The following is a 230,686-nucleotide window of genomic DNA, read 5'->3' on the forward strand; positions in this document are numbered from 1 at the left end:
GCGTAGTTGCCCTGGCCCGGCGCGCCGACCACTCCGGCGACCGAGGAGAACAGCACGAAGGCGCGAAGGTCGAGCTCCGCGGTGAGCTCGTGCAGGTTGAGCGCGCCGTCCACCTTGGGGCGCAGTACGGCGTCGATCCGCTCGGGGGTGAGCGAGGCGACCACACCGTCGTCCAGCAGGCCGGCGGCGTGCACCACGGCGGTGAGCGGGTGCTCCGCCGGGATCGCCGCCAGCACCTCGGCGAGCGCGGCGCGGTCCGCCACGTCGCAGGCCGCGACCGTCACCCGGGCACCCGCCCCGGTGAGTTCGGCGGCCAGCTCGTCCGCACCGCCGCGCCGGCTGAGCAGCAGCAGGTGCCGCACGCCGAGGGCGGAGACCAGGTGCCGGGCCAGCACCGGACCGAGTCCGCCGGTCGCGCCGGTGAGCAGCACGGTGCCCTCGGGGTCGAGCTCGTCGGCCGCCTCGGCGGTGATCTCGGCGGCGGTCAGCCGGGCCGCGTACACGGCGCCGGCGCGGACCGCCGCCTGCGGCTCACCGCAGGCGAGTACCCGCGGGACGAGCGCGTCGGCGTCGGCGCCGGCCTCCAGGTCCAGCAGCACGAAGCGGTCGGGGTTCTCCGACTGCGCCGAGCGCAGCAGGCCCCACACGGCGGCGCCCGCCAGGTCGGTCACCTCCTCCCCGGAGACCGAGACCGCCCCGCGGGTGACCACGACCAGCGTCCGCGCGTCATCGGCCTGCACCGCGGCCAGCGCCGTGTGGGCGGCCGCGCGTACGGCGTCGGCGTCCGTGCCGGCGGTGCTGTCGAGGACGCGGTACTCCGTCTCGGGGGCCGTCTCCTCCGGGTGGACCGGGTGCCAGCCGAGCCGGAACAGCGAACTGCCCTGCGGCTGACGCAGGTTGGTGAGCGGCCGGGAGGCCAGCGAGGCCACCGAGGCAACCGGCGCGCCGGTGGCGTCGGCCAGGTCGACGGCGAAGGAGTGGGTGCCGGTCGGCAGCAGCCGCACCCGCAGCACCGAGGCTCCTACGGCGTGCAGCGAGACACCGGAGAACATGAAGGGCAGCCGGGCGGTCTCCTCGTCGGAGCCGTCGCCGAGCAGGGCCAGCGCGTGCAGGGCGGCGTCGAAGGCCGCGGGGTGCAGGCCGAAGCGGCTCGCGTCGGCGGCGGGCCGCTCGGCGAGGCGCACCTCGGCGAAGAGTTCCCCATCGCGCTGCCAGGCGGCGTGCAGGGCCTGGAAGGTGGGGCCGTAGTGCAGGCCGGAGGCGGCGTGCCGCTCGTACAGTCCGGCGGTCTCCAACTGTTCGGCGCCGGCCGGCGGCCATTCGGTGAGCCGTTCGCCGGCGCTCGCCGCTGTGCGGCCGACCAGGCCGGAGGCGTGCAGGGTCCACGGCTGTTCGGCGGCGGCGCTCTCGGCCCGCGAGTAGATGCCGACCGTACGGCTGCCGGCGGCGTCGGGGACGCCGACGGTCACCTGGACCCGGACGCCGTCCGCCTCGGGCAGGACCAGCGGGACTTCCAGGGTGAGCTCCTCCAGGTGGCCGCAGCCGACCTGGTCTCCCGCCCTGATGGCCAGTTCGACCATGGCGGTGCCGGGCAGCACCACCATGTCGCCGACCACGTGGTCGGCCAGCCACGGGTGGGTCCGCACCGCGAGGCGGCCGGTGAGCACCGCGCCGTCCGAGTCGGCCAGCATGGTGGCCGCGCCGAGCAGCGGGTGCTCGGTCGAGTCGAGTCCGGCGGAGGCGACGTCGCCGACCGAGGCCGGGATCTCGACCCAGTAGCGGCTGCGCTGGAAGGCGGTGGTGGGCAGGTCCACCCGGGCCGCGCCCGGGAACAGGGCGCCCCAGTCGGGTGAGAAGCCGCCGATGTGCAGCTGGGCCAGCGCGGTCAGCAGGGTCTCGGTCTCGGGGCGCTCGCGCCGCCCGGAGGCGGCGAGCACGGCGGCCTCGGAGTCCAGGCACTCGCGGGCCATCGCGGTGAGCACGGCGTCCGGGCCGAGCTCCAGGAACCGGGTGACCCCGGCGGCTTCCAGGGCCCGGACGCCGTCCTGGAAGCGGACGGCTTCGCGGACGTGGCGGACCCAGTACTCCGGGTCCCCCAACTCCTCGGTGGCGAGCCGGCCGGTCACGTTGGAGACCACCGGTACGGTCGCCCGGCCGTACTCCAGGGACTCGGCGACCTGCCGGAACTCCGCCAGCATCGGCTCCATCAACGGCGAGTGGAACGCGTGCGAGACCTTCAACCGCCGGGCCTTCTCGAACGACCCAGCGACCCGCAGAACCTCCGCCTCATCCCCCGAAATCACCACCGCCCGCGGACCGTTGACCGCCGCGATACCCACCCGACCGGTGAGCAGCGCAGCAACCTCCTCCTCCGACGCCCGCACCGCCACCATCGCCCCACCCGCCGGCAACGCCTGCATCAGCCGGCCCCGGGCCGCCACCAACCGGCACGCGTCCTCCAGCGACAGCACCCCGGCCACATGCGCAGCGACCAGCTCACCGATCGAATGCCCCGCCAGGAAATCCGGCTTGAGACCCCAGGACTCCAGCAGCCGGTACAGCGCCACCTCGAAGGCGAACAGCGCGGCCTGGGTGGTGGCGGTCCGGTTCAGCGGCTCCGGGTCGGTGCCGAAGACCAGCTCGCGCAGTCCGCCGTCGAAGTGGCCGCAGACCTCGTCGAAGGCCTCGGCGAAGACCGGGAACTCCTGGTACAGCTCCCGTCCCATGCCGGGCCGTTGGGAGCCCTGGCCGGTGAACAGGAAGGCGGTCAGGCCCTTGACGGTACGGCCGTGCGGTACGCCGGGCGCGCCCTCGGCCAGCGCGGTGAGGCCGCCGATGAGCTGCTCGCGGTCCCGGCCGAGCACCACCGCCCGGTACTGGTGGGCGGTCCTGGTGGTGGCCAGCGAGAAACCGGTGTCGGCGGGGTCGAGGGCGCCCGCCACGGCGGCGAGGCGCTCGGCCTGCTCGCGCAGGGCCTCGGGGGTCCGTCCGGAGACCAGCCAGGGGATGGCCGAGGGCGCGCCGGCGCTCTCGCGTTCGGGGGTCTCCTCGACGGGGGCCTGCTCGATGATGGTGTGCGCGTTGGTGCCGCTCGCACCGAAGGAGGAGATCCCGGCCCGGCGCGGCCGGTCGCTCTCCGGCCACTGCCGGGCCTCGGTCAGCAGCTCGACCGCGCCCGCCGACCAGTCCACCTTGGTGGACGCCTGCTCCGCGTGCAGGGTCTTCGGCAGCACACCGTGCCGCATCGCCTGCACCATCTTGATCACACCCGCCACACCGGCCGCCGCCTGGGTGTGACCGATGTTCGACTTGATCGACCCCAGCCACAACGGCCGCTCGACGTCCCGGCCCTGACCGTAGGTGGCCAGCAGCGCCTGCGCCTCGATCGGGTCACCCAGCGTGGTACCCGTACCGTGCGCCTCCACCACGTCCACCTCGGACGCCGACAGCCCCGCGCTCGCCAGGGCCTGGCGGATCACCCGCTGCTGCGACGGACCGTTGGGCGCGGTCAGGCCGTTGGAGGCACCGTCCTGGTTGACCGCACTGCCCCGGACCACGGCCAGCACCTCGTGCCCGTTGCGCCGCGCGTCGGAGAGCCGCTCCAGCAGCAGCATCCCGGCGCCCTCGCCCCAGCCGGTGCCGTCCGCGCCGTCGGCGAAGGACTTGCAGCGGCCGTCCAGGGAGAGCCCGCGCTGGCGGCTGAAGGCGATGAACGCGCCCGGGGTGGTCATCACCGAGACACCGCCGGCCATCGCCAGCGTGCACTCGCGCTGGCGCAGCGACTGCACCGCCAGGTGCAGCGCGACCAGGGCCGAGGAGCACGCGGTGTCGATGGTGACCGAGGGGCCCTCGATACCGAGGGTGTAGGAGATCCGGCCGGACATCACCGCCGCCAGGGCGCCCGTGCCGAGTGCCGCCTCGGGGTCCTGCGGCAGCTTGGCCAGCAGGTCGCGGTAGTCCTGGCCGTTGGTACCCGCGAACACGCCGATCCGGGCGCCGCGTACCGAGTCCGGTGCGATGCCTCCGCGCTCCAGCGCCTCCCAGGCGACCTCCAGCAGCAGCCGCTGCTGCGGGTCCATGAGCAGTGCCTCGCGCGGCGAGATCCCGAAGAAGTCCGGCTCGAAGTCGGCGGCGTCGTGCAGGAACCCGCCCCGCAGGACGTAGCTCTTGCCGGACGCGTCGGGGTCGGGGTCGTAGAGCGAGGCGGCGTCCCAGCCCCGGTCGTCCGGGAAGTCCGTGATGGCGTCGGTGCCCGCGTCGACCAGCTGCCAGAGCTCCTCCGGAGTGCTGACGCCACCGGGGAAGCGGCAGCTCATCGCCACGATGGCGATCGGTTCCTTCTCCTCGGTCTCCACCTCGCGCAGCCGCTGCCGGGTCTGGTGCAGATCGGCGGTGACCCTCTTCAGGTAGTCGAGCAGCTTGTCATCGTTGGTCATCGGGCTTTGCCACTTCTGTGCGGAAACCTGGCCTGGTGTGCGGGGCGTGGCGCCTGAGGTGCGGGGCGTGGTCGGCTCTCACGCCGTCACGCCGTGCCGAGTTCGTTGTCGATGAAGGCGAAGATGTCGTCGGCGGAGGCGTTCTCCAGCCGTCCGGCGACCGACTCGCCACCTTCGGCGAGGGTCCCGGTCAGCCCGTTGAGCATCGCCTGCAGGCGCGCGGTGAGCCGGCTCTGCTCGATGTCCTCGGCCGTGAGCTCGCTGAACGCGGCCTCCAGCCGGTCGAGTTCGGTGAGCAGCGCCTCGGCCGAGGTGCCGCCCTCGCCCTCGCCCAGTTCGGCACCGAGGTGCTCGGCCAGCGCGGCGGGCGTCGCATAGTCGAAGATCAGCGTGGCCGGCAGGGACACCCCGGCGGCGGTGCTGAGCCGGTTGCGCAGATCGACCGAGGTGAGCGAGTCGAAGCCGAGGTCACGGAAGGCCGTGCCGGGCTCGATCGATCCCGCACCGCTGTAGCCGAGCACCGTCGCGGCCTGGGTGCAGACCAGGTCCACCAGGGCGCGCCTGCGCTCGCCGCCGGTGAGGGAGGCCAGCTTCTGGGCGAAGCCGTCGAGGACCGGGCCGTCCTGGCCGCCGGACGCCGCCAGGCCCTGGACCTCGGGCAGGTCGGCCAGCAGCGGGCTGGGGCGGCCGGCACCGAAGGCGGGCGCGAAGCGGGTCCACTCCACGTCGGCCACGGTCAGCGTGGTCTCACCGCTCGCCAGGGCCCGGCGCAGCGCGGTCAGTGCCCGGTCCGGGTCCATCGCCGAGATGCCGAGGCCCCGGCCCGCGTCGCGGACGTTTCCGTGGTCGGCCATGCCGCCGCCGCCCCACAGGCCCCAGGCGATCGAGGAGGCGGCCAGGCCCTCGCCGCGCCGGTACTCGGCCAGTGCGTCGAGGTAGGCGTTGGCGGCCGCGTAGTTGGCCTGGCCCGCGCCGCCGACGGTGGCGGTGAGCGAGGAGAACAGCACGAACGCCTTGAGGTCGAGGCCGGCGGTGAGCTCGTGCAGGTTCCGGGCGGCGTCGGCCTTGGGGCGCAGTACCGCCTCGAAGCGCTCGGGGGTGAGCGCGTCCAGGACGCCGTCGTCCAGGACGCCGGCCAGGTGCACCACGGCGGTCAGCGGGTACTCGGCGGGTACGGCGGCGAGCAGCTCGGCGAGGCTGTCGCGGTCGGCGGCGTCGCAGGCGGCCAGGGTGGCCTTGGTGCCGGTCGCGGCCAGCTCCCGCAGCAGCTCGTCGGCGCCGGGGGCGCTCTCGCCGCGGCGGCTGGTGAGCAGCAGGTGCTCCGCGCCCTGTTCGGCCAGCCACCTGGCGACCCGGCTGCCGACCGCACCGGTGGCGCCGGTGACCAGTACGGTGCCGCTCGGCTGCCACTCGCCGCCGGGGCGGACGGGTGCGTGCTCCAGGCGGCGGGCGAACAGGCCGGACTCGCGGAGCAGCAGCTGGTCCTCGTCCCCGCTCGCGGTGAGGACGGCGGCGAGCCTGCCCAGGGTGAGCGGGCCGGGCTCGGCGGGCAGGTCGAGCAGGCCGCCCCAGCGGTCGGGGTGCTCCAGGGCGGCCACCCGGCCGAGGCCCCAGACCGGCGCCTGGGCGAATCCGCTCGGGCGGGCCGAGGACTCGTGGGCCATCGCGTCCCGGGTGACGGCCCAGAGCCTGGCACCGGTCCCGGCGTCGCCCAGGGCCTGGACGAGGGCGGCGGTGACGGCGGTGGCGGTGTCCAGGGCCAGCAGCGAGAGCACGCCGTCCAACTCGCTTCGTCCGGCGAGCAGTTCGGTGAGCGAGGCGCGGTCCTGCGCGGTGGCGGGTACGGCGAGTACGTCCACCGTGAGGCCCGCCTCGCGCAGTGCGGTCAGCACGGCCCCGGTCCACGGGTCCGCCGCGAGGCGGTCGGAGACGACGGCCAGCCAGTGGCCGGTGGTGATCCGGTCCGCCGCGCTGGGCAGCATCCGCCAGGCGACGCGGTAGCGCCAGCCGTCCACGGTGGAGTTGGCCTGCTTCTGGTCGTACCAGGAGGCCATCGCCGGGAGGAGCGCGGCCACCGGGGCCTGGTCGTCCACGCCGAGGGTGGCGGCGACGCCGGCGACGTCCTGGTCCTTGACCAGGTTCCAGAACTCGCCGCCCTCGTCGGCCGCCCCGCCCCGGGTGGTGGCGGCGGTGATGGAGGGGGCGTTCTCCCAGTGCCGGTCGCGCCGGAAGGGGTAGGTGGGCAGGTCGACCCGGCGGGCGCCGGTGAACAGCGCGGACCAGTCGGGGCTGAGACCGCTGACGTGCAGCCGGCTGACGGCGGTCAGCAGTGCCCTGGCCTCGCCCTGGTCACGGCGCTGGGTGGCGAAGACCTCGGGGACGATGTCCTGGGCCATGCCGGTGAGCACCGAGTCGGGGCCGACCTCCAGCAGCCGTGTGGCGCCCTCGGCGGCCAGGGTCCGGACGCCGTCGTGGAACCGGACGGCCTCGCGCACATGGCGGACCCAGTAGTCGGGCGAGGCCAGCTCGTCGGTGAACGCTCCGGTCAGGTTGGAGACCACGGGCAGCTGCGGCTCGTTGAACTCCAGTCCGTTGAGCACGGTCCAGAAGGACTCCAGCATGTCGTCCATCCGGTGCGAGTGGAACGCGTGCGAGACCTTCAGCCTGGTGGTCTTCTCGAAGTGGGCGGCGACGGCGAGCACCGCCTCCTCGTCGCCGGAGACCACGACCGCCCGCTCCCCGTTGACCGCGGCGAGGTCGGTGCCCTCGGTGAGCAGCGGGGCGACCTCCGCCTCGCTCGCCCTGACGGCCACCATCGCGCCGCCCACGGGCAGTTCCTGCATCAGCCGGCCGCGCGCGGCGACCAGGGTGACGGCGTCGGCGAGCGAGAGCACACCGGCGACATGGGCGGCGACCACCTCGCCGATCGAGTGCCCGCCGAGCAGGTCGGGCCGGATGCCCCAGGACTGCAGCAGGCGGTAGAGGGCGACCTCGAAGGTGAAGATGCCGGCCTGGGTGAACACGGTCTGGTTGATCAGCTCGGAGTCGGGGTCGAGGATCACGTCCCGCAGCGGCCGGTCCAGGTGCCGGTCGAACTCGGCGCAGATCTCGTCGAAGGCCCGGGCGAACTCGGGGAAGTGCCGGTGCAGTTCGCGTCCCATGCCGGGGCGCTGGGAGCCCTGGCCGGAGAAGACCACGGCCAGCTTGCCGGGCCCGGTGGCGGCCTGCGGCAGTTCGGTGCCCTCGGCGAGGGCGCGCAGCCCGTCCAGCAGTTCGGCGCGGTCGCGGCCGACCACGGCGGCCCGGTGGCTGAGCAGGGCGCGGGTGGTGGCCAGCGAGAAGCCGACGTCCAGCGGGTCGAGGTCGCCGACGGCCGCGATCAGACGACTCGCCTGGGCCTTCACCGCGTCGGCGGTCTTGGCGGAGAGCACCCAGGGCACGGCCGGCAGCTCGGCGCGCGGTGCCCGGTCGGTGCTCTCCCCGGCCGGTGCGGTGTTCTCCTCACCCGGTGCTGTGCTCTCCCCGGCCGGAGCGGTGCTCTCCCCGGCCGATGCCGGGGGGGCCGACGCCTCCTCGATGACGACATGGGCGTTGGTGCCGCTGATCCCGAATCCGGAGACACCGGCGCGGCGCGGCTGCCCGTACGTGGGCCACGGCCGGGCCTCGGTCAGCAGCTCGACGTCGCCCGCCGACCAGTCCACGGCCGAGGTGCGGCGCTCGGAGTGCAGCGACTTGGGCAGTACGCCGTGCCGCATCGCCATGACCATCTTGATCACGCCGGCCACACCGGCGGCGGCCTGCGGGTGGCCCATGTTGGACTTGATCGAGCCGAGCCACATCGGCCGTCCCTCGGGCCGGTTCTGGCCGTAGGCGGCGATCACGGCCTGGGCCTCGATCGGGTCGCCGAGCTTGGTGCCGGTGCCGTGCGCCTCGACCACGTCCACCTGGTTCGGGGACAGCTGCGCGTCGGCCAGCGCCTGCCGGATCGCCCGGATCTGCGCGGGACCGCTGGGGGCGGTCAGTCCGTTGGAGGCGCCGTCCTGGTTGACCGCGCTGCCGCGGACCACCGCGAGCACCGGGTGCCCGTTGCGGCGGGCGTCGGAGAGCCGCTCCACCAGCAGCACGCCGGCGCCCTCGGCCCAGGCGGCGCCGGAGGCGTCCTCGGAGAAGGACTTGCAGCGGCCGTCGGGCGACAGCGCCCGCCGCTCGCTGAACTCGATGAACATCTCGGGGCTGGCCATCACCGCGGCGCCGCCGACCAGGACGAAGTCGCACTCGTCCCGGCGCAGCGACTGGACGGCCTGGTGCAGGGCGACCAGTGAGGAGGAGCACGCGGTGTCCATGGTGACCGCGGGTCCCTCCAGACCGAGGGTGTAGGCGATCCGCCCCGAGACGATGCTGCCGGAGATGGTGCCGCCGACGTAGTCGTGGTGCATCAGGCCGATGAACACCCCGGTCCTGGTGCCCTTCATCGACTGCGGGTCGATCCCGGCCCGCTCGAAGGCCTCCCAGGAGGTCTCCAGGAGCATCCGCTGCTGCGGGTCGGTGCCGGGGGCGTCCTTGGGGCTGATGCCGAAGAACGCGGGGTCGCACTCGGCGGCGTCGTGCAGGAAGCCGCCGTGGCGCACATAGCTCTTGCCGGGCTTGCCGACCTCGGGGTCGTAGAGCTCGTCCAGGTCCCAGCCCCGGTCCACCGGGAAGCCGGACACCACGTCCACGCCCTCGCTGACGATCCGCCAGAGGTCCTCGGGCGTGCGCACCCCACCGGGGTAGCGGCAGGCCATCCCGATGATCGCGATCGGCTCCCGGTCGCGCTCCTCCAGCTCGCGCACCCGGCGGCGGGTGCGCTCCAGCTCACTGGTCGCCCGCTTCAGGTAGTCGCGGAGCCTGTCGACGTTGGCCGGGTCTACCATCACTGGACTCCAAATTCGTTGTCGATCGTCGCGAAGAGTTCTTCATCGGTGGCGCCGTCGAAGTCGTCCGACGCCGGGGAACCGTCCGGTCCGTGGGTGTCGCGCCAGGTCCGCAGCAGCGCTTCGAGGCGCGCGGTGATCCGGGCGTGCGAGCCGTCCTGGTCGGGCAGTGCGGCCAGCGCGGCTTCCAGTCGGTCGACCTCGGCGACCATCAGCCGGGCCTGGTCGGCCGGGCCGGGGACCAGTTCGGCCTTGAGGTAGGCGGTCAGTTGGGCCGGGGCGGGCTGGTCGAAGACCAGGGTGGCCGGGAGGGACAGACCGGTGGCCCTGCCCAGCAGGTTGCGCAGTTCCACGGCGGCGAGCGAGTCGAAGCCCATCTCCTGGAACGCCCGGTCGGGGTCGACCGAGTCCGCCGAGGTGTGGCCGAGCACGGTGGCGACGCCGCTCAGCACCAACTCCAGCAGCTGGCGGTCGCGTTCGGCCTCCGGGAGCGGCGCGAGCCGCTCCCGCCAGTCGGTGCCCGGGGCGGTGTCCGTCTCGGCGGCGCGGCGCGGTGCGGCGCGGACCAGCCCGCGCAGCAGCGCCGGTACCCCGTCCGTCCGGGCCCGTACCGCGGCGGTGTCCAGGCGCATCGGCACCACCAGGGCGTCCTCGGCGCCCAGCGCCGCGTCGAACAGTTCCAGGCCCTGGGCGGCGGGCAGTGGCGGCAGGCCGAGGCGCCGCATGCGCTCCAGGTCGGCCTCGTCCACCTGGTCGGCGAGGCCGCCGACCTCGGACCACAGGCCCCAGGCCATCGAGACGGCGGGCAGCCCGGCGGCCCTGCGGTGCGCCGCGAGACCGTCCAGGAAGGCGTTGGCGGCCGCGTAGTTGGCCTGGCCGCCGCCGACCAGCAGTCCGGCGGTGGAGGAGAACAGGACGAAGGCCCGCAGCTCCCGCTCCCTGGTGAGCTCGTGGAGGTTCCAGGCGGCGTCCACCTTGGGCCGCAGCACCCGTTCGACCTGCTCGGGGCCGAGTGCGGAGAGCATCCCGTTGTCGACCACGCCGGCCGAGTGCACCACCGCGCCGACGGCGAACCCGTCCAGCAGCTCGGCCAGTTGTTCCCGGTCGGCCGCGTCGCAGCGGGCCAGGACCACCTCGGCGCCGAGCGCCTCGAGCTCGCCGCGCAGAGCGGCCGCTCCGGGGGCGTCCGCGCCGCGCCGGCTGGTCAGCAGCAGACGGCGGACGCCGTGGGCCGTGACCAGGTGACGGGCGATCAGCCCGCCGAGGCCGCCGGTGCCGCCGGTGACCAGCACATAGGAGTCGAGGTCCCAGGCGATCCGCTCCCCCGGTTCCGCCCTGGCCAGCCGGGGCGCCGACAACTCGCCCCCGGTGACGGACACTTCACTCTCGCCGCAGGTCAGCGCGGCGGCCAGTCCCGGCGTGCCGTCACTCTCCACCAGCAGGAACCGGCCGGGGTTCTCCGCCTCGGCGGCCCGGACCAGCCCGGCCAGCGGCGCATGGGTGAGTTCGCCGGCCCGGGTCACCACCGCCAGCCGGGACCGGTCGAAGCGCCGGTCGGCGAGCCAGTTCCGCAGCAGCTCCAGGGTGCGGCCGACGGTCCGGTGCACCGCCGCGGGCACCTCGCCCTCGGCCACCGGCACCGGCAGCACCACGACGGCGGGCACCGGCTCCCCGATCGAGGCCAGGTCCGGGTGGACCGGTACGTCCAGGCCCAGGTCGTCGTCGCCGCGGAGGGCGACCCCGTCGAGCGGGGCCCCGGCCGGGGCCGGTACCGCGACCCGCTCCAGCCGGAACAGCGACTCGGCCGCTCCGGCGGCCAGCTGCCCGGCCGAGACGGGGCGCGCGACCAGGGTCCGGACCGTGGCCACCGGCGCGCCCGTGCCGTCCGCGACCGCCAGCGACACCGCGTCCTGACCGGCCCTGGCGACGTGCAGCCGCAGTACCGGGGCACCGCCCGAGTGCACCGTGACGCCGCCCCAGCTGAAGGGCAGGACCGCCTGGCCGTCGCCCAGGTCGAGCAGGTTCACGTGCAGCGCGGCGTCCAGCAGGGCCGGGTGCACCCCGTAGGAGCCGGCCGTCGCCCTGGCGCCGTCCGGCAGCGCGGCCTCGGCGAACAGGTCGTCGCCGCGCCGCCATGCCGCGCGCAGGCCCTGGAACACCTCGCCGTAGCCGTAGCCGACCCCGGCGAGCCTCGGGTAGAGCCCGTCCAGCTCGACCGGCTCGGCGCCCTCGGGCGGCCAGACGCGCAGGTCGAACTCCGGCTCCGCGACGGCGGCCGCCAGCACCCCGCTCGCGTTGCGGCTCCACGGGGCGTCCGGTGCGTCGGCGGGCCGGGAGTACACCGCCAGCGAACGCCGCCCGGCCTCCTCGGCGCCGACCGCGACCTGTACCGCCACCGCCCCGTGCTCCGGGAGGGTGAGCGGCGCCTGGAGCGTCAGCTCCTCGACCACGCCGCAGCCGGCCCGCTCGCCGGCCTGGACCGCGAGCTCCACCAGTGCGGTGCCGGGGAGCAGCACCGTGCCGTGCACGGCGTGGTCGGCGAGCCAGGGCTGGGCGGAGCGCGAGAGCCGTCCGGTCAGTACCAGCCCGCCGGAGGCGGGGAGTTCGGTCACCGCGCCGAGCAGCGGGTGGCCGGCGGACAGCTGGCCGAGGCTGCCGGGGTCGCCGCCGCTCGCGGTCGCCTCCAGCCAGAGCCTGCGCCGCTGGAACGGGTACAGCGGCAGGTCGACCCGCTCCACCTGGCGTCCCTCGAACAGGGCGGCCCAGTCCACCGCCACTCCGCTCGCGTGCAACCGGCCGAGCCCGGAGAGCAGTTCTCGCTCCTCGTCGGCGTCCCGGCGCATGCTCGCGGCGGCCACCGGTTCACCGCTCAGGCAGTCCTGGGCCATCGCGGTCAGCACCGCGTCCGGGCCGAGCTCCAGGAAGGCGCGCACACCGAGGGCGTCCAGCGCACGGATCGCCGCCTCGAACCGGACCGGCAGGCGGACGTGGTCCACCCAGTAGTCCGGCGAGCCCAGCTCCTCGGCGCCGGCCAGGGCACCGGTCAGGGTGGAGACGATCGGGATGGCCGGCGCCCCGTAGGACTGCGCCTTGGCGACCTCGGCGAACTCGGCCTGCATCGGCTCCATCAGCGGCGAGTGGAAGGCGTGCGAGACGGTGAGCCGGGTGCTCTTCTCGAACCGGGCGGCGAGTGCCAGTACCGCCTCCTCCTCGCCCGAGACCACCACCGAGCGCGGCCCGTTGACCGCCGCCAGGCCGACCCGCTCGGACAGCAGCGGAAGTACCTCGGCCTCGCCGGCCCGGATCGCGACCATCGCGCCGCCGGCGGGGAGCCGGCTCATCGATCCGCCGCGCGCCAGCACCAGCGCGGCCGCGCCCTCCAGCGACAGCACGCCGGAGACATGGGCCGCGGCCAGCTCGCCGACCGAGTGCCCGACCAGGTAGTCGGGGCGCACGCCCAGCGACTCCACCAGCCGGTACAGCGCCACCTCGACGGCGAAGATCGCCGCCTGGGCGTAGTCGGTGCGGTTGAGCAGCTCCGGCTCCGCCTCGATCACCCGGGCGAGCGGAATCTCCAGCTCCGGGTCCAGCAGGGCGCACACCTCGTCGAAGGCGGCCGCGAAAGGCGGGAAGGAGCGGTACAACTCCCGTCCCATGCCCAGGCGTTGCGAACCCTGCCCGGTGAACAGGAATGCCAGCTTCCCATGGCCGGCGTGGGTGCCCGCCGCGGAGGCCAGAGCGGTCAGCAGCTCCTCGGTGCCGTGGCCGACGGCCACCGCGCGGTGCTCCCAGGCGGATCGGGTAGTGGCCAGCGAGAACGCCACGTCCGCCGGGTCCAGCCCGGGGCGGGCGGCCACCCAGGCGCGCAGGCGGTCCTTCTGCTCGGCCAGCGCCTCGGGGGTGCGCGCCGACAGGATCCACGGCACGGCGGTCAACCGCGGTGCGGCGGCGGGCTCGGGTACGGGTACGGCTGCGGCCTCGCCGGACTCGGGCGCGGCCTCGCCGGACTCGGGCGCGGCCTCGCCGGACTCGGGTGCGGGCTCACCGGCCGGCTCCGGCTCGGGGGCCTGTTCGAGTACCACGTGCGCGTTGGTCCCGCTGATCCCGAACGAGGAGACCGCCGCCCGCCGGGGCCCTCCGGTCTCGGGCCAGTCCTGGTTCTCCGTCAGCAGCCGGACCTCACCCGCCGTCCAGTCCACCTGGGTGGAGGGCCGGTCCACGTGCAGGGTCTTGGGGAGCACGCCGTGGCGCATCGCCTGCACCATCTTGATCACACCGGCGACACCGGCCGCGGCCTGGGTGTGCCCGAGGTTGGACTTGATCGAGCCCAGCCACAACGGCCGCCCGGCGTCACGGCCCTGACCGTAGGCGGCCAGCAGGGCCTGCGCCTCGATCGGATCGCCGAGCGAGGTACCGGTGCCGTGCGCCTCGACCGCGTCGATGTCCGCCGGCAGGACCCCGGCACTCGCCAGCGCCTGCCTGATCACCCGCTGCTGCGCGGGCCCGTTGGGAGCGGTCAGCCTGCTGCTGGCACCGTCGGAGTTGACCGCGGTGCCCTTGACCACGCCCAGCACCCGGTGGCCTAGCCGCCGGGCGTCGGAGAGCCGCTCCACCAGCAGCATTCCGGCACCCTCGCCCCAGCCGGTGCCGTCGGCGCCGTCGGCGAAGGCCTTGCAGCGGCCGTCGGGGGCGAGGCCGCGCTGCCTGCTGAAGTCGACGAAGGTCTCGGGGGTGGACATCACGGTCACTCCCCCGGCCAGCGCCAGGCCGCACTCGCCCGAGCGCAGTGCCCGCACCGCCCAGTGCAGCGCCACCAGTGAGGAGGAGCAGGCGGTGTCGATGGTGACGACCGGCCCCTCCAGGCCGAAGGTGTAGGCCACCCGGCCCGAGGCGACACTGGCGGCGCTGCCGTTGGCCAGATAGCCGTCCAGGTCGTCCGGCACCGAACCCAGCCTGGTGGCGTAGTCGTTGTACATCACACCGACGAAGACACCGGTCCGGCTGCCGCGCAGCGCCGAGGGGACGAGGCCGGCGTCCTCGAACGCCTCCAGCGAGGTCTCCAGCAGCAGCCGTTGCTGGGGGTCCATCGCGAGGGCCTCGCGCGGCGAGATGCCGAAGAAGTCGGGGTCGAAGTCGGCGGCATCGTGAAGGAAGCCGCCGGTACGGGCGTAGGTCCTGCCCGGCTGCCCGGGATCCGGGTCGTACAGGGACTCGACGTCCCAGCCCCGGTCGTCGGGGAAGTCCGACACCGCGTCGGTGCCGGCGGCCACCAGCTCCCACAGCTCCTGGGGTGTTCGGACACCGCCGGGGTAGCGGCACGCCATCCCGACGATCGCGATCGGCTCCTGCGCGCGGTACTCGGACTCGCGCAGCCTGCGCCGCGTCTCGCGCAGATCCGAAGTCGTTCGCCTGAGGTAGTCGAGCAGTCGGTCCTCGTTGTTCGCCAACGCAGCCATCCGATCTGGATCGAAGCCTTCGGAAACGCGGGTTCCCGGCTCCTCGGTCCCTGGCCCCGCCTTTGGGAGGCTAGGGAGCAGGGGGTGTCGGGGTCACCCCCTAGTCCCCCCTGGACCGCCCGGCGGCCCGCCATTCCCGCGCTGCACCGAATGCCGTCCCGATTGCCCCGTCGACACCGGCCACTGACACCAGGTCTCTACCGGATGGCCACCGCCCGTTGGTACCCGAGGGTCACGGTTGACAACGTTGGCGGCCCCAACATAACGTCAACTCCGGCCCAGGACCTGGGAAGAGAGCCTCTGAGCAGCCACAAGCTCGCGATCGGCCCAGGCGTCCGGGTGCGCCCGTCCGGCCACCGGGAGGTCTGGACCAGACCCGAGAATTCCACAGTGCCATCCCGGCGACCCGCTTCAGGCGAAAGGCTGGAAGGGGCTAGTGATTCCACATGTGACGGCTAATATGTGACGTGGACATGAATTTTTCATTTCCGGCAGATTTCACTGCCCGGTTCAACTGATTACGCCACGGCAGGCAGAGAATTTCCGACGACCGCGCGGGGGCGGGCGACGAACCCAGCGATATCGTTCGCTGGTGTAATTCATGGGATTACCGGCCACGGGGGAGGTCAAGGTGCGCCTGTTCGAGCGCCTTCGAGAACTGGAACTCTTACGCGAGGCACTCGCCGAGAGCATCGACGGATCAGGCCAGCTCGTGATTGTCAGCGGCGGCCCGGGGCTCGGGAAGACCGAGCTGCTGCACGAGTTCTCGAAAACCGCGGTGAAGGCGGGCGCCCGGCTGCTCACCGCCACCGCGAGCCCTCGGGAACGGGCCCGGCCGATGAGCGCCATCAGGGAGCTCCTGCACAGCGGCGAGCTCCCGGTGGACATACTGAATCGTCCTCCGGAACAGCCTGATACCGCAGTCAACTCCGCGTCAAGTACCCGTTACGCGGATGTTGCCGATGTTCAGGCCCGGCCGGACGGGGACGACGCGCACTACGCCGCGGAAGCCCTCGTCCAGGCCGCCGCCGCACCGTTCCTGGAGCTGGCCGGGGAACGGCCGGTGGTCATCGCGATCGACGACGCCCACCTCCTGGACACCCAGTCCCTGCAGACCCTGCTCCACCTCTTACGGCGGGCCCGGAACAGGCGGATCCTGGTGATCTGCGCGGGCTGGGAGCACTCCGGCCGGCCGAACCCCCTCATCCGCGAGGGGCTGCTCCGCCAGCCGCACCGCAGGGTCCGGCTGGCACCGCTCTCCGGGCAGGGTGTCGCACAGCTGCTCGCCGCCCAGACGACCCGCCCCCTCCCTCCCGAGGTCAGCGCCGCCTACCACCAGGTGACCGCCGGCAACCCCATGCTGGTCCACGCGCTCCTGGACGACGGCACCCAGTTCGGCGCCGAGATCGGCGAGCCCGTCGCCAGCGTCGCCTACCGGAAGGCGGTGCTCGCCTGCCTCCACCGCGGCGGGCCCAGACACCTGGCCGTCGGCAGAGCGGTGGCCGCGCTCGGCGACCACGCTTCCCCCCACAACACGGCGCTGCTGGTGTCGACCTGCACCGACACGGTGCAGGTGGTGGTGGACGTCCTGAGCTCCACGGGCCTGCTCGACGGGTACCGGTTCCGCCACCCCACCGCCGCCAACGCGGTGTTGAGCGATCTCGCCCCCGCCGAGAGCTCACGGCTGCACGGCGAGATCGCCCGGCTGCTCTACCTGGAGGGGGCACCCGCCCCCGTGGTCACCGGTCACCTGATGGCCGCCGACCAGGTCGTCGAGCCCTGGGGACTGCCGGTGCTGCGCCTGGCCTCCGAACAGGCACTGGCCGCGGACCAGGTCGAACAGTCCGCCGGCTGCCTGCGGCTGGCACTGCGCTCGTGCGCGGACGAGCAGGAGCGGCACACCCTCGCCACCGCCCTGGCCCGGGTGGAGTGGCGGGTGAACCCGGCCGCCGTGGGACCGCACCTCGAACCGCTCTACCAGGCCGTACTGGACGACGAGTTGGACGCCCGGGACACGGCCACCGTGGTCCGGCACATGCTCTGGCAGGGAGAGACCGACCTGGCGGACCGGGCCGTCACCGCGCTGGCCGCCTCGCTCGACCCGGCCGATGCCCATGTGCTGGCCGAGGTGGAGTTCGTCCGGCACTGCTTCTACGGCGTGCCCCGGGTCAGCCACCGCGGCGACCTCGCCAAGGTGGCCACCCTGGAGCGGGCCACCACCGGCAAGGTGAACACCCTGTGGGCCTCGGTCGCCCTGCTGGTCAGCGGGGACCTCGGCGACGAGTCCGTCCGCCAGGTGACCGAGGCCCTGCAGAGCTGCCAGCTCAGCGACATGAAGATGGAACTGACGGTCATCTCGCTGCTGGTCATCGCCTACACCGGCCAGGCGGAGACCGCGATCGAGGTCTGCGAGGCGCTGCTGGCCGACGCCGTGCGGCGCGAGGCGACCACCTGGAAGGCGCTGCTGCTCAGCGTCCGGGCGCAGATCGCCCTGCTGCAGGGCGACCTGCCCACCGCCGATGCCAAGGCCCACGAGGCGCTCGACCTGCTGCACACCCGGGCCTGGGGCGTCCTGGTCGGCCTCCCGCTGTCCACGGCGATCTTCGCCAACACCGCGCTGGGACGGCCCCAGGCCGCCGCCGAGCTGCTCCGCCGCAAGGTGCCGGACACCATGTTCAACACCGTCTTCGGCGTCCAGTACCTGCGCGCCAGGGGACACCACTACCTCTCCACCGACCGGCCCTTCGCCGCGCTGAACGACTTCGAGACCTGCGGGCAGCTGATGCGCGACCGCAACCCCGACCTGCAGCCGATGGTGCCCTGGCGCACCGACCTGGCCCAGGCCAACCTGCGGATCGGCAAGACCCGGGCCGCCAAGGACTGGGCGGAGCAGCAGATCGGACTGCGCAGTCCGCTCGGCGCACGGTCGCGGGCCATCGCCCTGCGCGTACTGGCCGGCACCAGCCAGCCGCGGCACCGCACGGCCCTTCTACGCGAGTCGATCGACCTGCTGCAGGCCTGCGGCGACCGCCTGGAGCTCGCCCTCGCCTTCACCGACCTCTCCGCCGCCCACTACGAACTCGGCGACTACGCCAGGGCCCGCCTGGTGGCGCGCCAGGCCGCCCAGGAGACCGGCTTCTGCGAGACGGCGGCGGACGGTGCTCCCGTCCCGATCGGCCCTTCGGACGGCCGGCCGGATGCTCCGGCCGACGGGTCGCCGAGCGACGCGCGGACCGATGCGCCCAGCGGTACCCGCAGCCGTACCCGCGCCGGCTCCCCGGCCGGCGCCGAGCCCGCACCGCTGCTCAGCGATGCCGAGGGCCGGGTCGCCGCGCTGGCCGCGCTCGGGTACACCAACCGCGAGATCAGCAGCCGGATCCACGTCACGGTCAGCACGGTCGAACAGCACCTGACCCGGGTCTACCGCAAGCTCAACGTCGCCAGCCGCACCGAACTCCCCTCCAAGGTTCTCGAACACCAGATCCCGACCTTGCCCGACCACCGACCGGCCCCCGAACGCCGGCCCCGACCGTCCCACGGAGGCGTACGGGCCAAGGAGCCGCCGCCGCACTGGCGGCGCCTGGCGCTGTAGCCGCCGAACCGGGGCTCTCGCCTGCCACTGCTCCACCATCACCATCACACCGCTTTCGCGTCGTCTTCGCGCCCCCGCCCACAACCGAGCCGAGCTCGCGGGCGGGGGCGCGAACTCGCTTTCCACGACGGATCATCGGGGCCGACCTGGGATCTCGGCCGGTCCTGAACCTCGGCTGGCCCAAACCTCGGCCGGCCCGGTGCCGAGGTGCCTTTCACGCGTCCACCGGCGGAGTACTCCCCGGGCCCGCCAGCGGCGGCCGGTCCTGAACCTCGGCTGGCCCAAACCTCGGCCGGCCCGGTGCCGAGGTGCCTTTCACGCGTCCACCGGCGGAGTGCTCCCCGGGCCCGCCAGCGGCGGCCGGTCCGGGCGCCGGGGCCGTCACCGCCGGCGGCACCCGGCTTCTTCGGACCAGGCCGACTGCTGCGACCGACACCGCGGCGCGGCCGGGGCGGCGGACTCCGCCGGGCGGCTCCAACAGGCGGCCGGTGCGGTGGCCTTCCGGCCGCCGGTGCGGTGACCGCCTGGCGGCCGGGGCGAACGCCCGTGTCCGCGACGGCCGCCCGCCGGACCCGTCGGCAGCGGTACCACCCGGACTGCCGTGCCCTGAACTGCCCTGCCCTGAACTGCCCTGCCCTGAACTGCCCTGCCCCGGAGGGCGGGCCGGGGACGGACCGGTGACAACACCGGTGCCGCCTCCCCGGCCCGCCCTCCGGGCTCGGTGGTACGGATCAGTCGAAGGCGCCCAGTTCACCGTCCAGGATGTCGAAGAGCTCGTCGGCGGTGGCGGTGCCCAGCGCGGGACCGGTCTCCTGGTCGGCGGCCGGGCGGGTTTCGCCGGTCCACCTGGCCGTCAGGGAGCGGAGGCGCAGGGCCACCCGGGAGCGCTGCTCCTCGTCGACCGAGGCGGCTTCCAGGAGGGCTTCGAGGCGGGTCACCTCGGCTTCCAGGTCGGGTGTGCCGGAGACCGCGTCCACCAGCTCCTCGAAGAGGTGGGCGGCGATGGCGGCCGGGGTCGGATAGTCGAAGGTGAGGGTGGAGGACAGGCGCAGGCCGGTGTCGGCGCCGATCCGGTTGCGCAGTTCGAGGGCGGAGAGCGAGTCCACCCCGAGTTCACCGAAGCCGCGCTCCGGGTCCACCGCTTCGGTGCCGGAGTGTCCGAGGACGTCGGCGACGTGGCCGCGCACGGTGTCCAGCAGCAGTTGCCTGCTCTCGGCCGGGGACAGCGCGGCGAGCCGCTCGGGCAGCGGGACGGACCGGGGTTCGGCTGCGACCGGGGCGGCCTGGGCCGCGCGGCGGGCCGGGGTCCGGGCGGCGAGCGCCCGGAGCATCGGTGCCGCCTGGTCGGTCGGGTGGACCCGCATCGGCAGCAGCAGCGACCGGTCACCGGCCAGCGCACGGTCGAACAGCGCGAGCGCACGGTCGACCGGCAGCGGCTGGATGCCGTCCCTGGCCAGCCGGCGCAGCTCGGCCTCGCCGAGCGAGCCGGCCATGCCCGAGCCGGTGTCCCACAGGCCCCAGCCCAGGGAGAGCGCGGGAAGTCCGGCCGAGCGCCGCCGGGCCGCGAGCGCGTCCAGGAAGGCGTTGGCGGCCGCGTAGTTGCCCTGGCCGGCCGCACCGAGGGTGGCGGCGGCCGAGGAGAACAGCACGAAGGCCTTGAGGTCGAGGCCGGCGGTGAGCTCGTGCAGGTGCCAGGCCGCGTCCACCTTGGGGCGCAGCACCGCGTCCAGCCGCTCGCCGGTCAGTGCGGAGATCAGGCCGTCGTCCAGGACTCCGGCGGCGTGGACCACCGCCGTCAGCGGGTGCTCCGCGGGCACCGAGGCGAGCAGCGCGGCCAGCGCCTCGCGGTCGGCGGCGTCGCAGGCGGTGACGGTGACCTCGGCCTCCAGGCCGGCGAGGTCGTCCGGCCCGTGGCCGCTGCGGCTGGTGAGCAGCAGGTGCCTGACGCCGTGACGGGTGACCAGGTGCCGGGCGAGCAGGCGGCCGAGGCTGCCGGTGCCTCCCGTGATGAGGACGGTGCCCTCCGGGTCGAGCTCGGGGAAGGAGCCGGGCGCCTGGGCCTCGGCCAGCCTGGGCACGTACGCCTGACCGGCCCGCAGGGCCAGTTCGGGTTCACCGGTGGCCACCGCCCCGGCCAGGGCGGCCGCGGAGGCGGGGTCGTCGTCGAGGTCGACCAGCACCAGCCGGCCGGGGTGCTCGACGGCGGCCGCCCGTACCAGGCCCCAGATCCCGGCCTGTGCGAGGTCCGGTGTGCCGTCGACGGCGACCGCTCCCCTGGTGACGACCACCAGCGGCGCGGCGGAGTCCTCGGCGAGGCGTTCCTGGAGGACGGCGAGGGCGCGGTGCGCGGTCTCCCGAGCGGCGCTCGGGGTGTCAGCGCGGTCGGCGCTCGGGGTGTCAGCGCGAGCGGCGCTCGGGGTGTCCGCGCCGCCCTCGGCGGCGAAGGTCACCGTGTCGACCTCGCCGGGAGCGGCCGGCGGCACCGGCACCGGCACCCACTCCAGTTCGAAGAGGTCCCCGGTGCCCGAGGCGGCCGCGGCCGCGCCCAGCTGCTCGGCGGACACCTGCCGGATCCGCAGCGAGGAGACCACCGCGACCGGTGCGCCGGTGCCGTCGAAGAGCTGCAGGCCCATCCGCTCGGTGCCGTGCGGGGTGAGCCGCAGCCGCAGGGCCGAGGCGCCCGCCGCGTAGAGGGTGACGCCTTCCCAGGCGAACGGCAGGGTCATCACCGTCGGGTCCTGGCCGTCGAGCAGGTCGATCGCGTGCAGTGCGGAGTCCAGCAGCGCCGGGTGCAGCCCGAACCCGGCCGTCGACGCCTCCTCGGGCAGGGCGAGCTCGGCGTAGACCTCGTCGCCGAGCCGCCAGGCGGTGCGCAGGCAGCGGAACAACGGGCCGTAGCCGTAGCCCTGTTCGGCGAGGTGGTCGTAGGTGCCGCCGAGGTCGACGGGTACGGCGCCGGCCGGCGGCCAGCTGTCGAGGGCGGCGGGTTCCGGCGCGCCGGCCGGGGCGAGTACGCCGGTCGCGTGCTTGGTCCACGCGGCGTCGGCGCCCTCGGTCCGGGCGTGCACGGTGACCGGCCGGCGGCCCGAGTCGTCCTTGGCACCGGTGACCACCTGGAGCTGGAGGGCGCCGTGCTCCGGGAGCACCAGCGGCCGTTCGATGGCCAGTTCCTCGACCAGGGCACCGCCCACCCGGTCGCCGGCCTGGACCGCCAGCTCCACGAACGCGCTGCCCGGCAGCAGCACCACACCGGCCACGGCGTGGTCGGCCAGCCAGGGGTGGGTGCTCAGCGAGAGCCGGCCGGTCAGCGCGACGGTGTCGCTCTCCACCAGCCTCAGCTCGGCTCCGAGCAGCGGGTGTTCGACGGCCGACTGGCCGAGGCCGGTGGCGTCGGCCGGACCCGATGGCCCGTCGTCCAGCCAGAACCGGCTGCGCTGGAAGGCGTACGTCGGCAGGTCGATCCGGCGCACCGCGCTCCGGGCGTAGACCCGGTCCCAGTCGACGGGGACTCCGCGTACCTGGAGTTCGGCCAACGCGGTCGCCAGGGCGACGTCCTCGTCCCGGTCCCGGCGCAGTACGGGGAGCAGGGCGGAGCGCTCGGGGTCGGCCAGGCAGTGGGTGCCCATGGTGGAGAGGACGGCGTCGGGCCCGAGTTCCAGGAAGGTCCTCACCCCCTCGGCTTCCAGGGTGCGGATGCCGTCGTTGAAGCGGACGGCCTCGCGGACGTGCCGCACCCAGTACTCGGGCGAGGTGAGCTCCTCGGTGGTGGCCCGGGCACCGGTCAGGTTGGAGACGACGGGCACGGCCGGCGGGGCGAACCGCAGGCTCCGCGCGACCTCGGCGAACTCCGCCAGCATCGGCTCCATCAGCGGCGAGTGGAAGGCGTGGCTGACCCGCAGGCGCTTGGTCCTGCGGTGGGTGAAGGCGGCCTCGATCCCGGCGACCGCGTCCGCGGCGCCGGAGACCACCACGGCGTTCGGTCCGTTGACGGCGGCGATGCTCACCGCGTCCCCGAGGTGGGGCAGCAGTTCCTCCTCGGCGGCGTCCACGGCCAGCATCGCGCCGCCGGCGGGCAGCGCCTGCATCAGGCGTCCCCGGGCCGCGACCAGCCGGGCCGCGTCGGCGAGGCCGAGTACGCCCGCGACGTGTGCGGCGGTCAGCTCGCCGATGGAGTGGCCGGCCAGGAAGTCCGGCCGCACGCCCCAGGACTCCAGCAGCCGGAACAGGGCGACCTCGACCGCGAACAGGGCGCTCTGGGTGTACATCGTCTGGTCGAGCAGCTCGGAGTCCGGGTCCAGGATCACCTCCCGGAGGCCGTCCTCGAAGTGGCCGCAGACCTCGTCCAGCGCGCTCCGGAACACGGGGTGTTGCTGGTACAACTCCCGTCCCATGCCTGGCCGTTGGGCACCCTGTCCGGTGAACAGGAAGGCGAGCTTCCCGGTGACCGGCCGACCGCGCACCACGCCCGCCGCCTGCTCGCCGGCCGCCAGCGCGGCCAGTGCGGCGGCGAGCTCCCCGCCGTCCCGGGCGATCACGCCGGCCCGGTGGCCGAAGGCGGCCCGGCCGGTGGCCAGGGAGTAGGCGAGGTCGGCCACCGGCGCGTCTGCCAGCGATTCCAGCTTCCGTGCCTGCGCCATCAGCGCTTCCGGGCTGGTCGCGGAGAGCAGCACGGGCAGCAGCGGTGCCTCGCTGCCGGCGGGCCGCTGCTCGGCGGCGGGGGCCTGCTCGATGATGGTGTGCGCGTTGGTGCCGCTGATCCCGAAGGAGGAGATCCCGGCCCGGCGCGGCCGGTCGCTCTCCGGCCAGTCCCGGGCCTCGGTGAGCAGCTCGACCGCGCCCGCCGTCCAGTCCACCTTGGTCGAGGGCTGGTCCACGTGCAGGGTCTTGGGCAGCACGCCGTGGCGCATCGCCTGCACCATCTTGATCACACCCGCGACACCGGCGGCCGCCTGGGTGTGACCGATGTTCGACTTGATCGAGCCCAGCCACAACGGCCGTTCCGCGTCCCGGTCCTGGCCGTAGGTGGCCAGCAGGGCCTGCGCCTCGATCGGGTCACCCAGGGTGGTACCCGTACCGTGCGCCTCCACCACGTCCACCTCGGACGCCGACAGTCCGGCGCTCGCCAGGGCGTGGCGGATCACCCGCTGCTGCGACGGACCGTTGGGCGCGGTCAGGCCGTTGGAGGCACCGTCCTGGTTGACCGCACTGCCCCGGATCACCGCCAGCACCTCGTGCCCGTTGCGCTCGGCGTCCGAGAGCCGCTCCAGCAGCAGCATCCCGGCGCCCTCGGAGAGCGCGGTGCCGTCCGCGCCGTCGGCGAAGGACTTCGCCCGGCCGTCCGCCGCGAGATTGCGCTGCCTGCTGAAGTCCACGAAGGTGTCGGCGGTGGACATCACCGAGACGCCGCCGGCCAGGGCGAGCGCGCACTCGCCGCCGCGCAGCGCCTGCGCCGCCAGGTGCAGCGCGACCAGGGACGAGGAGCAGGCGGTGTCCACGGAGAGCGTGGGGCCCTCCAGGCCGAGGGTGTAGGCGACCCGGCCGGACGCCACGCTGCCGAGGCTGCCGTTGCCCAGGTAGTCCCGCACGTCCTCGGGCGCGTTGTCGAGCCGGCTGCCGTAGTCGTGGTACATCACCCCGGCGAACACACCGGTCGCGCTCCCCCGCACCGAGTGCGGGTCGATGCCGGCCCGCTCCAGCGCCTCCCAGGAGACCTCCAGCAGCAGCCGCTGCTGCGGGTCCATCGCGAGCGCCTCACGCGGCGAAATCCCGAAGAAGTCCGGCTCGAAGTCGGCGGCGTCGTACAGGAAGCCGCCCTCGCGGGAGTACATCCGCCCGGCCTTGCCCGGCTCCGGGTCGTAGAGCCCGTCGATGTCCCAGCCGCGGTCCGTGGGGAACTCACGGATCCCGTCGCCGCCGTCGGCCAGCAGCTGCCAGAGCTCCTCCGGGGTGCTGACACCGCCGGGGAAGCGGCAGGCCATCGCCACGATCGCGATCGGCTCGTCCGTGGTCCGCGGCGCGGTGGCCGGGAGTTCCGGGGACGGCTCGTCCGCGCCGAACAGCTCGGACCCGAGGTGGCCGACCAGGGCGAGCGGGTCCGGGTAGTCGAAGACCAGGGTGGCCGGCAGCCGCAGTCCGACCGCCTGGCCGAGCCGGTTGCGCAGTTCCACCGCGGTCAGCGAGTCGAAACCCCAGTCGCGGAACGCCCGTCGCGCATCCAGCACCATCTCCGGGTCATGGCCGAGCACGGCGGCGACATGGGTGCGGACCAGTTCGAGGAGCGCCGCCTCGCGCTCGGCCCGGGGCAGGGCGGCCAGCCGGTCCAGCGCCGTCCCCGCTGCGCCGCCCGCCGCAGCGGTACGCCGGACGGCCGGGCGGACCAGGCCCCGCAGCACCGGGGAGACCGTGCCCGCCGAGCGGAGCGCGGGCAGGTCCAGGCCGATCGGCACCAGCAGCGCCCGGTCGGCGGCCAGCGCGAGGTCGAACAGGGCCAGGCCCTCGGCGGTGGCCAGCGGGCGGACGCCGGAGCGCGCCATCCGCGTCACGTCGGCGTCACTCAGATGGGCCGTCATACCGGTGCGCTGCTCCCAGAAGCCCCAGGCCAGGGAGACGGCGGGCAGGCCGAGCGCGCGGCGGTGGTGGGCCAGTCCGTCGAGGAAGGCGTTGGCGGCGGCATACCCGGACTGGCCGGCACCGTCCACGGTGCCCGCCGCCGAGGAGAACAGGACGAACGCCGCGAGGTCCAGCCCGGCGGTGAGTTCGTGCAGATGCCAGGCCGCGTCCACCTTGGGGCGCAGCACCGCGTCCAGCCGCTCCTCGGTGAGCGCGGTGACCAGGCCGTCGTCCAGTGCGCCGGCCAGGTGCACCACGGCGGTCAGCGGGCGGGTGGCGGGGACGCCGGCGAGCAGCCCGGCGAGCTGCTCGCGGTCGGCGGCGTCGCACCTGGCCACGGTGAGGTCCGCGTCCAGGTCGGCGAAGTCGTCGCTCGCGACGCCGCTGCGCCCGGCCAGCAGCAGGTGGCGTACGCCGTGCTCGTTCACCAGGTGCCGGGCGACCAGTGCGCCGAGCACACCGGTGCCGCCGGTGATCAGTACGGTGCCCTCGGGGTCCAGGGTGCGGGCGGTGCCGCCGGGCGCGCTCCTGGCCAGCCGGGGAACGTGCACCTTGCCGTCGCGCAGGGCGAGTTGGGGTTCGCCGCAGGCGGCGGCCGCCGCGAGGGCCGACTCCAGGGGGGTGTCCGCGTCGGCGTCCACCAGGACGAACCGGTCGGGGTTCTCCCCCTGGGCGGCGCGGACCAGGCCCCAGACGGCGGCCGCGGCCAGGTCCCGCACGCCCTCGCCGTCCACCTCGACCGCTCCCCTGGTGAGCACCACCAGGCGGGAGGCGGCGAGGCGGTCGCTGTCCAGCCACTGCCGTACCGCCTCCAGCACCCGGGCGCAGGCGGCCCTGGTGGCTTCGACGGGGTCGCCGTCGAAGGAGAGCGGGAGCACCACGTACTCCGGCACCGACGCCAGCTCGTCCGGGCCGCCGTCGCCGAGCACCGCGTGCTCGACGGGGGATCCGTCCACCGCCAGCACCGGCCAGTCGAGGCGGAACAGGGCGTCGAGGCGGGCGGCGGCCGAGAGCGCGCCGGTGTCGATCGCCCGGGTGGTCAGTGCGTCCACCGAGGCCACCGGGGAGCCGGTGGTGTCGGCGAGCTGGATGGCCAGGGAGTCGGTGCCGGTGATCCGCAGGCGCAGCGCGGTCGCCCCCGCCGCGTACAGCGAGACCCCGCTCCAGGCGAAGGGCAGCCGGGCGTCGCCCTCCTCCTCGCCGATCCCCGCGGCGTGCAGGGCGGCGTCGAACAGCGCCGGGTGCAGCGCGAACTGCTGGGCCTCCACCGGGAGTTCCACCTCGGCGAAGGTCTCCTCACCGCGCCGCCAGGCTGCCCGCAGCCCCTGGAAGGCGGGGCCGTAGTGGTAGCCCTGCCCGGCCAGCCGCTCGTACACGCCCTCCACCGGGACCGGCTGGGCGCCGGCCGGGGGCCAGGCCGCGAGGTCGAAGCCGGCCTCGGCCCTGTCGTCCTCCAGCAGGCCCGAGGCGTGGCGGGTCCAGTCGGCGCCGCTGCCCTCCGGGCGGGAGTGCACGGTGAGCGGGCGGCGGCCCGCTTCGTCCGGCTCGCCGACCAGGAGCTGGAGTTGGACCGCCCCGCGTTCGGGCAGCACCAGCGGGGCTTCCAGGGTCAGTTCCGCCACCCGGCCGCAGCCGAGCTCGTCGCCGGCCTTGACGGCCAGTTCGACGAAGGCGGTGCCGGGCAGCAGCACGGTGCCGTTCACCGCGTGGTCGGCGAGCCAGGGGGTGGTGGCGATGGAGAGCCGGCCGGTGAACAGCAGGCCGCCGCCGTCGGCGACCGTGACCGAGGCGCCGAGCAGCGGGTGCCCGGCGGAGGCCAGACCGGCCGCGGTCACGTCACCGGCCGTCGGGGAGTTGCCGAGCCAGAACCGCTCGCGCTGGAAGGCGTAGGTCGGCAGGTCGGCCTTGCGCACCGGCATGCCGGCGAAGACCGGCTCCCAGTCGACCGGGGCGCCGTGGACGAACGCCTCGCCCAGCGAGGCCAGGAACCGCTCCCGGCCGCCCTCGTCGCGGCGCAGCGAGCCGATCCCGGCCACGTCGGCGCCGAGCGCGTCCGCCGTCTCCTCGATGCTGTGCAGCAGCACCGGGTGCGGGCTGCACTCGACGAAGACGCCGTAGCCGGCGTCCAGCAGCACCCGGGTGGTCGGGCCGAAGAGCACGGTCTGCCGCAGGTTGGTGTACCAGTACTCGGCGTCCAGGCCCGAGGTGTCGAAGAGTCCGCCGGTGACGGTGGAGTAGAACGGCACCTCCGCGGAGCGCGGGGCGATCGTGTCCAGCTCCTTGAGCAGCCGCTCACGGACGGTCTCGACCTGGGCGGAGTGCGAGGCGTAGTCCACCGGCAGCCGCTTGACCCGGACGTCCTGTTCCTTGAGCCGGGCCTGCAGCCGGTCCAGGGCGTCGGCGTCGCCGGAGACCACCACCGAGGCCGCGCCGTTGACGGCGGCCACCGACAGGCGCCCGTCGTACTCGGCGAGGTGCTCGCGGACCTGCTCGGCCGGGAGTGCCACCGACATCATGCCGCCGCGCGCGGAGAGGTCGTCGGCGATGGCCAGGCTGCGCAGGGCGACCACCTTGGCGCCGTCGGCGAGGGAGAGCGCCCCGGCCACGCAGGCGGCCGCGATCTCGCCCTGCGAGTGCCCGATCACCGCGGCCGGACGGATGCCGTGGGAGCGCCACAGTTCGGCCAGCGACACCATGACCGCCCAGAGCGCGGGCTGCACCACGTCCACCCGCTCCAGTGAGGCCAGGCCGCGGATGGTGTCGAGCAGGTCCCAGTCCGTGTACGGGGCCAGCGCCTGGGCGCACTCGGCCATCCGGGCGGCGAACACCGGTGAGGAGTCGAGGAGTTCGGCCGCCATGCCGACCCACTGCGAGCCCTGGCCGGGGAAGACGAAGGCGGTCCTGGACTCGCTCCGCGGCACGCCCTGGACCACCCCCGCGGCGGCCCGTCCCTCCGCCAGGCCGGTCAGGGCGGCGGCCAGCGACGGGCGGTCCGCGCCGACCACCACGGCGCGGTGGTCGAGCGCCGCCCGGGAGCCGGCGAGCGTCCAGGCGAGGTCGGGGAGCGGGGCGGTGTCGAGGTGGTCGAGCAGCCGCCGCGCCTGGGCGGCCAGTCCCCGCTCCCCCTTGCCGGAGAGCACCAGGGGCAGCGCAGCGGCCGGTTCCGGCTCCGCGCCGGGGAGTTCGGGCTCGGGCACGCCCTCCAGGATCACGTGGGCGTTGGTGCCGCTGATGCCGAACGAGGACACCGCGGCCCGCCGGGCGTCACCGGCCACCGGCCAGTCCCTGGCCTCGGTGAGCAGTTCGACCGCGCCCTCGGTCCAGTCCACCTGCGGGGTGACCTCGTCGACGTGGAGCGTCTTCGGCATCCGGCCGTGCCGCATCGCCATCACCATCTTGATCACCCCGGCGACGCCCGCGGCCGCCTGGGTGTGGCCGATGTTCGACTTGATCGAGCCCAGCCGGAGCGGCTCTCCCCCGGCACGGTCCTGCCCGTAGGTGGCGAGCAGCGCCTGGGCCTCGATCGGGTCGCCGAGCGGGGTGCCGGTGCCGTGCGCCTCCACCAGGTGCACCTGGGCGGCGCTGAGGCGGGCGTTGGCCAGCGCCTGGCGGATCACCCGCTGCTGGGAGGGGCCGTTGGGGGCGGTCAGCCCGTTGGAGGCGCCGTCCTGGTTGATCGCACTGCCCCGGACCACGGCCAGCACCCGGTGCCCGTTGCGCTCGGCGTCGCTGAGGCGTTCCAGCAGCAGCATGCCGACGCCCTCGCCCCAGCCGGTGCCGTCCGCCGAGGCGGCGAAGGACTTGCACCGGCCGTCCTGGGCGAGCCCGCGCTGGCGGCTGAAGTCCACGAAGGTGTCCGGGGTGGACATCACGGTGACACCGCCCGCCAGGGCGTACGAGCACTCGCCGCCGCGCAGCGCCTGCACCGCCAGGTGCAGCGCGACCAGCGAGGAGGAGCAGGCGGTGTCCACGGTGACGGCGGGCCCTTCCAGGCCCAGGGTGTAGGAGACCCGGCCGGAGGCGACGGAGCCCAGGTTGCCGTTGCCGAGGTAGCCCTCGACGCCCTCGGGCACCTCGGCCAGCCAGCTGCCGTAGTCGTGGTACATCACCCCGGCGAAGATGCCGGTCCGGCTGCCGCGCAGGGTGTGCGGGTCGATGTTGGCCCGCTCGAACGCCTCCCAGGACACCTCCAGCAGCAGCCGCTGCTGCGGGTCCATCGCGATCGCCTCGCGCGGCGAGATGCCGAAGAAGTCCGCGTCGAACCGCGCCGCGTCGTAGAGGAATCCGCCCTCGCGGACGTGGGTCCTGCCGGGGGCGTCCGGGTCCGGGTCGTACAGCCCCTCCACGTCCCAGCCGCGGTCGGCCGGGAAGTCCCCGACGGCGTCCACCTCCCCCTCCACCAGCCGCCACAGCTCCTCGGGCGAACCGACGCCGCCCGGGTAGCGGCAGCTCATGCCGACGATGGCGATCGGTTCCTGCGCCGCGGCCTCGATCCGCGTGTTCTGCTGCCGCAGTCGTTCGTTCTCCAGCAACGACTCGCGCAGCGCCTCGACTATCTGCTCGACGGGTGTGTCCACGGTCTCTGTCGCTCCCTGATTACTTGGCGTCGCTACGGTCGAGCGCAGTCCGGATGAGATCGGCGATGTCCATGCTCTTGATGGCCGAGGACCGATCAACCGCGGGCTCAGTCGGTGCACTTGGTTCGGAGGGCTGCGGTCCGGCGGGCTCCGGCGCCGACAGCTTCAGCAGGCTGTCGAGCAGACCGGCCTCGCGGATCCGGGCCACCGGGATCGCGGCCAGCAGCTCCTGCAGCCGGGCGTCCCCGCCCTCGCCCTCCTCCGCCCCGGTCTGCCGCGGCAGCAGCCGCTCCAGCAGGTATCCGGCCAGCGCGGCCGGGGTGGCGTAGTCGAAGATCATCGTGGACGGCAGGCGCAGCCCGCTCACCGCGTTCAGCCTGTTGCGCAGTTCCACCGCCGCGAGCGAGTCGAAGCCCAACTCGGTGAAGGCGCGCCGGGGTTGGATGGCGGATGGGCCGTCGTGGCCGAGCACGGCGGCGACCTCGGCGCGGACCGCGTCCAGCACCGCGTGCTCGTGGTCGGCGGCCGGCAGGGCGCTCAGGCGCTGGGCCAGGGTGACCGTCCCGCCCTCGCGGTGCTCGCGGACGTCACGGCGGACCGCGGGCCCGACCAGAGCACGCAGGACGGCGGGGACGCCGTCGCCGCGCTCGCGCAGCGCCGCCAGGTCGAGCCGGGCCGGTACCAGGGTGGCCCGGTCGGTGCGCAGGGCGGCGTCGAACAGGGCCAGCCCCTCGGCCGGGTCCAGTGCGCCGATGCCGGAGCGCTCGATGCGCTCCAGATCGGCCTCGCCGAGCCCGTCGCCCATCCCGCCGGCGCCCGCCCACAGGCCCCAGGCCAGCGAGGTGGCGGGCAGGCCGAGCGCGGCCCGGTGCTCGGCCAGCGCGTCCAGGAACACGTTGGCGGCCGCGTAGTTGCCCTGCCCGGTGGCGTCCAGGGTGCCGGCCGCCGAGGAGAACAGCACGAACCTGCCGATCTCCTGGCCCTTGGTCAGTTCGTGCAGGTGCCAGGCGGCGTCGGCCTTGGACCCGAGGACGGTGTCGAGCCGGTCCGGGGTGAGCGAGCCGATCAGGGCGTCGTCCAGGACCCCGGCGGTGTGCACGATGCTGCGCACCGGGTGGTCGGCCAGCAGCGCGGCCAGCGCCGAGCGGTCGGACACGTCGCAGGCGACCAGCTCGGCGTGGGCGCCGAGGCGGGCCAACTCGGCCTGCAGCTCCCGTGCTTGCGGCGCCTGCGGGCCCCGGCGGCTGACCAGCACCAGGCTGGTGACCGAGTGGCGCTCCACCAGATGTCGGGCGAGCAGCGCCCCGAGGCCGCCGGTGCCGCCGGTGATCAGTACGGTGCCCCAGTCCCGGGCGCCCTCCTCCGCCCCCGGCAGCGGGGCCCTGGCCAGGCGCGGCACCCGGATCGTGCCGTCGCTCAGCACCACCTCGGGCTCGCCCTCCTCCAGGGCGGCGGCCAGCAGCGGCAGCCGGGGCGGCCGGGCACCGAGGTCGGCGAGGACGATCCGGCCCGGGTCCTCGGCCTGGGCCGCGCGGACCAGGCCGCGCACGGCGGCGTCGGCCAGCCCGGCCCTGACCGCCACCACCAGGGTGGCCTTGGCGTACCGGTCGTCGGCCAGCCAGTCCTGGAGGGGGCCGAGCACCGCGCGCAGCGCGGACCGCACCGCCAGGGGCACGTCCTCCTCGGCGGGCGTGGGCACCGGCAGCAGCACCACGTCCGGTACGGCGTCGCCGAGGGCGGCCAGATCCGGGTGGACGGGCAGGCCGAGACCGAGGTCCTCGGTGCCGAGCACCGCGAACCGCCGGTCGCCGAGGCCGGCGGCGGCCGGCTCGGGGCGGGGTGTCAGCTCCACCGTGAACAGCGATTCCTGCCGGGCGGTGAGCTGGTGGGCCGCGACCGGGCGGGTCACGAAGGAGGCGACCGTGGCGAGGGGGGTACCGGCTTGGTCCGCCAGCTCGATGCGCAGGCCTTCGGCGTCCTGGCGGACCAGCCGCACCCGGGCGGCCGAGGCACCGGCGGTGTGCAGTTCGACCCCGTTCCAGGCGAACGGGAGCAGTACCCGGCCGTCCTCGGCCGGCCGTTCCTCGTCGAGCAGCGAGGAGATGTGCAGGGCGGAGTCGAGCAGGGCGGGGTGCAGGCCGAACCGGGCGGCCTCACCCCGCTCGGAAGCCGGGAGGTCCAGCTCGGCGAAGACCTCGTCCCCGCGCCGCCAGGCGGCCCTGACGCCCTGGAAGACCGGGCCGTACTCGTAGCCTTCGCCCCGCATCCGCTCGTACAGGCCGGTGACGTCGACCTCCTGTGCACCGGACGGCGGCCACTGGGTGAGCGGCCCGGGCCGCGCGGCGCCGCGGTCGGTCAGCAGACCGGTCGCGTTGGCGGTCCAGGCGTCCGCGCCCTGGGGCCGGGAGAAGATCTGCACGGATCCGCTCTGCGAGGCGACGACCTGGATCTGTACCGCGCCCGACTCGGGCAGCAGCAGCGGCGCCTGGAGCGTCAGCTCCTCCAGCACCGGCAGGCCGGTCAGGTCGCCGGCCCGGATCGCCAGGTCGACCAGCGCGGTGCCCGGCAGCAGGACCGTGCCCAGGACGGCGTGCTCGGCCAGCACCGGGTGGCTCGCCCGCGAGACGCGTCCGGTGAGCAGCACCTCACCGGAGGCGGCCAGCCGGATCTCGGCGCCCACCAGCGGATGGTCGACCGGGGCCTGGCCGAGCCCGCCCGCGTCGCCCCTGGCGGTCGGCGCGTCCAGCCAGTACCGCCGGTGCTGGAAGGCGTACGTCGGCAGCTCGACCCGCTTGCCGGTGTAACCGCCGTACAGCGCCTGCCAGTCGAGCCCGGCGCCCCGGGTGTGGGCCAGCGCGAGGGCGCCCAGCAGCTCCGGCACCTCGGGCTTGTCCTTGCGGGCGACCGAGGCGAAGACCGCGTCGGCGTCATCGGCGAGGCAGTCGCGGCCCAGTGCGGTGAGCACGGCGTCGGGGCCCAGCTCCAGGAAGGTGGTGGCCCCCTGGGCCGCCAGCGCGGTGATGCCGTCGGCGAAGCGCACCGTCTCCCTCACGTGCCTGACCCAGTACTCCGGGGTGCGGAGCTCCGCCGGGCCGGCCGGCCCGCCGGTCAGGGTGGAGACGATCGGGATGGCCGGCTCGTTGTAGGTCAGCTCGGCCAGCACCGCGCCGAACTCGGCCAGCATGGCGTCCATCCGGGGCGAGTGGAAGGCGTGGGAGACCGTCAGCCGCTTGGAGCGCTCGAAGCGGGCCGCGAGTTCCAGCACCGCCTCGGTGTCGCCGGAGACCACCACGGAGCGGGGGCCGTTGACCGCCGCGATGCCGACCCCGGCGGAGAGCAGCGGGGCCACCTCGGCCTCGGTGGCCCGTACCGCGGCCATCGCGCCGCCCTCGGGCAGCGCCTGCATCAGCCTGCCCCGGGCGGACACCGCCTTGGCCGCGTCCGCCAGCGACCACACTCCGGCGACGTGGGCGGCGGCGAGCTCGCCGATGGAGTGGCCGGCCAGGAGGTCCGGCCGCACCCCCAAGGACTCCAGCAGCCTGAACAGCGCCACCTCGGTCGCGAACAGCGCGGCCTGGGTGTAGGCGGTGCGGCTGAGCAGCTCGGCGTCCTCGCCGAAGACCACCTCGGCCAGCGGCCGCTCCAGTGCCGGGTCCAGTTGGGCGGCGACCAGGTCGAAGTGCTCGGCGAAGACCGGGAAGGTGTCGTACCACTGGCGGCCCATGCCCGGGCGCTGGGAGCCCTGGCCGGAGAACAGGAAGGCGAGGGAGCCCTCGTCGGCCGTGCCGGTGACCAGGCCGGGTGCCTCCCCTCCCGTGCCCAGTGCGGCGAGCGCGGCGTCGAGTTCGCCGCGGTCGGCGGCGAGGACCACGGCACGGTGCCGGTGCGCGCTCCGGGTGGTGGCCAACGAGAGGCCCAGGTCGGCGAGTTCGGGCTCCACCGTGGACCGCAGCCGCTCCGCCTGGGCGGCCAGCGCCTCGGGGCTGCGGGCGGAGAGCGGCAGCATCACCGGTGTGGGCGGGGTGCCGGTGGCCGGGGCCGGTTCGGCCTGCGGGACCTCCTCCAGGATGACGTGGGCGTTGGTGCCGCTGATCCCGAAGGAGGAGATCCCGGCCCGGCGCGGGGCGCCGTCGGTCTCCCACGGCCGGGACTCGGTGAGCAGCTCGACCGCGCCCGCCGTCCAGTCCACCTGGTCGGAGGGCTGGTCCACGTGCAGGGTCTTGGGCAGCACGCCGTGGCGCATCGCCTGCACCATCTTGATCACACCCGCCACACCGGCCGCCGCCTGGGTGTGACCGATGTTCGACTTGATCGACCCCAGCCACAACGGCCGCTCTACGTCACGGCCCTGACCGTAGGTGGCCAGCAGCGCCTGCGCCTCGATCGGGTCACCAAGCGTCGTGCCGGTGCCGTGCGCCTCCACCACGTCCACCTCGGACGCGGACAGTCCGGCACTGGCCAGGGCCTGGCGGATCACCCGCTGCTGCGACGGACCGTTGGGCGCGGTCAGGCCGTTGGACGCACCGTCCTGGTTGACCGCCGAGCCCCGGACCACGGCCAGCACCTCGTGCCCGTTGCGCCGCGCGTCCGAGAGCCGCTCCAGCACCAGCATGCCGACGCCCTCGCCCCAGCCGGTGCCGTCCGCCGCCGCGGCGAAGGACTTGCAGCGGCCGTCGGCGGCCTGGCCCCGCTGGCGGCTGAAGTCGATGAAGGTGTCGGGGGTGGACATCACGGTGACACCGCCGGCCAGCGCCAGCGAGCACTCTCCGCCGCGCAGCGCCTGCGCCGCCAGGTGCAGGGTGACCAGCGAGGAGGAGCAGGCGGTGTCCACGGTGACCGCCGGTCCTTCGAGTCCCAGCGCGTAGGCGACGCGTCCGGAGACCACGCTGCCGAGGTTCCCGTTGCCGAGGTAGGCGGCGACGTCCTCGGGCGCGTCGGTGAGCCAGCTGCCGTAGTCGTGGTACATCACCCCGGCGAACACACCGGTCGCGCTCCCCCGCAGCACCGCGGGGTCGATGCCGGCCCGCTCGAAGGCCTCCCAGGAGACCTCCAGCAGCAGCCGCTGCTGCGGGTCCATCGCGACCGCCTCGCGCGGCGAGATCCCGAAGAAGTCGGCGTCGAACTCCGCCGCCCGGTACAGGAATCCACCCTCACGGGAGTACGTCTTCCCGGGCCTGCCCGGCTCGGGGTCGTAGATCGCCTCGGTGTCCCAGCCGCGGTCGGCCGGGAACTCGGCGATGCCGTCCACGCCGTCGGCGACCAGCCGCCACAGCTCCTCGGGCGATCCCACCCCGCCGGGGTAGCGGCAGCTCATGCCGACGATCACGATCGGGTCGTCCGTACCGGCGGGCGCCACCGCCGGTACGGACGAGTGCTCCGGCTCGGCGCCGAACAGGGTGTCGCGGATGTAGTCGGCCAGTGCCTTCGGCGACGGGTAGTCGAAGACCAGGGTGGCCGGCAGCCGCAGCCCGGTGGCGGAGTTCAGCCGGTTGCGCAGTTCCACCGCCGCGAGCGAGTCGAAGCCGATCTCGGTGAAGGCCCGGGTCGGGCTGATCGCGGCCGCGCCCTCGTGCCGCAGGACGGTCGCCACCTCGGCGCGGACCAGCTCCAGCAGCGCGCGGTCCCGCTCGGCGGCGGGCAGTGCGGTCAGCGCGTTGCCCGCCGCCGGGTCGCCCGAGGCGGCGAGGGCCCGGCGGGTGACGGGCCGGACCAGGCCGCGCAGCAGCGCGGGGATCCCGTCCGCGCGGCGGCGCACGGCGGCGGTGTCCACCTCGACCGGGACCACCCTGGGCTCACCGGTGCGCACGGCGGTGTCGAACAGGCGCAGCGACCGCTCCGCGTCCAGCCCGGGCAGGCCGTAGCCGGCGATCCTGGCCAGCGTCGCCTCGTCGAGCGCGGCGCCCATGCCGGCCTCGCCGGTCCACAGGCCCCAGGAGAGCGCGGTGGCGGGCAGGCCCAGGGACGCCCGGTGCCCGGCCAGCGCGTCCAGGAAGGCGTTGGCCGCCGCGTAGTTGCCCTGGCCGGCGCCGTCGAGCACGGCGGCGAGCGAGGAGAACAGCACGAACGCCCTCAGCTCGCGGCCGGCGGTGAGTTCGTGCAGGTGCCAGGCGCCGTCGACCTTGGCCCGGAACACCTCGTCGAGCAGCTCTTCGGTGAGCGAGCCGATGACCCCGTCGCGGACCGTGCCGGCGGCGTGGATCACCGAGTCGACCGGGTGTGCGGCCAGCAGCGCGGCGACCGATGCGCGGTCGCTCACGTCGCAGGCCACCACGGACACCTCGGCACCCGCCCCGGCCAGCTCGGCCTGGAGTCCGGGGGCCGAGCCCCGGCGGCCGGCCAGGACCAGCCGGCGGACGCCGTGCTCACTGACCAGGTGCCGGGCCAGCAGTCCGCCCAGCCCGCCGGTGCCGCCGGTGATCAGTACCGTCCCCCAGTCCGGCGCCGCGTTCGGCGCGGACGGCAGAACGGCCAGCCGCGGGGCGCTGAACTCGCCGCCCAGCAGCGACAGTTCGGGCTCGCCGGTGGCGAGCGCGGCGCTCAGCTCGGCCTCGGACGGCATGCCCTCGTGCTCCAGCAGGACGAAGCGTCCGGGGTTCTCCGCCTGCGCCGAGCGCACCAGGCCGCGGACCGGCGCCTGGGCGAGCGCGGGCGAGGTGACCACCACCAGACGGGAGTCGGCGAGGCGCTCGTCGGCCAGCCAGGACTGGAGCACCCGCAGTACCCGGCCGGTGGCGGCCCGGGCCTCGAGCGGCAGCCCGTCCTCACCCGAGGTGGCGCGCAGCACGGCCACCCCGGGCACCGGACCGGCCGGCACGGCGGGCCCGTCGCCGTCCAGCACCGTGATCCGCGGCCGCTCCGTCACGGTGGGCACCGCCAGTGCCGACGGCCGTACCGTGTACAGGACTTCGGCGTCCGGCACCGGGCGGGAGACCATGCCCCGTACGGTGGCCAGCGGGGCGCCGGTGGTGTCGGCGAAGCGGAGCGAGAGGGTGTCCCGGCCCGGGTGGCCGATCCGCACCCGTACCGAGGAGGCGCCCGCGGCGTGCAGCGACACACCGGTCCAGGCGAACGGGACCAGCACCTCGCCGCGGGGCTCCGCGCCGAGGTCGGCGGCGTGCAGGGCGGCGTCCAGCAGGGCCGGGTGCAGCCCGAACCCGGCTGCCTGAGAGGCGAGTTCGGCGGGCAGCGCGACCTCGGCAAACACCTCCTCGCCGTGCCGCCAGGCCGCGCGCAGCCCCTGGAAGGCCGGACCGTAGCCGTAGCCCTGGGCGGCCAGGGTGTCGTAGACGCCGCTGAGGTCGATCGGCTCGGCACCCTCGGGCGGCCAGTCGTCCAGGCGCTCGGGCAGCGGCTCGGCGTCGGGCACCAGCACGCCCGAGGCGTGCCGGGTCCACGGCCCGGCGTCCGCGCCGTCCGGCCTGGAGTGGATGGTCAGCGGCCGGCTGCCGGACTCGTCCGGCTCGCCCACCGCCACCTGGACGTCCACCCCGCCGTCCGCCGGCAGGACCAGCGGGGCGCCCAGGGTGAGCTCCTCGATGGCGCCGGCGCCCACGTGGTCGCCGGCCCGGGTGGCCAGCTCCACGAAGGCGGTGCCGGGGAACAGCACCCGCCCCGAGATGACGTGGTCGGCCAGCCAGGGGTGGGTGCGCAGCGAGAGGCGTCCGGTGAGCACCACGCCGTCGGCGCCGACCGCCACCACCGCGCTCAGCAGCGGGTGTCCGGCCGGGAGCTGGCCGAGGTCCGAGACGTCCGGGCGGGCCGATCCCGGCTCCAGCCAGAACCGCCTGCGCTGGAACGGGTAGGCCGGCAGGTCGATCCGGTGCCCGCCGCGACCGGTGTGGAACCGGGCCCAGTCCACCGGGACCCCGGCCGAGTAGGCGGCCGCCAGCGCGGAGAGGGCCTGCGGCGCCTCGGGGTGGTCCCGGCGCAGCAGCGGGGCGAAGACCGCCTCGTCCCCGTCCAGGCACTCCTGGCCCATCGCGCACAGCACGCCGTCCGGACCGACCTCCAGGAAGGTGCGGACCCCGGCGTCCGCCAGCCACCTCACACAGTCGCTGAAGCGCACCCGCGCGGCGACGTGCTCGACCCAGTACTCGGGCGTCGCCAGCCGGTCGGCGCACAGCTCGCCGGTGACCGTGGAGACGATCGGGATCTTGGGGGCGGCGTAGGTCAGCACCCGGGCGATCCGGGCGAACTCCGCGAGCATCGGTGCCATCAGCGGCGAGTGGAAGGCGTGCGAGACCTTCAGCCGCTTGGTCCGGTGGCCCCGGTCGGCCAGCGTCCGGGCGATGCGCAGTACCTCGTCCTCGGCTCCGGAGAGCACCAGGGAGGACGGCCCGTTGACCGCCGCGATGCCGACCGAGGCCGACAGCAGCGGGGTGACCTCGGCTTCGCTCGCCTGTACCGCGACCATCGCGCCGGCCTCGGGCAGCGCCTGCATCAGCCGGCCGCGCGCGGCCACCAGGATGGCGGCGTCCTCCAGCGTGAGCACTCCCGCCACGTGTGCGGCGGCCAGCTCGCCGATCGAGTGCCCGGCGAGGTAGTCGGGGCGCAGGCCGAAGCTCTCGGCGAGCCGGAACAGCGCGACCTCGATCGCGAACAGGGCCGGCTGCGCGTACTCGGTCCGGTGCAGCAGCTCGGCCTCGGGCGAGCCCTCGGCCGCGAACAGCACCTCGCTCAGCGGGAGTTCGAGCTGCAGGTCCAGGTAGCCGCAGACCTCCTCCAGGGCGACGGCGAACGCCGGGAAGGCGGCGCTCAGTTGGCGTCCCATCGCGAGCCGCTGGCTGCCCTGGCCGGTGAACAGGAAGGCGAGCTTGCCGGCGCCCGCCACGGCGGTGGGGGTCTCGCCGGAGGCGATCGCGGCCAGCGCCCCGCGCAGCTGTTCGCGGCCGTCGGCGACGACCACGGCGCGGTTGGGCAGGGCGGCCCGGGTGGTGGCCAGGGAGTGGGCCAGGTCGGCGAGGTGGACCTCCTCGCGCTCCAGCAGCGGGAGCAGGTCCGCCGCCCGCTCGCGCAGTGCCCGTTCACCGCGCGCGGACAGCACGTACGGCAGCGTGCCGGGGTCCTCGGGCGCCTGTGGCCGCCCGGGCTGCGGGACGTGCTCCAGGACGATGTGCGCGTTGGTGCCGCTGACGCCGAAGGAGGAGACGCCGGCCCGGCGCGGATGCCCGGTCTCGGGCCACGGCCGGCCCTCGGTGAGCAGTTCGACCGCTCCGGCCGACCAGTCGACGTGCGGGCTGGGCGCGTCGATGTGCAGGGTCTTCGGCAGGAAGCCGTTGTGCATGCTCAGGAGCATCTTGATCACACCGGCCACACCGGCGGCGCCCTGGGTGTGGCCCAGGTTCGACTTGGCCGAGCCGAGCAGCAGCGGTGCGCCCTCGGGGCGGCCCTGGCCGTAGGTGGCGATCAGCGCGTTGGCCTCGATCGGGTCGCCGAGCGTGGTGCCGGTGCCGTGCGCGTCGACCGCGTCCACCTCGGCGAAGGTCAGGCCGGCGTTGGCCAGCGCCTGGCGGATCAGCCGCTGCTGCGAGGTGCCGCTCGGCGCGGTGAGCCCGTTGCTGGCGCCGTCCTGGTTGATCGCGCTGCCCCGGACCACGGCCAGCACCCGGTGGTTGTTGCGCTCGGCGTCAGAGAGCCGCTCCAGCACCAGCACGCCGGCGCCCTCGGCGAAGCCCGTACCGTCCGCCGCGGCGGCGAAGGCCTTGCAGCGGCCGTCGGGGGCCAGTCCCCGCTGGCGGCTGAACGCGGTGAACACGCCCGGGCCGCCCATCACGGCGACCCCGCCGGCCAGCGCCATCGAGGACTCGCCCTGGCGCAGCGACTGGCAGGCCAGGTGGATCGCGACCAGGGAGGCCGAGCAGGCGGTGTCCACGGTGACCGCGGGGCCGAGGGCGCCGAGCACATAGGCGACCCGGCCGGAGATGACGCTGGGCGCGTTTCCGGTCAGCAGGTAGGCGTCCAGGCCGTCGGGGGCCTGGTGCAGGCGGGGCCCGTACTCCTGGACCTCCGCGCCGAAGAACATCCCGGCCTCGGTGCCGCGCAGGGCCAGCGGGTCGATGCCGGCGTGCTCCAGCGCCTGCCAGGCGGTCTCCAGGACCACCCGCTGCTGCGGGTCCATCCCCAGTGCCTCGCGCGGGCTGATGCCGAAGAAGTCGGCGTCGAACTCCGTTGCGGTGTCCAGGAATCCGCCGCTGCGGACGTAGGAGCTGCCGGGCCTGTCCGGGTCCTCGTCGAACATCCCGGCCAGGTCCCAGCCGCGGTCCTCGGGGAAGGCGGACAGCACCTCGCCGCCGTCCAGCAGCAGTTGCCAGAGGTCGTCCGGGCCGTTCACCCCGCCCGCGAAGCGGCAGCCGATGCCCACGATCGCGATCGGCTCGTCGGCCGCGTCGGCCCTGGCGGCCGGGGCAGGTTCGGGCTCGGCGGTGCCGAGCGCCCCGGCGAGCAGCCGCTCGACCAGTGCGGCCGGGGTCGGGCAGTCGTAGACCACGGTGACCGGGAGGTCGAGGCCGGTCGCGGCGGCGAGGCGGCCCTGCAGGTCGACCGAGGCCAGTGAGTCGAAGCCCAGCTCGGTGAAGGGGAGCGTGGTGTCCAGGGTCCCGGCCGCGTCGGGGCGCGCGGCCTTCAGCGCGGCCACGGCGGTGGTGTGTACGAGGTCGAGGACCAACCGCCGGTGCTCCGAGGGCGCGGCGGCGGCCAGCAGCCGGGTCAGTGCTGAATCGGGACTGGGCTCATTCATCCGCGCTTCTCCAGGTTCGGCCGAGACCGTCGGGCAACGTACGGTCGGGCAGTTGACGGCAGCGCCCCGAAGGCCCGGGCGGCGGCCCGGGTTCGAGGCAGTGCCCCGGCCGGGCGGCGGCCTCGGGGCAGGGGGGAACCGCGCGAGGGGCTGGTCACGAGGGTGCGGAGTCGCTCCCCCGGTCTCCCCCGCGCGGGGCCGGTACGGGTTCGGTGGGGGCCGTTAGGGAGGCGCGGGGCTGACCGCACCGCTCTGCGCAGCGCCGGAGGCTCTCCCGGTGTCCGCCGAAGCGCCGTCCGCGTCCTCGGACAGAGCGCGGCCCGGTGTGCCTTCGATCGCCGCGGAGTCGAACTTCCGGCGGATGTACGACAGCGACTCCAGCAGTTCGCCGGAGGTGACCGTGTGGGACTCCCCGGCCTGGACCACTCCGGTCAGCGGCAGCCGGCCGATGTCCGCCCAGCGCAGCCGGCCCTCCCCGTCCAGGTAGCTGCGGGTGCGCCCCTGGTTGTCCGGGTGCAGGCAGTACGGGATGTCCAGGTATCCGCGCTGGAAGGCCAGCAGCATCGCCTGCCCGACGTCCGGGTCCAGGTTCAGCACCGCGGAGACCAGCGCCGCGGCCTCGGCGTAGGTCTGCGTCTCGCCGCCGTCGTCGGCGACCCGCCGGGTACGGGCCGCGGTCGCCGCCGCGTGCTCCAGCGCGCCGACGTTCTCCTCCACCGTCGGGATCCGCACGGACTCCGCGACGGTCTTCACGATCAGCCGCTCGGAGCCGGTCGCGGCGGCCAGCTCGGCCGCCCGTCCGAGCAGTCCCAACGCGCCCTCGGGCGACGTCGGGTAGACGCCCATGTAGGCGTAGATGACGACGTGCCAGTCCGTGTCGGGCAGCAGCTCCGCGCACAGCCGGCGCAGCGCGAACACGGCCTCCACGTCCTGCTGCGGGTGCGTCTGCTGGGCGTAGCTGGCCGAGATGGAACGCAGTCCGTGCTGGTGGAAGAAGAGCGCCTCGAGTGCGCTGATCGCCACCAGCTGGCTGGGCGGGCAGAGCTGGCCGAGCATGCAGCCGCCGAAGGTCTCCAGGTGCGGCTCCCGGCCCAGGTCGCGCAGCCGGGCGAACAGCTCGCAGGAGCGCGACCAGTTGTCCACCGACTGGTGCAGCGGGATCCGCCCGTACGGCAGGCAGTAGGAGACCGGGCCGCCCTCCGAGGCGTCCAGGCCGACCGTCATCAGCGCCCGGAAGATGTCCAGCGGGGCGGCCGACCCGTGCCGGACCTGGACCGGGAAGTCCGGGCCGTGGATGCCGTCCAGCACCTGCCTGGTGGTGGCCACGTCGTGGCTGACGATCGGGTAGCCGTTGAGCGACACGCCTTCCAGCAGGGCGAGTTCGGCCGACTCCAGGTCGCCCACCCGGGTGTAGCTGTCCAGGGTGATGGTGCCGACCGTCCGCCCGGCGGCGGCCCTGGTGGCGGCCAGGCCGGCCCGCATCCGGGCCGGCTCGCTCATGCCCATCCGGGGCTGCACCACGAGTTCGCCCGCCTGGTGCGCCCGGCGCACGAACGCGCCGAACCCGGTGCCGCTCACGCCAGGACCCGCTGCGGGAGCGAGTCGAGCAGCCGCTGGAAGGACGCGATCCCCTCCGCTCCGTCGTCGAAGACCGCGTCGTAGCCGGCGGCGATCAGCTCGGCCAGCTGCTCGGCGCTCTGCGCGCCCGAGATCCCGAGCTTGCCGCCGATCACCGCGGGAGTCGCCGTCAGCTCGGGGCGCTCGCGCAGCTTGCTGATCATCCGGATGCCGTCCTGGAAGCCGTGTCCGTTGACGCTGCTGACCACCAGCAGGGCCGGCCGGTGGGCCAGGCTCTCGGCGATCAGCAGGTCGGCGGGCACGCACGGACCGAGGTTGACCACGTCGAACCCCATTTCCTCCAGCAGCAGTTGCAGGAAGACCAGGTTCCAGGTGTGCGAGTCGGAGGTGCCCCCGGCGACGATGACGGTCGCGCCCCGCCTGGCGACGGCGGGCCTCTCCTGCTGTGCGGGCAGCGTCATCACAGCTCCTGGGCCGGCTCGTAGTCGCGGACGTGCCGGATCCGGGAGACCGAGACCAGCTCCTCGCCCCGGACCACGATCTCGGTCGGCGCCGGCCGGCCGAGGAACATCAGCAGGCTGGCGGTCGGGCCGTAGGCACCGGCGTTGGGGATGGCGATGGTGTCGCCTGGTGCCAGCGCGGGCAGTTCGACGTCGCGGCCGAGCACGTCGCCGGGGGTGCAGAGCGGGCCGACCAGGCTGGCGATCTGCTCGTACGGGGCGCCCTCGTCGTACGGGCGCACCGAGACCGGGAGGATCCGGCCCAGGCCCGACATGCCGCCGAAGGTGTTGATACCGCCGTCCAGGATCACGAAGCGGCGGCCCCGGCTCTCCTTGAGGTTGACCACGCCGACCAGCAGCGTGCCGCTGTCGCCGGCCAGGTAGCGCCCCGACTCGCAGGCGATCCGCACCTCTCCGCCGCGCCAGCCGGGGAAGTGCTCGTCCAGCGAGTCCTCCAGCGCGGCGCGCAGCGCACCGTAGCGGGGCCGGTTCCCGGTGACCGCGTACGGCGCCGCGAAGCCACCGCCGATGTCGACGAAGCGGAACGGCACGTCGAGCTCGGCCTGCAGCCGGGCGGCCACCTCGATGGTGTGCCGGAACTCGCCGATCAGGCTGTCCTCGTCCTTGGCGTTGCTGAGCGGGAAGAAGTGCGCGCCCGCCACCTCGGTCCCGGGCACGTCCAGCAGCCGGTCCCGCAGCTCGGGCAGCGTCTCGCTGTCGAAGCCGAACTGGGAGGGCAGGCCGGTCATCCGGATGCTGGAGGTCGCGCTGGCACTGGCGCTGTTGACCCGCAGCAGGCAGTCGGCGACCACACCCAGCCGGGAGGCGACCGCGCCGATGTTGCGCAGGTCGCCGAGCGACTCGACCGAGAACAGCCGGACCCCGGCGGTCAGCGCCTCGGTCAGCTCCCCCTCGGTCTTGCCGGGGCCGGTGTAGAGGATGTCGGTGGCGGGGAAGCCCGCGCCCAGCACGGCCGCGAGCTCACCGGTCGAGCTGATCTCCGCCCGGCAGCGTCGGCCCTCACCGCCGCGCAGCTCGCGCAGCAGCTCGGGGTGCGGGTTGGCCTTGGCCGCGTAGAACAGCTCGACCTGCTCGGGCAGCGCGGCGAGCAGGTCCCGCCGGGCCGCCGCGACGCGGTCGAGGTCGTAGACGTAGGACGGGGTGCCGAAGCGCTTGGCAAGCTCGGCGTAGCCGGTCACGGGGTGGTCCCTTCGAAGAGTGTGGCGAGCTTCCTGCGGTCGTGCTTGCCGTGCAGGGTGAGCGGCAGCTCGTCGACGGTCTGGCACAGGCCCGGCACCTTGGCCGGCTCCAGCCGCAGCGACAGCTCGCGCAGCACGGTGTGCGGCGGCAGGTCGCCCACCACGCACACCGCGAGGTCCCGGTCCTCGGACGGCGGCAGTACGGCGGCGGCCTGGACACCGGGGATGTCCATCGCGGCCGCCTCGATCTCGATCGTGCTCATCCGCACGCCCTTGCGCTTGAACATGTCGTCCCGGCGGCCCTCGTAGTAGAGGAAGCCGTCCTCGTCCATGCTGCCGAAGTCGCCGGTGTGCAGGCGCCGTTGCCCGCTCACCGGGTCCGTCCGGAAGGCCTTGGCGGTGAGCTCGGGCGCCCGCCAGTAGCCGGGCATCACATGCGGGCCCTCGACCACGATCTCGCCGGTCTCACCGATGGGCAGCTCCATGCCCGCCTCGTCGAGGATGAGCACCCTGGTGCCCGGCAGCGGACGGCCGACCGAGGTGGGCTTGCTGTCCTCGAACTCCGGTGGCAGCACGGAAATGCGCTTGCACTCGGTCTGGCCGAACTGGCGGATCACCTCGGCGCCGGGGAACGCCGTGCGCAGCGCGTCCACCGTGGTCTTGGGCAGGGCGGCACCGGTGTTGGTGAACATCCGGACCTTCGAGCTCTCGGGGGCCGGGTCGCGCTCGGCCAGGGCGCAGATCATCGCGGCCAGCGACGGCACGATCGGCACCACGGTCGCCCCGGACTCGCGGATCCGCTTCAGCAGCACCAGGTCCGAGTCGCCGTCGGCCAGCACCAGTTCGCTGCGGCCTAGCGCGGCCAGCAGGATCTTGTAGAGCCCGTAGTCCCAGGAGATCGGGAACCGGCAGAACACCACGTCGTCGGGGCGGTAGCCGAGTTCCCGGTTGATCGCCTCGGAGGCGAAGACCATCTGGCGGTGCGGGCAGATCACGCCCTTGGGCGCGGCGGTGCTGCCCGAGGTGTAGACCAGGACGGCCACGTCGTCGGGGTCGACCTCGGCCGTCGAGGCGCGCGCGGCCGCGTTGCGCAGTGCGCTCACCTCGGGCCAGAGCTCGCCGAAGCCCAGCACCGGGACCGGCGAGATCCCGCCGATCCCGGCCGCCGCGGCGTCGGTGGCGATCACCAGCCGGGGTTCGGCGTTGGCGAGCACCGAGCGCAGGTGGTACTCCTTCATGCCCGGGTTCAGCGGCACGAGGACCGCGCCGCGCCGGGCCGTGCCGTAGAACAGCGCCACCAGCTCGCGGGTGCTCGGCAGTTGCACCAGCACCCGGTCGCCCAGGCCCACCCCGCAGGACTCCAGCCAGGCGTCGACGGCGTGGCTGTACTCGCTCAGCTCCGAGTACGTCCAGCGCCCGGCCCGGTCGCCGACCGCGACGGCGCCGGGTGCGGCCTCGGCCGTCGCCTCGTCCAGCACCTGGTGCACCAGCGCGGCGGTCCTGGCCTCCGGTATCGGGTTACCAATCACGGCGTCCCACGGTCCTTTTCATCGTCGGGCTCTCGATCGGATGGGGTCGAAGGGCGTGCCGAAGGCGACGGGCCGCCGGCCACCGATGACCCGGCGGGAGCGGAGGGCGTCGGCGTCGGCGTCGGATCGGCGTGCCCCGGGGCGAGCCGGTGACTCTCCGGCGTCGCGGCCCGGAGTGCGAGCTGCTTGCGGTCGATCTTCCGGTTCGGGTTCAGCGGGAACTCGTCGAGACGGACGTAGCGCTTGGGGACGATCGCGACCGGCAGCGACTTCCTCGCCTCGGCGGCCAGCCGGGCCGGTGGGACGGCCTCGCCGGTGTAGTACACCACCAGCTCCACCGACCCGCCCGCCGGGACCGCCACGGTGACCGCGTCCTGCACCCCGGGGCAGGTGCGCACCGCGGCGTCCACCTCGGCCAGTTCGACCCGCACCCCGAGCACCTGGACCTGCGCGTCGTTGCGGCCCAGGTAGTGCAGTTCACCGCCGTCCGCCCGGCGGACCCGGTCCCCGGTGCGGTAGAAGCGCCGGCCGTCCCGGTCGAAGAACCGGCCCACGTCGTCACCCGGATCCAGGTACCCGGCGGTCAACTGGGGCCCGGCGATGCACAGTTCGCCTTCGGCCGGGCTGTCCTGCCCGCCGGCGCCGACCAGCAGGACGTCGTGCCCGCCGTGCACCGAGCCGATCGGCACCATGCCGTTGAGCCCGTCCTCGCCCGCCCAGCGGTGGGCGGCGACGGTGATCGTCAGCTCGGTCGGCCCGTACAGGTTCTCCAGCGTCGAGTCGGCCGCCGCGACCAGCCAGTCACCCGCGTCCTGGCAGCTCAGCGCCTCGCCCGCGAAGAAGCTCCAGCGCAGCGACGGCATGGCACCGGGCGTCAGGCCCCCCATCCGCCGGATCAGCGCGATGGCGCTGGGGGTGGAGAACCAGACGGTCAGCCGGTTGGCCTCGATGAACTGCGGCATGTCCCGCCAGGCCTGCGGCGGCGGCACGGTCAGTGTGCCGCCGGCGCCCCAGGCGCAGAACAGGTCGAACATCGCGCAGTCGAAGTTGAGGTCGAAGTTCTGCGAGAACACGTCCTCGGGGCCGAAGTCGTACCGCTCGTCGAGCAGGCCGAAGTAGTGGTGGGTGTTCGCATGGGTGACCGGCACGCCCTTGGGCCGTCCGGTCGAGCCCGAGGTGAACAGGACGTAGGCGGTGTCCTCGCCGCGCACCGCCACCGGCTCGGCGAGCGCGCTGGCCGCGTCCACCGGCACGGCCGGCATCGGCTGGCCGGACGGCGGGAAGAGCACCGGGAGGTCGACACCCTCGTCCCTCAGCCGGGCGAGGGCCGGCAGCGAGTCGTCGTCGGCGATCAGCGCCCCGACCCGGCTCGCCTCGATCATCTGCCGGGTGCGGGCGGCGGGGAAGGACGGTTGCAGCGGGACCATCGTGATCCCGGTGTACAGACCGGCCAGCACCGCCACGTACGCCGAGGGGCCCTTGCCCGCCAGCACACCGATCGCCGCCGGCCGCGAGGGCAGCCCCGCCAGCAGCGAACCGGCCAGCAGCAGCGCCCGCTCGTGCAGTTCCCGGTAGGTCAGGGTGGTACCGCCGGCCGAAAGCGCCGGCCGGTCCGCCGACTTGGCGAGTCCGCGCAGGAAGCGCCCGGTCAGCGCGACATCCACGGTGTCGTCCATCGTGGTGGCCTCTTCGTGTCCCTCTCCCCGGTCAGCCCAGGGCGCCCGGCAGCAGACCGGCCAGGGTCTTCCAGAGCACGCCGGGGGTCTCGAAGGTCTCCAGGGTCAGCGCGTCGTCCAGGAAGCGCACGTCATAGGCGTTCTCCAGGTTGCCCAGCAGCTCGATGGTGCCGAGCGAGTCCAGGCCCAGCTCACGCAGCTGCGTGTCGCTCTCCAGCTGCTCCCCCGGGGGCAGGAAGGGGAGGAACCCGCGCAGGATCCTTTCGAACTTCTCGTCCCACATGATGACTCCTTCTCGTCGGGGTGCACGGTGTGCGGTGTGCTCGGGCGGCGGATCCGCCCGGTGCGGTTCGGGCGGCGGGCCGGTGCGGTGCGGTGTGGCCGGCGGTGGGCCGGCCCGGTGTGGCGTGGCCGGCGGTAGGCCGGCCCGGTGTGGCGCGGTTCAGGCGGCGGGCCGGTGCGGTGCGGTTCAGGCGGCGGCGGTCCGGCGCCGGGGCGTCATCGCCAGCCGGGGGTTGGCCGGGATGACCTCGAAGTTGCTCGTGGTGCACGGGACCCGGCCGAACAGGGCGTCCGGACCCGCCACGCAGACCCGTCCGACGCCGAAGCGCTTGAGCCCGGCCACCGCGTCCGGCCAGTGCAGCGGCCGGACGATGCTGTCCAGCAGCATCGTCTCGACCTCGGCGGCCGTGGTGAGCAGCGCACCGTCCTGGTCGGCCACCACCGGCAGCTTGGGGTCGGTGAAGCGGAGCGTGGACAGCACCTCGCGCTCGGCCTTCTCCCGCAGCCCGGCGAAGGCGGCCGAGTGCAGCGGCGGGCGCATGGTGTAGAGCGGCATCCCGCCGATGGCGCGCAGCCGCTGCTGCATCCACTCCACCCGCCCCTCGCGCAGCGAGAGCATGAAGAAGCCCTCGTCGATGTGGCAGGAGATGTCGTGCCACTCGCCCTGCGCGTCCAGCTCGGCCAGGATCTCGGCCAGCCGCTCCGCCGGGGTGCGGACGAAGGAGAGCACCACGATGTCGGTGTGCTCGCGGCTGAAGAAGTCGTCCATGCAGCGGGCGAGTTCGGCGGTCATCCGGATGGCCTCGGGCAGCGGCAGCGCCTGGGCGTAGGCGACCGCCGCCTTCTCGCCGAAGCTCGGCCCGAGGACCGCCTCCGGTGCGATGCCGAGGGCGTCCTCGGCCCAGCGGGCGCAGGCCAGGCAGTTGACCATGAAGGCGACCTGCGCCGCCTCGGAGTAGTCGCCCTCGGCCTCGCGGAAGGCGTCCACCAGGGAGTAGCCGAGCACCTCGTCGGCGACGGCGACCAGCTCCCTGGCGTGCCGGTTCGCCACCATGAACCGGCCGACGTCACCGAAGGAGGAGGGCCCCATGCCGGGGAAGACGACCGCGGTCCTGTCCGTCATGACTGGCGTTCCCCCAAGGGCTTCTCAGGCCCCGCTAGTTCTTTCAGAAAGGCGGCCATCACCTCGGTGAACCGCTCCGGTTCCTCCAGGTGAGGACAGTGGCTGGATTCCTCGAACATCTCCCACCGCACCTCGGGGATGCGGTCGAAGTAGGGCTGCATCGTCACCGGCGTGGCCTCGTCGTGCCTTCCGCTGATCAGCAGCGTCGGCGTCCGGATGGTGTCCAGCTCGTCGATGATCGACCAGTCCTTCAGGGTGCCGATCACATGGAACTCGTTCGGCCCGTTCATCGTGTAGTACACGGTCGGGTCGTTGTAGATCTCCATGAAGGAGGAGAGGAAGTCCCTCGGCCAGGGCAGGATCCGGCAGACATGGCGGTCGTAGAACACCCGCATCGCGGCCAGGTACTCGGGCGAGTCATAGGTCTCGGCCGCCTCGTGCCGCAGCAGGGTCTGCTGGACCTCCGGCGGCAGCTGCGCCCGCAGTACCGCCATCTCGCTGAGCCAGAGCGGGTACGAGGCGGGCGAGTTGGCCACCACCAGGCCGCGCAGTCCGGCCGGCCGGTTCATCGCGTGCCTGGCGGCGAGCAGCCCGCCCCAGGACTGCCCGAACAGCACGTAGTCGTCGGCGATGCCCAACTTGTCCAGCAGGTTGTCCAGTTCGGCGGCGAAGAGGTCCACCGTCCAGAAGTCGGCTCCCTTGTCGGGCAGATGGGTCGAGCCGCCGTTGCCGAGCTGGTCGTAGTGGACCACCGGCCAGCCCAGGTCGGCGAGTTCGGTCAGCTGCAGCAGGTAGTCGTGGGTGCTGCCGGGGCCGCCGTGCACCACCACCAGGGCGGGTCTGCCCCGATGCGGTTCGCCGGTGATCCGGTACCAGGTCCGGTACTCCCCGAACGGGACGGTTCCCTTCGCACTGGGCTCCAGGGGCACGGTAACCACCTCAGTCGACAGACGTGTTCGGGGCGCTGATCCGGTCCCGACGCTAGCCCGCTGTCATGGCCCGACTGGACCCCTAGCGGCCCCTAGCGGAACAGGGGGCGGATCGGGCGTTCCGGCTGCTCCCGCCGCCGGTGGACGGTAGGGGTCGGCAGGGGGTGTGATCGGGCGATCGGGGTGCCTAACGTCCCAAGGGCGGTCGAATGCGCCGCGCCGATGCCGGCTCCACGTACCCGGTCAGCGTGCTCGCGCGTACGACGTATGCGAGTTCGAGTCGAGTCCGACGAGCCCGAGAGGCACCATGACCCAGACTGCCGGCCACCCGGCCACCCAGCCGCCGGCCTTCCCGATGCCGCGCTCCTGCCCGTTCAGCCCGCCGGCCGAGTACGCCAGGCTGCGCGAGAGCGAGCCGGTCTCCCGCGCGGTGCTCAAGGTGAACGGCAAGCCCACCTGGCTGGTCAGCACGTACGAGCACATGAAGCGGATCCTCGGCGACTCCCGGGTGAGCGCCAACCTCAAGCTGCCCGGCTACCCGCTCCAGGTGCCGGTGCCCGAGGAGATGCTGCAGGCCGTCCCGCTCACCTTCCTGTCCATGGACCAGCCCGAGCACACCGTCCAGCGCCGGCTGCTGGCACCTGAGTTCAGCCTGCGCCAGATGCGCGCGCTGCGGCCGCGGATCCAGGAGATCGTGGACCAGCGGATCGACGCGATGCTCGCCGAGGGCGGCCCGGTCGACCTGGTCACCGCGCTCGCGCTGCCGGTGCCCTCCCTGGTGATCTGCGAGCTGCTGGGCGTCCCCTACGAGGCCCACCCCCAGTTCGAGATCTGGGCCGGCCAGATCATGAACCGTGACATCAGCGACGAGGAGCGGGGCCGGGCGCACTACGAACTCGACCAGTACGTCGACCAGTTGGTCACCGCCAAGGAGACCGTCCCGGGCGATGACATGATCAGCCGGCTGATCGCGGCGAACCGCGCCGAGCCGACCGTCGAGCACGCCGACATCGTGAGCATGGCCCGGCTGATGCTGGTCACCGGCCACGAGACCACCGCCAACATGATCGCCCTGGGCACCCTGGCCCTGCTGGAGCACCCGGACCAGCTCGCCGCCGTCCAGGCCGACCCCGCTCTGATGCCCCGGGCGGTCGAGGAACTGCTGCGCTTCTTCAGCATCTCCGACTCCGGCACCGCCCGGGTCGCGCTGGAGGACATCGAGATCGACGGGGTCACCATCCGCGCCGGCGAGGGCATCCTGCCGCTCAACAACTCGGCCAACCACGACGAGAGCGTCTTCCCCGACCCCGACACCCTCGACATCCACCGCGAGGCCCGCAGCCACCTCGCCTTCGGCTACGGCATCCACCAGTGCATCGGCCAGAACCTCGCCCGGATCGAACTCGAAATCGTCTACGACACCCTGTTCAAGCGCATCCCTGGCCTCAAACTCGCCACTCCCATGGACGAGTTGAGGTTCAAGGACGACGCCATCGTCTACGGCATGTACGAGCTGCCCGTCACCTGGTGACCGGCGCACCTCCCCGAAGCCGAACCGATTCCGAGAGGGCCACCATGACCCAGGACCACCCGGCCGCCCAGTTGCCGGACTTCCCGATGACCCGTACCTGCCCGTTCAGCCCGCCCGAGAAGTACACCGGGCTCCGCGCGAGTGCGCCGGTCTCCCAGGCCACCGTCAAGGTCACTGGCAGGCCCGCCTGGCTGGTCACCACCCACGAGCACGTCAAGGCGGTGCTCGGCGACTCCCGGGTGAGCTCCAACCTCAAACTGCCGGGCTACCCGCACCAGTTCCCCATCCCCGAGGAGATGCTGCGCGAGGTCCGCCTCATGCTGCTCTCGATGGACCCACCGGAGCACACCGCCCAGCGGCGCTATCTGATACCCGAGTTCACCGCCCGGCGGATGCGCGCCATGCGCCCCCGGATCCAGGAGATCGTGGACGCCCGGATCGACGCGATGCTGGCCCAGGGCGGCCCGGTCGACCTGGTCACCGCGCTCGCGCTGGCGGTGCCCTCCCTGGTGATCTGCGAACTGCTCGGCGTCCCCTACGAGGACCACGCCCGGTTCGAGGAGTGGTCGGCGCTGATGATGAACCACGACATCAGCCCGGAGGAGTACGGCGCGGCCGTGGTCGGCCTGGACACCTACCTGGACGAGCTGATCACCGCCAAGGAGAAGGAGCCCGGGGACGACCTGATCAGCCGGTTCATCGAGAAGAACCGCGAGGAGCAGATCGCCGACCACGCCGACATCGTCACCATGGCCCGGCTGATGCTGGTCGGCGGTCACGAGACCACCGCCAACATGATCTCGCTCGGCGTGCTCGCCCTGCTGGAGCACCCGGAGCAGCTGGACGCGATCAGGCAGGACTGGGAGCTGCTGCCCGGCGCGGTGGAGGAACTGCTGCGCTTCTTCAGCATCTCCGACTCCGGCACCGCCCGGGTCGCACTGGAGGACATCGAGATCGGCGGCGTCACCATCCGCGCCGGCGAGGGCATCCTGCCGCTCAACAACTCCGCCAACCACGACGAGAGCGTCTTCCCCGACCCCGACACCCTCGACATCCGGCGCGAGGACGCCCGCAGCCACCTCGCCTTCGGCTACGGCATCCACCAGTGCATCGGCCAGAACCTCGCCCGGATCGAACTCGAAATCGTCTACGGCACCCTGTTCAAGCGCATCCCCGGGCTCGAACTCGCCACCCCGATGAGCGAGTTGAAGTTCAAGGACGAGGCCATGGTCTACGGCATCCACCAACTCCCCGTCACCTGGTGACCACCCACTCAGCGAAGCGAGGTCCCCTCCCATGCGTGTCAGCATCGACTCCGACCGGTGCGTGTCGGCCGGCCAGTGCGTCATGCTCGCCCCCGAGGTCTTCGACCAGGACGACGACGGCATCGTGATGCTGCTCCAGCCCGAGCCGTCCGAGGACCTGCACGCCAAGGTCCGGCAGACCGCCTCGCTCTGCCCGGTCCGGCTGATCCAGGTCACCGACTGATGTGCTCGGAACGGTGTAGCTCCCGGTCAAGGAACTCGAGCCGGTCGCGCAGCTGTTGGACGGGTTACCACTTCAGGTCTCCGTCAGGCAGGCGAGCCGCGAGCGCAGCGGTTCCTCCAGTTCGAGGTTGTCGCCTCGGCCGACCGTCTGCAGCAACTCGGTGATGACCACGAGTTCCGCGAACCTCCCGGAGGGGGTGTCAAGGATGTGACCGAGCCGCTGCCGGACCTCGGCGGCGGTGTCGGGGACGAGGAGGCTGTAGGCGTGGAGAAGTGCCGCGTCATAGCCCGCGGGTGCCAGGCCCCGGCCTTCCCAGTCGAGCACGGTGAGTGTCGGGCCGGTGAGGTTGGCCCAGTGCAGGTCGCCGTGGGCAGTTGTCCAGGCGGGGACGACGGTGTCGATACGGACGCCCAGGTACTCGGGCATGGCGCGGTCGAGGTACTCCTGGCGGACCGCTACTCGCTTGCTGGGCACCGTGGCGATGGCGTCGAGCGCTCCGGCGAGGCCGTCCCACCATGCGTCGTCGAGGTCCGGTGCCGCACGGAGAACCGGCTCGTGGGTGGTGATGGTGGGCACGGCGACCGCGTCGTACAGCTCCGCCAGGCGGCTATGGAAGGGGTGGACTATTCCCACCCCTTCCATAGCCGGCGACCGAGGCGCACATCTCCGACGGAAGTCAGCGCAGCAGCTGGGCGCGGTGCTTCCAGGCCAGGTGGAGGAGGGCTGCGCCGGCGGGTTGCATGGGTTCGTCGTGAGTGAGGCGCATGATCTGGTCGGCACGGAAGGGGATGCCGGAGGCGCGGCCGGTCCCGTCTTCGAGTTCGACGCGGTGCCCTTCGTCGTTGGTGGCGACGAGGCGCTGGAAGGTCCGGTCGAAGAGGTCGGCGTCGAAAACGGCGACGGCGAGCATGTCGGTGACGTAGGTGAGGGGGTCCATGCCCAGGCCCAGCCAGAAGACCCGGAGCCGGCCCTGTTCCCTGGCGTACCCGAGGTCTCGGTGGAAGTCCCAGGAGTTGTAGTCGATGGGATGGGCGCCGCTGCCGTAGTCCTCGGTGCTGCCGAGGAGTTCCTCGCTCAGCTCGCGGCTGATGGACCGCCACAGGTCGAAGTCGTTGGCCTGGTTCCAGGGGGCGTCGTGGGAGGGCTGGAACATGCCGACCGGCATCACCTGGTAGAGGCCGCCGCCACTGGCGACCTTGGCCGGGTCGCGCCAGTGGAGGACGAACTCGGCGTCGCCGGTGGCTCGGTCGAGGCGGATCGTCATGGTGCTGGTGGCGGCCATGACGGGCCGACGGGCCAGGTCGGTCGGGTCACCGACGGCAGTCCGGAATGGTGTCGTCGCGGCTTCGATGGCCTGGCCGTCGAGGTGGGAGGCCGTGAACTCGTGGGCTGCGGCCTCGCAGATGTCGATCACGTCGAAGTACGCGCCCACGCCGAAGGTCAGGCTGGGACGGTCGGCACTACCGCCCACGTCGAGGAGGCGGTAGCAGGCGCGGTTCTCGAAGAGGCGTGGCCGGGCCAGGCGCTCGACGGCGTCGGCGTAGCGCCGGTAGGGGGTACCGTCGTCACCGAGCGGCCGGATGTGGTCGAGTTCGGCGGCGTCGCCACTGATGGGCGTGGCCGGTGCCTCGGGTGACCAGGCGAGTCGGACGCCCTCCAGCGGTACGGGGTGGTCCGGGATCCAGCCGGGACGGGTGAGCAGGCGGGTGCCGGGGATGAAGTCCTCGGGCTTGAAGTCTCGTAGTGCGGCGTCGGTCAGTTCGTGCCGGTGGGCGTTGAGGTAGGTGCGGGTGCGCAGCCAGGCGTCGCGGCTGGCAGCAGGGTCATCCTCGGTGCGCGTCGGTCCTGCGGTCGCCACCACGGCGCTCCTTGCGTGTACTCGGCCGCCGCGGCTCGCACGGGCCTGGCTAGGGTGCGAGCAGCAGGCGGCGGTGTTTCCAGGCCAGGGCCAAGCATGCCGCGCCGGGCGGGGCGAGAGGCTCGGTTCTGAGGAATCGTGTGATGTTTCGTTCGGTGAAGGGGATTCCTGTTGCTGACTGCTGTTCGGACAAGGCCGCGACGGTGACGCCTTCGGCGTTGTGTAGGGCGATGTCTCCGAACAGTTCGTCGAAGACTCCGTCGTCGATGACGAGGGCGCTCGGGATGGTGGTGGCAAGCGTCAAGGCGTCGCAGCCGACCCCGAAGCAGTAAGTGCGCACAGCGCCGGTCTCGCGACCGCGTTGGAGCGCGCGGTAGAGGGCCCAGCGTTCGTAGTCGAGGGGCTGGCCGGCGCTGCCGTCGAACTCGGGTGCACCAAGGAGTTCTTCGTTGAGTTCGCGGACGATGTTGCGCCACAGGTCGAAGTCGGGGCCGTCGGGCTGGGCGAGGACGCTGCTGGGTTGGAACTCGCCTGCGGGGATGGCGTCGTAGAGGCCGCCGGCGGTGGCGACACGGCCGGGGTCGCGCCAGTGCAGGAAGAACGTCGCATTGCCGTCCGCGCGCCTGCGCAGCAGCAGGGTGGTGATAGCGGGGATCATCGGACGGATGTGCAGATCGAAGGGGTCGCCGACGGCGCGGCGCAGGGCCAGTTGGCCCCAGCGGGGGCGGTCGCTGCCGATCTCGGCTGCGGTAGCGAACTCGTGGCCGATCGCCTCGCACAGGTCAAGCTTGTCGAAGTAGGTCGACAGGGAGAAGCGAAGCTCTCCGGTGCCGTTGCCGCCCCAGTGGACGCCTGTGAGGCGGTAGCTGGGTCGGTTCTCGAACAGCGTCGGTGAGTCGAGGTAGCGCACGGCCAGGGTGTAACGGTCGAAGCGCTGGTCCGGGAGCCGCAGGGGGCGCGTCGCGAGGCCCTCGTGGGCGGTGCCGTCCAGGATCGGAGCGACCGGTGAGGGATCCCATTGCAGGGCCACCCGCTCCAGCGGGACCGGCTCGGGGGCCAGCCAGGCTGGCGGCGCGAGCAGTGCGGTCGACTCGATGCGCAGGGCCGGTTCATAGAGCTGGATCGCTGCCTCGGCCGGCGCCGCGCGGTCCGCGTTCAGGCGCCGCCGCACGGTTCGCCAGGCTTCCTGGCTGGCCCGCACTGCCGGGTCCGGATGCCCGTCCCGGCGTGGCAGGTGCCGCGTTTCTGACGCGGCCGGCTGGTCCTGGGGGAGTGTGAACCAGAGTCGGTCGGGTGGGATGCGTAAGGCGCGGGCGATGTGGATGAGGGTGTCGAGGTTCCGTGGCGGGCTGCCCGACTCCATCCGGCTCACCTGGGCCTGGGTGAGGACGAGCCAGTCACCGACGTTGCTCTGCGGGATGCCTCGCCGTCCGAACTCGGCTCGATGGAAGGGGTGCTGGCGATAGGCGCGGACGACCTGTCCCATGTGCCGGTCGGCCAGCGCCCTGCGCAGCGGCTCGGCGTCCCAGAAGTCGCCCGGCACCTCAGGCGCGGCGCTGGCCCCGGACTGGTGTTGGCAGGGCGAGCACAGTCCGGACTGGTTGTCGGCGGCGAGGCGCGTGCCGCAGACACGGCACTGCCGCACGGAGATCGAAAGAGAGCCGGGCACGAAACCTCCTACCAGGCCGCTACCGGGAGTGATCTGAAGCATAGTCACCGAATTGGCCCCAGACCCGGAGATCTATGCATCTCACGTATACGAGCGACCGCTTCCCGGCATGGAAGGTGTCCCGACGCGCAGGGAAAGTCGTAAGCCCAGCACGTAGCACCGGGTTCGCAGGACCCGGCCGCACGATCAGGGCCACGGTCTTCGAATCCACAGGAGGCATCCGGTGTATCGCCCCATCCCGAGCTGTCCACCCCCGCCCAAGCGCATCCGCGGCGACCACGTCCGTGAAGCCAGACCCCGGTACGAGACCGGCGACTGGCGGGCGTGGCCTGACGCCGACGAGTCCGAGCAGCCCACCGCCACCGCCGACGACCAAGGGCAGAACGAGTCATGACCGACGACGACGTCCTGGGAGCATCCTGGCCGCTGACCCCGTTCGACGGCGCGGTGGGCTTCGCCCGTAGGCTCGTGATCGCCACCCTGCGGCCGTGGGGCTTCGAACTGGGCGACCGGGCCGATGACGTGGCCCTGCTGGTCAGCGAACTGCTCACCAACGCGTTCTCCTACAGCAACGGCCAGCTGGTCACCCTCGGCCTGTACGCCAGCCGCAGCGAGCACGCGCTGACCCTCGACGTGCTCGACGGAAGCAGCGATCACCCCGAACTCCGCGCCGCCGACGACGATGCCGAGCACGGACGCGGCCTGTTCATCGTCGACCACCTAACCGCCGGCTGCTGGACCTCGCAGGCAACCGACCGTGGAAAGCGGGTCCTGGCCACACTGACCCTGCCCGTGGGCATCCAGTTCGCCCCGGGGCAGTGCACGATGGCCGACGAGGCGGCAGCGCTGGAAGCGCTCCTGGAGAAGTCCGGGATCGCGTTCGACGTCGTCCAACTGCCCATGTTCCTGGAGAACATCCTCTACCAGTGCCAGTCGATCGCCGAGACAGGGGCGTTCACCTTCCCCGTCGACGCCGACCGCCCGTTCTCCTACATCAGCTGCGACGACGACGCCGATCTGTTCTGCCTCAAGATCCTCTCTCCCGACTCAGTCGATCTGAGTGGGACCCTGATGAGCCATCACGCGCAGGCCACCTGCGCCCAGTGGGCCTCAGTCCTCGGCGAGGTCTGTGGGCGGCCGATCACGTTCGCGCGCCAGACGGACGAGCACTTCGTGGCCAGCCTGGCCAAGTACGGGATGCGCCGCGACGCCGCAGCGCAGGTCCTCGGCTTGTGGGGACGGATCAGTACCGAGGGGGACGCCCCAGCGACCCGAACGGCCGAGCAGCTCCTAGGGCGGCCCTCCACCGATCTGGAGACCTGGACGAAGGCCCACGTCTGCTGCTTCGGCCCCGAGTTCACCTCGTGCCCCCATCCGCACCCGCCCACTCAGCACATGTTCGGTCCCGCCTGAGAGGCGCACGGCCGGGACGCGGCGCGAGTCCCCGAAGGGCCCGCGCCGCGTTGCCCCCGCCTCTGACGCGCAGCCGTACCCCCGAAGCCACGACGGCTAGTTCAAGCACAGGCATTCCGACACCAGGGCGCGAGGGATGCTCTCCGCCCTCGGTGCAGACCGAGACCACTGAGGACTTCTCCTATGACTCTCACCAACTGGGGCGGCAACGCCACCATCACCGCCCGCGACGGCTGGACGCGCATCACGTCCCTGGAACAGCTGGAGTCGATGTTGACGCGCGAGGAAGGACCGGTGCGCGTCCTCGGGTCCAGGTTCACCTACCCGGCCCAGTTGCGGTGCCCGGACGGGACGCGCGGCGTCCTCCTCGACCTCCCCGGCCGCGGGGTCGGTGAGCTGCGTGGCGAGAGCCTGTACGTCACCGGAGACACGCTGCTCGAAGACGTGTGGCGGGCGTTCGACAGCCACGGACTGGAGCCGGTCGTCTGCCCGCCCGTGATCACGAGCCAGACGGTCGCCGGCGCCCTCGCCACCGGCACCCACGCACAGGGCCTGTCCGGCGGCACTCTCTCCGACTGCGTTACCGCCATCGAGCTCATGGACGGGACGGGCACGCTGCACCGACTCACCCCCGGTGACGCCGACTTCGACGCCGCCGTCCTCAACCTCGGATGCCTCGGTGTGGTCGTCGGCCTGGAACTGCGCGGCCGAACGGCAACCGAGTTGCTCTGCACCCGTTTCACCGTCGCCGAGGACAGCCTGCCCGAGCGCTACGCCGTCTGGAACCGGGAGTCCGTGGCCTCCAAGAGCTGGTGGTTCACCGAACACCAGGTCGTGCACACCTGGGTCACCCACGACGACGCCTGGACGCCCACGGACCCCGCTGCCCAAGGCCCAGCTGACCTGGACCGCATCGTGACCCGCACCCGCCGTCAACTGATGGCCGACATCGGCGACGGCCAGGGTCGGACACCGGCCGCCCAGACCCTGGAGAAATTCCTCGGCACGACCGACTCCAAGGGAACACTCCACGAGATCTTCAAGAACGGCATCCCGGCCCCGCAGCTGAACATGGAGATCGCCGTACCCCTGGACGTGGTCCCCGAGGCATACGCCGGCCTCAAGGAGCTCCTGCACGCCTCCCCGTACAAGTTGCACTACCCCGTCATCCTGCGCACCACCGGCCCTGCCCGTGGCCACCTGAGTCCCGCGCAGGCGGTTCCGGTTACGTACTTCGGCTTCGTGTCCTACATGACCACCGAGGGGCTGATCACTGCCGCACGTCCGGTGTTCGACGACATCCAGCGCCTGCTCTACGGCCTGGGCGGCAGGCCGCACTGGGGCAAGTACTTCACCCCGGAACTGCTGCCCTCCCGCAACACCGACGGCTTCCCCGAGTTCTGCCGGGCCGTCAACAGGTTCGACCCGCGTCGACGCTTCGAGAACGACACCTTCTACCGCACGCTCGGGCTCCCCCCGGCACAACCCCGAACTGACGAACCAGCGCCGTTCAACCGCTCCGGCCTGCCAGGCCAGCGGACGGAACCCTGCCCGATCGCGCCCGCGCGGCGCCCAGGGTGAATCACACCAGCGCCACCGCCGTGCTGTCAGTGCCAATTCGCAGAATGAGCGGCATGACGAAGCCTTCCGCAGCGGCGCCCGCTGTCGACCTTGCCGATCAGGCCGCTTACCTCGAAGCCGTCGCCCAGACACGAAAGGCCGCCGATGCCTACTACGGGTCCGGCGAGTCGGACTTGGACGACGAGACCTACGACCGGCTGCTGCGCGGCATCACCGCCTGGGAGGACTCGCACCCCGGGCAGATCGCGGCCGACTCCCCGTCCCAGCAGGTCGCGGCAGGGGTGACCACCGGCGACGTCGAGCACACAGTCCCGATGCTCAGCCTGGGGAACGTCTTCTCGGACGAGGAACTGACGGCGTGGGCCGTCTCGCTGGAGCGGCGACTGGGCGGGGCGGCGGTGACAGGTTGGGCGGTGGAACCCAAGCTCGACGGTGTGGCCCTGGCCGCCCGCTACCGCGACGGCCGACTGGTTCAACTGGTCACCCGAGGTGACGGGACGACCGGAGAGGACGTGTCCCACGCCATCGGGGACATCACCGGCCTGCCCATGACCCTGACCGAACCGGTCACGATCGAGGTACGAGGCGAAGTCCTCATGACGGAGGCCCAGTTCGCCGCCGCGAACGAGCTGCGGACCGCGCACGGGGCCACGGCCTTCGCCAACCGCCGCAACGCCTCCTCGGGCTCGCTTCGTGCCAAGGACCGGGCCTACCGGATCGGGCAGACCTTCCTGGCCTACGCCGCACTGACCGACCCCGGACACACCGACGACCCCACCCTCGCCGGGCTCACCCATACCCAGCTCGTCGCCCGCCTGGCCGCCCTCGGGCTGGGGACCACGACCGACACCCCGGTCGCCACCAAGGCCTGCGCAACCCTGGACCAAGTCGTGGACCGGGTACGCGAGATCGGCGCCCTGCGCGCGGAGCTCGACTTCGAACTCGACGGGGCCGTGATCAAGGCCGACAGCCCCACCGACCAGATCCGGGCCGGGATGGGCTCCCGCACTCCGCACTGGGCCACCGCCTTCAAATTCCCAGCTGCCCAGAAGATCACTGTGCTGCGCGCCGTGGAGTGGAGCGTGGGCCGCACCGGCGTGATCGCCCCGCGCGCCGTCCTCGACCCCGTGGACGTCGCCGGCACCACCATCACCTACGCCACCCTGCACAACCCGGCCGACATCGCCCGCCGCGGCCTGATGCTCAAGGACCACGTCATCGTCTACCGGGCCGGCGAGGTCATCCCCCGCGTCGAAGGTGCGGTCGCGGGCCTGCGCACCGGCGACGAGCAGCCCATCGCCTTCCCCGAACTCTGCCCGCGCTGCGGCTCCGACATCGACCGCAGCCAGGAGCGCTGGCGCTGCGAACGGGGACGCGCCTGCGGCCGGACCGAGGCGATCCGTTACGCCGTCGCCCGTGACGCGCTCGACATCGACGGCCTCGGCGAGAAGATCATCGTGCAGCTCGTCGACAAGGGACTGATCGAGGACTTCGCCGACCTGTTCACCCTCACCCGCGACCAGCTGCTCACCCTGGACCGCATGGGAGACAAGAGCGCCGACAACCTCATGGCCGCCATCGCGGCCGCCAAGACCAAACCGCTGAACCGCGTCTTCTGCGCCCTCGGCGTCCTGGGCACCGGCCGCTCCATGTCGCTGCGCATCGCCACGCACTTCGGCTCCATGCAGGCCATCCGCGACGCCGATGCCGCCGCACTGGAGCAGGTCGACGGCATCGGCGGTGAGAAGGCCCCCGTGATCGTGGCGGAACTGGCCGATCTCACCCCGCTCATCGACAAACTCATCGCCGCAGGCGTGAACATGGACCAGCCCGGCTTCGTCCCGCCCGCTCACACAGATGCCGAAGCCGACGCGGAGACGAACGCCGAGAAGGCGGGAAGCGAGCTGCCGTTGGCCGGGCTGACCGTGGTGGTGACCGGCGCGATGACTGGGCCCCTGGCGGGACACTCCCGCACTGAGATGTCCGAACTGATCACCAGGGCAGGGGGCCGCGCGTCCTCAAGCGTCTCGGCTCGCACCCATCTCGTCGTCGCCGGAGAGAACGCCGGCAGCAAACTCGACAAGGCCCAGGCCCTGGGACTCGAAACCATCACACCCGAGGAACTCGCGCAGCGCCTCACTGGGCATCTGACGTAAGCGGCGCAATCACTGAGCAATGAAGCGCCACGGCCGGCGGGGGCAGGGTCCGGAAGAGCCCCCGCCGGGGCTCCCGCGCGGCTGAAAGCCAAAAACACGTGCGGAGAGCCCCTCGACTTTCAACGTTCAGACAGACCTGGATGATCCCGCGGCGCTGGCTGCGGCCCATGCCTGCTGGACGACGCGGATTTCCTGAGGCCCGGATTGTCCGCTCCAGCCGCTGCACTGCTGGCCGTGGCCTCCTGCTCTGGCCTGGATGTGGTGTTGCTGTCCGCAAGCACCGCGAATCACTGGGACGATGCGGCAGAAGCCGTGGCCCTCCCGATCGACGACGACCGACTCAGGAGCGTGATCGATGCACTCGCCACCGGATGAGGAGACCCGACTCCGTATGGAGACCGCGCACGCGAACGCGGCGGCGCTCCTCGGGTTGAACTGCACCGGCTCCCCCGTGTGGGGGTTCCTCGGCTGCACGATCAGCCGCCGAGCCGGTGACCTCTGGTTGCGGGTGGCCTCCACCGCCAGGGCGAACGCGGGCCGGAACCGGGGAGAGGGCATCGTCAGCGCGTCGGTCCTGATCCCGGATGACGTGCCGCGTCCCCAGTTGCACGACGTGATGGACTGGACCGAGGGCGCATTCGCCTACCAGACCGAGGTCACCGACTACGTCCCGTATCCGGTCATCTCGCCCGACCGGCCGGACGTGGCCCGAGACCCCGGTCTCCCGGATGAGTGGTGGCAGCGGCTTCGCCTAGCCCTCGACCACCTGGGCCAGGCGGAAGGTGTCCGGATCACGGTGCGGCCCGGCTGGATCGACAGGGCCTTCCCGCAGTTCCTCGGGATCCCCGCGCCCGGGAATGTCGAGCGCGTGACCGGCCACGGTGACCTGCACTGGGGTAACCTCACCGCGCCGCTGACCGTCCTGGACTGGGAACGCTGGGGCCTCGTGCCCGTGGGCTACGACCCCGGCCTCCTCCACGCGAACAGCCTGCTGGTCCCGGAGGTCGCGGCACGCATCCGTGCCGAGTTCGCCCCGGTGCTCGACACACCCGCCGGCCGGATCGGCGAACTCGCAGCCCTGGCCGAGATGCTGCAAGCCGTCGCACGCGGCTGGTACCCCGAGCTGGCTCCCCTCCTCGCGGACCGTGCCGCTGAGCTCACCGGCATTCGACCGCCGGTCGCCGAGAACTCGGAGATCACCGCATGACTGCCTGCTGCCGCACCGGGAAAGCGGAACCGAGGTGGCGAAGCACATGAAGCGGTCGCGGCGGCTGAGGCCACTCGTCTCGGCAAGCGCGGCACCCGCGCTGCGGACCACCTCCCCCGGCGCCCCGCCACCCCTACCCGCCCCCGACTGCCGCACGGCCCCCACACTTTGGGCGGTGCCCGGCGGACCCGGGCGGGCCCGGTCGTCGCCGCCCCGGCGGCCCCCGCGGCACTCCGCGCGGCCAAGGGTGCAGAGAGGGAAAGGTCACACTCCAGGGGGCTGATGCCGCCGCGCTGACGGGCACTAACCTGCCCTCATGACGACGGTCCCGCCCGAAGGGCTTCCTCTGGCCGCCGAGTTCCCGGACGCGACCCGTGAGCAGTGGCAGCGCCTGGTCGAAGGCGTACTCCGCAAGTCCGGTGCGCAGGACGTGGCCGGTGCACAGGCCGAGGATGCCCTCAGCACCCAGCTCCAGGACGGCCTGCGGGCCCATCCGCTGTACACCGCCGAGGACGCCCCGGCCGACGCCGGCTTCCCCGGGTTCGCGCCGTACGTCCGGGGTGGCCGCCCGCAGGGCTCGGCCGTCTCCGGCTGGGACGTGCGGCAGCGGCACGCCGACCCGGACGCCGCGCGCGCCAACGAGGCGGTGCTGGCGGACCTGGAGCACGGGGGCGGCTCCCTCTGGCTGGTCCTCGGCGAGGCCGGGCTCCCGATCGCCGCGCTGCCCACCGCGCTCCAGGGCGTCTACCTGGACCTCGCCGCGGTGACCCTCGACGCGGGCGCCGAATTCCGCGCCGCCGCCGAGCAGTTCTTCGCGCTGCTGACCCGCAGCGGTGTCCCCGCCGAGGCAGCCTCGGGCAACCTGGGCGCCGACCCGCTGGGTCTGCTCGCCCGTACCGGTGACGACTCCCGTACCGCCGCGCTGCTGGCCGACGCCGCTGACCTGGCGGCGGCCTGCGACCGCGGCTACCCCGGCGTCCGTGCGCTCACCGTCGACGCGCTGGCGTACCACGACGCCGGCGCCTCGGCCGCCCAGGAGCTCGGCTGTGCGCTGGCCACCGGTGTCGCCTACCTGCGTGAACTGACCGCTGCCGGGCTCACCGTGGACGCGGCCGCCGGCCAGCTGGAGTTCCGGTACGCGGCCACCGAGGACCAGTTCCTGACCATCGCCAAGTTCCGCGCCGCCCGCCGGCTCTGGGCCCGGGTGGCCCAGGTCAGCGGGGTCACCACCGAGGCCGCCGCCCAGCGCCAGCACGCGGTGACCTCCAGCGTGATGATGACCGAGCGCGACCCGTGGGTGAACATGCTGCGCACCACGGTGGCCTGCCTGGCGGCGGGCGTCGGCGGCGCTGACGCCGTCACCGTGCTGCCCTTCGACGAGGCCGTCGGCCTGCCGGACGCATTCGCCCGCCGGATCGCCCGCAACACCCAGTCGATCCTGCTGGAGGAGTCCCACCTGGCCAGGGTGGTCGACCCGGCCGGCGGCTCCTGGTACGTGGAGCGGCTCACCGACGAGCTGGCGCACGCCGCCTGGGCCCACTTCCAGGAGATCGAGCGGGCCGGCGGCCAGCGGGCCGCGCTCACCGCCGGACTGGTCGGCGAGCGGATCGCCGGGACCTGGGCCGCCCGCTCGGTGGCGCTGGCCAAGCGCCGCGAACCCGTCACCGGCGTCAGCGAGTTCCCCAACCTCGGTGAGCAGCCGCTGGTGCGCGAGTCCGCGCCCGCCCCGCTCGGCGGCGGCCTGCCCCGGGTGCGCCGCGCCGAGGCGTACGAGGCGCTGCGCAGGCGCTCGGACGCGCACCTGGCCGCCACCGGTTCCCGCCCCCGGCTGTTCCTGGCCGCGCTCGGCACCGCGGCCGTGTACACGGCCCGCTCGACCTTCGCGGCCAACCTCTTCCAGGCGGGCGGCATCGAGACCGTCCTGGCCGAAGGCGTGGAGGCGACCGCGCTGGCCGAGGCCTTCGCCGCGAGCGGCGCCACCGTCGCCTGCCTGTGCTCCGGCGACAAGCTGTACGAGGAGCACGGCGAGGCCGTCGCCGAGGCGCTGAAGGCGGCCGGTGCCACCAGGGTGCTGCTGGCGGGCCGCCCGGGCGAGCTGCGCGAGGCCTACCAGCGGGCGGGCGTGGACGAGTTCGTCTTCGCGGGCGGCGACGCGGTGGCCGTTCTCTCCTCCCTGCTCAACGAGATCGGAGTGGCGTGATGATCCCCGACTTCACCGGAATCGGGCTGGACGGGGACCTCGGCGCCCGGACCACCGGCGGGCAGTGGCGGTCCGCCTGGCAGCAGGCCACCGGCAAGGACGTCGAGGAACTGGTCTGGGAGACCCCGGAGGGCATCGGCGTCAAGCCGCTCTACACCGCCGAGGACCTGGCCGGTCTCGACTTCCTCGGCACCTACCCGGGCGTCGCGCCCTACCTGCGCGGCCCGTACCCGACCATGTACGTCAACCAGCCCTGGACCATCCGCCAGTACGCGGGCTTCTCCACCGCCGAGGAGTCCAACGCCTTCTACCGGCGCAACCTGGCGGCCGGTCAGAAGGGCCTCTCGGTCGCCTTCGACCTGCCGACCCACCGCGGCTACGACAGCGACCACCCGCGCGTCACCGGTGACGTCGGCATGGCGGGCGTGGCCATCGACTCCATCTACGACATGCGCCAGCTCTTCGACGGCATCCCGCTGGACCGGATGTCGGTGTCGATGACCATGAACGGCGCGGTGCTGCCGGTACTGGCGCTGTACATCGTGGCGGCCGAGGAGCAGGGGGTGCCGCCCGAGAAGCTGGCGGGGACCATCCAGAACGACATCCTCAAGGAGTTCATGGTCCGCAACACCTACATCTACCCGCCGCAGCCGTCGATGCGGATCATCTCGGACATCTTCGCGTACACCTCGCAGAAGATGCCCCGGTACAACTCGATCTCCATCTCCGGCTACCACATCCAGGAGGCCGGTGCGACCGCCGACCTGGAGCTGGCCTACACCCTGGCCGACGGCGTGGAGTACCTGCGGGCCGGGCTCGGCGCGGGCCTGGACGTGGACGCCTTCGCGCCCCGGCTGTCGTTCTTCTGGGCGATCGGCATGAACTTCTTCATGGAGATCGCCAAGCTGCGCGCCGCCCGGCTGCTCTGGGCCAAGCTGGTCAAGCAGTTCGACCCCAAGAACACCAAGTCGCTCTCCCTGCGCACCCATTCGCAGACCTCCGGCTGGTCGCTCACCGCGCAGGACGTCTTCAACAACGTCACCCGCACCTGCGTGGAGGCGATGGCCGCGACCCAGGGCCACACCCAGTCGCTGCACACCAACGCGCTGGACGAGGCGCTCGCCCTGCCGACCGACTTCTCCGCCCGGATCGCCCGCAACACCCAGCTGATGCTCCAGCAGGAGTCCGGCACCACCCGGGTGATCGACCCGTGGGGCGGCAGCGCCTACGTCGAGAAGCTCACCCACGACCTGGCCCGCCGCGCCTGGCAGCACATCCAGGAGGTCGAGGCGGCCGGCGGCATGGCCAAGGCCATCGACGCGGGCATCCCCAAGCTGCGGGTGGAGGAGGCCGCCGCCCGTACCCAGGCGCGGATCGACTCCGGCCGCCAGCCGGTGATCGGCGTCAACAAGTACCGGGTCGCCAACGACGAGCAGATCGACGTGCTCAAGGTCGACAACTCCTCGGTGCGCGCCCAGCAGGTCGAGAAGCTCCGCCGGCTGCGCGCCGAGCGCGACGAGGCCGCCTGCCAGGACGCGCTGCGGGCGCTCACCGCCTCCGCCGAGGCCGGCCCGCGGGGCGACGGCTCGCTGGACGGCAACCTGCTGGCGCTGGCGGTGAACGCGGCCCGCGCCAAGGCCACCGTGGGCGAGATCTCCGACGCCCTGGAGAAGGTGTACGGACGGCACTCCGGCCAGATCCGTACCATCTCCGGTGTGTACCGAGACGAGGCAGGACCGTCGCAGGGGGTGCAGCGCACCCGTGATCTGGTCGAGAGGTTCGAGGAGGCCGAGGGACGCCGACCGCGCATCCTGGTCGCCAAGATGGGCCAGGACGGCCACGACCGCGGCCAGAAGGTGATCGCCACCGCCTTCGCCGACCTCGGCTTCACCGTGGACGTCGGCCCGCTGTTCCAGACCCCGGCCGAGGTGGCCCGCCAGGCGGTCGAGGCCGACGTGCACATCGTCGGCGTCTCCTCGCTGGCCGCCGGCCACCTCACCCTGGTCCCGGCACTGCGCGCCGAACTCGCCGAGGCCGGCCGGGAGGACATCACCATCGTGGTCGGCGGCGTGATCCCGCCGCAGGACTTCGACGCCCTCTACCAGGCCGGTGCCGCGGCGGTCTTCCCGCCCGGCACGGTGATCCCGGACGCGGCGTACGACCTGCTGAAGTCGCTCTCCGCCGACCTCGGCCACGAGCTGTGAGCCGCTGACGAGATGCCGCCGCGGACGATCGACCTCGACCAGTACCGGCAGGGTGTGCTCGACGGCTCGCGCGCCTGGATCGCGCGGGCCATCACCCTCGTCGAGTCCACCCGGCCCGACCACCGCGAGCTCGCCCAGCGGCTGCTGGTCGAGCTGCTGCCGCACTCCGGCGGCGCGGTGCGGGTCGGGATCACCGGTGTGCCCGGAGTGGGCAAGTCGACCTTCATCGAAGCGCTCGGCACCATGCTCACCGGCCGCGGCCACCGGGTCGCGGTACTCGCCGTGGACCCGACCTCCAGCCGCACCGGCGGCTCCATCCTGGGCGACAAGACCCGGATGGAGAAGCTCTCCACCGATCCCAACGCCTTCGTCCGGCCCTCCCCCACCTCGGGCACGCTCGGCGGCGTCGCCAGGGCCACCCGCGAGTCCATGGTGGTGATGGAGGCCGCCGGCTACGACGTCGTACTGGTCGAGACGGTCGGCGTCGGGCAGTCGGAGACCACGGTGGCGAACATGGTCGACTCCTTCCTGCTGCTCACCCTGGCCCGCACCGGCGACCAGCTGCAGGGCATCAAGAAGGGCGTCCTCGAGCTGGCCGACCTGGTCGCGGTCAACAAGGCGGACGGCCCGCACGAGCGCGACGCCCGGGCCGCCGCACGGGAGTTGGCGGGCGCACTGCGCCTGCTCCAGGCCCCGGACGCGGTGTGGACCCCGCCGGTTCTCACCTGCAGCGGCCAGGACGGCAGCGGCCTGGACGCCCTCTGGGAGCGCCTCCGGCAGCACCGCGAACTCCTCGACGGCACCGGGGCGCTGGCCGCCAAGCGGCGCGACCAGCAGGTCGACTGGACCTGGGCGATGGTGCACGACCAGCTCCTCGCCCAGCTCCGCGAACACCCCGAAGTGCGCCGCCTCGCCCCGGAACTGGAGCAGCAGGTCCGCGAGGGCACCCTCACCGCGACCTTGGCCGCCCAGCGCATCCTGGACGGCTTCCGCTCGCCGGGCTGAGCGCGGGCGGTCACCGGCCGGCTGAGGAAGAACGGTGCTCGGCCGGCCAGGGAGCGCTCCTCGGACGGCCGCCGCAGCCAGCCGATCCCGCTCGACGATCGCCGCTCGTCCGCGGTCAACTCCGCGACGTGAATCCGCCGTTGACGACGTAGAAGTCACTGTCACGGGCGGCGGGAGTCACACACCTGGTGGCGGCGGGCGGGGCCGTCGGGTCGTCGTATTTCGGGATGGCCCACCCGACGCGGTTGTGTCCGTTCCCGTCGGTGTAGAAGCTGAACGCCGTCTCCGGGTGCCAGGTGCTCGCCGGCTGGGGCAGCTCCGGCTGGCCCGGGGGCACGGTGAAGCTCAGCGAGTCGACGACCCCGGTGACGACACTGCTGGGGCCTCCGGTGACGAGGCAGTCGACACTGACCTCGGCCCGCACCGTGCCCTGCCAGCTGCCGTCAGCGTTCAGGAAGACGTGCTGGATGGTGGCGTGCCCCGTGGCGGGCGCCGGGTCCACGCCGGGCCGGTTCCCGGCATGGGCGTCGACCTTCAGGGTGAGCATCTCGGTCTTGCTGGGGACGGTGCTGTTCGGCTCCAGGCGGGCCCAGCCCCGCAGGCTCGCGTGCCGGCCGTGCTCGGGCTTGGGCGCGGCCGAGGCGGCCGGGGCGGCGGCAGCCGAAACGGCAGTCACGATCGCGACGGCGAGTAGCAATCGACGCATGGCCAACTCTCCAATATCAGTGGGTGGTTGTGGGAACGGGCGTGTCCGGTGGGCCGCCCTTCTCCGCTGCTCCAAAGATCGCAGCCACCCACAGCCCGGCACCTCAACCCCAGGAAGGGGCCTGCTCCCCCGCTCGGGGGATCCGGATCCGCACACCCATACATCCGCGCACCCCGAAAGACACGCCCGCCGGTACGGGGTGATACCCCGTACCGGCGGGCGCGTGGTGCAGATGCGATGACCGAGTCGCTCGACGCCTGCCGAGCCGCTCGGCGCCTACTCGCCGATCCGTTCGACGATTACTGGCCGAGCAGGGCGCTGGTCAGGCCGTCCGCCGCCGGGGAGCCCCAGCCGGTGACCTGGTCGTAGCCCTGGCCGGCCGAGAAGTCCTGGTTGGCGCCGGCGGTGACGTCGTGGAAGGCCGAGCCGTAGTTGCCGCTGTTGGCGACCGAGTACAGCTTGGGGTTGGCCTCACCCAGCGCCGACTTGCCGGCCGAGGTGGCCTTCTGGTTGAACAGCGAGGTGTAGCCGGACCACAGCGGGGCCGCGGCGGAGGTACCGCCGTAGACCTGCCAGCCGCCGCCGGTGTAGATGGCGAAGCCGCTGTTCGGGTCGGCGTTGGAGGCGACGTCGGGGACGGTGCGCATGCCGCCGCTGACGCCGGTGCCGGTCTGCCAGCTCGGCTGGGCGAACTGGGTGGAGACGCCGCCGCCGGCGGTGCTCCAGGCGCTCTCCGAGGAGTAGCTGTTGTCGCTGTTCACGCTGAGGTTGGTGCCGCCGACACCGGTCACGTACGGGTCCGAGGCCGGGAAGTCGACCGCCTGGACCGAGGAGCCGCTGGTGGAGCGGGTGCAGTCGCGCGAACCGTCGTCACCGGAGGCGGAGAAGACGCTGATGCCCTGGGCGGCGGCCTGCTTGAAGGAGTTGTCCACCGCGGTCATCGAGGAGGCCGTGGTGTCCGGCTCGCAGGAGCCCCAGGAGATGGAGATGACCGAGACCTTGTTCTCCGACACGATCTGGGCGGCCATGTCGATCTCGCCCTGGTCGCTGTTGGGGGCCTCGTAGATCAGCTGCTGCGCCTGGGGGGCGACACCGCGGACGATCTCGGAGTCCAGCTCGACCTCGCCCTGGCCCTCACCCGGCGAGCTGTCGTAGCTGGCACCGTCGACCGAGACGGTCTGCACGGCCGGGCCCGACAGGCCGAACTGGCTGTCGTAGGTGGTCAGGTCGTCGGAGGTGTAGCCGTCGAACTCCCACAGGGCGACCGTGGTACCGGTGCCGTCGGCACCCAGCTTGTCGAGGTTGTAGGCGCCGTTGTACTGCGCGGGGCCGACACCGCTCGGGGTGTCCTGCGGGGTCGCCGCCTTGGGCTTGGCCAGGCGGGTGGTGCGGACGGTCTTGTCGTTCAGACCGGAGACGCCCTGGACCACCTTGGCCAGCGCGGCCGGGATCGAGGCGGCACCGTCGTTGGCGAAGAACGCCTTGTTCTCCAGCTTGTCGACGTAGCGGCTCTCGTGGGTGCCGAAGGCCTTGGCGATCTGCGCGTTGGTACCGGTGGCGTTGACCACCTGGCGGTTGGCGCTGACCGAGGTGACCTTCAGGCCCTGGCCCTCCAGGTAGGAGCGGACCTGGGCGACGTCGGCCTGGGTCGGGCCGAACCGCGCGGTGAACTGGGCGGGGGTCAGGTAGTGCCCGTACTGGGGCGAGTGCTTGTCGCTGACAGCGGCCAGGAACCGGTCGAGCTGCGCGGTGTTGTGCAGCTTGAGGCTGATCCCGACGGATATCTGCTGGGCGGCGGGGACATCGCCCTGCTTCTGGGAGTGGGCCACCGCGGGGGTCACGGTGTTGGGCAGGGCCACCCGGGACGCGGAGACGTGGGGGGTCGGCGCGGCGTAGGCGGTCGTGACACCCAGGGACGCCACGGTCAGCGGCAGAACGGCGAGTGTCGAGGCAAGGGCGAGCGAGCGGGGTCGCACGGGATCCTCCGGGAAGTGGGGGTCGCTCCGGAACGGGAACGCTTGTCCGAACTTCCCAGGAAACTCTCAGGATTGGGCTCAAGCCTGAGCAATTCCTTACTAAAAAACAGTCAACTGTGAAGACCATGAGAGCCGCAACTGAATGGCCACCCCTTCATACAGTTAACGTCCGCTGCTGCGGCCGTACTCGGGGACGTCCACCGGGTCATCACCCAATCACCGGGATCGTGAAGCTCGCATGCCCCTCCCACGAGGGCCGGCCACTTCCCGCTCCCTGTCGGCCCGCTGACGAGCGGTCCGCCCAGCGCCGGGTAGTCGTCCGTACGGGAGCGCAAACGGCGCTGCCGTGCCGCCCGGGGTTCCGGACGGCACGGCAGGCATGAGCGAACGGCGTCAGGCCGTGAAACAGCCGATCAGGTCGGCGACCACGTCGGCGTCGCCGACATGGTTGTAGATGGTGACCCGGCCGTCCACCACCGGGACCACCACCTGGTGGGCGACGGTCCGCCCAGCCGTGTAGTTGAAGCTCGAGATGCCCGGGCGCTGGCCACCGTGCGGATAGACCGTCAGATAGCCGTCATGGGTGGGCGCGGTGGCCGTGACGTTCAGTACCACTGCGGTCACCCCGGTCATCGGCACGCCTTCGACCCCGGCCACCTTCACGCTGACGACACCGCCCGGACCCACCGCCCCCGCACGGGCTCCGACCCCGTCACGGGTGTCCAGCAGCCGCACCGACGCGGCCGGGGAGAACGCCGATCCGGTGGCGGAGTAGTAGCCGGTGACGTCGGCGACCAGGTGGACCGACCCCAGGTTGTTGCGCAGGTCCACCTTCCCGTCCACGACCGGCACGGTCACCAGATTGGCGACGGCCTGCCCGGCCGGGAAGCTGAGGCTCGACACACCGGGCACCGGCCGACCGTCCGGATAGACCGAGACGGAGCCCGCCTGCGAGGGGCTCACAGCCGTCACGTTCATCACGACCGCACTCACCCCGGTCGCCGGAACGCCCTTCACGCCCGCCACCTGCAACCTCACCACACCCCCCTGGCCGACCCGCGCCTTCTCGGCGCCGACGCCGTAACGGGTGTCCAGGAAGCGGGACGGAGTGATCGGCGTCAGCGCGGAACCGGTGGCCGCGTCGGAGTAGTAGCCGGTGACGTCGGCGACCAGGTGGACCGACCCCAGGGCGTTGCGCAGATCCACCTTCCCGTCCACGACCGGCACGGTCACCAGATTGGCGACGGCCTGCCCGGCCGGGAAGCTGAGGCTCGACACACCGGGCACCGGCCGACCGTCCGGATAGACCGAGACGGAGCCCGCCTGCGAAGGGCTCACAGCCGTCACGTTCATCACGACCGCACTCACCCCGGTCGCCGGAACACCCTTCACACCCGCCACCTGCAACCTCACCACACCCCCCTGGCCGACCCGCGCCTTCTCGGCGCCGACGCCGTAACGGGTGTCCAGGAAGCGGGACGGGGTGATCGGGACGAACCGGCTCTTCGCCGTGGTCCCGGCGGCCGTGACCGTGTACGCCTTGGGGAGGTAGCCGGGGGAAGGCACTCCGCTGGTGTACCCGATGCCGTCGAGCACCACGTCGTACACGCCCGGCTCAAGTCCGTTGGTGTCGACCAGGACGTTGAGCGAGCTGCCGTCGGGGCTCACGGACAGCGGCGACATGACCGGCTGCGTACTGCTCCACACGTCACTGCGGACCAGCTTCACCTTGGTGCCCAGGGTGAGCCCGGTACCGCGGACGACGGCCTGGGTCTGCGTTCCGGCAGCGCCCGTCGACGGGCTGATCCCGGTAGGCACCGGCGCCGGTGCGCGGGTGCACCCGGTAGCGCAGAGCCCCTGCATGCTGTACTCGACCGGCGTCGCGGTCTTGCCCGCGCTCAGCAGCAGGACGGCCTGACCGGCCTCGGCGTTTCCGGTGGCCTGGCATCGGGCACCGAACGTGCCGTACGCACCGTTGCACTGGAACGTGAGGTTCGGGTCGTTCCACGTGGAGCCGCCCATCAGACTCAGGTTGGGAGTCTCGACGCCGGTGGCACTGCTGGTGCCGACGACGTCGAAGGCCTGGGAGGGCTTCATGTCCACCACGGCGCAGTAGGCGGTCGAGGACTCGGTGAGCACCCCGCTCTGCAGCGGGAAGCCGTCGACCGAGATCCGGTGGGCGGTGCACTCCGGAGCCCAGCCGTCCGCCGTACCGACCTTCCAGGTGTCCACGTTGGTGTGGATGGCCTTGCCGTTGTAGCCGGAGGCGACCACCACCGCGACGTACGACGTCGAGCCGGTGACCCGGCAGGAGACGCCCCACTGCCAGCAGAGGACCTTGCCGTCGGCGTCGACGGCCATCAGCAGCGTGGAGGGGTCGTACCGTGTGCCGGGCGTCCGCGCGCTCAGCCAGAACTTGTCAGTGGTGGCTCCGCTGACCCGGATGCAGCGGGCGTCCAGGGCCGAGGTCAGGTCGAGCGGGGTGGAGTGGCCGCCGACCGTCGTCGAGGCCGCCGCCGTGCAGCTCGAGGTCGGTGAGATGTCACGCCGGACCAGCTTGTAGGTGTCCGCCCAGCCCGTGCCGACCAGCATCGCGGTGTACGGGACGCCGGCGGCGAGAACGCAGGTGGTGGTGGAGCTGCCGCCGGTCACGCACGCCTCGGTGCCGGAGGGGTCGACCACGTGGATCGCCGCGTTCACCTGGTTCTTGAGGTTGGTGTAGTCGAGCATCTCGGCGATGGAGTGCCGGTCTCCGGGAAGGCTCAGGCAGGCCTGCTGCGCCGCCTGGGTCAGCGAGACCTCCGCCCCCCAGGAACCGCCGAACGCGGACTGCGGCCAGCCGGTGCAGCCTGCGGTCTCGCCGGTCCGATGGACCACCAGCTGGTACGCCTTGGACGCGGTGCCGCTCAGCACGGCGCGGAACGGAGCGGTGCCGGTCAGCTTGCAGACGGCGTACGAATAGCCACCGTTGTCACACTGCTTGGTACCGGACGCGTCGTCGACCTCGACAGCGACGCCGGTGCCGTCGGTGGGCGGCCGGTTGAGCAGGTAGACGCCGTTCCCGGCGGCGGTCGGCAGGGTCAGGCAGAGCTGCTGCCCGGGCCCGCCGAAGGTGCCGGAGACCGGACCGGCCGCCAGACCGCTGTCGCCGGTCGCGGTGCAGCCCCGGGTCTCCTTGGCCGAGTGGAAGGCCATGCCGAACGCGCCGGCGGCGGTGTTCCGGGCCTCGACCACCCAGGTGTAGTCACCGGGAGTCAGATCGCAGGCGCCGGACGAGCAGTTGGCGGTCTGGGCGGTGCCGTCGGTCTTGAACAGCCCACCCGAGGGGGCGGTGCCGGACGCGACCGGGCCGAAGGTGTACCGGGCGGCCTCCGGCACCCGCAGGGTGCGGCAGCGCGCCGTGGGAGTCAGGTCCGGCGAGGCGCCGAACGCCTGCGGCTCCACCACCGCGCAGCCCTCCGGCTGGGAGAGCCGCGCCGCGGTGAAGTCGTAGTTCTGGGCCGCCCCCGAGGGCTGCTGCACCACCACCCGGAAGGGCGCGGTGCCGGCGAGCTTGCAGTCGAGACCGTTCGACGAGTCGCGCTGCGAGTCACAGAGCGCCTTGCCGGTGGCGTCGTAGACCGTCTGGACCACCTGATAGGCCGAGGTGTAGCTGCGCAACACGTCATCCGCACCCAGGTCCGGCGTGTAGCAGTCACCCGCCGAGGCGACCGGCAGCGAGCCGTGGAACACGGTCGGGGCACCGAGCGTACGGTCAGCGGCGGCCACCGTCCTGCACAGGGTGGAGGACAGCACCGGAACGTACGACACCGAGATGCCGTTCTGCATGCCGGTCCCGTCCCTGACCTGCAGCGAGTACGTCCCCGCCTGGCTGGTGGGGCAGCGCACCACTCCGTACCCGTAGCCGGTACCGAGGGGGTTCTCGCAGGTCACCTTGGTGCCGTCCGGCGCGACCAGCGCGGGGTAGATCCACCCCTTGGTCGAGACGGCCTGGAGGAGGACCAGGTCCTTCTGCTGAGGCAGGGTCAGCGACAAGGAGACGGTCTGGTAAGGATCGACCGCGCACTTGACGACGGTCTGCGGTTCGAGGGATGCCGGGCAGGCACCCGCCGGGTCGCTCTGCCCCAGCGCCCGCACGGCGGCATCGTGGTCGGCCTTCGGGTCCATCTTGGGCGAGGCCTTCGGCGCGACCTGTCCAGGTCCACCCTTCGAAGCGCCGTTCGGCTTGCCTGCGGCCGGGCCTCCGGCCGCCGGGCTCGCGTCGGCGCCCGGTTGCGGCGAGCCGACGGCAGCGGGCCGCGCCTCCGCCGCGTAGACGGGGCCGCTCTGGCCCACGAGCGAGGCCAGGACGGCGAGCAGCAGGGCACCCGAGGCGACCGCACCGCCGTTTCTCTTTCTCACCCGTCTGTTTCGCACTCTTCTGCCGATCAGCGGCAGGTTCATGTACTCCCCCCAATTGGAGCATGTTCGGCTCCCGTGAACACCACGGGAGTTGACAGAGCAGACGGAGTCTAGCCAGCCGCACACGCACGGGGCCCGGCCATTTCCGACGCGCGCGGTACGGTGCGCCTCGGCCACCCCGGTCTCGGTACATCCGACAGCGAGCGGAGGGTGCGCGGCAGTGTCGAGAGGCGCTACCGGCTATGCCCGGACCGCCCTGCCGTGGACGTCGACGACGCCGCCGCGATGACGCTGGAGGACCACCGCCGGTGTTCCGCCGCCGCCATGGCCGTACTGATCGCAGAGTTCAACGCCTGCCTCGACCGCGACGGCGCCGATCCCGTCGCGGACGCGGTCTTCTGTCACCAGGGGACTCTCCGGGCTCGTTCGGGACGAACTCGCGTAGACGGCAAGCGAGTTGCTCACGGTGCCGGGCCCTTGGCCGGCCGACCGGCCGACGCTGCTCGCATGCCCCTCCCCCGGGGCCGCCCCGAGGCCACCACCACCCTGCGAGCAGGCGCGGAGCACCACCCGCCGCCACCACCCCCCGGCCCGCGGCTACGTCACCCCGCCGCGCACCACTGCCGCATCAGCCCTCGAAGCCGCTCCCGGCCAGGATCCTGTCGATACGGGCGCGATGCGCCTCCTCCCACGCGTCGAGCGACTCATCGGCCTCCTTGGCCAGCTTCGCCCGGGCGCCCAGGAACACCTGCTCCTGACGGGCGCTCGGGGTGACCACGACGCCCTCCTCGTCGGCCACCACGATGTCACCGGGGTTCACGGTCACACCGCCGCACCGCACCGGGTGGTTGAGCGGCAGGGCAGCCTCCTTGATCCCGGGAATGGGGATGACGCCCCTGGCGAAGACGGGGAACCCCATCTCGCGTACCTCGGCGAGGTCACGGATCACCCCGTCGACCACGAACGCCGCGATGCCCCGGCGCTGGGCGACGGCGCAGACGTTCCCTCCGGCTACCGCGTAGTCCACGTCACCCGCCTCGACGACGATGACCGAGCCGGGCTGCGCACGGTAGATGGCCGCATGGAGCATGAGGTTGTCCCCCGGAGGGCACCTCACGGTGAACGCCGGGCCGGCGACCCGCGGAGCCGGGGACCACAGAGGGCGAATGCCGATGTCCATGACCTGCTCGCGCCCCACCAGTTCGGCGACGTGGGTCGAGGGAACACCGCTGAATCCGGCGACGTCGTTCATCTTGCTCCCCAATCAGGAGACGGTCCTGAGATCGGGAACAGCCTGCCCGGGCAGTGTCTTGATGTCAAGATACTTGATGTCAACAGACTTCCGGCACGCGCCCGGACCGGCCTCGAAGCGCCGCCGCGGCGTCAACAGGACTACACCGCAGGACAGTTGACCCAAAAATGCCCTCGGCCGGGCCCGCGATGAAGTGAACAGCAGGATCAGGCCGCCTGGGGCCGGGTCAGCCGGCGAACCCCGGCACCACCAGACCGGACTCGTACGCGATCACCACCGCGTGGGTCCGGTTCTGCGCGCCGAGCTTGGTCAGTACGTTCCCGACGTGCGTCTTCACCGTCTCCAGGCTCACCGTGAGCGACTCCGCGATCTCCGGGTTGGACAGGCCGGTGGCCATCAGCCGCAGCACCTCCTCCTCCCGCCCCGTCAGCGCCGCCTTGGGCAGCGCCTCGGCGGAGTCCAGCGGGCGGGCGGCGACCATCCGGCGCAGTGCCGCCGGGAAGAGGATCGCCTCCCCGGCCGCCACCACCCGTACAGCCTCCGCGATCTGCCGGACCGGAAGCCGCTTGAGTACGAAACCGCTGGCCCCCGCGCTGAGCGCGGCGGTGACGTAGCCGTCGTTCTCGAAGGTGGTGATCACCACGACCTTCGGCGGTTCGGCCGACTCGGCCAGCAGCTGGCGGGTGGCGTCGATCCCGTTGCGCCGCGGCATCCGTACATCCATCAGGACCACGTCCGGCCGCAGCCGCAGCGCTTGCTCGACCGCCTCGACACCGTCGGCGGCCTCACCGACCACCGCGATCCCCGGCTGGGCCGCGAGCAGCAGGCGCAGACCGCTGCGGGTCACCTCGTCGTCGTCCGCGATCAGGAGTGTGACGGAGGTGCCAGTGGGGCTGGTAGGGCTGGTGGGACCGGCAGCGCCAGTGGTCGCGGCGGCTTCGCCCGCGTCGGAGTGGCTCATGCCGACACCCGTACCGGCAGCCGGACCGCCAGCCGCCAGTGCTGCTGCCCGTCCGGGCCGGCCTCGATCTCACCATGGAGCAGCCGCACGCGCTCGGCCAGCCCGGGCAGGCCGTGCCCGGACGTCGGGAAGGCACCCGGGCCCTGGCCGATGCCCGGGCCCGCCCCGATCCGGTTGACCACACGGAGCTCCAGTGCCTCCGGCGCCGCCACCACCCGGACTTCGATCGGCCCGCCAGCCCCGTGCCGCAACGCGTTCGTCAAGCCCTCCTGCAGGATCCGGTACGCCGCCCGGGAGAGCGTCCCCTGCACCTGCGCCAACCCGCCCGACAGCTCCGGCTCCACCACCGCGCCCGCGTGCCGCAACCGGTCCAGCAGCTCGGGCAGATCGGCCAAGGTCCGGGTCGGCGCCGTCCCCGCCTTCTCCTCGCGCAGCACGCCGAGCACGTAGTCCAGGTCCTCCAGCGCGGCCCGGGTCGACTCCTCGATGCTGCGCAGGGCGGCCCGCGCCGCCACCGGGTCGGCGGAGAGCACCTCGCCCGCCACCGCCGCCTGGATGGTGGCCGCCGTCAGCGTGTGCCCGATCGAGTCGTGCAACTCGTGGGCCAGCCGGTTGCGTTCGGCCAGTGCCAGTTCCCGTTCGGCCGCCAGCGCGAGCCGCTCGGCCGACGACGGCCCCAACAGCCGTGGTGCCGACCACCGCAGAACACCTGTCACCACCGCGCACACGGCCGCCGCCAGCAGTACGCAGCCGAGCCCCACCACCCAGCTCTGCCAGCCACCGGTCACTCGCGCCGTCCGGCCGAACAGACTCAGTCCCACGTCACCGCGGAGCCAACCCCCCGGGATGGTCAGGCCCGCGATGACCAGCACACCGCTCGCGAGCGCCCCTGTCCACCCCAGTGCCACGTGCAGCAGCAGCCAGAGCGGAGTCCGCCAACGGTCGGCGCCCCAGGGCACGGCAGGGGTCGTCGCGCCAAGGGCCGGTGCCGGAGGGGTCGGGCTCGCGGGCCGACGGCCGGCCGCGGGATCCGGCAACGGCACCCTCAGCAGCCGACGGGCGGACACCACCAGCGCCCGCCGCGTGACCCGGGCCAGCCCGACCACGCCGACCAGCGCCGCCCAGACCAGCAGGACCAGAACGATCCTCACTCCCTCCGGAGCGGATCCCCACACCACCGCTGGCAGCAGTGCGAAGGGCAGCAGTGGCAGGCTCGCCAACGCGCCGCAGTAGGCGAACAGCGCACCCGCGTACGTGGAGCCGCGCAGCAACGGCCGGAATCCCCTGATCATGATCGCCAGTATGACCGCACAGCTCACCTGCGGCCTCCCCCGATCGAGGGAGCACTTTCTCCCGCCTTACCGCGATGTGCGCCCGAGGCCCCGGAACCCATGATCGTGTCCTGCCCGGTTGACGAGAGGACCGCTGATGAACACGCAAGGGATGGAGGCCTCGCCGAATCACACGGCGACGGCTGGGGCTGTGCCGACTGGGACGACGTCAGTACCGAGTCGGACGGCATCGGCCCAGGCCGCCGGGGCGGGCCCGTACTCCCATCACCCCCAGGGCTCCGGATACGGCATGCGGCCTCCGGCCGGCAGGAACGGCCTGGCCACGGCCGCTCTGGTGCTGGGTGTCATCAGCTTGATCACCTCGATCGTCTGCATCGGCGGCCTGTTCGGCGTCATCGGCCTTGTCCTGGGCATCGCCGCCCTGTGGAGGGCCAGGCGGACCGGCGTCGGCCGGGGCATGTCCGTCACCGCCCTGGTGACCTCGTCCCTTGCGATCGTGGTGTCCGTCCTGGCCGCCTTCTTCTTGGTCTGGTACGCCGACAAGACGCAGGAGTGCTACCAGCCCGACAGCCTTCGGCAGTACCGGCAGTGCGTCCACCAGCAGCTCACCGCGGGCTGACCGGCAGCCGGCCGCACCACCGGCGATGCTCCCCGGCCCCGGTGCACCGCCCGAGCGGCCGCCCACCAGGGTCCGGCACACACCACTGTTTTCCCAACGATTCCACCGGAGTTGACTCATGCGTGAACAGACGTGGCAAGGGCTTCGTCCTTCCAGGCGGCACCAGGGCGTTCGGCGCACCGCCCTGGCAGCCGCGGTGGCCGTCGGCGTCATGACGATCGGTGCCCTCGCGCCGCCCGCGGCGTCGGCCGCCGCCAGGCCGGACACCGTCCAGCAGGGCCTGAACGCGCTGGTGCATAAGGACGGCCTGCCCGCCGCGCTGGCGAGCGTCAAGGACCGCGACGGCCGCACCCGTACCTACACCGCGGGGGTCGGCGACCTGGCCACCGGCTCGAAGGTGCCGGTCGACGGCCAGGTGCGGATCGGCAGCAACACCAAGACGTTCACCGCGGTGGTCGTGCTGCAACTGGTCGGCGAGGGGAAGATCAGCCTCGACGCCCCGGTCGACACCTATCTGCCGGGCCTGGTGCGCGGGGACGGGATCGACGGACGCCACATCACCGTCCGCCAGCTCCTGCAGCACACCAGCGGACTCCACGACTACGAGGGCGACATCGACGTGGCGTCCGTTCAGCACCGGTACTTCGACCCCCGTGACCTCCTCGACATCGCCTTCCAGCACAAGGCCGACTTCGCGCCCGGGGCGAAGTTCGAGTACAGCAGCACGAACTACGTGCTGGCCGGCCTGATCGTCCAGAGGGTCACCGGCCGGCCCCTCGCCGAGGAGATAGACCAGCGCGTCATCAAGCGCATCGGGCTGCGCCACACCTACTTCCCCGCCCCCGGCGACAGGACCATCCGGGAACCCCATCCCAAGGGCTACCACCGGGATTCGGCCGACGAGCCTCTGCGCGACCTCACCGAACTGGACCCCTCCGCGGGCTGGGCGGCAGGCCAGATGATCTCCACCAACTCCGACCTCAACCAGTTCTTCACCGCGCTCCTCGCCGGCCGCCTCCTCCCGGCGGCCCAGCTCGCCCAGATGCGCACCACCGTCCCCGTCGGGGACACCGGCGCCCGCTACGGACTGGGGATCATGAGCAGGCCGCTGTCGTGCGGCGGTGTCTACTGGGGCCACGGCGGCGACATCCCGGGGTACGAGACCCGGGGCGGCGCCACCGACGACGGCCGCGCCGTCGACATCGCCGTGACCAGCATCCCGACCGACGAGGCAGTCACACAGCACCTCGAGAGTGTCGTGGACACGGCCTTGTGCCGCTGAACCGCGCCTCCCGCATGGCCTCGCCGGAGCGGAAGGACCAGCCCGCTCCGGCGAGGCCATGCGCCTTGGTGCGACCGGCCGCTGAGGGTGTCCGGCGTGCTTTGGGGCACCGGCGAGCTTTGGGGTACCGGCGGACGGCTTCGTCGTTCACGGCCTCCCCGCGATCAGGCCCAGGTGCCCGTCGTGGCGCCGGTAGAGCACGCGGCCCCGTCCGGTGTCGGGGTGGGCGTAGAAGAGGAACGGCAGGTCCGCGGCCTCCAGCCGGTCCACCGCTTGGTGGTCGGTCAGCCGCCTGGCGCTCTGCGGGCTGAGGGTCAGCGGCACGCTTGAGCGGTGCGGCGGCGCAGCGGCGATGGTGCGGGCCAGGCGGTAGCCGGTGGGCCCGATGCGGTAGACGACGGCGTCGGTCTCGGTGGCGGGGTCGGTGAACAGGTGGATGTCGTAGTCCATCGCATCCAGGGTGCGCACCGCCGCGTCCGGCGAACACCACACCAGCGCGGGCGACTTGACCCGCGTGATCCGCCGCACCCCCTCCGGAGGGACGGGCGCGGACGGGCGGGCCGGCTGGGGCCAGGGGTGGGGACGCCAGGTGCCGGTGACCGCGCTGATACGTCGGCGCAACTGCTCGGCGAGCGCCTCGAAGGCCTCGGCCAGGCCCGCCGCGGCCTCCTGGACGCGGATGCGGCGGCCGTCGACCTCGGCGTTGACCTGCGCCAGCGCACCGGAGCCGGTGGAGGTCAGCTTGATCCTCAGGGCCTCGACGAGCGCGTTCGCGCCCTCGGCCGCCGCCGCGACCTTGGCCCGGCCGTCGGCCAGGACCTCCCGCCGGATGCCGCCGAACGCCAGAACGGTGATCCCCTCGCCCATGTCCTCATGTCCTCCTGCTGGTGCCGATGGGCTTCAACGCCCGGTCGTGTTGACGCTCCTGCCGCCGTGATCGCTCCACAAGGGCCGAACGGCCCCATCCCGGTCGTGGCGGTCGGGCGCACCCGCGCGGGGTTCCGGCTCAAAACGCCGTCGGCCTCACCGGCCATGCCCCTCACCGGGACCACCCTGCGTGGGCGGCTCCGGAGGATCTCCATGACCGCCACTGACACCAGCGAGTGCCCTCACGTCACTTCCTCGTGTAGGTGACGATGCTGACGCCGGAGTCGAAGTCGCGGCGTGCGGTCGGCAGAAAGCCGGTGGGAGCGTAAGGGCCGTCGAACAGCGGAATGCCGGTGCCGATGACGACCGGATTGCGCTTGATGATCAGTTCGTCGATCTCGTCGCGGAGCGCGGCGGCAAGCTTGCCGCCGCCGGCGAGCCAGATGTCCATGCCGTTCCGCTTCTTCAGGTCGCGTACCAGTGCGACCGGGTCGTCGGCGACGATCTCCACCTTCGGATCGGTGGAGGTCAGGGTGCGGGAGACGACGTACTGCTCCAGGTGAGCGTAGGGGCTGGTGATGCCTGCTTTCAGAGCCGGCTCATAAGTGCCGCGCCCCATGATCACGGTGTCGAAGTGCCGGTGCGGGGTGGCGGTCAGGCCGAGCGGCCCGCGGACGTGCACCGGCATCGTCTCGGGATACTCGGCGAGGATCGCCTCCCGGACCTCCCCCTCGAAGGGGAGGAAGTCGTAACTACCGTCCGGCGCGGCGATGTAGCCGTCGAGGCTGGCGGCGACGTAGTAGATGAGCTTGCGCATCCGGTCTCTCTTCCCCGTGGCAGAGCGGCGGGCCTCGGCCTGCCCGCTCCACTTGATGTACTGTGATTGAAGTGGTTTGAACGTAGTACTGCAATCGCAGTGATGTCAATGAGTCTCCAAGGAGCTGTCGATGCGTCAGAATCCGGCCCGCCGCACCGCCTTGCTCGATGCCGCCATCGAAGTCCTCGCCCGCGAGGGCTCACGGGGCCTGACGCTCCGCGCCGTCGACAAGGAGGCGAACGTGCCGACCGGGACGGCGTCCAACTACTTCGCCAACCGTGCCGACATGCTGGCCCAGGTCATGGGGCGCACCCGCGAGCGTCTGACCCCGGATCCGGCCGAGCTGGCCGACACGATGAACGCCGAGCCATCACATGAGTTGGTCAGGACTCTGATGCTGCAGCTCGTCGGCCGCATGCGCCGTGACCGCAGCAGCCACCTGGCCATGCTCGAACTGCGCCTGGAGGCCACCCGGCGGCCCGAACTCCACACGGAGCTGGCGCGTTTCTTCACCGCCGAGCTCGACGCCGGCATCGACTTCCACCTGGGTTCCGCCCTGCCGGGCGACCGCACCGGGGTGGTCCTGCTCTACCTGGCCATGCTGGGGCTGGTCGTCGACGACCTGACCGTCCCGGAACTCCTCACGCCGCACCGGCCGGACACCCTGATCGACGCCATGGTGACGCGCCTCCTCCCGGACGAAGCCGCCTCGACGCGGCCTCCGCACTCCACCTGATACGGGGCCCTCGATCGTCCGGGCCGCCTGCCGGGCCCGGCCCTGCAAGGCCGTCACCGGCGCCTCCCTCGGACGCCCTGCCGGGGCAGCACCGCGGACCGTATCGCAGTGCTGCCGCCGGTGCGGGGTGAGCGGGGCACGCCGGGGGTTCGCCGCCCGGATCATCCGGCTGACTGCCCCTCAACTCATCGTTGTCGCTTCGGCGGTGATCGGCGCGGTACCGCCCATGGCGTTGCGGTCCGGTGACACGGAATGCTCTATTCCGTCGATTGTTCGCACTAGATTCGATCGTGCACACCGCCGCACAGCCTCGCGGTTCCCGCACGAGAGGGGACGGGCAATGTGCGTGCCCTCACCCGTACTGCGCCCAGGAGAACCTGCATGTCCCCCCTGACGACTCGCCGCGCGACCACCGTCCGCTCGCTGGCCGGCACCGTCCTGGCAGCCGCCTTGTTCGTCCCCGCCGCGACGGCTTGCAGCTCCACGTCCGACGCGCACGGCACCACCGCGGCCACCGCACCGGCCGCCGCCACGCCCACCGCACCCGGCGCACAGGGCACCGCCGCTCCGGCCACCGTGACCGACGCGCACAGCACCCCCGCGCCGGCTGCCCCGCCCGCTTCGTCCCGGCCCACCGCTCCGGGCACCAAGGCCAAGTCGAAGTCCCCGGTCCACACCCAGTCCCTGGTGGACGGCAGCACGGCCGAGGTCCAGGAGGTCGGGGCCGAGCACTACATCGCCAAGATCGTCCACAACGGTGACGTCCTCGCCACGCTGGAGACGAACGGCTCCGATGCCGGGCTGGACGCCAACGACATGTTCGTCGTGCTCTCCCTGGACGGCCAGGTCCACTCCTGGATGGGCGGCGGAAACCAGGGACCGGGCACGTTCAAGCTCGCGGGCGGCTGGACGGCCAAGGTCACGAAGATCGGCGACCTCCGCTACCGCGCGCAGATCATCGGCAACGACAACTCCGTGGACGCCACGCTGGAGTCGAACCAGCACGACGTCGGACTCGACGCCAACGCCGTCTACATCGTGCTCACCGCCGGCGGCGAGATCAGCGCCCACATGTAACGAAGCACTACCTGTCGACGAGCCTTGACGGTCCATTTCATCCGTCACCTCCGACGGACGGCCTGAGGCGGCCCGTCTGCGGGTGCCGAGGCTTCCGTTCCTGCCATCGCCTGCCACGCTCGGCCGGGGGCGGGAGAGGTTTCCACCCGCAGCCGTTCCCGGCGGCGTCGGCCGCACTCGACGATCACGACCGAGGCGAGCACCGCCACGGCGCCCGAAACCCGGCCGGCAGTGAGACGGTCGCCGTAGCAGAAGGCGCCGGCGGCAACGGTCACCGGTACCTCGGTACAGGACAGGATCGCGGCGGTCGGGGCTCCCAAGGCCTGTGTCCCGGCGAACAGGCACAGCACCGGGACGACGGTGGAGCACAGGGCCAGCAACCCGATCCACGGCCAAGCCGGTTCGACCGGTAGCCGCAGCCCACCGGTCGCCGTGCCGAAGAGAGCCAGGCTGGCGCAGGCGCCGGTGCACACCAGTGCGGACAGCAGCGGCAGATCGAGGCTCTCCACCAGGCGGCCGGCGGCCGTCAGATACAGGGCGTAGGTGACGGCCGCCCCCAGCGCCAGCAGCACACCTGCGGTGTCGGCGCCCGGCCCCGCGCCGCCCGGACCGAGCAGGAACAGCACCCCGAGCGCGGAACAGACCAATGCGGCCAGCCGATAGCGGTCGGGAGACTCTCGGCGCAGGGCGAGGGCGAGCAGCGTCACCACGGCGGGGTAGGCGTAGAGCAGTAGCGCGGCCAGTGAGGCGTCGATCCTGGTGACAGCACCGAAGTACGCCGCGGACTGGACGGCGTACCCCACGGCGCCCAGGGCCAGGCCCGCCGAGAGTGCCCGTCCGCGAGCCGGGCCAGTTGGGAGCATCCGTCCGTGCGGGCGGCGCGGACGGCGGCAGACCACGACGGCCCAGAAGACGGCGGCGGCCAACGCGAAGCGGGCGGTGAGCACGGTGGTGACGCCGATACCGGTGGCGAAGGCCTGCTTGGCGAACACCGGGGCGAGACCGAATCCGCTCGCCGACACAAGGCAGAGAACGGCCCCGCGGGCCGTGACACGGGACGAGGGTCGGGTAGTCACACCCAAAAACTAAATCTGCCGGATCAATCGAGGTAGCCTCGCTTTCCTGTCCTATTCACAGGAGATTCCTTGATCACCCTGCAGCAGCTGCGCTGCTTCCAGGCCACACTGGAGCACGGCTCGTTCACGGCCGCCGCAGCCGCACTGGGCTACGCACAACCGTCGATCTCCGAACAGGTGCGCCTGCTGGAGAAGCACCTCGACGCCAGACTGTTCCGCCGGGTGGGGCGGGGCCTGGTCCCCACCGAGGCCGCCAGGGCACTGCAGCCCCACGCCACCGCCGCACTGGCCTCGGTCGACGCGGCCGGCCGGGCGGTCGCCTCGGTCCGTCAGGTGCTGACCGGAACCGTCCGCCTCGGCGTGTTCCGCACCGCGCGCTACTACCTCGGCAGTGATCTGGTGGCCGACGTCCTGACACGGCACCCCGGACTGCGGGTCGAACTCGTAGGGCCCCACTCGGTCCCGGTGCTGGACCAGCTCCGCCGCGGTGCACTCGAAGTCGCTGTGGTCGCCCTGCCGTTCGGCGACGCGGACATGGCGGTCCACCCGGTGATGCGCGACGAACTGGTCTACGTCAGCGCGGATCCGGCGCGGGCGTCCGCCCCCGTCACATCGGCGCAGCTCGCCGCGGCGCAGCTGGTCCTGCCCGATGTGAGCTGGCGCAAGGACGACTCCACCCGCCGCCACCTGCTGGCCGGCGTGCTGGCGGCGGGCGGCTCACTGCACTCGAGAATCGAAGTGGAGGAGACGGAGACGGCGTTGGAGATCGCGGCGACCGGCCTGGCCGACACGGTCACCTGGCGCGGTGTGCTGCACGGGCTGGCCGAGCGTGTGCCGCCGGGGCTGCACTGGGCTCCGCTGACGCCCCCGCTCCACGAGACGTTCGCCGTGGTGCACCCGCCGAACGCCGAACTGTCGCCCGCCGCAGAAGCAGTGGCGGCACTTGCCACCGCCAGGATGAGACGGCTGGACACCGCCGTCCGCGACGCCCCGCGCATCGGCTTCTCCCGAGGAGGACCGCTTTCCGCACCGTGACGCCCGTGACGGGCTGGATGCTCCGCGGGGCTCAAACACGTCCCCGGCCACATCAGGTCGATTGACCCTGGTGGCCAACCGACACATTCCGCTGAGCTGCAGATATAGCCAGCCCGTGTGAGGCGTGTTCCCAGCAGCTTCAAGATCATTTCCCAGTGCGCCAACTGAGTGGACCTTGGGAGCACCGATCGTTGCCGTCGGCCGTGTGCAATCGCAAAAGCGTGTACGGGGCGGTCGCGCCTGGCATAGAGGTTTCTGCGCGATCGGTTGAGTTCGACGTGCTAATGCGGGGGCTACGGTGGACGGGCATCCCCGGCGGAAGCGGCCGATCACCTTCGCCGAGCCCCACACCTGGTCCGGCACCTGCCCACGGCGTGCGCGATCTCCTTCGCCTACTTGCCCGGCGCCGGTTGTCTCGCGTCGTGCACTGAATAAGCGGGCAGCGCCGACCTCCGGAGCCAGGCCGCGCGGAACAGATGGCCGGGCTGGCAGCGGAGCTGGATGAGGCGCTGGCCGACCGGGCGGTCGCCGCGTGCGGGGGCCCGGTCCGGTACCGGGTTCGGTGGCCAGGCCACGGGGCGACAGGCCGTGTGATACTTCGCCTTGCCATTCGTTCGCGCGCTGCCAGTCGATCGTGACGTCGCGCCGCTCGACGATCGGGCCCTGCGGTTGGTGGCGTACCACCAGTGGATGCTGCGCCAGTCGGTGAACCTGGCGTTCACCGCACACCCGATCGCCATACCAAGGAGACCTGTCTGCACGTCAACGGACTTGGAGTACCCGTAGCCTGGCTGAGGGAGCTGCGCGATCAGGTCCGGGTGCAGGCCCGCAGGAAGCTCGGCAGGTGGTCGGTCTGTGACATCGGGGCGGTCGGTGGTCGCCCTGCCGCATCGTGGAGGTCGTGGTGGACTTCGATGTGATCGTGGAGATCCCGCAGGGGTCACGCAACAAGTACGAGATGGACCACGAGGTGGGGCGGATCAGGCTGGACCGGACGCTGTTCACCGCCACGCGCTATCCGGCGGACTACGGGTTCATCGAGGGCACGCTCGGGCGGGACGGCGAGCCGCTGGATGCCCTGGTGCTGGGCGGGGAGCCGGCTTTTCCGGGGTGTGTGATCACGTGCCGGGCGATCGGGATGTACGTGATGAGCGACGAGGCGGGGCCGGACGAGAAGGTCCTGTGTGTACCGGCGGGCGATGCACGCCGCACGCATCTCCAGGACATCGGCGACATGCGGGAGTTCGACCTGTTGGAGATCACCCACTTCTTCCAGGTCTACAAGGACCTGGAGAAGGGGAAGTCCGTCGAGGGCTCACACTGGGAGGGCCGCGAGGGCGCTTATGCGGAGATCGAGGCGTCCCGCGCCCGCGCCGCGGGTACGAGGTATGCCCGGCGCGGCTGACCCGCACCGAGCGCCACGTCCGGGCCGGGGTCAAACAGCCCTGGCTCTCGGTTGGCACCCGTGTCCTGGGGCTGCTTTGCCGTGTGCACGCTTGCTTCTCTAGCCCTGGGCGATATCGTGCGTTGGCGAGGCCAGGGGCGGCCGGGCGCTTTCACGGTGGCGATGCGGAGTTGACGATGCGTCGGTTACGGCGAGGGGGCAGGTCAAGGCGTCAGTGGCTGGCGGGCGAGGAGCGCTTCGATGGTCCGGAAGAGATGGCGGCCCTGTTCGAACAGCGGCCTCAGCCTCGTTCGGCCCCGGCCTGCTGCGCCGCCGAGGTGACCACGCGGGTCAGCCTCGGCGGGACGGTCATGCGGCTGACCACCCACGCGCCGGAGTGTCCCGTGTGGGCCGTGGGCTGACTGGCAGGTTGGGTGCGTCGGGTTTGCCGGTGAGGCGAATGTTCTTCACCAGGGTTCCACGCTTGATCGTCTCGAATGTGCCCTTGGCCTTCAGGTCCTTGGTCAGCGTCACGGAATCGCCGTAGGCCAGCCTCAGGTCAGGCCTTCTTGACCACGCTCGACTTGAGCTGCATGGGGCCGAATCCGTCGATCTTGCAGTCGATGTCGTGGCCGTCTACTCCGTCCACCAGGCGGATGTTGCGTACCTTGGTTCCCGCCTTGATCCCCGAGGGGCTGCCCTTGACCTTGAGGGCCTTGACGACGGTCACGGTGTCGCCGTCGCTCAGCACGTTGCCGACGGCGTCCTTGACTACCCGCTCACCGGATGAACTCGCGTCGTCTGTGGTTCCCTCGGCGGGAATCCATTCATTGCCGCACTCCGGGCAGACCATTAGAGCGTTCATCTCGTAGGTGTACTCGCTGGAGCACTTCGGGCACGGAGGAAGATTCTCGCTCATTCAGTCAGGATATCCGAACCCCGGCGGGGTCTTGCCGTGTGCATGGGAGGCGACTTCGGGTGATGGGTTTGGGGTCACGTTTCAACGAGCGCGGAAGGTGGGCGCTCGATTGGAGATCGTGTACAGGTCGTCGATGGATAGCCGGTCGGGGTGGGTTGCCGCTGCGCCCACTGAGCTGGTCTTGCGGATGCGTGTCGGCTGTGATCACAGGCCATTGCCTGCGTAGTAGAGATTGAAGCTCTTCTTGGTCAGGGGGAAGATCGGGGCCGATGGTGTCGGCGAGGGCGATGGGGAGGGCGAGCCAGTTGAAGAACGACGGGTCCGCGACCTCGCCGCGGCTCAGGCTGCCGTCGGGAGCGAGTTCGACGCGGGTGGTAGTGGTGCCGCGCCAGCCTTCGGCGATTCCCAGTCGAAGGCGCCCGCCCTGGAACCGGTGGATGGAGCGCTCACCCAGATAGCCGGACAGGCGCAGGACACCCGTGCCGTCCGTCTGCTCAAGCTTCCACTGCATGCTCACCGCCGCCCCCGAGCACCGCACCTGGGCGCGGCGGTGAGCGCGAGGGTGCCCCGTGGACCAGCAGGGGCGTGAGGGAGGCGGGGACGCCCGCACTGCCGACAGCGGCACCGCTTGCCCGGTGTTGGGCGGCACAACTCGCCCAATACCGGCAACGGAGTCCGCGGTACCGCTACGCGGCGGTCCGGTGAGATACGCATCCCCGCCTCCTGTCACCTCGCAGTTGCCAACATTAGCAACTGATAAGTTCATCATGCGACGGCCCTCCGGAAGCGGTCGCCGCAGGACGGCCGCCCTGGAACCGACGCCGGGGCGGCCAGCCTGAGACAGTCACGAAGGCATCCGATCGCGCTCGGGCGCACCACGAGGTCACCTATGGACGACGGATTCGGCGCACGCCGCCATGAGGCCCGGGCAGTGGCTGCCGAGCGCGATGGCGCCTGGCCCGCGAACGCGCCGCAAGCGAACGTCGAGGACGGGATCGAACCCGACTCCATCGACGAGGGGGCGGTGTACTGCTGATGGGAGCAGGCCCCGGTCCACAGCCTGAGCGTCCTGACGAAACCGCAGGACACGCAGCCTTCTTGTCGGGCCTGTCCCCGCTGGCCGGCGCCGCGGCTCCCCGGTGCTCGCCGGGCTGGACACGGCACGGCTGTCCAGCGCCGCACCCGCGCGGGCCCCTGCTCGTCCTGCGCCACCTGGACCATGACGGAGAGCTGATCCCGCGCGTGCGGCCGCTGTCCGCGCTGCCCGAACCGCGCCCGTCCACCCCCTCCGGCTCACGCACCGGGCCGACCGCAGCGGCCCCGAAGACCACACCGGCTACACCGTGATCGTCACCGGCCCCGCCGAACAGACCACCGAGCCGACCAGCAGGCTCGGTACCACGTGCCGCTCCGCGCCTGGCCCGACGGCCCCGCCGAGCACCTGCTGCGGCTGCGGCCCGGGAGCGCCACCGGGTACCGGCTCACCCGCGATCGTGCCGCCCGCGGCGCCCCGCGTGCCCAGCGCCATGCCGCTATCGGAGTCGACCAGCGCCGCCCCGAGCGCGCCGTCAATGCTCATCGCGTTCTTGAGAACGGTCTCGATTGCGGCCATGCGGTCCTCCCGACGTTGTCGTCCGCCGTTGTCATCCAAGCCGCTCCGCGGCCCGGTGACCTGACCTGGAGCGTAGGGACCGGCCCGGGCGCAGCCGGGCGGATGACCGCTACTGATCGAGACGGATCACGTTCGCCTGAATTCATCACATGCGAAACCAGTGAGTTGAAAAATTCTTCACATTCATACATGCTGGGCCGCTGTTGGATCGGCATGAGGTGCGATCGGCCAGTCGGTGCCGGCGCTACGTGGGAGGGGCGGTTGTGACCGAGATGTTCGACGAGGAGCTGCGTGAGCAGCTCGCCCAGGCGCGCCAGGCCCTGCGAGAGGCCGAGGCCGCCGGGGACGACGACGGCGTCCAGGCGTACGACGGGCGAGTGGCCGCTCTGCTGCGGATCGCGGCCCGCCACGGGGTCGAGCTCCCGCACACCGTCCAGGAAGAGCTAGGAGAGAACTGAGCATGGCCGTCCCGCTGTACCAGGCGAAGGCGGAGTTCTTTCGCACGCTGGGCCATCCGGCCCGGATCCGGGTCCTGGAACTCCTCCAGGACGGCCCGATGCCGGTGCGCGACCTGCTCGCGGCGATCGACATCGAGGCGTCCAGCCTCTCCCAGCAGCTCGCCGTGCTGCGCCGCACCCAGCTGGTCACCGCCACCCGCGGGGGTAACACCGTGGTGTACGCGCTCAGCACCCCGGACGTCGCCGAGCTGCTGCTGACGGCCCGCCGGATACTCGGCGAGATGATCACGGACCAGGGCCAGCTGCTGGAGGAGCTGCGCTCCGGCGATGCCAAGGAGGCCACGGCGTGAGCGCCGTCCACAGCACGGTGGAGCGGCTGCGCGCCGTCCTGCCGAACCGCCAGACCCTCCGCGCCATGGGCCGCTCGCCGCGCAAGGACCTCATAGCCGGGCTGACCGTGGCGATCGTGGCCCTGCCGCTCGCGCTGGGCTTCGGCATCTCCTCGGACGCCGGAGCCGAGGCGGGGCTTGCCACCGCGGTCGTCGCGGGCGCGTTGGCGGCCGTGTTCGGCGGCTCCAACCTCCAGGTGTCCGGCCCCACCGGGGCTATGACGGTGGTCCTGGTGCCGATCGTCCACCAGTACGGCACAGGCGGGGTGTTGACGGTCGGCCTGCTGGCAGGCGCGCTCCTGATCTTGCTCGCGCTTGTGAGGGCCGGCCGCTTCATGGCCTACGTGCCGGTGCCGGTGGTCGAGGGCTTCACCGTCGGCATCGCCGCGGTCATCGGCCTGCAGCAGGTGCCGGGCGCGCTCGGGGTCACGACTCCCAAGGGCGACAACCCGGCCATCGTGGCGGCCAAGGCCGTCGGCGACTTCGCCACCCACCCGCACTGGACGGCGCTCGCCGTGGCCCTGACAGTGGCGGCCGTCATGCTGATCGGGGTCCGCCTGCGCCCCGGCGTCCCGTTCTCCCTCATCGCGGTGGTCGCCGCCACCCTGGTGGCGCAGCTGGCCGGCCTGCCGGTCGCCACCATCGGGCATCTGCCTGCCGGGCTCCCCACCCCCTCTCTCGGCTTCTTCGAGACCTCCGCCGTCTTGGCCCTGCTGCCCTCGGCCCTCGCTGTCGCGGCCCTGGCCGCGCTGGAGTCGCTGATGTCCGCGACCGCCGCCGACGCGATGAGCGTCAGCGAACGGCACGACAGCGACCGCGAACTGTTCGGACAGGGCCTGGCCAACCTCGCCGCCCCGCTGTTCGGCGGTGTCGCCGCCACCGGCGCCATTGCCCGCACCGCCGTGAACGTCCGCTCCGGCGCCGCCTCCAGGCTGGCCGCGCTGGTGCACGCGGCCGTGCTGGCCGTGATCGTCTTCGCCGCCGCGCCGCTGGTGGCGGGCATCCCGCTCGCCGCACTCGCCGGTGTCCTGATCGCCACCGCGGTGCGCATGGTCGAGGTCGGCTCACTGCGCGCGCTGGCCCGCTCCGGCCGGGGCGAGGCCGCCGTCATGGCGCTGACCGCCGCCGCCACCCTCGCCTTCGACCTGGTCACCGCCGTCATCGTCGGCCTGCTGGTCTCCGGCGTCCTCGCGCTCCGCTCTGTAGCCAAGGCCGCCCGTCTCGAGCAGGTCCCGCTGCACGAGGACCTCCCCTCGGCGGACCGCCACGACGAGGAGCAGGCCCTGCTCGCCGAGCACATCGTCGCCTACCGTATCGACGGCCCGCTGCTCTTCGCCGCCGCCCACCGCTTCCTGCTCGAACTCACCGAGTCCGCCGAGGTCAAGGTCGCCATCCTGCGGATGTCCCGGGTCAGCGCGATCGACGCCAGCGGCGCCACCGTCCTCGGCGACGCGATCGCCAGGCTCCATCGGCGTGGAACCCTGGTCCTCGTGTCCGGCATCCGTGACGAGCACCACCGCCCCCTGGACGCGCTCGGCGTACTCGACCGCCTCAGGGACGACGGCCACGTCTTCGACACCACCCCGGACGCCATCGCCCATGCCCGCACCCACCTGCACAAGCTGGCCATCCCGGCAGGCCGAACCCCGGCCGCCATGACCACCGCAGGAGCGCCCAGTTGACCACTGCCGCCCCCCTGGGCTCGCGATGATCCGCCGCTGGCGCGACCGAGGACGCCGCGACGGCTTCACCCCGCCGTCAGCCGAACGGAACGGGGCGGGACCGGACTACCAGATGCGTCTGGCCAGCCTGCCCCCCTCCATCGCACTGGCCCGACGCATCACCGTGTCGGTCCTCACCGCCTGGGGCGTGCCGCCGAAGTCCAGCGCGCACGACACCGCTCTCCTCACGATCACCGAACTGGTCACCAACACCGTGCGGCACGCCGCACCGTGCTCCCCGTTCTTCGAGCTGCTGCTGGCCGCCACCGACGACCACCTCGAAGTCGCCGTCCGCGACAGCCATCCGGAACCGACAAAACTCCCTTCCCCCGAGGAGAAGGGCGGTCTGGCCGTGGTGGCCGAACTCGCCCACGACTTCGGCGGCACGCTGACCATCGAGCCCGACCCCGACGGCGGCAAGACCATCCGCCTCCTACTGCCCCTGACCCCACCCGCCGCAACGCAGGAATGAGCCGCCGTGCGCTTCACCATCACCCCCTACGACGACCACGGCACCCCAGCAGCACCGGATCTCGTCGACCTGCCCACACTGAAGGCCGCACTCGCCGAGGCCGCCACATCGGGTCGACGCCTGTACATCCGCCCCCACCCGAGTGGTGACCGTTCACCCGCGACCACGCAGGAGAAGCCATGAGCGACGCCGTCGGCGACGAGAAGAGCAAGCGCAAGGCGATGCTCACCCGAGCGTTGATCTACATCGCCGGCACGCACCTGTTCGCCAGCTTCGTGATGCTGCTCTTCTTCCTCGGCAACCGCCACCACTGAACCCGCCACCGATCCGCCCTACCTCACCTATCGGTGATTGCGTTCGCAACCACCGATAGAAATCAAGCCGGGTCCAAAGGCCGCATCTGCCAGGCGGCCAGCTCGTCCGCCACGGCGTCGGCGACCTTGCTGATCAGGTCCGCGCTGACCTCCACGCCGTAGATGCCGGCCAGGTGGGAGCGGATGTCACGCACCGACATGCCGCGCGCGTACAGCGACGGGATCCGCTCGTTGAACCCCGCCAGCCGGCGTGCGTTCTTCGGGATCAGCTGCGGCTGGAAATCCGCGTTGCGGTCCCGGGGGCACTGCCACTGTCACCGCGCCGATGTCGGCCAGCATGGTCTTCGACGACGTTCCGTTGCGGCTGTTACCCGAACCGCGACCTGCCGGGTCGGGTTTCTCGTAGCCCAGGTGCTCGGTCATCTCGACTTCCAGGGCCCGTTCCAATAGGGCCCGGACGATTTGGGTCAGCAGCCCGCCCTCGCCCAGCAGGGCCGCCCCGGAGGCATCCGCGCGGTCCATCAGCCGCTCGGCAGCCTCGTCCACCAGCTCGGCCCCGACCTGCTCGACGGGAGGATTCTCGCTGTCAGCAGTAGTCATGTCAGTCCGTTCCGGCTGGCCAAGACCCGGGATCGAGCCTCGGCGACCCTGTCACATCACGGACTTACACGATCTTTCGTGACACTCCCGCGCCGGTGGTGACATCGGCCGGGTAGCGGGCGGCGATGGCGTTCGAGCGGGTCAGAGGTCGTTTCCGGCGTACGAGAGGTTGAAGCTCTTGTTGGTGAGGGGGAAGTCGGGGACGATCGTGTTGGTCAGGGCGACGGGCAGGGCGGGCCAGTTGAAGAACGACGGGTCTGTGATCTTCACACGGCTGAGGGTGCCGTCGGGGGCGAGTTCGACACGGGTGGTGATGGTGCCGCGCCAGCCTTCGGTGATGCCTACTCCGGACCGGTATGCGTCGTTGGTCGGTGGCGCCGGCCGGTGGGTGGGGCCAACCGGGGTGCCCTCGGCGAGGTAGCCGATCAGCCGCAGGGAGTCTTCGGCCTCCTGGGCACGGATCTGGAAGCGGGCGAGGACGTCGCCGCTGCCAAGGGTGCGGGTGGTCAGGGCGTCGTCGTAGTCGTGGAAGGGGTGGGCCTGGCGGGCATCGGTGAGCAGTCCGCTGGCGCGGGCGACGTAGCCGAGGCAGCCGAGGTCGCGGGCGGCCTGCAGGGGCAGGATCGCGGTGCCGGTGAAGCGGTCGCGGATGGTGATGTGGTCGAGGGCGAGGGCGATGAGGTCGCGGATGTCGGCGCCGATGGCCTTGAGTTCGGCGGGGTCAGGTCGTGCGCGCAGCGCGCTGCCGCCGGGGATGACGCCTCCGCGTAGGAGGCGGTGTCCGGTGATCTGCTGGTTGAGGCGCAGGAGTTGTTCGCGGATGCGCCAGGCGTGGGCGTTGAGGATGCCGTGGCCGACGTCGTTGCACAGGGCGCCGAGGTCGGTGACGTGGTTGTGGAGGCGTTCGAGTTCCAGGAGCAGGGCGCGGGCGCGCCTGGCCTGGGCGGGGACGTGGGTGCGGGTGGCTTCTTCGATGGCGAGGCAGTAGGCGAGGGCGTGGCCGACGGTGGTGTCACCGCTGACCCGTTCGGCAAGGGCGAGGCCGCGCGCCGGCTCTCGGCCCTCGAAGTGCTTCTCGATGCCCTTGTGGACGTACCAGAGGCGGGCTTTGAGTTTGAGGATGGTCTCGCCGACGACGGAGAAGCGGAAGTGGCCGGGTTCGATCAGGCCGGCGTGGACGGGGCCGACGGGGATCTCGTAGACGCCGGGGCCTTCGACGGTCAGGAACGGGAAGGGGCCCTCCGGCACACCGAAGGGCGGTGGCGGGCCGGCGTCGGGGTGCATCGGGTACCAGCCGCGGGGCCAGTGCGGGTGGCGGACCAGGCGGCGGGGCATCGGGTGGTCGAGCGGGACGATGCCGTGCAGGTCGCGCATCTCCCGTTCGAAGCGTCCGGCGGGGAAGGAGAGGCCGGCCAGGCTGGGGACGCTCGGGTTCGACGGGTCGAGGTGGACGTGGAGTTCGGTGCGGGTGTCGGGTGGGCCCTGCACGAAGAGGTAGACCACGCGGATGCCGGGGTCCGACTCGGTGCCCTGGTCGTCGTGGTGGGCGGCGACCAGAGCGAGGCGGTGGCCGGCGGCAAGCAGTTCCTTGGCGTGGGTGGGGAGTTCGGCTGGGTCGAGGTCGGTGACGGTGCGGGTCGGGGGCTGCATGGGTGTCAGTGGCTTCCGATGAGGGCGGCGGCGGTCAGAAGGTCGTTCAGCGGCGTGATGCTGATGCCGAGCGCGGCGCAGGCGGTGAGGCCGGCGGCGAGGGGCAGCCAGGTGGTGGGGCCGACGCGCATCGCCACGGCGGTGTCACCTGCTCGCTCGGGTGCCGGACCGAGCAGCATGTGGGCCGTGCGGGTGGCCAGGGCGGCGAAGGAGGCGAGGACAAGGACCAGGGCGATGGTCGTGGCCCAGCCGAGGCGGGCGTTGAACCCGGCGCGGGCGATGGCGAGTTCGGAGGCGAAGAGGCTGAACGGCGGTAGTGCGAGCAGGGCGAGGACGGCGAGTGCGAACGCGGCGCCCAGGGCCGGGGCCGAGGTCAGTACTCCGCGGACGCGGCCGATGCGGGTGGTGTGGTGCAGGTGCATGAGGTGGCCGGAGGAGCAGAAGGCGACGCCCTTGGCGAGTCCGTGGCCGGCCATGTGCAGCAGCAGCGCGGCGACGGCGAGGTGGGTGCCCGCGGCGGCGGCCAGGGCGATCAGGCTCATGTGCTCCATGCTCGAGTAGGCGAGCATCCGCTTGTAGTCGCGCTGAGCCAGCAGCAGGGCTGCGGCGAGGGCGAGTGTCGAGAGGGCGACGGCGAGAAGGAGCGCGCGGGTGAAGCCGGTGCCGAGGGCGGCGTCGGCGATGACCTTGTAGCGCAGGATGGCGGTGAAGGCGACGGCGAGCAGGACGCCGGACATCAACGCCGAGACGGGGGCGGGTGCTTGGCCGTGGGCGTCGGGCAGCCAGGCGTGCAGCGGGACGAGCCCGGCCTTGGCGCCGAAGCCCAGGACGACCAGGGTGATGACCAGGCGCAGGGTGTGCGGGTCGAGACGGTGAGCGTGGGCGGTGAGGGTGGGCCAGTCCAGGGCGTGGGCTTCGGGGATGCCCGCGTTGCGGGCGGCGTAATAGACCAGCACCGTGCCAAGGAAGGCCAGGGCGATGGCGACAGAGCAGATGACCACGTACTTCCAGGCGGCCTCGATGCCGGCGCGGGTGCGGCGGTGGCCCACCAGGAAGGCGGTGACGATGGTGGTGGCCTCGATGGCGACCCACAGCACGCCGAGGTTGGCGGTCAGGGTGGCCAGGGCCATCGCGGCGAGGAAGAGGTGGACCAGGATCCCGTAGCGGCGGGCCGCGGGGGCGTCGGTGTGTCCGGCCGTTTGCTCGGCGGCGAGGTAGGCGGGACTGGCGGCCAAGGCCAGCGCGCCGACCGCTCCGATGCCGAGCAGGATCCAGACGGTCAGGGCGTCCGCGCGCAACAGGTCCCCCGCAGCGGCGGCCGGGCCGTTGTGGGGAACGCGGGTGGCCAGGGCTGCGGCGCAGGTGAGGATCGCCGCTGGGGAGGCCAGGCCGGCCCAGGCGGTAGCGGGCCGCCAGCCGGCTGCGGCGTGGAGGCCGGCGACGGCGAGGGGGACGGCGATCGGGATGGTCAGCAGCAACGCGTCGTTCATCAGCCGTGCAGCTCCCGCAGGTCGTCGAGGTCGGTGTGGCCGAAGGCGGCGCGCATCCGGGTGGTGAGGATCTGCAGGACCAGGACGGCGAACAGGACGTCGAAGGAGACGCCGAGTTCGACGATCAGCGGCACGCCGGAGGTGGCGAGGAAGGCGACGGCGGTGATGCCGTTGTCGATCAGCAGGAAGCCGACGACCTGGGAGAGCGCGCGGCGGCGGGTCACCAGGGCGAAGAAGCCGATCAGGACGACCGCGAAGCCGACCGGCAGGGCCCGGGTGGCGGGCGAGGGCGCGAGTTCGGTCAGGGGCCTGGCGGCGGCGTAGGCGAGCAGGGTGAGGGCGGCGGCGGTCAGCAGGGAGGCGGCGACGTTGACCAGCGGCTCGGTCTCGTGACTATCCCCGCCGGCTACCAGCGCCCGGCGCAGCAGGTACGGCAGGACTGCGGCCCGCAGCGCTGCGATCAGTGCCGCCACGGCGAGGAGGTCCCAGCGCCTCTCGTGGATGGCGAGGAGGGCGACGACGGCGGCGAGCGCCAGGCCCTGGACGGCGAAGATGCGGACGATGGCGGCGAGTTCGCGCCGCCACAGGACCAGGACCGCGGCCAGCAGGAAGACGCCGCAGGCGAGGTCGAGTAGTTGGGTGAACAGGGCGGTGCTCATCGCGGCCCGTCCCAGAGATACCGCATGGGTGACTCACGCTCCGGTGAGGAAGTAGGAGGAGGCGACAGCGAGCAGGGCGAGCAGGAAGGACCCGGCGAGCAGTTCGGGCACCTTGAACAGCCGGACCTTGGCCCAGAACACCTCGGCGGCGGCAAGGAGAGCGCCGAGGGCTGCGACCTTGGCGGCGAACAGCACCAGGGCCAGCAGCAGCGCGCCCACCGCGGCTTTGGTGGTGATGCCCCACGGCACGAACAGTGAGGTGAGCAGGCCGAGCAGGACAGCCAGGCGCATCTGGGCTCCGAGTTCGACCAGCGCGAGGTCGGGCCCGGAGTACTCCAGGACCATGGCCTCGTGGATCATCGTCAGTTCCAGGTGGGTGGAGGGGTTGTCCACGGGCAGCCGCCCGGTCTCAGCGATGGTCACCACGGCAAGGGCGACGGCGGCGAGGATCCCGGCGGGGGTGGCCAGGCGGGCCGGGTTGTGGACGGCTCCGGAGACGATGGTGGCCAGGTTGGTGGATCCGGCCGGGATGGACAGGGCGAAGACCGACATCAGCAGCGTCGGCTCCACCAGGGCCGCGATCGTCATCTCGCGGGAGGCACCCATGCCACCGAAAGCCGTCCCGGTGTCCAGTGCGGCGAGCGCGAGCGACACCGTGCCCAGGGCAAGCAGGGCGACCACCACGATCAGGTCCGCGTAACCGCTGACCGGAGTACGGGTGGAGGCCAGCGGCACCAGGGCGGCGACCACGATCGCGGTGGCGACCAGCACAAGCGGCGCAGCGCGGAAGGCCGGGCCGGTGCCGGCGGCGGTGACAGGCTGTTTGCGCAGTTGTTTGCGCAGATCGCGCCAGGGCTGCCCGATTCCCGCGCCGGCCCGCCCCTCAAGCCGGGCACGCACCTGGCGCATCAGGCCGGCCAGCCACGGCGCCCCCGCCGCCACCAGGACGATCTGGCCGGCGACCGCTGCCGTTCCGAGGGGGTTCACCGGGTCACCGCCAGCACAAGGAGGAGGGTGACGAGTGTGGCGAAGCCGTAGCCGAGGTAGCGGTGGACACTGCCGCCCGCCAGCCGGCGTGCCGAGCGGCCCGTGGCGGCCAGCGCGGCGAGCACCGGCCGGTAGAGGCGATGCTCGATCCGGTCCGGGACCGTGCGCTGGTAGCGCACTCGCTCGACCAGATAGGCCGATTCGCGCACCGGCGTGACGTCGATGTCCTGCTCGGGGGCGAGCACGTCGTCGAACACGCGCTGCAGCGGCTCAGCGAACGAGGTCGCCGTGTACTCCATCCGCGCGGTCGGCGCACCGGCCCCGCAGTCCCACAGCGCGGCCTGGCGCCGGCGCGGGATGCGGGCGGCCAGGCGCACCAGGAACACGAGGGCCACAGCGGCGGCGGTGAGCGCGAGGGCCACCCACAGGGGTGCCAGACTGCCGGAGAGGCGGGTCAGCCGCAGTTGCAGACCAGGCCCGTCCACCGCCGTCCCACCGTTCAGCCCGGCGGCGGCGACCGCGCGGGCCAGGCCGTGGGCCAGCACGCCGGGGAACAGCGCGAGAGCCGCGCAGGCCACCGCGCACAAGCCCATGCCGGCGAGCATCAGCGGCGGACTCTCCACGGCCCGGGCCGCGGCATCGGTGCGGGGGCGGGCGAAGAAGCCCACCCCGAGCGCCTTCACGAAGGCCGCCGCCGCGAGGCCGGCGGACAGCGCGATGGCGGCGATCGCCACCGGCACCATCACCGCCGTGGCCACCCCGGGAACCGTCAGACCGTGGATCAGGGACTGCAGCAGCAGCCACTCGCTGACGAACCCGTTGCCCGGCGGCAGGGCCACCGCCCCCAGCGCGCCGACCGCGAACAGGCCGGTCGTCACCGGCATGCGCCGGCGCAGACCACCCAGGGCGTCCAGGTCGCGCGTGCCGGTGGCATGAAGGACCGAGCCCGCGCCGCCAAACAGCAGCGCCTTGAACGCAGCATGGTTGACCACGTGCAGCAGCGCCGCCGCCAACGCGAGCCCGGCGAGAGCTCGGGTGCGGCCGGAGTCGAACAGCAGCGCCGCCCCCACACCGATGAGCACCAGGCCCAGGTTCTCGCTGGTCGAGTACGCCAGCAGCCGCTTGAGGTCGGTGGCGACGGCCGCCTGCACGATGCCGAACACCGCCGTCACCGCCCCGAGCGCCACCAGCAGCAGCGCCCACCAGGGCGGGCCGCCGCCGAGCAGGTCGAAGGTGATCCGGATGATGCCATAGACGCCGAGGTTCACCATCGCCGCGCTCATCAGCGCCGATGCGTGGCTGGGCGCTTCCGGGTGGGCCCTGGGCAGCCAGGCGTGCAGCGGGACCATGCCGGCCTTCGACCCGAACGCCAGCGCGGCCAGCACGAACACCGTCCCCCTCACCACGGGCGACAGATGCCAGGCCGCACCACGCAGCGCCGCGAAGGACTCTCCCCCGGCGTGGGCGGCGAACAGAGCCAGCGCGATCAGCAGGAGCACGAACCCCAGATGGGTCATGACCGCGTACCACAGGCCTGCCTCGCGGACCGAGGCCCTGCGGCGGTGCTCGGCCACGACGAGCAGCAGCGAGGAGGCGGCCATCAGCTCCCACAGCAGCAGGAACGTCGACACGCTCGCACCGGCCGGCACCAGCACCAACGACCAGGCGAACAGCGGCAGCACCGCCTGCACGCCCCGGCCCGCCAGATGGTGGCGCGCATACCCGATCCCGTACACGGACACCGCCGCGACCACACCGCCGGAGACCGCCATGAACCAACCCGATAACGCGTCAACCGCCACATGCACCCCGGCCAGCGGCAGCAGACCCGGGAACGCGGCCGACCAACGGGCACCGCCCAATGCCGCCGCCCCCGCCACCAGTCCCGCAACGCCCACGCCCGCCGTACACACCCCGACGACACCCGGGCGGGCCCGCTCCGGAACCAGCAGCCCAGCCAGCACCCCGCCGCCGGCCAGCACACTCGCCGCCGCCAGCGCGGAACCGACCGCGCTCACCGGCCACTCACCCGGCGCAGCCCGGCCACGATCGCGGCCGGCTCCGGCGGGCAGCCCAGCACAGCCACATCCACCGGCACCACATCCGACACAGGGCCCTCGATGCCGTAAGCGCCGGCGAACTCGCCGCAGTTGAGAGCGCAGTCACCGACCGCCACCACCAACCGGGGCTGGGGCATGGCCTCAAAGGTGCGACGCAGCGGGTCGGCCATGTTCCGTGTCACCGGGCCGGTCACCAGCAGCACGTCCGCGTGGCGGGGGGAGGCCACCAGGCGGGCGCCGTAGCGTTCGGCGTCGTAGACGGGGCCGAACGCCCCGCCGATCTCGATCTCGCAGCCGTTGCACGACCCCGCGTCCACATGCCGCACCTGCACCGACCCGCCCAGCGCACGGGCCGTGGGCGGCATCTGTTCATCAGGCGGTGGCAGAGCCGGCTCAGCCACCCGCCCCATGTCGCGGATCTTGCGCCACAGATCCATCACAGACCACTCCTCATCAGCAAGGGGGACACTCCCTGACGCCATCGACCTGCTGACACAGCTCTCGCCAGCCACGTCTACGCCGGTGGCGGCGACGGGGCCCGAGGCTCGGTAGCAGCGCAGCCGCGCGCGGGACCAGAACGCCGAGGACCAGCCCGGCGAGGGCGAGAGCAAGGAGAGCGATCACCCGCGAAACGGCCGGCAAGCGGTGAACACCCCGACAGGAACGCCGAGTCGGGGCCGGCGCTGCTAGCGAAACCGGTGAGTGCGAACGCTCGTCGCTCAAGCGGATCGCCGGTCCAACGCCGCAGAGCCCTCGTCTGGGACCTGGCGGCGTGGCGGTCGCCACGGCCCGCCCCCTCGCCGGGCCTGACCGCCCGGCGCAGACGGCCACGCTCTTCGCAACCAGCGCATCGCTGTCCCGCCCATCCCTGTACGGAAGCGTTCACAGGAAGCCGCGCCGACCAGGATCCGTCCCGCCGGGCGCCAGCCATGTGACAACTTGCAGAGATTAGCAACTACAACGCTCTGCAGGACAGCGGCAATGACCCGTCAGTGGACCGTTCGTGGGACACCGGCCAGCCATCAACGGCCGGCCTCCGCCTGCTGCCCGGGAACGGAGATGGCGAAGGTGCCGCCGGTGGCGCTATTGGAGGCCGACTGGCGCGCCATGACATCAGGTTGACTGGACGTCAGGCCCAAGACGACGGTCAAGGACTGCCGTCCGATCCGGCGCCGGGCGGGAGGGTGCCGGCCAGGCGGTAGCCCGCAAGGAGCAGGTGGCGCACGCCGCGGTAGGAGTGGATGAGCCGTCCGGCATCCAGGGCCGCGAGCACCGACGGGATCTCGCTGGGCTGCAGAGCGAGCAGGCACGGAGCACCCTGCGCCGTGCGGCGACCGCGCGGGAGCCGCATCTCGGCAATGGGCGCCCGCCCGTACCTCGGAGCCTGGGCCGGATGGTCCACTCGCCATCGGTGACCTTGCAGGTGAAGCCGGACGCGGCGCCCGCGCCGCAGGTGCGATGGAGGGTGTGGCCGCCCCGTCGTCGGTGTTTCCGGGGCGGCCACCCGATGGCAGCCGCGTCCGGGGAGGCGAGGCCACCACATGACGACCTTAGCACTTGCTAAGATTGGCAACTGCGTGCAGGACAGGAGGAGGAATGCGTATCTCACCGCATCGCCATGGGGCGTTGCTTGCTCCGTACGCGGCCTGGGGTGTCGTGTGCCGCCCCGCGCCGGGCAGGCGGCGCCCGCATGTGCGGTGCGGGCGTTCCGCCTTCCTGTCCGCTCCCGCTGGTCGCGAAGGGTGCACGCATGCTCACCGCCACCCTGGGTGTGGTGCTCGGGGGTGGCGGTGAGCATTCAATGGGAACTCGACGACGCGGACGGAATCGCTGTCCTGCGTCTGACCGGCTTTCTGGGCGAGCAGGCCGTCCACCGCTTCCAGGGCGCATTCGACTGGGCCGTCGCCCGGTGCCCTGGCGCGGTCGTGATCGACCTCTCCGCTCTCGTGGGCTTCGACGCTGTGGGTGAGGGCGCGATCGTGGACGCGGCCGGGCGGCTTCCCCGGGGCCGCGGCCCGCTGGCGGTGGCCAGCCTTCGTGGCCGGCCCGCCGGACTGCTGACGACCAGCATGGCGCTGTCCGTCCTGCAGCTGTTCCCCGACCTGGAGACCGCCCTGGCGGCCCTCGGCCGGCGCTGACCACCAGCGGCCTCACTCATCGACGCGGGATGATTGCGTGCTTGCCTGATTGCTAAGGTCGGTAATTGACAATGTTCTGCCTTGCCTGGGCCCGACGGAGACTGTGACGCCGTGAACGCCGAAACCCCCACCACGCCTCCCGTGGTCGGTGCACCGCTGTACCAGCTGAAGGCGGAGTTCTTCAAGACGCTCGGCCACCCGGTGCGCATCCGGGTCCTGGAACTGCTCAGCGAGCGCGAGCACGCGGTCGCCGAGATGCTGCCCGAAGTCGGCGTCGAGCCGTCCCACCTCTCCCAGCAGCTCGCCGTCCTTCGCCGGGCCAAGCTCGTGACCTCCCGCCGCGAGGGCTCCACCGTCTACTACAGCCTCACCAGCCCCCAGGTCGCCGAGCTGCTGCGGGTCGCACGGGCCATCCTCAGCGGCGTCATCACCGGCCAGGCCGAACTCCTCAACGGCCTGCTCACCCCCACCGCCACCACCGCGACCGAAGGCTGACCCGGCCCCTCCTTCGCCTCACACCACGAGAGTCAGGACTCCAGTGTGAACGGGGCGCGGCCCGCCGGCGGCTGCGGGAGGCTGGCCAGTGGCTCGACCGCCGCCTTCGGACCAACCGACACATTCCGCTGAGCTGCCGATACAGCCAGCCCGTGTGAGGCGTGCTCCCAGCAGCTTCAAGATCGTTTCCTGGCGCGCTGACTGGGCGAGCCCTGGGAACACCGCTCGTTGCCGATGGCCTTATGCAGTCACAAGAGCGTGCACGGGGTGGTCACGCCTGGCGCCGAGGTTCCTGCCAGATCGGCTCAGTTCGACGTGCTGGAGCGGGATGAGCGGGGCTTCGGCTGTGTCCTGCGGGCCGTCAGGCGGCCCTGGAAGGCTGCGTCGAAGGCGGCGAGAGCGCCGTTCCAGCGGTTGCTCCAGCGTTCGCGGCCGCGTCCGGTGGGGTCCGACCCGTATATCAGCGCGCCCCTCGACATGATGGCCGCTCCGTCCGGCAACGGCGCCGGGGTCTGCCACCGGCCAACGCCGCCGGAAGACCCGACTGCGGTCTCGTCGAGTGCCATGCCGCTGATTGTTGGGCGTAGGCGGGACGACAGCGCAGTTCATCCACGCCGAGACCGGCCTGGACATGAGCTGTCTTCCCCACCGCGGAACACCTTGTCTCCTGAGCGAAGAACGGCTCCGGGCCGTCCAGTGCGAAACGAAGAACACCGCCGGTCCGGCCAGCTCCAAGCTCTCGGCCACCGGGTCACCCTCGCGACCGCAGCCGCCAGACCCGGTTCCCACCCGACACGGCGTGTTCCGCTCGTTGTAACGGACCCTGCCGGCTGCCCGGTTGAGGCTCGATCTGTCGTTCAGCGTCCCGTCCGGGGCCGCCTCCCCGACACCGCCAGCAGCTGACCCACCCCACCCCGCACACCCCACCTGACCAGCAAAAACAGTTCTGGCCCCTCGCACAACCGCGAGGGGCCAGAACTGTTCACACAACGCAATGAGGCCGGTCAACCCGACATTCCGTCGGATTGACCGGCCTCATTCGGTCGGTTGACCCTGGTGCGCGAGGGGGGAGTTGAACCCCCACGCCCTTTCGGGCACTGGAACCTGAATCCAGCGCGTCTGCCTATTCCGCCACCCGCGCAGGTGATGTCCTAGATACTAGCCGATCTTCCCGCGTACTCCGAATCGGCCTCTCCCACCCGGCGGACCGCCGTGGAACCGGGCCACGTTCCCGTCGATCCGCAGAGTGCGGTCGGGCGGCGCGGCCGGGAAGGTTCACCGGGTGGCGGCGGCTGTCAGCCGAGGAAGTCGACGCGGTCGATCAGTCCGCCCCGCACCCGGTAGGCCACCAGAAGCCGGACCGGGCCGTCGGCCAGGCCGTGGGCGATCTCATGGTCGACCACCCAGTCGCCCTCGGTGAGCCGGCCGGCGATCTCGGCCCGGCACCGACCTGCGGCGAACATCGGGCCGTACACGCCACGCAGGGCCTCCCGGCCGTGCAGCCCGCTGCCGTCGCGCCTGGTGATGGACACGTCCTCCGCGTAGGTGGCGACGAAGGCGTCAAGGTCGTGACTGTTGTATGCGGCCAGTTGCCGATCTACCACAAGCGTCGGTTCACTCATGGCTTCCGATCATGGCGGGCGCGAACCAAGGAGTCCAGCGTGAACTGGCGCTGCACGCCCGCCGAACGCCGACCGCGCTTGCGGCACCAGCGCGCGAAGGCCGTGCGGGGTGGGGGGCCCGCACGGCCGTTGCGCAGTCATGCCGTGTCCTGGAACCAGTGGTGCGTGATCAGCTGGTGTGAGGTCAGCTGACGGTCACCACTTGATGATCACGCGTTCGCGGAGAACTCCGGGAGGTAGCCGTACTCCTGGCCGTCCGCAGTCGGGTGGTAGCTCTCGTTGGTCGGGATCGTGGTGCTGTGCAGCCACTGGTCGCCGGAGCCGCAGATCTCGTGGCCCGCGTCGAAGTCGGAGCGCACGTCGGCGAAGTTGAAGCCGGCGTTGGCGGCGGCCTGCTGGATCACGCCGTCGATGACGTCAGCGGCACCGTCGATCGCGGATCTCGAGGTGTCACTGATGCCGGCCAGGCAGCTGCCAGGGACCTGGTAGAGGTGCGGGTAGTCCAGCACGACCACGGTGGCGTTCGGCGCGGCGGAGCTGATCGCCGCATAGGTGTTGGCCAGCAGGCCGGGCAGGGTGTTCCTGGCGAACGACTCGGAGTTGTTCACCGCGGTCAGACAGGCGGAAGTACCCGACAGCACGCAGGTCTTCATGGTGGCGCCGAAACCGGAGTCGTTGCCGCCGATGGTGATGCTGACCTCGGTGGTGGAGGAGTTCAGCGCCGAGATCTGGCTGTTCAGCACGTCACTGGTGGTGGCGCCGGAGCAGGCGACATCGGTGAGGTTGGCGCCGTTCTGTGAGGCCCACAGGTACGGGTACGAGTTGTAGCTGCGGTCGCAACTGCCGCTGCCGCTGTCGTAGTTGCCGGCACCGACGCCGGCCGAGTACGAGTCGCCCAGTGCCACGTAGTTGACGGTGGCCGCGTTGGCCGGGGCGGCCATGAACAGGGTGCCGGCGGCGATGACGCTCGCCATGACCACACGGGTGACGACACGCGCGGAGCGCATGGAACCTCCATGGGAGAGGGATGCAAGGGGGGCTGGTTACCGAGCAGTACCAGCGAGCCGTAGTAGACCAGCGGAGTGCATCCCTCGGGAATGCTCATGCCAGAGATGTCGCCACGAGTTTGCTCAGTAGCCCCTAACGTTGTCCGGGATGTAGAGAAGCAGCGCACTCGGGCGGCGTTCAACAAGCAATGGACACAACTGATTTAATCGAGGACCGCCCGCTGGGAAGGCCGGTCACGCGGGCAGCGCGACGGGCCGTACGGGACGCCCCTCGCGGAGACACGGCTGCCCTCCGGCCTGGCTGCACTGCTGGTGGCGCTTACGCCGGTGCGGTTGATCCTCTTGCGTGTCGGCAGCGGGTACCGGCCGAACGCCATGGCACCGCTCGGGGTCGGACTCGGGGCGTCGGGCCTTCTTGCCGTCACCGCACCAGGCATGAGCGGCCGGACAGCGGTGTCCGGCACCGTCGTGATGGTCACCGGGATGCTGCGCTTCAGCTGGCGAGTGAGCGGTCCAGTTGGCGGGCCGACCCTAGAAGCGGTCGGTCGCAACTGCTGACGACGAAGGTCGCAGAACCCCTTGTTAGGTATTTAGCTAAGGTGCAAAATACCAAGCATGACAGAAGCCCAGGACGAGGCTGGAGCCTTCCGCGCCCTCGCCGATCCGACGAGACGTCAGATCCTTGAGGACCTCAGGGGCGGCGAGCTCGCAGCCGGGGAGATCGCGGCCAGGTTCGCGATCAGTGCGCCCTCCGTCTCACGGCACCTCGGTGTGCTCAAGGGAGCCGGGCTGATCACCGAGCGGCGGGAGGGAAACCGGATCTTCTACGCACTGGCCGAGGAGCGTCTCGCCACCTGCATCGGCCGGTTCCTGAGCGCGGTCTGCCCCGAGCAGATCGTGCTCCGCCGCACCAAATGGCGCCCTGGCACACAGAGTGAGGGATCATGAAGCAGTTACAGCTGTCCAGTGTCGTCGAACGACGACTGCTGGTGAACTACCGGGTCGCCCCCGAGGCCGCGGCCCGCCTGCTCCCCGGCCCGCTGCGTCCGCAGCTGGTCCACGGCCACGCGGTCGCGGGCATCTGCCTGCTGCGCCTGGGAAGCGTTCGGCCCGTATGGGCGCCCAAGGCATTCGGGCTGCGGAGCGAGAACGCGGCGCATCGGATCGCCGTCGAGTGGGACGGACCGGACGGCGTCGAGACCGGCGTCTACATCCCACGGCGCGAAACCGCCTCGCGCCTCAACGCCTGGGCGGGTGGCCGCCTTTTCCCCGGCGAGCACAGCCGCGCCGACTTCGAGGTGCACGAGACTCCCGATCGGCTGCGCGTCGCACTCGCGGCCCGGGACGGCGAGACCCGGGTTGATGTCACCGTCGAGCTGTCCGATGAGCTGCGGGGCAGCGAGCTCTTCGCCGACCTCGCCGAGGCTTCGCGATTCTTCCGATGCGGGGCCAAGGGCTACTCGGCCACGGGCTCCGGCCGCCACCTGGACGGCATGGAGCTGCGCACCGACGCCTGGCGGGTGGAAGCCGGCCTGACCCGCTCCGCCGTGTCCTCCTTCTTCGACGACCCGGACCGCTTCCCACCGGGGAGCGCGACCGTGGACTGCGCCCTGGTCATGCGCGACGTCCCCACCAGTTGGCGGCCACTCCCGGCCATGGCTTCCGGGCAAGGTGCTCGACTCGCCAGCTGAGGCGCTCAGTCCGGCGCCGACGATGCCGGTTATCGTCCAGCTGATCAACTACGGTCATGAGCAAGGAGACGAGTGGTGAAACTGCCGAAGCCCGCGGAGGAACAGCGGTCAGAACACCGGTGGTTGGAGCGCGTCGACCTCGCAGAAGTACCCTACGAGGCGGCGCAGGCGGACATGGCCCGCTGGGTCGAGGAGCGCAAAGAGGGCCTCGCGGTCGACAGGCTCTTCCTGCTCACGCACCCGGCGGTGATCACTTACACCGCCCGGACGCCGAAGGACCAACTGCCTGACGCGGAATCACCGATCACCCTGGTGCAGACCGACCGCGGCGGACACGCCACCTACCACGATCCCGGCCAACTCATCGGCTACCTCGTGCTCAACGTCCGCGAACTCGGTCCCCGAGGTCTGATACGCCGTGTCGAGCAGGCACTGATCGACGCACTGGACACCCTCGGCTTCCCAGCGATCCGCCGGGAGACCCCGCGGGGCTCCGAGAGTCTCGTCGGCGTGTGGACGCCCGATCATCGCAAACTCGCCTCAATCGGCATGCGCATCAGTGGGAGCGTCTCCAGCCACGGCTTCGCCCTCAGCGTCGCCCCCGACCTGAGCGTCTACACCACCTTCACCGCCTGTGCCCTGCCCGGCGTCCGTATGACCTCCCTGGCCGAACTCGCCGCCGAACGCGGCCTGCCGGTCCCCACCGATGCCGAGGTGCGCGACGCGGTCGCACAAGCGATGACCGCGCAACTGACGCCCGGTAGGAAGCCGTAGGGGAAGGAACAGCGGACCCTCCCGCCGGCAGCAGTGATGCGGTGGCGGGGGTTCGGGGTGCCGTCAGGTCGTGATGGCGCGGCCTTCGACGTGGTAGACGGGGGCGAACGGGTCGGTGAGGCGTAGCAGGGCGGACCAGATGCGGTGGGTCTGGTGGTCGGTGCAGCGGTCGGGGATGAAGTCCGGTTCGATCCAGGTGATTTCGCTGATGGTGGCGAGTGCTTTGGCGGGGATGGTGGCGGTGGCGGCGGTCTGTGCTGTCACCTGCGTGGTGAAGATGTGGTCGATGCTCTGGGGTGCATGTGTTCCGGGGGTGATGTCGATGATGAGGACGTCGGTGAAGTGCAGGTTGAGTCCGGTGGTGGCCCGGACGGTGCGGGTGGCGGCGAGGTGGGGCAGTTCGCCTTGGTGGGCGGTGCCGCCGGGGAGGGTCCAGCCGTCCTGGTCGTCCGGGTTGATGAGGAGGACGAAGCCTCGGGGGTTGGTGATCAGGGCCTGGCATCCCACCTGGATCCGGGAGTGCTGGTCGGGGACGAGGTCGGAGTGCATCAGCCGTCCTTCTGACTGTTGTGAGGTGTCTCTTGGCGATCGGCGGATCGTGGCCGGCCGCGCGCCCCTCGGGGGGTGGAGGCGTGCGGCCGACCCGGATTCCCCACCGGGGTTGGGGAGTTGGAGCCCGGTGGGAGCTTGGTGCGGTACTGCTCGGCACGGAATGCGGCGCAGCCGCTGACTGTGAGGGCGATGACCAGGCCGGTGCCGAGAATCAGGTCGACCGTCACGGCTGTCGGAGTGCGCGGCAGTGGCGGTTGCGGTGAGGTGGAAGGCTCGGCCTCACGGGTTCACACCTGCGGAGCGGACTGGTCGACCTGGAGCTGCTCGGACTGTGCGTCATCGGCCAACTGCTCAGGTTCGCCGTCGATTTCGGAGCCGTCGGCGTCGGGGCGCTCGGGGGGATCCGCCCAGGCGCCGTAGTCGGTGTTCATGAACTGGGTCGGGCGGTACGTCATGCTCGAGAACTCCGTGATCAAGAGGCGGGGCGGAGAATCGAAGACCGGACGCGCCGTATCAGGCGTCCGAACAGGGCCGCCGGTACCGCCTCGGGGATCATGCGGTCGCCTTCTTCCCAACCTGCACCGGACCGCCGGCCAGCTGGAGGAACTGCTCGCACGGGTGCTCCGCCGCATACTCCGGCGGAAGCGTGTAACCGAAGAACCCGCAGCCGCCACAACGCCAGTCACGAACACCCTCAGCGCCGGGGTCACTCAACTCGACCTGCCACCCGCAGTCCTGGGTGGGGCATCGCAGCGAACCCGTCTCTCTCATAGGGCCACGGCACCCGACTGCGCTCGCCGCGCCTCGACGCCGAGCCTTACCACTGCGGCGAGTTGGGCGATGACGTCCGGTCGGGCCCTGCCGAGTTCCACCAGGAAGACACCACTCCCGATCACGGGCACCTGATCAACTCCGAGAGACGGCAACACGATCCCCGCCCGAGCCAGCGCATCGGCCAGACCGTGCCAAGCGACTACTGCCTCGATCCGCCGACGCGTCATCATCCGATCCAGCGGGCTTGGCGGGCGCTCCGCAGATCCGGACCCTGGCGGGCTTACGGCGCCACCGTGCTGGCCATCGCAATCGGCGTGGATCTTGTCCCATGCCACTTCGCCCACTTGGGGCACATGCAGCGCCAGTGAAGACGCTCTGCATCCGACCACCGTCGTACCTCTCCGTAGTGATTTAGCTACCCAGATGACACGACTTTCCCGTAGAGTCCAAGTGTCTTCAACCTGTCAGAACGGAAGGAATAGTAGATCTTGAACCGTCGCGATTTAGATCCGGATGAGTCGCCTCGTGCCGCCTTCGGCGCCAAACTTCGCAGCGCACGCGAAGAACGCGGATGGACTCAGGATGAGCTCAGCGAGCACATGGAGTACTCAGCGACGCATGTGTCGGCCGTAGAAACTGGCCGCAAACCCCCAACCTTTCGTTTCGCGCAGCAAGCTGACGTGGCATTTGGCACGAACAGCCGGTTCGTCGACCAGTACCGGGATGTTCGAAGCGCTTCGATGCTCGAAGGCTTCGAGGAGTACGCCGCACAGGAAGCCAAGGCCCGAGAGATCCGCGTATTCGAACTCGGGGTGATCCCTGGTCTGCTTCAGACGCCGGAGTATGCGGGGGCCATGGCGAGTGCCGAGGTGAGGCGCGGGAGTATCACTCAAGAGGAGGCCGACCAACGAGTCGCATACCTGCTCACTCGGCAACGCCGTCTTGCATCACCAACTGCGCCACTGGTTCACGCGGTTCTGGATGAAAGCTGTCTGCGTCGAACGATCGGTGGGCGAGAGGTGATGGATCGCCAGCTCGTCGAGCTGGAGAAGCAAGCCAGCACGCCGGGCCTGATCCTTCAGGTCGCCCCGTTCTCCATGGGAGAGGACCGGCCGTTCGCGTTGCCAGTGCATCTGCTGACACTCCCCAACCGAAGCCTGACCGGGTACACGGAGTCCGAAGGTCAGGGGCATCTACAGCGAGATCCCAGCACCCTCACCACCTGGGAGAGGAACTACCATCGGCTACAAGTGGGCGCGCTTTCTGAGGCTGCGTCCCTCGACCTCATTCGCGCTGCTCGGAAGGAACTCACGTGAGTATGGACATGTCCGGCGCCAGCTGGCGGAAGTCAACCTACAGCCAGCAAGGTGGCGCGTGTATAGAGGTAGCTGACGGCTTCCCTGGAGTCGTCCCCGTCCGCGACTCGAAGGACCCCGCGGGTCCGGCCTTGGCCTTCTCCCCCGAGGCCTTCGCGGCCTTCGTGGCAGGCGTGAAGGCCGGCGAGTTCGGGACCGTCTGACCCCACCGCCAAGCTCCCACGCGAGCGAACCGAGCCGACCGCCCGATCAGGGTGGTCGGCTCTTCAGGCTGAGCTGCCGCTGGCAGCCGTTGAGAGATGTCCGCATCCGGCTGCCGCTGACCGCCTACCATCAACTACAGGTTGAAGCGCTGTCGCAGGCCGCATCCGTGGCGATGATCCACCGCGTACGGGAGGAATTGGAAGATGGACGTTGACCTGACCAACGCTGCCTGGCGGAAGAGTACATACAGTGGCGGACAGAACGGCTGTGTGGAGGTGGCCGACGGCTTCCCCGGCTTCGTCCCCGTCCGTGACAGCAAGGACCCTCAAGGCCCGACCTTCGTCTTCTCTGCTGACGCCTTCGCGGCCTTCGTGGCAGGCGTGAAGGCCGGCGAGTTCGGGACCGTCTGACCCCACCGCCCGGCTCTCACATGAGCGAACCGAGCCAACCGCCCGATCAGGGTGGTCGGCTCTTCAGGTTGACCTACCGCTGGCAGCCGTTGAGAGATGTCCCCATCCAGCCGCTTTGGCAAGGTGCGAAAGGAACTTCAGTGACCGAGCCCGACTGGTTCAAATCCAGCTACAGCAGCAACGGCGGCAACTGCGTTGAGGCGGCCGCCAACCTCCCCGGAGTCGTCCCCGTCCGCGACTCGAAGGACCCCACGGGTCCGGCCTTGATCTTCTCCCCCGAGGCCTTCGCAGCCTTCGTGGCAGGCGTGAAGGCCGGCGAGTTCGGGACCGTCTGACCCCACCGCCAAGCTCCCACGCGAGCGAACCGAGCCGACCGCCCGATCAGGGTGGTCGGCTCTTCAGGTTGAGCTGCCGCTGGCAGCCGTTGAGAGATGTCCCCATCCAGCCGCCGCGCGAGGCCTCCTGGAGGCTCTGGACGCCACGCTCACCAGCACCCCCACCGCCTTCGACGTCACCCTCCCCCGCGCCTGACGCAGGCCCCTCCGGGGCCCGGAACGAGCCGGCAGCCCAGGTACGCGGGGGGCGTACCCGGGCTTGCGGGGGGAAGGGGTCTCAGGCGGCGAGGGTGGTGTGGAGGGCGTCGAGGCCGTCGCGGTAAATGGTGGTGAAGAGGGCCACGGCCTCGTCCTCGGTGGCGCCGTCGGGGTTGAAGCGGCCGGACCACTGGACCTCGGCGGCGTTCTCCTGGCCGGGGACGGCGTGGACGCGGATCGTGGAGACGTAGCCGTTGACGGGGAACGGGGCTTCCAGGATGGCGTAGCTGTAGTGGCGCTCGGCCTCGTTGAAGGCGACGAGGCGCTCGATGATGATCCCGCCCTCGGGGTTGCGCAGGCGGCGGACGCGGCCGCCTTCGAGGGCGGTGCTCTCGGCGATGTACGGGAGCCAGTCGGGGAGGGAGTCGAAGCCGCCGATGAGGTTCCACACCTTGTCGGGGGAGGCGGGGACGATGCGGCTGACGGAGGTGGAGGCCATGATCGGATTTCCTGACGGGTCGGGGGTGGTTCAGGCGCCGTACGGCAGCGGGGCGGCCGGGCTGACGAGGTCGGCGGCGCGCAGCTCCTGCCAGAACGCGGCGGGGACGGTCTCGTTGAGCGCCGCCTGGTCCTCGGCGATGCGGCTGGGCTTGGTGGCGCCGGCGACGACCGCGGCGGTGACCGGGTGGGCGAGGGAGAACTGCAGGGCGGCGGCCTTGATGCTCACACCGTGCTTCGCGGCCAGGTCCTTGAGCCGGGTGACGCGCTCGATGATGTGCGCGGGGGCTTCCTGGTACTCGAAGTGGGTGCCGCCGGCGAGGATGCCGGAGCTGTAGGGGCCGCCGACGACCATGCCGACGCCCTGCTCCTGCGCCATCGGCAGCAGGCGCTGGAGGGCGTGCTCGTGGTCGAGGAGGGTGTAGCGGCCGGCGAGGAGGAAGCCGTCCGGGCGGGGCTCGTCGAGGGACAGGGTGAGCTCGATCGGCTCGGTCTTGTTGACGCCGAGGCCCCAGGCCCCGATGACGCCCTCCTCGCGCAGGCGGGACAGGACGCGGAAGGCGCCGGTGCGGGCCTCCTCGAACTTGGCCAGCCACTGGTCGCCGTGGAAGTCCTGGGCGATGTCGTGGACCCAGACGATGTCCAGGCGGTCGGTGCGCAGGCGCTTGAGGCTGTCCTCGATGGAGCGCTCGGTGGCCTCGGCAGTCCAGACGTGCAGCATCCTGTTGGGGTTGCCGTGCTCGAACAGGCCGCCCTTCTCGCCGAGTTCGCGGGTGCCCTCCTCCAGCTCCTCCAGGATGACGCGGCCGACCTTGGTGGAGAGCACGTACTCGTCGCGGGGCCTGGCGGAGAGGACCTCACCGAGGCGCTCCTCGGCGAGGCCCGCGCCGTAGAAGGGGGCGGTGTCGTAGTAGCGGACGCCCTGCTGCCAGGCGGCCTCGACGGTGGCGAGTGCCTCGGTCTCGGGGATCGCGCGGAACATGTTGCCGAGCGGGGCGGTGCCGTAGCCGAGCTTGCCGGGGAGGAGTTCCTTGAGGGACATGGTGGTGCCTTTTCGAAACGGGGAGTGTGGGGCGCAAGGGCCACTCAATAGATGCGAGCGCATCTTGCAAGCCTTAACAATAATTGCAGACGCGGGCTACTGCAAGGGCTCTATGCGACGGATGCGGGGAAGCGCGGCAGGACGTACCCCCGCGAGCTCCCGCAGCAGTTCCTCCACCGGCCGGTCGTTGGGCCGCAGATTGAAGGAGACGTGCGAGACCCCGAACAGCGCCATGGTCTCCAGGCGCTCGATCAGGGCGTTGCGGCCGGTGCTGAGGCCGAGCCGGATCGGACGGGCCGGGGCGTCCGGGACCTCCTGGAGGGTGAGCACCATCGGGGTCACATACGGCTTCTCCCCGGCGAGTTCGCGCCACCGGCGGGTCCGCAGGCGCAGCGCTGAATCGGTCCTCAGAGCGGGGGAACGGGCGAAGCCCGCTGCGGGTCGGCCGGGAAGGGCCGGCCCGCAGCGGGCTTCCGGGGGTACGGGGTCGGTCAGTTGAACTGGTCCGGGTGCGGGCCGGTGCGCAGGCCGCGGTCGGTGGCGGCGATGGCGGCCATGTCCTCCTCGGTCAGCTGGAAGTCGAAGACGTCCAGGTTCTGGCGGATGCGCGCCGGGGTGACGGACTTCGGGATGACGATGTTGCCGAGCTGGAGGTGCCAGCGCAGCACCACCTGGGCGGCGGACTTGCCGGTGCGGGCGGCGATCGCGGTGATCGCCGGGTCGTCCAGGACGGCGCCCTGGGCGAGCGGGCTCCACGCCTCGGTGGCGATGCCGTGCTCGGCGTGGAAGGCGCGCAGCTCGGCCTGCTGGAGGCCGGGGTGCAGCTCGACCTGGTTCACGGCGGGCACCAGCCGGCTGTCGTCCAGCAGGCGCTGGAGGTGGGCGGGCTGGAAGTTGGAGACGCCGGCGGCGCGGATGCGGCCCTCGGAGGCGAGGCGCTCGACGGCGCGCCAGGAGTCCGGGTAGAGGTCGCGGGCCGGGGTGGGCCAGTGGATCAGGTAGAGGTCGATCTGCTCCAGACCGAGCTTGGCGAGGCTGGCGTCGAAGGCGCGCAGCGTGGCGTCGTAGCCCTGGTCGGCGTTCCACAGCTTGGTGGTGACGAACAGTTCCTCGCGCGGCAGGCCGGAGGCGGCCAGGGCGCGGCCGACGCCGGTCTCGTTGCCGTAGATCGCGGCGGTGTCGATGCTGCGGTAGCCGGCCTCCAGGGCGGAGGCGACGGCGGCGGTGGTCTCGTCGTCGGGGACCTGGAAGACGCCGAAGCCGAGCTGGGGGATCTCGACGCCGTTGTTGAGCTTCACGGTGGGGATGCCGGGGTTGTTCATGGTGCGCACTTTCAGAGAGGGCGGTCAGTGAGGGTGTAGCGGACGGTCTGGGCGCTGATGAGTCCGTCGCGGAAGACGAAGGTGTCGGTGCCGTCGGTGACCTGGTGAGTGGCGGTGGCGGCGGTCCACTGGAGGAACAGCACCCCGCCCGCGAACCGCGGGTCCAGCTGCCAGTCGGCGTCCGGGAGATCGGCCAGAAGGCGGCCGATGACCCGCCGGACCCCGTCGTGGCCGCGGAACGCGCCCTCGGGGGTGATGAGGACGGTGTCCTCGGTGTAGTTCCCGGCGATGTGGTCGAGGTCCCCGGTGCCCAGGCGCTGCCCGTGGTCGGCGAAGACCTCCTGCGGGGTGCGGGTCACCGGGCGAGTTCCGTCAGCGCGGCGGTGGCGAAGGAGTGATCCTGCTCGGGGGCGCCGCCGCCGAGGCCGATGGCGCCGACGAGCCTGCCGTCGCGGTGGATCGGGACGCCGCCGGCGATGAAGAGGAGCGGCCGGTCGAGCGCGGTGGGCAGGGTGTGGAACGGTCCGTCCGGCTTGACGAGGTCGACCAGGTCGGCGGTGGGGGCGCCCAGCTGGAGGGCGGTGTACGCCTTGCGGGTGCTGGTCTCGCCGGAGATCAGCACGGCGCTGTCGTCGCGGAGGAAGGCGAGCAGGTGGCCGCCCGCGTCCAGGACGGTGACGCTGACCGCGACCCCGGCCGCCTGGGCAGCGCGGCGGGCGGCGGCGACGAGGGTCTCGGCGTCGGCGGTGGTCAGCGGGGTGAGGGTGGTGCTCATGGTGGCGCTTCTCCTGGAAGGAACGGGGAGAGGGACGGTCAGTGGTGGACGGGGACGGGAGCGGCGGTGACGGCGCCCTCCCGTACGGGGGCGCGGCGCTCCAGGACGGCGGACCAGACGGCCAGCAGGAGGGCGGCCCCGGCGAGCAGCGCGCCGACCCAGTTCGGGGCGGTGTAGCCGAGGCCGGCGGCGATGACCTGCCCGCCGAGCCACGCGGCGAGGGCGTTACCGAGGTTGAAGGCGCCGATGTTGACGGCGGAGGCCAGGGTGGGCGCGCCGTGCGCCTGGTCGAGGACCCGCTTCTGCAGCGGCGGGACGGTGGCGAAGCCGAGCGCCCCGACGAGCAGGATGGAGACCGCGGCGAGGATCTTGTTGTGCGCGGTGAGGGTGAACAGGGCCAGGACGACGGCGAGTCCGCCGAGGGAGGCGTAGAGCATCGGCATCAGCTTGCGGTCGGCGAACTTGCCGCCGAGCAGGTTGCCGAGGAACATCCCGACGCCGAACAGGACCAGCAGCCAGGTGACGGCGCCGTCGGAGTACCCGGCGACGTGGGTCATCATCGGGGCGATGTAGGTGATCGCCGCGAAGACACCGCCGAAGCCGAGGACGGTCATCGCCATGGCGAGCAGGACCTGGGGGTTGCGGAACGCCGTGAGCTCGCGGCGCAGGTGGGCGCCCTCGGCGCGGGGCAGGGCGGGGACGAGCCTGGCGATGCCGAGCAGTCCGACCACGCCGAGCGCGGCGACGGCGGCGAAGGTGACCCGCCAGCCGACGGCCTGGCCGATGAAGGTGCCCAGCGGAACGCCGACGATGTTGGCGATGGTGAGGCCGGTGAACATCGTGGCGATGGCGCCGGCCTTCCTGTCGGCGGCCACGAGGTCGGCGGCGACCACCGAGCCGATGCCGAAGAACGCGCCGTGGGCGAGGGAGGCCACGATGCGGCCGGCGAGCATCACGCCCATGGTCGGTGCCACGGCGGAGAGCAGGTTCCCCGCCACGAACAGGCCCATGAGGACCATGAGCATCGTCTTGCGGCTGATCCGGGTGCCGAGCACCGTCATCAGCGGGGCGCCGATGACGACGCCGATCGCGTAACCGGTGACCAGGAGTCCGGCGGAGGGGATGGACACCCCGTAGTCGCCGGCGATCTCGGGCAGCAGGCCCATGACCACGAACTCGGTCGTACCGATCCCGAAGGCCCCGATGGCCAGGGCTAGGAGCGCGAGAGGCATGGTGTGCCGCCCTCCATACGATTGCTGTTGCGCCTTACGTGCTCCGACAATAGTTGCACACGCGGGCTACGTGCAAATGCGGGCATTCGCTCATCGCTGATGGTGGGCGCTGGCGGCGGTCGCTGTGCGGATGCGGGGCGGATTCCTCAGGAGCCAGGTGGAACCGATCCTCCGGACGGCGGCGGATCGCGCATCCGGGCGCCGCGGAGAGCATTACTTGCATGAGCGGTATACGTGCGCTGGCCGATATTTTGTGCAAGGGCTTATCCTGGAGAACATGCACCTGGAAGGAGAGCCGCGCCCATGACCGCCACGGACCCCGCGCTGACCGCCCTCGCCAACGGCTGGGCCGCCCTCTACCTCCTGGCCGGCCGGATCGAGGCGCACATCGAGCGCACCCTCCAGGCCGAGCACGACCTGAGCGTGCGCGAGTACTCGCTGCTCGACGTGCTCAGCCGCCAGCACGACGGCGAGGGCGGGCACCTGCAGATGAAGCAGGTCGCCGACGCGGTGGTGCTCAGCCAGAGCGCCACCACCCGCCTCGTCACCCGGCTGGAGGACCGCGGCCTGCTCTCGCGCTACCTCTGCGCGACCGACCGCCGCGGCATCTACACCGACGTGACCGGGCCCGGCCTGGAGCTCCTGGAAGCGGCCAGGCCGACCAACGAGGCCGCCCTCCGGGAGGCGTTGGACGAGGCCGCCAAGAACCCCGAGCTGGCCCCGCTGGTCGCCACCGTCGAGGAGATGAACCTGTCGCGGCGGCTCCCGGAGCCCGCTGCCACGCACTGAGCACCACGAAGCCCCGGGCCTCGCCAAGGCGGTCCCGGGGCTTCGTGCTGACTACTGCTGACTTGCCACCTCGGCGCTTCAAGATGATCGGCCTGCTTGCGTAGCCGACCGGCGGCCGTTTCCGCCCTGTGCCGTTGCGACCCTGTGCCGTTGCGACTCGGAGCCTCGTTCCGAAACGGTCAGCAAGGCCGTCCGAGGTGGCGGTGAGGCGTCCGGGTCATGGCAACGGGTCCGGCTTGGGTGTGTCGTCCGAACACCAGAAGGTGCGTCGGTAGGCAGTGGGAGTGGTGTCGAGTGCGCGGCGGAAGTGCAGGCGCAGGTTGGCGGCTGTGCCCAGTCCGCAGTCGCGTGCCACCCGGTCCACCGGGTGGTCCGTGGTTTCCAGCAGTTCCCGTGCCCGGCTGATCCGGGCGTTGAGCAGCCACCGCAGCGGGGTCGTGCCGGTCTCCTCGGCGAACCGGCGGATGAAGGTGCGCTGCGATAGACCGGCGTGGCGGGCGAGCACCGGCAGGCTGAGTGGCTCCTCGAGTCGTTGCAGGGCCCATCCCCGGGTGGTGGAGAGCGAGGCCTCGCCGGTTACCGCGACCGGAGCGGGTACGTACTGCGCCTGCCCGCCGTCTCGGTGCGGGGCGGCGACCAGGCCGCGGGCGATCTGGTTGGCCACCACCGCCCCGAGGTCGCGGCGCACGATGTGCAGGCAGAGGTCGATGCCGCAGCAGACGCCGGCCGAGGTGAGCACGTCACCCTCGTCGACGTACAAGACGTCGCGGTCGACCGTGATGGCGGGGAAATCCCGTTCGAGCTCCTCGATGTGCTTCCAGTGGGTCGTGGCGTGCAGGCCGTCCAGCACGCCCGCCGCGGCCAGCGCGAAGGCTCCCGTGCAGATCGACACCACGCGCCGACCACGGTCGCGGGCCTCGGCCAGCGCGTCGAGTGCGGCGTCCGGAACCCGGGGGATCGGCTCGCACCCCGGAACGATCACCGTGTCGGCGGCGCGTACCTGCTCCAGTCCCCCATCGGCGATCAGTGCGAAGCCCGCGCTGGTGGTCACCTTCGCGTCGAGCGCGCACACGGTCATCTCGTACGGGGTCTCCGGTCGGGCGTTGAAGATCTGCGTCGGGATCGCCAGATCGAGCGGGGTGACCCCGTCCAGCGCCAGGACTGCGACTCGGTGCACTGTCATGGCAGGATCCTATCGAAGTCGGGTAATTTTGCCTCTCGCCAGGTCAGGGTGGTCGCAGCCAGGCTGAAGTCATGAACGGATCTACCCGCGGGGTGACCACGGACCTGATCACGCTGCCCGGCACACCACTTGCCGACGCCGTCGTGAATCTCGTCCGGACGGTGCAAACGCCCTCCGTGTTCAACCACAGCGTCCGCAGCTACCTGTTCGCCAGGTTGGTGGCCAGCCGCCTCGACCTGGCCGTCGGCCGTGACTACGACGACAGCCTGCTGTTCGCCGCCTGCGTGATGCACGACCTCGGCGTCGCGTCGGACGGTCCGCACTGTCAGCGTTTCGAGGTCGAAGGCGCCGACCGGGCCGCCGAGTTCCTCGTCGCGCGCGGAGTTTCCGAGGCTGACGCCGATCAGGTCTGGCAGGCCATCGCCCTGCACACCTCCCCAGGCATCGCGGAACGGCGCGGCACGTTGTGCCTGCTCGTCCGGGAAGGCGTCGGGCTCGACTTCGGCGGATCGCTGAGCACCGGTCACGTCGAAACCGTCACCGACGAGCAGGCCGACGCGGTTCATGCCGCCTACCCGAGACTGGAGATGATCCGCTCACTCACCGACGCGATCGTCGCGCAAGCCGCGAAGAACCCGAAGAACGCACCCCGCTACACGATTCCCGGTGAATTCCTCCGAGAGCGTGAGACCTTCGGCCGGACCCGACTGGAGCACGCCTGTCGTTCGTCCCGCTGGGGCAACTGACGTCACGGATCCCACGACCAGTCAACAGAGAGAGGGAAGCACTGCCATGACCATCCACACCGTCGAGATCCCCGAGGACTCCGAAGTCTTCGGAGAGACCCGCGGCGCCTTCGCCCGCTTCGGCTATTCCGCCGCGGTCCGTGCGCACGGTCTGCTCTTCATCGCCGGAACCATCGGCCGCCGTGCCGACGGAACCATCGCGGACACCATCGAAGAGCAGACCGAGATCGCCATCCGGCGCATCGAGGAGATCCTCCGCTTGGAGAACCTCGACATGTCCGCCCTCGTGGACGTGACCAGCTACCACGTGGACATCCACCGGCACATGCCCGGCTTCCTCGAAGCCAAGCAGCGCCTCATCAAAGCCCCTTTCCCGACCTGGTCGCTGATCGGTGTCAGCGCCCTCGCCAGTCCGGGGCTACTCGTCGAAATCCGCGCCACCGCCGCCTATTCCGACGCATCTCGGTAGACCGCCGCTCCTGGGCCGCCCCCGGCCCAGGAGCGCCCCCACCACCACCGACCTAAGGCCCCATCCCCGGCCCCTGCCGTCTTCGGAGCAGGCGGTCCAATGGCTGTGGTTCTTCTGCGGGCACTGTCCGAGCTGGGAACTTCCCTGCAGAAGAGCAAACGCAGCCGGCCGAGCATCAGGGCCTCAGCAGTCCGCCCACCCACCAGTCGTGTGGCCTGCCGTCGTTGGCGATGCCACGATTGCGCAGTGTCCCTTCAACGGTGAAGCCGAGTTTCTCGGCGACGGCACGCGAGCCGGTGTGTGCGCGGCGAGTTCGTCAAGGTGATTGCCCTTGCGGGCCACCAGTACCCGTCGGGGCCTACTCATCGGCGTTCACCCGGTCGATCTCGAAGGTGATGACGCCGAGGGCTTCCTTGTGGGGAGGGAAGATCGCCTGAATCGCCCGCAGTTGCTCGGCCTCGGTCGCATGCGGGTTGACCGCCTTCACGTCCTCGGTGCCGAACATTTCCTTGAACGTCCGGTACCGGCCGATGCGCTTGACGCGGGTGAGGCAGTTCTCACCCCGACAGGTGAAGTTGAGGAGGTCCCCGACCCTGACCCGCTTCATGGAGTCGTAGGCCACGCGCACCTCGACGGTCTTCTCGCCGGAGGCGATCAGGTCGAAGTACTGCTTGTAGATCTGCATGTCGCGGGGACGGCCATGCGCCTGGAAATGGGTCCTGGCAGGCTGGTGGGTGGTCATCAGGGCTTCCAATGCGGTTGTCGTGTAGGACCGTTGAAGCGCTCTCCCGCATGAACGCGGGGGATTCGGCAAGCGCGCTGCGGTGTGCCTTGCGGCGGGCGGCGTGAAGTACCCCGCCCACTCCTCACCGTCCAAGAGCACGGGCAGCATCCTTCGGCAGCTTCTCCGGGATGGTCACGACGGCCTCGCCGTCCAGGGTGACGCGCTCGACCGTGTACCCCTGCACGGCGATGAGTCCGGGCTGGTCGGTCGTGAAGACCGTGGGACAGTCTCCCGAGTCACAGTCACCCGACCCGCTGTCGTCCTCTGCGCCGCCGTACGCCCCCCGCAATCATCGTCAGTCGCACCTCTTCTGCCACCGGCCTCCTCTTCTGCTCCGCAGTCGCAGCCGGCACGCTACGGACGGTCGACGCCTTGTCACAAGGGCGACGGGCCTCTATTCGCGTTCTCGCATAATCCAGTCCACCGCTTGAACGACTGCGCCCGTCCACCGCCCAACCCGCTTTCACCTTCGACGAACCCGCCGTATCGCCGTACGCGACGACTCGTTGCCGAGCATGGGAGAAGCCGGCAGGCGGCAGCGGCACGGAGGTTGACGGTGGAGACGGTGGCAGACTGACGACGCTTCGAAGCTCCGGCGGTACGAGGCGACTTGGGAAGGTCACCCCGTCCAACCGGAGCTTCGTCGCGTTCGTGACGGCCTGGCCTGCACTCCTGGCACCGCCGCGGTCTGCGGACTCACGTGATCACCGGGACTTTGAAACGCCTCTGCCGAAGCCCCACCTGCCGACCGGCAGCGACACTCTGCCGATCACGAACCACAGCTGCCGTGTCAGTTTACCTTGATACAGCTCCAGAGGACCCATACGGGAGTCGGCGGCGAGGGGTGCGCCGTACTGGCGAACGACTGCGCGGCCGAGGTGCTTTCGCCGCGGAATTCGATCTTTCCGTAGCCGATCCGCCGGTCGATCTCCTCGATCTCCCCCGAGCCGGCGAACAGGACTTCCCCGAGTTGTGTTGCAAGTTCTCTGGAATACGAACGTTCTGCCGTTCTGGTGAACGTGTCCTTGATGATCTGGTTGTCGACCACATAGAAACCCATGAGTGTTGGTTCATTCATCGGAAGCTCGTAGACGGTCTCTCGCCCGCCAGGGTCATCTGAAACCGCTCGTGGAATCCATACCGCCGGCTTGCCGAAGAGCGAGACGTTGACCGCCTGTTCAATGCCGAACAGCACGGCGTCCCGGAAGAGACTTCGCGGAACCTCGCGAGAGAGCTGCTGAATGGCAGCGTCCGAGAGGGTGTGCACCTCTGCCATGACTTTTTCCAATTCATGCTCGAAAGAAGTAAGGATTTTTGACCAGCCCGCAGGGGGCAAGGCAATCCAGGAAATCGGCTGCCACGGGGCGGTGCGAATTTCCGCCCCTGGGGCATCGCGCGTCGGGAACGGCACCCTCCCCGGAGGGCCGATGCCACGCCCGCGCCTCCGGCTCGGTGCTCGACGGGCTTCCGCACGCCTGCCCCGGCGGCAGTGCTGGTGTGGAAACCGGGCGGCAGTACAGCCGCCTGCCTGACGGCCGGAAGCATGCGGGGTCAGGCTGTACGCAAGTACCGTGTGTACCAGGCTACTTCGGATCATCGGAAGCTGCACACTCTCCCCTCGGGGAGGGCACCGTTCGCCTCCGGGGTCGCCAGGCAGGCGAGTCGCTCCCGCTGGCTCCGTGGCACAGACGGCGTGACACTGACATCACGTCGGGTCTGATGCCTCGGCTGGTGCCGTGCGCCATCAGGATGGAGCCGTTGGAATGAAAAACGGGTGACTATGTGGTCGGCCAGGTGAATCGGCACCCTCCATGGTCCTGGCAAGCCTCCCCCGGAGCGGTTGAACAGGATGCTGCGGGAGTCCCGGCCGGGTATGGTTCTGGATATGAATGGTGAAATTGATCCGCGCACATCAAAGTCCTGTTCCGACCCGCTTTCACTGGATCCGTCGGGAATCCAGGAGTCATTCAAGGCGTCCGCGACGGTCGTGATGTTCTCTCCGGCATTTCATGCCGCCATTGGGCGCAGCATCACCGTCGCGGTCGATGCCCAGCTGCACGACCCGGGCAATCCGGCGCTTGCGACGGTCGGGTTCACCGTCCGCCAGTGCTGCGATATCAGCGACTCGGATATCACGAATCAGGTTGTCGGTCCAGTCGGAGACAGTGGAAGTCCGATGCACACCGAGAGTTCTGTCACACTGAGCGATCAATGCACCCTGGCGACCCATTTTGGCAGCGACTGTATCTACTACATTCGTTTCAAGATTGCCAGTAGTGCTCAGGCGGTCAACCTCTCCTATTCAGTGACTTGATTCCACTGTCGTTGGTTGGCTCGGCGAGTACCGGGGACCGCGGAGCAGCGCCCCGGCCATGGGCGTTCAAGGTCCCGGTGATCACGTGAGTCCGCAGGCCGCGGCGGTGCCAGGAGTGCGGGCCGGGCCGTCACGAACGCAACGGAGCTCCGGTTGAACGGGGTGGCCTTCCCAAGTCGCCTCGTACCACCGGAGCTTCGACCGCTTTCACCGTCGGCGAACCCGCCGTGTCGCCGTACGTGACGACTCGTTGCCGAGCATGGGAGAAGCCGGCAGGCGGCAGCGGCACGGAGGTTGACGGTGGAGACGGTGCGGATCGCCGGGACGGACATCGTGTACGAGGAGGCGGGTTCGGGGGAGCCCGTGGTCCTGGTGCACGCGGGGTGTGCGGACCGGCGGATGTGGCAGGAGCAGTTCGCGGCCCTGGCCGAGCGGTACCGGGTGATCCGATACGACTGGCGGGGCCGTGGGGACTCGGGGGATGCGGTCGAGCCCTTCGCCCACCACCGTGATCTGCTGGCCCTGCTGGACCGGTTGGGTGTGCGGCGGGCGGCGGTGGTCGGCGCGTCCGACGGCGGGAGGATCGCGCTGGACGCGCTGCTCACCGCTCCGCACCGGTTCCGGGCCCTCGGTCTGATCGCGGCCGGGCTGTCCGGTCACCAGTGGCCCGCCTCCCTGGTCGACCGCGCGAAGCGGCGGGTGCACAGCCTGGTGCCGGGCGAGCGGCTGCACCGCTACCAGCAGGGCGCCGCCGAGCGGGTCGAGCCCGGTGATCTGGACGCCGTCGCACAGGCGGAGGCCGAACTGCTGGTGGCCGGGCCACAGCGGACCCGGTCGGCTCTGCCGCCACGGGTGTGGGAGCTGGCCGTGGCGATGGACCGGCGCACCAGGGAACGGCTGTGGGGCGGCCCCCGTTTCGCCGAGGAGCAGCTGTGCCCGCCGGCCAAGCGGCGGCTGGCCGAGGTGGCGGTGCCGACCCTGGTGGTCGCGGGGCTGGCGGACGCACCGGAGATCCTGGCGGTGTCCACGCTGCTGGCCCGGGGCATCCGTGGGGCCCGGCGGATCGACCTCCCCGACACCGGGCACCTGCCGCCGCTGGAACGCCCGCGACAGGTCACCGAAGCCCTGACGGCCTTCCTCTCAACCGCCCTCCCCCGCTAGGGGGTTGGCGGCCCACCCGGTGCGCGGTGCCCCGCCGGGCCGTTCATCGGCCGCTCCCTGCGGCGTCCTGGGCCGCCGCACCCGCCGGAACGGGTTCGGCCGCCGGCTTCTTCGCCGAGACGTCCCGCCGGGCGGCCGCGCAGGCCAGCGCGCCGAGCAGGATGACGGCGATGGGCAGTGCCATCGAGGTGCGCATCGTGCTCACCCCGCTGCGGGCGTCCGCGGTCTGCACCTGTACCAGGGCGCCGATCGCCGCGGTGCCGACGACCGACCCCAACTGCCGTACGGTGTTGAGCACTCCGGAGGCGGCGCCGACCACCGCCGGGTCGACACCGCGCATCGCCACCGCGGCCATCGGTGCGATCAGGCAGCCGTTGCCCGCTCCCACCACCACCATGGGGGCGACGAACGCGGCCCACGGCGTCGCGGGGCCCATCACCAGGGCGCTCCATACCATCCCGGCCGCCGTCAGCACCATGCCCGTGAGCAGCACGAACTTGCCGTCGATACGGTCGGAGAGACGGCCGGTGAACGGCGCGAGCACCATCGAGACCGCGGAGGCCGGGGCCAGGGCGAGGCCCGCCTTGAGCGCGCTGAAGTGGAGCACGGACTGGAAGTACAGCGAGAGCAGCAGCATCAGCCCGAGCACGCCGATCGAGACCGAGGCCGAAACCGCGTTCATGACGGTGTAGTTGCGGTTGTGGAAGAGCCGGAAGGGCACCAGCGGCTCGTCGTCCTGGCGGCGGCGCTGCTGGGCGGTGAAGGCGGCGAACAGGACCGCGGCGGCCAGCAGCAGCCCCCAGATGACGCCGTTCCAGTGGTAGCGCTCGCCCTCGGTCAGTGCGAAGGCGAGGCAGAACACCCCGGCCGAGGAGAGCGCCACCCCGGTGAGGTCCAGCCGGTGGCCGGTGCCCTGACGAAGGTCCGGGACCACGACGAAGACGGTGGCCAGCACGACCGCGCCGACCGGCACGTTCACGAAGAAGATCCAGCGCCAGCCCAGCTCGCTGACCAGCAGGCCGCCCAGTGCCGGACCTGCCACCGCGGCGACTCCGGCCACCGCGCCCCAGACACCGAGCGCCGCCCCGCGCCGCTCGGCCGGGAAGGCGCGCACGATCAGGGTCATGGTCTGCGGTACGAGCAGTGCCGCGCCCACGCCCTGCACCAGGCGGGCGGCGATGAGTTCGGCGGGGTTCTGGACCAGCCCGCACACCAGGCTCGCCACGGTGAACACGGTGACGCCCAGCGCGAAGAGCTGGCGCGGACCGCGCAGGTCGCCCAGCCGTCCCGAGGTGATCAGCAGTGCGGCGAGCACCAGGATGTAGCCGTTCAGCGACCACAGCACCGCGTCGAAGGAGGCGTGCAGGTCCTCGATCATGCTGGGGATGGCGATGTTGACGATCGTCAGGTCGAGCAGGGTCATGAAGAACCCGAGGGAGAGGACGACCAGGATCGCCCACGGGTTGCCGCGGAACCGGTTCATGCGTTACCCGCCTCGTCCGTCTCGGGCTGCTGCCAGACCATCGCGGGGACCTTGTTGGTGCGCTCGATCCTGGTGAGCCGGTCCACCCGCCGCGCCCGCAGCGCGTCGGGGTACTGCCTGGCCACCGCCGCGAGGTGGTAGAACTCGCCGATCAGCCGGCCGCGCACCGCCTGGGCGTCGGCCGTCCCGGTGAACTCCAGTGTCAGGGCGCTGGCCGCCCTGGGTGAGTCGGTGCTCCGGGTGAGCCTCAACTGGGCCTCCACCACGCCGGGTTCGCCGCGGACCAGGTCGATCAGCTCGCCGGCCTTGAACAGCGCGCTGCGCAGGGTGACGGAGTCGTCCGCCCGGCCCAGGACCCGCAGCGCGTCCGGCCCGCCGCAGCGGCACTCGGCCGGGGCCACCCGGTCGCCCAGCCGGTAGCGCACCACGGGGACGGTCCAGCCTTCGCCGACCCGGCTCAGCAGGGCGCCCTCCTCGTCGGGTTCCATGACCTGGTCGGGCAGCAGGTGGAGCGTGGTCTCGTCGCACCCCGGCCGGTTGGTGCCCATCACCCAGGTCTCCACCGAGCCGTAGTTGCCCCACAGTCCGGCCTCGGGGAACGCCTGGCCGACCAGCTCGCGCTTGTTGCCGGTCCAGGGTTCGGCCATCCAGATGACGGTGCGCACCGGGAGGGTGCCGCCGGCCTCGATGACGCCCTGGGCGAAGTCGGCGAGCCCGGTGGGGGTGCCCGCCAGGGCGTCCACCCCGACCTCGGAGAGCATGGGCAGCCAGCCGGCCACCTCCGCCGGGGAGTACGGTCCGGACGGGATGACGGTGCAGCCGCACCGCTCGGCCAGGGTCTGCATGTAGTAGTGCGAGCCCCACATCCGGCCGGCGTTGAAGAGGTTGAGCAGGACGTGTCCCGGCCGGAGCGGCCGCCAGTGCTCCAGCAGCCGGGTGAGGCCCATGCCGTGCGGGACGTGGGTCAGTTTGGGGCGGCCGGTGGTGCCGCCGCTGGACATCAGTACGCTGCCGGCGTCGCGGGCCGCCGCACCGGTCAGCGTGTAGATCTCCGCGGGGCCGGTGACGGCGAGGTCGGTGAGGTGCCGGGCGTCCGGGGGGACGGGCGCCCCGCCGGTGGCGGCCAGGGTGCGGGCGTGGGCCAGGAGCCGCTCGGTCGGGATGTGGCCGATCATCGGGTGGCGTCCTTCCGGTTCAGGAACTCCCGGTGCGCGTCGGCGTAGGCGGCGAAGCGGTCGGCGATGACCTGCCGCTGCTCGCGCTCGGTCTGCTCGGAGTCGGCGAAGCCGACGGCGCCGTCGGGCTCCACCTCCGAGAGCCAGAAGCGCTCGCCGTCCCAGAGGAAGTCGACAGCGATGTACGGCATCGGCATCCGCGCCGCCACGTACCCGACGGTCTCGGCGAGTTCGGGCGGCAGCGGCACGTGCTCCATGCCGCCGCCCGAACTCAGGTTGGCGGTGAGCGACTTGCCCTTCGGGATGCGGCGCAGCACGGTGTGCGGCCTGCCGCCCACCACCCACACCCGGAAGTCCTCGACGCCCTCGCCGAGGTAGGGCTGGCAGACCAGGGCGGTGTCCGCGCCGGAGGCGAGGCCGACCACGCCCTTGAGTTCGTCGACGCTGCGCACCAGGCAGACGCCCAGGCCCATGCCCCAGTAGGCGGGTTTGACGATGGCCGGGTAGCCGAGGGAGGCCAGTGCCGCCTCGTAGCTCCGTGAGGCCGCGTCGCGGCCGGTGCCGATCCGGATGGTGGGGACCTGGGGCAGCGGGCTGTCCGCGAGGTGGAGCATGGTGGCGGCCTTGTCGTTGGCGATGAACGACAGCCGGGGCGGGATGGGCAGGTAGAAGCCGGCCTGTTCGAGGATCGTGTAGAGGTAGAGCTGGTTGCAGACGTCCACGGTGTGGTGGGGCAGCGACCAGAGCGAGGTCACGAACACGGTGTCCTGCGGGGTGACCGGCTCGCCGTCCAGGTGGACCCTGGGGAGGCCAGGGACCGAGACGTCCACGGCGACCTCTTCCGGCTTGTGCAGCGTGAGGTCCCAGCCGCCCTCGCGGGCCACCTCCCGGTAGATCCCCCAGACGTGCTTCCATTCCTTGTCGCGCATCCGCTCGGTGCCGCGATCCGGGTAGATCCAGCACAGCCGGCGGCCGGTGGCGGCAGGGGCAGGGGCAGGGGCAGGGGCAGGGGCAGTGGTCATCGGCGGTCCGCCTTCGTCATCGGGCCGCCCAGGAGCGGATCGTCCGCTGGAAGCGCTCCGGCTCCTCCAGGAACGGCAGGTGGCCGCTGTTCTCGAAAACCTCGAGTCGGGCTCCGGGCACGGCCGTTGCCAGCCAGCCCCCGACGTCGCTGGGGTAGATCCGGCTGCGCGCCCCGTGCAGGAACAGCGTCGGTACCGGCAGCGCGGGCAGCCGCTCACGCCAGTCCTGGCGCGCGATGTCCCGCCACAGCTGGCACTTCACGAACGGTGAGCAGACGGCGGCCGCGTTGATGAGCTCCTCCACCAGCCCGGGGTCGGGGACGGTTCCCTCGGCGAAGAAGCTGCCGACCAGGGCGACCGTGGCGAAGCGCTCGGTGGCGGCGAGGTTCTGCTGGACGGCGTCCAGGCCGGCGGTGGTGAGGGTGCCGAACGCCGCGTGTTCCCAGTCGTCCTCGGCCAGGAGGTAGGGGCTCTGCTCCACCGACACCAGCCGGGCGACGTGCCGGGTGCCGAACCGCTCCAGGTAGCGGTAGGCGACGGTGGCGCCGAGCGACCAGCCGACCAGGGTCGCCCCGCTCAGGTCCAGCTTCCCGGCCACCGCGTGCAGGTCGGCGGCGCAGCGGTCGAGCACCACGGGTTCGGTGCCCGGCGGGGTCCGGCCGTGGCCGCGCAGGTCGAGGGTGACCACCCGGTGGTCGCGGGCCAGTTCCTCGGCGGTGGCGGTGAAGAAGGCCGACGGTGCGCCGAGCCCGTGCACCAGCAGTACCGCCGGGCCCTGTCCCCGCTCCTCGTAGTGGAGCCGCTGCCCGCCCTCCAACAGGAGCTCAGCCACGGCTCCACTCCCCCACGGTGCCCAGGGTGCCGCTCTCCCAGCGGCACCGCAGCGACGGCTTGTCGGGTTTGCCGACCGGTGTGTGCGGGATGTCGCCGGTGAGGTGGACGGCGGCCCGCAGCCCGTGCCGCTCCAGTACGGCGGTGACGGCCTTGCGGAGTTCCCGTTCGGGCCTGGCCGGGTCCGGGCGGAGCACCAGCAGCACCTCGTCGGAGTACTCCCCGGGCCGGGCGGGCAGTGCGGCCGTCTCCAGGACCGGGCAGCCGGCCGCGATCTCCTCGTCCAGCACGGGTGCGAGCAGCGGTCCGCCGGTGGCGGCCAGGGTCTCGGTGACCCGGCCCAGCACCCGCAGTGTCCCGTCCGGGCTCTGCTGGGCGATGTCCCCGGTCCAGAACTCCTCGCCGCGGAAGGTGCGGGCGTTCGCCTCGTCGCTGCCGACGTAGCCCTCGCTGGTGCAGTCCGAGACGAGCACCAGCTCACCGAGGTCCGGGTGGTCCGCGGTGAGCGGTTCCAGCCGGACGCCCACGCCCTTCACCGGCACCATGCCGAGTCCGGCCTGGAGCACGTCGGTCATGTTGCCGAGCGCCAGGCCGAACTCGGTCGAGCCGTAGATCTGGCGGATGTGGATGCCCAGCACCTCGGCGGCGTCGGTGAGCCCCGCCGCGCTGACGTAGGCTCCGCCGCACAGCGGGCGGCGCAGCCGCGAGAGGTCCGGTGCCGGGCCGGCCCCGGCCGCCCGTACGTACTCCTCGTAGTGGCGTGGCAGGGCGCTCATCGCGGTGGTCCGGTGCTCGGCGATCTGCCGGAGCAGGACGTGTGGTGCGGCGTGGGGGTCGGCCAGCACCAGTTCCGCGCCGGACAGCAGCGCGGCGAAGACGTGCAGGTCAGTGGCGTGCGCGACGTCGAGGGTGTGCCGGCAGAAGAAGACGTCGGCGGCGGTGATGCCGGTGTCCGCCAGCCAGCGGCGGCGCTCGCGCAGGAAGCGGTCCTGGCGCCAGACCATCTGTTTGGGGAAACCCGTCGAGCCGGAGGTCCACAGGGAGCGGAAGAGGCCGTCGTACCTCTCGCCGGGCTTCCGGGGCTCGGCCGTGGCGGCCTCCAGTGCCTCCAGCGGGACTTGTGGCGGAGCCCCGTCGGGGAACTCCCGGTGGTGGTCGGTGACGATCAGCCGGGGGCGGGTGAGGCGCAGCGCGGTGGCGAGGTCGGCGCGGTCGAAGTTGGCCATCAGCGGCACGTAGCGGGCGCCGGTCCGGGCCACCGCGAGGATGAGGGCCACGTAGCGGACGCTGTTCCGCAGTGAGCAGGCGATCACGTCGCCGGGGCCGACGCCGTGGCGGCGCAGTCCGGTGGCGGTGCGGTCGACCAGGGCGACCAGTTCCGCGTAGCTCGTACGGGTGCCGTCCGTGCTGGTCACGGCCGGTGCGTCGGGCCGTTCGGCGGCTATCTCACGCAGCGCTTCGTAGAGCACGGTTCACCTCGCCGAGCGCCTGCGCCGACAGCGGTGTCCGGGGTGTCCGGCCTGCGGTCACGATCCGTTCCAGCCCGCGTAGGTGGCGAATCGCCAGTCCTTCGCCAGACAGTCCGCGGTGGTGAAGCCGGCGTCGCGCAGCCACTGGAGCTGGGTTTCGACGTCGATGGGAATGTCGTGCTTCATTCGTTCGCGGCCGGCCGCCCATTCCTCGGCCGGGGTTCCGGACGCGTGCACGTGCGCCTCGTGCTGCCGGTCGTACATCTTCTCCAGCCGGGGTGTGGGGGCCAGTACCTGTTCGACGTTGACGAATATCCCGCCGGGGCGCAGGACCTTCCGGATGCGCACGAAGAGGTCCTGCTTGTCCTCGTGCGTCAGATGGTGGATGGAGAGGGCGGAGACCACCGCGTCGAAGGGCCCCTCGGGGAGCTCGTCGAGGTGGTCGGCCACCCGGATGGCCACCCGGCCGTCGCCGCCGAACCGGTGGCGGGCCTGTCCCAGCATCGCCTCCGAGCGGTCCTGGAGCAGCAGTTCGGCCTCGGGGAGCCGCTCGTGCAGGGCGGCGCCGAGCAGGCCCGTGCCCGCTCCCAGGTCCAGGATGCGGGCGGCGGGCGGCACCGACATGGCCACCGCGCCCACCGCGCTGCCGTAGAGGAGGTCGAAGGACGGGATGAGCTGCCGGCGCAGCGAGTCATAGGTTTCGGGATTCCACAGTTCAACTCTGGGGGAAGCGTCCTGCGACACGACTCGGTTCCTTTCCGCTCAGGACCCGGGAAACGACCGGGGAGCCCGCCGCGTGATTCCTGGAATTACACCGGCCGGGATATCGGAAATGAATTCAAAATTCCTACAGGTTCATGCCAAGGCTAGGCTCCGGCTGGTCAGATAGGCAAATCACTCTTCATTATCCGTCTGATAAGCGCTGGTACTTCCCGGTGCGTCAGCCGACCAGGACGTGATCGGCGCCGGAGCGCCGTCCGGGGCGGCCCGGGTGGCCGGCGGCGGCGTCCGGCCTGCCGGTGATCGGGTAGGCGCGCAGTGCGTGCCGGGCGGCCCTGAAGGCCGCGTCGGCCACCGCCACGGGGGTCTGCGGAGCCACCGACAGCGACACGGGCATCGGCTCGGGGACCGGCAGCGCACCGGCGGGCAGCCGCCGCAGTCCCCACAGGTCGTCCGCGTTGGCGAGCAGACAGCTCACCCCGAGGCCGACGGCGACCGCGGCGCGCAGCCCGGCGAGGTCCGGCCCCTCGTAGGTGATCCGCCAGGGCAGGTCGTGGGCGCCGAGGGTGTCGAGGGCGTGCCGCCGCAGATTGCACGGCTGCCGGCAGAGTGCGAGCGGCACCGGCCCGGTGGCCGGCGCCGGGTCCGCGCCGAACCAGGCCAGCCGCATCGCCCCGAGGAACCTGGCCCCGCCCGCCCGGGGCGGACGCAGCAGCAGACCGGCGTCCAGCTCACCGGAGGCGACCTGCTCCGCCAGCGGCTCGCCCAGCCCGAGGTGGACGGTCGGGCGGACCCCGGGCAGGAGCTCCATCAGCCCGGAGAGGAAGTCCGGCAGCGCCCCTTCCAGCTGGGGGCAGACCCCGACGCTGAACTCCGCTATCTCGTGCGGGGCGCTGATCCGGGCGACGGCCTCGTCGTTGAGGGCGATGATGCGGCGCGCGTAGTCGAACAACTCCCGCCCGGCCGGGGTCAGTTCGAGCCTTCGCCCGGTGTGGGCGAAGACCGGTCCGCCCAGCACCGCCTCCAGCCGCCGGATGTGTTGGCTCACGGCGGGCTGCGTCAGCGACAGCTTCTCCGCCGCCCGCCGGAAGCCTCCGGCGCTCATGATGGTGACGAGCGTCCTGAGCTGGCTGACGTCCAGATTCCGGTACACCGGGTGTCCCTCCGGGTCGTTGTACGGTGGCACGAACTAGGACCGACCGTCAGCGGTGGACCGCCCGCTCAGCCGCAGGGCCCGCCCGGCATGTCCTACTCCCTGGCCCGCGGCTCGACGACGTGGTCCACCAGCCCGAACTCCTGCGCCTCCCGCGCGGTGAGGATCTTGTCCCGCTCGATGTCCTCGCGGATCTGCTCGATGCTCCGGCTGGAGTGCCTGGCCAGCATCTCCTCCATCTGCCCGCGCATCCGCAGGATCTCGTTGGCCTGGATCTCCAGGTCGGACACCTGGCCGCGGCCGCTCTCGGTGTAGGGCTGGTGGATCAGGATCCGGGAGTTGGGCAGCGCCATCCGCTTGCCTGGGGTGCCCGCCGCCAGCAGGACCACCGCCGCGGAGGCCGCCTGGCCCATGCAGACGGTCGAGATGTCGGGCTTGACGTACCGCATGGTGTCGTAGACCGCGGTCAGCGCGGTGAGCGAGCCGCCGGGCGAGTTGATGTAGAGCGAGATGTCGCGGTCCGGGTCCATGGACTCCAGGCAGATGAGCTGGGCCATGATGTCGTTCGCGGAGGTGTCGTCGATCTGCGAGCCGAGGAAGACGATCCGCTCCTCGAACAGCTTGGCGTACGGGTCGTACTCGCGGACGCCCTGCGAGGTGCGCTCGGCGAAGCGCGGGACGATGTAGCGGCCCTCGGCGCGCAGGCGCTCGTGGGCGGCACCCGTTAAGTCGGGGATGTGCATGGGGACTTCGGCCTCCGTCAGGCGGATGGGGTGGTCGTCGGGCGGTGTCGTCGAGCCGGGCGGCGCCGGACTCAGGCGCCCGTACCGCCGGCGCCGGGCACGTCCGCGACGCTGTGCATGACGTCGTCGATCAGGCCGTACTCCTTGGCCTGCTGGGCGGAGAACCAGCGGTCGCGGTCGAAGTCCGCGCTGATCTGCTCGACGTCCTGGCCGCTGTGATGTGCGATCAGTTCGGCCATCCGCCGCTTGGTGCGCACCAGTTGCTCCGCCTGGATCCTGATGTCGGAGGCGGACCCGCCGATGCCGGCCGAGGGCTGGTGCATCAGGATCTCGGCGTTCGGCAGCGCGAAGCGCTTGCCCGGGGTGCCGGCGGTGAGCAGGAACTGGCCCATCGAGGCCGCCATGCCCATCGCGATGGTGACCACGTCGTTCTTGACGTACTGCATGGTGTCGTAGATCGCCATGCCGGCCGAGATCGAGCCGCCCGGGGAGTTGATGTAGAGGAAGATGTCCTTGTCCGGGTCGGCGGCCAGGAGCAGCAGCTGGGCGGTGATCTTGTTGGCGATGTCGTCGTCCACCGCCTCGCCCAGGAAGATGATGCGGTCGTTCAGCAGGCGGTTGTACACCTGGTCGCCGATGCCGCCGCCGGCGGACGGAGTCGTCATTCCCACGTACTTGGCCAGTGTCACGGTGCAACCGCCTTGTCAGTCGGAGAGGTTGTGGTCTCGGGTGCCGTTCGCGGAGATGGCGGGAGGCAGTCGACGGCCCGCCCGGTGATCCCGGCGAGCCGCTGGTCGCCCGGCGGCGGTGCCGTCCGCGCAGCCGCGGACCGCCGTGGGGCCCGGCCCCAGACGGAGGGAGACCGACGCCCGCCGGCTAACGGAAGCACGTACCGGCCCCTCGAACGGGCGCCTTCCCGCAGCCGTACGCGGCGGACCGCCGTCGGGCAGCTCCTCGGGCCGCCGGGCGCGCCCGCCACCGTCTTCGCAGATCGTGGCCGTTCAGCTGCTACCCCCTCCGGCGTTCACACCCCTCTTCGGCGCGGTGGCCACAGGCCGCCTCCCACCAGAAGCGATCCCGCTCTGACACTCTCTCTCTTTCCCACTCCCACACGCAAGTTGATCCGTAAATTACCTCGCAGGGCACACGAGCTACCGGCGGACACTCACCCGGGGCTGGGTCCTTCGGCCCGCACGGGGTGCACGCCGGGCCAGACCATGGCGGCCGATCCCCAGGTCAGACCGCCGCCGAAGGCCGTCAGCAGCACCCGGTCCCCCTTCGCGAGCCGGCCCTGCGAGGCGGCCCAGGCCAGGGCCAGCGGAATGGACGCGCCGGCGGTGTTGCCCACCTCCGCGAGCTGGGAGACCACCCGCTCCTCGGCCACCCCCAGACGCCTGGCCACCGCGCGCAGGATCCGGGCGTTGGCCTGGTGGCCGACGAAGGCGTCGATCTCCTCGGGCCGCCAGCCCACCGCCTCGGCCACGCTCCGCGCGGACCGGGTCATCGCCGCCACCGCCCGGACGTAGACCTCGCGGCCGTCCATCCGGAAGTGGCGGGAGGCGTCGTCGTCGAGGTGCGGCGCCCGCGACCCTCCGCCCGGGACGGAGATCAGGCCGGCGTGGTCCCCGTCACTGCCCAGCTCGACGTGGAGCACCTCGCCCGGGGTACCGGGCAGGCCGCGCTCCAGGACCACCGCCGCCGCCCCGTCGCCGAACAGCACGGCGGTCCCCCGGTCGGCGGGGTCGACGATGGTGGAGTACGTCTCCGCGCCGATCAGCAGCACGCTGTCGTAGGTGCCCGCGCCGATCATCGACGCGGCGACGGTGAGCCCGTAGACGAAACCGGAGCACACCGCCGCCAGGTCGAAGGCGGGCACCCCGGCCAGCCCGAGCCGAGCGGCGATCTGCGGCGCGGTGGCCGGGCAGCGCTGGTCGGGCGTGGTGGTGGCCAGCAGCACCAGGTCGCAGCCGCGGCGGCCGGCCGATTCGAGCGCCGCGGCACCGGCGGCCGTCCCCAGGTCACCGGTGCTGGTACCGGGTCTGACCACATGGCGCCTGGCGATCCCGGTACGACTGAAGATCCAGTCGTGCGTGGTGTCCAGCACCAGGGAGAGATCGTCGTTGGACACCACGTCGGGCGGCAGGCAGCTCCCGATACCGGTGACGACGGCGCGGACGTCGAGCATTCTCACGGTCCTTCCGGGCGGGCGGTCACACCGGGTCGGGGACGGGACGGGACGGCCGGTCCACCGGCCGCCCCGCCGCCGAGGCGAGATGGCGCTCGGCGAAGTCGGCGTGCGCGATGGGGGCGGTGACCAGCGCCTCGGGGACCTCCAGCAGCTCCAGCAGGTCCCCGGCCGCCACCGGCGCCGCGCCCTCCTCCTCGTGCAGCCGGGCCACCTCCAACAGCTCGGGCGCGCTCAGCACACCCGCCCGCAGCGCGCTCACCGCGTGCTCCAGCAGGCAGCCGGCGGCGTAGTGCCGCAGCAGGGCCCGCCCGGCCGGTGCCGGCTCGCCCCCGGCCCAACTTCCCAGGGCCAGCGTCTGGTAGACGGCGCGCGACCAGGCGGTGCTGGCCGCGCCCGGCCCCTCGCGGTCCACGTCGTCCAGCAGCACGTCGCAGACCCGGCGCAGCGCCCCCAGCAGCCGGACGGCCGGCCAGTCACCCGGGTCGCCCTGTCCGCTCCCCCGCTCCGCCCCGCGGACGGCGGCGTCGAGCACCCCGGCCAGTGCCGGGCGCTCGCGCAGCGCGAACCGCGAAGCCTGGTACCCCAGCACCGTGTTGTCGCCGCCGAAGGTCACCGCGATCTCGTAGTCGTGCTGAAGCGGCGAGATCTGGTTCAGCCGGTGGTACCCGAGGCCGCCGCACAGTTCCCTGGCCTCCGCCAGGGTGTGCCGGGCGTCGCCGGTGCTGCCGGTCTTGCCGCAGGCCACCAGCGCGTGCAGCAGGCGGTCCTCGGCGGGCGGCCGGTTCCCGTCGCGGTCGACGGCGACGGCCGCCAGCGCCTCCACCGCGTGCTTGGCCGCCGTCGCCCGCCCCACCGCGGTGCGCAGCCGCATCCGGTAGTGCGCGTGGCTGAGCAGCGGCCCGCCGAAGGCCCGCTTCACGGCGGCGAACCGGGTGGTGACGGCGCAGGCGAGCCGCTGGGCCATGGCCGCGCCCGCCGTGGGGAACAGCCGCTCATGGGTGAAGGTGGCCAGGCACTCGTCGAACCGGCGGTAGCGGCGCAGCGGGGAGACGTACCGCCCGTCCTCGTCGATCCGCGCCCAGCGGCCCATCAGGGCGTCCAGCGGCAGGACGCACCGGTCGAAGGCGATCAGGCCGGTCTGGTTGGCCTCGACCCCGCCCTTCGGCTCGGCGCCGTGGACGCGGACGCCCTCGACCAGCCGGCCCCGGCTGCGCAGCGGCACCCGCAGCCAGTGGTGGCCCTCGTCCCTCCCGTCGACCACCACCCGGGCCAGCACCATGGCCACGTCACCGGTGTACAGGCAGTTGCCGATCCAGACCTTGCTGTTCGCGGGCTCCGGGGTGTGGAGTACCAGCGTGCGGTCCAAGTGCCGGTAGGTGGCGGTGGTGCCGACCCGTTTGAGGTCGGAGCCGGCGTGCAGTTCGGAGGCGGCGAAGCAGTACACCTTCGCCATCCGGTCGATCTCCGGGCCGTACCTGGCCAGTTGCCCGGGATCGGCGTGGCTGAGCAGGGCGTCGCCGGCGATCTGGTGCGAGACCAGTACGTTGGCCAGCGAGGCGTCATAGGCCCCGATCCAGCCCATCGTCCGCAGGAAGTCGGGGAACTCCGCCGCCTCCCCCCGGCCCAGCCAGAGCGAATTGGCGGTGACCCCGGCCGAGTTGAGCAGGCGGGCCCGGTGCAGCGTCCGCAGGCTGTAGTCGAGCAGGCTCTGCCCCTCGGGCCGGACCTCGGCGAAGTCGGGTCCGGCGAGGAGGCCGGTCAGCGCGGTCACGCGGTTGTCTGTCAAGTTCTGTCCTATTGATCAGCGGCAGGCTCGTCCGGGCACCCGTCCGGCGGCCCTGCCCCGGGGCGGCGGGGCCGGTGCCGGTGCCGGTGCGGCGGGGCGCTCCCTGCCGCCGGTGGCTCTCAGTTCCCCAGCACCAGGGCGCAGTTCACGCCGCCGAAGCCGAAGGAGTTGCTGAGCACGACGGAGGGCGGCTGCCGGCGCGGACCGCCGAGGACGAGGTCCAGCTCGGGCAGCTGCGGATCGACCTGCTCGGTGTTGGCCACCGGCGGTACCGTGCCGGACCGGAGGGAGCAGAGCGAGAGAACAGCCTCGATCGCCCCGGCGGCGCCCAGTGAGTGCCCCAGCACGCCCTTGTTGGCGGTGACCGAGGGACCCTGCGGGAACAGCCGGGCCAGCAGCTCGCCCTCGATCCGGTCGTTCAGCGGCGTCGAGGTGCCGTGCGCGTTGACGTGGTCGACCGCGTCCGGCCGCAGGCCCGCGTCCGCCAGCGCCCGCAGGACCGCGGCCTCGGCCTGCGCCCCGTCCGGCCGGGGCTGGACCGGGTGGTGGGCGTCCGTGGTGCAGCCGTACCCCAGCACCCGGCCCAGCTCCGCGGCCTGGCGCCGGGCCGCCGCCTCGGGGTGCTCCAGCACCAGGGCCGCGGCTCCCTCCGAGACCACGAAGCCGTCGCGGTCCGCATCGAACGGCCGGGAGGCCGCGGGGTCGTCCCGCTTGGACAGCGCGCCCATCCTGGCGAAACCGCTGACCACCACTGGGACCACCGCGGCCTCGGTACCGCAGGCGATCACCGTGTCGCAGGCGCCGCTGCGCAGCAGGTCGCGGGCGACGCCGATGGCGACGGCGCCGGAGGCGCAGGCGGAGACGACCGTGTGGCACGGTCCGGTGATGCCGTACCGCGAGGCGATGGTGCCGACGGCCATGCTGGCCAGCGACCGCGGGTGCAGATAGGGCGAGACCCCCTCGGGGCCGCGCTCGGTGAACCTGTCCTGGGCCCGGGTGAGTGTCTCCACTCCGCCGATCCCGGTGCCGACCACCACGCCGACCCGGCCGCCGTCCCAGGTCTGCGGGTCGAGCCCGGACTCCCGGACGGCCTCGTCGACCGCGACCAGGGCGTAGCGGATGAAGGGGTCGAGGTGCGCGGTGCCCTTGCCCCACAGGACGTCGGGGCCGAACTCCGGTACCCGCAGGCAGTAGTGGGCACCGGCGTCCCGCATCACCGCGTCCTCGACCGCCAGTGCGCGGGGTTCGAGGACGGTCCGCCAGGTGTCCGCCACCCCGATGCCCGCCGGGGTGATCAGCCCGGCTCCGGTGACCGCGGCCGGAAACGTGCGGGTCATGACCCGTTCAGTCCGGAATTCACGAGTTCCACCAGCTCGCCGAAGGTCATCTTGCCCAGGCGGCTCTCGTCCTCGGAGAGGTCGACGCCGAACTGCTCCTTGATCAGGGTGATCAGCTCCACCGCCGCCAGCGAGTCCAATTCGAGGGAATCGAGCCGGACGTCCGGGGTGATCAGATCGGGATCGACCTCCAGGTCGTCCACCAGCATTGTCCGGATAGCAGTTGACAGCTCGTCAGCCAACCTAACCAACCCCAGGTTTAAGGTAATTGATTTAGAGTCGGGCGAGACACTATCACCATGATGGCGACCTTCCAAGGAATTCCTTCGCCCTCTTCGGGGCCGGACTGTGACCGAGGACACGTTGCCCAATTGCATCGGGCGAGGGTATCGGCCGGCCGTCGGCGCCTTATCAAACGGTCCGTCAGATAGTGCGGGAACCGGGTCGGCTCGCGACCCGGAAGCATCCCGTCCGGCCTGGATGGTCCGCCGGGAAGGCCGCCGGGGCCGGTTCGCACTCGCCGCCACCGGGACCCGTCGCACCTGGGCCGCACCTGGGCCGCACACGGGCCGGGCCCGGGCGAAAGTTGTCACAGAAACCAGGTTTACGGCAAGAGCGGCCCAGGTAAACAGGGTTGAACGGGCATCAGAGTATGCCCGGCCCGACTATTGACGCCGCTACCCCCGGTGGCTAGCATCCGGCGTGAACAGACCGCCTTGGATAGCTGTACGGGTGCCGTGGCGCTTGGCGCGCGTCGGGGGTGAGAGATATCCCCCGCAGGAATAGGGGATTTCTCCAGGTGTTCGCCGGATCGTATTCTTCTGCCCTTCCGCTGTCGGCGGCCCAGCAGCGCGTATGGTTCGCGCAGAAGCTCACTCCGGCGAGTTCCCTGTACAACATCAGCGGCTACGTGGAAATTCACGGCCGGTTGGACCGTGAATTGTTCGAACGCGCGCTCCGGCTGGCCGTCGACGAGGCCGAGGCGCTGCACGTCCGGTTCACCGAGGAGGACGGCACTCCGCGGCAGACCGTCCCTTCCGCACGGGACTGGACACTGCACCACCATGACCTGAGCGGCTGTCAGGACGGCCGCCATGCCGCGCTGGAGCGGATGTCCGAGGACCTGACCGAGTCCGTCGACCTCTTCGCCGGTCCGCTGTTCACCCAGGCCCTGTTCGCGCTCGCCCCGGACCACCACCTCTGGTACACCCGCGTCCACCACATCGCGACCGACGCCTTCGGCTTCAACCTGATCGTGCGGCGGGTGGCCGCCTGCTACACGGCGCTGGCCGAGGGCACCGGGATCCCGCCGACCGACTTCGCCTCCCTCGCCGAGTTCCTCCGCGAGGACGAGAAGTACGGTGCCTCGCAGCAGAGCCGCAAGGACCGCGCGTACTGGCTCGACCGCTTCGCGGACGACCCGGAGCTGCTGAGCCTGCCCGACCGCGACATCGGCCTGTGGTCCGAGGCGATGCGGTACACCGGGCAGCTGGAGCCGGAGCTCTTCACCGAGCTCAAGCGGCTGGCCACGGAGTCCAGGACGACCTGGCAGGTCACCCTGGCCGCCGCGGCCGCGGCCTACCTGCGCCCCTTCGTCTCCACCCGCGACGTGGTGCTCGGCTTCCCGGTCACCGGCCGCCTCGGCCCCGTCACCCAGGCCACCCCGGGAATGGCCTCCAATGTGCTCCCGCTGCGGCTCGACGTCCGGCCCGAGGCCTCGTTCGCCGACCTCCAGCGGCATGTCGCGCGCGAACTCCGCGCCCTGCTGAGGCACCAGCGCTACCGGGGCGAGGACCTGCGCAAGGACCTCGGGCTCGGCGGGCACTCCCGGCGGATGTTCGGACCTGCCGTCAACTTCCTCCCGCTGCGGCCCGGTCTGCGGTTCGGCGACTGCCCGGCGGAGATCCACAGCGTGCCGAGCGGCCCGGTCGACGACCTGACGATCGCCTTCGAGGGCGGCAGTGAGGAGACCGGGCTCCGGGTCCGGGTCGCGGGCAACGCCGCCGCGTTCACCGAGGCCGAGATCGCGGACCACGGGCAGCGGTTCCTGGACTTCCTCCGGGCGCTGACCGCCGCACCCGAGCGCCCCCTGGCCCGGCTCGAGGTGCTGGGCGCCGGCGAGCGCCACCGGCTGCTGACCGAGTGGAACGGCACCGCCACCGATCTGGCCGCCGGCACCCTCCCCGCCTGGTTCGAGGCGCAGGCCGCTCGGGTACCCGAGGCGGTCGCGGTGACCTGGCGCGACACATCGCTGACCTACCGGGAGCTGAACGAGTGGGCCAACCGGCTGGCCCACCGGCTGATCGAGCACGGCGCCGGTCCCGAGCGGCTGGTCGGCCTGGTGCTGCCGCGCTCGGTGGAGCTGGTGGTGGCCGTCCTCGCGGTACTGAAGGCGGGCGCCGGATACCTGCCCATCGACCCGGACGCCCCGGCCGCACGGACCTCCGCCGTCCTGGCCGAGGCCGAACCGGTGCTCGTACTGGACGGCGTGGAGTCCGTACACGACACCGGCGACCATCCCGCGACCGACCCGGTGGACGCCGACCGGCACGCCCCGCTGCACCCGGACCACCCGGCCTACGTGATCTTCACCTCCGGCTCGACCGGCACGCCGAAGGGCGTGGTCGTCTCCCACCTCAACGTCACCCGCCTCCTCAGCGCCGCCTGGCAGCACTTCCAGTTCGGCGAGCGGGACGTGTGGACGCTGTTCCACTCCTACGCCTTCGACTTCGCGGTGTGGGAACTGTGGGGCGCGCTGCTGCACGGCGGCCGGCTCGTCGTGGTGGACCACGCCCTCTCCCGCTCGCCCCGGGAGTTCCTCGCCCTGCTGGCCGAGCAGGGCGTCACCGTCCTCAACCAGACCCCGTCGGCCTTCTACCAGCTGATCCAGGCCGACCGCGAGCACCCGGGCACCGAACTCGCGCTCCGCTACGTCGTGTTCGGCGGCGAGGCGCTGACCCCGGGCCGGCTGCAGGAGTGGTACCAGGAGCACCCGCAGGACCGGCCGCTGCTGGTCAACATGTACGGGATCACCGAGACCACCGTCCACGTCACCCACCACGCGCTGAACCCGCGGAGCGCGGCCGGCGACATGGGCAGCACCATCGGCACCGCCCTCCCCGACCTGCGCACCTACGTCCTGGACGCCGCCCTGCGGCCGGTGCCGCCCGGGGTGGTCGGTGAGCTGTACGTGGCGGGCGCCGGGCTGGCCCGCGGCTACCTGAACCGGCCCGGACTCACCGCGGACCGCTTCGTCGCCTGCCCGTTCGGCGAGCCCGGCTCCCGGATGTACCGCACCGGCGACCTGGCCCGCTGGACCCCCGACGGCTCGCTGGTCTACGAGGGCCGGGCGGACCAGCAGGTGAAGATCCGCGGCTTCCGGATCGAACCGGGTGAGATCGAGGCCGTACTGACCCGCCATCCGCAGGTCGCCCAGGCCGCGGTCCTCACCCGCGAGGACCGGCCCGGCGACCGGAGGCTGATCGCCTACGCCGTCCCCTCCGGTGCCGCCGTGGACGCCGCCGAGCTGCGCTCCCACCTCGGACAGCACCTGCCCGGATACATGGTGCCGTCCGCGGTGGTGCTGCTGGACGCCCTGCCGCTGACCGTCAACGGCAAGCTGGACCGCCGGGCGCTGCCCGCACCGGACTTCGACGCCTCGGCGACGAGCCGGGCACCGCGCACCGCACACGAAGAAGCCCTGTGCGCCGTCTTCGCCGAAATACTCGGCCTGGACCGGGTCGGCATCGACGACAGCTTCTTCGACCTCGGCGGGCACTCCCTGCTCGCCACCCGCCTGGTCAGCCGGATCCGCGCCGAGCTCGGCCTGGAGCTGCCGCTGGGCACCCTGTTCGAGGCACCGACCGTGGCGGAACTCGCCGTACGGATCGCCGGGAACGAGACCGCGCGCCCCGCGCTGCGCCCGCTGCCCCGGCCGGACGCCGTACCGCTCTCCTTCGCCCAGCAGCGGCTGTGGTTCCTGCAGCAGGTCGAGGGCACCGGCGCGACCTACAACATGCCGCTGGCCCTGCGGCTCGGCGGCGCACTGGACCGGGCCGCACTGCGGGCGGCCCTGGGCGACGTGTCGAGCCGGCACGAGGTGCTGCGCACGGTGTTCACCGAGACCGGCGGCGAGGCCCGGCAGGTCGTCCTTGAAGCCGCCCCGGTACCCCTGCCGGTGACGGAGACCACCGCCGGGGAACTGCCCGCCCTGCTGGCCCGGGTCGCGGGCACGGCCTTCGACCTCTCCCGTGAACTCCCCATCCGTGCTTCGCTGTTCACGCTCGACGAGACCGAGCACGTCCTGGTGCTGGTACTGCACCACATCGCGGGCGACGAGTGGTCGATGGCGCCGCTGGCCCGCGACCTGGGCACCGCCTACGCCGCCCGGTTGGAAGGCACGGCACCCGCCTGGGAGCCACTCCCCGTCCAGTACGCGGACTACGCCCTGTGGCAACGCGCCCTGCTCGGGGATGAGCACGACCCAGCCACCCTCGCCCACCGCCAACTCGCCTTCTGGCGCGAGACGTTGGCCGATCTCCCGGAGGAGCTCACGCTACCGGCGGACCGCCAGCGGCCGCCCCTGCCCGGCCACCGCGGCGAGGCACTGCCGATACGGTTCGACGCCGAACTGCACCGCGCCCTGGCCCAGCTGGCCCAGGAGCACCGGGCCACCCTGTTCATGGTGCTGCAGGCCGGTCTGGCCGCCCTGCTCACCAGGCTCGGCGCGGGCACCGACATCCCGCTGGGCACCGCACTCGCGGGCCGCACCGACCAGGCACTGGACGAACTGGTCGGCTTCTTCGTCAACACCCTGGTACTGCGCACCGACACCTCGGGCGACCCGCGCTTCGGTGAACTGGTGGACCGGGTACGGACGGCCGACCTCGCCGCCTTCAACCACCAGGACCTGCCGTTCGAGCGCCTGGTCGAGGTGCTCAACCCGAACCGGACGGCCAACCGGCACCCGCTCTTCCAGGTGATGCTGGTCCTCCAGAGCACCCCGGAGTCCGAGCTGGAGCTGCCCGGGCTCACCCTCACCGAGGAGCCCCTCCACCCCGGCGGGGCCAAGTTCGACCTCTCACTCAGCCTCACCGAGACCCGCGACCGCGACGGCGCCCCCGGCGGCCTCGAAGGCTTCGTCGAGTTCAGCACCGACCTGTTCGAGCGGGAGACCGTCGCCGCACTGGTCCGGCGCCTGGAGCGGCTGCTGCTCGCGGTCGCCGCCGACCCCCGGACCGCCATCGGCGAGATCGACCTGCTGACCGGCGCCGAGCACGAGCTGCTCATCACCGGCTGGAACCGGAGCCACCGCGCGACGCCCCCGCGGACCGTCCCGGCCCTGTTCGAGGCGCAGGCCGCCCGTACCCCCCACGCGCCGGCGCTGCTGTTCGAGAACGGCGAACTGTCCTACGCGGAGCTGAACGCCCGGGCCAACCGCCTGGCCCGGCTGCTGATCGGCCGGGGCATCGGCCCGGAGTCCCTGGTCGCCCTGATGCTGCCGCGCTCCGCCGATCTGGTGGTCTCGGCGCTGGCCGTGCTCAAGGCGGGCGCCGCCTATCTGCCCGTCGACCCCGGGTACCCCACCGAGCGCATCGCCTACCTGTTCGCCGACGGAGCCCCCGGGCTCACCATCGCCGATCCCGAGTCGGCCACCGCGCTGCCGGCCGGGACCGAGTACATCGAGCCGGACGACGCGGCGCTCGACGGCCTCCCGGCGGACGACGTCCAGGACCGGGAGCGGCGCGGCCCGCTCCGCCCCGGCCACCCGGCGTACGTCATCTACACCTCCGGGTCCACCGGCCGGCCCAAGGGCGTGGTCGTCACCCATGCCGGCGTCGCAAACCTGCTGGCGTCCCAGCGGGAGCGGCTCGACGTGGGCCCCGGCGACCGGGTGCTCCAGTTCGCCTCCTACAGCTTCGACGCCGCGTTCTGGGAGACCGTCATGGCGCTGCTGTCCGGCGCCGCCCTGGTCCTCGCCACGCCCGACCGGCTGCGGCCCGGCGCCCCGCTGGCCGGGCTCGTCGCCGACCACGCGGTGACCCATCTGACGCTCCCGCCGACCGTGCTGGACGTGCTCCAACCGGAAGACCTGCCGTCAGTGCGCGCGCTGACCGTCGCCGGTGAGGCGTCCACCGGGAGCCTGGTGGCGCGCTGGTCCCCGGGACGGCGACTGGTCAACGCCTACGGCCCGACCGAGACCACCGTGTGCGCCACCATGAGTGCTCCGCTGAGCGGCGACGCCCGGCCCCCGATCGGCCTGCCGATCGAGGGCACCCGTGCCTACGTCCTCGACGAGCGGCTGCGGCCGGTCCCGGTCGGGGTCCCCGGCGAGCTGTACCTGGCCGGGATCGCGCTGGCGCGCGGCTACCTGCGGCGCCCGCAGCTGACCGCCGAGCGATTCGTCGCCTGCCCGTTCGGCGAGCCCGGCTCCCGGATGTACCGCACCGGCGACCTGGCCAGGCGCCGGGCCGACGGCAGTCTGGAGTTCCTGGGCCGCACCGACGACCAGGTCAAGGTGCGCGGCCACCGGATCGAGCTCGGCGAGATCGAGTCCGTGCTCGCCGCCCAGCCCGGCGTGGCCGGGGCCGCCGTGGTGCCCAGCGCCGACCGGCCCACCCGGCTGGTGGCCTACGCGGTCCCGGCCCGAACCGGCCTGCCGTCGGACACCGCGCCGACGGTGGCGGATCTGCGGGCGGCCCTGCGCCGCCGGCTGCCGGAGTACATGGTGCCCGCGGCGATCGTGCTGCTGGACGCACTGCCGCTGACCCCCAACGGCAAACTGGACCGCCGCGCCCTGCCCGCACCCGACTTCGAGGCCGTGGTGACCGGCCGCGCACCGCGCACCGCACACGAAGAGGCCCTGTGCGCCGTCTTCGCCGAAATACTCGGCCTGGACCGCATAGGCATCAACGACAGCTTCTTCGACCTCGGCGGACACTCCCTGCTCGCCACCCGCCTCATCAGCCGCATCCGCACCACCCTGGGCATCGAACTCCCCCTGCGCGCGATCTTCGAGACCCCCACCGTCGCCGCACTCGCCGCCACCCACACGGCGACCGAACCCCTACGGCCCCCCGTCCGAGCCATCGAGCAGCGCCCCGAGACGGTACCGCTCTCCTTCGCCCAACGCCGCCTCTGGTTCGTCAACCAACTGCAGAGCACCGAAGCCCTCTACAACATGCCCGTCGTCCTACGACTGACCGGCACCCTCGACCACACCGCACTCCGAACCGCCCTCGACGACCTCCTCGCACGCCACGAATCACTGCGCACCCTCTTCCCCGAAGTGGATGGCGAAGCCCACCAACTCATCCTCGACCCCACCTCGGTGGAGCTGCCCTGGGTGGAGCAGCCGGTCGCGGGCGAGGAGGAGCTTGCTGCGGCGATCCGCGCGACTGTGAGCACCGGTTTCGACCTGACCCGTGAACTGCCCATCCGCGCCTCGCTGTTCACCATCAACGAGACCGACCACGTACTCGTACTGGTCCTGCACCACATCACCGGCGACGGCTGGTCCATGGCACCACTCGCCCGCGACCTCGGCACCGCCTACACCGCACGACTCGAAGGCACAGCACCCACCTGGCAACCCCTGCCCGTCCAGTACGCCGACTACGCCCTATGGCAACACCACCTCCTCGGCGACGAGGGCACCCCAGGAAGCCTCGCCCACCGCCAACTCACCCACTGGCGCCAGACATTGGCCGACCTCCCCGAAGAACTCCCCCTCCCCACCGACCGGCCACGCCCCACCACCGCCACCCACCACGGCGGACACATCACCCTCCACTGGGACGCCGACCTCCACCACAACCTGCACACCCTGGCCCGCGACAACCAGGCCAGCACCTTCATGATCGTCCACACCGCCCTCACCGCCCTCCTCCACACCCTCGGCGCAGGCGACGACATCCCCATCGGCACCCCCATCGCCGGACGCACCGACGAACAACTCGACAACCTCGTCGGCTTCTTCACCAACACCCTCGTCCTACGCACCGACCTCACCGGCGACCCCACCCTCCGCGAACTCCTCACCCGAGTACGCACCACCGACCTCACCGCCTACGCCCACCAGGACACCCCCTTCGAACGCCTGGTAGAACTCCTCAACCCCACCCGCTCCATGGCCCGACACCCCCTCTTCCAGGTCATGCTCGCCCTCCAGAACACCCCCCACCCCACCCTCGACCTCCCCCACCTCACCCTCCACCACCAACCCGTCGACCTCGACATCGCCAAGTTCGACCTGTCCGTCAACGTCCAGGAGCAGTTCGACGAGCAGGGCGCCTCTGGAATCCAAGGCGTGCTGGAGTACAACGGTGATCTCTTCGACCGGGAGAGTGCCCAGGCACTCGCCGACCGGCTGGAGCGGATGCTCCGCGCACTGGTGGCCGACCCCGACCGCCGGATCAGCCGCATCGACCTGCTCGACGAGGACGAACACCGGCGCATCCTGCACGACTGGAACCACACCCAGACCACCACCGAACACACCTGCCTCCCCGCACTCTTCGAGGCACAGACCGCCCGCACCCCCGAAGCCACCGCCATACTCGACGGCGAACTCAACCTGAGCTACGCGGAGTTGAACGCCCGCGCCAACGGCATCGCGCGCCGGCTGATCGAGGCCGGCATCGGCCCCGAGGATCTGGTGGCGGTGGCGATACCGCGATCCGCGCACCTGCTCGGCGCACTGCTCGGTGTACTGAAGGCCGGGGCCGCCTACCTCCCCGTGGACCCGGAGTACCCGGCGGAGCGCATCGCCTTCATGCTGCGCGACGCCGCACCGGCGCTGCTGCTCACGGGTGGCGGCGTGGAGACCGGCGAGGAGTCCGGCCCACTGCCCCGGCTGCTCGTCGACGGGATCGAGCCCGTCAAGGCGAATCCGTCGGACGAGGACCGGGTGCGCCCACTGCGGCCGCACCACCCCGCCTACGTCATCTACACCTCCGGCTCCACCGGACGGCCGAAGGGCGTCCTGGTCGAACAGCACTCCCTGGTCGACTACCTGGAGTGGGCGGGCCGCAGCTACCGGATCGCCCGGGGCTCCGCGCTGCTCCACTCCTCCGTGTCCTTCGACATGACGGTGACGGCCCTGTTCACCCCGCTGACCGTCGGCGGCTGCGTACGGATCGACGACCTCGACGAGCACCTGCCCTCGGACACCGCCCCCACCCTGCTGAAGGCCACCCCGAGCCACCTGGCCCTGCTGGAGGCGCTGCCCCAAGGCACCTCACCCACCGGTGACCTGCTGCTCGCCGGTGAACCGCTGACCGGCGAGCGGCTGCGGACCTGGCGGAGCTCACACCCGGCGGTGACGGTACGCAACGTCTACGGTCCGACCGAGACCACCGTGAGCTGCGCCGAGTACCGGCTCGAACCGGGCAGCGAACCGGGCAGCGGAGTGCTCCCGGTCGGCCGGCCGCTCGCCAACACCCGGGTGTACGTACTCGGCCCGGGGCTGCGGCCGGTCCCGGTCGGAGTACCCGGTGAGCTCTACGTGGCGGGTACCGGCGTGGCCCGCGGCTACCTCGGCCGGCCGGGCCTCACCGCCGAGCGCTTCGTCGCCTGCCCATTCGGCGAGCCTGGCTCCCGGATGTACCGCACCGGCGACCTGGCCCGCTGGAACCCCGAGGGCGAACTCGTCATCGTCGGGCGGGCCGACGACCAGGTGAAGGTCCGCGGCTTCCGCATCGAACTCGGCGAGATCGAGGCGGCACTGGCCCGACACCCCGCCGTCGCCCGCGCCACCGCGGTGGTCCGCGAGGACCATCCCGGTGACAAGCGCATCGTCGGCTACGCCGTGCCCTCCGGTGCCGCAGTGGACGCCGCCGAACTGCGCGCCCACCTCGCCGTCACCCTGCCCGACTACATGGTGCCCGCGGCGATCGTGCTGCTGGACGCGCTGCCGCTGACCCCCAACGGCAAACTGGACCGCCATGCCCTGCCCGCACCCGACTTCGAGGCCGTGGTGACCGGCCGCGCACCGCGCACCACACACGAAGAAGCCCTGTGCGCCGTCTTCGCCGAAATACTCGGCCTGGACCGAGTCGGCATCGACGACAGCTTCTTCGACCTCGGCGGACACTCCCTGCTCGCCACCCGCCTCATCAGCCGCATCCGTACCACCCTGGGCATCGAACTCCCCCTGCGCGCGATCTTCGAGACCCCCACCGTCGCCGCACTCGCCGCCACCCACACGGCGACCGAACCCCTACGGCCCCCCGTCCGAGCCATCGAGCAGCGCCCCGAGACGGTACCGCTCTCCTTCGCCCAGCGCCGCCTCTGGTTCGTCAACCAGCTCCAGAGCACCGAAGCCCTCTACAACATGCCCGTCGTCCTACGACTGACCGGCACCCTCGACCACACCGCACTCCGAGCCGCCCTCGGCGACCTCCTCGCGCGCCACGAATCACTGCGCACCCTCTTCCCCGAAACCGACGGCGAAGCCCACCAGCTCATCCTCGACCCCGCCTCGGCCAATCTCCCCTGGACCCGGCGGCAGGTGGACCACGAGCACGAACTCACCGCAGCCATTCGCGAGGCCGTCACCACCGGTTTCGACCTGACCCGTGAACTGCCCATCCGCGCCTCGCTGTTCACCATCAACGAGACCGACCACGTACTCGTACTGGTCCTGCACCACATCACCGGCGACGGCTGGTCCATGGCACCACTCGCCCGCGACCTCGGCACCGCCTACACCGCACGACTCGAAGGCACAGCACCCACCTGGCAACCGCTGCCCGTCCAGTACGCCGACTACGCCCTATGGCAACACCACCTCCTCGGCGACGAGAACACCCCAGGAAGCCTCGCCCACCGCCAACTCACCCACTGGCGCCAGACATTGGCCGACCTCCCCGAAGAACTCCCCCTCCCCACCGACCGGCCACGCCCCACCACCGCCACCCACCACGGCGGACACATCACCCTCCACTGGGACGCCGACCTCCACCACAACCTGCACACCCTGGCCCGCGACAACCAGGCCAGCACCTTCATGATCGTCCACACCGCCCTCACCGCCCTCCTCCACACCCTCGGCGCAGGCGACGACATCCCCATCGGCACCCCCATCGCCGGACGCACCGACGAACAACTCGACAACCTCGTCGGCTTCTTCACCAACACCCTCGTCCTACGCACCGACCTCACCGGCGACCCCACCCTCCGCGAACTCCTCACCCGAGTACGCACCACCGACCTCACCGCCTACGCCCACCAGGACACCCCCTTCGAACGCCTGGTAGAACTCCTCAACCCCACCCGCTCCATGGCCCGGCACCCCCTCTTCCAGGTCATGCTCGCCCTCCAGAACACCCCCCACCCCACCCTCGACCTCCCCCACCTCACCCTCCACCACCAACCCGTCGACCTCGACATCGCCAAGTTCGACCTGCTGTGGAGTCTTCGGGAGCGGCCGGAGGCCGGCGGGATCGACGTACTCCTGGAGTACAACGGCGACCTCTTCGACCGGGAGAGTGCCCAGGCACTGACCCACCGGCTGGAGCGGATGCTCCGCGCACTGGTGGCCGACCCCGACCGCCGGATCAGCCGCATCGACCTGCTCGACGAGGACGAACACCGGCGCATCCTCCTCGACTGGAACCACACCGACACCACCACCGCCGAACACACCTGCCTCCCCGCACTCTTCGAGGCACAGACCGCCCGCACCCCCGAAGCCACCGCCGTACTGCACGACGGACAGCCGCTCAGCTACGCGGAGTTGAACGCCAGGGCGAACCGGCTGGCCCGGTTCCTCCTCGCCCGGGGAGCCGGCCCCGAGTCGGTGGTCGCGCTGGCCCTGCCGCGCTCGGCGGAACTGGTCACCGCCGTACTGGCCGTACTGAAAGCCGGGGCCGCCTACCTGTCCATCGACCCGGACTACCCCGCGCAGCGAGCCGGCTTCATGTGCGCCGACGCCGCGCCGCTCGGGGTCCTCACCGCAGGCGACGCGGACGGGCGGATACCGGCCGAGGTGACCCGCTGGCGCCTGGACGACCCGGGCATGGCCGGGGAGCTGGCCGGACACTCCCCGGCGGACCTCGCGGATGCCGAACGTCCGACCCCGCTGCGCACCGGCCACCCGGCCTATGTGGTCTACACCTCCGGCTCCACCGGCCAACCGAAGGGCGTCCTGGTCAGCCACCGCGGTCTGGCGAACCTCGCACTCTCCCACCAGGAGGCGCTCGGGGTGGACGGCGGCTCCCGGGTCCTGCAGTTCGCCTCGTTCAGCTTCGACGCCTCGGCCTGCGAGCTGGTGATGACACTGCTGGCGGGTGCCACGCTGGTGGTCCCGCGCCGGGACCAGGCCATCGGTGACGGTGTGGTGGAGCTGATCGCCCAGGCCGGGGTGACGCACGCGATGCTCCCGCCCGCCTTCGTCGCCACCCTCGACCCGGCCCAGGTACCGACGCTGCGCGGTCTGATCACCGGTGGTGAGGCGTGCCCGCCGGAGGTGACGGCCCGCTGGTCGGCCGGACGGACGATGCTGAACGCGTACGGCCCCACCGAGTCGACCGTGTGCGCGACCCTGAGCCGGCCGCTGTCCGGCCCGGTCACCGCTCCGATCGGCCGCCCGATCGCCGGCACCCGGGCGTATGTGCTCGGCCCGGGACTGCGGCCGGTCCCGGCCGGCGTCACCGGCGAGCTGTACCTGGCGGGCGACGGCCTGGCCCGGGGCTACCTGGGCCGGCCCGGCCTCACCGGCGAGCGCTTCGTGGCGGACCCCTTCGGCGAGCCTGGCTCCCGGATGTACCGCACCGGCGACCTGGTCCGCTGGAACCCCGAGGGCGAACTGGTCTTCGCCGGGCGGGCCGACGACCAGGTGAAGGTCCGCGGCTTCCGCATCGAACTCGGCGAGATCGAAGCCACCCTCACCCGGCACCCCGCCGTCGCCCGCGCCACCGTGGTGGTCCGCGAGGCCCGCCCCGGTGACAAGCGCATCGTCGGCTACGCCGTCCCCGAGGACGGCGCGAGCCCCGACCCCGCCGAACTGCGCGCCCACCTCGCGGCCGCCCTGCCCGACTACATGGTGCCCGCGGCGATCGTGCTGCTGGAGTCGATCCCGCTGTCGCGTACCGGCAAGGTGGATCGCACCGCGCTGCCCGCGCCCCGGTTCGACCCCGTCCGCTCGGGCCGCGCACCGCGCACCGCGCGCGAGGAGGTGCTGTGCGCGCTCTTCGCCGAAATACTCGGCCTGGACCGTATAGGCATCGACGACAGCTTCTTCGACCTCGGCGGGCACTCCCTGCTCGCCACCCGCCTGGTCAGCCGCATCCGCGCCACCCTGGGCATCGAACTGCCGCTCGCGGCGCTGTTCGAGGCCCCGACGGTGGCACAGATCGCGGCCCGCGGCGGCGACCTTGAGCCGCCCCGCCCCGCCCTGGAGCCCAGGCCCCGGCCGGAGGTGGTGCCGCTGTCCTTCGCCCAGCACCGGCTCTGGTTCCTCGGCCGCCTGCACGAGGCGGACGCCGTCTACAACATGCCGGTCCCGCTGCGGCTGACCGGCACGGTGGACCGTGCGGCGCTGCAAGCGGCGCTGAACGACCTGCTGGTGCGGCACGAGTCGCTGCGCACGCTCCTGGTGGAGGCCGACGGGCGCGCGGAGCAGCGTGTGCTCCCGGCCGACGAGGCCGCGTTCCCGCTGGTCTTCGTACCGGCCGCGGAGGCGGACCTGCCGGGTCTGGCCACCGCCGCGGCGCGGGCGGGCTTCGACCTGGCCGCGGAACTGCCCGTGCGCGCCTGGCTGTTCACCTTCGGGCCGACCGAACACGTGCTGCTGCTGTCCCTGCACCACAGCGCCGCGGACGGCTGGTCGATGGCGCCGCTGGCCCGCGACCTGGGCACCGCGTACGCCGCCCGGCTGGAGGGCGCGGCACCCGCCTGGGAGCCGCTGCCGGTGCAGTACGCGGACTACGCCCTGTGGCAGCGCGAGCTGCTCGGCGACGAGGACGATCAGGCCAGCCTCGCCCACCGCCAACTGGCTTTCTGGCGCGGCGCGTTGGCCGACCTGCCGGAGGAGATCGCACTGCCGGTGGACCGGCAGCGGCCGGCCGTGGCCGGCCATCGCGGCGGGCGGGTCGCGGTCTCCTGGGACGCGGCCCTGCACCGTGCCGCGGTGGCGCTGGCCCGGCAGACCTCCGCCAGCGTGTTCATGGTGGTGCAGGCGGCGCTGGCCGCCCTGCTCACCAGGCTCGGCGCGGGCGAGGACATCCCCGTCGGCAGCCCGATCGCCGGGCGCACCGACGAGGCGCTCGACGACCTCATCGGGTGCTTCACCAACACGGTCGTGCTGCGTACGGACACCTCCGGCGACCCGGGCTTCCGGGAGCTGCTGGCCCGGGTGCGGGCCGCCGACCTCGCCGCCTACGCCCACCAGGACCTGCCGTTCGAGCGCCTAGTGGAGGTGCTCAACCCGGTCAGGTCGCTCTCCAGGCAGCCGCTGTTCCAGGTCCTGCTGGCCTTCCAGAACACCCCCGAGGTGTCGCTGCGGCTCCCCGGTCTGGAGATCGGGGCGGCGCCGGTCGAGGTGGGGGTGGCCAAGTTCGACCTGTCGCTGAGCCTGCGGGAGGCGCGGCGCGGGTCCGATGCCGACGGCATCGAGGGCATGCTCGAATACAGCACCGATCTGTTCGACCACGCGAGCGCCGAGCTGCTGGTCGCCCGGCTGACCCGGCTGCTGCGCGCGGTGCTCGCCGATCCGGACCGTCCGATCAGCCGGATCGACGTCCTCGGCGACGCCGAACGGCACCGGGTGCTGCGGGAGTGGAACGACACCTCGGTGGCGCTGCCCGCGACCGGCTCCGGCGTGCACCGGGTCTTCAGCGAGCGGGCGCGCCGGCAGCCGCAGGCGGTCGCGGTCCGCTGCGGGGAGCGGGAGCTGACCTTCGCCGAGCTGGACGAGCGGGCGGGCCGGCTCGCCCGGCACCTGGTGGAGCTGGGCGTCCGTCCCGAGGACCGGGTCGCCGTGCTGATGGAGCGTTCGCCCGAGCTGGTGGTCGCCCTGCTCGGCGTCCTCAAGGCGGGCGCGGCGTACGCGCCCCTGCACGAGGGCTACCCGGCCGAGCGCATGCGGGAGGTGCTGCGCCGCTCGGGGGCCGGGATCCTGCTCACCGACCGCGCCTGGCGGCGGCGCGGCGTCCCCGAGGCGGAGCGGACCGTGGTGCTCGGCGAGGACGTCCTGCCGGCCGGCGGCCCGGCCGATCCTGATGTGCCGGTGCACCCCGAGCAGGCGGCGTACGTGATGCACACCTCGGGCTCCACCGGTGAGCCCAAGGGCATCACCATCAGCCACCGCGCGCTGCTCGAGCTGGTGCTGGACCCGCGCTGGGAGCCCGGCCACCAGGACCGGGTGCTGATGCACGCGCCGTACGCCTTCGACATCGCCGACTACGAGCTGTGGCTGCCGCTGCTGACCGGGGGCCAGGTCGTGCTGGCCCCGCCGGGCGACCTCGACGTCGCCGAGCTCAAGCGTCTGATCACCGAACACCGCATCACCGGGGTGCACTTCACCGCCGGGCTCTTCCGGGCCGTCGCAGACGACCTGGCGGACGCCCTCGGCGGGGTCCGGGAGATCCTCACCGGTGGTGACGTGGTCTCGGTGGCCGCGGTCGAGAGCGTGCTGCGCGCCGCGCCGCACCTGGTGGTCCGGCACCTGTACGGGCCCACCGAGATCACCCTCTGCGCCACCCAGCACCGGCTCACCGCCGGGAGCGGGCTCGGCGACCGGCTGCCGATCGGCCGGCCGATGGCCAACACCCGGGTCTACGTGCTGGACGGCACGCTGTCCCCGGTCCCGGTGGGGGTCGTGGGCGAGCTGTACATCGCCGGCGCCGGGCTGGGCCGGGGCTACCTGGACCGCCCCGGCCTCACCGGCGAACGCTTCGTCGCGGACCCCTTCGGCGAGGTGGGCTCCCGGATGTACCGCACCGGCGACCTGGTCCGCTGGAACCCCGAGGGCGAACTGGTCTTCGTCGGCCGGGCCGACGACCAGGTGAAGATCCGCGGTTTCCGGGTCGAGCCGGGTGAGGTCGAGGCGGTGCTGGGCCGGCACCCGGCCATCGCCCAGAACACCGTGGTGGTCCGCGAGGACCGGCCCGGCGAGGTGCGTCTGGTGGCGTACGTGGTGGCGGCCGATCCGGCGGCGGACGGCCCGGACCCCGCCGGGCTGCGGGAGTACGTCGGCACGGTGCTGCCGGACTACATGGTCCCGGCCGCGGTGGTACCGCTGCCCGAGCTCCCGCTGACGCCCAACGGGAAGCTGGACCGGGCCGCCCTGCCCGCTCCCGCCGCCCGTCCGGCCGGCTCCGGCGAGGCGCCCCGCAACGCGCGGGAGGAGCTGCTGTGCGCCCTGGTCGCCGAGGTGCTCGGCCTCGAATCGGCCGGTGTCCACGACAACTTCTTCGAACTCGGCGGGGACAGCATCGGCTCCATCCAGCTGGTCGGCAAGGCCAGGGCGGCCGGTCTGGCGCTGACGCCGAAGGACGTCTTCCAGTCCCGGACGGTGGCCCGACTGGCCCTCGCGGCGGGCACGGTGACCTCGCAGGCCGACACCGACGACGGTGTCGGGGACGTCCCGCTCACCCCGGTGATGCACGACCTGCGGGCGCGCGGCGGCACCCTGGACGGCCTGTACCAGTCGGTGCTGCTGCAGGTGCCCGCCGAGCTGACCGAGGCCTCGCTGGCCGAGGTGCTGCAGGCGGTGCTGGACCGGCACGACGTACTGCGGCTGGCGGTCGCGGACGCCTCCTGGCGGCTGCGGGTGCGTCCGGTCGGCGCGGTCGACGCGTCCTCCTGCCTGCGGCGGGTGGACGTGACCGGGCTCCACGAGGCTGAGGTGCACGCGGTGCTGGCCACCGAGGCCGCCGAGGCGGGCGCCCGGCTGGCCCCCGCCGACGGGGTGGTGCTCCAGGCGGTCTGGTTCGACGCGGGCGGCGCACGCCCCGGCCGGCTGCTGCTCGCCGTCCACCACCTGGCGGTGGACGGGGTCTCCTGGCGCATTCTGCTGCCCGACCTGGCCGCGGCCTGGCGTGCGGTCGAGGCCGGGCGGGCACCGAAGCCGGAGCCGGTCGGCACGTCGTTCCGGCGCTGGGCCCGCACGCTGACCGAGCAGGCCGGCCAGGCGTCCAGGGCGGCGGAGCTGGCGTTCTGGACCGCCGCGCACTCGGCGCCCGAGCCGCCGCTCGGCACCCGCGGCCTCGATCCGGCCCTGGACACCACCGCCACGGCGCGCTCGCTGTCCGTGGTGCTGTCCGCCCCGGTCACCGAGGCCGTGCTCACCCGGCTCCCGGCGGCCTTCAACGCCGGTGTCGACGATGTGCTGCTGACCGCGCTCGCGCTGGCCGTCCGCCCCGGCCCGGCGGACGGGCCGGTGCTGGTGGAGGTCGAGGGACACGGCCGGCAGGAGGACCTGGTGCCAGGTCTCGACCTGTCCCGCACCATGGGCTGGTTCACCACCCTCCACCCGGTCCGGCTCGACGTCGGAGCGGTGGACCGGGACGACCTGTGGTCGGCCGGTCCGGCGGTCGGCGCCGTGCTCAAGCGGGTCAAGGAGCAGCTGCGCGCCGTCCCCGACCACGGTCTCGGCTACGGGATGCTGCGGTACCTGAACGCCGGCACCGCGCCCGCACTGGCCTCCGGGCCCGACCCGCAGATCGGCTTCAACTACCTCGGCCGGTTCGACGCCGCCCAAAGCGGCGCCGACTGGGGCCTGGCGCCGGAGAGCACCCAGGGCGAGGCGGCCGGCCCGCCGCCGGGCCCGGCGGCACCGCTGCGGCACGTGCTGGCGGTCAACGCGCTGGCCCGGCCCGGCACGGACGGGGTCGAGCTGCGCGCCGTGTGGACCTGGCCCGAGGGCGTACTGGCCGAACGGGACGCCAGGCTGCTCGCCGACACCTGGGTGCGGGTGCTGGAGGTGATGGCCCGCCATGTCGAGCGCGCCGACGCCGGCGGCGCCACCGCGTCCGACTTCGACCTGGTGCGGCTGGACCAGGACGAGATCGACGAGTTCGAGAGCGAGTTCATGGACGAGGACGGGGACCTGCTGTGAAGCGCGCGCGGATCGAGGACGTACTGCCGCTGACGGCGCTGCAGGAGGGCTTCCTCTTCCACTCCCTCTACGACGAGGACGCCTGCGACGTCTACCACCTGCAGTTCGCCTTCGACCTGCGCGGCGGCCTGGACGCCGGGGCGCTGCACCGGGCGGCCGACGGCCTGCTGCGCCGGCACGCCAACCTGCGGGCCTCGTTCCGCCAGCGCCGCAACGGCGAGTCGGTACAGGTGGTGCCCGCCGAGGCGGCCCTGCCGTGGCGCGAGGTCGACCTCTCGGCGCTGCCGCCCGCCCGGCAGCAGGAGGAGCTGTCGGCGATCCTCGCGGCGGACCGCGCGCTGCGCTTCGACCTCAGGAAGGCGCCGCTGATCCGGTGCCAGCTGATCCGGCTCGGCGAACGCTCCCACCGGCTGGTGCTGACCAGCCACCACATCCTGCTGGACGGCTGGTCACTGCCGCTGCTGCTGAACGAGCTGTTCACCATGTACGGCCACGGCGGCGCCGACCACGCGCTCCCGGCGGTCCGGCCCTACCGCGACTACCTGCGCTGGCTCGGCGGCCAGGACCGGGCGCGGGCCGAGGCCGCGTGGCGCGGGCACCTGGCCGGTCTGGAGGAGCCGACCCTGCTCGGCCCGGCGGGCGCCGGCCGCGAGACGGTGGTGCCCGAGGAGGCGGTGGCCGAGCTGGGCGAGGAGCTGACCGCCTCCCTCACCGCCACCGCCCGCCGGCACGGGCTGACCCTCAACACGGTGGTCCAGGGGGCCTGGGCGCTGGTGCTGTCCCGGCTGACCGGCCGCACCGACGTGGTGTTCGGCGCCACGGTCTCCGGCCGCCCGGCCGGGCTCCCCGGCGTGGAGTCGATGATCGGCCTGTTCGCCAACACGGTCCCGGTCCGTCTGCGGATCGACCCGGCCGAGTCCCTGCGGTCCATGCTGACCAGGCTCCAGGAGGAGCGCTCCGCCCTGGCGGACTACGAGTACCTCGGCCTCGGCGAGCTGCAGCAGCTCAGCGGGGTGCGCGCCGAGCTGTTCGACTCGCTGTACGTGTTCGAGAACTTCCCGGCCCCGGCGGAGCAGGACGCGCCCTCCGTCCAGGAGTTGACGCTGGCCGGGGCGGAGGGCAGGGCCGCCGCCCACTACCCATTGACCCTGACCGTGCTGCCCGGTGCCGCGCTGCGGCTGCGGCTGGACTACCGGGCCGACCTGTTCACCCGGGCCACCGTGCTCGGCTGGGCGGGCTGCCTGCGCCGGGTGCTGGAGGCGCTGCTCACCGGTCCCGACCTGCCCACCGCGAGCGTGGACGTCCTCGACCAGGCGCAGCGGCGCCGGCTGCTGGTCGAGTGGAACGACACGGCGGCGCCGCCTCAGGTGCGGTGCCTGCCGGAGCTGTTCGAGGAGCGGGTGCGCCGTACCCCGCAGGCCCCGGCGCTGTGGCGGGACGGCTCGGCCGTGGGCTACGCCGAGTTGAACGCGCGGGCCAACCGGCTGGCCCGGTTCCTGGCCGACCGGGGAGTCGGCCCCGAGTCGGTGGTCGCACTGGCCCTGCCGCGCTCCCCCGAGCTGCTGGTCGCGCTGCTGGCCGTCCTCAAGGCCGGGGCCGCCTACCTTCCGGTGGACCTCGGCCATCCCCGCGAACGGATCGAGACGATCATGGCCGGCGCGCGTCCCGAGGCGGTGCTGACCACACTGGACGGCCTCCCGCGCGTTCCAGCCGGGCAGAATCACTGGTGCCTGGATGGCCCCGACATCACCTCCGCCCTGGCGGAGTACGCCGAGGAGGACCTGACCGACCGGGACCGCACCGCCGCGCTGCGGCCGGAGCACCCCGCCTACGTGATCTACACCTCCGGCTCCACCGGCACCCCCAAGGGTGTACTGGTACCGCACGGAGCACTGGCCAACTTCCTTGCGGCGATGGCGGACCGCTTCCCGATGGGCCCGGCTGACCGGATGCTCGCGGTGACCACGACGGCCTTCGACATCCACGCCCTGGAGCTGTACCTGCCGCTGCTGGCCGGCGCGAGCGTGGTGGTCGCCGGCCACGACGAGGTGCGTGACCCCGCGCTGCTGGCCGCCCTGCTGCGCGGCAGCCGGGCGACGATCATGCAGGCCACCCCGACGCTCTGGCAGGCCCTGCTGGCCGAGCACGCCGAGGACGCCCGGGGTCTGCGGATGCTCGTCGGCGGAGAGGCGCTGCCCGCTCCACTGGCCGCCCGGATGCGGGAGGTCGCCGGGGAGGTCACCAACCTCTACGGGCCCACCGAGACGACCGTGTGGTCGACCGCCGAGCGGCTCGACCCGTCCCGGCCCGGCGCGCCCGCCATCGGCCGCCCCGTCCGCAACACCCGGGCGTACGTCCTGGACGACCGGTTGCGGCTGACGCCGCCCGGGGTGGCCGGAGAGCTGTACCTGGCCGGCGAGGGGCTGGCCCGGGGGTACCTGGAGCAGCCCGCGCTGACCGCGGGCCGGTTCACGGCGGACCCTTACGGCCCGGCCGGGTCGCGGATGTACCGCACCGGCGACCTGGCCCGCTGGGACGCGGACGGCCGGCTGGAGTACCTCGGCCGTACCGACCACCAGGTCAAGCTGCGCGGCTTCCGCCTGGAACTCGGCGAGGTGGAGGCCGTGCTGGCCGCACACGAGCGGGTGGCCCAGGCGGTGGCCGTGGTGCGCGAGGACCGGCCCGGAGGCTGGGGGAGGCTGGTCGCCTATGTCGTACCGGCCGCGTCGGGTACCGACCCGGCGGAGCTGGACGCGTACCTGCGCCGCCGGCTGCCCGAGTACATGGTGCCCTCGGCCGTCGTGCCGCTGGAGGCCCTGCCCACCACGCCGAACGGGAAGCTGGACCGCGCGGCGCTGCCCGCACCCGGTCCCACCGCCCGGACGCCGGGGCGCGGCCCCGGCACGGCACACGAGGAGGTGCTGTGCGGGCTGTTCGCGGAGGTGCTGGGCCTGGAGGGGGTCGGCATCGACGACGACTTCTTCGAGCTGGGCGGGCACTCGCTGCTGGCGACCCGGCTGGTGGCCAGGATCCGCGCGGAGCTGGGCGCCGCCTGCTCGATCCGCAGTCTCTTCGAGGCCCCGACCGTGGCGGCCCTGGCCCGTCGGCGGCACCAGCGGGACGACCCGTTCGAGCCGTTGCTGCGGCTGCGCGCCGGACGCCGCGGGACGCCGTACTTCCTCATCCACCCGGCGGCCGGCCTCGGCTGGTGCTACGCGGGCCTCATCACCCGGCTCGCGGCGGACTCGGCGGTCTACGCCCTGCAGGCCGCCGGCCTCGGGAACGAGGGTCAACTCCCCGGCAGCCTGCGGGAGATGGCCGAGGACTACCGGGCCAGGATCCGCGCCGCCCACCCCCGGGGCCCCTACCGCCTGGCCGGCTGGTCCTTCGGCGGGCTGGTCGCGCACGAGGTCGCGACCCTGCTGCAGGACGAGGGCGCCGAGGTGGAGCTGCTGGCACTGCTCGACGCCTACCCGGCCGAGGGCGGACCGGCCCCGTCCGACGCCGAGCTCGACCGGGAGATCCTGGCCGCGCTGACGGAGGGCCAAGGCGGCGGCGCGGACGTTCCGCCGGGTCCGCTGTCCGCGGCCGCCGTGGCCGAGCGGCTCCGGCGGCAGGACAGCCCGCTGGCGGACCTCGGTGAACAGGGTGTCGAGGCCCTGAAGCGGGTCGCCGCCAGCAACATGCGGATCGCCCGCGACTTCGCACCCGGCACCTTCCGGGGCGACGTCCTGGTCTTCCGCGCCGGGCGGCACGGCGCCCAGGAGCCGCCTTCGGCCAAGACCTGGGCCGGACATGTGACGGGTGAGATCCACGAGTTCGAACTGGACTGCACCCACCGGGAGATGACCACGCCGGCCGCGCTGGACGTGATCGCCGGTGTGCTGAACGACCGGATGTCGCGGACATCCGGCTGACCACAAGGAGAGAAGTGATGGCGAGCAACCCCTTCGAGGACGAGAACGGGACCTACCTGGTGCTGGTCAACCAGGAGGGCCAGCACTCGCTCTGGCCCGCGTTCGTGGAGGTACCGGCCGGCTGGGAGAAGGTCCACGGCGAGGACACCCGCCAGGCCTGCCTGGAGTACATCGAGGCGAACTGGACGGACATGCGCCCCAAGAGCCTCATCGAGGCCATGGACGCGGTACACGCCTAGAGACCGCGAAGGACTGCGAAGGCGTGTACATGAGTGAGTTGGGCCTGGCGGAGCGGCCCGCCGAACCATCGGGGTCCGGCGCGGACGGCCCGGTGGGGGTCGGCGGTGCCGCGCTCGCCGCGGGCACCCGGTCGGACGGGATGCGGGCACTGCGCCGGGCGCACGAGGCGGTCTGCGACTGGTCCCACCGGATGACCGGACCCGAGTCCTTCGGCAGCTTCCCCTACCGCGCGGTCGTCGACTACTACCGCATGGTGGGGAAGGCGCGGGTGGCCCCGGAGCTGGTCGCCCTGCTGCGCGGCCTGAGGATCCGGATCGACTGCTCGGGCCGGGGCCGCCCGTGGTCGTCCCCCGACGCCTGGCTGCTGGACCGGTGGCTGCCACTGACCTTCACCGACCAGCCCATGGCCTACGACGGTTACGCCGGCCACAAGCTGCTCCAGGCCGCGCACTGGGAGGGCGACGACCCCGAGCGGGCCGAGGACCTGCTGCTGGCGGCCCTGCTCACGGACCTCGCGGAGGTCGAACTGGAGGCCCTGGCCGTCACACCGACCACCCGTCAGCGGACCAGGACCGGCGCGGTGCTGCGGGCGCTGGCCAGACTCGGCGAGTACGCGCCGGCCGCCGGGGTGCCCACCGCGCCCCTGGCGGCCGTCCGGGACGCACTCGCGGCCAGGTCCGACGACAGGGCGCTGCTGCGGGCCGGCGGCGAGGCGCGCTCGGCGGTCCGGGCCCGGGTGCCGTACCCGCTGGCGCGCGCGGTGGAGATCGGGCTGCTCCCGGTCACCACCGTGCACGACGAGCACATGTTCATCCGCTGCATCCAGCTCTTCGAGCGGCTGTTCGCCCGGCAGGCTGGTGCCCTGACCGACGCGATCGAGGCCGTCCACCGGGGCCGGCCGGCCGAGGCGGCCGCCGTCCTGACGGCCGCGGCGGACCGGCTGACCGGGGCGACGGGGCCGCTGTACCGGATCCTGACCACGATGCCGCCCGAGTCCTTCGCGGTGATCCGGGACCACACCCATGGCGCCAGCGCGATCCAGTCGAGGCCGTACCAGATGATCGAACTGGTCAGCGCCAAGCGCGAGGACTCTCCGCACACCCCCGCGAAGGGACCGCTGTTCACGGTCGTCTCCACCCTGCAGGAGGAGTTCCTCCAGCACGTCGCCGACTGGCGGACGGAGGACGCCCGCCGGCTCCGGGAGGCCATGGTCCGCCTCGACGACAGCTGGCGCGCGATGAAGCGCACCCACTGGGGCGTCACCCTGAAGATCATCGGGAAGGTCCCGGGCACCGGGGGCACCGCCGGTGCCGAGTACCTGAGGACGGCGGCGGGCGTCCCGCTCTTCCCGCTGCTCGCCGCCGTCTGACGGTCGGCTACCCGAACACGGCGGTGAGCTCGCGGGCGGCGGCGAGGTCGGGGCACCCGGACAGCAGGAGGGCCTCCCGGAGTTCGGTGCGCAGCAGGTCGAGGACCAGCGCGACACCGGCCTCGCCGTCCACGGCCAGGCCCCACAGCACCGGCCGCCCGTACATCACACCGTCCGCGCCGCAGGCCAGCGCGCGCAGCACGTCCGTCCCGGAGCGGACACCGCTGTCCAGCAGCACCGAGCAGCGCCCGGCCACCGCGTCCACCACCGGCGGCAGCGCGGTGACACTGGCCACCGCGCCCGGGAACTGGCGTCCGCCGTGGTTGGAGACGACCACCGCGGCGGCGCCCAGCTCCGCCGCCCGGGCGGCGTCACGCGGGTCCAGAACTCCCTTGAGCACCAGCGGCAGCGTGGTGTTCTCCCGCAGCCAGGCCAGGTCCGCCCAGCCGAGCGCGGGCTCGAAGGCCAGCCCGGTGTGGGTGGCCACGGCCGAGGCCCCGGCCAGCCGGGTGTGCGTCGCCGGCAGCGGCTCGGCTCCGAAGTTCGCCGCGGTCACCGAGGCGGGCAGGGCGAATCCGTTGCGCATGTCCCGCAGCCGGCGGCCCATCACCGGCACGTCGACGGTGACCACCAGCGCCTCGCAGCCGGCCGCTTCCGCCCTGCGGACCAGATCGAGCAGCCGGCCGCGGTCCCGCAACCAGTACAGCTGGAACCAGCGGGTACCGCCGACCGCGGCGATCTCCTCCAGCGTGAAGCTGCTCAGCGTGCAGATCACGTAGGGGACTTGGGCCCTGGCCGCGGCGCGGGCGGCGGCGAGCTCGCCGTCCGGGTGCAGCAGCCGCTGGTAGGCCATCGGCGCCACCACGGCCGGCATCGCGACGGGCCCGCCCAGCAGGGAGCCGGACGGATCCGGCTCGCCCGTCCCGGACAGGATCCGCGGCAGCAGGCGCAGGCGGTCGAGCGCCGCCCGGTTGGCCGCCTGGGTCGACTCGTCACCGCTGCCGCCCGCGACGAAGTCCCATACCTCGGCGGGCAGCCCAGCGGCCGCCAGCCGCTCCACGTCGGCCGCGCACAGCGGCGGGCACTGGCCCGGTCCGGTTCCGCTCATCGGTCCGCCCCGTTCCTGGCCCGTTCCAGCTCCACCGCGCTGTAGAGCGCCTTGATGTTGCCGCTGCCGAAGGTGCACGCCCCCAGCCGCTCGATCACCTCGAAGAACAGCGTGCCGCGCGGGTGCACGGACCTGGTGAAGATCTGCAGCAGCTGGCCGTCCTGGTCCTGGTCGACCAGGATGCCCAGCTCCCGCAGCCGGGCGACGGAGTGCCGCCGCAGCTCCAGCCGCTCCGGCACCAGGTCGTAGTAGGTCCCGGGGGTGTGCAGGAACCCGACGCCGCGCGCGCCGAGGCCGCGCACCTCCCGCACGATGTCGTCGGTGGCGAAGGCGATGTGCTGGACCCCGGCGCCGCCGTGGTTCTTGATGAACTCGTCGATCTGGCCCGGCTCCCTGGACAGGTCGGGCTCGATCAGGGTGAGGGTCACCGCGCCGGAGCGGCTCTGCACGACCTTGGAGTCCATGGCCTGGCCGCCGACGACGATCCGCTCGGTGAAGACCGTCTCGAAGTCGAGCACCGACCGGTAGAACTCCACCGCGGGCGTCAGCTGCCCGGCCTCCAGGCATACGGCGAAGTGGTCGATCGCGCGCAGACCGGCGTCCGGCGAAGCCGCGCCGCCCGCAGCGGGCGCCTGGGCGACGGCGGTCAGCCCGGGCAGTACCCGGGCGTCCACGGCGGCCGGGCGCTGGACGAAGGTGTGCACCACGTCGCCGAAGGCGGCGATGGACGCGGTGATCACACCGTTTCGCTCGGCGGGTCCGCTCACCGGGCGGGCCCCGCGCCGGGTGGCCTCGGTGAACGCCGCCACCGCGTCGGGGGTGCTCAGCGCGATGTCGGACACCCCGTCGCCGTGGCTCCCGGTGTAGGCGGAGGCCGGATGGTCGGCCGCCCCGCCCTCGGTCAGCACCAGCCGGATGTCGTGCAGGCCGACCGCGACCGTGCGCGCACCGCCGGCGGAAGCGTCCAGGGACCGGGCGTAGACGCCCAACCCGTAGCGGTCCGCGAAGAGTTCGGTCGACCGGGCCAGATCGGTGACCGCGAACCCGACGTGGTCCACGCCGAGTCCGTCGAACGCGCTCACAGCCGACCCCCGGGGCGCGATATCGACTCGTACTGCTCGAGGACGAAGGCCGCCAGCCGGTCGAGACCGACGGAGATCTCCTCCGGTGTCAGATAGCTGAAGGACAGCCGGATCTGGTGGCGCGGCACACCGTCCCCGTGGAAGTGGTGCATGGGTGTCCACAGCACCCGGTGCCGGCGCGCGGAGTGCTCCAGCAGCTCGTCGTCGACCGGGAACGGTACGTCGAGGACGACGAAGAAGCCCCCCGTGGGGGCGTTCCAGCTCACCCCCGGGCAGCTGCCCTCGGGGAAGCGGTCGGCCAGCCCGGCCAGGACATGGCGGAGGTTTCGCTGGTAGACCGCGTTCTCCCGGACGTTCGCCGCCCGCAGACTGCAGTCGTGCTCCAGGAGTTTTCCGCCGATGACCGCCTGCGCGATCGGCGAGGTGTTCACCGTCAGCATGCTCTTGATCTTCGCGAGCTGGTCGGCGAACAGCTCCGTCCCGCCGCTCCCGGTGGCGACCCGCTGGTCGGCGACGACATAGCCGATCCGGGCTCCGGGCAGGCCGGTCTTGGCGAAGGAGCCCAGGTAGACCACCCGGCGGTGGCGGTCGAGCGCCTTGAGCGTCGGCGGCCGTCCGCTGTCCGGGGCGGAGAAGATCCCGTACGGGTTGTCCTCCAGGATCAGGAAGTCGTGCTCCTCGGCCAGGCGCAGCAGCTGCTCCCTGGTCTCGCGGCTGAGGCTGATCCCGGAGGGGTTCGCGAAGTCGGCGACCACATAGAAGGCACGGGGCCGCAGCCCGGACTCCCTGGCCCGTTCCACCACCTCCACCAGGTCCCGCAGGTCGACGCCCTCCGCGGAACCCTTGACCGGCAGCAGCGGCATGTCCACCAGCTCGGCGGCGCCCGCGGCCCCCACGTAGCAGGGGAGGACGGCCAGCAGCACATCCCGCTCGCTCCGGCGCAGCGCCCGCAGCGCGAGGAAGAGGGCCTCCTGGCAGCCGACCGTGACCACGACGGACTCCGGGTCGACCTCGATGGACTCGTCCACCGCGAGGTTCCTGGCGATCAGGTCGTGGATGATCCCCTTGGTCCGGCCGTACTGCAGCATCGTGCGGCGCACCAGCGTGACATCGCCGTCGAACCGCTCCGTCAGGTGGTCGGCGTACCGGCGCAGGTACCGGTGGACCGCCTCGGTGTCGAACAGCCCCTCGTAGGGGCGGCCGGCGGCGAGTGAGAGGGCGTCGGGAAAGCGCTGGGAAACCTCGTTGAGGAAGTTCATCGACTCGATGACCGGCGATGCCAGCGACTCGTGCAGGCCGAGCAGGTCCAGCTCCACCGATGCCTGATCGGCGCCGGGCATGTGAATCCTCCCTGTGGAAGACGGCTCTTCTCCCCGGACCGCCGAACGGAGGGAAACCTCGCGGCGAATTGGCCCGGACCGGGCCGGCACCGCATAAGGAGAATATGCGCGGCGATTCAACCACGGTGTTAACCGAGCGTCAACCATCTACAGCTATCGCACAGTTCACACCGAAACTTCCGGAGTGCGCGGTCCGCCGGGCGCTCCGCCCGCTCGGAATCCTCCGTCGCCGAGCGGGCGGACGCCCGGGCGAAATCGCCGACGGTGTCAGCCGAGACCCGCGTACGAGTGCTTTCCGGTGACGAAGATGTTGATTCCGTAGTAGTTGAAGAGCATGCAGGCGAACGCGACCACGCCCACATAGGCGGCCTTTCGCCCGCGCCAGCCGGCGGTCGACCGGGCGTGCAGATAGGCGGCGTAGGCGACCCAGGTCACGAACGACCAGGTCTCCTTGGGGTCCCACTCCCAGTACTTGCCCCAGGCGGCCTCGGCCCAGATGGCGCCGGCGATGACCGTGAACGTGTACAGCGGGAAGACCATCGCGTTCATGCGGTAGGAGAACCGGTCCAGCGTCCCGGCGGCGGGCAGCCGCTCCCAGACGGAGCTCGGCAGGCGGAGCGGGCCGGTGCTCTCGCCCCGGGAGCGCCGCTGCTCGTAGCCGTCCTTGCCGAGGTAGAGCAGGGTCGCGGCGGTCGCGGTGTAGAAGGCGCCCACGCAGACCGTGGCGGCGGTGACGTGGATGCCCAGCCAGTAGGAGTGCAGGGCCGGGACCAGCTGCTCCGCGTCGGTGTACAGCACGGTCACCGCCAGACCGAGGGTGAGGACGACCCCCAGGGTCACGGGCAGTCCGAGCCAGCGCACCGGGGCCTTCGCCGCCAGCAGCCCCAGGTACACCAGCACGATGGCCAGTGCGAAGGCGCAGGAGAACTCGTACATGTTGCCCCAGGGCCAGCGCATCACCGACAGCCCCCGGGTCGCCACACCCCCGATGTGCAGCAGCGCCCCCAGGGCGGTCAGCGAGACCGCGATCCGCCCCGCCAGGTCCGCCCTCGGACTCTCCCCGGCCGCCCCCGGACCGTCGGCCTGCACAGCGCCGCCCCTGCTCGAGGTCACGACCGCCGCACCCTCACCCGCTACCACGGTACGGGTGACCGTCGTGGAGCCGCCGTCCCCCGAAGCCACGGTGACCACGGCCTTCTTGGCCACCTGGCGCGGAGCGGCCGCCGCGGCCACCGTCTCGGCCAGACTCGTCTGCTCGACGGACCGGCGCGCCACGGCCCCCTTGCTCCCGAACGTCCACTCGAAGAGGTGGGCGAACATCGCGAGGAGGTACACGGCCGCGGCCGAGTAGACGAGTTTGACGGACGTGCCAGCCAGTTGGAGGTCAACTGCCGAGGCAAGCTTCACCACGAACTCCTTTGGGCCCAGGCTTCGGTGGGGTGGACCAGCCCACTCTACGGCGGGCTTACGGCGCCCCATCCGGGGACCGGTGGACGAGCGGATGCCACGGCGCGCCCTCCTGGACTGCAATACGGTTTCAGTGCAGGGATTTTGACGGTGCATTGATGACTTGGATGCAGTCCATCGCACCATTCTGTTCATCAACTACGCACTGAGCAAGCCGTGTTGACCACGAAGCCATTTTCAGCGGGGTTTTCCGCGAGAGTTCGGGTGATTGGTTCCAGGACAGGTCGCCAAGTATCGCCACTACTTGTGCGCGTAAGGCTTCAACACGGCCGAGATGTCGTTTCCCTCGGCAGCCGAGGTCACCGCCTGATTGCCGGGCCGGGCGCGAGGTCAGGACACGTCGCGGTCGATCGTGAACGCGACTGCGCTTCCCGGCTGCAGGGGGAACGGCAGCTGGATCAGGCCGGCCAGGTTCTGGAAGGACATCGGGAAGGTGGCGCGGACGCTGGCACCGTGCGCGGCACCCATCGTGCTGATCTCGGAGGCGTTGACTACCCCCCGGAGACTTCCGACGGCGGCGGTGTCCTTCACTGAGCACCCGAGACCTGATCTCGGCCATGTCCGCGGCCTACCACCGGCGTTGCCGCGTACATCGACCGTCCCCTTCCGGCCAGGCCTACGACGCCACCGGTAGACAGATCTCATGCAACGTGGCTGCGTTGTCGCCACTATGACGACGTTTCGACGACCGACGAACCGAAGGGTGCGCAAAGCCGCGCGAAAAGCTCCCACCGCGAACGACGGTGTGACAGGCTGACCGCCCACGATCGATCTCAGTCATCAAGGAGCCCATTTGTTAGGAAAGTTGAGCACTGCAGCCACACTTGTTGCATCGATAGCCTTAACTTCTGCCGCCGTCGCCGCCCCGGACGCCGGAGCATCGTCATCTTCGGATGCGAAGAACCACCTGGGCCTGACCGTCGGCTCTTCCAGTTCCTCCAGCCTCGTCACGGTGGACAGGGCGACCCTCCACCGCCAGTACCAGCTGGACGCCCTCGCTGACCGGATCACGGGGAAGTCGTCGACCGAGGCCGAGCACACGGGCGGATACGCCGGGGCCGTGGTGGAGGCCAGGGATGGCGTACTGGCCCTGTACTGGAAGGGCGCGGTGTCGCAGAACGTCAAGGACGTTCAGAAGGCCGCGGCCGCACAAGGCCTCAAGGTGACTGTACGTCAGTCACGCTACTCGGCTCAGGAGCTGGAGGGTGCCCGGCGCAGGCTGGAGAGCGCCGTCAAGGGCAAGGACACCGCCGCGGAACCGGTCGCGGCGTGGAACTCCATAGCTGTCCTCTCGGATGGCAGCGGCCTCTACATCAGCTACAACACCCCGACATCCCGGACCCTGTCGAACGGGCGCTCCACGGTGCCTCCGCAGCGCGTCACGACGGTGTCCGCGAAGGATTTCGCAACCCGTGCACAGGCGCTGGCCGGGGTCCCCGTCCAGGCGGCCGAAGGCCCCGAAGGGGCCGACACCTTCGGCCGCCATGACGACTCGTCGCCCTTCTGGGCGGGGGCCGAACTCAGCACCCCGGGCAACGCCTTCTGTACGACCGGATTCGCCGGATCGCACGGCGGCAGCGACGTCGTCCTGACCGCCTCCCACTGCGGCACGTCCGGAACCTTCACCACCGGTACCGGCAACGTCGAAGGATGGGCGCAGTCCTCGAACACCGGCCTCGACACGACGTTCATCCAGGTCAACGGCTCGTCCGGAAACCAGTACTACGACGGCGCCTGGAACAACCCGAACGGGTACCACAAGCACGTGGCGAGCTGGGACCTCAACCACGACGGAGACTACGTCTGCACCTCCGGTGCCATGTCCGGAGTCAAGTGCAACATCCTCGTCAAGTACGCCGGCGTGGACTCCAACATCGGTGGTATCACCCGGCACAACGTCGTCCAGGCGATGCGGACCGACACCAGCACCCACGCCTCGGCCAACGGCGACAGCGGTGGCCCGGTCGTCACCAGCTCTGACGGCACCTACGGGAACGACATGCAGGCCCGCGGCCTGATCAGCGGCTCCTGGGGACAGGTCGTCGTGTGCCCGACCTGGGGTGTCGGTATCGCCATGGAAACGACCTGCTACGAGGGCGTCCAGTTCATCGGCATGTCCGCCATCGTGAACCAGCTCGGCTTCGCCCTGCACACCTGATCCATGAGGGGGTCCCTGTGATCCGGACCGTGGTCCGCGTCGCGTTCGCCATGATCCTCGCCCTGGGCCTTGCCGCGTGCGGCACCGCTCACAGGGACTCCCCCATCTCGCCGCCGCCTCCCACCGACACCGAGGGAAAGATCATGACGGTGACCGGCGACGGCTTCACCCTCTGCGGTATCACCGGCACCTCGACCCCGGGTGGCCACTATCGGGTGGAGGTCTGCGGCGACGTGACGAAGGCGCGAGAGGCGCTCGAACGCCGCTTTCCCGGCCTGACCGACGTCCAGCCCTATCGCCCCGGTGACGGTGGCGCGCACGCCCCGAGACAGCTCGTCACCCAGTACTGGGTGAACCGCACCACAGGGAAGGACTTCACCATCACGTCCACCCGGATCACCTCGGACGGGGTGATCGCCGTCGGTGTCGACGGCGACTTGGACAAGGCCCGCGCGGTGCTGGACAAGTACTTCCCGGGCTGGACCACCGTCCACGCGGAAACCGCGTCTCATCCGCTCTAGATCCGGATCACGATCAGCGCCGGTTGGTGGCCCCCGCGGGCGACTGTGCCTGGAAGAGACGCCGATCGCCGACGGCCACCACCCCGGTCTGCCGCAGGCCGCTGACCTCGACGACCGCGGCCGCGAAGGCCTTCGGGGTCTCCTGGGGGAGGTTGTGGCCGGCGTGGGGGACCACGTGGTGGACGCGCGGTCCGGTGAAGTGCGCCGCCGACGACTCCCCGTTGGTCCACGGGAGGCTGCCGTCCGCCTTGCCGTCGAGGGTGACGGCGGGAACCGTGATCGGCGGCTGCTTCAGCAGTCGTGCCTCAAGCCCGGCGTAGCGGGGGTCCCCCGGCGCCACCAGACGCCGGATGCGGTAGCAGTTCAGCACCACGGCGACGTAGTCCGGATTGTCGAAGAGCGCGGCCGCACGGTCGAGGTCGGCTTCGGTGAACCGCCACTGCGGCGAGTTCCGCCGCCAGACGACCCGCGCGAACTCCTTGGTGTCCTTCGCCAGACTTGCCGCGCCGCGCTCGGTGAGCAGGAAGTAGTAGTACCAGTGGGCGGATTCGGTGTTCGGCGGGTCCGGTACGTCGATCACCGACGGGCTGAGGTTCTGGATCAGGTAACTGTTCACCGAGACCAGTCCGGCGCAGCGTTCCGGCCACAGCGCGGCCGCCACGCACAGGCCGCGCCCGCCCCAGTCGTATCCGCCGAAGATCGCGCGCCGGATTCCCAGTGCGTCCATGAACGCGATGACGTCCGATCCCAGGGCGGCCTGCTGGCCGGAGCGGACGGTGTCGTGGTGGAGGAACCGGGTGGGGCCGTGGCCGCGCAGGTAGGGGACGTAGCAGTGGAACCCGTGGCGGACCAGCTCGGGGACGACCTGCTGGTAGGCGTAGGGGCTGTAGGGCCAGCCGTGGTACAGGAGTACGGGCCGGCCGGCGGCCGGCCCCGCCTCGTGGTAGGCGATGTCGAGCAGTTCCGTGCGTACCCGGCGCAGCGGCCCGAGCCCGGTGGCCGGCTTCGCCGCGGCGGGCGGGTGGGCCGCCGCGCCGTCTGCCGGGGCATCGGCCGCCGACGCCGAGAGGACGCCTACGGAGGCCGATGCCGCGCCTATGCCGAGCGCCTTGGAGAAGGCTCGTCTGTTGATCATGGGAACCCGTCCTGCCGAACTCCGGCCTCAAGCGCACGGCGGGTGCGCGAGGGATTGCGGCTCGCTGGGACTGCGTACCGATCGCACCGGACCGGCAAGCGAAATGCTAGGAGCAACGGACCCGCCCCGCTACGCGAGGGCGGCGCCCCGGTGGTGCGGCCCATCGGCGAACGTCACCTGCGCGATCACCGGTTGATCTACAGTGCTCGGGTCGGTTCCCGTTGCCCGGCGGCCTTAGGAGGGGTCACAAGTCATGTCGACCGAGACGTTCGAGTTCCAGGTGGAAGCACGCCAACTGCTTCAGATGGTGATCCATTCGATCTACTCGAACAAGGATGTGTTCCTGCGCGAGCTCGTCTCCAACGCCTCGGACGCGCTGGACAAGCTGCGTCTCGAGGCCCTGCGCGACGACTCGCTGGGCGCGGACGTGTCCGACCTGCACATCGACATCGAAGCCGACCAGGAGGCCCGCACCCTGACCGTGCGGGACAACGGCATCGGCATGTCGTACGACGAGGTGATCCAGCTCATCGGGACGATCGCCAACTCCGGTACCGCGAAGTTCGTGCGGGAGCTCAAGGGGGCCAAGGACACGGCCGCCGCCGAGGGCCTCATCGGGCAGTTCGGTGTCGGGTTCTACGCCAGCTTCATGGTGGCCGACGAGGTCGTGCTGCTGACCCGGCGGGCCGGCGAGAGCGAGGGCACCCGCTGGTCGTCGAGCGGCGAGGCGACGTACACGCTCGAAACCGTGGCGGACGCGCCGCAGGGCACCTCGGTCACCCTCCACCTCAGGCCCGTGGACACCGAGGACCAGCTCCACGACTACACCTCCCCCTGGAAGATCAGGGAGATCGTCAAGCGGTACTCGGACTTCATCACCTGGCCGGTCAGGATGACCACCCCGACCACCGCGATGACGGAGGACGGCGACGGAGACGGCGAAGCCGCGGGCGAGCCCGAGACCCTCAACTCCATGAAGGCGCTGTGGGCGCGCTCGCGGGACGAGGTGTCCGAGAGCGAGTACCACGAGCTGTACAAGCACATCAGCCACGACTGGACCGACCCGCTGGAGACCGTCCGCCTCCAGGCCGAGGGCACCTTCGAGTACCAGGCCCTGCTGTTCCTCCCGGCGCACGCCCCGCACGACCTGTTCACCCAGGGGTACAAGCGCGGTATCCAGCTCTATGTGAAGCGCGTCTTCGTGATGGACGACTGCGAAGCGCTCATGCCCCCGTACCTGCGGTTCGTCAAGGGCGTCGTGGACGCGCAGGACCTGTCGCTCAACGTCTCCCGCGAGATCCTGCAGCAGGACCGCCAGATCGAGCTGATGCGCCGCCGCCTGGCGAAGAAGGTCCTGTCCACCGTCAAGGACCTGATGACCGGCTCCCCCGAGCGCTACGCCACCTTCTGGCGCGAGTTCGGCCGGGTCCTCAAGGAGGGGCTGCTGAGCGACTTCGAGAACCGCGACGCCATCCTCGCGGTCTCCTCGTTCGCCTCGACCCACGACCAGGACGAGCCGACCACCCTCAAGCAGTACGTCGAGCGGATGAAGGACGGGCAGGAGCACATCTACTACCTGACCGGCGAGTCCCGCCAGACCGTCGAGAACTCCCCGCACATGGAGGCGTTCAAGGCCAAGGGCATCGAGGTCCTGCTGCTCACCGACCCCATCGACGAGCTGTGGGTCGACGCCGTCCCCGGCTTCGAGGGCAAGCAGCTGCGCTCCGTCGCCAAGGGCGAACTCGCCCTCGGCGACGAGGCCGAGAAGGAGGACGGGGCCGAGCGCGAGAAGCGGCAGGAGGAGTACGCGGCGCTGCTGACCTGGATGACCGAGCGGCTGGGCGAGGACGTCAAGGAGGTCCGGCTCTCCTCGCGGCTGACCGTCTCGCCCGCCTGCATCGTCTCGGACGCGCACGAGATGAGCCCGGCCCTGGAGAACATGTACCGCGCCATGGGCCAGGACGTCCCCCGCAGCAAGCGCATCCTCGAACTCAACCCCGGCCACCCGCTGGTCGGCGGCCTCAACCGGGCGCACACCGAGCGCGCGGACGACCAGAGCCTCGCCGAGACCGCCGAACTCCTCTACGGCATGGCCCTCCTGGCCGAGGGCGGCCAGCTCGACGAGCCGGCCCGCTTCATCAAGCTGATGGCCGACCGTCTCGAACGCGCACTGTAAGGCGCCGCGTCCGAAGGGCCCGGCGGCACCCGGGCGTCCAGGGGAGGCGGCCACCGCAGCGCCGCCTCCCCTGCCACCGCCCGGGCTGCTCAGCCCCGCCCGGGCGAGGCGGGGGAGGCGTCCTCACTGGGGTCGCGCAGCGGGCGGATGACCGCCTCGCGCACCGCTCGGCCGTCCAGGGCCTCCTGTTCCGCGTGGTCGCGTCCCGCCTGCAGCAGTGCCGCCACCACCGCCCGCGCCGCCGGGGCGCCGCCGGCCGTCCCGGTGCGGTGCAGCACCCGGGCGATGAGGCTGCCCGGCACCGGGATCCCGGTCACCTTCGCCCGTTCCAGCTGCGCCGCGAAGTAGGCCGGCATGATCACGGCGCCCAACTGTCCGGCCAGCAGGGCCTGGACGGCGCCCGGGTGCTCGGCGAGGTGCTCGAGGGAGGGCACGATGCCGTGCGCGGCCGCGAACCGGGCGAAGGCGCGACCGCGCGCGGTGTGCGCGGGGGCACTGAGCCACGGACGCCCGGAGAGCTCGGCGGGGCCGGCCGGCATCGCCCAGCCGTCCGGGACGACCAGGCGGTAGGTGTCCTCGATCAGCACCCGGGCCCGGACCGAGGGCGGCAGCGGCACCGCGGTCTGCCGGTCGTCGGAGACCACCAGGACGTCCAACTCGCCCAGCCGCAGCCGGTGCAGACCCTCCGGCAGTCCGGTCTCCACGAAGCGCGGGGTGATCCGCGGGTGGCGCTCGGCGAGCACCCCGACCAGTGCGACCGCGAGCCGGGCCAGCACCCAGGAGCTGGCGCCGATCACCACCGGACCCTCCAGCGGCCCACCGGAGGAGTTCAACTTCTCGGCCGCGGCGGCGAGTTCGCGGCCGATCCGGTCACCGGTGGCGGCCAGCAGCCGACCGGTGGCAGTCAGCTCCAGCAGGTTGCCGGAGCGGTCCACCAGCGGCAGGCCGACCTCCTTCTCCAGCCGGGCCAGCTGCTGCGACACGGCCGAACGGGTCTGGCCGAGTGCGCGCGCCGCCGGAGCCAGGCCGCCGTGGTGCGCGATCGCGTGCAGCACGAGCAGGCGCCTGGGATCGAGATCCACCGCGCCACCTCCTCGACGTACCCCGGGCTTCTGTCCCCCGTCTGTCGGAGGCATCCTGCCATGGGCCACAGCACCGGTCGCGGACGAGCGGACGAGCAGACGCGCAGGCCGGCAGGCGGACGGGTGCACGGCGGACGGACGGGCGCCGCCGAGCGGATCGACAGCTCTGCTGTCGAGTGCCGTCAAGGAGAGCTTCACCTGGAGCTGCCCCTCGGCCGTGGAGCTGCCAGACTCTGCGGCGCCCGGCCCCCGACACCACGCCCCGTGATGTCCCCGCCTGCCGTCAGACCCCGGTCCGCACCGACCCGTTCGCTTCACGAGGAGGCCGATCATGGCCAGTTCCGCAGGCACCCGATCCACCCGGGCGGCACTGGCCGCGGGAGCGGTGGCCGTCCTGCTCACCCTGTCGGCCTGCGGCCCGGCCGCCGGCGGCTCGACCGGCGGCGCACCGGCGGGCGCACCGGCAGGCGGCGGCCCGGCCGCCGCCGGGGGCGCCGGTGCACCGGCAGGCGCGCCCGCCGCTCAGGGCTCGGGCGGCGGCCCCTCCTACGTGCTCAGCGCCCCGCCGGTCGCGGGCGGCTACCCGCAGGGCCAACCCCCGGCCGCCACCGCACGGTTGGTGGGTGCGGACATCCAGCGGAACGCCCAGCGGCTCGGCCTGTCCGGCACCCCGGTGAAGGCCGTCTACGACGACCGGGCGGACGGTGCGTGGATCTTCTACTCCGGCGTCAACGGCACCGGTTTCGCGCCCGACAAGCTGCACGACGCGCTCGAACAGATCCCGGTCACGAGCGACAACGGCGCCGGCGACCGGGTCACCACCAACGCGGTGGACACCGACCCCGGCCCGCACGGCGGCCGGGCCGTCTGCGACAGCGTGCTGGTCCGGGCGGGCCTGCTGACCACCATGGCGACCACCTGCTCGTGGTTCACCCCGACCACGGCGGCCGGTGTGACACTGGTGCTGAAGGGAGACGGCAGCACCACCAGACTCGGGTTCTCCGCCGACGACGTCGCCCCGGTCATGCGCGCGATCCGCGCCGACGTCGAGCAGCGGCGGTGACACCCGTCGGCCTCCGTCACACACACCACAGGCTGACGGCGGCTATGCCGTGCGCAGCGCGGCCACCACGGTCATCCGCCCGACCCTCCGGGCCGGTAGGACGGCGGCCGCGAGACCGGTGAGTACGGTCAGTCCCAGCGCCGCCAGCACCAGCGGCACGGGCGGGCCGCCGACCGTCCCCACCGTGGAGGTGACCGACCGCGCGGCCGCCCAGCCGTAGCCGAGGCCCAGGACGGTGCCGACCAGCGCGCCGGCCAGCGAGAGCAGCAGCGCCTCCAGCGTGAGCATCCGGCGCAGCTGCTGCCGGGACATCCCGATCGCGCGCAGCATGCCGATCTCGCGGGCGCGTTCGCTGACGCTGAGCATCAGGGTGGCCGCGACGCCGAGTCCGGCGATGGCGACCGAGAAGGCGAGCAGCGCCATGGTGATCAGCATCATCCGGTCCATCAGCGACCGCAGGCTCTCCGCCTGGGCCGCGGTGTCGGTGGTGCCTATCCGCGGGTAGTCGGCCAGCGCCCGGTCCACGGCCCGGCGGGCGGTGAGCCGGTCGATGCCCTCGGCGGGGCTGATCCAGGCCGTGGTGACGGCCGCGCGGGGGGCGAGCCGGTCCAGGGTCGCCGGTGTCACCAGCAGCACGGCCCCGCTCTGGAGCGTGAACGGTAGGCTGCTGCGCCCGGGTTCGATCCGCAGGGTGGTGCCGGGCCGGTCCGCCGCCCCCGCGACCTGGCGTACCCCGCCGCTGTCGAGGCCGCTGAGTGCGGCGCCGTCGGCCAGCGACCGGGCCCGGTCGACGCCGTCGGCGTGGGCGCTCAGCCGCGCCGGGTCGGCGGCGGCCACCAGCGTGCCGCGGCCGTCGATCTCCACGGTGGCCGAGCGGACCGGCGTGACGACGAGCCCGCGCTCCCGGCCGAGCGCGGCGAGCGCCCCGGCGGGCAGCGGGCCGCCACCGGTGACGGCCGCCGCGAAGACGCCGGGCTGGCGTGCGGAGACCACCGGAACCAGGGAGTTGGAGGTGATCTCCAGTGCGGTGACGGCACCGACCATCACCGTCACCCCGAGCAGCAGCGCCGACCCGGTGGTGCCGGTCCGCGCCGGGCTCGACCGCAGCTGCCGGGTGGCGAGCCGCCCGGCCGTGCCGGCGAGCCGCCGGGCCGGGACACCCAGCGCGGCGACGACCGCCGGCAGCAGCCGGTGGCTGAGCCGCAGCACCCCGAAGAAGCTGCTGATCGCGCCGAGCGTGACGGCGAGCAGCGACAGCGGCGGCGGTGCCACCACCCCGAGCACCAGCAGCGCCGCACCCGTGAGCAGCAGCACCGCGGACCACACCGCGGCGCGCAGCCGGGCCGTGCCGCCGCCCGCCTCGTGCGCACCGCCGAGCGCGGCCACCGGCGGCACCGCCGAGGCGGCCTTCGCCGGGCCGCGGACGGCCAGCAGGGTGAGCAGGACGCCGAACAGGCCGGCCAAAACGCAGGTCAGCGGGGACGGCAGGAGCGAGAGGTGCACCGGCCCGAGGTCGGCGGCCTGGGCCAGCGCCGTCCCGGCGGCACAGAGCCCGGTCCCGAGCAGCACCCCGGCGGCCGAGGCACCCGTTCCGAGCAGCGCTCCCTGGCGGAGGATCAGTCGGCGGATCTGCGCCCGGTCGGCCCCGACGCAGCGCAGCAGGGCGAGCTGACGGGTCCGCTGCGCGAGCACGACCGAGAAGGTGTTGCCGACCACCATCCGCGCCACGGCGAGCGCGATCAGCACGAAACTCAGCGCGGCGATCAGCACCACCCCGTAGAGGGTCTTGCTCTGCCGGGTCGCCTCGGCGACGGACGCGTCCCGGGTGCGGACCTCCACCGCACCGTCGAGGGCGGCGCGCAGTGCCTCGGCGGTGTGCGCCCGCGAGGCGCCCGGCAGGAGCCGGACGTCGAGCTGGGTGGCGGTGATGCCGGTGGCGTACCGGTCCACCGCGCCGTCCGGGACGCCGACGATCGGATGACCGGCGAAGCCGGGCGCTCCGCGGTCGTCCAGGGTGCCGACCAGCCGGGCGGTGGCAAGGCCGCCGCCGGTGCGGGCCAGCCGGACGTCCGCGCCGGGTGCGGCGCCGATCCGCCGCGCCGTGTCGGTGTCGAGCAGCACCTCGCCGGGCGCGGTGGGCCACCGTCCGTCCTTCAGCAGCTGCCACCGCAGCGCCGGGTCGGCCGAGACCGAGCTCACCACCGCGGCCTCGTCCAGCGGCCGTCCGTCCTCGGTCAGCACCCCGCCCCGGCCGGCCAGCCGCAGCGACACCCCGGCCACCCCGGCCACCTGCCGCGCCCGGGCGGCCGTACCGGTGTCCAGTCCGGCCTTCGCCACGGAGCCGGTCACCTGCACGTCGCCGGGCCCGACCTCGGCGGCCGCCGTCTGGCTGTAGGAGTCCACCAGTGCCCCGCTCCCGCTGACCGAGGCGATCAGGAAGGCCACCCCCAGCGCGATCGCGGCCCCGGTCAGGACCAGCTGCCGCAGCTGCCCGCGCAGCTCGGCCACGGTGTATCGGTATGTCGTCATCGTCCCTCGGCTCATCCACCCTGATCAGGCATGATGTGCCGTCAGGAGCTCCACTGAGCCTATGGACCGCCACTCCGCCGCCCCGTCAGCATCAGGTCCCCACCTTGATCGGCCCGTGGGCGTATCCCGCCCCGCGCCCCTCCTCCTGCAGAGGTACTCCGCCCCCGACCCGGGCCCGCCCACCCGGCGGGCACGTCACCGGGGCGGGGGTTGCCCCGGCGGTCGCATCACGGCTACAACTCGTGAGGTGACGACCAGTCGGAACGAGTACGCGCCCAACCGTGCCCGGATCGAGGGCTTCCTGCGTGAGCGGGGCGCCGACCGGATCCCCCACCCCGGTGGCACCCTGCTGGAGCATCTGCTCAGGGTCGCGCGACTGCTGGCCGAGTGGGGCGCCGATCCCGTCGTCCAGGTCGCGGGGCTGTGCCACGCGGCGTACGGGACCGACGGCTTCGACCGGGCCCTGCTGGAGCTCACCGAGCGCAGGGCGCTGGCCGAACTCATCGGCGACCGGGCCGAGTCGCTGGTCTACCTCTACGCGAGCTGCGACCGGGCCACCGTGTATCCGCGCCTGGGACGTGACCCGTCGCCGGTGTTCCGCGACCGCTTCACCGGCCGGGAGCACACTCCGGCGGATCCGGAGCTGCGCGCCGTGCTCGAGCTCACCGCCGCCAACGAGATCGACGTACTGACGCACAACGAGGACCTGGCCGCTCGGCACGGCACCGCCCTCTACCGGCTTCTCGCCCGCTCGCGTGGACTGCTGTCCGCCGGCGCGTGGGCCGCCTGCGCCCGGGGGCTCGGCCGGTACGCCCCGGAGCCGGCGCCGGGGATCCGGATCACCGGCCTGGACCACCTGGTGCTGACCGTCGCGGACATCGAACGGACCGTCGGCTTCTACCAGCGCGTGCTGGGCATGCGCCCGGTGACCTTCGGGGACGGCCGCCGGGCGCTCGCCTTCGGCACCAGCAAGATCAACCTCCACCAGGCCGGCCGTGAGCTCCTCCCCCGCGCGGCCCGCCCCACCCCCGGCAGCGCCGATCTCTGCCTGGTCACCGACACCCCGCAGGCCCAGGTCCTGGAGCAGCTGGCCGCGTACGGCGTCGCCGTGGAAGAGGGCCCGGTGCCGCGCACCGGCGCCCTCGGGCCCTTCACCAGCACCTATCTGCGCGACCCCGACGGCAACCTGATCGAGATCAGCACCTATCCGGCCCCACCCGGGGCGGCCGGCTGACCACCCGGCACGCACCGCCGGGGCGCGCGGGTGGTCCGGGTGCTCCCGGCACGAGTGGCGCCCTTCAGCCCCGGCCGAGCAGCTGGTCGACCAGGTGCGCCACGGCCGCTTCGTCGTTGCTGGGCAGAACGCGGTCGGCGGCCAGGCGGACGGGCTCACAGGCGTTGGCGGGGGCCGCGCCGAGCCCCGCCAGCCGGAGCATCTCCCGGTCGTTGAGTCCGTCGCCGACGGCGACCACCTCGGCCGTGCTCAGGCCGAGGTCCTCGGCGATCCAGGCGAGCACGCCGCGTTTGCCGGTGCCGTGCGGCCCCAGTTCGAGGAAGTGCTCACCCGAGGCGGTGACCTCGGCGGCGTCGCCCACCAGGCTCTGCACCGCGTCGACCAGGCCGACGTCGCAGGACCGGAAGGGGCAGGCCAGGATCTTCACCACCGGCCGGACCTGTTCGACGCCGGACCGCCACTCGACGTTGCTCCAGTGCCGCGCCAACTCCGGTGGGAATCCGGGCTGGACCACGGTCGCGTCGAGCAGGTCGAAGGCCAGGGGCCAGGTCGGACGGGCGTCGCGGAGGACCGCCGCCAGCCGGCGCAGCGTCCCGGCGTGGAACACCAGCTCCCGGCTCGGCCGTCGGGCTCCCGGGCGGAACACCAGCGCACCGTTCCCATGGGCCCAGTAGGCCGTCGCGGGTATGCCCGCCCGGATCTGCGGCGGTACGTCCCTGGGCGGTCGGGCCGTGATCACCGCGACGGCCAGACCGGCCGCCGCCGCCCGGCCCAGCGCGGAGGACACCTCCTCGGGCAGCACCCCTTGGGAGTCCAGCAGCGTCCCGTCCAGGTCGCAGGCGAGCAGCCGGTAGCCGTCAGCCATCCTCGGACTCCTCCAGGAAGCGAAGGGACAGCCGGGCCAGGCCATCAGTGCTCAGTGTGACCTCGACATCGGCCACGCCCACCCGCCGGTGCACCTTCGGCTCGGTGCTGAGCGGCACCCAGAGCCACTGGGTGTCCACCAGCCCCCGGCCGATCACATCGTCGCCGGGCACCGGCGGGAGGCGGTCGGAGACCTCGACAGGGATGTCGTGGACGTCCACCGCGCAGACGGCACCGGACGCGGCGAAGGAGACCCAGCACACGGTGCGGAAGGCCGCCACGGTCGTCTCCGGGCCGTCCGGCTGCGGCAGCAGGACGACCCGGAGCCCGGCACGCTCCTCGTCCCACTCGACCGCCGGTATACCGGGCCGCGCCGCTGCGGACAGCGGCCCGGTCCTGCCTGTGCGCGCTTCCACGGAATCACTCCTGTCGGTTGCAGTTCTTGCACCTCTCAGATGTGCTGCAGGCGATCGAGTCCGACCGCAGGTGGGGTGTCCAGCCTGCCGGGTCGGAGTTCGATCTCCCCGAGAACGGTGTCCGGCGGCGTGGCGGCCGTCCATGACACCACCTCGGCGACCGACTCCACGCTCATCTTGTAGTCGGAGAAGTCGTCGTCGAAGTTGCGGATGGCTCCGGGGCTGAGCAGGGTGGTGCGCACCCCGTGCGGGCGCTCCTCCATCAGCAGCACCTCGGCCACCTGCTTGAGCGCGGCCTTGGTGGCGCAGTACGCCACGCCGCCCTCGAACGCGTGGGTGCCGGCGTGCGAGCCCATCAGCACGATGTGCCCCCGGCTGCGGCGCAGCAGCGGGAGCGCCGCCTGGACGATGCGGATCGGCGCGGTGAGGTTGACCGCGACGGCCTCGTCCCAGTCCCGGTCGGCGAGTTCGGCGACCGTGCCGAAGCCGCGGGTGACGGCGTTGACCACGAGCAGGTCGAGCCGGGAGGCGTCGGCCAGGACCTCGGTGGTGGCCCTGGAGACGGCCGAGGGGTCGGCGAAGTCCACGGTGACCGGGTCGGTGTGGTCCTCGCAGGGGGTGCGGTTGAGACAGCGGACGGTGTATCCGTCGGCGGCCAGCCGGGCCCTGATGGCCCGGCCGGTGCCGCGGTTCGTCCCCGTCACCAGGGCCAGGGCCTCAGCCACCGGAGACCATCGTGATCAGCTCGGTCCAGCGGGCGAGGATCTGCTCACGGGTCGCGCCGTCGCGGAACATGTCCTTGTCGTACGGCAGTCCGTCGGCGGACTTGAGGCGCATGCAGTCCGGGGATATCTCGGAGTTGACCACCAGGCCGTGCTTCTCGTCCGGCGCGATCACCAGGCAGAAGTCCCAGAGGTCGAGCGGGTCGAGGAGCTCGCGCAGGACCGTGTTGCAGTCCAGCGCCACCTGCCGGTAGTGCTCGACGTCGACACCGATCAGGCGGAGGTAGTCCTCGCCGATCGGCTGGTCCTCCGGGTCGACCCGGTAGTCGAACTTCACCACCGGGCGGTCGAAGACCTGGCCCTCGGTGAAGAGTCCGGGGTACTTGCGCAGGGTCGAACCGATGGCCCGGTTCTTGACGATGACCTCGAAGGGCGGCGCCGGCCGGTAGTCCGCCACGTAGCTGACCGGTCCGACCCGCTCGCGAAAGACGGTGTGCACACCGCGCTCGGCGAGCCGTGCCGAAACATACTCGAAGAAGTCGAGACGCAACTCGGCGGTGCCGTCCATGAGTTCGTCTCGATCGAAGGTGAAGCTGCGGAGCGAGGGGATCATCTCGATGAGGCAGCTGCCCGATTCGAGATGCCACAGCCGTTTACTACGGCCCTCGATGTCCGGAGTACGGGAAGTCACAGAAACCGCTTCTAAAGAAGTCACAGGTCGCTCTCAGGAGATCGGGCACAGAATTACCAGAACTTGATGATCGGCGGTGCGGCAAGTCTAGGCACGTGTGACACCGGATGGGAAGGGCTCATGACAATAAGAAGTGCCCCACCGGCCCGGCGAAGCCGCACCTGGTGAGCACGGGCAACTCGGTGCTCGGCAGGCACCACGGGGACCGGTGACCCGGCCGACGGAACGCTACCCGACGGTCCGTCAAAGCAGTGAGCCTTTCTGCGATTCCGTTGTTCTTCCAGGCGTCGGGGCACGGACATTCAGCCGTCGCGGCCAGTCCCCCGGCGTCTGCCGGAACATCTCCGACCCGAGACCCGGGACCGCCGCGTTCCGGGCCCCGGTCCCGCCCAAAGCCGCCCGGCTGCGCGTCCGTTCGGGCGGGGGGCGGAGGGCCGGTCCCGAAAAGCCGCCGATGCCCCCGCTCGAAGAGGGCGCTTGACATGACCGATTCCGGCGAACCATCCTGGCAGGCGGGTCTGGAGAGAAGCCGGATGATCCGCCTATTCGCCGACCGGTCAGCTGACGAAGCCTCAATCATCGACCGGTCGCCCAGACTTCAGCAGGTCGTTTCAACGCCCCGACCCAGCACGGACCGAGGAGTCCGAAGCCAGTGACGTCGATACTTGAGCGCTTGCAAGACCACACCCTCGCGGACCTGGCCGTGCTCGACGTGCCCGCCGACACCAGCCACCTGTCCCGAACCGCCGAACTGGCGGGAAGGATCGCCGACGAGTCGGGACTCACTTCGCGCACCGCCCGGCTCGCCGTCTACCTCTACCACCGCTTCCGTGTGCCCGGGACACGGGACCACCCGGCGGCGAGCACCCGGGCCGCCGCACTCGACCTGCTGACCAGGTCCGGCGTCCCCGAGGAGCTGCACCAGGAGCTGCTCACGGTCGTCGGACCGGGGACACCGTCCGCCGGAGCCCCGTACGGCGCGGCCGTGCTGGACGCCGAACGGCTCGACGCGATGGGCGCGGCCGGGCTGCAGCGCGCGCTCACCGGAGCGGGATCGCCCTGGCACCCGGACGAGCCGGCCGACGGATCATCCCCGCGGCCGACGCCGCCGGAACTCTACGAGGCCCTGGTCCGCTCCGAGCGGGAGCTCCTGACCGAGGCGGCGCGCCGGCTCGCCGCCGACCGGATGGATCTCGTCCACCGCTTCGCCGCGGACTACCGGACGGAGGCGGAGCTCGGCCGGCTCCCGGGCGTGCCCGGCCGGAGCCCGGCCGCAGTGCCCGGGGTGAGCTGGGACCTCAAGGCCGGCTTCCTCCGCGCCGTGGCCCACGCTCCGGGGACCGGCCCGCTGGTCCGGATCGGGTACCGGGGCACGGTCTGGCTGACCTTCGACGACCAGGACCGCCTGCTCGGGATCGACCTGCGCGACGCGCCGCCCGCCCTGGTCGCCATCCTCCCCAACGCCCAGCAGCACCGCTTCTACTGGCACAGCACCGCCCGGGGCAGCGGGATGGCGTGGTGGGCGGACCACGGCAGCAACCACGTCTGGATCACCACCGCGCCCGGCCCGGCACACCACCGGGTGGTCGCCACGGCGGACATCGAAGTCGGCACCCGGGCGGACCGGCCGGTCGTGCTGCACCTGCACGTCCGAAACGGGCGCTGAATCGGCGCGGAGTCCGGGCTGAACTGCTCATAAGGTGACCCCCATGAGCTTTCTGATCTTACTCCGCTCCCCTTTCGTCACCCGTCTGCTGCTGGGCAGTTGGGTCGGCCGGCTGCCGTCCGCGATGGCGGCGCTCACCATCCCGCTGGCGCTGCGCGAGGCGGGAGCCGGCTACGGCTTCGTCGGCGCCGCGGCCGGCTCCTACGCGATCGCCGCGGCGGTCGGCTCCCCGCTGCTGGGCCGGCTGGTCGACCGCTGGGGGCAGACCCGGGTCCTGCTGCCGACCGCCGTACTCTCCGCGGCGGGCTTCGTCGCCATCGCGCTGGCTCCGCGTCAGCCCGTCGCGGTCATCGCCGGGGCCGTGCTCGCCGGTGCGATGACCCCACCGCTGGAACCCTGCCTCCGGGTGCTCTGGCCGGTCATCACACCCGAGGAACGGCTGGAGTCGGCGTACGCACTGGACTCCAGCGCCCAGGAACTCGTCTTCGTGGCGGGGCCGCTGGCGGTGGCGGCGAGCGTCGCCGCGGGGTCTCCCACGCTCGCCCTGTACGTCCAGGCGCTGCTCGGCGTCCTCGGGGTCGCGGTGGTCGCCGGCTCCGCCCCCTCCCGGAACTGGCGGGCCGAGGCGCGCTCCGGCGACTGGCTGGGACCGCTGCGCAGCACCGCTCTGGTCGGCCTCCTCAGCGCGCTGCTCGGTGTGGGCTTCGCCATCGGCACACTGAACGTCCTGGTGGTCTCGTACGCGGAGCGGTGGCAGGTGCCCGGCGGTGCGCCCACCCTGCTCGCCCTCAACGCGCTCGGCTCGCTGGGCGGTGTGCTGGTCTACGGCTCGCGCACCTGGCCGGGCACACTGGCCCAGCGCGGACTGCTGTTCGCCACCGGTCTGGTGGTCGGGTACGGGCTGCTGGTCCTGGTGCCGTCGCCGGTGTACATGGTCGCGCTGATGCTGCTCACCGGCATGTTCCTCGCGCCGCTGCTCACCGTCGTCTTCGTGCTGGTGGGCGGGCTGGCACCGCCGGGCACCAGCACCGAGGCGTTCGCCTGGGTGGTCACGCTGTTCGCCTGCGGCTCCTCGCTGGGCTCCGCGGCGGTCGGGGCCGTGCTGGCGCACGCCGACGAGCACTGGGCGGCCTCGTGCGGCGCCGCGGGTGCCCTGGCCACCCTGGTGATCCTGGCCCTGGGCCACCGGGGCTTCTCCGAGCGGACTCCGGCGGCCGGGGCGGCCCTGGAAACGGCGGACTCGACCCGGGCCTGAGCGGCCCGCCGGACGTGGTGCCCGGTCCCATTCCACCTGGCGCGCACGGCACTTGACCGGCTCCGGGGTCTGCGGAGCCGGTCAGGTGCGCGTCGCCGGGCGGGGCGTCAGGCCCGCAGCCGGGCCAGCCAGGCCTCGACGTCGTCCGCGTGGCGGGGCAGGGCTGCCGAGAGGTTCTCGTTGCCGGCCTCGGTGACGAGGATGTCGTCCTCGATCCGGACGCCGATGCCCCGGTACTCCTCGGGCACCGTCAGGTCGTCCTCCTGGAAGTACAGTCCCGGCTCGACGGTGAGCACCATGCCGGGCCTGAGCGTGCCGTCGACGTGCTCCTCACGGCGGGAGTGGGCGCAGTCGTGGACGTCGATGCCGAGCATGTGGCCGGTGCCGGCGAGGGTCCAGCGGCGGTGCAGGCCGAGTTCGAAGGCCCGGTCCGCCGACAGGTCGCCGAGCAGACCCCAGTCGACCAGGTACCCGGCGAGCACCCGCTGGGCGGCGTGGTGGAAGTCCCGGAACGCGGCACCGGGCTTGACGGCCGCGATGCCGGCCTCCTGCGCGGCGTACACCGCGTCGTAGATCCTGCGCTGCAGCGGGGTGAAGCGGCCGTCGACCGGCACCGTGCGGGTGACGTCGGCGGTGTAGAGGTTGCGGGTCTCCACCCCGGCGTCGAGCAGCAGCAGCTCGCCGGGGCGGGCCTGGCCGTCGTTGCGGACCCAGTGCAGGGTGGTGGCGTGCGGACCGGCGGCGCAGATCGAGCCGTAGCCGACGGCGTTGCCCTCGACCCGCGCACGCACGAAGAACGTGCCCTCGATGAGCCGCTCGGAGGCACCCTCGGCCCGGTCGAGCACCCGCACGACGTCCTCGAAGCCGCGACTGGTGGCCTCGCAGGCGAAGCGCAGCTCGGCGATCTCGAAGTCGTCCTTGACCAGGCGCATCCCGGACAGGAAGACGCGGAACTCCTCGTCCTGCCCGGTGGTCGTCCTGCCCGCGAGGGCGGTCTCGATGCCGGCGTCGTAGCCGCGCAGCAGGCGGACCGGGCCGGTGGCCCGCCCGAGCTCGTCGGCCGCCTTGCGGACGTCCCGGCAGGCCAGGCCGAGGAGTTGCTCGTTCTCGGTGAGGCTGTTGCGGCGGCCGTCCCACAGTTCGCCGTGGTTGTCGAGCCAGAACTCGCCGTTCCCACGCTCGGACCGGGGCCGCAGGTAGACCACGGCCTCGTGGCCGCCGTCCGGCCCGGGCTCCAGGACCAGTACGCCGTCCTCGGACTGGTCGCCGGTCAGGTACGCGTAGTCGGAGGAGGGGCGGAAGGGGTAGTCCGTGTCGTTGGCGCGGGTCTTCGGGTTCCCGGCGGGGACCACCAGGCGCTCGCCGGGGAAGCGGGCCGAGAGTTCGGCGCGGCGGCGGGCGGTGTGCGCGGCCTGCGGGATGGGTTCGAGGTCGCGCCGCTCGGTGTCGGCCCAGCCCTGCCTCATGTTCTCGGCGAGCTCCTCGGTCACCCCGCGGGTCAGGCCGTTCTTCCGGTGCTTGATGCCGTCGTCCGGCCCGCTCCCGGACGCCGGCTCGGTCAGCTCGGTCACTACCGCCTCCTGATTCGGTTCGGTCATGGCCGCCCGGGGGTGGCGCGGCCGTCGTATGGGTGGGTGGCCGGGGCGAGGCGTAACTCTGCTGGTGGGATGGGAGGTTGCGACGCGGCGTCCTGCCTGCCCTGCGGCAGGGGACGGGCTCCCACCGGACCGGTCGCCCGCGCTTTCCGCCGCGCCGGTCCGCCTGCGGTGCCGCCCGCGACCGCCACCCGCGGCGACAACGCCCGTACCTGGTTGCACAGTTGACCAGTCGCCACGGGAATCACCTCAAGCGATCCGGCCCCGCGGAGGCCCATCCCCCCACCCGTGACCGGGGAGCCCGCCCGGTCGGTACGGATCGGGCTCCCCTGCTGGCACGTCCCGTGCATGGTATATCGAACGCCGAAGCGTAGATAGGTCATTGACTCGATCAGCTCTCGCCGCCCGTGCGACCGGCCGCTCCCGTGAGGCCCGCGGCCACTCACACCGCGGGCCCGGCACGCCCGGTGCCCGGGCGGCGTGCGTCAGTGCGCGGCGGGCCCGAACGGCGCCGATCCGTCGGAGACCTCGGACGCTTCGGCGCTGTGGGCGTGGGGGGCGATCCCGGCGGCCGGAGCGGTGCCGTTGAGGTCGCGGTGCACCACCGCCGCGATCCCCTGGATCGTGTCGATTCCGTACTCCTCGGTGTCGTTGTCCTCGGTCAGGACCGCCATCCGGTAGTCCTTGCCGGCGCCGGTGAAGATGCCCAGGCTGTGCACCCGCCAGCCGTGGGTCGCCCGCGGCAGCCAGCCGTTCTTCACATGCACGGTGACCGTGGCCGGCGCGCCGAACGGGGTGCCCCAGCGCTGGTCCGCCTCCACCTGGCTCATCAGCTTCAGGGCGTACGCCTTCCCCGCCGGGGTGAGCACGTTCGGGTTGTCGGTGAAGACGTCCAGCATCCTCAGCTCGTCGGCCGCGGTGATCTGCGTGAGACCCCAGTAGCCGCCGGTGCCGAGCACGGTGTCCTTCATCCCGGCCAGCTGCAGGAAGGCCTGGAGGCGGGACATGCCCAGGTCGTTCCAGAGGTTGGTGGCCGCGGTGTTGTCGGACGCCGTGATCATCTGTTCGAGGTTGCTGTCCTCCCAGTCGGTCAGGTACCGGTGCTCGTCCTCGGCGCGGCGCAGCACGGCGCCCATGACGGTCGCCTTGACGACGCTCGCCGAGTCGTAGTGCGAGGTGGAGTGGTAGGCGCAGGACACACCGGTCCCGGCATCGGACACCGCGAAGGCCACCGTGTCCTGACGGCCCGACAGGACGTCGGCGATATCCCGGGACAGCCGGGCGGCCAACTGCGGATCGCGTACGGAGGAGCAGTAGTCCGGCGTCCTCGACGCGGACGCGGGTGCCGCCTGCGCGTGGGCCGGTAATGCCGGAACCAGCAGAGCCGCTGCCGCGCAGGCGACCAGCCGGGCGAGTGGGCGGCCTATGCCGGCGCGCTGAAACGCTGTCATGCGAAAGGGATCCTTCTGGGCGATCGGATGGACCTGTTGGGAAAGCGGTCGAGCGGTGCGGTACCGGACACGCCAAAGACCGTGTTCTCGGGCCGCGCGTGCCGTGCTTCGAGAGCACGTATGTGTATACACGCGCGTCGGGTCGCCGAGGTTACGCGGGCGGTGGATTTCGGAGCACGCCGACCCGGACGGGCGCGGCAACCGGGTGGTGCGCCGGTCCGGGAATGCGGAAGACCCCCTGCGCGGTCGGTTGCCGCACAGGGGGTCTTCGGCCGCCCCGTCCCTCAGGAGGCGGGCCGGCTCACCGGGATCAGAGCGCCGAAATCAAAGCGCCGGGATCAGAGCGCCGGGGCCGGGTAGGTCGGGTACTCCACGCCGGAGACGTACTGGACGACGCGGATGACCTGGCAGGAGTAGCCGAACTCGTTGTCGTACCACAGGTAGAGGATCGCGTTGTCGCCCTCGACCTTGGTGGCGCCGGCATCGACGATCGAGGCGTGGCGCGAGCCGATGAAGTCGCTCGACACCGCGTCGGGAGCGGTGATGAAGTCGATCTGGCGCTTGAGCGGCGAGGTCAGCGATACCTCGCGGAGGTGGTCGAGGACCTCCTCGCGGGTGGTCTCGCGCGCGAGCTGCAGGTTGAGGATCGCGATCGAGACGTCCGGCACCGGGACGCGGATCGAGCTGCCGGTGATCTTCGCCTGGAGGTCCGGCAGCGCCTTGGCGACGGCGGAGGCGGCACCGGTCTCGGTGATGACCATGTTGAGCGGCGCCGAGCGGCCGCGGCGGTCGGACTTGTGGTAGTTGTCCAGCAGGTTCTGGTCGTTGGTGAACGAGTGGACGGTCTCCACGTGGCCGCGCAGCACACCGTACTCGTCCGCCATCGCCTTCAGCGGCGGGACGATCGCGTTGGTGGTGCAGGACGCGCAGGAGATGATCTGCTCGTCCGGCTTGATCATGTCGTGGTTGACGCCGTGGACGATGTTGGGGACGTCGCCCTTGCCCGGCGCGGTGAGGACCACCTTGGCGATACCGGGGCGGAGGTGCTTCGACAGGCCCTCCCGGTCGCGCCAACGGCCGGTGTTGTCGACCAGGATGGCGTCCTTGATGCCGTACGCCGTGTAGTCCACCGACGTCGGGTCGTCGGAGTAGATCACCTTGATCTCGTTGCCGTTGGCGATGATCTTCTCATTCGCCTCGTCAACGGTGATCGTGCCCTGGAACTGGCCGTGGATCGAGTCGCGCCGCAGCAGCGAGGCGCGCTTGACGATGTCCTCGCCACCGCTGTTGCGGACGACGATGGCCCGCAGCCGCAGGCCGTTGCCCGAGCCGGACTTCTCGATGAGCAGCCGGGCGAGCAGGCGGCCGATCCGGCCGAACCCGTACAGCACCACGTCACGCGGTTCGCGGCACTCCAGTTTGTTCGCGCCCGTGGCGCCGGCGACCGCCTCCGCGGTGAACTCCGCCACCGTGAGACCGCGGTCGTCGGTCCGGTACGTCGCGGCGAGCATACCGATGTCGATCTGGGAGGGGCCGAGATCGAGCGCGGTGAGCGCCTCCAGGAAGGGCAGCGTCTCGGTGACCGAGAGCTCCTCACCGGCTATCTGCCGGGCGAATCGGTGGGTCTTCAGGATGCTGACCACCGACTTGTTCACCAGGGAGCGGCTGTGGAGCAGGACGGTGACGTCCTTCTCCCGGTGCAGCCTCCCGATGATCGGGATCATCGACTCCGCGATCTCCTCGCGGTTCTTCCAGTCCGTGAACACGTCGTCGTTGACAGTCACAAGTCCATCTTTCGAGCTAGGCCGAGCTAGGCGATGTTCACATGCTAGCTTTCGGCCGTTTCACCCGACCGGGCGGACCCGTCCGAGCGCCGGATCCGCCCGCCCGCACCGGGCGCCCGGCACGGGCGGGCGACCGGTGCGGCGCGGCCGGTCCGGGTCAGACCGCGGTGCGGAGCGCGGCTGCGAAGCCGGCGGCGTCGGCCTTGCTGACCGGCGGGAAGAGCACCTTCAGGCCCTGCTCCTGGCCGTCGATCTCCAGCTGGGTGACACGGCCGAGGCCCAGCAGCGCCTTGGCGACCGGGGTCGCGGTGACCAGTTCGCGCGGCAGGACCATCAGCAGCTTCCGCGGCTTGCCGGTCAGCCCGTCCACCTCGAAGAAGAGGATGCGCTGATCGGTCATCACCAGGTACATCGGGCGCGGGCTCGCCGTGGCGATCACCGTGCCCGCGGTGAGGACGCCGACCACCGCGGCGGTCGCGAGCTTGCGCTTCACGGAGACGGACCCGACCTTGACGACGGTCGCCAGCTCGATCCGCTCACCAGCGGTGAGCAGGGGGTTCGCGGCCGCCACCAGCTGCTGCCGACGCTTGTTGTTCATGCTGTTCCTTGGGTTGATCACCGCACCGATGTGCGACTCAGGCGCCGGGAAGCCTAGGGGGCCGATAGCAAACCGGAAGGAATGATTCCGTGAAAACTTTGCACCACACTGCGCGATTGTCCGGTTCTGCCCGGATTCCGCCTGAACTTCCCCGCTGACCAGGGCCTCTACGATCACCGCCATGCGCCCCGTCTTCGACCCGGCGGCCGTCGTACCCGAGCTCACGCGGCTTCACCACGCCGCCGTGGCCGGCGACTGGCCGGCCATCGACGCCCTGTTCGCCGAGGAACCCGACCCCTACGGCACCGTCGTCCTCGCCGACACCCTCGCCGAGGTCCCGGGCGTCGAGCAGCTGCTCGGCCGGGTGCTGGAGCACCAGCCACAGCATCCACTCGCCACCGCCCTGCTCGCCGACCGGCACATCCACCTCGCCTGGGAGGCCCGGACCGGTGCCTGGGCCAAGGACGTCACCCCCGAGCAGTGGGAGGCCTTCCGCGCCCACCTCAACCAGGCCGAGCAGCTGCTCCTGTGGGCCGTCGCGTACGACCCGGGCCACGCCCTCGCCTGGAAGCTGCGGCTCACCACCGCGCTGGGCCTCTCGCTGGGCCTGAGCGAGTCCGAACGCCGCTACCGCAACCTGACCAGGGTGAGCCCCTCGCCGTACGGCGGCCAGCGCACCCGCCTTCAGCAGCTGCTGCCCAAGTGGGGCGGCAGCTGGGAGGCCGCGCACGCCTTCGCCCAGGAGTGCTTCCGCGAGGCCCCGGCCGGCGGCATGGGCGGTGCGGTGGTCGCGATGTACCACGTCGAGCGGTGGAGCAGCTTCGCCGCCAAGGACCGGCCCGAGTACCTGCGGCGCCCCCAGGTGCGCCAGGAGCTCACCGAGGCCGCCGCCGGCTCGGTGCTGCACCCCGCCTGCCGGGCGCGCCACGGATTCGTCACCGCCCACAGCATGTTCGCCATGCTCGCCTCGCTCGCCGACGACCGGCAGGCCGCCGCCGCGCACTTCCGTGCCATGGGCCCGTACGGCCACACCTCCCCCTGGACGCTCCTCGGCGGCGACGCCGAGGCCCTCTTCATCGAACACCGCGACCGCGCCCTGGCACAGGGCTGACGTGCTCCCCACCGCCGGAGGCTCCACCGTGATCCACCAGTTCGAGGTCGACGGCGTGCCCGCCGTCTTCGTCCAGCGCCCCGGGCGGTTCGCCGCCGGCCTGGTCTTCCGGGTCGGCTGGGCCGACGAGACCCTGGCCCGGCACGGCGTCACCCACCTCGTGGAGCACCTCGCGCTGTACCGCAGCGGTGTCGCCGACCACCACCTCAACGGCGCCACCGGCCCGCTGCACACGCACTTCCACCTGGAGGGCACCGAGGCGGACGTCAGCTCCTTCCTGCTCAGCGTCTGCCAGTCCCTGACGGCTCTCCCGATGGAGCGCCTGGAGACCGAGAAGGACATCCTGCGCACCGAGGAGGCCGGCCGCTCGCCCGGTGCCGCCGAGACCACCGGCCAGTGGCGGTACGGCGCGCAGGGCCACGGCCTGTGCAGCTACCCGGAGTGGGGGCTGCACAGCGTCGACGGCCAGGCCGTGCAGCAGTGGGCCGACACCTGGTTCACCCAGGGCAACGCCGCCCTCTGGGTGGCCGGCGAGCGGCTCCCCGCGGGGCTGCGCCTGCCGCTGCGGCCCGGCCCGAGGATGCCCGTCCCCGCCGCCACCTCCGCACTGCCCGTCACGCCCGCGTACTTCTCCGGCGGCAAGGGGCAGGTGCTCTTCGAGACCGTCCTGCCGCGCTCCACCGCCACCGCGCTGTACGCGGCCTGCCTCGACCGCGAACTCTTCCGCGTCCTGCGACAGGAAGGCGGCTACTCGTACACCGCCACCGCCGCCCAGGCGCACCGCGGCGACGGGTGGTCCACCGTGGTCGCCCTCGCCGACGCGCTGCCCGAGCAGCAGGACGCCGTACTCGGCGGCTTCATCGACGTGCTCGCCCGCCTCGCCGCCGTCGGCGTGCCGCAGGACGAACTCGACGCCCTGCGCAGGCGGATCGACGAGGAGTACACCCAGCCCGACGCCGAGGCCGGCCGGCTCTCCGGCCTCGCCGCCGACCTGCTCGGCGGCCTGCCGCTGCGCGGCATCGACGACCTGCGCGCCGAACTCTGGGCCGCCACCACCCAGGACGTCCACGCCATCGCCCAACAGGCCCAGGCCGCAGGGCTGTTGCGCGTGCCGGGCGGACGCCGTGCGGACTGGGCCGGGTACTCCGCCGCCCCGGTCTCCTCGTCGGTGGCCGTCGTCGGCAAGCGCCACCGCTCCCGCGAGAAGGGTGCCCCGGACCTGGTACTCGGTGCCGAGGGCGTCAGCCTGGTCGACGACGAGAACGCCGTCACCGTCCGGTACGACGCCTGCGCGGCCTTCCTCAGCTGGCCCGACGGCGGCCGCCGGCTGATCGGCACGGACGGCATCACCGTCCAGCTCGAACCCGGCTGCTTCGACGTCGACGTGCAGTCCCTCGCCATGGTGGACGCCGCCGTGCCCGCCCACGCCCTGGTACGCATGCCGCCCCGCCAAAAGCGCCCGACCGCACCCAGGGGCGCCTCCGCACCGGCCGCACCGGCAGCGAAGGCCGGGCCGCCCTTCACCAAGGTGCAGCGCCTCATGCTGACGGTGCTCACCGCCGCCGCCTGGATCTGGGGCGTCATCCTCGCGTTCGCGGTGGCGGGGGCGGTCGGCGACACCTCGATACTCACCGACCCGGCCATGTACATCGTCTACGGCGTGATGGGCGCCCTGGAGGCCGCACTGATCCGCTCCGTGCTGCGGCGCCGGCGGCTGAGGAGGGCCGCCGGGAACTGACGGCCCCGCGCGGGCCCGGCGGTGGCCGCCGGGCCCGCGCGGATCACGCCGGGACCACTCTGACCTGGCCGGAGGAGTTGTCGAGCGTGCCCTGCGCATAGAGGTCCGCGAGATCGCTCTCCAGGCCGGCCCTGGTGTCCTTCGTGACCCGCCGCCAGCCGAAGAACTCGCAGGCCTGCCGGACCAGTTCGCCCTCGGACATGCCGGGGCACTCGGCCGCCAGCTCCCGCAGCACGAGCCGGCGCTCACCGGGGGCGACGTGGTCGAACCTGCGCCCGCCGTCGTGCCCGGGGTGCCGGGCCCGCTCCTCTCGCCTGCCCACGGCGTCGGTGAACTCGCCGTCCCGGGCGACCCGGCCCGCCTGGACCAGCCGGCCGAGGACCGTGTTGACGTTGTCACGGATCCGGGCACCGGCCCGGCCGACTCCCCAGACTTCGCGCACCCGCTGGACCAGCAGTTCGTCGTGGATCGGGCCCTCGGCTTCGACAGTCCCGAGCAGGACTCGTTCGATCGCGGGCCGGGCCTCGGGCGTGTGCAGTTCGTGCGCCACGGGGACCGAGCCCCGGTACGCCCGATAGGGAGCGCTCCAGGAGCGGACCGGAGCGGTGACCGGGACGCGTTCGGGTTCCACCGGCGACCGCCCGTGCGGTACCCGGACCGGACCATCGGTCGCGGCATCCTCCGGGCCTGCCGGTGCGCCCGCCGAATCCGCGCCGGGCCCGTCGGTCCCGGTGCCGGACGGGTCCGCCGGTGCGGTCGCCACCGAGGTCTCCGGCGGCCCGCTCTCGACGGCCTCCCGCACGGCCTCGCGCAACCGCTCCTCAGCCTCGGCCCGCCCGCGGTACCAGTCCGTCCCCCAGATCCGGTGGAGTCGCCAGCCGAGACCGGCCAGCACTTGCTCACGCAGTCGGTCCCGGTCCCGTGCCGCCCTGGAGGAGTGGTACATGGCTCCGTCGCACTCGATACCGAGCGCGTACGTGCCGGGGAGCTGCGGGTGGCGCACCCCCATGTCGATGCGGTAGCCCGCGACGCCGACCTGCGGCTGGACCTGGTAGCCCCAGCCGCGCAGCACCTGCAGCACGGACTCCTCGAAGGGGCTGTCCGGCTCGGCGTCCTCCTGGACCAGATCGCCGGCGAGGACGGCGGGCCCGTTCTCGGCGTACTGCAGATAGCGCTTCAGATGGCCGATGCTCTCGTTCGCACTGTCGCCGAGGACGCCGCCGTTGAAGGAGGCGACCACCTCCATCCGGTAGCGGGCGCGGGTCACCGCCACGTTCAGCCGCCGCCAGCCGCCGGCGCGGTTGATCGGGCCGAAACTCATGGCCAGTCTGCCGTGCTCGTCGGGACCGTAGCCGATCGACATGATCATCACGTCGCGCTCATCGCCCTGCACCGATTCGAGGTTCTTGATGAAGAAGCCGTCGAGCCGGTCCTCGGTGAAGCAGCCCTCCAGGTCGGGACGGAGCAGCCGCGCCTGCTGGACGGCCTGCTCGATGGCCGAGGCCTGGGCCTGGGAGAGCGCGACCACCCCGAGGGTGCGGCCTGGCCGGGTGTCGAAGTGGTGGATGACCCGTTCCGCGACGAAGTCCGCCTCGACCCGGTTGTCGCGGCGGCCGCCGCGGTCGTAGACGCCGTTCGCCTTCAGGAACGCGACGCCGACGTCGTTCCCCTCCTCCCGGGCACCGGGGAAGGTCACCATGGAGTTCTGGTAGAAGGAGCGGTTGCTGAATGTGATCAGGTTCTCGTGGCGGCTGCGGTAGTGCCAGCGCAGCGGGAGCTCTCGCATGGCGCCGGCCTTGCACGCGTCCAGCAGCGACTCGAAGGAGTCGGGCACGTCCTCGCCGTACTCGTCGGAGTCGTCCTCGACCGAGGAGTCGAAGAACGAGGTGGGCGGCAACTGCCTGGCATCACCCGCGACCACCAGAGAACGCCCGCGGTAGATGCAGTTGACCGCGTCGCCCGGACGGACCTGGGACGCCTCGTCGAAGATCACCACATCGAACCGGTAGTCCGCCGGGAGAAACTGACTGACCGTCAGCGGACTCATCATGAAACAGGGCTTGACCGACAGCACGACGTCCCGGGTGCGGTCCAGCAGGTCGCGCACCGGCATGTGCCGGGTCTTCAGCTCCGACTGCCGGATGATGACGGCAGCCGCTCCGCCGGCGAAGCTGCGGGGCCGCCGACGGTTGCACGCCTCTATGACGGCTCCGCCCGCCGCGGCGACCAGGCGTCGGTCGGCCTCCCGGAAGTCCGCGACCCTGGCGTCCAGATCGGCGGACCGGGTGGTGCGCAACCGCGCATCGGTCGCCAGGATGTCGTCGGCCCAGGCCTTGAGCACCGCCTGTTCGACGACGGCGGGCAACTGCCCGGGCGCGATGCCCCGCTCGGCTGCGCGGGCGACCAGATCGTCCGCGCCGTGCCCGGCCAGTACCGCCATCCCGTCCCGGTAGGCCCGCCACTCCTGCGGCCCGTTCCGGTCGGCCAGCAGGGCGTCCAGAAGAGCCTGCGCCCGATCGACCGAAGCCGACAGCTCCAGCCACAGCTGCGCACGGCGCGCGGTGTCGAAGAGGTCGCGCAGCGCCGCCGCCGACTCCGACCAGCGGGTGACCCGGCCCCAGGTCGCGTCGCACCAGTCGCCGAGTACCGTGCGGGCGTTGCGGGCCAGCAGCGCCATCAGTTCACCAGGCTCCCCGCCGTCGGCCAGTCGCGCCACGGCGGCGTCCCCGTCCACGGCGCCACGGGTCAGCCGGGCGATGGTGTCGGCGGTGGCCAGCGCCTGCTCGAGCGCGGCGAGCTCCTGCGTGCGGCGAGGCGTGTAGCGGCCGAGCAACTCCTCGTGCGTATCGGCCAGTCGGACGACCTCGGCGGCGGCGGTCTGCCAGGCCAGCGCCTGTCCCAGCCGCCCGCTCAGGCTCTTCTCCCACACTCCGCGGAGCGTGAGAGCGGCCACCGCCTCGCAGTCGGCCCTGAACCGGGCGTTGAACCGCAGGAACCAGCCGTGGTGCTCCTCGGCGAACCGCCGTACCAGCTGGGGCAGTTCGACCGCGGTGAGAACGCCGTCGCCGAACACGTCCGCCGCTGCCGCTCTGGCCTGCTCCTCGGCCGCGAGTGCCGCCCGCAGCTCCTCCGCCGCCCGGTGTGCCCGGCGGAGTGCCGTGTCATCGAACCACTGGGCGGGCGGGCGGTGCACAGCGGCTGCCAGGTCGGCGAGTTGGAGAAGCTCGAACGCCGACTCGGGCATCGTCGGCTCCGGCAGCCCGAGGAGAGCGGCCAGCTGGGCGAGTACGCCGGTGCAGTCGTCCGGCAGAGCGGTACCGGCGCCGGACAGACGATCCGGAAGGCCGCCGCGGACGGTTCGCACCAGCTGCTGCACCGCGTCGACGGTGGTCGGCTCCGGTAGCGAGGCCGCGAAGGGACGCCGCTCCACAGCCACCCGCAGCGCCCTGAGCCCGTCGGCGGCCTCCTCCGCCACGGCGAGCGCGCCGTCGCCGGCCAGAGCGCGCCAGACGAACGCCTCCCCCTCCCCGACCGGGCGCCACGCACGGCTGACGGCCGCGGCGGCATCAATCAGCCGCTGCAGGTGCCCGGCTCCGAGCGCACGTACTGCCGGGGTGTTCCGGCTGCTCAGCGACACCTGAGGGGTCCCGGCCGAGTCAAGCAGCGCCAGCCGCCCGAACACGTCGTGCAGCGTGCGCCGGAGCGGCTCGCGCGGCTGGTTCATGGCCGCGGCGTACGCGGAGAGTTCCTCTCGCAGCAGACGGGCCCGGTCCAGCTCGTGCTCGGCCGCGCCCGTGACCCGGGCCTCGGTGGTGAGCACCCGGGCGAGCTCCGTCGCGACGGCCTTCTTGGTGGTGTCACCGCTGTGCAGGGACAGGACGAAGTCGCCCAGGCCGACGCCGCGCAGGCGGTTGCGCACCACGTCCAGCGCCGCCGCCTTCTCGCTGACGAACAGGACGCTGCGCCCCGAGTGCATCAGTGCGGCGATCATGTTGGTGATGGTCTGGCTCTTGCCGGTGCCGGGCGGACCGCTCATGACGAACGAGCGCCCGTCGAGCGCGGCGGCGATGCACTGGCGTTGCGAGGCGTCGGCGTCCAGGACCAGCGGTGTCCGCTCGGGCAGCTGGATCTCGTCGATCCGCTCCACCTCCGGCGGCTCGAAGTCGATCAGGTCGGCGGGCAGACCCGCGTCGGGCCCCAGTGCTATGGCGCGCGCCAGCGGGTGGTCCAGGATCCGCTCCTCGTTCTGCAGGAGGTCCTGGTACATGAACTCCTTGTACGAGGCGAACAGGCCGAGCACGACCCGGTCCTCGACCGTCCAACCGTCGTGGGCGGCGGCCACGGCACGGGCGGCGGCCAGCACCGCTGGCACCTCGGCGACGTCGGCTCCGGTCACCGGGCTCCAGTCGACACCCAGCCGGTCCATCTTGACCGCGAGCGCCGGGTTGTGGATCCGCTCCTGGTCCTCCCTCGGGTACAGCCGGGCACTTCCCCGGCCGTCACGCCGCAGCTCGACCGGGACCAGCAGCAACGGGGCCGAACTGCTCTCGTGGGCGCCTTCCTCGCGCCAGTCGAGCATGCCGACACCCAGCCACAGCACCCACAGACCGTAGTCGTTGAACATCTGGCCCGACTTGCCGCGCAGCACGTAGAGCGCGGTGTTCAGGGACGCCTGGGTGGTCTTCTGCGTGACCAGCGTGCGGAGTTCCCGCGGGGGCGCGTCGGCCGACCGGACGGCGGGGCTCTTCTCCTCCGCCACGGCCGCGAAGTCCCAGCCCTTGAGCGCTCCGGTCAGACCGGCCAGGACGGAGGCGGCGTCCGGTGCCACCACCTCGAGAGTGGCCGTCCGGGTGTGACGGAAGTTCAGCAGCCGATTGCGCCCGCCCATGTCCAGCAGGGAGTCGCGCCACCCGCCCAGGACGGCTTTCAACCGGTCGAGGCCGGGATCGCTGCGTTCGGACGGGGCGGATCGGGGCGTCGACCACTCACGCATGTACGCAGCTACCTCCACGGCGGAGCGCACCTCGCGGTTCGGTCCGCCAACAAGCCGGCGTTCCTGTACAGGATTCCCACATGTCTTATCAGCCGGACCTCATATCCCGCACCCGAACGGTCATTTCGTCCCATGGGAACGGCAACCGCGCGATCCGGGCGCGGCCTCTCGGCGCACGGGCGGGAGCGGATACCGGGGAGCGTCGCGCCGGGCCGCCGCCGGGGGTCCGGGAGCGGTTCCGCGAAGGGATGCGCCGCAGCGATTCCGTACAGGACAGACGGTGGTCGCGATGGGACTGCCGCCGCACGCGTACCGGATCCAGCCGCGGGTCCGGCGGGCGCGCTCGCTGCCGACCGAGGGACGGTCGCTCTCGGAGGTGGCCCGGACGGTCGGCTTCTACGACCGGGCCCACGTCACCCGGGCGTTCAAACGCTATGTGACCCGGGGCAGTTCCCGCTCGCCCGCGAGGCCTGACGCAAGGCCCGAGGGAGCCTTCCGGGACTCCGGCCCGGGTGCGCGCGGGCGCTCCCGGGCCGGGTGCCGCCCGGGGACGGGTCAGCCGGCGGGCTGGTCGTGGGTGGAGCAGTGGATGCCGCCACCGCCGGAGGCGATGGTGTCGATCTGGATCGGGACGATCTCGCGGTCCGGGAAGTGGTCCTTCATGATCTCCTGGGCGTGGCCGTCGGCCCTCTGGTCGCCGAACAGCGGCAGGTAGACGCCCTTGTTGCCGATGTAGAAGTTCATGTACGAGGAGACGAAGGCGTCGCCGCGGCCGGTGATCTGGTCCGGGTCGGGCTGCTGGATCTCGATGACCTTCAGCTTCTTGCCGGTCGCGTCGGTGGCGTCCGCCAGGACGGACCTGGCCTGGTCGGCCGAGCGCGACCAGACGTCGGCGGGCAGGCCCGGGAACGCCTGGTCGAGGAAGACGACGCCCGGGGCGGCGAAACGGGCCAGGCAGTCGACGTGGGCGTCGGTGATGTCCTTGCCGCGCACGCCCGCCAGCCAGATCACCTTGGTCACGCCCAGGGCCTGCTTGAGCTCCGCCTCGATCTGGTCCCGGCTCTTGCCGCGGTTGCGGTTGTCGTTGACGACCGAGCTCTCGGTGACCATCAGGGTGCCCTGTCCGTCGGTCTCGAACGAGCCGCCCTCGGCGACGACAGGGGTCGCGATCCGGTCGATGCCGTACTTGGTCAGAACCGCACGGGCGATGCGGGCGTCGTTGGCGTGCTGCTGCTTGCCGCCCCAGCCGCTGAAGTTGAAGTCGACCCCCTTGACCTTTCCGGCCTCCTCCACGAACACCGGCACGGTGTCCCGGGCCCACAGATCGTCCAGCGGGGTGGAGAAGATCTCTACGTCCGAGCCGCAGGCGTTCCGCGCCGAACTCTCCTGGCCCGGCTTGACCAGCAGAACCACCGGCTCCCGGCTGCCGATCGCCCGCGCCACACCCGCGATGTCCTTGCGCACGGCTTTGAGCTGGCCGCCCCAGATGTCCTCCGAGGCCGGCCACGCCATGAAGGTGCGCTCGTGCTTCTCCCACTCGGCACCGAACTTGCGTCCCCGGGTCGCACCGGTCGGCCCGCCGGGCTGGGCGGTCCCGTCGGCCGTCGGTGCGCCGGGGTCGGCCGTGTCATCGGGACCGGCGCAGGCGGCGGCGCCGAGTGCGACGAGGCCGGCACCGGCGACGGACCGCAGCACGGTACGGCGGGAAGGAGCGGACGGGAACATGAGGTTCTCCAGGGTGGCAGGCGGAGCGAGTTCCGGGGCGGCCGGATCTCTGCGGGCGGAGGGCTGCTGAGCGGTGAGGGCGCGCGGCGGCGGGCTCGTGCTCAGGTGGAAGGCCGGGCGTACTACGGGAGCGGCTCCTGCATCGTCGAACAGTGGATGCCACCGCCGCCGGCCATGAGCCGGTCGACGTCGAGCTGCACGACCTCACGGCCGGGGAAGGCCGCCTCCAGCGTCCGCCTGGCGGCCGCGTCCTTGTAGCCGTCGCCGAACTGGGCGGCGATGACCGCGCCGTTGACGACATGGAAGTTGAGGTACGAGTCGACGAAGTCGGAACTCCGCGAGCGGACCGTGTCCGGACCGTCGACCCGGATGACCTCCAGCCGGCGTCCGCGAGCGTCGGTCGCCCCGGCGAGGATGGCGAACTGCTCGCGCGCGTCCCGGGCCCAGGCGTCGTTGCGGTCGTCGGGCGGCAGCTGGACCATGACCACGCCGGGACGGACGAAGCGGGACGTGACGTCGATGTGGTCGTCGGTGATGTCCTTGCCCTTGATGCCCGGCACCCAGATCATCTTGTCCGCGCCGTAGACGTCGAGGACCGCGGCCTCGACCTCCTCGCGGCTCCACCCGCGGTTGCGGTTCTTGTTGACCAGGCTGCTCTCGGTCGCCATCACCGTCCCGTCGCCGTCGGTCTCGATGCCCCCGCCCTCACCGACGAAGTCGGCGCGGATGAAGGGCACGCCGTTCAGATGGGCGACGTTCTCCGCGACGTGGGCGTCGTCGGTGTGGACCTGCTTCCGTCCCCAGCCGTTGAAGTTCAGCCCGACCGCCTGGAGTCCGCCGCGGCCGTCGCGCCGGAAGACCGGGGCGATGTCGCGCATCCAGAGGTCGTCCGTCGGGATCGAGCCGATCACGGAGACGGTGGGGCCGCACCAGTACTGGGCCTCCGAGACCGAGTAGTCGTCCGGCGCGCACATCACCACGGGCTCGTAGCGCGCGATGGTGCGGGCGATCAGCGCGATGTCCTCCTGCACCCCTCGCAGCCGGCGTCCCCAGACCGACTTGCGCGACGGCCAGGACATCCAGGTCCGCACGTGCGGGACGTCGTCCATGGGCACTCGGGGCCGCAGTGCGGCGCCGCCCTCGGCGGCGAATGCCGGTGAACCGGCGAACATCTGGGAGCCGAAGGCGAGTCCGGCCGTCCCCAGGCCCGCGGCACCGAGCACGGCGCGGCGGGACGGACCGATGAGGTGGTCACCGAGCGTAGGGCGGGTGTACGGGTCACTCATGGGGATCTCCAGACTGAGTATTGCTCTGCCCCCGGAGGGCGGCAAACGCCCGATTTGAGGGGAGACGTCGACGAAGCAGGCCCGTTCGCACGGGCGAGGCGGCTGGGCACCGACGTGAAGGCCCGGCCGCAGCAGCCGGCGGTGACACTCGCGCTCATCCGCTCCCGTCGACCCGGCTGCATGACTCACTGTGACACTGACTGAAAAGTCAGTCAAGTTGTCGAAGCTGGGCCTCGCACTTGGTGATGACTACCGGGCATGCGGTGTTCCGCGACGTCACGGCGTCGACGCGCACCGGGCGGACCGGCGGACGGGCCGCCGGCTGCGGCGTTGCCCGCCCCGGTGGTCACCCGGCTCGCGCCTGGACCGTGTACGGAGCGTGTCGGGCGCCCCATCCGGAGACCAGGGCGCCCGCAAGCCCTTGCGAGCAGCCGTACGCGGCGATCCGGTCCGTGTCGTGGGAGGGTGGGCGCGCCGTGCGGCGGGGCTTCCGGCCCGCTAACGGCGCAGTCGCTCCACCTCTGCGTCGATGGCGGCCGCCATCAGGGTGCGGGCGTGGTCCAACGGCAGCCCTCCGCTGAGCCAGCGCACGCTCAGCCCCTCCAGCAGGGCGGTGAGCCGCTCGGCCGTTCCGGCCAGTGCCATCGCCGACGCCATCGGCTGGACCCGCCCGAGAATCTCGGCGATCTCCTGGACCCAGACGAGGGTGGCCCTGGCCAGGTCCTCGCGCAGGTCGGGCTCGAAGACCGCGCTGGCCCGCAGTTCTCCCCAGGCCGTGCTGTTCTCCCGCACCTCGGGGGTGTCCTGGAACTCCAGCAGCAGGACCTGCTCCAGCTCCTCACGGGGACCCAGGGGCTCGCCGGCCGTCACCTGCTCCCTGGTGTAGTGCTCGGCGCGGTCGCTGATGAACTCGAGAGTCTGGCGAAGGATCCCCGTGCGGTCCTTGAAGTGGTAGTAGATCAGCGCGGTGGACACGCCGGCCTCCGAGGCGAGTTCCTCCACACGGAGACCACGGACCCCTCGCCGTGCGATCACGCGCGCGGCGGCCTCCAGGATTGCTGTTCTACGACCGGCCATAGTCCGACACCCTACGCGACTTCTTGTACACGACTCCCGTGCACCCCCGCGCTGACTGAAATATCAGTAGACCACGCCGATGGGGCCGAGGCCTGGTCGCAGTACCTGCTCGACCGCGGGATCCTGCCGTCGCCCGCGGCCGCCACGGCCGGTGGGCGAGCGCGAGCCGGAACGGGAGAGGAAGCTCAGAGGACGGGGGTGGCAGGCCGCTGCCACCCCCCTACGGCTGGAGGTGAGGGTTCATGGACGGACCGCTGATTCTTGTCACGGGTGCCGCGGGCAGTGTCGGGGCGGTGGGCCGGTCGGTGGTGGAGGACCTCAGGAGGCGCGGCCTGCCGGTGAGGGCGATGGTCCGGCGTGAGGACGAGCGTGCCGCGGCCCTGCGCGCGACGGGTGCCGAGGTGGTGATCGGGGACCTGACCCGGCCCGCCGACGTCGTACGCGTGCTGGACGGGTGCTCACGTATGTACTTCGGCATGGCCGTGTCGTCGCAGTACCTGGAGGCGGCCCTGGTCACGGCGGCCGCGGCGCGTGCCCGGCAGGGACTGGAAGTGTTCGTCAACATGTCCCAGATGACCGTCTCCCAGATGGACCTGACCAGCACCGAGGAGTCGACGCAGCAGCGGCAGCACTGGCTGACGGAGCAGGTCCTGAACTGGTCGGGCCTGCCGGTGGTGCACATCCGGCCGACCGTGTTCATGGAGAACCCGCTGTTCCGGCTCGCCTTCGCCTCGGTCGCCCGGAACGGGGAGCTGCGACTGCCGTTCGGCACCGGCCGTACCTCGCCCATCGCCGCCCGGGACGTCGCCGCGGTGGTCGCCGAGATCCTGGCGGACCCCGCACCGCACATCGGCCGTGTCCACGAGCTCACCGGACCGGTCTCCGAGGACCTGACGGCGATGGCGGCCGAGCTCAGCAAGGCCTTGGACCGCCCGGTCGTCTACGTCGACCCGCCCTACGAGGAGTGGGTCGAGCACGACCTGCGCGGCCAGGGGCTGCCGGATCACGTCCTCGACCACCTGTCGACGATGGCGCGCCTGCACGCGGAGAACCGGTACGACCGGGTGACCGGGGAGGTCGAGCAGATCACCGGGCATCCGGCGACCGGCGTCCGCCAGTTCGCCGAGAGCAACCCCGGGCTGTTCACCCCCTGACGCCGCGGACCGGTCCGCCCCAGGCCCTGGGCCGGTGGTACCCGGCCGGGGCTCCGGCAGACCGCGCGGGTCAGACGGCCGCGCGGGTCAGACGGCCGTACGGCCGCCGTCCACGGACAGTACGGCCCGTCGCACCAGCTGCCGCAGCGACCGCGCCTCGCTCAGGTCGGCCGCGACGAAGTCGGCCTTGCCGCCGTGGGCGTGGACGTCGGCGACCACGGACTCACCACGGGAGCCGTCGCGGCCGGCGACCACGACGTGCGCTCCCCGCCGGGCCAGCAGCGCGGCGGTGGCTGCGCCGATGCCGCTGGTCGCTCCGGTCACCGGGGCCACGCGCCCGGTCAGATCAGACGAATCCATGAGGCTGTCCTCGCTGTCGGAAGGACGAGGATCGCGGCCGTGCGGCGGTGCCGGGTCTGCTGCCCCGCCGACTCGTCCGCGAGCCGGCACACGGAGAGCACCCGGGGCCGGTCACGGCGTCCGTACGGCCGCGGACGGCACGGGTGGCCGCACCTGCCGCCCCCGCGGCGGCCGGGGTACGGCCGCCGCGGGAGCTCCGCACTGGTCACTCCGGCCATGCGGAGTCCAGGATGATCCGCACGAAGTCCCCGCGCTCGAAGCCCGGCTCGTAGTGGGCGAGGACGTCGGCCTTGACGTTGCCGAAGGTGGTCTCCGGCTTGTGGCGCGTCCCTTCGGTGAAGGCATGCAGGATGCGCCGCTTGAAGTCCGGGCGCGGGTGCAGGGCCACCACGGCGGCACGGTCGGCGTCGGAGAGGTCCTGGTACCCGATTCCGAGGACGTCGTACTCGACACCGGCCGTGACCAGGGCCACCTCGGGTTCCATGAACTCCGGGATGCCCGGTGTGGTGTGCAGGGCGATGGCCGTCCACACCCGGCGCACGCTGTCCTCCGGGACCTGGCGGTCCGCCAGGAAGCGCCGGGCCTCGTCCGCGCTGTCCACCTCGAAGCGGCGCCCGCTGCCGTGGAACCGCTCGGACAGCCCCAGGTCGTGGAACATGGCCCCGAGGTAGAGGAGTTCGGGGTCGAAACTCAGGTCGCGGCGGCGGCCCTGGAGACTGCCGAAGAAGTAGACGCGCCGCGAGTGGTGGTAGATCAGCTCGTCGGTGGTGTCGCGGACCAGTTCGGTGGCCTCCCGGGCGATCTTGGTGTCCGGGACGCTCACTCCCGCTACGGTCTGCGGTTCGCTCGTCAAGGCGGGTGCTCCTTCTCGTGCGGCGGGCGCCATCGGTCGGCCCGACGGGTGTTCCGAGTCTCCGTCATCGCCCCGGTGCGCGCGAGGGCCCGACGTCCGGTTGACGCACCCGGACGGGTCGCCCCGACGCCGCGGCGTATCGGAGGGACGGCGGCACCTCCGCGACGTCCATGACCATTACGCATGGCACCCGTGCACAACTTTCGTTGGACGCATGGCAGTGGCCTTCCTAGCGTGGCATGCATGAACACCGCACGCATCGCCCTCGTCACGGGCGCCAACCAGGGACTCGGCCGCGCCCTCACCGAAGGACTGGCCGCCCGTATGGACCCGGACGACCTGGTTCTGCTCACCGGCCGCGACCACCGGCGGGTGACGGACGCCGCCCGTGAGGTCACCCGGCTGCCCGGCACCCGCGCCCGGGTCGAGGGCCGGGTCCTGGACGTCACCGACACCGACGCCGTCGCCCGCCTCGCCGACGAGCTCGCGACGCGGTACGGCGGAGTCGACATCGTCATCTCCAACGCGGTCGCCCGCCTGCTGCCCGAGGAGTCGCAGGCCGCGCGGGCCGACGAGTTCATCGACGTCTCCAACACCGCCACCCACGCCGTCCTGCGCTCCCTCTGCCCCGTCCTGCGCCCGGGCGGCCGGCTGATCGTCGTGGCCAGCAGCCTCGGTACGCTCGGCCAACCTCGACCCGCGACTGCACCGGCTGTTCGACGGCGCGAGCCTCGACCAGGTCGAGTACGCCGTCGAGTCCTGGCGCAGTGCCGTCCACAACAACACCGCCCAGGAAGCGGGCTGGCCGCGCTGGCTGAACGTCCCCTCCAAGGTGGCCCAGGTCGCCGCCGTCCGCGCGGTCGCCGCCGAACGCCGCGGACACGACCTCGCCACCGGCACTCTGATCGCCTCCGTGTGCCCCGGCATGGTCGACACCGCGACCTCCCGCCCCTGGTTCGGCGACCACGGCCGGGCCCGGTCCCCCGCCCAGGCCGCCGGACCCGTACTCGATCTGGTCCTCGCGGAACAGGTCGATCCCGCCCTGTACGGCGAGTTGGTCCGCTTCGGCAAGGCGCTGCCGTGGCACGACGGCACTCCCCCCGTCGAGCAGGACCGGATGCTCACCCCCTGAGCCCGGGGCCGTCACGCAGAAGACCGCACACCACAGGGAGTTCACTCATGAGTACCCTCACCACCGCGTTCGGTTTCCCCAGCACGGCCGCCGAGGTCGCGGAAGGGATCGACCTCACCGGCCGCCGTGCGGTGGTCACCGGCGCCTCCTCCGGCATCGGGGCGGAGACGGCCCGCGCCCTGGCCGCCACGGGTGCGGAAGTCACCCTCGCCGTCCGGGACATGGCGGCGGGCCGGCGGGCCGCCGAGGACATCACCGCGAGGACGGGAAACCGGGAGGTGCGCGTCGCGCGGCTGGACCTGACGGATCCGGCGTCCGCCACCGCGTTCGGCGCCGCCTGGCAGGGCCCGCTGCACGTCCTGGTGAACAACGCCGGTGTCATGGCCTGTCCCGAGCGGTACACCGACCAGGGCTGGGAGTGGCAGTTCGCCACCAACCACCTGGGCCACTTCGCCCTCGCCACCGCGCTGCACGGCGCGCTGGCCGCCGACGGCTCCGCCCGCATCGTCATCGTCAGCTCCACCGGCCACCAGCAGTCACCGATCGTGTGGGACGACGTCAACTTCGCCTTCCGCCCGTACGATCCGTGGCTGGCCTACGGTCAGTCCAAGACCGCCAACGTCCTCTTCGCGGTGGAGGCGACCCGCCGCTGGGCCGGGGACAACATCACCGCCAACGCCCTGATGCCCGGCGCCATCTACACCAACCTGCAGCGTCACACCGGCGGCCGCGGCAGGGTCCCGGCGCACCTGATCAAAACCGTCGAACAGGGCGCCGCCACCTCCGTCCTGCTCGCCGCCTCACCCCTCCTCGAAGGCATCGGGGGACGCTACTTCACCGACTGCAACGAGACCGGGACCGTCGACCGCCGTTCCGGCACGCTGGACGGTGTGGCCCGCTACGCCGTCGACCCGGACAACGGCCGCCGCCTGTGGGCCCTGTCGGAGGAACTGCTCGCCCACGCCGGGTGAACCGTCACCCGGGGCCGGGACGGCGGCGCGGCCGACGGGCGGGCCGAGGCAACCGGCGCGACCACGTACCAGCACGACGTGGCAGAAAAGCGGAAAGTCCGCTCCCACCAAGCGAAAACGGAAAACGACCTGCGACTGTGCAGGTCAGGGCGACGTGATTCGAACCTGCGACTCCTTGCCCCCACAGAACAACTCGAACAGCTTGCGAAGGATCCGCACCCCGTGTAAGCATCGGCACCAACTCGGCTGACCGAGCGGCGACTTCGGAAACATGAGATCAGATTCCGGTTGAAGATTTGAACACCGCGAGATCCGGCATCATTTTCCGACCCGGAAGCTCGCCTCGATCCGTCGAAATTCCTGTGGGGGGAGTCCGATGTCGTCGAACGAGGTGGCGTCCGCGGAGGGGACGGCTACGCCGGGGCAGACGCCCACGGCTCCCGCCGTCGTGAGGGTCGAAGGGCTGCGGAAACGCTACGGGGAGAAGGAGGCGGTCCGCGGGGTCTCGTTGGAGGTCGGCGCCGGCGAGGTGTTCGGACTGATCGGGCCGAACGGTGCGGGCAAGACCACCACGCTTGAGTGCCTGGTGGGCCTGCGCAGGCCCACTGCCGGACTGATCCGCGTCCTCGGCCTCGATCCGGCGGACAGAAGCCCCGAGCTGCGTCGGCAGGTAGCGGTCCAGCCTCAGGAGGGCACGCTGTTCCCGCAGCTCAGGGCGCGGGAGACGATCGAACTGTGGGCCTCCTTCTACTTCCGGCCGTTGGCGGTCGACCAGGTCCTGAAGGATGTCGGCCTGGTCGAGCAGGCCGAGCAGAAGGTCAAGGCGCTGTCCGGCGGGCAGCGGCGCAGGCTGTTGCTCGCGATCAGCATCGTCGGCCGGCCGAAGCTGCTGGTGCTCGACGAGCCCGCCGCGGGTCTGGACCCGCAGGCGCGCGAGCTCCTGTGGGACGTGGTCAGGGCGCACCGCCGAGCGGGCGGCTCGGTCTTGTTGACCACGCACGACATGAACGAGGCCGCCCAGCTCTGCGACCGCATCGGGGTGCTGGTCTCGGGACGAATCGTGGCATCGGGAACCTCTGCGGAGCTCGTCCGTGAGCTCGGCGGCCTCAGCACCGTCTCCTTCACCACGGACGCGCCCGCGGTTCTGGCCTCGGTACGCAGGCTTCCCGGAGTTTCCGCGGTTCGGACGGAATCCGCCCGCGGTCGGGTCCTCGTGCAGGTGAGCACCGAAGACGGCGATGCCGTGCTGAAGCACGTCGCCTCGACTCCCGCACTGAACGCGACGGATCTGTCGGTTACGCACGGCGGTTTGGACGAGGTCTTCCGCAACCTGGTCGCCTCGGCGTGCAAGGACAACGGCGGAGAAGAGGACGGCAGCGCGGATGAATCCTCGTAATTCGACGTTCTCCCAGTTGGTGAGAACGAATTCCCGGGAGCTTTTCCGTGACGGGAAGACAGCGTTCTTCGTCCTGGTCTTCCCCTTGTTCTTCATGGCGATGTTCGTGGGCATGGGACTGCTCACCAGCGGTGGTTCGTATCACGTGGCGGTGGCACCAGGGCCGGCTCAGCGCCGGCTCGTCGACCGCCTCGACCACGTCAGCGGGCTCACCGTGAAGGAGCTCGAACAAGCCGTGCCGGATCAGCCCCGCTCGCTCGGCGGCTATGACGCGATCGTCCAGGACGAGAAGGGCCGACCGGTGGTGACGGTCGATGCCGGAAAGTTCGGCGTGGTGCGCGGAATGCGTGACGCGCTCGACAACGGCCAAGGCTCCTCCGCCCGTTCGGTCTTCCGCACTCCTGACGGCGGGGTGCCGTTCGACCCGGTGAAGGCTTCGCTGCCTACCGCGCTGTTCATCGCACTGATGTCGGCGGCATTCTTCGGCACCGCCACGCCGTTGATCGGTCTGCGCCAACGGGGCACCCTGCGCATGCTCGGAACCACCCCGCTGAAGCGGCAGACCTTCATCCTGGCACAGGCGCCCGTGCGCCTCGCGCTGGTCATGGGACAGGTGGTGGCGGTCGGGGCGATCGCCACGATCTCTGGCTTCCTGGCCTTGGGAGATGCGCTTCCCGTGCTGGTCAGCGGCCTGCTTGGAGCGCTGATGCTGTTCGGCTTCGGCTATCTCGTCGCGGCCAGGATGCGCAACGCCGAGGTGGCCAACGCCCTGCTGGCCGTGCTGATGCCGGTGACCATGCTGTTCAGTGGCTTGTTCCTGCCGATGAACCTGATGCCGGGTCCGCTTCGCGCGGTCTCCCAGGCACTTCCGACGACCTACCTGGTGGATGCGTTGAGCCACGGCTTCACCGGGGCGCCCTCTCAACACGGCCTCGCCGTGGACTGGCTGGTACTGGTCGGCTCGGCCGTCGCTCTCGCACTGCTCGCCGCTCGACTCTTCAGCTGGGATCAGGGGGAGGAAAGCTGAACGCGACATCGGAGGTGAACGCACAGTCGCGCCCCGATCCCGCCTCCCTGCGCCCCCTGGAAGCCTTGGCCCGGCTGCGCCGCGCGCCGTACGCACCCACCACCTCCTCACCGGGGAGCAGTCGCTATGGCCTCCCGGCAGGGGGGTCAAGAACGAGTCCCACAAGGCCGGTCACGACGAGGACGCCGCACCCCCGCACCGCCATGCCGCCCACTTCTTCACCGCGAACCGGTCGCCGGCGCGCCGCACTTCGGCTGCGCCGGGCCCGGGGAAGTGCGCGGGGAACAGCAGGGCGCCCCGGTCCGCGGCCTCGCCCAGGACCCGGCGGCGGCTCACCCGTGCGCGGGGCTCGTCCTCGTCGAAGCGGGGGCAGTCGTCCGGCTCCGCGATCTGCAGCGGGCTGTGCAGCAGATCGCCGGCGAACACCGCCCGCTCCGTGCCCGACCGCAGCCATACGACGGAGCAGCCGGGCGTGTGGCCGGGGGCGGGCTCGATGCGGAGCCCGGCGTCGACATCGTAGTGGTCACCCTCCCACAGCACGGTCTGTCTGGCCCGGTGCACGGGGGCGACGCTGTCCTCGAAGACATTGGCCATCCCGGGGCCGGAGCGGGTCCGGTGTCCGTTGGCCGGGTTCCAGTAGTCGAAGTCGGCGCGCGGGATGACGTACCGGGCGTTGGGGAAGGTCGGCCTCCACTCCCCCTCGTCCGTCAGGCAGGTGTTCCAGCCGACGTGGTCGCCGTGGACGTGGGTGCAGATCACCGTGTCCACGTCCGGCGGGCGGACGCCTGCCGCGGCCAGCTCTCCGAGATAGCCGGTGTGCAGGTGGTGGAAGGACGGCATGGCCGGGCGCTCGCGGTCGTTGCCGACACCGGTGTCGATCAGGATCGTCCGGCCCTCACTGCGGACCAGCCAGGTCTGGATCATGACGCGGACCTCGTCGGCCGCCGGGTCCAGGAAGGTGGGGGCGAGCCAGTCCTCGTGCGCCCGCCAGTGCTCGACGGGCACGTCGGGGAAGACGTAGTCGCGGGCACGGCCTCCGGCGGCCAGCTCGACCACGCGGGTGATCTCCACGTTTCCAAGCACGATGGTGTCCATGCCCCCAGCCTGCGCGCCGGACAGCGCGGGCGCTATCGGTCATCTGACCGCGCCCTGGGGGCCGTTGAGAAGCTCACGCGAACGGCGCAACCCGCGGTGAACACGACGGAAGCGCCCGACGGCCGCTCCCGTCCGACGCATACTGGAACGAATGGCCTCCCCCGGGCGGTGCACCGCGGGCAGCACACCGGCACGGCCCTCCGGCCCGTCAGCCCGGTGAGCATCCGTCAGCGGGGAGCTCCTACCGTCCCTTGGCAAGCATCAGCATCACGATGAGAGATCTGGTGGTGTCAGTGGCTCCACGATCAACGGTCCACAGCGTGACCTACGACCTGCTGCGCGCTCTTGGACTGACCACCGTCTTCGGCAACCCCGGTTCGACGGAGCAGCCGTTCCTGCAGGACTTCCCCGACGACTTCACCTACGTGCTGGCGCTCCAGGAGGCTTCGGTCATCGCCATGGCCGATGCCTTCGCCCAGGTCACGCGGCGCCCGGCGCTGGTCAACGTCCACTCCTCGGCGGGGCTGGGCAACTCCCTGGGCAATCTGGTGACCGCGTACCACGGCAACACCCCCCTGATCGTCACGTCCGGGCAGCAGCACCGCGAGATGGTCATCGGCGATCCCTACCTGGGCAACCGGGAGGCGACCACCATGCCCAGGCCGTGGGTGAAGTGGTCCTACGAGCCCGCACGCGCCGAGGACGTTCCGGACGCCTTCATGCGGGCCTATGCGATGGCCCTCCAGCCGCCGGCGGGGCCGGTCCACCTGTCGATTCCGCTCGACGACTGGCAACGGCCGCTGGCCGGCCCCGCCCGTCTGCGCACCGTGAGCGACCGGGTGGTCCCCGACGAGCAGCGCCTGCGGCAGTTCGCCGACCGCATCTCGGCCAGCAGCCGGCCCGCCCTGGTCTTCGGACCGGAGGTGGACCGGAGCGGCGGCTGGGACTCGGCGGTCGCCCTGGCGGAGAAGCTGCGCGCGGCCGTCTACGGGGCCCCCTTGCTGGACCGCGCCTCCTTCCCCGAGGACCATCCGCTCTTCCGCGGCCCGCTCGGCATCTCCATCAAGGCCGTCAGCGACCGGCTGGCCGGTCACGACCTGGTCGTCGTGATCGGCGGCGAGGTGTTCCGCTACTACCCCTACGTTCCCGGCGACTACCTCCCGGCCGGGACGGAGCTGCTGCACATCACCGGCAACCCCGAAGTCGCCGCGGCCGCACGGATGGGCGACAGCCTCCTGGGAGACACCGGGACCGCCATCGACCTGCTCCTCGAACGGGTCGCCGAAGGGTCCGCGCGCAGCGCCCCCACGCCGATGGAAAGGCCCCGGAAGCTCCCGTCGGCACCGAACCGCCCGCTCACCCCTCCGGAGGTCTACGACGCCCTCAGCAAGGTGAGGCCCCTCGACGCCGTCATCGTCAACGAGTCGACCTCCACCATGGCCCAGCAGATCGAGTGGCTTCCGACCGTCAGGAGCGGTTCGTTCTTCGCCACCGCCAGCGGAGGCATCGGCTGGGCCACCCCGGCGGCGGTGGGGGTCGCGTTGGCCGACCGGGCCAGGGCCGTCTCCCGGCCCGTCATCGGCCTCATCGGCGACGGCTCGTTCCAGTACTCCGTCCAGGCCATCTGGACGGCCGCCCAGCACAGGCTGCCGATCGTCTACGTGGTCATGCGCAACAACGAGTACTCCATCCTCAAGTCCTTCGCGGAGCTGGAGGACACACCCGGCGTGCCGGGGCTGGACCTGCCCGGCATCGACATCGCCTCCCTGGCCCGGGGTTTCGGCTGCCGCGCCGTGGACGTCGACACCACCGAGGACCTGGAACGCGAGTTCACGCAGGCCCTCGCCGCCGGCACCACAACGGTCATCGTGGTCTCCACGAAGCCCCAGAAGGCGGCACTCTAGTGCCGCATCAGGCAACGTTCGCCCTGTTGACGATCTTGCGTAGGCGTTCGTCGGTGGCGTGCTTGTTCCGCCAGATGATGTAGCGGCGGATCATGCTGCCCTGCTCCTTGTGGCTGGCGTGGTCTGTGCCGTCGAGGGTGAAGTAGCGCAGGGCGGTGAACTGGGCCTCGATGCGGTTCAGCCATGAGGAGTTGGTGGGGGTGTAGGCGATTTCGACGTTGTTCGCTTCGGCCCACTTCGCCACCCGGCGGCAGCGCTTGGTGGTCAGGTGCGGGGAGTAGTTGTCGCAGATGATCGCGATCCGCACGTCGGCCGGGTACAGGCTGCGTAGGTACCGGCAGAACTCCAGGAACTTGGAGCGGTTCTTGGTCTTCTTGATGTGGCCGTAGAGCTTGTCCTTGGCAAGGTCATAGGCGGCGAACAGGTGCCTCACCCCGTGCGGGCGGGTGTAGGTAGCCCGCCGCCTCGGCCGCGGCTCGCGGTCGGGATCCTTACCCTTGCCGCCGCGCTCGGCCCACTGCCGGCCAGGGTGTGGCTGGAGGTTGAGCGGGCCGAACTCGTCCAGACAGAAAATGACTTCGGGCTCGCCCTCCTCGGGTATGACCTCGCCGTCGGCGATCGCGTAGAGGTGCTCGACGCGGGCCTTCTTCGCTTCGTAGTCGGGATCCTTCGAGGTCTTCCAGGTCTTCACGCGTTGAAAGGAGACGCCCTCCTCGCGGAGCAGGACCCGAAGGCCCTCGTGGCTGATGTCGTCGACCACCCCCTCGGCGACCAGGAAGTCGGCCAGCTTGGCCAGGCTCCAGGTCGAGAACGGCAGGCCGTGCTCGGCCGGCTTGGACTTGGCGGTCTTCTTGATCTCGCGGCGCTCGGGAAGGGTGAAGGTCCTCGGCCGACCACCCTTGTACTTCGGGTAGAGCGCCGCGAAGCCGTCGACGTTGAAGTCGTGGATCACGTCCCGGATCCGGTCCGCGCTGGTGAAGGTCACCTCGGCGATCTTCGCCACGGGCATACCCTGAGCCGACAGCAGAACCATCTGGGCCCGCCGCCAGGTCACCACCGACCCGGTGCCCCTGCGGATGATCCGCAGCAGCCGCTGTCCCTCATCGTCATCGATCTCGCGCACGCGCACACGTTCAGCCACCCAAGCACCCTGACACGACGCGCCGCCCGGCACGGAACCCGGCGGCGCATCACCTCACAATAGGTCGGACCCTAACTGATCTGGTGTCATACACCAGTGGTGCCGTCGATGCGCTCCCGAAGCAGGTCGGCGTGGCCGTTGTGGCGGGCGTACTCCTCGATCATGTGGACGTAGATCCAGCGGAGGTTGACGTCCTGCTCCATGAAACGGCCGGTGTCGGTCAGGGCACGGGCGGCGCAGAGCTCGCGGGCATGGGCGATCTCCGCGTGCCAGGTGGCCAGAGCGTCGTGCAGTGTGGCGCCCTCGGCCAGTTCGAAGCCGCCGTCGGGGCCAGAAGGGTCGGCCCGCGGGTCGTAGATGGGCAGGGCCTGTTCTCCGGCGAACACTCGGCGGAACCAGTTCCGCTCCACCTCCGCCATGTGCTGGACGAGGCCGGTCAATGTGAAGCCGGACGGTGGCACGGACGCGACGATGGCTTGCTCATCGTCCAGGCCCTCGCACTTCATGGCGAGGGTGGCGCGGTGGAAGTCAAGCCAGCTTTCGAGCGTGGTGCGCTCGTCGGCGTTCAGGGGCGGCAAAGGGCGTTCGATGGCGCTCATCGGACGATTATCACCAGCGGCCGAAGCCATGGACAGGCAGGGCCTCCGGCAGGGCGAACGTTGCCTGATACGGCACTAGCCGGATGAACACCATGCCGACCGCCGCCCCGGGCGTTCCCGCCCCGGCTACGGCACGGAAGGCGGGACCCCGCCGGCAGCGGCCCGGAGGGGAACCCGGGCCGCTGTTTCCCGCGGGCGGGCGGTCTCGGTAAGGTGGCGGGAGCGCGTTCTCGCGCTGAGCGGCGGTGGGGCCCGCCGTACCCGAACCGCGGCCGCGGCCGCCAACGGTCCCTACTTGTGACAGTCGCACCCGCCTGCCCGGGTGCCCACGAGTAGGAGAGGTGTGCCCCCCATGGAGCGTTCCGGGCCGGTGGCCGAACCTGTCGGCGCCGCCGTGGACTTCCCCGAGGCCCGGCGGCGCCGGGTGGCGTCCGGGCAGCTGCCCGTACTGTCCGCCATCGCGCTGGGCGGGGTGATCGGAGCGACGGCGCGCTACGGCGCGTCCCTGCTGTGGCCGGTCGGCCCCGGGGCGTTCCCCTGGTCGACGCTGCTGGTCAACGCCTCGGGGTGCGCGGTGATCGGCGTGTTCATGGTGCTGATCACCGAGGCCTGGGCGGTGCACGGGCTGGTGCGGCCGTTCTTCGGCACCGGGGTGCTCGGCGGGTTCACCACGTTCTCCACCTATGCGGTGGACATCCAGCGCCTGGTCGACGGCGGACACGCCGCGGCCGGCCTGGGCTATCTGGCGGCCACCCTGGCCTCGGCCATGCTGTCGGTGTGGGCCGCCGCGACGGCCACCCGGTGGGCGATCGGGCGGAGGAGGCGGTGACCGGGCCGGCAGGTCCGGCGTCGCGGCTGACGGCGTCCGCCGGGGAGAACGAAGGGTGGCACCGACGGCCGCCGTGCGCACGGCCGGACGGACCGGTCGGCGAGGAGCCGGTGTTCCTCGCCGAGGTCGGGGCACCCCGCTACGCCGGCCACGGCGAGCACACCGAGGGGGTAACGGGATGAACTGGCTGATGGTGGTCCTCGGAGCGGTCGTCGGCGCTCCGCTGCGGTACCTGACCGACCGGGCGGTCCAGGCCCGGCACGACACCGTCTTCCCCTGGGGCACCTTCACCGTCAACGTCGCCGGCTGCCTCGTCCTCGGCCTGGTCGCCGGCGCCGCCCACGCAGGGGCCGCGTCCGCACAGGTGCAACTGCTGGTCGGCACCGGCTTCTGCGGCTCCCTGACCACCTACTCCACCTTCTCCTACGAGACGCTGCGGCTGGCCGAGACCGGCGCGTGGCTCTTCGCCGCCGCCAACGTGGCCGGCAGTCTGACGGCCGGTCTGGGCGCCGCCTTCCTGGGCAACGCGCTCGCCCAGGCCCTGTGGACGTGACCGGGAGTCCGGCGCCGGCCCGCCCCGTACCCGCCGGCCCTTCGGGAGCTCGCCCGGAGGGCGACGTGCGCCGCCGTTCGCCGTCTCGCCGTGCAGCGCCCTCGGACAGAGCTGACACTCGGGAGCATGAACACGACGGACATGTCACCGGGTGCCTCCCCGAACCGAAACGGGGCGGTGGACGTTCTGGTGGTCGGGGCCGGACCGACCGGCCTGCTGCTCGCGGGTGACCTCGCCAAGTCCGGAGTCGACGTCACGCTGCTGGAGCAGCGCGATCACGAGTCCCACCTGAGCCGCGCCTTCAGCCTCCAGGCGCGCACCCTGGAACAGCTCGACGCCCGGGGCCTGGCCGACGAACTGCTCCGTATCGGTACACCGACCCGGGCGATGCATCCGTTCGGCCGTCTCAGTATCGACTTCTCCGGGCTCCGGACGCGCTTCCCCTTCATCCTCACCATTCCCCAGTGGCAGGTCGAGCGGGCCCTGCTGCGCCGGGCCGAGGAGGCGGGGGCCACCATCCTCCGCGGTACCCGGGCCACCGGACTGCGGCAGGACCGGGACGGCGTCGACGTGGACGTGCGCTGCTCGGACGGCACCACGGCCACCCTCCGGGCCGGTTACGCCGTCGGTACGGACGGAGTCGGCAGCACCGTCCGGCAGGTCCTGGGTCTGCCGTTCCCCGGCAAGTCGGCCATCCGCTCCGTGATGCTGGCCGACGTGCTGCTCGACCGCGCCCCTGACAGGATCTTCAATTTCAGCTCGAATGTGGAAGGTTTCACGTTCTTCGCCCCGTTCGGGGACGGCTGGTACCGGATCGTCGCCTGGGACCGGCGGAAACAGGAACCCGACGATGCGCCGGTCACCCTGGAGGACGTCCGGGACATCACGAAGCGCACGATCGGCGACGACCTCGGGATGCACGACCCGCGGTGGCTCTCGCGGTTCCACAGCGACGAGCGGCAGGTACCCCGCTACCGGCTGGGAAGGGTGTTCCTCGCGGGCGACGCCGCACACGTCCACTCGCCCGCCGGCGGCATGGGCATGAACACCGGGCTGCAGGACGCCGCCAACCTCGGGTGGAAGCTGGCGGCCGCTGTGCACGGCTGGGCCGGCGATGCGCTGCTGGACAGCTACCACACGGAGCGTCACCCGGTGGGGCGCATGGTCCTGCGCATCAGTCACGCACTCCTCACGGCCGTCACCACCGGGTCACCTCTGGTCCGCGCTCTGCGGACCGCGCTGACCACCGTCGTACACCGGTTGGTCGTGGTGGAGCCTCGCGCGTCACGCGGCATCTCCGGCATCGGGATCGCCTACCGCGCACCCCTGGGCTCCCATCCGCTCACCGGGCGCCGGGTACCGGACCTCCGTCTGGCAGGGGAGCCGGCCCGGCTCTACGAGGCGCTGCGGGAGGGCAAGTTCGTACTGGTGGGGTGCGATGTCGCCGAGGCCGCCGCGCCGTGGGCGGAGCGGGTGGTGACGGCCGCCCCGGCGGTCGGCCTGCGCCCGACCCTGCTGGTCCGGCCCGACGGCCATGCCGCGTGGGCGGCCGAGAACCCCGGCCCGGACGAGGTGCGCGGGGCCCTGACGCAGTGGCTGGGCCCGGTGGACGGCCGGGGAGCGCGAACGGCCTCTCCGGGTGCGTAGGCCTGCGCCGCAGGTGACGTCCTCCTGGCGCCGCCGGACGGAATCACGCCCGAAGGGCCGTACGCGGCAGCGGAGTTGAGGAGCACATCGTTCTGCACCGCGTGGACTCCACCCACTTCGCCGGACCGGCCCGGACCTGATGATCCCGGGCCGGTCCGCATTCCTCCGCCGATCAGTTGAACGCGGCGGCGAACATGCCGGGCTCGTAGGAGCCTCCCCGCTGGTGCACGATCACGGCGAGCCGGTTGGCCGCGTTGATCAGGGCGACCAGGGAGACCAGCGCGGCGATCTGGTCGTCGTCGTAGTGCTCGCGCACCCGGGCCCAGGTCTCGTCGGACACGCCGTGGTGGGCGTCGGCGAGCCGGGTGCCCTCTTCGGCGAGCGCCAGCGCGGCCCGCTCGGCCTCGGTGAACACGGTGGACTCGCGCCAGGCGGCGACCAGGTTGAGCCGGACCGCGGTCTCACCTGCGGCCGCGGCCTCCTTGGTGTGCGCGTCGATGCACCAACCGCAGCCGTTGATCTGGCTGGCGCGCAGCGACACCAGCTCCTGCGTGGACTTCGGCAGCGGCGACTGCTGGATCACCAGACTGGCATTGGCGAACCGCTTGGCGAACTTGACGGCGATCTCGTTGTCGAACATGTCGAATCGGGCGTCCATGACTCGTCCTCACTTGTGGCGTCGCGCTGGAGTTGCGCCGGACGGACACAAGATGCCGGCGGCCCGCTCCCCGTGACGGCGGCGTCGTGTGAGGTACGCCACCGCTCACCGGTGTCACAGAGCCGCGGGGACCGGCGTCTTGTGCGCGTGACAGCGTCGAGAGCGAACAGGCAGGAGCAGCCGGTGAAGAGCGAGCACGGCGAACGCACGGAGGACACGGCCGGGCGGACCACCGGCGGCGGACGCACGGACCCCGCCACCGAGGCGTTCGTCGCCCATCGCAACCTGCTGTTCACCGTCGCCTACGAGATGCTCGGCTCGGCCGCCGACGCGGAGGACGTCCTGCAGGAGACCTGGCTGCGGTGGGCGGGCGTCGAGCTCGCCACGGTGCGGGACCGGCGTGCGTACCTGGTCCGGATCACCACGCGCCAGGCGCTGAGCCGACTGCGTACGCTCGGCCGCCGCAGGGAGTCCTACATCGGCCCCTGGCTTCCCGAGCCGCTGCTCACCGCCCCGGACGTGGCCGAGGACGTCGAGCTGGCCGACAGCGTCTCGATGGCGATGCTGCTGGTGCTGGAGACGCTCGCGCCGACCGAGCGGGCGGTGTTCGTACTGCGCGAGGTGTTCGACCTCGGGTACGACGAGATCGCCGAGGCCGTCGACAGGAGCCCGGCCGCGGTGCGCCAGATCGCGCACCGGGCCCGGGCGCACGTCGCGGCGCGCCGGCCGCGCGGGATCGTCTCCCCGGCCGAGACCCGCCACGCACTCGATGCCTTCCGACGGGCGGCCGAAACGGGCGATCTGCGGAGCCTGCTCGACATCCTCGCGCCGGACGTGGTCTTCATGGGTGACGGCGGCGGAGTCAGGCAGGCCGTCCCGCGGCCCGTCGTGGGAGCCGACAAGGTGGGCCGCCTGCTGGCCGCCGGGCTGGGCAGGATCGCCACCATGGGGTCACTCCGGCCGGCGCAGGTCAACGGCTGCCCGGCGCTGGTTCTCCGGCTCGACGACGCGATCGACACCGTCGTGGCGGTGCGCATCGACGACGGCCTCATCACCGGTCTCTACGCCGTGCGCAATCCCGAGAAACTGTCGCACATGCGGCGGGAGACCACCCTGCGCCGCTGAACCCGCTGAATCGGCGACGCGAGTCGCCGTGGAGGGAATTCGGCAACCGTCGTACGCGGCCCGGGAATTGCCGACGAACGGGATCCGGCCGAAAGGTCCGCCTTCCTACTCGGCCGGGTCTGCCGGGCGAACGGAGGCGGAAGCGTCGCTCCGAACGGAGACGAGGAGGAGCGCACCCGGGACGACACCGCCGACGGTCGCGACAGCGGCGTAGGGGGCGGCGGCACCGGCCAGAGCGAGTGCGACGAGTCCGCACCCGGCCACCGCGCCGCCGAGGACGCGCAGGGACTGCCGGTTCCAGGTGGTGGCGAGTCCGAAGAAGTGCACGCCGACCACGAACGCGGCCCAGCCCAGGGCCGCGTTCCGGGCGTGCAGGACGCCGTAGATCACAGCCAGTCCGGCCACGAGCGCCGCCGCCCCGGCGGCCACCGCGTACCAGTAACGCCGCCCGAACCGCGTACCGGAGCCGTCCGCCCGCTCGCGGGTGCGGACGCCGGTGGCCCCGCGACGCTGTGCGGCGAACATCCCCACCAGGGTCACGAGGGCGAGGGCCCGTAGGAACACGCCGAGGCTGGTCGGTAGGGCTCCGGTGCCCGCCTGGATGAGGAGGGCACCGAGGGCGCCGCCGATGAGTCGGCCGATCTGATCTCTAGTCATGGTCGCCAGAATCCGCTTGGGTAAATACATTGCCTATGGCGAGTAATAGCAGAGCCAATGATCATGGGATTCTGTCCGAATCGGCGTGAAAACCGAACCGCGCTGGACCTTATGCCCCTTGCCGCCAGTGGCCGGTCAGGTAGCCGCTTGAGGGGGCTTCGAAATACCGGGCCGCGACACCGGCGCGGCCGGTCGCACGTCAGGGGCGGGGCGGGACCACACCGGCCTCCCAGGCCCAGGCGGCGATGCCGACCCGGTTCCGTACACCCAACTTGGCCTGGACGTTGGCGACATGAGTCTTGGCGGTACCGGCCGAGATGAACAGCTCGGCCCCGATCTCGGCGTTGGTCAGCCCGGCGGCGACCAGCCGGACCACCTCCTGCTCGCGCTCGCTGAGTACGAGGTCCGGCCGCCGGGCCGGCTCCGGGGCGGTCAGGTGGCGCAGCAGGCGGACGGTGACCTGGGGGCTGATCAACGTGTCCCCGGCCATCGCCGCCCGGACGCCCTCGATCAGCAGGTTCGGGCCGGAACGTTTCAGCAGGAACCCGCAGGCGCCGTACCGCAACGCGGTACGGACGTACTCATCGAGGTCGAAGGTGGTCACGACGATCACCCGGACCGGCTGCTCCGCCTCCGGCCCGGCCAGCAGCCGGGTCACCTCCAGACCGTCGAGGCGGGGCATCCGGATGTCGGCGAGGACCACGTCGGGCCGCAGACGGCGGGCGAGTTCGACGGCGGTCACACCGTCGGCGGCCTCACCGACGACCGTCATGTCCGGCTGCGAGTCCAGGACCAGCCGGAAGCCGCTGCGGACGTCGTCCTGATCATCGGCCAGCAGTATGCGCGTCACCACACCGCTCATGATGCCTGCTCAGGACGGCCGCCCGGGAGCCGGGTTGCTCGGCAGGACGGCCAGCACCTGCCAGCCACCGCCGTCCGGTCCGGGCCCGGCGCTGAGGGTCCCGCCGACCGCCCGGACCCGCTCGGCGAGGCCGAGCAGCCCGTACCCGCCCCGGCCGCCGCGCCGGGGCAGGCCGACGGGCAGGCCGAGGCGGGTCGGCGGCACGGAGGGGTCGGGCCGCTCACCGGGCCCGTCGTCGACCACCCGGACTGCCACGGCCGGTCCGCTCGCGGTACGGACCGGCGTGAGCGTCACCGTGACGCGGCCCGCCCGGGGCGCGTGCCGCCGGACGTTGGTCAGCGCCTCCGTGACCACCCGGTAGGCGGTGCTGCCCGCCTCACGGGAGAGCGCTTCGCGCGCGCCCGGCACGAGGTGGAGCCGCGCCCGAGGGGCACCGATCGCCGAGAACTCCCCCACCAGTTCGTCCAGTTGCTCCACGCCGGCAGTGGGCTGCCGGGGCGCGGCGGCGTCATCCTCGTGCAGTGCGTGCACCATCCGGTCCATTGCGGCGAGCGCGCGCTGGCCGGCGGTCTCGATCCGCTCCAGGGCGAGCGCACTCTGGCTGCTGTCGGTGGCGGCGACGAACCGGGCGGCCTGGGCCTGCGCGACCATGCCGCCGACGTCGTGGGCGACGAAGTCGTGCAGATCCCGCGTCAGTTGGAGCCGCTGCTCGCGCCGGGCCGCCTCGATCGAGGTCTGCCGGCGCTGCTCCACCCAGCGCGGATAGCCGCCGAGGGCGGCCGCGCCGACGGCGGCGAGCGACCAGAACGCGCAGGCGGAGATCCTCTCGGGCCAGCCCGCCGGGGCGAGGTACGGCGCGACCCACACCGTGATCGCGCTGCCCGCCGCCCCGCCGACCGGCACCACCCGGTGGGCCGGAGCCCAGCGCACCACGCCTGCCAGCAGTACCAACAGGGCGCCGCACGTGGCCAGCTGCCAGGCCGCTCCCTCGGTGGCGCCAAGCCCGGTGGACAGCAGGCCGACGGCGGTCGCCGTCAGCGACAGGCCCGCCACGACGACGGCCGGCCAGACCCGCGCCCTGGCGTACGGCCAGCTCCCCAGCAGCCAGAGCAGCAGCGCGGCGGCGACGGCGGCGGGCACGGCGGCGACCGGATCCGCCGCGCGGGCGACGCCCAGTGCCCCGCAGGCCGCCCCTCCGGCCGCCCCGAGCGCGAAAGCCACCGATCGTCGACGACGCGTCATGACTCCGATCCGCCAATCCGGTTCAGGTGAAGATCTCACCGCACGAGCGTACGACCGGCACTCGGCGGACGCGCTCTGCCGATCGGCAGAGCCGCCGACCGGTGCGGGACCGAGCCTCTGCCGATCAGCAGATGGTCGGCGCACCGCCCCGGCGGCGAAGCTGGTCGGGCACCGGGAAGGTGGCCAACCGGGCCACTGCCGAGAGGAGTTCACCGTGTTCCGTACCTCCGTTGCGCAGGACGCCGGACGTGCCCGCCGTACCGGCCTCGCACTGGCGGCCGCCGGGCTCGCGCTGGCGGCGCTGGGCAGCACCGCTCCGGCCTCCGCCACCGGGCCCGCGGATCCGGACGGCACCGCCGGGCGGCCCGCCCGTCTGGCGGCCGTCAGCGGGTCCGCGCGGATCTTCTACACCTTCTCGCCGGACGACGAGATCTGGTTCAGCTTCGACGCCGTCGCCGCCCCCTTCACCCGCCGCTTCCCCGGCGTTCCGAAGCTCGAGGACGGTCTGCCCACCGACGCGCGCGGCACCGTCCACTTCTCCCACCACGTGGCCGCCAGCAACACCACCTACCGCGCCGAGGCGGCGGTCGACTGTCTGGTGACCGGCGACCGGGTCGCCTCCCTGACCGCCGTGATCACCAGCTCGGACATGGGCAACACCGGTGAGCGGGTGGGCTTCAGCGTGTACGACGGCGGCGGGAACGATCGCCACGGCCACAGCAAGGACCGCCTCGGGTTCTCCTGGGGCGTCGCCAACCTCGACGTCGACGCCACGGGCAAGCCGGTCCAGCCGGTGGTCGGCACCTGCATGGCCCCGGCGCCGTTCGCCCCGGTCGTCCAGGGCGGGTTCACGGTCCGCCACGCGGAGCTTCTGAACTCCCCGACGGCCAGCTGAGGAGTTCCGGTGAGCCGTGTCATCCCCCGCCCGGCCCGCTGGGCCGCGTACGGTGCCGCGCTCCCCGCCCTGCCGTCCGCCGGCCCGGCCACGCCACCACGGAGAGCGGAGTGCTCAATTCCTTGACAGTTTATGCGAATTACCATCACCATCGGCTTGGTCGCCGCACATCCCGGCCGACCACACCCGTACATCGAAGGAGGCGAAACATGCGGAAGATGACGACCCGTAAGGCGGGTACCGTCGCCCTGACCGGCAACGCACGCCGACTCTGGGACCAGTGGTGCTGGTAGATCCGAGGCGCCGCTGACACCGGGAGGTGTCGCCAGGGCACTCGGAGAGCCCGGCGCGCCGCCGTGCGGGCGAGGAGGACGGCCCCGAGTGGGTCCCGGCCTCCAAGCTCCGGTGACCTGGCGTCATGTGCGGCGGGCGAGCGGGACCGAGCCGTCCCTGCGACAGCCGAACGCGAGCAGCCCTCAGGCCTGAAGTGGGCTGTCATGGTGCCCACTTCAGGCCCGTTGACACGGGGAGAGAAGGGTCGAGCATGCGGCACGTCTGGCTGGAGGCACCGCTGTCCCGCGACCGGCGCGCGGCAGCGGCCGGAGCGGACGGGTTCCTCGGCGCCTTCGACTGCCACGTCTGGCAGCGCGGGCCCTACGGCGGGGTCGGCGAGTTCGTCAGCCGCCTCGTCCTGGAGCAGGGCCGCTCCGCACTGGTGGAACGGCACCAGGTCGAACTGCTCAGCGCCGTACGGGACTTGCAGCCGGAGATGACCTGGGCCGGCGAGGCGGTGGCGGCGCTGGACGTCGCGGATGTCCAGATCAGGTTCCACCCGGCCCGGCGCACCCGCCATCTCGCCTACGGGATAGGTGAGTTCGTCGCGGCCTGGGCGGCGGGCCGACGGGCACCGGCCTCAGTCATGTTCGACCGGGTGGACCAGGCGGACGCCACCACCGTGGAGCTCATCGACACCCTGCTGCGGCGCGTCGAACCGCGCCGGCTGCGGCTGTACGTCGGCGGCGCCTCGCTGCCCGCCGCGCTTGCGACAACCATCGCCGGGTACGCCCGGTCCGTCACTCCCCCGCCCGGGCCGGCCCCCGAGACCCCCGACGCCGACGAGCTCCACAGCCCCACCCGGCACGACGAACGCGCCGACGAGCTGGCCGCGACCGGCGAGTGGTCCTGGCAGCTGGGCGCGATCCCCTACCACCGCGAACGCGGTACCCGTCCCGCCACCGACGGCGCCGACGCGCTGCGCACCGCGCTCCGACTGAGCCTGCACAGCGGCTTCTACGAGCACGCCGTCCGCCTGGCCGAGCATGGCCGCCGGCTGGTCACCCCGGCGAGCGACCTGCGGAACTGGTGGGCCTTCACCACCATGCTGGCCACCGCGCTCACCGCACTGGAGCGCCCGGCCGAGGCGGTCGGACTCTACGACCACGCCCGGCAGGTCACCGACGAACCCAAGATCCACCTGTCCGCGGCCTACTCCACCGCCATGCTCCACGCCCGCCACCTCCCGGCGCCGGACCAGGACCTCGCCGCCGCCCGTACCTGGCTGGAGCGCGCGCTCGCGCTCGCCGAGCGGCTCGACGACCCGCGCGAGCGCACCGTCACCACCGTCTTCCAACGCCAGGGCCTGGCCCTGCTGGACAGCCGGGCCGGCGACCACGCTGCGGCGCTGCGGACGGTCGAGGACGGCATCGCGAGGCTCACCGAGACCCTTGAGCCCGGCGAACGGCCGCAGGACCGCGCACGGCTGGTGCACAACCGGGCCCAGCTGCGCCTCGCGCTGGGCGATCCGGCCCGCGCGCTCGCCGACCTCGACGCGGTGATCGCGCAGGACCCGCAGAACGCGGAGTACTACGTCGACCGGGCCGCCCTCCACCGGGCCACCGGACACCTGCGGGACGCGATCGCCGACTACGGCACCGCGATCCGCCTCGGGCCGCACATCCCCGAGGCGTACTACAACCGCGCCGAGACCCACACCGACCTGGGCGAGCCGGAGGCAGCCCGGGCCGACCTTGACCGGACCCTCGAACTCGTCCCCGACCACCTCGACGCCCTGGTCAACCGGGCCGGCCTGCACCTGGACGGCGGCGAACTCAAGCTCGCCGAACGCGACGCACGGGCCGGCCTGCGGCTCTCCCCCGACCAGCCGCATCTGCTCTGCGTACTCGGCCTCGTCCAGTCCGAACGCGGCCGGCTCCCCGAAGCCGAGGCCCTGCTCACCCGGGCCGTCGAACACGCCCCCGAACTGCCGACCACCTGGACCAACCGCGCGACGGTCCGCTTCGAGCGCGGCGACACCCCCGGCGCCATCGCCGACCTGGACCGCGCCATCGCACTGGACCCCGACCCGGTCGCCCTCTACAACCGGGGGCTGGCACACCGCCGACTCGGCGACCAGGCCGCCGCCGCCGAGGACTTCGCCCGCGCCCTCGCCACCGTCCCGGGCCCGGACCCCGAGCTGCGCACCGAACTCCTGCGGGAACAGGCCGGGTGTACGACGCCCGCACCGTGAACCGTCACTACGATCTGGTCGAAGTCCCCCGATCCGCTTGGCCACTTGTGCCGCCAGGACCGTCCCCGGTCGTTCGCCGGGGACGGCCCGTCCGGTTTTCTCGGGTTGTTCGGTTCCTGCGGTTTGCTCGGTCAGCGGGGGCGGCTACCGCTCAGTTCTCGCAGCTGTTCGGCGACCTCGCGACCGGCTTCCACGGCGACCATCGACTGGTCGGCGAAGTGCAGGTCGACCCGCTCGGAGAGACCGAGGTGGCGGATGTCCACCCAGATGAGCTCCTTGCGCGGGAACTCTCCGAGCAGTCCGCCCCTACTGGCACCCACCAGGAGGATCCGGTGGTCGGTGAACGCGATCAGCGCGGACTCGTTCTCATAGCTCCAGTCCTCCCCGGTGCGCACATCGATGACGACTTGGCCCGCCCTGCTGCCCCAGCCGCCGACGAAGGCCCGGCCGCGGAACGACCGGCGGACCACCCGGATGAACGCCCATGTCCATTCCCAGAGGAAGGCGCCGATGATCTGGAGCAGGTAGTACAACAGCAGCGGAACCACCACCACGGCGATGATCCGACTGATCCATTTGTCACGCTCACTCCGTGGCGTGCGCGGCTTCGGCGGACGGTACTTGCGCGGCAGCCGATGGCGGATCAGGTTGCTGAGCCCGACCCTGACCACCCCGTGAAGCCGCTCGAACGGCTCCACCCAGTCCATGGCCAGTTCCCTGGGGGCGGCATTGGTGTACTCCGCCCGGCCGCTCCGCGGGTGCCGCGGACTCTCCTGTCGGCCGGTCATCGTATGTCCCAGATCTGTTCGCGCTGCACCTCCAGGCCGTACCCGTATGAGCCGAGTGCGTCCGGACGCACTGTGAATCCGGAATCCCCCATGATCCTTCGCCTTTCCCCACACTTACAAAAAAAGTATGATTTTAGCGGCATTCAAGATCATTTCGTGAGCAGACCGCCTTGTTCAACGACGGTGGCAGAACCGCCTCATCCACATGCTCCGCGAGCTCGGAATCTTCTGCGACGGACACCGGCCGCACCGAGCGCGCCAACGGGCCGCGCCCCTCCGTCCGCCACCGATTGATCACGGCGATTTCGTACCTGCGTGATCGAATGTCCATAGGAGAGACCAGAGTTGACACAGTTTCAGTACTCGTCTTACATGGGTGATGTGTAGCCGCTCGGCTGCATGATCTTTGGGGGGCGGGCTTCGTCGCGCAAGCGGTGGGGGCCGGGGAAGTAACCCCAGGAGACATGCGGCGCGATGCGGCTTGTTTGGTTTTGCGGGGTTGAGCTCCTCGGGACCCGTCCTTCCCGACCGTGGGAGATCAGCAGTGTCATCGCAAGTTCAGCCGCCGCAGGACGAGTCCGCCGCTCCGGAGCCCGCCCCGGAATCCAAGGCAAGTCCCGACTACCGCAGGCTCGACCTGGTCGCACTCCTGTCGATCCTGGCCGTGTGCACCGCGATCTGCCTGCTGGCCGGCCCCGGGGCGCTTCAGACGGTCATCGGCGCTGCCGGCATCCTGTTCGCCGCCTGGCGAACGCCGCGCCGGGTCGGGCAAGAACATGGCCGCCGGCGCCGCTGACCGTGGCCTTTTCACCGTGTAGCGGGCCAGGCGCCAGCGACCGGTCTCGGCCAGTGGTGCATCACGGTGCGACATGAAGGCCTTCTGGCTCGGTGCGGATGTCGTGATCCACACCGAGCCAGAAGGCCCTCACTCATTTCGAGATCGCCAGTGCGAGTCCTGTCGTCAACCTCCGTGGTCAGTGCACCTAGACGACCGGGTTCGGCGGGACCACCACCGGGGTTCCCGTCACGATGGTGGTGGTGTCAGGCCCGGTTGGTCCGGTGGCCCCCGTTGCTCCGGTTGGCCCGGTTGACCCGGTCGCACCGGTCGGCCCGGTAGATCCGGTTGACCCGGTAGATCCGGTCGGCCCGGTGGACCCGGTGGGTCCGGTTGGCCCGGTGGACCCGGTGGGTCCGGTTGGACCGGTCGCGCCTGTGGGTCCGGTCGGACCAGTCGCGCCGGTCACACCAGCGGCTCCGGTCGGGCCGGTCACACCGGCCGCGCCAGTGGGGCCAGTCGGGCCGGTCACACCGGCCGCGCCAGTAGGTCCGGTCGGACCGGTCACACCGGCCGCGCCAGTGGGTCCGGTCGGACCGGTCACACCGGCCGCGCCAGTGGGTCCGGTCGGGCCGGTCGGGCCGATCTGCGGACAGTGCCGCTCATGGCAGCCATGACCGGACGGTGAGTCCAGAAGTTGCACGGCGCCGGCTTCCGGGCTGATGGCGCCGGTGAGCAGCACGGCGATCAATGCCGCCGCACTACCGGCTGCCCGATGCACGCTGCGCCGGGGCAGAGGCCCCAACGGGTGAAGTCTCATGGTGTTCGTCTCCCAGGTTGTGGACAGGTGGACGGATGCGGTCAGGCCATACACGCGGATGAGCGCGGTAGCTGACGGTGCGTCCGGATGATCGGTACGCGGTTCACGGCGCGCAGACCGCGTAAGGGGTGACGTTGGTGTAGTTGGTGCTCTGGTTGTCGGCGAGGACCTGCCAGGTGTTGCCGACGGGTCGGTTGGTCACCTCGGTGGGTGGGACGGCGCCGCCGCTCTGCTGGTATCCGCCGCCGGTGATCACGCTGCCGGTGGGGCAGGTGGCGGTGGCCACCACCGGGACCCTGGCCGTGGCCACCCCGAAGGGGTTGGTGCCGACGGTGACGGTGGTGGTGACGGTGTTGGTGGCGGTGTTGATCACCGACACGTTGTTGGAGTTCTCGTTGGCGACGTAGGCGCGGGTGCCGCCCGGGCTGAACGCCACCGCGATGGGGCCGAGGCCGGCAGGGATGTTGGTGGTGACGGTGTTGGTGGCGGTGTTGATCACCGACACGTTGTTCGAGGTGAAGTTGGCGGTGTAGGCAGTGGTGCCGTCGGGGCTCATCGCCACCGCTTCGGGGTTGGTGCCGACGGGGATGTTGGTGGTGACGGTGTTGGTGGCGGTGTTGATCACCGACACGTCGTTCGAGAGGTCGTTGCTGACGTAGGCGGTGGTGCCGTCGGGGGTGAACACCACCCCGTCGGGTTGGGTGCCGGCGGGGATGGTGGCGGTGACGGTGTTGGTGGCGGTATTGATCACCGACACCGTGTTCGCGCCCTGGGCGGTGACGTAGGCGGTGGTGCCGTCCGGGCTGACCGCCACCGCGCTGGGGCCGAGGCCGACGGGAATGGTGGTGGTGACGGTGTTGGTGGCCGTGTCGATCACCGACACGGTGCTCGAGCCCACATTGGTGACGTAGGCGGTGGTACCGTCCGGGGTGAACGCCACCCGTAGGGGTTCGGTGCCGACCGGGATGGTGGCGGTGACGGTGTTGGTGGTCGTGTCGATCACCGACACGTTGTTCGCGAAGGCGTTGGCGACGTAGGCGGTGGTGCCGTTCGGGGTGAACGCCACTCCCGCGGGGTGGTTGCCGACGGGGATGGTGGTGGTGACGGTGTTGGTGGACAGGTTGATCACCGACACGCTGCTCGCGCCGACGTTGGTGACGTACGCGAAGGTCCCCGACGTCGCGGCCTGGGCCGGGACGGCAGCCGTCACCGGCACGGCCACAGCCCCCAGGACGACCAGCCCCGCCACCAGGGCGCGCACCCAGGTCTCCCACCGCGGGGCCCTGCTCATGTCCGTATCGTGCCGGGCCGAGCCCCGCAGCCGCCGTTTCCCAGATCCCATCATCACCGTACCTCTCGCTCGAAGAACCGGAAGGGTGGCGACGCGGGCCCCGGAGCCGGAACGGCCCGTGCGATGACGGCAGCCGCGACCGACAGCGCCGGTCCCACCACAGCCACCACCTGGGCCCACGACCACGGGCCGCGACCGGGCCCCGAGCTTTCGCGTCTCATCACCGACGCGCCTCCACATCACCGGCGGGGCCGACTGCACCACCGTGCTGACAAGACCTCAGCGGGCCAAAGTTCACTGTGCGTCAGCGTAAGCGCCCTAGCATGAAATATGGTGATTCGACACCATTCCATCCGCGTGCTCCGACCCGCGGATGAGTACGTGCGGCCCGCAGGACTCCGGCATCGCCTCACGGCTGCCGGCCCCGGGCGATGTGCTCGATCTGCCGTCGGGCGTGACCCCGGATCCTGTGCTCGTACGAACGACCTACCTGCTGGCTATGCGGATCTTCGCGCGGCCTGTACCGGTCCCGTCAGGCTCGGAAAGTCATCGCGGCAGGTGGTGGCGGTAGGTCAATCTCGACCGGGGCCATGCCCGCGTGATCAGAACGCGACATCAGCTGGGAAGGGGGCTGAGCCCCGCCGGCCGTGCGGGCGAGACGTCCGTGGCCGGTCGTGGACGCCCTTCCACGCCCCGGGTTCGGCGGGAAGGGCCATCCACGGTGCTCCGGCCCGGCGGTTCCATGTGATCGCGTCGGTCGTCTGCCGGTGATACGCCGCCGCCCGTCTCGCCTCGGCGTCCGGTCCGGCGGGAGCGGCTCGATCCGCGCCGACCGCGTGTCAGTCAACGGCACAGGTCAACCGGCGATCGGATGGTACGAGAGAATCGGCCTAGCCTTCGGCGATGTACTCCTCGTACTGGGCGGCATCGAGCAGTCCCTTCAGCTCGTCGGCCTTGGTCAAGGTGATCTCGACAAACCAGCCGTCGCCGTACGGGTCCTCGTTGACCTGCTCGGGCTCCTCGTTCAGGTCCTCGTTCACCGCGGTGATCGTCCCGGTGAGCGGCGAGTAGATCTCGCTCACCGACTTGACCGACTCCACCGTGCCGATCGACTCGCTCGCCTTGAACTTGGCTCCGGCCTTGGGGAGTTCGACGAAGACGATGTCGCCGAGCTGCTTCTGCGCATAGTCGGTGATGCCCACACGGGCCTTGTCCTTGCCTGTGACCCTCACCCACTCGTGGTCCTTGGTGTACTTGAGGTCTGCCGGAAAGTTGCCCATGGGAGTCTCCGTGGGTTCGTCGTCGATGTGCTGACGGTCCGCCAGCTGCCGAAGGCGAGCCTGCTACAGATCCCCGGTCCCGGCTGGGACGTTCACCTGAACGAGTGAGTCTCCCGCCGGATCCGACGCGCCCCCGCCGCCACCACTGGAAACTCCCAGGTCAGTGGTCTGAACGACGTTCTGACATCCCTTAGCCAGAGATCGGCGCCTCCACCGCGAAGAGCCACATCACCGGCGTCTTCGGCAAGCTGGACGTCCGCGACCGCACCAAGGCGGTGATCGCCGCCTATGAGTCGGGACTGGTCCGGGCCGGCGTTTCCTCACGGCCGGGGCCCGATGGCACGAGGCCCTCGACGACCAGCCGCGCCAGCTGCTCGGCCATCCGGATCCTGCCCTCGTCCGTGTCCGGCACCGCCGGTCCGAGCCGGTTGTGCATGTTCTGATGCGTCAGCGCCAATGCCGGACCGTTGAGGGCCACGAAGACCAGGAGCAGCGGCACCTGCGGCATCCGGCCGCTGTCCATCAACCGCTGGATGACCGGGGTCAGTTCGTCCCAGAATCGACGCGTGTACCTTTCGGCCAGGTAGTCGAGCCTGGTGGAGTCGCGGACCGACTCCTCGGCGATGATGCGGTTCGCTTCGGGGGTGCCGGCCGCAAGGGTGAACCACCGGGTGACCACGGCTCGCAGCACGTCGACGTCGTCCGCGTGCTCGAACGAGGCCATCAGGTCCGCCACGTGGTCCGCCATGCCGAAGTCGACCACCGCACGCCAGAACTGCTCCTTGGAGCCGTAGCGGTCGTTGACGTAGTTGTGGCTGACACCGAGCCGCTTCGCCAACTCCCGGACGGTGGTTCCCTGGTAGCCGAGTTCGGCGAAGGCGGCGAGGCCCCGGCGCAGGATGTCCGCGTCATCGCGGGCCACCGGCTTCCCCCTCTCGTCCCACCCTGGGTTCTGGTGCGCCCGGCGCGGCGCGGCCGCCAGTGTACCCGGTGGACGCCGACCACCCCTCTGCCATGTCTGACCCGTCACATAACGCTCCTACCTTGCTTGACAGTTGTCAGACCGCCAGTAATCTGACAACTGTCAAGCAGCGCTGGACCCATGCCGCAGCGGCGCCGTCGCGGCGGCCGGCAAGGAGCAGAAGTGGACAGCAGCCAGCTCTTCGACGGTGTCGCGCACCCCCGGCAGGACACCCCTCCCACCCCCAGTCGCTCGGGCTCACCCCTGCGCGACTACGTCTTACGCGGTCTTCCCGCCGATCTTCGGGACCTCTCCGCAGGACGCCTGATGCACCATCACCTCGCCCAGAAGCAGCAGCGGATACTTCAGGAAGCCGCTCCGCTCTGCCTCTCGGAGGACGACGAGCGGATCGCACGCCTCACCCAGCTCGATCTGCTCTTCCTGCTCGGCGGTTACACACCGGCGGGGCCGCAGGCCGCACCCCGTGCGCTGACCGACCTGATATCCGCGCAGTGCGGCAAGTTCCACACCCTTGATCCCTATCTCAGCTACGAACTCCTGATCGACGTCAACTGCGAGGAATACCGCCGCAGCGGTGACATCCGGGTGTTCTCCGCCGGCCAGGACGCGGCCCTGGAGCGGGACTTCTATCTGGGCCACCACCTTTCCGAACCGTGGGCCAAGTCGGCCGCGT

General features: G+C 71.9%; 164 protein-coding genes, 1 tRNA gene and 5 pseudogenes (2 of these 170 cut by a window edge). 68 read left to right on the top strand and 102 right to left on the bottom strand.

Going from position 1 to position 230,686, the window contains the following annotated elements; translation table 11 throughout:
- The 3 genes from ACSMTC_RS09110 to ACSMTC_RS09120 all read right to left on the bottom strand — a co-directional run.
- A protein-coding gene (locus tag ACSMTC_RS09110) for an SDR family NAD(P)-dependent oxidoreductase (RefSeq protein WP_436564634.1) crosses the window boundary here: on the bottom strand, positions 1-4,418 show its 5' portion. Its footprint begins 10,906 nt before the window's first position; the window shows 4,418 of its 15,324 coding nt (coding positions 1-4,418); the start codon lies at positions 4,416-4,418; the stop codon falls past the left edge of the window.
- A 104-nt stretch (positions 4,419-4,522) separates the two neighbouring features.
- A complete protein-coding gene (locus ACSMTC_RS09115) occupies positions 4,523-9,352 on the bottom strand; it encodes a type I polyketide synthase (protein WP_436559150.1) in 4,830 nt (1,609 codons plus the stop codon).
- On the bottom strand, positions 9,349-14,805 hold the full coding sequence (locus ACSMTC_RS09120) for a type I polyketide synthase (protein ID WP_436559151.1): 5,457 nt from the start codon (positions 14,803-14,805) through the stop codon (positions 9,349-9,351). The genes ACSMTC_RS09115 and ACSMTC_RS09120 overlap by 4 nt, the downstream gene beginning before the upstream one ends.
- 601 nt (positions 14,806-15,406) lie before the next feature.
- Between ACSMTC_RS09120 and ACSMTC_RS09125 the strand changes: the two genes are divergently transcribed.
- Positions 15,407-18,397: a helix-turn-helix transcriptional regulator gene (locus tag ACSMTC_RS09125; RefSeq protein WP_436559152.1), complete on the top strand. Its 2,991-nt coding sequence runs from the start codon at positions 15,407-15,409 to the stop codon at positions 18,395-18,397.
- Positions 18,398-19,128: 731 nt separating this feature from the next.
- Here ACSMTC_RS09125 and ACSMTC_RS09130 read toward each other — a convergent pair.
- The 10 genes from ACSMTC_RS09130 to ACSMTC_RS09175 form a co-directional block, all read right to left on the bottom strand.
- On the bottom strand, positions 19,129-29,583 hold the full coding sequence (locus ACSMTC_RS09130; RefSeq protein ID WP_436559153.1) for an SDR family NAD(P)-dependent oxidoreductase: 10,455 nt from the start codon (positions 29,581-29,583) through the stop codon (positions 19,129-19,131).
- Positions 29,584-29,602: 19 nt separating this feature from the next.
- Positions 29,603-40,318 carry an SDR family NAD(P)-dependent oxidoreductase gene (locus tag ACSMTC_RS09135; RefSeq protein WP_436559154.1) on the bottom strand — a complete coding sequence of 3,572 codons (10,716 nt, stop codon included), beginning with the start codon at positions 40,316-40,318 and terminating at the stop codon, positions 29,603-29,605.
- 222 nt (positions 40,319-40,540) lie between these two features.
- On the bottom strand, positions 40,541-41,896 hold the full coding sequence (locus ACSMTC_RS09140) for a methylaspartate mutase (RefSeq protein ID WP_436559155.1): 1,356 nt from the start codon (positions 41,894-41,896) through the stop codon (positions 40,541-40,543).
- The gene (locus ACSMTC_RS09145) at positions 41,893-42,357 is read right to left on the bottom strand and encodes a cobalamin B12-binding domain-containing protein (protein WP_436559156.1); all 465 of its coding nucleotides are present in this window, start codon (positions 42,355-42,357) and stop codon (positions 41,893-41,895) included. The genes ACSMTC_RS09140 and ACSMTC_RS09145 overlap by 4 nt, the downstream gene beginning before the upstream one ends.
- Complete coding sequence (locus ACSMTC_RS09150) at positions 42,357-43,595, bottom strand: type III PLP-dependent enzyme domain-containing protein (RefSeq protein ID WP_436559157.1); 1,239 nt, start codon at positions 43,593-43,595, stop codon at positions 42,357-42,359. The genes ACSMTC_RS09145 and ACSMTC_RS09150 overlap by 1 nt, the downstream gene beginning before the upstream one ends.
- On the bottom strand, positions 43,592-45,124 hold the full coding sequence (locus ACSMTC_RS09155) for an AMP-binding protein (RefSeq protein WP_436559158.1): 1,533 nt from the start codon (positions 45,122-45,124) through the stop codon (positions 43,592-43,594). The genes ACSMTC_RS09150 and ACSMTC_RS09155 overlap by 4 nt, the downstream gene beginning before the upstream one ends.
- Positions 45,121-46,800 (bottom strand): AMP-binding protein, encoded by a 1,680-nt coding sequence (locus ACSMTC_RS09160; RefSeq protein ID WP_436559159.1) that lies wholly within the window; start codon positions 46,798-46,800, stop codon positions 45,121-45,123. The genes ACSMTC_RS09155 and ACSMTC_RS09160 overlap by 4 nt, the downstream gene beginning before the upstream one ends.
- A 31-nt stretch (positions 46,801-46,831) precedes the next feature.
- On the bottom strand, positions 46,832-47,083 hold the full coding sequence (locus ACSMTC_RS09165) for a phosphopantetheine-binding protein (RefSeq protein WP_436559160.1): 252 nt from the start codon (positions 47,081-47,083) through the stop codon (positions 46,832-46,834).
- A 186-nt stretch (positions 47,084-47,269) separates the two neighbouring features.
- The gene (locus tag ACSMTC_RS09170; protein ID WP_436559161.1) at positions 47,270-48,205 is read right to left on the bottom strand and encodes an ACP S-malonyltransferase; all 936 of its coding nucleotides are present in this window, start codon (positions 48,203-48,205) and stop codon (positions 47,270-47,272) included.
- A complete protein-coding gene (locus ACSMTC_RS09175) occupies positions 48,202-49,134 on the bottom strand; it encodes a proline iminopeptidase-family hydrolase (RefSeq protein ID WP_436559162.1) in 933 nt (310 codons plus the stop codon). The genes ACSMTC_RS09170 and ACSMTC_RS09175 overlap by 4 nt, the downstream gene beginning before the upstream one ends.
- A 307-nt stretch (positions 49,135-49,441) precedes the next feature.
- Here ACSMTC_RS09175 and ACSMTC_RS09180 point away from each other — a divergent pair, with 307 nt between their 5' ends.
- From ACSMTC_RS09180 to ACSMTC_RS09190, 3 genes are read left to right on the top strand one after another with little or no spacing between them, the layout of a single operon-like run.
- Complete coding sequence (locus tag ACSMTC_RS09180; RefSeq protein ID WP_436559163.1) at positions 49,442-50,665, top strand: cytochrome P450; 1,224 nt, start codon at positions 49,442-49,444, stop codon at positions 50,663-50,665.
- Positions 50,666-50,709: 44 nt separating this feature from the next.
- Positions 50,710-51,930, top strand: a complete 1,221-nt coding sequence (locus ACSMTC_RS09185; RefSeq protein ID WP_436559164.1) for a cytochrome P450 — start codon at positions 50,710-50,712, stop codon at positions 51,928-51,930.
- Positions 51,931-51,961: 31 nt separating this feature from the next.
- On the top strand, positions 51,962-52,153 hold the full coding sequence (locus ACSMTC_RS09190; protein WP_436559165.1) for a ferredoxin: 192 nt from the start codon (positions 51,962-51,964) through the stop codon (positions 52,151-52,153).
- Positions 52,154-52,225: 72 nt separating this feature from the next.
- On the opposite strand, the gene ACSMTC_RS09195 is transcribed toward ACSMTC_RS09190, so the two are convergent.
- The 3 genes from ACSMTC_RS09195 to ACSMTC_RS09205 are packed head-to-tail and all read right to left on the bottom strand — an operon-like array spanning position 52,226 to position 55,680.
- Positions 52,226-52,786, bottom strand: coding sequence for a hypothetical protein (locus ACSMTC_RS09195; RefSeq protein ID WP_436559166.1), 561 nt, complete (start codon positions 52,784-52,786; stop codon positions 52,226-52,228).
- Between the two features lie 43 nt (positions 52,787-52,829).
- Entirely contained in the window at positions 52,830-54,011 is a 1,182-nt protein-coding gene (locus ACSMTC_RS09200; protein ID WP_436559167.1) for a helix-turn-helix domain-containing protein, read from the bottom strand.
- A gap of 49 nt (positions 54,012-54,060) precedes the next feature.
- Positions 54,061-55,680, bottom strand: a complete 1,620-nt coding sequence (locus ACSMTC_RS09205; RefSeq protein WP_436559168.1) for a helix-turn-helix domain-containing protein — start codon at positions 55,678-55,680, stop codon at positions 54,061-54,063.
- A 223-nt stretch (positions 55,681-55,903) separates the two neighbouring features.
- Between ACSMTC_RS09205 and ACSMTC_RS09210 the strand changes: the two genes are divergently transcribed.
- From ACSMTC_RS09210 to meaB, 8 genes are all read left to right on the top strand, one after another.
- Positions 55,904-56,074, top strand: coding sequence for a hypothetical protein (locus ACSMTC_RS09210; RefSeq protein WP_436559169.1), 171 nt, complete (start codon positions 55,904-55,906; stop codon positions 56,072-56,074).
- Complete coding sequence (locus ACSMTC_RS09215) at positions 56,071-57,093, top strand: ATP-binding protein (RefSeq protein WP_436559170.1); 1,023 nt, start codon at positions 56,071-56,073, stop codon at positions 57,091-57,093. Before ACSMTC_RS09210 ends, ACSMTC_RS09215 begins: the two co-directional genes overlap by 4 nt.
- A gap of 183 nt (positions 57,094-57,276) precedes the next feature.
- On the top strand, positions 57,277-58,674 hold the full coding sequence (locus ACSMTC_RS09220; RefSeq protein ID WP_436559171.1) for a D-arabinono-1,4-lactone oxidase: 1,398 nt from the start codon (positions 57,277-57,279) through the stop codon (positions 58,672-58,674).
- A gap of 44 nt (positions 58,675-58,718) precedes the next feature.
- On the top strand, positions 58,719-60,830 hold the full coding sequence (gene ligA / locus ACSMTC_RS09225; protein ID WP_436559172.1) for an NAD-dependent DNA ligase LigA: 2,112 nt from the start codon (positions 58,719-58,721) through the stop codon (positions 60,828-60,830).
- A 391-nt stretch (positions 60,831-61,221) separates the two neighbouring features.
- On the top strand, positions 61,222-62,037 hold the full coding sequence (locus tag ACSMTC_RS09230) for a hypothetical protein (protein WP_436559173.1): 816 nt from the start codon (positions 61,222-61,224) through the stop codon (positions 62,035-62,037).
- A gap of 316 nt (positions 62,038-62,353) precedes the next feature.
- Positions 62,354-64,237, top strand: coding sequence for a methylmalonyl-CoA mutase small subunit (gene mutA, locus ACSMTC_RS09235; protein WP_436559174.1), 1,884 nt, complete (start codon positions 62,354-62,356; stop codon positions 64,235-64,237).
- On the top strand, positions 64,237-66,441 hold the full coding sequence (gene scpA / locus ACSMTC_RS09240) for a methylmalonyl-CoA mutase (protein WP_436559175.1): 2,205 nt from the start codon (positions 64,237-64,239) through the stop codon (positions 66,439-66,441). The genes mutA and scpA overlap by 1 nt, the downstream gene beginning before the upstream one ends.
- Positions 66,442-66,453: 12 nt before the next feature.
- Positions 66,454-67,446 (top strand): methylmalonyl Co-A mutase-associated GTPase MeaB, encoded by a 993-nt coding sequence (meaB, locus tag ACSMTC_RS09245; protein WP_436559176.1) that lies wholly within the window; start codon positions 66,454-66,456, stop codon positions 67,444-67,446.
- A gap of 115 nt (positions 67,447-67,561) precedes the next feature.
- Here the strand turns inward: meaB and ACSMTC_RS09250 are convergent, their stop codons facing one another.
- The 7 genes from ACSMTC_RS09250 to ACSMTC_RS09280 all read right to left on the bottom strand — a co-directional run bounded on the left by ACSMTC_RS09250 (position 67,562) and on the right by ACSMTC_RS09280 (position 78,034).
- Positions 67,562-68,152, bottom strand: coding sequence for a hypothetical protein (locus ACSMTC_RS09250; RefSeq protein ID WP_436559177.1), 591 nt, complete (start codon positions 68,150-68,152; stop codon positions 67,562-67,564).
- A gap of 299 nt (positions 68,153-68,451) precedes the next feature.
- Positions 68,452-70,128: a S53 family peptidase gene (locus ACSMTC_RS09255; protein WP_436559178.1), complete on the bottom strand. Its 1,677-nt coding sequence runs from the start codon at positions 70,126-70,128 to the stop codon at positions 68,452-68,454.
- A 393-nt stretch (positions 70,129-70,521) separates the two neighbouring features.
- Positions 70,522-74,529, bottom strand: a complete 4,008-nt coding sequence (locus ACSMTC_RS09260) for a hypothetical protein (protein WP_436559179.1) — start codon at positions 74,527-74,529, stop codon at positions 70,522-70,524.
- A gap of 240 nt (positions 74,530-74,769) precedes the next feature.
- Positions 74,770-74,934, bottom strand: a complete 165-nt coding sequence (locus ACSMTC_RS09265) for a hypothetical protein (RefSeq protein WP_436559180.1) — start codon at positions 74,932-74,934, stop codon at positions 74,770-74,772.
- Positions 74,935-75,157: 223 nt separating this feature from the next.
- Positions 75,158-75,781 carry an RraA family protein gene (locus tag ACSMTC_RS09270; RefSeq protein WP_436559181.1) on the bottom strand — a complete coding sequence of 208 codons (624 nt, stop codon included), beginning with the start codon at positions 75,779-75,781 and terminating at the stop codon, positions 75,158-75,160.
- A gap of 226 nt (positions 75,782-76,007) precedes the next feature.
- Positions 76,008-76,742 carry a response regulator transcription factor gene (locus ACSMTC_RS09275; protein ID WP_436559182.1) on the bottom strand — a complete coding sequence of 245 codons (735 nt, stop codon included), beginning with the start codon at positions 76,740-76,742 and terminating at the stop codon, positions 76,008-76,010.
- Positions 76,739-78,034, bottom strand: coding sequence for a sensor histidine kinase (locus tag ACSMTC_RS09280; protein WP_436559183.1), 1,296 nt, complete (start codon positions 78,032-78,034; stop codon positions 76,739-76,741). Before ACSMTC_RS09280 ends, ACSMTC_RS09275 begins: the two co-directional genes overlap by 4 nt.
- 289 nt (positions 78,035-78,323) lie before the next feature.
- On the opposite strand from ACSMTC_RS09280, the gene ACSMTC_RS09285 reads away from it, so the two are divergent.
- Positions 78,324-78,653 carry a DUF4190 domain-containing protein gene (locus tag ACSMTC_RS09285; RefSeq protein WP_436559184.1) on the top strand — a complete coding sequence of 110 codons (330 nt, stop codon included), beginning with the start codon at positions 78,324-78,326 and terminating at the stop codon, positions 78,651-78,653.
- A gap of 118 nt (positions 78,654-78,771) precedes the next feature.
- The gene (locus ACSMTC_RS09290) at positions 78,772-79,935 is read left to right on the top strand and encodes a serine hydrolase domain-containing protein (protein WP_436559185.1); all 1,164 of its coding nucleotides are present in this window, start codon (positions 78,772-78,774) and stop codon (positions 79,933-79,935) included.
- Positions 79,936-80,082: 147 nt separating this feature from the next.
- Here the strand turns inward: ACSMTC_RS09290 and ACSMTC_RS09295 are convergent, their stop codons facing one another.
- Both ACSMTC_RS09295 and ACSMTC_RS09300 read right to left on the bottom strand, forming a co-directional pair.
- Positions 80,083-80,802 carry a sigma 54 modulation/S30EA ribosomal C-terminal domain-containing protein gene (locus ACSMTC_RS09295; protein WP_436559186.1) on the bottom strand — a complete coding sequence of 240 codons (720 nt, stop codon included), beginning with the start codon at positions 80,800-80,802 and terminating at the stop codon, positions 80,083-80,085.
- Positions 80,803-81,049: 247 nt separating this feature from the next.
- Positions 81,050-81,619 (bottom strand): dihydrofolate reductase family protein, encoded by a 570-nt coding sequence (locus ACSMTC_RS09300; protein ID WP_436559187.1) that lies wholly within the window; start codon positions 81,617-81,619, stop codon positions 81,050-81,052.
- Between the two features lie 130 nt (positions 81,620-81,749).
- Here ACSMTC_RS09300 and ACSMTC_RS09305 point away from each other — a divergent pair, with 130 nt between their 5' ends.
- Both ACSMTC_RS09305 and ACSMTC_RS09310 read left to right on the top strand, forming a co-directional pair.
- Positions 81,750-82,355 (top strand): TetR/AcrR family transcriptional regulator, encoded by a 606-nt coding sequence (locus ACSMTC_RS09305; RefSeq protein WP_436559188.1) that lies wholly within the window; start codon positions 81,750-81,752, stop codon positions 82,353-82,355.
- Positions 82,356-82,736: 381 nt separating this feature from the next.
- Complete coding sequence (locus ACSMTC_RS09310) at positions 82,737-83,432, top strand: hypothetical protein (protein WP_436559189.1); 696 nt, start codon at positions 82,737-82,739, stop codon at positions 83,430-83,432.
- Between the two features lie 44 nt (positions 83,433-83,476).
- Here ACSMTC_RS09310 and ACSMTC_RS09315 read toward each other — a convergent pair whose 3' ends face one another.
- Complete coding sequence (locus tag ACSMTC_RS09315; protein ID WP_436559190.1) at positions 83,477-84,508, bottom strand: DMT family transporter; 1,032 nt, start codon at positions 84,506-84,508, stop codon at positions 83,477-83,479.
- A gap of 69 nt (positions 84,509-84,577) precedes the next feature.
- On the opposite strand from ACSMTC_RS09315, the gene ACSMTC_RS09320 reads away from it, so the two are divergent.
- Both ACSMTC_RS09320 and ACSMTC_RS09325 read left to right on the top strand, forming a co-directional pair.
- Complete coding sequence (locus tag ACSMTC_RS09320) at positions 84,578-85,543, top strand: LysR family transcriptional regulator (RefSeq protein WP_436559191.1); 966 nt, start codon at positions 84,578-84,580, stop codon at positions 85,541-85,543.
- A 904-nt stretch (positions 85,544-86,447) separates the two neighbouring features.
- Complete coding sequence (locus ACSMTC_RS09325) at positions 86,448-86,948, top strand: inorganic diphosphatase (RefSeq protein WP_436564635.1); 501 nt, start codon at positions 86,448-86,450, stop codon at positions 86,946-86,948.
- Between the two features lie 348 nt (positions 86,949-87,296).
- Here ACSMTC_RS09325 and ACSMTC_RS09330 read toward each other — a convergent pair whose 3' ends face one another.
- From ACSMTC_RS09330 to ACSMTC_RS09340, 3 genes are read right to left on the bottom strand one after another with little or no spacing between them, the layout of a single operon-like run.
- Positions 87,297-87,485: a PhnA domain-containing protein gene (locus ACSMTC_RS09330; protein ID WP_436564636.1), complete on the bottom strand. Its 189-nt coding sequence runs from the start codon at positions 87,483-87,485 to the stop codon at positions 87,297-87,299.
- A gap of 1 nt (position 87,486) precedes the next feature.
- A complete protein-coding gene (locus ACSMTC_RS09335) occupies positions 87,487-87,846 on the bottom strand; it encodes a zinc ribbon domain-containing protein YjdM (protein WP_436559192.1) in 360 nt (119 codons plus the stop codon).
- A 4-nt stretch (positions 87,847-87,850) separates the two neighbouring features.
- Positions 87,851-88,363: a hypothetical protein gene (locus ACSMTC_RS09340; RefSeq protein WP_436559193.1), complete on the bottom strand. Its 513-nt coding sequence runs from the start codon at positions 88,361-88,363 to the stop codon at positions 87,851-87,853.
- Between the two features lie 372 nt (positions 88,364-88,735).
- Here ACSMTC_RS09340 and ACSMTC_RS09345 point away from each other — a divergent pair, with 372 nt between their 5' ends.
- Entirely contained in the window at positions 88,736-88,882 is a 147-nt protein-coding gene (locus tag ACSMTC_RS09345) for a hypothetical protein (protein ID WP_436559194.1), read from the top strand.
- Positions 88,883-89,182: 300 nt separating this feature from the next.
- Here the strand turns inward: ACSMTC_RS09345 and ACSMTC_RS09350 are convergent, their stop codons facing one another.
- Entirely contained in the window at positions 89,183-89,458 is a 276-nt protein-coding gene (locus ACSMTC_RS09350; protein WP_436559195.1) for a hypothetical protein, read from the bottom strand.
- Positions 89,459-89,721: 263 nt separating this feature from the next.
- Between ACSMTC_RS09350 and ACSMTC_RS09355 the strand changes: the two genes are divergently transcribed.
- From ACSMTC_RS09355 to ACSMTC_RS09380, 6 genes are all read left to right on the top strand, one after another.
- Entirely contained in the window at positions 89,722-89,916 is a 195-nt protein-coding gene (locus tag ACSMTC_RS09355) for a hypothetical protein (RefSeq protein WP_436559196.1), read from the top strand.
- A 2-nt stretch (positions 89,917-89,918) separates the two neighbouring features.
- Positions 89,919-90,266, top strand: a complete 348-nt coding sequence (locus ACSMTC_RS09360; RefSeq protein ID WP_436559197.1) for an ArsR/SmtB family transcription factor — start codon at positions 89,919-89,921, stop codon at positions 90,264-90,266.
- A 65-nt stretch (positions 90,267-90,331) separates the two neighbouring features.
- Positions 90,332-91,987 (top strand): SulP family inorganic anion transporter, encoded by a 1,656-nt coding sequence (locus ACSMTC_RS09365; RefSeq protein ID WP_436564637.1) that lies wholly within the window; start codon positions 90,332-90,334, stop codon positions 91,985-91,987.
- A gap of 112 nt (positions 91,988-92,099) precedes the next feature.
- Positions 92,100-92,498, top strand: coding sequence for an ATP-binding protein (locus tag ACSMTC_RS09370; RefSeq protein WP_436559198.1), 399 nt, complete (start codon positions 92,100-92,102; stop codon positions 92,496-92,498).
- A 6-nt stretch (positions 92,499-92,504) separates the two neighbouring features.
- Positions 92,505-92,681, top strand: a complete 177-nt coding sequence (locus ACSMTC_RS09375) for a hypothetical protein (RefSeq protein WP_436559199.1) — start codon at positions 92,505-92,507, stop codon at positions 92,679-92,681.
- On the top strand, positions 92,678-92,812 hold the full coding sequence (locus tag ACSMTC_RS09380; RefSeq protein ID WP_436559200.1) for a DUF6126 family protein: 135 nt from the start codon (positions 92,678-92,680) through the stop codon (positions 92,810-92,812). Before ACSMTC_RS09375 ends, ACSMTC_RS09380 begins: the two co-directional genes overlap by 4 nt.
- Before the next feature lie 71 nt (positions 92,813-92,883).
- Here ACSMTC_RS09380 and ACSMTC_RS09385 read toward each other — a convergent pair.
- From ACSMTC_RS09385 to ACSMTC_RS09420, 8 genes and pseudogenes are all read right to left on the bottom strand, one after another.
- A pseudogene (locus ACSMTC_RS09385) lies at positions 92,884-93,412 on the bottom strand (transposase); the annotation flags it as partial.
- Positions 93,413-93,553: 141 nt separating this feature from the next.
- On the bottom strand, positions 93,554-95,062 hold the full coding sequence (locus ACSMTC_RS09390; RefSeq protein ID WP_436559201.1) for a hydrogenase large subunit: 1,509 nt from the start codon (positions 95,060-95,062) through the stop codon (positions 93,554-93,556).
- Positions 95,063-95,067: 5 nt separating this feature from the next.
- Positions 95,068-96,552: a proton-conducting transporter transmembrane domain-containing protein gene (locus ACSMTC_RS09395; RefSeq protein WP_436559202.1), complete on the bottom strand. Its 1,485-nt coding sequence runs from the start codon at positions 96,550-96,552 to the stop codon at positions 95,068-95,070.
- Positions 96,552-97,211: a hypothetical protein gene (locus ACSMTC_RS09400; RefSeq protein ID WP_436559203.1), complete on the bottom strand. Its 660-nt coding sequence runs from the start codon at positions 97,209-97,211 to the stop codon at positions 96,552-96,554. Before ACSMTC_RS09400 ends, ACSMTC_RS09395 begins: the two co-directional genes overlap by 1 nt.
- A 33-nt stretch (positions 97,212-97,244) precedes the next feature.
- Positions 97,245-98,198: a respiratory chain complex I subunit 1 family protein gene (locus tag ACSMTC_RS09405; RefSeq protein ID WP_436559204.1), complete on the bottom strand. Its 954-nt coding sequence runs from the start codon at positions 98,196-98,198 to the stop codon at positions 97,245-97,247.
- Positions 98,195-100,216, bottom strand: coding sequence for a proton-conducting transporter transmembrane domain-containing protein (locus tag ACSMTC_RS09410; RefSeq protein WP_436559205.1), 2,022 nt, complete (start codon positions 100,214-100,216; stop codon positions 98,195-98,197). Before ACSMTC_RS09410 ends, ACSMTC_RS09405 begins: the two co-directional genes overlap by 4 nt.
- Entirely contained in the window at positions 100,213-100,695 is a 483-nt protein-coding gene (locus tag ACSMTC_RS09415; protein WP_436559206.1) for an NADH-quinone oxidoreductase subunit B family protein, read from the bottom strand. The genes ACSMTC_RS09410 and ACSMTC_RS09415 overlap by 4 nt, the downstream gene beginning before the upstream one ends.
- Positions 100,696-101,405: 710 nt before the next feature.
- On the bottom strand, positions 101,406-101,609 hold the full coding sequence (locus tag ACSMTC_RS09420; RefSeq protein WP_436559207.1) for a hypothetical protein: 204 nt from the start codon (positions 101,607-101,609) through the stop codon (positions 101,406-101,408).
- 439 nt (positions 101,610-102,048) lie between these two features.
- Between ACSMTC_RS09420 and ACSMTC_RS09425 the strand changes: the two genes are divergently transcribed.
- Together ACSMTC_RS09425 and ACSMTC_RS09430 are read left to right on the top strand one after the other, a co-directional pair.
- Positions 102,049-102,396 (top strand): STAS domain-containing protein, encoded by a 348-nt coding sequence (locus ACSMTC_RS09425; RefSeq protein WP_436559208.1) that lies wholly within the window; start codon positions 102,049-102,051, stop codon positions 102,394-102,396.
- A gap of 111 nt (positions 102,397-102,507) precedes the next feature.
- Positions 102,508-102,891, top strand: coding sequence for an ArsR/SmtB family transcription factor (locus ACSMTC_RS09430; protein WP_436559209.1), 384 nt, complete (start codon positions 102,508-102,510; stop codon positions 102,889-102,891).
- 305 nt (positions 102,892-103,196) lie between these two features.
- Here the strand turns inward: ACSMTC_RS09430 and ACSMTC_RS09435 are convergent, their stop codons facing one another.
- The 4 genes from ACSMTC_RS09435 to ACSMTC_RS09450 form a co-directional block, all read right to left on the bottom strand.
- Positions 103,197-103,457, bottom strand: coding sequence for a hypothetical protein (locus ACSMTC_RS09435; protein ID WP_436564927.1), 261 nt, complete (start codon positions 103,455-103,457; stop codon positions 103,197-103,199).
- A 488-nt stretch (positions 103,458-103,945) separates the two neighbouring features.
- Positions 103,946-104,032 (bottom strand) — tRNA-Leu (locus tag ACSMTC_RS09440).
- A gap of 154 nt (positions 104,033-104,186) precedes the next feature.
- Positions 104,187-104,513: a nuclear transport factor 2 family protein gene (locus ACSMTC_RS09445; RefSeq protein WP_436559210.1), complete on the bottom strand. Its 327-nt coding sequence runs from the start codon at positions 104,511-104,513 to the stop codon at positions 104,187-104,189.
- Between the two features lie 209 nt (positions 104,514-104,722).
- Positions 104,723-105,520 carry an SGNH/GDSL hydrolase family protein gene (locus ACSMTC_RS09450; RefSeq protein ID WP_436559211.1) on the bottom strand — a complete coding sequence of 266 codons (798 nt, stop codon included), beginning with the start codon at positions 105,518-105,520 and terminating at the stop codon, positions 104,723-104,725.
- Between the two features lie 615 nt (positions 105,521-106,135).
- On the opposite strand from ACSMTC_RS09450, the gene ACSMTC_RS09455 reads away from it, so the two are divergent.
- From ACSMTC_RS09455 to lipB, 3 genes are all read left to right on the top strand, one after another.
- Entirely contained in the window at positions 106,136-106,468 is a 333-nt protein-coding gene (locus ACSMTC_RS09455) for a metalloregulator ArsR/SmtB family transcription factor (RefSeq protein WP_436559212.1), read from the top strand.
- Positions 106,465-107,211 carry a DUF2071 domain-containing protein gene (locus tag ACSMTC_RS09460; protein WP_436559213.1) on the top strand — a complete coding sequence of 249 codons (747 nt, stop codon included), beginning with the start codon at positions 106,465-106,467 and terminating at the stop codon, positions 107,209-107,211. Before ACSMTC_RS09455 ends, ACSMTC_RS09460 begins: the two co-directional genes overlap by 4 nt.
- A 75-nt stretch (positions 107,212-107,286) precedes the next feature.
- On the top strand, positions 107,287-107,985 hold the full coding sequence (gene lipB / locus ACSMTC_RS09465) for a lipoyl(octanoyl) transferase LipB (RefSeq protein ID WP_436559214.1): 699 nt from the start codon (positions 107,287-107,289) through the stop codon (positions 107,983-107,985).
- 63 nt (positions 107,986-108,048) lie between these two features.
- On the opposite strand, the gene ACSMTC_RS09470 is transcribed toward lipB, so the two are convergent.
- The 3 genes from ACSMTC_RS09470 to ACSMTC_RS09480 all read right to left on the bottom strand — a co-directional run bounded on the left by ACSMTC_RS09470 (position 108,049) and on the right by ACSMTC_RS09480 (position 109,439).
- Entirely contained in the window at positions 108,049-108,534 is a 486-nt protein-coding gene (locus tag ACSMTC_RS09470) for an NUDIX domain-containing protein (RefSeq protein WP_436559215.1), read from the bottom strand.
- A 290-nt stretch (positions 108,535-108,824) separates the two neighbouring features.
- A complete protein-coding gene (locus ACSMTC_RS09475) occupies positions 108,825-108,992 on the bottom strand; it encodes a hypothetical protein (RefSeq protein ID WP_436559216.1) in 168 nt (55 codons plus the stop codon).
- A gap of 312 nt (positions 108,993-109,304) precedes the next feature.
- On the bottom strand, positions 109,305-109,439 hold the full coding sequence (locus ACSMTC_RS09480) for a hypothetical protein (protein ID WP_436559217.1): 135 nt from the start codon (positions 109,437-109,439) through the stop codon (positions 109,305-109,307).
- A gap of 357 nt (positions 109,440-109,796) precedes the next feature.
- Between ACSMTC_RS09480 and ACSMTC_RS09485 the strand changes: the two genes are divergently transcribed.
- The 5 genes and pseudogenes from ACSMTC_RS09485 to ACSMTC_RS09505 all read left to right on the top strand — a co-directional run bounded on the left by ACSMTC_RS09485 (position 109,797) and on the right by ACSMTC_RS09505 (position 111,576).
- A complete protein-coding gene (locus ACSMTC_RS09485) occupies positions 109,797-110,627 on the top strand; it encodes a helix-turn-helix domain-containing protein (protein ID WP_436564638.1) in 831 nt (276 codons plus the stop codon).
- A 2-nt stretch (positions 110,628-110,629) separates the two neighbouring features.
- Positions 110,630-110,830: a DUF397 domain-containing protein gene (locus ACSMTC_RS09490; protein ID WP_436564639.1), complete on the top strand. Its 201-nt coding sequence runs from the start codon at positions 110,630-110,632 to the stop codon at positions 110,828-110,830.
- A gap of 116 nt (positions 110,831-110,946) precedes the next feature.
- A pseudogene (locus ACSMTC_RS09495) lies at positions 110,947-111,045 on the top strand (transcriptional regulator); the annotation flags it as partial.
- The gene (locus ACSMTC_RS09500) at positions 111,035-111,241 is read left to right on the top strand and encodes a DUF397 domain-containing protein (RefSeq protein WP_436559218.1); all 207 of its coding nucleotides are present in this window, start codon (positions 111,035-111,037) and stop codon (positions 111,239-111,241) included. The pseudogene ACSMTC_RS09495 and the gene ACSMTC_RS09500, both read left to right, overlap by 11 nt.
- Before the next feature lie 140 nt (positions 111,242-111,381).
- A complete protein-coding gene (locus tag ACSMTC_RS09505) occupies positions 111,382-111,576 on the top strand; it encodes a DUF397 domain-containing protein (RefSeq protein WP_436559219.1) in 195 nt (64 codons plus the stop codon).
- 277 nt (positions 111,577-111,853) lie between these two features.
- On the opposite strand, the gene ACSMTC_RS09510 is transcribed toward ACSMTC_RS09505, so the two are convergent.
- The 7 genes from ACSMTC_RS09510 to ACSMTC_RS09540 all read right to left on the bottom strand — a co-directional run bounded on the left by ACSMTC_RS09510 (position 111,854) and on the right by ACSMTC_RS09540 (position 116,643).
- Positions 111,854-112,273 (bottom strand): SRPBCC family protein, encoded by a 420-nt coding sequence (locus tag ACSMTC_RS09510; RefSeq protein ID WP_436559220.1) that lies wholly within the window; start codon positions 112,271-112,273, stop codon positions 111,854-111,856.
- Between the two features lie 30 nt (positions 112,274-112,303).
- Positions 112,304-113,314: an aldo/keto reductase gene (locus ACSMTC_RS09515; RefSeq protein WP_436559221.1), complete on the bottom strand. Its 1,011-nt coding sequence runs from the start codon at positions 113,312-113,314 to the stop codon at positions 112,304-112,306.
- 96 nt (positions 113,315-113,410) lie between these two features.
- Positions 113,411-113,656, bottom strand: coding sequence for a hypothetical protein (locus tag ACSMTC_RS09520; protein WP_436559222.1), 246 nt, complete (start codon positions 113,654-113,656; stop codon positions 113,411-113,413).
- 149 nt (positions 113,657-113,805) lie between these two features.
- Positions 113,806-114,636, bottom strand: coding sequence for an aldo/keto reductase (locus ACSMTC_RS09525; protein ID WP_436559223.1), 831 nt, complete (start codon positions 114,634-114,636; stop codon positions 113,806-113,808).
- Positions 114,637-114,647: 11 nt separating this feature from the next.
- Complete coding sequence (locus ACSMTC_RS09530; RefSeq protein WP_436559224.1) at positions 114,648-114,995, bottom strand: nuclear transport factor 2 family protein; 348 nt, start codon at positions 114,993-114,995, stop codon at positions 114,648-114,650.
- Entirely contained in the window at positions 114,992-115,411 is a 420-nt protein-coding gene (locus ACSMTC_RS09535; protein WP_436559225.1) for a GlcG/HbpS family heme-binding protein, read from the bottom strand. Before ACSMTC_RS09535 ends, ACSMTC_RS09530 begins: the two co-directional genes overlap by 4 nt.
- A gap of 38 nt (positions 115,412-115,449) precedes the next feature.
- Positions 115,450-116,643, bottom strand: coding sequence for an MFS transporter (locus tag ACSMTC_RS09540; protein ID WP_436559226.1), 1,194 nt, complete (start codon positions 116,641-116,643; stop codon positions 115,450-115,452).
- A gap of 303 nt (positions 116,644-116,946) precedes the next feature.
- Here ACSMTC_RS09540 and ACSMTC_RS09545 point away from each other — a divergent pair, with 303 nt between their 5' ends.
- Positions 116,947-117,432, top strand: a complete 486-nt coding sequence (locus tag ACSMTC_RS09545) for a MarR family winged helix-turn-helix transcriptional regulator (protein WP_436559227.1) — start codon at positions 116,947-116,949, stop codon at positions 117,430-117,432.
- Positions 117,433-117,649: 217 nt separating this feature from the next.
- On the opposite strand, the gene ACSMTC_RS09550 is transcribed toward ACSMTC_RS09545, so the two are convergent.
- Complete coding sequence (locus tag ACSMTC_RS09550) at positions 117,650-118,615, bottom strand: GlxA family transcriptional regulator (RefSeq protein WP_436559228.1); 966 nt, start codon at positions 118,613-118,615, stop codon at positions 117,650-117,652.
- Positions 118,616-118,686: 71 nt separating this feature from the next.
- On the opposite strand from ACSMTC_RS09550, the gene ACSMTC_RS09555 reads away from it, so the two are divergent.
- Both ACSMTC_RS09555 and ACSMTC_RS09560 read left to right on the top strand, forming a co-directional pair.
- Positions 118,687-119,361 carry an HD domain-containing protein gene (locus tag ACSMTC_RS09555; protein WP_436559229.1) on the top strand — a complete coding sequence of 225 codons (675 nt, stop codon included), beginning with the start codon at positions 118,687-118,689 and terminating at the stop codon, positions 119,359-119,361.
- Between the two features lie 46 nt (positions 119,362-119,407).
- Positions 119,408-119,830 (top strand): Rid family hydrolase, encoded by a 423-nt coding sequence (locus ACSMTC_RS09560; RefSeq protein ID WP_436559230.1) that lies wholly within the window; start codon positions 119,408-119,410, stop codon positions 119,828-119,830.
- A gap of 175 nt (positions 119,831-120,005) precedes the next feature.
- Here the strand turns inward: ACSMTC_RS09560 and ACSMTC_RS09565 are convergent.
- From ACSMTC_RS09565 to ACSMTC_RS09575, 3 genes and pseudogenes are all read right to left on the bottom strand, one after another.
- Positions 120,006-120,131, bottom strand: a pseudogene (locus tag ACSMTC_RS09565) (GNAT family N-acetyltransferase); the annotation flags it as partial.
- A gap of 57 nt (positions 120,132-120,188) precedes the next feature.
- The gene (locus tag ACSMTC_RS09570; protein ID WP_436559231.1) at positions 120,189-120,572 is read right to left on the bottom strand and encodes an ASCH domain-containing protein; all 384 of its coding nucleotides are present in this window, start codon (positions 120,570-120,572) and stop codon (positions 120,189-120,191) included.
- Between the two features lie 832 nt (positions 120,573-121,404).
- A complete protein-coding gene (locus tag ACSMTC_RS09575) occupies positions 121,405-122,025 on the bottom strand; it encodes a hypothetical protein (RefSeq protein ID WP_436559232.1) in 621 nt (206 codons plus the stop codon).
- 474 nt (positions 122,026-122,499) lie between these two features.
- Here ACSMTC_RS09575 and ACSMTC_RS09580 point away from each other — a divergent pair, with 474 nt between their 5' ends.
- Positions 122,500-122,928: a hypothetical protein gene (locus tag ACSMTC_RS09580; RefSeq protein WP_436559233.1), complete on the top strand. Its 429-nt coding sequence runs from the start codon at positions 122,500-122,502 to the stop codon at positions 122,926-122,928.
- A gap of 300 nt (positions 122,929-123,228) precedes the next feature.
- Positions 123,229-124,089, top strand: a complete 861-nt coding sequence (locus ACSMTC_RS09585) for an alpha/beta fold hydrolase (RefSeq protein WP_436559234.1) — start codon at positions 123,229-123,231, stop codon at positions 124,087-124,089.
- A gap of 43 nt (positions 124,090-124,132) precedes the next feature.
- Here the strand turns inward: ACSMTC_RS09585 and ACSMTC_RS09590 are convergent, their stop codons facing one another.
- The 13 genes from ACSMTC_RS09590 to ACSMTC_RS09650 form a co-directional block, all read right to left on the bottom strand.
- A complete protein-coding gene (locus ACSMTC_RS09590; protein WP_436559235.1) occupies positions 124,133-125,572 on the bottom strand; it encodes a DHA2 family efflux MFS transporter permease subunit in 1,440 nt (479 codons plus the stop codon).
- Positions 125,569-126,747 carry an AMP-binding protein gene (locus tag ACSMTC_RS09595; RefSeq protein ID WP_436559236.1) on the bottom strand — a complete coding sequence of 393 codons (1,179 nt, stop codon included), beginning with the start codon at positions 126,745-126,747 and terminating at the stop codon, positions 125,569-125,571. Before ACSMTC_RS09595 ends, ACSMTC_RS09590 begins: the two co-directional genes overlap by 4 nt.
- Positions 126,744-127,769 carry an ATP-grasp domain-containing protein gene (locus ACSMTC_RS09600; RefSeq protein ID WP_436559237.1) on the bottom strand — a complete coding sequence of 342 codons (1,026 nt, stop codon included), beginning with the start codon at positions 127,767-127,769 and terminating at the stop codon, positions 126,744-126,746. Before ACSMTC_RS09600 ends, ACSMTC_RS09595 begins: the two co-directional genes overlap by 4 nt.
- A 16-nt stretch (positions 127,770-127,785) precedes the next feature.
- Positions 127,786-128,601, bottom strand: coding sequence for an alpha/beta fold hydrolase (locus ACSMTC_RS09605; RefSeq protein ID WP_436559238.1), 816 nt, complete (start codon positions 128,599-128,601; stop codon positions 127,786-127,788).
- Entirely contained in the window at positions 128,594-130,069 is a 1,476-nt protein-coding gene (locus ACSMTC_RS09610) for a class I adenylate-forming enzyme family protein (protein WP_436559239.1), read from the bottom strand. Before ACSMTC_RS09610 ends, ACSMTC_RS09605 begins: the two co-directional genes overlap by 8 nt.
- 57 nt (positions 130,070-130,126) lie before the next feature.
- On the bottom strand, positions 130,127-130,813 hold the full coding sequence (locus tag ACSMTC_RS09615) for a class I SAM-dependent methyltransferase (protein WP_436559240.1): 687 nt from the start codon (positions 130,811-130,813) through the stop codon (positions 130,127-130,129).
- A 196-nt stretch (positions 130,814-131,009) separates the two neighbouring features.
- Positions 131,010-131,942 (bottom strand): LysR family transcriptional regulator, encoded by a 933-nt coding sequence (locus tag ACSMTC_RS09620; protein WP_436559241.1) that lies wholly within the window; start codon positions 131,940-131,942, stop codon positions 131,010-131,012.
- A gap of 95 nt (positions 131,943-132,037) precedes the next feature.
- Entirely contained in the window at positions 132,038-132,685 is a 648-nt protein-coding gene (locus ACSMTC_RS09625; protein WP_436559242.1) for an ATP-dependent Clp protease proteolytic subunit, read from the bottom strand.
- Positions 132,686-132,756: 71 nt separating this feature from the next.
- Entirely contained in the window at positions 132,757-133,350 is a 594-nt protein-coding gene (locus ACSMTC_RS09630) for an ATP-dependent Clp protease proteolytic subunit (RefSeq protein ID WP_436564640.1), read from the bottom strand.
- Positions 133,351-133,850: 500 nt separating this feature from the next.
- On the bottom strand, positions 133,851-134,870 hold the full coding sequence (locus ACSMTC_RS09635) for a beta-ketoacyl-ACP synthase III (protein WP_436559243.1): 1,020 nt from the start codon (positions 134,868-134,870) through the stop codon (positions 133,851-133,853).
- Positions 134,871-134,895: 25 nt separating this feature from the next.
- Positions 134,896-136,659: an acyl-CoA dehydrogenase family protein gene (locus ACSMTC_RS09640; RefSeq protein ID WP_436559244.1), complete on the bottom strand. Its 1,764-nt coding sequence runs from the start codon at positions 136,657-136,659 to the stop codon at positions 134,896-134,898.
- Between the two features lie 119 nt (positions 136,660-136,778).
- Positions 136,779-137,996, bottom strand: a complete 1,218-nt coding sequence (locus tag ACSMTC_RS09645) for a beta-ketoacyl-[acyl-carrier-protein] synthase family protein (protein ID WP_436559245.1) — start codon at positions 137,994-137,996, stop codon at positions 136,779-136,781.
- Positions 137,993-138,205, bottom strand: a complete 213-nt coding sequence (locus tag ACSMTC_RS09650; protein ID WP_436559246.1) for an acyl carrier protein — start codon at positions 138,203-138,205, stop codon at positions 137,993-137,995. The genes ACSMTC_RS09645 and ACSMTC_RS09650 overlap by 4 nt, the downstream gene beginning before the upstream one ends.
- Before the next feature lie 590 nt (positions 138,206-138,795).
- On the opposite strand from ACSMTC_RS09650, the gene ACSMTC_RS09655 reads away from it, so the two are divergent.
- Genes ACSMTC_RS09655 through ACSMTC_RS09670 form a run of 4 tightly spaced genes read left to right on the top strand, consistent with a single transcriptional unit; the run spans position 138,796 to position 161,583 of the window.
- The gene (locus ACSMTC_RS09655; RefSeq protein ID WP_436559247.1) at positions 138,796-156,057 is read left to right on the top strand and encodes a non-ribosomal peptide synthetase; all 17,262 of its coding nucleotides are present in this window, start codon (positions 138,796-138,798) and stop codon (positions 156,055-156,057) included.
- Positions 156,054-159,974 carry an amino acid adenylation domain-containing protein gene (locus ACSMTC_RS09660; protein ID WP_436559248.1) on the top strand — a complete coding sequence of 1,307 codons (3,921 nt, stop codon included), beginning with the start codon at positions 156,054-156,056 and terminating at the stop codon, positions 159,972-159,974. The genes ACSMTC_RS09655 and ACSMTC_RS09660 overlap by 4 nt, the downstream gene beginning before the upstream one ends.
- A gap of 17 nt (positions 159,975-159,991) precedes the next feature.
- Positions 159,992-160,213, top strand: a complete 222-nt coding sequence (locus ACSMTC_RS09665; protein ID WP_436559249.1) for an MbtH family protein — start codon at positions 159,992-159,994, stop codon at positions 160,211-160,213.
- Positions 160,214-160,242: 29 nt separating this feature from the next.
- The gene (locus ACSMTC_RS09670) at positions 160,243-161,583 is read left to right on the top strand and encodes a tryptophan 2,3-dioxygenase (RefSeq protein WP_436559250.1); all 1,341 of its coding nucleotides are present in this window, start codon (positions 160,243-160,245) and stop codon (positions 161,581-161,583) included.
- 7 nt (positions 161,584-161,590) lie between these two features.
- Here ACSMTC_RS09670 and ACSMTC_RS09675 read toward each other — a convergent pair whose 3' ends face one another.
- From ACSMTC_RS09675 to ACSMTC_RS09695, 5 genes are all read right to left on the bottom strand, one after another.
- On the bottom strand, positions 161,591-162,691 hold the full coding sequence (locus tag ACSMTC_RS09675; protein ID WP_436559251.1) for an alpha-hydroxy acid oxidase: 1,101 nt from the start codon (positions 162,689-162,691) through the stop codon (positions 161,591-161,593).
- Positions 162,688-163,773 (bottom strand): 4-hydroxyphenylpyruvate dioxygenase, encoded by a 1,086-nt coding sequence (gene hppD / locus ACSMTC_RS09680; RefSeq protein ID WP_436559252.1) that lies wholly within the window; start codon positions 163,771-163,773, stop codon positions 162,688-162,690. Before hppD ends, ACSMTC_RS09675 begins: the two co-directional genes overlap by 4 nt.
- A complete protein-coding gene (locus ACSMTC_RS09685; RefSeq protein ID WP_436559253.1) occupies positions 163,770-165,113 on the bottom strand; it encodes an aminotransferase-like domain-containing protein in 1,344 nt (447 codons plus the stop codon). Before ACSMTC_RS09685 ends, hppD begins: the two co-directional genes overlap by 4 nt.
- A gap of 267 nt (positions 165,114-165,380) precedes the next feature.
- Complete coding sequence (ccsB, locus tag ACSMTC_RS09690) at positions 165,381-166,520, bottom strand: c-type cytochrome biogenesis protein CcsB (RefSeq protein ID WP_436559254.1); 1,140 nt, start codon at positions 166,518-166,520, stop codon at positions 165,381-165,383.
- 390 nt (positions 166,521-166,910) lie between these two features.
- A complete protein-coding gene (locus ACSMTC_RS09695) occupies positions 166,911-167,111 on the bottom strand; it encodes a hypothetical protein (RefSeq protein WP_436559255.1) in 201 nt (66 codons plus the stop codon).
- Positions 167,112-167,532: 421 nt separating this feature from the next.
- Between ACSMTC_RS09695 and ACSMTC_RS09700 the strand changes: the two genes are divergently transcribed.
- Together ACSMTC_RS09700 and ACSMTC_RS09705 are read left to right on the top strand one after the other, a co-directional pair.
- On the top strand, positions 167,533-168,738 hold the full coding sequence (locus ACSMTC_RS09700) for a chymotrypsin family serine protease (protein ID WP_436559256.1): 1,206 nt from the start codon (positions 167,533-167,535) through the stop codon (positions 168,736-168,738).
- 17 nt (positions 168,739-168,755) lie between these two features.
- The gene (locus tag ACSMTC_RS09705) at positions 168,756-169,259 is read left to right on the top strand and encodes a hypothetical protein (protein ID WP_436559257.1); all 504 of its coding nucleotides are present in this window, start codon (positions 168,756-168,758) and stop codon (positions 169,257-169,259) included.
- Positions 169,260-169,272: 13 nt separating this feature from the next.
- Here the strand turns inward: ACSMTC_RS09705 and ACSMTC_RS09710 are convergent, their stop codons facing one another.
- Positions 169,273-170,394: an alpha/beta fold hydrolase gene (locus tag ACSMTC_RS09710; protein ID WP_436559258.1), complete on the bottom strand. Its 1,122-nt coding sequence runs from the start codon at positions 170,392-170,394 to the stop codon at positions 169,273-169,275.
- Between the two features lie 253 nt (positions 170,395-170,647).
- Here ACSMTC_RS09710 and htpG point away from each other — a divergent pair, with 253 nt between their 5' ends.
- Complete coding sequence (gene htpG / locus ACSMTC_RS09715; protein WP_436559259.1) at positions 170,648-172,570, top strand: molecular chaperone HtpG; 1,923 nt, start codon at positions 170,648-170,650, stop codon at positions 172,568-172,570.
- Positions 172,571-172,659: 89 nt separating this feature from the next.
- Here the strand turns inward: htpG and ACSMTC_RS09720 are convergent, their stop codons facing one another.
- Positions 172,660-173,652 (bottom strand): LysR family transcriptional regulator, encoded by a 993-nt coding sequence (locus ACSMTC_RS09720; RefSeq protein WP_436559260.1) that lies wholly within the window; start codon positions 173,650-173,652, stop codon positions 172,660-172,662.
- Between the two features lie 331 nt (positions 173,653-173,983).
- Between ACSMTC_RS09720 and ACSMTC_RS09725 the strand changes: the two genes are divergently transcribed.
- The gene (locus ACSMTC_RS09725; RefSeq protein WP_436559261.1) at positions 173,984-174,715 is read left to right on the top strand and encodes a hypothetical protein; all 732 of its coding nucleotides are present in this window, start codon (positions 173,984-173,986) and stop codon (positions 174,713-174,715) included.
- A gap of 42 nt (positions 174,716-174,757) precedes the next feature.
- Here the strand turns inward: ACSMTC_RS09725 and ACSMTC_RS09730 are convergent, their stop codons facing one another.
- Positions 174,758-177,244, bottom strand: a complete 2,487-nt coding sequence (locus ACSMTC_RS09730) for an ABC transporter permease (RefSeq protein ID WP_436559262.1) — start codon at positions 177,242-177,244, stop codon at positions 174,758-174,760.
- 247 nt (positions 177,245-177,491) lie between these two features.
- On the opposite strand from ACSMTC_RS09730, the gene ACSMTC_RS09735 reads away from it, so the two are divergent.
- Positions 177,492-178,478, top strand: coding sequence for a VOC family protein (locus ACSMTC_RS09735; RefSeq protein ID WP_436559263.1), 987 nt, complete (start codon positions 177,492-177,494; stop codon positions 178,476-178,478).
- A gap of 64 nt (positions 178,479-178,542) precedes the next feature.
- Here the strand turns inward: ACSMTC_RS09735 and ACSMTC_RS09740 are convergent, their stop codons facing one another.
- The 4 genes from ACSMTC_RS09740 to ACSMTC_RS09755 are packed head-to-tail and all read right to left on the bottom strand — an operon-like array spanning position 178,543 to position 181,171.
- On the bottom strand, positions 178,543-179,343 hold the full coding sequence (locus tag ACSMTC_RS09740; protein WP_436559264.1) for an HAD family hydrolase: 801 nt from the start codon (positions 179,341-179,343) through the stop codon (positions 178,543-178,545).
- On the bottom strand, positions 179,336-179,758 hold the full coding sequence (locus ACSMTC_RS09745) for a hypothetical protein (RefSeq protein WP_436559265.1): 423 nt from the start codon (positions 179,756-179,758) through the stop codon (positions 179,336-179,338). The genes ACSMTC_RS09740 and ACSMTC_RS09745 overlap by 8 nt, the downstream gene beginning before the upstream one ends.
- A gap of 35 nt (positions 179,759-179,793) precedes the next feature.
- Positions 179,794-180,483, bottom strand: a complete 690-nt coding sequence (locus tag ACSMTC_RS09750; protein WP_436559266.1) for an SDR family oxidoreductase — start codon at positions 180,481-180,483, stop codon at positions 179,794-179,796.
- The gene (locus ACSMTC_RS09755) at positions 180,476-181,171 is read right to left on the bottom strand and encodes a phosphoribosylaminoimidazolesuccinocarboxamide synthase (RefSeq protein WP_436559267.1); all 696 of its coding nucleotides are present in this window, start codon (positions 181,169-181,171) and stop codon (positions 180,476-180,478) included. Before ACSMTC_RS09755 ends, ACSMTC_RS09750 begins: the two co-directional genes overlap by 8 nt.
- 673 nt (positions 181,172-181,844) lie before the next feature.
- Between ACSMTC_RS09755 and ACSMTC_RS09760 the strand changes: the two genes are divergently transcribed.
- Together ACSMTC_RS09760 and ACSMTC_RS09765 are read left to right on the top strand one after the other, a co-directional pair.
- Positions 181,845-182,837: an HD domain-containing protein gene (locus tag ACSMTC_RS09760; protein WP_436559268.1), complete on the top strand. Its 993-nt coding sequence runs from the start codon at positions 181,845-181,847 to the stop codon at positions 182,835-182,837.
- 43 nt (positions 182,838-182,880) lie between these two features.
- Entirely contained in the window at positions 182,881-184,092 is a 1,212-nt protein-coding gene (locus ACSMTC_RS09765) for an MFS transporter (protein ID WP_436559269.1), read from the top strand.
- 107 nt (positions 184,093-184,199) lie between these two features.
- On the opposite strand, the gene ACSMTC_RS09770 is transcribed toward ACSMTC_RS09765, so the two are convergent.
- The 4 genes from ACSMTC_RS09770 to ACSMTC_RS09785 all read right to left on the bottom strand — a co-directional run bounded on the left by ACSMTC_RS09770 (position 184,200) and on the right by ACSMTC_RS09785 (position 189,520).
- Positions 184,200-185,690, bottom strand: a complete 1,491-nt coding sequence (locus ACSMTC_RS09770; protein ID WP_436559270.1) for an aminopeptidase P family protein — start codon at positions 185,688-185,690, stop codon at positions 184,200-184,202.
- Between the two features lie 482 nt (positions 185,691-186,172).
- Entirely contained in the window at positions 186,173-187,138 is a 966-nt protein-coding gene (locus tag ACSMTC_RS09775; protein WP_436559271.1) for a serine hydrolase, read from the bottom strand.
- Positions 187,139-187,476: 338 nt separating this feature from the next.
- Entirely contained in the window at positions 187,477-188,922 is a 1,446-nt protein-coding gene (locus ACSMTC_RS09780; protein WP_436559272.1) for a glyceraldehyde-3-phosphate dehydrogenase, read from the bottom strand.
- Between the two features lie 157 nt (positions 188,923-189,079).
- Positions 189,080-189,520, bottom strand: coding sequence for a hypothetical protein (locus ACSMTC_RS09785; RefSeq protein ID WP_436559273.1), 441 nt, complete (start codon positions 189,518-189,520; stop codon positions 189,080-189,082).
- A gap of 181 nt (positions 189,521-189,701) precedes the next feature.
- Here ACSMTC_RS09785 and ACSMTC_RS09790 point away from each other — a divergent pair, with 181 nt between their 5' ends.
- Together ACSMTC_RS09790 and ACSMTC_RS09795 are read left to right on the top strand one after the other, a co-directional pair.
- Complete coding sequence (locus tag ACSMTC_RS09790) at positions 189,702-190,631, top strand: hypothetical protein (RefSeq protein ID WP_436559274.1); 930 nt, start codon at positions 189,702-189,704, stop codon at positions 190,629-190,631.
- Between the two features lie 28 nt (positions 190,632-190,659).
- Entirely contained in the window at positions 190,660-192,369 is a 1,710-nt protein-coding gene (locus ACSMTC_RS09795) for a peptidase M16 family protein (RefSeq protein ID WP_436559275.1), read from the top strand.
- 43 nt (positions 192,370-192,412) lie between these two features.
- Here ACSMTC_RS09795 and ACSMTC_RS09800 read toward each other — a convergent pair whose 3' ends face one another.
- The 4 genes from ACSMTC_RS09800 to ACSMTC_RS09815 all read right to left on the bottom strand — a co-directional run bounded on the left by ACSMTC_RS09800 (position 192,413) and on the right by ACSMTC_RS09815 (position 201,450).
- On the bottom strand, positions 192,413-197,362 hold the full coding sequence (locus ACSMTC_RS09800) for a DUF3320 domain-containing protein (protein ID WP_436559276.1): 4,950 nt from the start codon (positions 197,360-197,362) through the stop codon (positions 192,413-192,415).
- A gap of 555 nt (positions 197,363-197,917) precedes the next feature.
- Positions 197,918-199,087, bottom strand: coding sequence for an agmatine deiminase family protein (locus ACSMTC_RS09805; protein ID WP_436559277.1), 1,170 nt, complete (start codon positions 199,085-199,087; stop codon positions 197,918-197,920).
- A 122-nt stretch (positions 199,088-199,209) separates the two neighbouring features.
- On the bottom strand, positions 199,210-200,373 hold the full coding sequence (locus ACSMTC_RS09810) for an agmatine deiminase family protein (RefSeq protein WP_436559278.1): 1,164 nt from the start codon (positions 200,371-200,373) through the stop codon (positions 199,210-199,212).
- A 498-nt stretch (positions 200,374-200,871) separates the two neighbouring features.
- Positions 200,872-201,450 carry a TetR/AcrR family transcriptional regulator gene (locus tag ACSMTC_RS09815; RefSeq protein ID WP_436559279.1) on the bottom strand — a complete coding sequence of 193 codons (579 nt, stop codon included), beginning with the start codon at positions 201,448-201,450 and terminating at the stop codon, positions 200,872-200,874.
- Positions 201,451-201,692: 242 nt separating this feature from the next.
- On the opposite strand from ACSMTC_RS09815, the gene ACSMTC_RS09820 reads away from it, so the two are divergent.
- Positions 201,693-202,604 (top strand): NAD(P)H-binding protein, encoded by a 912-nt coding sequence (locus ACSMTC_RS09820; RefSeq protein WP_436559280.1) that lies wholly within the window; start codon positions 201,693-201,695, stop codon positions 202,602-202,604.
- Between the two features lie 87 nt (positions 202,605-202,691).
- Here the strand turns inward: ACSMTC_RS09820 and ACSMTC_RS09825 are convergent, their stop codons facing one another.
- A complete protein-coding gene (locus ACSMTC_RS09825) occupies positions 202,692-202,964 on the bottom strand; it encodes an SDR family NAD(P)-dependent oxidoreductase (RefSeq protein WP_436559281.1) in 273 nt (90 codons plus the stop codon).
- Positions 202,965-203,169: 205 nt separating this feature from the next.
- Complete coding sequence (locus ACSMTC_RS09830; RefSeq protein ID WP_436559282.1) at positions 203,170-203,850, bottom strand: HD domain-containing protein; 681 nt, start codon at positions 203,848-203,850, stop codon at positions 203,170-203,172.
- Between the two features lie 210 nt (positions 203,851-204,060).
- Between ACSMTC_RS09830 and ACSMTC_RS09835 the strand changes: the two are divergent.
- From ACSMTC_RS09835 to ACSMTC_RS09850, 4 genes and pseudogenes are all read left to right on the top strand, one after another.
- Positions 204,061-204,949: pseudogene (locus ACSMTC_RS09835) on the top strand (SDR family NAD(P)-dependent oxidoreductase).
- Between the two features lie 47 nt (positions 204,950-204,996).
- A complete protein-coding gene (locus ACSMTC_RS09840; RefSeq protein WP_436559283.1) occupies positions 204,997-205,920 on the top strand; it encodes an SDR family NAD(P)-dependent oxidoreductase in 924 nt (307 codons plus the stop codon).
- Positions 205,921-206,296: 376 nt separating this feature from the next.
- Positions 206,297-207,316 carry an ABC transporter ATP-binding protein gene (locus ACSMTC_RS09845; protein ID WP_436559284.1) on the top strand — a complete coding sequence of 340 codons (1,020 nt, stop codon included), beginning with the start codon at positions 206,297-206,299 and terminating at the stop codon, positions 207,314-207,316.
- Positions 207,303-208,343: an ABC transporter permease gene (locus ACSMTC_RS09850; RefSeq protein WP_436559285.1), complete on the top strand. Its 1,041-nt coding sequence runs from the start codon at positions 207,303-207,305 to the stop codon at positions 208,341-208,343. Before ACSMTC_RS09845 ends, ACSMTC_RS09850 begins: the two co-directional genes overlap by 14 nt.
- Positions 208,344-208,514: 171 nt before the next feature.
- On the opposite strand, the gene ACSMTC_RS09855 is transcribed toward ACSMTC_RS09850, so the two are convergent.
- Entirely contained in the window at positions 208,515-209,438 is a 924-nt protein-coding gene (locus tag ACSMTC_RS09855; protein ID WP_436559286.1) for an MBL fold metallo-hydrolase, read from the bottom strand.
- Between the two features lie 320 nt (positions 209,439-209,758).
- Between ACSMTC_RS09855 and mdlC the strand changes: the two genes are divergently transcribed.
- Entirely contained in the window at positions 209,759-211,342 is a 1,584-nt protein-coding gene (mdlC, locus tag ACSMTC_RS09860; RefSeq protein WP_436559287.1) for a benzoylformate decarboxylase, read from the top strand.
- Between the two features lie 7 nt (positions 211,343-211,349).
- Here the strand turns inward: mdlC and ACSMTC_RS09865 are convergent, their stop codons facing one another.
- A complete protein-coding gene (locus tag ACSMTC_RS09865) occupies positions 211,350-212,483 on the bottom strand; it encodes an IS630 family transposase (protein WP_436559288.1) in 1,134 nt (377 codons plus the stop codon).
- 86 nt (positions 212,484-212,569) lie between these two features.
- Positions 212,570-213,082, bottom strand: a complete 513-nt coding sequence (locus ACSMTC_RS09870) for a DinB family protein (RefSeq protein ID WP_436559289.1) — start codon at positions 213,080-213,082, stop codon at positions 212,570-212,572.
- Between the two features lie 352 nt (positions 213,083-213,434).
- Between ACSMTC_RS09870 and ACSMTC_RS09875 the strand changes: the two genes are divergently transcribed.
- The 3 genes from ACSMTC_RS09875 (at position 213,435) to ACSMTC_RS09885 (ending at position 216,111) form a co-directional block, all read left to right on the top strand.
- Positions 213,435-213,911: a FluC/FEX family fluoride channel gene (locus ACSMTC_RS09875; RefSeq protein ID WP_436559290.1), complete on the top strand. Its 477-nt coding sequence runs from the start codon at positions 213,435-213,437 to the stop codon at positions 213,909-213,911.
- Between the two features lie 178 nt (positions 213,912-214,089).
- The gene (gene crcB, locus ACSMTC_RS09880) at positions 214,090-214,464 is read left to right on the top strand and encodes a fluoride efflux transporter CrcB (protein ID WP_436559291.1); all 375 of its coding nucleotides are present in this window, start codon (positions 214,090-214,092) and stop codon (positions 214,462-214,464) included.
- Between the two features lie 126 nt (positions 214,465-214,590).
- Positions 214,591-216,111, top strand: a complete 1,521-nt coding sequence (locus ACSMTC_RS09885) for an FAD-dependent monooxygenase (protein ID WP_436559292.1) — start codon at positions 214,591-214,593, stop codon at positions 216,109-216,111.
- Positions 216,112-216,283: 172 nt separating this feature from the next.
- On the opposite strand, the gene ACSMTC_RS09890 is transcribed toward ACSMTC_RS09885, so the two are convergent.
- Positions 216,284-216,769: a carboxymuconolactone decarboxylase family protein gene (locus ACSMTC_RS09890; RefSeq protein WP_436559293.1), complete on the bottom strand. Its 486-nt coding sequence runs from the start codon at positions 216,767-216,769 to the stop codon at positions 216,284-216,286.
- Between the two features lie 183 nt (positions 216,770-216,952).
- Here ACSMTC_RS09890 and ACSMTC_RS09895 point away from each other — a divergent pair, with 183 nt between their 5' ends.
- Positions 216,953-217,894: an RNA polymerase sigma-70 factor gene (locus ACSMTC_RS09895; RefSeq protein WP_436559294.1), complete on the top strand. Its 942-nt coding sequence runs from the start codon at positions 216,953-216,955 to the stop codon at positions 217,892-217,894.
- Between the two features lie 105 nt (positions 217,895-217,999).
- Here the strand turns inward: ACSMTC_RS09895 and ACSMTC_RS09900 are convergent, their stop codons facing one another.
- The 3 genes from ACSMTC_RS09900 to ACSMTC_RS09910 form a co-directional block, all read right to left on the bottom strand.
- Positions 218,000-218,551, bottom strand: coding sequence for a hypothetical protein (locus ACSMTC_RS09900; protein WP_436559295.1), 552 nt, complete (start codon positions 218,549-218,551; stop codon positions 218,000-218,002).
- Between the two features lie 199 nt (positions 218,552-218,750).
- The gene (locus ACSMTC_RS09905; RefSeq protein ID WP_436559296.1) at positions 218,751-219,413 is read right to left on the bottom strand and encodes a response regulator; all 663 of its coding nucleotides are present in this window, start codon (positions 219,411-219,413) and stop codon (positions 218,751-218,753) included.
- A gap of 9 nt (positions 219,414-219,422) precedes the next feature.
- The gene (locus ACSMTC_RS09910; protein ID WP_436559297.1) at positions 219,423-220,655 is read right to left on the bottom strand and encodes a sensor histidine kinase; all 1,233 of its coding nucleotides are present in this window, start codon (positions 220,653-220,655) and stop codon (positions 219,423-219,425) included.
- Between the two features lie 214 nt (positions 220,656-220,869).
- Between ACSMTC_RS09910 and ACSMTC_RS09915 the strand changes: the two genes are divergently transcribed.
- Both ACSMTC_RS09915 and ACSMTC_RS09920 read left to right on the top strand, forming a co-directional pair.
- Complete coding sequence (locus tag ACSMTC_RS09915) at positions 220,870-221,550, top strand: hypothetical protein (protein WP_436559298.1); 681 nt, start codon at positions 220,870-220,872, stop codon at positions 221,548-221,550.
- Positions 221,551-222,094: 544 nt separating this feature from the next.
- Positions 222,095-224,077, top strand: a complete 1,983-nt coding sequence (locus tag ACSMTC_RS09920) for a tetratricopeptide repeat protein (protein ID WP_436559299.1) — start codon at positions 222,095-222,097, stop codon at positions 224,075-224,077.
- Between the two features lie 131 nt (positions 224,078-224,208).
- On the opposite strand, the gene ACSMTC_RS09925 is transcribed toward ACSMTC_RS09920, so the two are convergent.
- On the bottom strand, positions 224,209-224,865 hold the full coding sequence (locus tag ACSMTC_RS09925) for a hypothetical protein (RefSeq protein ID WP_436559300.1): 657 nt from the start codon (positions 224,863-224,865) through the stop codon (positions 224,209-224,211).
- 544 nt (positions 224,866-225,409) lie between these two features.
- Here ACSMTC_RS09925 and ACSMTC_RS09930 point away from each other — a divergent pair.
- A complete protein-coding gene (locus tag ACSMTC_RS09930) occupies positions 225,410-225,661 on the top strand; it encodes a hypothetical protein (protein ID WP_436559301.1) in 252 nt (83 codons plus the stop codon).
- Positions 225,662-226,563: 902 nt separating this feature from the next.
- Here the strand turns inward: ACSMTC_RS09930 and ACSMTC_RS09935 are convergent.
- Entirely contained in the window at positions 226,564-227,751 is a 1,188-nt protein-coding gene (locus ACSMTC_RS09935; protein ID WP_436559302.1) for a YVTN family beta-propeller repeat protein, read from the bottom strand.
- Positions 227,752-228,641: 890 nt separating this feature from the next.
- Positions 228,642-229,031: a glycine cleavage system protein GcvH gene (gcvH, locus tag ACSMTC_RS09940; protein WP_436559303.1), complete on the bottom strand. Its 390-nt coding sequence runs from the start codon at positions 229,029-229,031 to the stop codon at positions 228,642-228,644.
- A 200-nt stretch (positions 229,032-229,231) separates the two neighbouring features.
- Here gcvH and ACSMTC_RS09945 point away from each other — a divergent pair.
- Positions 229,232-229,345, top strand: a pseudogene (locus ACSMTC_RS09945) (DNA-binding response regulator); the annotation flags it as partial.
- On the opposite strand, the gene ACSMTC_RS09950 reads toward ACSMTC_RS09945, so the two are convergent.
- A complete protein-coding gene (locus ACSMTC_RS09950) occupies positions 229,318-230,061 on the bottom strand; it encodes a TetR/AcrR family transcriptional regulator (RefSeq protein ID WP_436559304.1) in 744 nt (247 codons plus the stop codon). The pseudogene ACSMTC_RS09945 and the gene ACSMTC_RS09950 overlap by 28 nt on opposite strands.
- Before the next feature lie 114 nt (positions 230,062-230,175).
- On the opposite strand from ACSMTC_RS09950, the gene ACSMTC_RS09955 reads away from it, so the two are divergent.
- A protein-coding gene (locus ACSMTC_RS09955) for a hypothetical protein (RefSeq protein WP_436559305.1) crosses the window boundary here: on the top strand, positions 230,176-230,686 show its 5' end (the start). It continues 665 nt past the right edge of the window; 511 of the gene's 1,176 nt are visible here — the first part of the coding sequence; it begins with the start codon at positions 230,176-230,178; its stop codon lies off the right edge, out of view.

The sequence above is a fragment of the Kitasatospora sp. HPM-01-4 genome, from assembly GCF_051374625.1.
Classification (GTDB): Bacteria; Actinomycetota; Actinomycetes; order Streptomycetales; family Streptomycetaceae; genus Kitasatospora.

Bases quoted from the DNA above. Each gene is read 5' to 3' on its own strand.
- ACSMTC_RS09365 (WP_436564637.1), top strand. From the start codon at position 90,332: ATGGGCCGCTCGCCGCGCAAGGACCTCATAGCCGGGCTGACCGTGGCG.
- ACSMTC_RS09180 (WP_436559163.1), top strand. From the start codon at position 49,442: ATGACCCAGACTGCCGGCCACCCGGCCACCCAGCCGCCGGCCTTCCCG.
- ACSMTC_RS09290 (WP_436559185.1), top strand. From the start codon at position 78,772: ATGCGTGAACAGACGTGGCAAGGGCTTCGTCCTTCCAGGCGGCACCAG.
- ACSMTC_RS09830 (WP_436559282.1), bottom strand. From the start codon at position 203,850: ATGGCGCCCGCCGCACGAGAAGGAGCACCCGCCTTGACGAGCGAACCG.
- ACSMTC_RS09790 (WP_436559274.1), top strand. From the start codon at position 189,702: ATGCGCCCCGTCTTCGACCCGGCGGCCGTCGTACCCGAGCTCACGCGG.
- ACSMTC_RS09400 (WP_436559203.1), bottom strand. From the start codon at position 97,211: ATGAGCACCGCCCTGTTCACCCAACTACTCGACCTCGCCTGCGGCGTC.
- ACSMTC_RS09125 (WP_436559152.1), top strand. From the start codon at position 15,407: ATGGGATTACCGGCCACGGGGGAGGTCAAGGTGCGCCTGTTCGAGCGC.
- ACSMTC_RS09920 (WP_436559299.1), top strand. From the start codon at position 222,095: ATGCGGCACGTCTGGCTGGAGGCACCGCTGTCCCGCGACCGGCGCGCG.
- ACSMTC_RS09470 (WP_436559215.1), bottom strand. From the start codon at position 108,534: ATGCACTCCGACCTCGTCCCCGACCAGCACTCCCGGATCCAGGTGGGA.
- ACSMTC_RS09250 (WP_436559177.1), bottom strand. From the start codon at position 68,152: ATGCGTCGATTGCTACTCGCCGTCGCGATCGTGACTGCCGTTTCGGCT.
- ACSMTC_RS09370 (WP_436559198.1), top strand. From the start codon at position 92,100: ATGCGTCTGGCCAGCCTGCCCCCCTCCATCGCACTGGCCCGACGCATC.
- ACSMTC_RS09475 (WP_436559216.1), bottom strand. From the start codon at position 108,992: ATGACGTACCGCCCGACCCAGTTCATGAACACCGACTACGGCGCCTGG.
- ACSMTC_RS09295 (WP_436559186.1), bottom strand. From the start codon at position 80,802: ATGGGCGAGGGGATCACCGTTCTGGCGTTCGGCGGCATCCGGCGGGAG.
- ACSMTC_RS09725 (WP_436559261.1), top strand. From the start codon at position 173,984: ATGGCCAGTTCCGCAGGCACCCGATCCACCCGGGCGGCACTGGCCGCG.
- htpG (WP_436559259.1), top strand. From the start codon at position 170,648: ATGTCGACCGAGACGTTCGAGTTCCAGGTGGAAGCACGCCAACTGCTT.
- ACSMTC_RS09215 (WP_436559170.1), top strand. From the start codon at position 56,071: ATGACCGACGACGACGTCCTGGGAGCATCCTGGCCGCTGACCCCGTTC.
- ACSMTC_RS09710 (WP_436559258.1), bottom strand. From the start codon at position 170,394: ATGATCAACAGACGAGCCTTCTCCAAGGCGCTCGGCATAGGCGCGGCA.
- ACSMTC_RS09670 (WP_436559250.1), top strand. From the start codon at position 160,243: ATGAGTGAGTTGGGCCTGGCGGAGCGGCCCGCCGAACCATCGGGGTCC.
- ACSMTC_RS09285 (WP_436559184.1), top strand. From the start codon at position 78,324: ATGCGGCCTCCGGCCGGCAGGAACGGCCTGGCCACGGCCGCTCTGGTG.
- ACSMTC_RS09525 (WP_436559223.1), bottom strand. From the start codon at position 114,636: ATGAACAACCCCGGCATCCCCACCGTGAAGCTCAACAACGGCGTCGAG.
- ACSMTC_RS09785 (WP_436559273.1), bottom strand. From the start codon at position 189,520: ATGAACAACAAGCGTCGGCAGCAGCTGGTGGCGGCCGCGAACCCCCTG.
- ACSMTC_RS09280 (WP_436559183.1), bottom strand. From the start codon at position 78,034: ATGATCAGGGGATTCCGGCCGTTGCTGCGCGGCTCCACGTACGCGGGT.
- ACSMTC_RS09145 (WP_436559156.1), bottom strand. From the start codon at position 42,357: ATGACGCTGCCCGCACAGCAGGAGAGGCCCGCCGTCGCCAGGCGGGGC.
- ACSMTC_RS09380 (WP_436559200.1), top strand. From the start codon at position 92,678: ATGAGCGACGCCGTCGGCGACGAGAAGAGCAAGCGCAAGGCGATGCTC.
- ACSMTC_RS09650 (WP_436559246.1), bottom strand. From the start codon at position 138,205: ATGCTGGTGGACGACCTGGAGGTCGATCCCGATCTGATCACCCCGGAC.
- ACSMTC_RS09850 (WP_436559285.1), top strand. From the start codon at position 207,303: ATGAATCCTCGTAATTCGACGTTCTCCCAGTTGGTGAGAACGAATTCC.
- ligA (WP_436559172.1), top strand. From the start codon at position 58,719: ATGAGCGGCATGACGAAGCCTTCCGCAGCGGCGCCCGCTGTCGACCTT.
- ACSMTC_RS09580 (WP_436559233.1), top strand. From the start codon at position 122,500: ATGAATGGTGAAATTGATCCGCGCACATCAAAGTCCTGTTCCGACCCG.
- ACSMTC_RS09840 (WP_436559283.1), top strand. From the start codon at position 204,997: ATGAGTACCCTCACCACCGCGTTCGGTTTCCCCAGCACGGCCGCCGAG.
- ACSMTC_RS09740 (WP_436559264.1), bottom strand. From the start codon at position 179,343: ATGGCTGACGGCTACCGGCTGCTCGCCTGCGACCTGGACGGGACGCTG.
- ACSMTC_RS09900 (WP_436559295.1), bottom strand. From the start codon at position 218,551: ATGACTAGAGATCAGATCGGCCGACTCATCGGCGGCGCCCTCGGTGCC.
- ACSMTC_RS09360 (WP_436559197.1), top strand. From the start codon at position 89,919: ATGGCCGTCCCGCTGTACCAGGCGAAGGCGGAGTTCTTTCGCACGCTG.
- ACSMTC_RS09230 (WP_436559173.1), top strand. From the start codon at position 61,222: ATGGAGACCGCGCACGCGAACGCGGCGGCGCTCCTCGGGTTGAACTGC.
- ACSMTC_RS09455 (WP_436559212.1), top strand. From the start codon at position 106,136: ATGACAGAAGCCCAGGACGAGGCTGGAGCCTTCCGCGCCCTCGCCGAT.
- ACSMTC_RS09555 (WP_436559229.1), top strand. From the start codon at position 118,687: ATGAACGGATCTACCCGCGGGGTGACCACGGACCTGATCACGCTGCCC.
- ACSMTC_RS09535 (WP_436559225.1), bottom strand. From the start codon at position 115,411: ATGAGCACCACCCTCACCCCGCTGACCACCGCCGACGCCGAGACCCTC.
- ACSMTC_RS09275 (WP_436559182.1), bottom strand. From the start codon at position 76,742: ATGAGCCACTCCGACGCGGGCGAAGCCGCCGCGACCACTGGCGCTGCC.
- gcvH (WP_436559303.1), bottom strand. From the start codon at position 229,031: ATGGGCAACTTTCCGGCAGACCTCAAGTACACCAAGGACCACGAGTGG.
- ACSMTC_RS09600 (WP_436559237.1), bottom strand. From the start codon at position 127,769: ATGACCACTGCCCCTGCCCCTGCCCCTGCCCCTGCCCCTGCCGCCACC.
- ACSMTC_RS09770 (WP_436559270.1), bottom strand. From the start codon at position 185,690: ATGACCGAACCGAATCAGGAGGCGGTAGTGACCGAGCTGACCGAGCCG.
- ACSMTC_RS09630 (WP_436564640.1), bottom strand. From the start codon at position 133,350: ATGACGACTCCGTCCGCCGGCGGCGGCATCGGCGACCAGGTGTACAAC.
- ACSMTC_RS09510 (WP_436559220.1), bottom strand. From the start codon at position 112,273: ATGGCCTCCACCTCCGTCAGCCGCATCGTCCCCGCCTCCCCCGACAAG.
- ACSMTC_RS09825 (WP_436559281.1), bottom strand. From the start codon at position 202,964: ATGGATTCGTCTGATCTGACCGGGCGCGTGGCCCCGGTGACCGGAGCG.
- ACSMTC_RS09765 (WP_436559269.1), top strand. From the start codon at position 182,881: ATGAGCTTTCTGATCTTACTCCGCTCCCCTTTCGTCACCCGTCTGCTG.
- ACSMTC_RS09220 (WP_436559171.1), top strand. From the start codon at position 57,277: ATGACTCTCACCAACTGGGGCGGCAACGCCACCATCACCGCCCGCGAC.
- ACSMTC_RS09855 (WP_436559286.1), bottom strand. From the start codon at position 209,438: ATGGACACCATCGTGCTTGGAAACGTGGAGATCACCCGCGTGGTCGAG.
- ACSMTC_RS09500 (WP_436559218.1), top strand. From the start codon at position 111,035: ATGGACGTTGACCTGACCAACGCTGCCTGGCGGAAGAGTACATACAGT.
- ACSMTC_RS09845 (WP_436559284.1), top strand. From the start codon at position 206,297: ATGTCGTCGAACGAGGTGGCGTCCGCGGAGGGGACGGCTACGCCGGGG.
- ACSMTC_RS09730 (WP_436559262.1), bottom strand. From the start codon at position 177,244: ATGACGACATACCGATACACCGTGGCCGAGCTGCGCGGGCAGCTGCGG.
- ACSMTC_RS09310 (WP_436559189.1), top strand. From the start codon at position 82,737: ATGTCCCCCCTGACGACTCGCCGCGCGACCACCGTCCGCTCGCTGGCC.
- ACSMTC_RS09390 (WP_436559201.1), bottom strand. From the start codon at position 95,062: ATGCAGCCCCCGACCCGCACCGTCACCGACCTCGACCCAGCCGAACTC.
- ACSMTC_RS09925 (WP_436559300.1), bottom strand. From the start codon at position 224,865: ATGACCGGCCGACAGGAGAGTCCGCGGCACCCGCGGAGCGGCCGGGCG.
- ACSMTC_RS09590 (WP_436559235.1), bottom strand. From the start codon at position 125,572: ATGAACCGGTTCCGCGGCAACCCGTGGGCGATCCTGGTCGTCCTCTCC.
- ACSMTC_RS09435 (WP_436564927.1), bottom strand. From the start codon at position 103,457: ATGGCACTCGACGAGACCGCAGTCGGGTCTTCCGGCGGCGTTGGCCGG.
- ACSMTC_RS09420 (WP_436559207.1), bottom strand. From the start codon at position 101,609: ATGCGGCTCCCGCGCGGTCGCCGCACGGCGCAGGGTGCTCCGTGCCTG.
- ACSMTC_RS09870 (WP_436559289.1), bottom strand. From the start codon at position 213,082: ATGAGCGCCATCGAACGCCCTTTGCCGCCCCTGAACGCCGACGAGCGC.
- ACSMTC_RS09560 (WP_436559230.1), top strand. From the start codon at position 119,408: ATGACCATCCACACCGTCGAGATCCCCGAGGACTCCGAAGTCTTCGGA.
- ACSMTC_RS09395 (WP_436559202.1), bottom strand. From the start codon at position 96,552: ATGAACGACGCGTTGCTGCTGACCATCCCGATCGCCGTCCCCCTCGCC.
- ACSMTC_RS09170 (WP_436559161.1), bottom strand. From the start codon at position 48,205: ATGACGGACAGGACCGCGGTCGTCTTCCCCGGCATGGGGCCCTCCTCC.
- mutA (WP_436559174.1), top strand. From the start codon at position 62,354: ATGACGACGGTCCCGCCCGAAGGGCTTCCTCTGGCCGCCGAGTTCCCG.
- ACSMTC_RS09885 (WP_436559292.1), top strand. From the start codon at position 214,591: ATGAACACGACGGACATGTCACCGGGTGCCTCCCCGAACCGAAACGGG.
- ACSMTC_RS09815 (WP_436559279.1), bottom strand. From the start codon at position 201,450: ATGGCCGGTCGTAGAACAGCAATCCTGGAGGCCGCCGCGCGCGTGATC.
- crcB (WP_436559291.1), top strand. From the start codon at position 214,090: ATGAACTGGCTGATGGTGGTCCTCGGAGCGGTCGTCGGCGCTCCGCTG.
- ACSMTC_RS09270 (WP_436559181.1), bottom strand. From the start codon at position 75,781: ATGAACGACGTCGCCGGATTCAGCGGTGTTCCCTCGACCCACGTCGCC.
- ACSMTC_RS09540 (WP_436559226.1), bottom strand. From the start codon at position 116,643: ATGCCTCTCGCGCTCCTAGCCCTGGCCATCGGGGCCTTCGGGATCGGT.
- ACSMTC_RS09665 (WP_436559249.1), top strand. From the start codon at position 159,992: ATGGCGAGCAACCCCTTCGAGGACGAGAACGGGACCTACCTGGTGCTG.
- ACSMTC_RS09890 (WP_436559293.1), bottom strand. From the start codon at position 216,769: ATGGACGCCCGATTCGACATGTTCGACAACGAGATCGCCGTCAAGTTC.
- ACSMTC_RS09415 (WP_436559206.1), bottom strand. From the start codon at position 100,695: ATGGATCTGTGGCGCAAGATCCGCGACATGGGGCGGGTGGCTGAGCCG.
- ACSMTC_RS09595 (WP_436559236.1), bottom strand. From the start codon at position 126,747: ATGATCGGCCACATCCCGACCGAGCGGCTCCTGGCCCACGCCCGCACC.
- ACSMTC_RS09645 (WP_436559245.1), bottom strand. From the start codon at position 137,996: ATGACCCGCACGTTTCCGGCCGCGGTCACCGGAGCCGGGCTGATCACC.
- ACSMTC_RS09635 (WP_436559243.1), bottom strand. From the start codon at position 134,870: ATGCTCGACGTCCGCGCCGTCGTCACCGGTATCGGGAGCTGCCTGCCG.
- ACSMTC_RS09875 (WP_436559290.1), top strand. From the start codon at position 213,435: ATGGAGCGTTCCGGGCCGGTGGCCGAACCTGTCGGCGCCGCCGTGGAC.
- ACSMTC_RS09190 (WP_436559165.1), top strand. From the start codon at position 51,962: ATGCGTGTCAGCATCGACTCCGACCGGTGCGTGTCGGCCGGCCAGTGC.
- ACSMTC_RS09165 (WP_436559160.1), bottom strand. From the start codon at position 47,083: ATGTGGGACGAGAAGTTCGAAAGGATCCTGCGCGGGTTCCTCCCCTTC.
- ACSMTC_RS09800 (WP_436559276.1), bottom strand. From the start codon at position 197,362: ATGCGTGAGTGGTCGACGCCCCGATCCGCCCCGTCCGAACGCAGCGAT.
- ACSMTC_RS09185 (WP_436559164.1), top strand. From the start codon at position 50,710: ATGACCCAGGACCACCCGGCCGCCCAGTTGCCGGACTTCCCGATGACC.
- ACSMTC_RS09910 (WP_436559297.1), bottom strand. From the start codon at position 220,655: ATGACGCGTCGTCGACGATCGGTGGCTTTCGCGCTCGGGGCGGCCGGA.
- ACSMTC_RS09820 (WP_436559280.1), top strand. From the start codon at position 201,693: ATGGACGGACCGCTGATTCTTGTCACGGGTGCCGCGGGCAGTGTCGGG.
- meaB (WP_436559176.1), top strand. From the start codon at position 66,454: ATGCCGCCGCGGACGATCGACCTCGACCAGTACCGGCAGGGTGTGCTC.
- ACSMTC_RS09685 (WP_436559253.1), bottom strand. From the start codon at position 165,113: ATGCCCGGCGCCGATCAGGCATCGGTGGAGCTGGACCTGCTCGGCCTG.
- ACSMTC_RS09350 (WP_436559195.1), bottom strand. From the start codon at position 89,458: ATGGCCGCAATCGAGACCGTTCTCAAGAACGCGATGAGCATTGACGGC.
- ACSMTC_RS09345 (WP_436559194.1), top strand. From the start codon at position 88,736: ATGGACGACGGATTCGGCGCACGCCGCCATGAGGCCCGGGCAGTGGCT.
- ACSMTC_RS09515 (WP_436559221.1), bottom strand. From the start codon at position 113,314: ATGTCCCTCAAGGAACTCCTCCCCGGCAAGCTCGGCTACGGCACCGCC.
- ACSMTC_RS09335 (WP_436559192.1), bottom strand. From the start codon at position 87,846: ATGAGCGAGAATCTTCCTCCGTGCCCGAAGTGCTCCAGCGAGTACACC.
- ACSMTC_RS09625 (WP_436559242.1), bottom strand. From the start codon at position 132,685: ATGCACATCCCCGACTTAACGGGTGCCGCCCACGAGCGCCTGCGCGCC.
- ACSMTC_RS09160 (WP_436559159.1), bottom strand. From the start codon at position 46,800: ATGGACGACACCGTGGATGTCGCGCTGACCGGGCGCTTCCTGCGCGGA.
- ACSMTC_RS09490 (WP_436564639.1), top strand. From the start codon at position 110,630: ATGGACATGTCCGGCGCCAGCTGGCGGAAGTCAACCTACAGCCAGCAA.
- ACSMTC_RS09445 (WP_436559210.1), bottom strand. From the start codon at position 104,513: ATGAGTGAACCGACGCTTGTGGTAGATCGGCAACTGGCCGCATACAAC.
- ACSMTC_RS09675 (WP_436559251.1), bottom strand. From the start codon at position 162,691: ATGAGCGGAACCGGACCGGGCCAGTGCCCGCCGCTGTGCGCGGCCGAC.
- ACSMTC_RS09570 (WP_436559231.1), bottom strand. From the start codon at position 120,572: ATGACCACCCACCAGCCTGCCAGGACCCATTTCCAGGCGCATGGCCGT.
- ACSMTC_RS09305 (WP_436559188.1), top strand. From the start codon at position 81,750: ATGCGTCAGAATCCGGCCCGCCGCACCGCCTTGCTCGATGCCGCCATC.
- ACSMTC_RS09805 (WP_436559277.1), bottom strand. From the start codon at position 199,087: ATGTTCCCGTCCGCTCCTTCCCGCCGTACCGTGCTGCGGTCCGTCGCC.
- ACSMTC_RS09135 (WP_436559154.1), bottom strand. From the start codon at position 40,318: ATGAATGAGCCCAGTCCCGATTCAGCACTGACCCGGCTGCTGGCCGCC.
- ACSMTC_RS09120 (WP_436559151.1), bottom strand. From the start codon at position 14,805: ATGGCTGCGTTGGCGAACAACGAGGACCGACTGCTCGACTACCTCAGG.
- ACSMTC_RS09810 (WP_436559278.1), bottom strand. From the start codon at position 200,373: ATGAGTGACCCGTACACCCGCCCTACGCTCGGTGACCACCTCATCGGT.
- ACSMTC_RS09775 (WP_436559271.1), bottom strand. From the start codon at position 187,138: ATGACAGCGTTTCAGCGCGCCGGCATAGGCCGCCCACTCGCCCGGCTG.
- ACSMTC_RS09460 (WP_436559213.1), top strand. From the start codon at position 106,465: ATGAAGCAGTTACAGCTGTCCAGTGTCGTCGAACGACGACTGCTGGTG.
- scpA (WP_436559175.1), top strand. From the start codon at position 64,237: ATGATCCCCGACTTCACCGGAATCGGGCTGGACGGGGACCTCGGCGCC.
- ACSMTC_RS09935 (WP_436559302.1), bottom strand. From the start codon at position 227,751: ATGAGCAGGGCCCCGCGGTGGGAGACCTGGGTGCGCGCCCTGGTGGCG.
- ACSMTC_RS09300 (WP_436559187.1), bottom strand. From the start codon at position 81,619: ATGCGCAAGCTCATCTACTACGTCGCCGCCAGCCTCGACGGCTACATC.
- ACSMTC_RS09450 (WP_436559211.1), bottom strand. From the start codon at position 105,520: ATGCGCTCCGCGCGTGTCGTCACCCGTGTGGTCATGGCGAGCGTCATC.
- ACSMTC_RS09905 (WP_436559296.1), bottom strand. From the start codon at position 219,413: ATGAGCGGTGTGGTGACGCGCATACTGCTGGCCGATGATCAGGACGAC.
- ACSMTC_RS09550 (WP_436559228.1), bottom strand. From the start codon at position 118,615: ATGACAGTGCACCGAGTCGCAGTCCTGGCGCTGGACGGGGTCACCCCG.
- ACSMTC_RS09545 (WP_436559227.1), top strand. From the start codon at position 116,947: ATGACCGCCACGGACCCCGCGCTGACCGCCCTCGCCAACGGCTGGGCC.